Annotated in this window: 209 protein-coding genes, 1 tRNA gene, 1 other RNA gene and 3 pseudogenes (1 of these 214 only partly in view); 110 read left to right on the forward strand and 104 right to left on the reverse strand. The window is 60.3% G+C overall.

All coding sequences use genetic code 11. From position 1 onward, the window contains the following. Positions 1-31: 31 nt before the first annotated feature. Positions 32-871 carry a GyrI-like domain-containing protein gene (locus GDN47_RS00570; RefSeq protein WP_145631842.1) on the reverse strand — a complete coding sequence of 280 codons (840 nt, stop codon included), beginning with the start codon at positions 869-871 and terminating at the stop codon, positions 32-34. Positions 872-1,079: 208 nt separating this feature from the next. After that, positions 1,080-1,760 (reverse strand): TetR/AcrR family transcriptional regulator, encoded by a 681-nt coding sequence (locus GDN47_RS00575; RefSeq protein ID WP_113354877.1) that lies wholly within the window; start codon positions 1,758-1,760, stop codon positions 1,080-1,082. Positions 1,761-1,941: 181 nt separating this feature from the next. Between GDN47_RS00575 and GDN47_RS00580 the strand changes: the two genes are divergently transcribed. The 5 genes from GDN47_RS00580 to xylA all read left to right on the forward strand — a co-directional run bounded on the left by GDN47_RS00580 (position 1,942) and on the right by xylA (position 8,935). Further along, complete coding sequence (locus tag GDN47_RS00580; protein ID WP_113330562.1) at positions 1,942-3,162, forward strand: HlyD family secretion protein; 1,221 nt, start codon at positions 1,942-1,944, stop codon at positions 3,160-3,162. A 26-nt stretch (positions 3,163-3,188) separates the two neighbouring features. Continuing rightward, positions 3,189-4,790: a DHA2 family efflux MFS transporter permease subunit gene (locus tag GDN47_RS00585; RefSeq protein WP_113354880.1), complete on the forward strand. Its 1,602-nt coding sequence runs from the start codon at positions 3,189-3,191 to the stop codon at positions 4,788-4,790. Positions 4,791-4,936: 146 nt separating this feature from the next. After that, on the forward strand, positions 4,937-5,962 hold the full coding sequence (locus tag GDN47_RS00590) for a LacI family DNA-binding transcriptional regulator (RefSeq protein ID WP_145631844.1): 1,026 nt from the start codon (positions 4,937-4,939) through the stop codon (positions 5,960-5,962). 37 nt (positions 5,963-5,999) lie between these two features. Continuing rightward, positions 6,000-7,457, forward strand: a complete 1,458-nt coding sequence (xylB, locus tag GDN47_RS00595; protein ID WP_113330559.1) for a xylulokinase — start codon at positions 6,000-6,002, stop codon at positions 7,455-7,457. A 167-nt stretch (positions 7,458-7,624) separates the two neighbouring features. After that, on the forward strand, positions 7,625-8,935 hold the full coding sequence (gene xylA, locus GDN47_RS00600; protein WP_113354892.1) for a xylose isomerase: 1,311 nt from the start codon (positions 7,625-7,627) through the stop codon (positions 8,933-8,935). Here the strand turns inward: xylA and GDN47_RS00605 are convergent. Together GDN47_RS00605 and GDN47_RS00610 are read right to left on the reverse strand one after the other, a co-directional pair. Beyond that, a pseudogene (locus GDN47_RS00605) lies at positions 8,926-9,329 on the reverse strand (VOC family protein). The gene xylA and the pseudogene GDN47_RS00605 overlap by 10 nt on opposite strands. A gap of 12 nt (positions 9,330-9,341) precedes the next feature. Next, positions 9,342-10,367 (reverse strand): LacI family DNA-binding transcriptional regulator, encoded by a 1,026-nt coding sequence (locus tag GDN47_RS00610; RefSeq protein WP_113354899.1) that lies wholly within the window; start codon positions 10,365-10,367, stop codon positions 9,342-9,344. Between the two features lie 167 nt (positions 10,368-10,534). Between GDN47_RS00610 and GDN47_RS00615 the strand changes: the two genes are divergently transcribed. From GDN47_RS00615 to GDN47_RS00635, 5 genes are all read left to right on the forward strand, one after another. After that, positions 10,535-12,058, forward strand: a complete 1,524-nt coding sequence (locus GDN47_RS00615) for a sugar ABC transporter ATP-binding protein (RefSeq protein ID WP_113354902.1) — start codon at positions 10,535-10,537, stop codon at positions 12,056-12,058. Between the two features lie 58 nt (positions 12,059-12,116). After that, entirely contained in the window at positions 12,117-13,127 is a 1,011-nt protein-coding gene (locus tag GDN47_RS00620; RefSeq protein ID WP_145631847.1) for an ABC transporter permease, read from the forward strand. Between the two features lie 69 nt (positions 13,128-13,196). Continuing rightward, positions 13,197-14,144, forward strand: coding sequence for a substrate-binding domain-containing protein (locus GDN47_RS00625; RefSeq protein WP_069616012.1), 948 nt, complete (start codon positions 13,197-13,199; stop codon positions 14,142-14,144). 266 nt (positions 14,145-14,410) lie between these two features. Continuing rightward, the gene (locus GDN47_RS00630; protein ID WP_152092500.1) at positions 14,411-15,466 is read left to right on the forward strand and encodes a sugar phosphate isomerase/epimerase family protein; all 1,056 of its coding nucleotides are present in this window, start codon (positions 14,411-14,413) and stop codon (positions 15,464-15,466) included. Positions 15,467-15,754: 288 nt separating this feature from the next. After that, the gene (locus tag GDN47_RS00635) at positions 15,755-16,942 is read left to right on the forward strand and encodes a Gfo/Idh/MocA family protein (protein ID WP_113354915.1); all 1,188 of its coding nucleotides are present in this window, start codon (positions 15,755-15,757) and stop codon (positions 16,940-16,942) included. A gap of 45 nt (positions 16,943-16,987) precedes the next feature. On the opposite strand, the gene GDN47_RS00640 is transcribed toward GDN47_RS00635, so the two are convergent. Continuing rightward, positions 16,988-17,392 carry a DoxX family protein gene (locus tag GDN47_RS00640; protein WP_113420185.1) on the reverse strand — a complete coding sequence of 135 codons (405 nt, stop codon included), beginning with the start codon at positions 17,390-17,392 and terminating at the stop codon, positions 16,988-16,990. A gap of 258 nt (positions 17,393-17,650) precedes the next feature. Between GDN47_RS00640 and GDN47_RS00645 the strand changes: the two genes are divergently transcribed. The 3 genes from GDN47_RS00645 to GDN47_RS00655 all read left to right on the forward strand — a co-directional run bounded on the left by GDN47_RS00645 (position 17,651) and on the right by GDN47_RS00655 (position 21,965). After that, positions 17,651-19,024 (forward strand): GH1 family beta-glucosidase, encoded by a 1,374-nt coding sequence (locus GDN47_RS00645; protein ID WP_145631851.1) that lies wholly within the window; start codon positions 17,651-17,653, stop codon positions 19,022-19,024. A gap of 71 nt (positions 19,025-19,095) precedes the next feature. Further along, on the forward strand, positions 19,096-19,644 hold the full coding sequence (locus tag GDN47_RS00650) for an NADPH-dependent FMN reductase (protein ID WP_173002424.1): 549 nt from the start codon (positions 19,096-19,098) through the stop codon (positions 19,642-19,644). Positions 19,645-19,754: 110 nt separating this feature from the next. Then, positions 19,755-21,965, forward strand: coding sequence for a putative bifunctional diguanylate cyclase/phosphodiesterase (locus tag GDN47_RS00655; RefSeq protein ID WP_145631853.1), 2,211 nt, complete (start codon positions 19,755-19,757; stop codon positions 21,963-21,965). Between the two features lie 62 nt (positions 21,966-22,027). On the opposite strand, the gene trhO is transcribed toward GDN47_RS00655, so the two are convergent. Together trhO and GDN47_RS00665 are read right to left on the reverse strand one after the other, a co-directional pair. Further along, positions 22,028-22,969, reverse strand: a complete 942-nt coding sequence (gene trhO, locus GDN47_RS00660; protein ID WP_113330586.1) for an oxygen-dependent tRNA uridine(34) hydroxylase TrhO — start codon at positions 22,967-22,969, stop codon at positions 22,028-22,030. Between the two features lie 170 nt (positions 22,970-23,139). Beyond that, complete coding sequence (locus tag GDN47_RS00665) at positions 23,140-23,625, reverse strand: MarR family winged helix-turn-helix transcriptional regulator (RefSeq protein WP_152092501.1); 486 nt, start codon at positions 23,623-23,625, stop codon at positions 23,140-23,142. 49 nt (positions 23,626-23,674) lie between these two features. Between GDN47_RS00665 and GDN47_RS00670 the strand changes: the two genes are divergently transcribed. Continuing rightward, positions 23,675-25,180: an FAD-dependent oxidoreductase gene (locus GDN47_RS00670; protein ID WP_145631855.1), complete on the forward strand. Its 1,506-nt coding sequence runs from the start codon at positions 23,675-23,677 to the stop codon at positions 25,178-25,180. Positions 25,181-25,241: 61 nt separating this feature from the next. On the opposite strand, the gene GDN47_RS00675 is transcribed toward GDN47_RS00670, so the two are convergent. Further along, on the reverse strand, positions 25,242-26,153 hold the full coding sequence (locus GDN47_RS00675; RefSeq protein ID WP_113354927.1) for a CHAD domain-containing protein: 912 nt from the start codon (positions 26,151-26,153) through the stop codon (positions 25,242-25,244). After that, complete coding sequence (locus GDN47_RS00680; protein ID WP_113330585.1) at positions 26,131-26,616, reverse strand: CYTH domain-containing protein; 486 nt, start codon at positions 26,614-26,616, stop codon at positions 26,131-26,133. Before GDN47_RS00680 ends, GDN47_RS00675 begins: the two co-directional genes overlap by 23 nt. A gap of 160 nt (positions 26,617-26,776) precedes the next feature. Between GDN47_RS00680 and GDN47_RS00685 the strand changes: the two genes are divergently transcribed. The 3 genes from GDN47_RS00685 (at position 26,777) to GDN47_RS00695 (ending at position 28,530) form a co-directional block, all read left to right on the forward strand. Further along, positions 26,777-27,415: a 2-dehydro-3-deoxy-phosphogluconate aldolase gene (locus GDN47_RS00685; protein ID WP_113330546.1), complete on the forward strand. Its 639-nt coding sequence runs from the start codon at positions 26,777-26,779 to the stop codon at positions 27,413-27,415. A 126-nt stretch (positions 27,416-27,541) separates the two neighbouring features. Continuing rightward, complete coding sequence (locus GDN47_RS00690; RefSeq protein ID WP_152092502.1) at positions 27,542-28,225, forward strand: tellurite resistance TerB family protein; 684 nt, start codon at positions 27,542-27,544, stop codon at positions 28,223-28,225. A gap of 89 nt (positions 28,226-28,314) precedes the next feature. Beyond that, positions 28,315-28,530, forward strand: a complete 216-nt coding sequence (locus tag GDN47_RS00695) for a cytochrome c oxidase subunit II (protein ID WP_173002425.1) — start codon at positions 28,315-28,317, stop codon at positions 28,528-28,530. Positions 28,531-28,568: 38 nt separating this feature from the next. On the opposite strand, the gene GDN47_RS00700 is transcribed toward GDN47_RS00695, so the two are convergent. From GDN47_RS00700 to GDN47_RS00710, 3 genes are all read right to left on the reverse strand, one after another. Further along, positions 28,569-29,681 (reverse strand): nickel/cobalt transporter, encoded by a 1,113-nt coding sequence (locus GDN47_RS00700; protein WP_145631858.1) that lies wholly within the window; start codon positions 29,679-29,681, stop codon positions 28,569-28,571. Then, positions 29,675-30,334, reverse strand: a complete 660-nt coding sequence (locus GDN47_RS00705; protein WP_173002426.1) for a DUF1007 family protein — start codon at positions 30,332-30,334, stop codon at positions 29,675-29,677. Before GDN47_RS00705 ends, GDN47_RS00700 begins: the two co-directional genes overlap by 7 nt. A 90-nt stretch (positions 30,335-30,424) precedes the next feature. Then, positions 30,425-31,318: a LysR family transcriptional regulator gene (locus tag GDN47_RS00710; protein WP_113330541.1), complete on the reverse strand. Its 894-nt coding sequence runs from the start codon at positions 31,316-31,318 to the stop codon at positions 30,425-30,427. A 529-nt stretch (positions 31,319-31,847) separates the two neighbouring features. On the opposite strand from GDN47_RS00710, the gene odc2 reads away from it, so the two are divergent. Next, entirely contained in the window at positions 31,848-32,981 is a 1,134-nt protein-coding gene (gene odc2 / locus GDN47_RS00715; protein WP_112421581.1) for an ornithine/lysine decarboxylase, read from the forward strand. A 113-nt stretch (positions 32,982-33,094) separates the two neighbouring features. Next, positions 33,095-33,685 (forward strand): GNAT family N-acetyltransferase, encoded by a 591-nt coding sequence (locus tag GDN47_RS00720; RefSeq protein ID WP_113354932.1) that lies wholly within the window; start codon positions 33,095-33,097, stop codon positions 33,683-33,685. Positions 33,686-33,742: 57 nt separating this feature from the next. On the opposite strand, the gene GDN47_RS00725 is transcribed toward GDN47_RS00720, so the two are convergent. The 6 genes from GDN47_RS00725 to GDN47_RS00750 all read right to left on the reverse strand — a co-directional run bounded on the left by GDN47_RS00725 (position 33,743) and on the right by GDN47_RS00750 (position 41,018). Further along, positions 33,743-35,125, reverse strand: coding sequence for a cytochrome-c peroxidase (locus GDN47_RS00725; RefSeq protein WP_113354934.1), 1,383 nt, complete (start codon positions 35,123-35,125; stop codon positions 33,743-33,745). A gap of 19 nt (positions 35,126-35,144) precedes the next feature. Further along, positions 35,145-36,773, reverse strand: a complete 1,629-nt coding sequence (locus tag GDN47_RS00730) for a phospholipase C (RefSeq protein WP_113355084.1) — start codon at positions 36,771-36,773, stop codon at positions 35,145-35,147. 327 nt (positions 36,774-37,100) lie between these two features. Next, complete coding sequence (cysE, locus tag GDN47_RS00735; RefSeq protein WP_145631863.1) at positions 37,101-37,916, reverse strand: serine O-acetyltransferase; 816 nt, start codon at positions 37,914-37,916, stop codon at positions 37,101-37,103. A gap of 77 nt (positions 37,917-37,993) precedes the next feature. Further along, positions 37,994-38,983: a WD40 repeat domain-containing protein gene (locus GDN47_RS00740; protein WP_152092503.1), complete on the reverse strand. Its 990-nt coding sequence runs from the start codon at positions 38,981-38,983 to the stop codon at positions 37,994-37,996. Further along, positions 38,983-40,086: a CobW family GTP-binding protein gene (locus tag GDN47_RS00745; protein WP_069613312.1), complete on the reverse strand. Its 1,104-nt coding sequence runs from the start codon at positions 40,084-40,086 to the stop codon at positions 38,983-38,985. The genes GDN47_RS00740 and GDN47_RS00745 overlap by 1 nt, the downstream gene beginning before the upstream one ends. 140 nt (positions 40,087-40,226) lie before the next feature. After that, positions 40,227-41,018 carry a creatininase family protein gene (locus GDN47_RS00750; protein ID WP_145631867.1) on the reverse strand — a complete coding sequence of 264 codons (792 nt, stop codon included), beginning with the start codon at positions 41,016-41,018 and terminating at the stop codon, positions 40,227-40,229. An 86-nt stretch (positions 41,019-41,104) separates the two neighbouring features. On the opposite strand from GDN47_RS00750, the gene GDN47_RS00755 reads away from it, so the two are divergent. From GDN47_RS00755 to GDN47_RS00765, 3 genes are all read left to right on the forward strand, one after another. Continuing rightward, the gene (locus tag GDN47_RS00755; protein ID WP_113354942.1) at positions 41,105-41,617 is read left to right on the forward strand and encodes a MarR family winged helix-turn-helix transcriptional regulator; all 513 of its coding nucleotides are present in this window, start codon (positions 41,105-41,107) and stop codon (positions 41,615-41,617) included. Between the two features lie 117 nt (positions 41,618-41,734). Further along, a complete protein-coding gene (locus GDN47_RS00760; protein WP_069613309.1) occupies positions 41,735-42,754 on the forward strand; it encodes a LacI family DNA-binding transcriptional regulator in 1,020 nt (339 codons plus the stop codon). Between the two features lie 41 nt (positions 42,755-42,795). After that, positions 42,796-43,764: a 2-hydroxyacid dehydrogenase gene (locus GDN47_RS00765; RefSeq protein WP_145631869.1), complete on the forward strand. Its 969-nt coding sequence runs from the start codon at positions 42,796-42,798 to the stop codon at positions 43,762-43,764. Here the strand turns inward: GDN47_RS00765 and GDN47_RS00770 are convergent, their stop codons facing one another. After that, positions 43,765-44,553: a gamma-glutamyl-gamma-aminobutyrate hydrolase family protein gene (locus GDN47_RS00770; RefSeq protein WP_113330583.1), complete on the reverse strand. Its 789-nt coding sequence runs from the start codon at positions 44,551-44,553 to the stop codon at positions 43,765-43,767. A 291-nt stretch (positions 44,554-44,844) separates the two neighbouring features. Here GDN47_RS00770 and GDN47_RS00775 point away from each other — a divergent pair, with 291 nt between their 5' ends. The 6 genes from GDN47_RS00775 to GDN47_RS00800 all read left to right on the forward strand — a co-directional run bounded on the left by GDN47_RS00775 (position 44,845) and on the right by GDN47_RS00800 (position 52,029). Further along, complete coding sequence (locus GDN47_RS00775; protein WP_145316010.1) at positions 44,845-45,951, forward strand: TRAP transporter substrate-binding protein; 1,107 nt, start codon at positions 44,845-44,847, stop codon at positions 45,949-45,951. Positions 45,952-46,181: 230 nt separating this feature from the next. After that, the gene (locus tag GDN47_RS00780; RefSeq protein ID WP_145631871.1) at positions 46,182-48,497 is read left to right on the forward strand and encodes a putative bifunctional diguanylate cyclase/phosphodiesterase; all 2,316 of its coding nucleotides are present in this window, start codon (positions 46,182-46,184) and stop codon (positions 48,495-48,497) included. 228 nt (positions 48,498-48,725) lie between these two features. Beyond that, on the forward strand, positions 48,726-48,950 hold the full coding sequence (locus GDN47_RS00785) for an aa3-type cytochrome c oxidase subunit IV (protein WP_041677669.1): 225 nt from the start codon (positions 48,726-48,728) through the stop codon (positions 48,948-48,950). 110 nt (positions 48,951-49,060) lie between these two features. Beyond that, positions 49,061-50,224 carry a Re/Si-specific NAD(P)(+) transhydrogenase subunit alpha gene (locus tag GDN47_RS00790; RefSeq protein WP_113354955.1) on the forward strand — a complete coding sequence of 388 codons (1,164 nt, stop codon included), beginning with the start codon at positions 49,061-49,063 and terminating at the stop codon, positions 50,222-50,224. 1 nt (position 50,225) lies between these two features. Continuing rightward, complete coding sequence (locus GDN47_RS00795) at positions 50,226-50,624, forward strand: NAD(P) transhydrogenase subunit alpha part 2 (protein ID WP_113330529.1); 399 nt, start codon at positions 50,226-50,228, stop codon at positions 50,622-50,624. A 10-nt stretch (positions 50,625-50,634) separates the two neighbouring features. Continuing rightward, positions 50,635-52,029, forward strand: coding sequence for an NAD(P)(+) transhydrogenase (Re/Si-specific) subunit beta (locus GDN47_RS00800; protein WP_145632765.1), 1,395 nt, complete (start codon positions 50,635-50,637; stop codon positions 52,027-52,029). Positions 52,030-52,065: 36 nt separating this feature from the next. On the opposite strand, the gene GDN47_RS00805 is transcribed toward GDN47_RS00800, so the two are convergent. The 4 genes from GDN47_RS00805 to rpsU all read right to left on the reverse strand — a co-directional run bounded on the left by GDN47_RS00805 (position 52,066) and on the right by rpsU (position 56,387). Further along, on the reverse strand, positions 52,066-53,721 hold the full coding sequence (locus GDN47_RS00805; protein WP_113354958.1) for a sensor histidine kinase: 1,656 nt from the start codon (positions 53,719-53,721) through the stop codon (positions 52,066-52,068). Positions 53,722-53,975: 254 nt separating this feature from the next. Continuing rightward, positions 53,976-55,046 (reverse strand): NAD(P)/FAD-dependent oxidoreductase, encoded by a 1,071-nt coding sequence (locus tag GDN47_RS00810; RefSeq protein ID WP_145631874.1) that lies wholly within the window; start codon positions 55,044-55,046, stop codon positions 53,976-53,978. 114 nt (positions 55,047-55,160) lie between these two features. After that, positions 55,161-56,036: a tetratricopeptide repeat protein gene (locus tag GDN47_RS00815; protein WP_113354963.1), complete on the reverse strand. Its 876-nt coding sequence runs from the start codon at positions 56,034-56,036 to the stop codon at positions 55,161-55,163. A gap of 138 nt (positions 56,037-56,174) precedes the next feature. Beyond that, positions 56,175-56,387 carry a 30S ribosomal protein S21 gene (rpsU, locus tag GDN47_RS00820; protein ID WP_004117638.1) on the reverse strand — a complete coding sequence of 71 codons (213 nt, stop codon included), beginning with the start codon at positions 56,385-56,387 and terminating at the stop codon, positions 56,175-56,177. Positions 56,388-56,738: 351 nt separating this feature from the next. Between rpsU and GDN47_RS00825 the strand changes: the two genes are divergently transcribed. The 6 genes from GDN47_RS00825 to GDN47_RS00850 all read left to right on the forward strand — a co-directional run bounded on the left by GDN47_RS00825 (position 56,739) and on the right by GDN47_RS00850 (position 62,767). Beyond that, the gene (locus GDN47_RS00825; protein WP_113330523.1) at positions 56,739-57,017 is read left to right on the forward strand and encodes a hypothetical protein; all 279 of its coding nucleotides are present in this window, start codon (positions 56,739-56,741) and stop codon (positions 57,015-57,017) included. A gap of 162 nt (positions 57,018-57,179) precedes the next feature. Next, a complete protein-coding gene (locus GDN47_RS00830; RefSeq protein WP_113330522.1) occupies positions 57,180-58,433 on the forward strand; it encodes a sarcosine oxidase subunit beta family protein in 1,254 nt (417 codons plus the stop codon). Next, positions 58,433-58,852: a hypothetical protein gene (locus GDN47_RS00835; RefSeq protein WP_152092504.1), complete on the forward strand. Its 420-nt coding sequence runs from the start codon at positions 58,433-58,435 to the stop codon at positions 58,850-58,852. Before GDN47_RS00830 ends, GDN47_RS00835 begins: the two co-directional genes overlap by 1 nt. Positions 58,853-58,867: 15 nt before the next feature. After that, on the forward strand, positions 58,868-59,233 hold the full coding sequence (locus tag GDN47_RS00840) for a sarcosine oxidase subunit delta (protein WP_152092505.1): 366 nt from the start codon (positions 58,868-58,870) through the stop codon (positions 59,231-59,233). Then, complete coding sequence (locus GDN47_RS00845) at positions 59,230-62,226, forward strand: sarcosine oxidase subunit alpha (RefSeq protein ID WP_152092506.1); 2,997 nt, start codon at positions 59,230-59,232, stop codon at positions 62,224-62,226. Before GDN47_RS00840 ends, GDN47_RS00845 begins: the two co-directional genes overlap by 4 nt. Continuing rightward, on the forward strand, positions 62,219-62,767 hold the full coding sequence (locus GDN47_RS00850) for a sarcosine oxidase subunit gamma (RefSeq protein ID WP_152092507.1): 549 nt from the start codon (positions 62,219-62,221) through the stop codon (positions 62,765-62,767). Before GDN47_RS00845 ends, GDN47_RS00850 begins: the two co-directional genes overlap by 8 nt. Here GDN47_RS00850 and GDN47_RS00855 read toward each other — a convergent pair. The 13 genes from GDN47_RS00855 to GDN47_RS00915 all read right to left on the reverse strand — a co-directional run bounded on the left by GDN47_RS00855 (position 62,764) and on the right by GDN47_RS00915 (position 85,871). After that, positions 62,764-63,252 (reverse strand): MaoC family dehydratase, encoded by a 489-nt coding sequence (locus GDN47_RS00855; protein ID WP_113354973.1) that lies wholly within the window; start codon positions 63,250-63,252, stop codon positions 62,764-62,766. The genes GDN47_RS00850 and GDN47_RS00855 overlap by 4 nt on opposite strands. 67 nt (positions 63,253-63,319) lie before the next feature. After that, entirely contained in the window at positions 63,320-65,290 is a 1,971-nt protein-coding gene (gene glgX, locus GDN47_RS00860) for a glycogen debranching protein GlgX (protein ID WP_152092508.1), read from the reverse strand. Positions 65,291-65,500: 210 nt separating this feature from the next. Then, positions 65,501-67,129, reverse strand: coding sequence for an alpha-D-glucose phosphate-specific phosphoglucomutase (locus tag GDN47_RS00865; RefSeq protein WP_152092509.1), 1,629 nt, complete (start codon positions 67,127-67,129; stop codon positions 65,501-65,503). 4 nt (positions 67,130-67,133) lie between these two features. Further along, positions 67,134-68,576 (reverse strand): glycogen synthase GlgA, encoded by a 1,443-nt coding sequence (glgA, locus tag GDN47_RS00870; RefSeq protein WP_145316028.1) that lies wholly within the window; start codon positions 68,574-68,576, stop codon positions 67,134-67,136. A gap of 3 nt (positions 68,577-68,579) precedes the next feature. Beyond that, entirely contained in the window at positions 68,580-69,842 is a 1,263-nt protein-coding gene (gene glgC, locus GDN47_RS00875; RefSeq protein WP_113330514.1) for a glucose-1-phosphate adenylyltransferase, read from the reverse strand. Between the two features lie 26 nt (positions 69,843-69,868). Continuing rightward, a complete protein-coding gene (gene glgB, locus GDN47_RS00880; RefSeq protein WP_152092510.1) occupies positions 69,869-72,076 on the reverse strand; it encodes a 1,4-alpha-glucan branching protein GlgB in 2,208 nt (735 codons plus the stop codon). Next, positions 72,073-74,535, reverse strand: coding sequence for a glycogen/starch/alpha-glucan phosphorylase (locus GDN47_RS00885; RefSeq protein WP_152092511.1), 2,463 nt, complete (start codon positions 74,533-74,535; stop codon positions 72,073-72,075). The genes glgB and GDN47_RS00885 overlap by 4 nt, the downstream gene beginning before the upstream one ends. Before the next feature lie 296 nt (positions 74,536-74,831). Continuing rightward, positions 74,832-76,079, reverse strand: a complete 1,248-nt coding sequence (locus GDN47_RS00890) for a vWA domain-containing protein (protein ID WP_233789742.1) — start codon at positions 76,077-76,079, stop codon at positions 74,832-74,834. Between the two features lie 148 nt (positions 76,080-76,227). Then, positions 76,228-77,106, reverse strand: a complete 879-nt coding sequence (locus GDN47_RS00895; protein WP_113330511.1) for a transglutaminase family protein — start codon at positions 77,104-77,106, stop codon at positions 76,228-76,230. A gap of 4 nt (positions 77,107-77,110) precedes the next feature. Next, positions 77,111-79,528: a circularly permuted type 2 ATP-grasp protein gene (locus tag GDN47_RS00900; protein ID WP_113354984.1), complete on the reverse strand. Its 2,418-nt coding sequence runs from the start codon at positions 79,526-79,528 to the stop codon at positions 77,111-77,113. A 13-nt stretch (positions 79,529-79,541) separates the two neighbouring features. After that, positions 79,542-82,862, reverse strand: a complete 3,321-nt coding sequence (locus GDN47_RS00905; protein ID WP_152092513.1) for a transglutaminase family protein — start codon at positions 82,860-82,862, stop codon at positions 79,542-79,544. Positions 82,863-83,045: 183 nt separating this feature from the next. After that, positions 83,046-84,473 carry a mannose-1-phosphate guanylyltransferase/mannose-6-phosphate isomerase gene (locus tag GDN47_RS00910; RefSeq protein WP_152092514.1) on the reverse strand — a complete coding sequence of 476 codons (1,428 nt, stop codon included), beginning with the start codon at positions 84,471-84,473 and terminating at the stop codon, positions 83,046-83,048. 297 nt (positions 84,474-84,770) lie between these two features. Continuing rightward, positions 84,771-85,871, reverse strand: coding sequence for a DUF475 domain-containing protein (locus GDN47_RS00915; protein ID WP_152092515.1), 1,101 nt, complete (start codon positions 85,869-85,871; stop codon positions 84,771-84,773). 421 nt (positions 85,872-86,292) lie between these two features. Here GDN47_RS00915 and GDN47_RS00920 point away from each other — a divergent pair, with 421 nt between their 5' ends. After that, positions 86,293-86,544: a hypothetical protein gene (locus GDN47_RS00920; RefSeq protein WP_113330506.1), complete on the forward strand. Its 252-nt coding sequence runs from the start codon at positions 86,293-86,295 to the stop codon at positions 86,542-86,544. 44 nt (positions 86,545-86,588) lie between these two features. Here the strand turns inward: GDN47_RS00920 and GDN47_RS00925 are convergent, their stop codons facing one another. Both GDN47_RS00925 and GDN47_RS00930 read right to left on the reverse strand, forming a co-directional pair. Further along, complete coding sequence (locus GDN47_RS00925) at positions 86,589-87,059, reverse strand: hypothetical protein (RefSeq protein WP_113330505.1); 471 nt, start codon at positions 87,057-87,059, stop codon at positions 86,589-86,591. A gap of 177 nt (positions 87,060-87,236) precedes the next feature. Next, positions 87,237-87,482 (reverse strand): hypothetical protein, encoded by a 246-nt coding sequence (locus GDN47_RS00930; RefSeq protein ID WP_069613279.1) that lies wholly within the window; start codon positions 87,480-87,482, stop codon positions 87,237-87,239. 213 nt (positions 87,483-87,695) lie between these two features. Here GDN47_RS00930 and GDN47_RS00935 point away from each other — a divergent pair, with 213 nt between their 5' ends. Beyond that, positions 87,696-88,007: a hypothetical protein gene (locus tag GDN47_RS00935; RefSeq protein WP_113389199.1), complete on the forward strand. Its 312-nt coding sequence runs from the start codon at positions 87,696-87,698 to the stop codon at positions 88,005-88,007. A gap of 139 nt (positions 88,008-88,146) precedes the next feature. Here the strand turns inward: GDN47_RS00935 and GDN47_RS00940 are convergent. Further along, positions 88,147-88,221: transfer RNA gene (locus GDN47_RS00940), tRNA-Val, on the reverse strand. Positions 88,222-88,305: 84 nt separating this feature from the next. Continuing rightward, positions 88,306-88,668, reverse strand: a complete 363-nt coding sequence (gene cpdR1, locus GDN47_RS00945) for a response regulator CpdR1 (RefSeq protein ID WP_004117561.1) — start codon at positions 88,666-88,668, stop codon at positions 88,306-88,308. Positions 88,669-88,955: 287 nt separating this feature from the next. Here cpdR1 and GDN47_RS00950 point away from each other — a divergent pair, with 287 nt between their 5' ends. From GDN47_RS00950 to hisN, 3 genes are all read left to right on the forward strand, one after another. Next, entirely contained in the window at positions 88,956-89,840 is an 885-nt protein-coding gene (locus GDN47_RS00950; protein ID WP_069613332.1) for an N-formylglutamate amidohydrolase, read from the forward strand. 145 nt (positions 89,841-89,985) lie between these two features. Further along, complete coding sequence (locus GDN47_RS00955; protein ID WP_152092516.1) at positions 89,986-90,438, forward strand: YcxB family protein; 453 nt, start codon at positions 89,986-89,988, stop codon at positions 90,436-90,438. Positions 90,439-90,734: 296 nt separating this feature from the next. Beyond that, a complete protein-coding gene (hisN, locus tag GDN47_RS00960; protein ID WP_152092517.1) occupies positions 90,735-91,508 on the forward strand; it encodes a histidinol-phosphatase in 774 nt (257 codons plus the stop codon). Positions 91,509-91,511: 3 nt separating this feature from the next. On the opposite strand, the gene GDN47_RS00965 is transcribed toward hisN, so the two are convergent. Beyond that, positions 91,512-92,486 carry an alpha/beta fold hydrolase gene (locus tag GDN47_RS00965; RefSeq protein ID WP_152092518.1) on the reverse strand — a complete coding sequence of 325 codons (975 nt, stop codon included), beginning with the start codon at positions 92,484-92,486 and terminating at the stop codon, positions 91,512-91,514. A 224-nt stretch (positions 92,487-92,710) separates the two neighbouring features. On the opposite strand from GDN47_RS00965, the gene GDN47_RS00970 reads away from it, so the two are divergent. Beyond that, positions 92,711-93,445, forward strand: a complete 735-nt coding sequence (locus GDN47_RS00970) for an SDR family oxidoreductase (protein ID WP_152092519.1) — start codon at positions 92,711-92,713, stop codon at positions 93,443-93,445. On the opposite strand, the gene GDN47_RS00975 is transcribed toward GDN47_RS00970, so the two are convergent. From GDN47_RS00975 to GDN47_RS00985, 3 genes are all read right to left on the reverse strand, one after another. Then, complete coding sequence (locus tag GDN47_RS00975; protein WP_152092520.1) at positions 93,396-94,334, reverse strand: LysR family transcriptional regulator; 939 nt, start codon at positions 94,332-94,334, stop codon at positions 93,396-93,398. The two genes, GDN47_RS00970 and GDN47_RS00975, sit on opposite strands and share 50 nt — an antisense overlap. A 167-nt stretch (positions 94,335-94,501) precedes the next feature. Next, complete coding sequence (locus GDN47_RS00980; protein ID WP_152092521.1) at positions 94,502-95,569, reverse strand: cyclic nucleotide-gated ion channel; 1,068 nt, start codon at positions 95,567-95,569, stop codon at positions 94,502-94,504. Positions 95,570-95,700: 131 nt separating this feature from the next. After that, positions 95,701-96,180 (reverse strand): Lrp/AsnC family transcriptional regulator, encoded by a 480-nt coding sequence (locus tag GDN47_RS00985; RefSeq protein WP_152092522.1) that lies wholly within the window; start codon positions 96,178-96,180, stop codon positions 95,701-95,703. Between the two features lie 131 nt (positions 96,181-96,311). Between GDN47_RS00985 and GDN47_RS00990 the strand changes: the two genes are divergently transcribed. The 3 genes from GDN47_RS00990 to GDN47_RS01000 all read left to right on the forward strand — a co-directional run bounded on the left by GDN47_RS00990 (position 96,312) and on the right by GDN47_RS01000 (position 98,366). Then, entirely contained in the window at positions 96,312-96,728 is a 417-nt protein-coding gene (locus tag GDN47_RS00990; RefSeq protein ID WP_152092523.1) for a DUF2000 domain-containing protein, read from the forward strand. A 10-nt stretch (positions 96,729-96,738) separates the two neighbouring features. After that, positions 96,739-97,497, forward strand: a complete 759-nt coding sequence (locus tag GDN47_RS00995) for an HAD family hydrolase (RefSeq protein WP_308936541.1) — start codon at positions 96,739-96,741, stop codon at positions 97,495-97,497. A gap of 404 nt (positions 97,498-97,901) precedes the next feature. Continuing rightward, positions 97,902-98,366 (forward strand): Hsp20 family protein, encoded by a 465-nt coding sequence (locus tag GDN47_RS01000; RefSeq protein WP_113389195.1) that lies wholly within the window; start codon positions 97,902-97,904, stop codon positions 98,364-98,366. Between the two features lie 131 nt (positions 98,367-98,497). On the opposite strand, the gene GDN47_RS01005 is transcribed toward GDN47_RS01000, so the two are convergent. Continuing rightward, entirely contained in the window at positions 98,498-99,523 is a 1,026-nt protein-coding gene (locus GDN47_RS01005; protein ID WP_152092524.1) for a bile acid:sodium symporter family protein, read from the reverse strand. A gap of 106 nt (positions 99,524-99,629) precedes the next feature. On the opposite strand from GDN47_RS01005, the gene GDN47_RS01010 reads away from it, so the two are divergent. Beyond that, on the forward strand, positions 99,630-100,487 hold the full coding sequence (locus GDN47_RS01010; RefSeq protein ID WP_152092525.1) for a LysR family transcriptional regulator: 858 nt from the start codon (positions 99,630-99,632) through the stop codon (positions 100,485-100,487). A gap of 372 nt (positions 100,488-100,859) precedes the next feature. Here the strand turns inward: GDN47_RS01010 and GDN47_RS01015 are convergent, their stop codons facing one another. Further along, the gene (locus GDN47_RS01015) at positions 100,860-101,906 is read right to left on the reverse strand and encodes a threonine aldolase family protein (protein WP_152092526.1); all 1,047 of its coding nucleotides are present in this window, start codon (positions 101,904-101,906) and stop codon (positions 100,860-100,862) included. Between the two features lie 567 nt (positions 101,907-102,473). On the opposite strand from GDN47_RS01015, the gene gltB reads away from it, so the two are divergent. Further along, positions 102,474-107,198 (forward strand): glutamate synthase large subunit, encoded by a 4,725-nt coding sequence (gene gltB, locus GDN47_RS01020; protein ID WP_152092527.1) that lies wholly within the window; start codon positions 102,474-102,476, stop codon positions 107,196-107,198. Positions 107,199-107,375: 177 nt separating this feature from the next. After that, positions 107,376-108,830 carry a glutamate synthase subunit beta gene (locus GDN47_RS01025; protein ID WP_113330492.1) on the forward strand — a complete coding sequence of 485 codons (1,455 nt, stop codon included), beginning with the start codon at positions 107,376-107,378 and terminating at the stop codon, positions 108,828-108,830. 64 nt (positions 108,831-108,894) lie between these two features. Here GDN47_RS01025 and GDN47_RS01030 read toward each other — a convergent pair whose 3' ends face one another. From GDN47_RS01030 to GDN47_RS01040, 3 genes are all read right to left on the reverse strand, one after another. Next, complete coding sequence (locus GDN47_RS01030; protein WP_152092528.1) at positions 108,895-109,644, reverse strand: aminoacyl--tRNA ligase-related protein; 750 nt, start codon at positions 109,642-109,644, stop codon at positions 108,895-108,897. Positions 109,645-109,883: 239 nt separating this feature from the next. Beyond that, a complete protein-coding gene (locus GDN47_RS01035) occupies positions 109,884-111,074 on the reverse strand; it encodes an SGNH/GDSL hydrolase family protein (protein ID WP_113355021.1) in 1,191 nt (396 codons plus the stop codon). An 80-nt stretch (positions 111,075-111,154) separates the two neighbouring features. Then, a complete protein-coding gene (locus GDN47_RS01040) occupies positions 111,155-112,378 on the reverse strand; it encodes a lytic murein transglycosylase (protein ID WP_152092529.1) in 1,224 nt (407 codons plus the stop codon). Positions 112,379-112,581: 203 nt separating this feature from the next. Between GDN47_RS01040 and galU the strand changes: the two genes are divergently transcribed. Beyond that, a complete protein-coding gene (galU, locus tag GDN47_RS01045; RefSeq protein WP_095435793.1) occupies positions 112,582-113,469 on the forward strand; it encodes a UTP--glucose-1-phosphate uridylyltransferase GalU in 888 nt (295 codons plus the stop codon). A 92-nt stretch (positions 113,470-113,561) separates the two neighbouring features. On the opposite strand, the gene GDN47_RS01050 is transcribed toward galU, so the two are convergent. Further along, on the reverse strand, positions 113,562-115,079 hold the full coding sequence (locus tag GDN47_RS01050) for an outer membrane beta-barrel protein (RefSeq protein WP_152092530.1): 1,518 nt from the start codon (positions 115,077-115,079) through the stop codon (positions 113,562-113,564). 197 nt (positions 115,080-115,276) lie between these two features. Between GDN47_RS01050 and GDN47_RS01055 the strand changes: the two genes are divergently transcribed. Further along, positions 115,277-116,272 carry a KpsF/GutQ family sugar-phosphate isomerase gene (locus GDN47_RS01055; RefSeq protein WP_113389187.1) on the forward strand — a complete coding sequence of 332 codons (996 nt, stop codon included), beginning with the start codon at positions 115,277-115,279 and terminating at the stop codon, positions 116,270-116,272. On the opposite strand, the gene GDN47_RS01060 is transcribed toward GDN47_RS01055, so the two are convergent. After that, on the reverse strand, positions 116,273-116,731 hold the full coding sequence (locus tag GDN47_RS01060) for an NfeD family protein (RefSeq protein ID WP_113389186.1): 459 nt from the start codon (positions 116,729-116,731) through the stop codon (positions 116,273-116,275). Between the two features lies 1 nt (position 116,732). Next, positions 116,733-117,749, reverse strand: a complete 1,017-nt coding sequence (locus GDN47_RS01065) for an SPFH domain-containing protein (RefSeq protein WP_113395272.1) — start codon at positions 117,747-117,749, stop codon at positions 116,733-116,735. A gap of 299 nt (positions 117,750-118,048) precedes the next feature. Between GDN47_RS01065 and GDN47_RS01070 the strand changes: the two genes are divergently transcribed. Then, positions 118,049-118,957 carry a S1C family serine protease gene (locus tag GDN47_RS01070; RefSeq protein ID WP_152092531.1) on the forward strand — a complete coding sequence of 303 codons (909 nt, stop codon included), beginning with the start codon at positions 118,049-118,051 and terminating at the stop codon, positions 118,955-118,957. 34 nt (positions 118,958-118,991) lie between these two features. Here GDN47_RS01070 and hemH read toward each other — a convergent pair whose 3' ends face one another. The 9 genes from hemH to GDN47_RS01115 all read right to left on the reverse strand — a co-directional run bounded on the left by hemH (position 118,992) and on the right by GDN47_RS01115 (position 129,195). Further along, on the reverse strand, positions 118,992-120,026 hold the full coding sequence (gene hemH / locus GDN47_RS01075) for a ferrochelatase (RefSeq protein WP_152092532.1): 1,035 nt from the start codon (positions 120,024-120,026) through the stop codon (positions 118,992-118,994). Positions 120,027-120,122: 96 nt separating this feature from the next. Then, a complete protein-coding gene (locus GDN47_RS01080) occupies positions 120,123-122,222 on the reverse strand; it encodes a 5'-nucleotidase C-terminal domain-containing protein (protein ID WP_152092533.1) in 2,100 nt (699 codons plus the stop codon). A gap of 147 nt (positions 122,223-122,369) precedes the next feature. Next, a complete protein-coding gene (locus GDN47_RS01085) occupies positions 122,370-122,693 on the reverse strand; it encodes a hypothetical protein (RefSeq protein ID WP_152092534.1) in 324 nt (107 codons plus the stop codon). Between the two features lie 28 nt (positions 122,694-122,721). Further along, a complete protein-coding gene (omp10, locus tag GDN47_RS01090) occupies positions 122,722-123,111 on the reverse strand; it encodes an outer membrane lipoprotein Omp10 (RefSeq protein WP_113395268.1) in 390 nt (129 codons plus the stop codon). Positions 123,112-123,290: 179 nt separating this feature from the next. Then, the gene (locus tag GDN47_RS01095) at positions 123,291-124,742 is read right to left on the reverse strand and encodes a homospermidine synthase (RefSeq protein WP_113330409.1); all 1,452 of its coding nucleotides are present in this window, start codon (positions 124,740-124,742) and stop codon (positions 123,291-123,293) included. A 242-nt stretch (positions 124,743-124,984) separates the two neighbouring features. After that, a complete protein-coding gene (locus GDN47_RS01100) occupies positions 124,985-125,269 on the reverse strand; it encodes a YciI family protein (RefSeq protein ID WP_152092535.1) in 285 nt (94 codons plus the stop codon). Positions 125,270-125,273: 4 nt separating this feature from the next. Then, on the reverse strand, positions 125,274-125,915 hold the full coding sequence (locus GDN47_RS01105; RefSeq protein ID WP_152092536.1) for an aminotransferase class IV family protein: 642 nt from the start codon (positions 125,913-125,915) through the stop codon (positions 125,274-125,276). Continuing rightward, the gene (locus GDN47_RS01110) at positions 125,900-127,060 is read right to left on the reverse strand and encodes an aminodeoxychorismate synthase component I (protein WP_152092537.1); all 1,161 of its coding nucleotides are present in this window, start codon (positions 127,058-127,060) and stop codon (positions 125,900-125,902) included. Before GDN47_RS01110 ends, GDN47_RS01105 begins: the two co-directional genes overlap by 16 nt. 275 nt (positions 127,061-127,335) lie before the next feature. After that, complete coding sequence (locus GDN47_RS01115; RefSeq protein ID WP_152092538.1) at positions 127,336-129,195, reverse strand: M3 family oligoendopeptidase; 1,860 nt, start codon at positions 129,193-129,195, stop codon at positions 127,336-127,338. 220 nt (positions 129,196-129,415) lie between these two features. On the opposite strand from GDN47_RS01115, the pseudogene GDN47_RS01120 reads away from it, so the two are divergent. The 6 genes and pseudogenes from GDN47_RS01120 to GDN47_RS01140 all read left to right on the forward strand — a co-directional run. Then, positions 129,416-130,667 (forward strand): annotated as a pseudogene (locus tag GDN47_RS01120) (sigma-54-dependent transcriptional regulator); the annotation flags it as partial. A 116-nt stretch (positions 130,668-130,783) separates the two neighbouring features. Then, positions 130,784-130,996, forward strand: a pseudogene (locus GDN47_RS32715) (helix-turn-helix domain-containing protein); the annotation flags it as partial. Between the two features lie 175 nt (positions 130,997-131,171). Further along, positions 131,172-133,124: a peptidoglycan L,D-endopeptidase MepK gene (locus GDN47_RS01125; RefSeq protein ID WP_152092540.1), complete on the forward strand. Its 1,953-nt coding sequence runs from the start codon at positions 131,172-131,174 to the stop codon at positions 133,122-133,124. A 282-nt stretch (positions 133,125-133,406) separates the two neighbouring features. Next, complete coding sequence (locus tag GDN47_RS01130; RefSeq protein ID WP_152092541.1) at positions 133,407-134,024, forward strand: hypothetical protein; 618 nt, start codon at positions 133,407-133,409, stop codon at positions 134,022-134,024. A 123-nt stretch (positions 134,025-134,147) separates the two neighbouring features. Next, a complete protein-coding gene (locus tag GDN47_RS01135; protein WP_152092542.1) occupies positions 134,148-134,990 on the forward strand; it encodes a glycosyltransferase family 25 protein in 843 nt (280 codons plus the stop codon). Positions 134,991-135,001: 11 nt separating this feature from the next. Beyond that, positions 135,002-135,703 (forward strand): polysaccharide deacetylase family protein, encoded by a 702-nt coding sequence (locus tag GDN47_RS01140; RefSeq protein WP_113355068.1) that lies wholly within the window; start codon positions 135,002-135,004, stop codon positions 135,701-135,703. Positions 135,704-135,869: 166 nt separating this feature from the next. Here the strand turns inward: GDN47_RS01140 and GDN47_RS01145 are convergent, their stop codons facing one another. Next, complete coding sequence (locus tag GDN47_RS01145) at positions 135,870-136,064, reverse strand: hypothetical protein (RefSeq protein ID WP_152092543.1); 195 nt, start codon at positions 136,062-136,064, stop codon at positions 135,870-135,872. 346 nt (positions 136,065-136,410) lie between these two features. Between GDN47_RS01145 and GDN47_RS01150 the strand changes: the two genes are divergently transcribed. The 4 genes from GDN47_RS01150 (at position 136,411) to GDN47_RS01165 (ending at position 141,093) form a co-directional block, all read left to right on the forward strand. Then, on the forward strand, positions 136,411-137,673 hold the full coding sequence (locus GDN47_RS01150; RefSeq protein WP_152092544.1) for a flavin monoamine oxidase family protein: 1,263 nt from the start codon (positions 136,411-136,413) through the stop codon (positions 137,671-137,673). A gap of 191 nt (positions 137,674-137,864) precedes the next feature. Next, positions 137,865-138,962, forward strand: coding sequence for a branched-chain amino acid aminotransferase (locus tag GDN47_RS01155; protein ID WP_113330397.1), 1,098 nt, complete (start codon positions 137,865-137,867; stop codon positions 138,960-138,962). Between the two features lie 101 nt (positions 138,963-139,063). After that, on the forward strand, positions 139,064-139,987 hold the full coding sequence (locus GDN47_RS01160; protein ID WP_152092545.1) for an NAD(P)-dependent oxidoreductase: 924 nt from the start codon (positions 139,064-139,066) through the stop codon (positions 139,985-139,987). Positions 139,988-140,052: 65 nt separating this feature from the next. After that, positions 140,053-141,093 carry an NAD(P)H-dependent flavin oxidoreductase gene (locus GDN47_RS01165; RefSeq protein WP_152092546.1) on the forward strand — a complete coding sequence of 347 codons (1,041 nt, stop codon included), beginning with the start codon at positions 140,053-140,055 and terminating at the stop codon, positions 141,091-141,093. 65 nt (positions 141,094-141,158) lie between these two features. Here the strand turns inward: GDN47_RS01165 and GDN47_RS01170 are convergent, their stop codons facing one another. The 3 genes from GDN47_RS01170 to GDN47_RS01180 all read right to left on the reverse strand — a co-directional run bounded on the left by GDN47_RS01170 (position 141,159) and on the right by GDN47_RS01180 (position 142,709). Then, on the reverse strand, positions 141,159-141,410 hold the full coding sequence (locus tag GDN47_RS01170) for a DUF2312 domain-containing protein (protein WP_015341059.1): 252 nt from the start codon (positions 141,408-141,410) through the stop codon (positions 141,159-141,161). Between the two features lie 171 nt (positions 141,411-141,581). Next, positions 141,582-141,887, reverse strand: coding sequence for a DUF1244 domain-containing protein (locus tag GDN47_RS01175; protein ID WP_152092547.1), 306 nt, complete (start codon positions 141,885-141,887; stop codon positions 141,582-141,584). Between the two features lie 27 nt (positions 141,888-141,914). Continuing rightward, positions 141,915-142,709 carry an N-formylglutamate amidohydrolase gene (locus GDN47_RS01180; protein ID WP_152092548.1) on the reverse strand — a complete coding sequence of 265 codons (795 nt, stop codon included), beginning with the start codon at positions 142,707-142,709 and terminating at the stop codon, positions 141,915-141,917. Between the two features lie 204 nt (positions 142,710-142,913). On the opposite strand from GDN47_RS01180, the gene GDN47_RS01185 reads away from it, so the two are divergent. The 4 genes from GDN47_RS01185 (at position 142,914) to GDN47_RS01200 (ending at position 147,040) form a co-directional block, all read left to right on the forward strand. Next, on the forward strand, positions 142,914-143,402 hold the full coding sequence (locus GDN47_RS01185; protein ID WP_069613236.1) for a DUF1036 domain-containing protein: 489 nt from the start codon (positions 142,914-142,916) through the stop codon (positions 143,400-143,402). Next, the gene (pyk, locus tag GDN47_RS01190; protein WP_069613235.1) at positions 143,402-144,841 is read left to right on the forward strand and encodes a pyruvate kinase; all 1,440 of its coding nucleotides are present in this window, start codon (positions 143,402-143,404) and stop codon (positions 144,839-144,841) included. Before GDN47_RS01185 ends, pyk begins: the two co-directional genes overlap by 1 nt. A 126-nt stretch (positions 144,842-144,967) precedes the next feature. Continuing rightward, positions 144,968-145,849, forward strand: coding sequence for an NAD(P)-dependent oxidoreductase (locus GDN47_RS01195; protein ID WP_152092549.1), 882 nt, complete (start codon positions 144,968-144,970; stop codon positions 145,847-145,849). A 555-nt stretch (positions 145,850-146,404) separates the two neighbouring features. Next, complete coding sequence (locus GDN47_RS01200; RefSeq protein WP_113355226.1) at positions 146,405-147,040, forward strand: LysE family translocator; 636 nt, start codon at positions 146,405-146,407, stop codon at positions 147,038-147,040. A gap of 4 nt (positions 147,041-147,044) precedes the next feature. Here GDN47_RS01200 and GDN47_RS01205 read toward each other — a convergent pair whose 3' ends face one another. From GDN47_RS01205 to GDN47_RS01220, 4 genes are all read right to left on the reverse strand, one after another. Then, complete coding sequence (locus tag GDN47_RS01205; protein ID WP_145316106.1) at positions 147,045-148,016, reverse strand: threonine ammonia-lyase; 972 nt, start codon at positions 148,014-148,016, stop codon at positions 147,045-147,047. Between the two features lie 88 nt (positions 148,017-148,104). Further along, entirely contained in the window at positions 148,105-148,677 is a 573-nt protein-coding gene (locus GDN47_RS01210) for a DUF4865 family protein (protein WP_113330388.1), read from the reverse strand. A 3-nt stretch (positions 148,678-148,680) separates the two neighbouring features. Then, positions 148,681-149,076 (reverse strand): cupin domain-containing protein, encoded by a 396-nt coding sequence (locus GDN47_RS01215; RefSeq protein WP_113355218.1) that lies wholly within the window; start codon positions 149,074-149,076, stop codon positions 148,681-148,683. Positions 149,077-149,081: 5 nt separating this feature from the next. After that, positions 149,082-149,474, reverse strand: coding sequence for a tautomerase family protein (locus GDN47_RS01220; protein ID WP_152092550.1), 393 nt, complete (start codon positions 149,472-149,474; stop codon positions 149,082-149,084). Between the two features lie 111 nt (positions 149,475-149,585). Here GDN47_RS01220 and GDN47_RS01225 point away from each other — a divergent pair, with 111 nt between their 5' ends. Then, the gene (locus GDN47_RS01225; protein ID WP_152092551.1) at positions 149,586-150,530 is read left to right on the forward strand and encodes a LysR substrate-binding domain-containing protein; all 945 of its coding nucleotides are present in this window, start codon (positions 149,586-149,588) and stop codon (positions 150,528-150,530) included. On the opposite strand, the gene GDN47_RS01230 is transcribed toward GDN47_RS01225, so the two are convergent. The 6 genes from GDN47_RS01230 to GDN47_RS01255 form a co-directional block, all read right to left on the reverse strand. Then, the gene (locus tag GDN47_RS01230) at positions 150,506-151,558 is read right to left on the reverse strand and encodes an alpha/beta fold hydrolase (protein ID WP_152092552.1); all 1,053 of its coding nucleotides are present in this window, start codon (positions 151,556-151,558) and stop codon (positions 150,506-150,508) included. The two genes, GDN47_RS01225 and GDN47_RS01230, sit on opposite strands and share 25 nt — an antisense overlap. Positions 151,559-151,657: 99 nt before the next feature. Further along, positions 151,658-152,287, reverse strand: coding sequence for a tetratricopeptide repeat protein (locus GDN47_RS01235; RefSeq protein ID WP_145631962.1), 630 nt, complete (start codon positions 152,285-152,287; stop codon positions 151,658-151,660). 90 nt (positions 152,288-152,377) lie between these two features. Next, entirely contained in the window at positions 152,378-152,503 is a 126-nt protein-coding gene (gene ykgO, locus GDN47_RS01240) for a type B 50S ribosomal protein L36 (protein ID WP_003582204.1), read from the reverse strand. A 152-nt stretch (positions 152,504-152,655) separates the two neighbouring features. Further along, a complete protein-coding gene (locus tag GDN47_RS01245) occupies positions 152,656-153,714 on the reverse strand; it encodes a 5-(carboxyamino)imidazole ribonucleotide synthase (RefSeq protein WP_145631964.1) in 1,059 nt (352 codons plus the stop codon). Then, positions 153,711-154,208: a 5-(carboxyamino)imidazole ribonucleotide mutase gene (purE, locus tag GDN47_RS01250; RefSeq protein WP_173002428.1), complete on the reverse strand. Its 498-nt coding sequence runs from the start codon at positions 154,206-154,208 to the stop codon at positions 153,711-153,713. Before purE ends, GDN47_RS01245 begins: the two co-directional genes overlap by 4 nt. Before the next feature lie 16 nt (positions 154,209-154,224). After that, complete coding sequence (locus tag GDN47_RS01255; protein ID WP_015341042.1) at positions 154,225-154,428, reverse strand: YdcH family protein; 204 nt, start codon at positions 154,426-154,428, stop codon at positions 154,225-154,227. 230 nt (positions 154,429-154,658) lie between these two features. On the opposite strand from GDN47_RS01255, the gene GDN47_RS01260 reads away from it, so the two are divergent. Both GDN47_RS01260 and GDN47_RS01265 read left to right on the forward strand, forming a co-directional pair. Continuing rightward, entirely contained in the window at positions 154,659-154,832 is a 174-nt protein-coding gene (locus tag GDN47_RS01260; RefSeq protein ID WP_069613224.1) for a YdcH family protein, read from the forward strand. A 254-nt stretch (positions 154,833-155,086) separates the two neighbouring features. Beyond that, positions 155,087-155,470, forward strand: coding sequence for an NUDIX hydrolase (locus GDN47_RS01265; RefSeq protein ID WP_113330382.1), 384 nt, complete (start codon positions 155,087-155,089; stop codon positions 155,468-155,470). A gap of 78 nt (positions 155,471-155,548) precedes the next feature. On the opposite strand, the gene GDN47_RS01270 is transcribed toward GDN47_RS01265, so the two are convergent. Next, a complete protein-coding gene (locus GDN47_RS01270) occupies positions 155,549-155,809 on the reverse strand; it encodes an ArsR/SmtB family transcription factor (RefSeq protein WP_015341040.1) in 261 nt (86 codons plus the stop codon). 223 nt (positions 155,810-156,032) lie between these two features. Here GDN47_RS01270 and GDN47_RS01275 point away from each other — a divergent pair, with 223 nt between their 5' ends. The 5 genes from GDN47_RS01275 (at position 156,033) to GDN47_RS01295 (ending at position 161,121) form a co-directional block, all read left to right on the forward strand. Then, the gene (locus tag GDN47_RS01275) at positions 156,033-156,686 is read left to right on the forward strand and encodes a thiamine phosphate synthase (protein ID WP_152092553.1); all 654 of its coding nucleotides are present in this window, start codon (positions 156,033-156,035) and stop codon (positions 156,684-156,686) included. 9 nt (positions 156,687-156,695) lie between these two features. After that, a complete protein-coding gene (locus GDN47_RS01280) occupies positions 156,696-157,916 on the forward strand; it encodes a tetratricopeptide repeat protein (RefSeq protein WP_152092554.1) in 1,221 nt (406 codons plus the stop codon). 190 nt (positions 157,917-158,106) lie between these two features. Continuing rightward, positions 158,107-158,907, forward strand: coding sequence for an inositol monophosphatase family protein (locus GDN47_RS01285; RefSeq protein ID WP_112503102.1), 801 nt, complete (start codon positions 158,107-158,109; stop codon positions 158,905-158,907). Between the two features lie 135 nt (positions 158,908-159,042). Then, on the forward strand, positions 159,043-160,086 hold the full coding sequence (locus GDN47_RS01290) for a MotA/TolQ/ExbB proton channel family protein (protein ID WP_113355205.1): 1,044 nt from the start codon (positions 159,043-159,045) through the stop codon (positions 160,084-160,086). A gap of 3 nt (positions 160,087-160,089) precedes the next feature. Beyond that, on the forward strand, positions 160,090-161,121 hold the full coding sequence (locus GDN47_RS01295) for a peptidoglycan -binding protein (protein ID WP_113421520.1): 1,032 nt from the start codon (positions 160,090-160,092) through the stop codon (positions 161,119-161,121). Between the two features lie 4 nt (positions 161,122-161,125). Here the strand turns inward: GDN47_RS01295 and GDN47_RS01300 are convergent, their stop codons facing one another. The 4 genes from GDN47_RS01300 to GDN47_RS01315 all read right to left on the reverse strand — a co-directional run bounded on the left by GDN47_RS01300 (position 161,126) and on the right by GDN47_RS01315 (position 165,085). Then, positions 161,126-162,373: an RNA polymerase sigma factor gene (locus GDN47_RS01300; protein WP_145631970.1), complete on the reverse strand. Its 1,248-nt coding sequence runs from the start codon at positions 162,371-162,373 to the stop codon at positions 161,126-161,128. A 7-nt stretch (positions 162,374-162,380) separates the two neighbouring features. Then, entirely contained in the window at positions 162,381-162,719 is a 339-nt protein-coding gene (locus GDN47_RS01305) for a YciI family protein (RefSeq protein ID WP_113330377.1), read from the reverse strand. Between the two features lie 248 nt (positions 162,720-162,967). After that, positions 162,968-163,156 carry a YegP family protein gene (locus tag GDN47_RS01310; protein ID WP_015341032.1) on the reverse strand — a complete coding sequence of 63 codons (189 nt, stop codon included), beginning with the start codon at positions 163,154-163,156 and terminating at the stop codon, positions 162,968-162,970. Between the two features lie 108 nt (positions 163,157-163,264). Continuing rightward, the gene (locus GDN47_RS01315) at positions 163,265-165,085 is read right to left on the reverse strand and encodes an ABC transporter transmembrane domain-containing protein (protein ID WP_371865490.1); all 1,821 of its coding nucleotides are present in this window, start codon (positions 165,083-165,085) and stop codon (positions 163,265-163,267) included. A gap of 175 nt (positions 165,086-165,260) precedes the next feature. On the opposite strand from GDN47_RS01315, the gene rpmE reads away from it, so the two are divergent. Then, complete coding sequence (gene rpmE, locus GDN47_RS01320) at positions 165,261-165,482, forward strand: 50S ribosomal protein L31 (protein WP_034503571.1); 222 nt, start codon at positions 165,261-165,263, stop codon at positions 165,480-165,482. A 74-nt stretch (positions 165,483-165,556) separates the two neighbouring features. Here the strand turns inward: rpmE and GDN47_RS01325 are convergent, their stop codons facing one another. The 4 genes from GDN47_RS01325 to GDN47_RS01340 form a co-directional block, all read right to left on the reverse strand. After that, on the reverse strand, positions 165,557-167,494 hold the full coding sequence (locus tag GDN47_RS01325) for an elongation factor G (protein WP_113355197.1): 1,938 nt from the start codon (positions 167,492-167,494) through the stop codon (positions 165,557-165,559). A gap of 275 nt (positions 167,495-167,769) precedes the next feature. Continuing rightward, a complete protein-coding gene (rcdA, locus tag GDN47_RS01330) occupies positions 167,770-168,285 on the reverse strand; it encodes a protease adaptor protein RcdA (protein WP_113330375.1) in 516 nt (171 codons plus the stop codon). Between the two features lie 384 nt (positions 168,286-168,669). Beyond that, complete coding sequence (locus tag GDN47_RS01335; protein WP_069611864.1) at positions 168,670-168,861, reverse strand: DUF1192 domain-containing protein; 192 nt, start codon at positions 168,859-168,861, stop codon at positions 168,670-168,672. A gap of 29 nt (positions 168,862-168,890) precedes the next feature. Continuing rightward, positions 168,891-170,165 (reverse strand): MFS transporter, encoded by a 1,275-nt coding sequence (locus GDN47_RS01340; RefSeq protein ID WP_113330374.1) that lies wholly within the window; start codon positions 170,163-170,165, stop codon positions 168,891-168,893. A gap of 225 nt (positions 170,166-170,390) precedes the next feature. On the opposite strand from GDN47_RS01340, the gene GDN47_RS31885 reads away from it, so the two are divergent. Further along, entirely contained in the window at positions 170,391-170,552 is a 162-nt protein-coding gene (locus GDN47_RS31885; protein ID WP_173002429.1) for a hypothetical protein, read from the forward strand. A 48-nt stretch (positions 170,553-170,600) separates the two neighbouring features. Here the strand turns inward: GDN47_RS31885 and GDN47_RS01345 are convergent, their stop codons facing one another. The 8 genes from GDN47_RS01345 to tkt form a co-directional block, all read right to left on the reverse strand. Continuing rightward, entirely contained in the window at positions 170,601-171,518 is a 918-nt protein-coding gene (locus GDN47_RS01345; protein ID WP_113355195.1) for a PhzF family phenazine biosynthesis protein, read from the reverse strand. Positions 171,519-171,697: 179 nt separating this feature from the next. Continuing rightward, complete coding sequence (locus tag GDN47_RS01350; protein WP_233788672.1) at positions 171,698-172,882, reverse strand: serine hydrolase domain-containing protein; 1,185 nt, start codon at positions 172,880-172,882, stop codon at positions 171,698-171,700. A 411-nt stretch (positions 172,883-173,293) separates the two neighbouring features. Then, positions 173,294-174,319, reverse strand: coding sequence for a class I fructose-bisphosphate aldolase (locus GDN47_RS01355; protein WP_113355191.1), 1,026 nt, complete (start codon positions 174,317-174,319; stop codon positions 173,294-173,296). A gap of 216 nt (positions 174,320-174,535) precedes the next feature. Beyond that, a complete protein-coding gene (locus GDN47_RS01360) occupies positions 174,536-175,738 on the reverse strand; it encodes a phosphoglycerate kinase (protein WP_113355189.1) in 1,203 nt (400 codons plus the stop codon). A gap of 71 nt (positions 175,739-175,809) precedes the next feature. After that, positions 175,810-177,660 carry a potassium/proton antiporter gene (locus GDN47_RS01365; protein ID WP_145631980.1) on the reverse strand — a complete coding sequence of 617 codons (1,851 nt, stop codon included), beginning with the start codon at positions 177,658-177,660 and terminating at the stop codon, positions 175,810-175,812. 443 nt (positions 177,661-178,103) lie between these two features. Continuing rightward, a complete protein-coding gene (locus tag GDN47_RS01370; protein ID WP_145631982.1) occupies positions 178,104-178,688 on the reverse strand; it encodes a putative glycolipid-binding domain-containing protein in 585 nt (194 codons plus the stop codon). A 2-nt stretch (positions 178,689-178,690) separates the two neighbouring features. Beyond that, positions 178,691-179,701 (reverse strand): type I glyceraldehyde-3-phosphate dehydrogenase, encoded by a 1,011-nt coding sequence (gene gap, locus GDN47_RS01375; RefSeq protein ID WP_113389153.1) that lies wholly within the window; start codon positions 179,699-179,701, stop codon positions 178,691-178,693. Positions 179,702-179,765: 64 nt separating this feature from the next. After that, the gene (gene tkt, locus GDN47_RS01380; RefSeq protein WP_152092556.1) at positions 179,766-181,748 is read right to left on the reverse strand and encodes a transketolase; all 1,983 of its coding nucleotides are present in this window, start codon (positions 181,746-181,748) and stop codon (positions 179,766-179,768) included. A 402-nt stretch (positions 181,749-182,150) separates the two neighbouring features. Here tkt and GDN47_RS01385 point away from each other — a divergent pair, with 402 nt between their 5' ends. The 3 genes from GDN47_RS01385 to ssrS all read left to right on the forward strand — a co-directional run bounded on the left by GDN47_RS01385 (position 182,151) and on the right by ssrS (position 183,075). Further along, complete coding sequence (locus GDN47_RS01385; RefSeq protein WP_015341018.1) at positions 182,151-182,426, forward strand: DUF4164 domain-containing protein; 276 nt, start codon at positions 182,151-182,153, stop codon at positions 182,424-182,426. 47 nt (positions 182,427-182,473) lie between these two features. After that, on the forward strand, positions 182,474-182,851 hold the full coding sequence (locus tag GDN47_RS01390; RefSeq protein WP_113355179.1) for a cell division protein ZapA: 378 nt from the start codon (positions 182,474-182,476) through the stop codon (positions 182,849-182,851). A 65-nt stretch (positions 182,852-182,916) separates the two neighbouring features. After that, positions 182,917-183,075, forward strand: a non-coding RNA gene (gene ssrS / locus GDN47_RS01395) — 6S RNA. 94 nt (positions 183,076-183,169) lie between these two features. Here ssrS and GDN47_RS01400 read toward each other — a convergent pair. After that, positions 183,170-184,969 carry a chloride channel protein gene (locus tag GDN47_RS01400; protein ID WP_152092557.1) on the reverse strand — a complete coding sequence of 600 codons (1,800 nt, stop codon included), beginning with the start codon at positions 184,967-184,969 and terminating at the stop codon, positions 183,170-183,172. Positions 184,970-185,257: 288 nt separating this feature from the next. On the opposite strand from GDN47_RS01400, the gene GDN47_RS01405 reads away from it, so the two are divergent. Continuing rightward, positions 185,258-185,695, forward strand: a complete 438-nt coding sequence (locus GDN47_RS01405) for a MarR family winged helix-turn-helix transcriptional regulator (RefSeq protein WP_113330366.1) — start codon at positions 185,258-185,260, stop codon at positions 185,693-185,695. Between the two features lie 41 nt (positions 185,696-185,736). On the opposite strand, the gene GDN47_RS01410 is transcribed toward GDN47_RS01405, so the two are convergent. Continuing rightward, a complete protein-coding gene (locus GDN47_RS01410; protein ID WP_145631988.1) occupies positions 185,737-186,450 on the reverse strand; it encodes an SDR family oxidoreductase in 714 nt (237 codons plus the stop codon). A 43-nt stretch (positions 186,451-186,493) separates the two neighbouring features. Continuing rightward, a complete protein-coding gene (locus GDN47_RS01415; protein ID WP_152092558.1) occupies positions 186,494-187,309 on the reverse strand; it encodes an SDR family NAD(P)-dependent oxidoreductase in 816 nt (271 codons plus the stop codon). Between the two features lie 101 nt (positions 187,310-187,410). Between GDN47_RS01415 and GDN47_RS01420 the strand changes: the two genes are divergently transcribed. Continuing rightward, positions 187,411-188,274 (forward strand): helix-turn-helix transcriptional regulator, encoded by an 864-nt coding sequence (locus GDN47_RS01420; protein ID WP_145631992.1) that lies wholly within the window; start codon positions 187,411-187,413, stop codon positions 188,272-188,274. 31 nt (positions 188,275-188,305) lie between these two features. On the opposite strand, the gene GDN47_RS01425 is transcribed toward GDN47_RS01420, so the two are convergent. Beyond that, entirely contained in the window at positions 188,306-188,629 is a 324-nt protein-coding gene (locus GDN47_RS01425) for an ArsR/SmtB family transcription factor (protein WP_069611849.1), read from the reverse strand. A 73-nt stretch (positions 188,630-188,702) separates the two neighbouring features. Between GDN47_RS01425 and GDN47_RS01430 the strand changes: the two genes are divergently transcribed. The 8 genes from GDN47_RS01430 to GDN47_RS01465 all read left to right on the forward strand — a co-directional run bounded on the left by GDN47_RS01430 (position 188,703) and on the right by GDN47_RS01465 (position 197,899). Then, positions 188,703-189,185 carry an SRPBCC domain-containing protein gene (locus tag GDN47_RS01430; protein ID WP_069611848.1) on the forward strand — a complete coding sequence of 161 codons (483 nt, stop codon included), beginning with the start codon at positions 188,703-188,705 and terminating at the stop codon, positions 189,183-189,185. Positions 189,186-189,655: 470 nt separating this feature from the next. Further along, positions 189,656-192,265 (forward strand): bifunctional lysylphosphatidylglycerol flippase/synthetase MprF, encoded by a 2,610-nt coding sequence (gene mprF, locus GDN47_RS01435; RefSeq protein WP_152092559.1) that lies wholly within the window; start codon positions 189,656-189,658, stop codon positions 192,263-192,265. Next, positions 192,262-193,659, forward strand: coding sequence for a virulence factor (locus GDN47_RS01440; protein WP_113330361.1), 1,398 nt, complete (start codon positions 192,262-192,264; stop codon positions 193,657-193,659). Before mprF ends, GDN47_RS01440 begins: the two co-directional genes overlap by 4 nt. 141 nt (positions 193,660-193,800) lie before the next feature. Continuing rightward, positions 193,801-194,529, forward strand: a complete 729-nt coding sequence (locus tag GDN47_RS01445) for an HAD family hydrolase (RefSeq protein ID WP_233789743.1) — start codon at positions 193,801-193,803, stop codon at positions 194,527-194,529. A gap of 105 nt (positions 194,530-194,634) precedes the next feature. Then, positions 194,635-195,222 carry a 5-formyltetrahydrofolate cyclo-ligase gene (locus GDN47_RS01450; RefSeq protein WP_113355153.1) on the forward strand — a complete coding sequence of 196 codons (588 nt, stop codon included), beginning with the start codon at positions 194,635-194,637 and terminating at the stop codon, positions 195,220-195,222. A 3-nt stretch (positions 195,223-195,225) separates the two neighbouring features. Then, positions 195,226-196,050, forward strand: coding sequence for a TIGR00282 family metallophosphoesterase (locus GDN47_RS01455; RefSeq protein ID WP_113389149.1), 825 nt, complete (start codon positions 195,226-195,228; stop codon positions 196,048-196,050). Between the two features lie 125 nt (positions 196,051-196,175). Further along, the gene (locus GDN47_RS01460; RefSeq protein ID WP_152092560.1) at positions 196,176-197,018 is read left to right on the forward strand and encodes an MBL fold metallo-hydrolase; all 843 of its coding nucleotides are present in this window, start codon (positions 196,176-196,178) and stop codon (positions 197,016-197,018) included. Positions 197,019-197,152: 134 nt separating this feature from the next. Next, positions 197,153-197,899 (forward strand): YebC/PmpR family DNA-binding transcriptional regulator, encoded by a 747-nt coding sequence (locus GDN47_RS01465; protein ID WP_069611841.1) that lies wholly within the window; start codon positions 197,153-197,155, stop codon positions 197,897-197,899. Between the two features lie 54 nt (positions 197,900-197,953). Here the strand turns inward: GDN47_RS01465 and GDN47_RS01470 are convergent, their stop codons facing one another. Then, on the reverse strand, positions 197,954-198,757 hold the full coding sequence (locus tag GDN47_RS01470; protein WP_152092561.1) for an anti-sigma factor family protein: 804 nt from the start codon (positions 198,755-198,757) through the stop codon (positions 197,954-197,956). Further along, positions 198,754-199,527 (reverse strand): sigma-70 family RNA polymerase sigma factor, encoded by a 774-nt coding sequence (locus GDN47_RS01475; protein WP_233788674.1) that lies wholly within the window; start codon positions 199,525-199,527, stop codon positions 198,754-198,756. Before GDN47_RS01475 ends, GDN47_RS01470 begins: the two co-directional genes overlap by 4 nt. 324 nt (positions 199,528-199,851) lie before the next feature. Here GDN47_RS01475 and GDN47_RS01480 point away from each other — a divergent pair, with 324 nt between their 5' ends. The 3 genes from GDN47_RS01480 to GDN47_RS01490 all read left to right on the forward strand — a co-directional run bounded on the left by GDN47_RS01480 (position 199,852) and on the right by GDN47_RS01490 (position 201,858). Further along, the gene (locus GDN47_RS01480) at positions 199,852-200,826 is read left to right on the forward strand and encodes an MBL fold metallo-hydrolase (RefSeq protein WP_152092562.1); all 975 of its coding nucleotides are present in this window, start codon (positions 199,852-199,854) and stop codon (positions 200,824-200,826) included. A gap of 25 nt (positions 200,827-200,851) precedes the next feature. Then, the gene (locus tag GDN47_RS01485) at positions 200,852-201,313 is read left to right on the forward strand and encodes a tetratricopeptide repeat protein (protein ID WP_145632001.1); all 462 of its coding nucleotides are present in this window, start codon (positions 200,852-200,854) and stop codon (positions 201,311-201,313) included. A gap of 107 nt (positions 201,314-201,420) precedes the next feature. Further along, positions 201,421-201,858: a DoxX family protein gene (locus GDN47_RS01490; protein ID WP_152092563.1), complete on the forward strand. Its 438-nt coding sequence runs from the start codon at positions 201,421-201,423 to the stop codon at positions 201,856-201,858. Positions 201,859-201,921: 63 nt separating this feature from the next. On the opposite strand, the gene GDN47_RS01495 is transcribed toward GDN47_RS01490, so the two are convergent. Then, a complete protein-coding gene (locus tag GDN47_RS01495) occupies positions 201,922-202,920 on the reverse strand; it encodes an LLM class flavin-dependent oxidoreductase (protein ID WP_145632005.1) in 999 nt (332 codons plus the stop codon). Positions 202,921-203,112: 192 nt separating this feature from the next. Between GDN47_RS01495 and ruvC the strand changes: the two genes are divergently transcribed. The 8 genes from ruvC (at position 203,113) to GDN47_RS01535 (ending at position 208,168) form a co-directional block, all read left to right on the forward strand. Beyond that, the gene (gene ruvC / locus GDN47_RS01500) at positions 203,113-203,625 is read left to right on the forward strand and encodes a crossover junction endodeoxyribonuclease RuvC (protein WP_152092564.1); all 513 of its coding nucleotides are present in this window, start codon (positions 203,113-203,115) and stop codon (positions 203,623-203,625) included. Positions 203,626-203,685: 60 nt separating this feature from the next. Then, positions 203,686-203,937 (forward strand): AbrB/MazE/SpoVT family DNA-binding domain-containing protein, encoded by a 252-nt coding sequence (locus GDN47_RS01505; protein ID WP_069611835.1) that lies wholly within the window; start codon positions 203,686-203,688, stop codon positions 203,935-203,937. Positions 203,938-203,939: 2 nt separating this feature from the next. Next, entirely contained in the window at positions 203,940-204,353 is a 414-nt protein-coding gene (locus GDN47_RS01510; protein WP_145632007.1) for a type II toxin-antitoxin system VapC family toxin, read from the forward strand. Between the two features lie 12 nt (positions 204,354-204,365). Next, the gene (gene ruvA / locus GDN47_RS01515) at positions 204,366-204,980 is read left to right on the forward strand and encodes a Holliday junction branch migration protein RuvA (protein ID WP_113330350.1); all 615 of its coding nucleotides are present in this window, start codon (positions 204,366-204,368) and stop codon (positions 204,978-204,980) included. Positions 204,981-205,133: 153 nt separating this feature from the next. After that, complete coding sequence (gene ruvB / locus GDN47_RS01520; RefSeq protein ID WP_113250509.1) at positions 205,134-206,174, forward strand: Holliday junction branch migration DNA helicase RuvB; 1,041 nt, start codon at positions 205,134-205,136, stop codon at positions 206,172-206,174. After that, entirely contained in the window at positions 206,175-207,077 is a 903-nt protein-coding gene (locus GDN47_RS01525) for a metallophosphoesterase (protein ID WP_113330349.1), read from the forward strand. 5 nt (positions 207,078-207,082) lie between these two features. Continuing rightward, positions 207,083-207,592 carry an NUDIX hydrolase gene (locus GDN47_RS01530; protein ID WP_173002430.1) on the forward strand — a complete coding sequence of 170 codons (510 nt, stop codon included), beginning with the start codon at positions 207,083-207,085 and terminating at the stop codon, positions 207,590-207,592. Between the two features lie 12 nt (positions 207,593-207,604). After that, positions 207,605-208,168: a DinB family protein gene (locus tag GDN47_RS01535; RefSeq protein ID WP_145632013.1), complete on the forward strand. Its 564-nt coding sequence runs from the start codon at positions 207,605-207,607 to the stop codon at positions 208,166-208,168. On the opposite strand, the gene GDN47_RS01540 is transcribed toward GDN47_RS01535, so the two are convergent. Genes GDN47_RS01540 through GDN47_RS01550 form a run of 3 tightly spaced genes read right to left on the reverse strand, consistent with a single transcriptional unit; the run spans position 208,113 to position 211,146 of the window. Then, positions 208,113-209,066 carry an NAD-dependent epimerase/dehydratase family protein gene (locus GDN47_RS01540; RefSeq protein ID WP_145632015.1) on the reverse strand — a complete coding sequence of 318 codons (954 nt, stop codon included), beginning with the start codon at positions 209,064-209,066 and terminating at the stop codon, positions 208,113-208,115. The genes GDN47_RS01535 and GDN47_RS01540 overlap by 56 nt on opposite strands. Next, positions 209,063-209,926 carry a glycosyltransferase gene (locus GDN47_RS01545; protein WP_233788681.1) on the reverse strand — a complete coding sequence of 288 codons (864 nt, stop codon included), beginning with the start codon at positions 209,924-209,926 and terminating at the stop codon, positions 209,063-209,065. Before GDN47_RS01545 ends, GDN47_RS01540 begins: the two co-directional genes overlap by 4 nt. After that, positions 209,926-211,146 carry an NAD-dependent epimerase/dehydratase family protein gene (locus tag GDN47_RS01550; RefSeq protein ID WP_145632017.1) on the reverse strand — a complete coding sequence of 407 codons (1,221 nt, stop codon included), beginning with the start codon at positions 211,144-211,146 and terminating at the stop codon, positions 209,926-209,928. Before GDN47_RS01550 ends, GDN47_RS01545 begins: the two co-directional genes overlap by 1 nt. Positions 211,147-211,281: 135 nt before the next feature. On the opposite strand from GDN47_RS01550, the gene ybgC reads away from it, so the two are divergent. The 11 genes from ybgC to glmM all read left to right on the forward strand — a co-directional run bounded on the left by ybgC (position 211,282) and on the right by glmM (position 223,317). Then, positions 211,282-211,737 carry a tol-pal system-associated acyl-CoA thioesterase gene (gene ybgC / locus GDN47_RS01555; protein WP_069611881.1) on the forward strand — a complete coding sequence of 152 codons (456 nt, stop codon included), beginning with the start codon at positions 211,282-211,284 and terminating at the stop codon, positions 211,735-211,737. A 416-nt stretch (positions 211,738-212,153) separates the two neighbouring features. Then, on the forward strand, positions 212,154-212,876 hold the full coding sequence (gene tolQ, locus GDN47_RS01560; protein WP_047629119.1) for a protein TolQ: 723 nt from the start codon (positions 212,154-212,156) through the stop codon (positions 212,874-212,876). A 27-nt stretch (positions 212,877-212,903) separates the two neighbouring features. Next, on the forward strand, positions 212,904-213,362 hold the full coding sequence (gene tolR, locus GDN47_RS01565; RefSeq protein WP_069611827.1) for a protein TolR: 459 nt from the start codon (positions 212,904-212,906) through the stop codon (positions 213,360-213,362). Positions 213,363-213,371: 9 nt separating this feature from the next. Beyond that, positions 213,372-214,595, forward strand: coding sequence for a cell envelope integrity protein TolA (gene tolA, locus GDN47_RS01570; protein ID WP_113395227.1), 1,224 nt, complete (start codon positions 213,372-213,374; stop codon positions 214,593-214,595). Between the two features lie 68 nt (positions 214,596-214,663). Further along, entirely contained in the window at positions 214,664-215,011 is a 348-nt protein-coding gene (gene tolA / locus GDN47_RS01575; protein WP_162746320.1) for a cell envelope integrity protein TolA, read from the forward strand. A gap of 28 nt (positions 215,012-215,039) precedes the next feature. Beyond that, positions 215,040-216,344: a Tol-Pal system beta propeller repeat protein TolB gene (tolB, locus tag GDN47_RS01580; protein WP_069611824.1), complete on the forward strand. Its 1,305-nt coding sequence runs from the start codon at positions 215,040-215,042 to the stop codon at positions 216,342-216,344. A 153-nt stretch (positions 216,345-216,497) separates the two neighbouring features. Continuing rightward, positions 216,498-217,031 (forward strand): peptidoglycan-associated lipoprotein Pal, encoded by a 534-nt coding sequence (gene pal, locus GDN47_RS01585; protein WP_069611823.1) that lies wholly within the window; start codon positions 216,498-216,500, stop codon positions 217,029-217,031. A 161-nt stretch (positions 217,032-217,192) separates the two neighbouring features. Next, positions 217,193-218,200: a tol-pal system protein YbgF gene (gene ybgF, locus GDN47_RS01590; protein WP_069611822.1), complete on the forward strand. Its 1,008-nt coding sequence runs from the start codon at positions 217,193-217,195 to the stop codon at positions 218,198-218,200. A 5-nt stretch (positions 218,201-218,205) separates the two neighbouring features. Next, positions 218,206-219,531 carry a tRNA lysidine(34) synthetase TilS gene (gene tilS / locus GDN47_RS01595; protein ID WP_152092566.1) on the forward strand — a complete coding sequence of 442 codons (1,326 nt, stop codon included), beginning with the start codon at positions 218,206-218,208 and terminating at the stop codon, positions 219,529-219,531. 116 nt (positions 219,532-219,647) lie between these two features. Next, the gene (ftsH, locus tag GDN47_RS01600) at positions 219,648-221,591 is read left to right on the forward strand and encodes an ATP-dependent zinc metalloprotease FtsH (protein WP_113330342.1); all 1,944 of its coding nucleotides are present in this window, start codon (positions 219,648-219,650) and stop codon (positions 221,589-221,591) included. A gap of 373 nt (positions 221,592-221,964) precedes the next feature. Beyond that, a complete protein-coding gene (gene glmM / locus GDN47_RS01605) occupies positions 221,965-223,317 on the forward strand; it encodes a phosphoglucosamine mutase (RefSeq protein ID WP_145632022.1) in 1,353 nt (450 codons plus the stop codon). An 87-nt stretch (positions 223,318-223,404) separates the two neighbouring features. Here the strand turns inward: glmM and GDN47_RS01610 are convergent, their stop codons facing one another. Beyond that, on the reverse strand, positions 223,405-223,887 hold the full coding sequence (locus tag GDN47_RS01610) for an SH3 domain-containing protein (RefSeq protein WP_233789744.1): 483 nt from the start codon (positions 223,885-223,887) through the stop codon (positions 223,405-223,407). A 398-nt stretch (positions 223,888-224,285) separates the two neighbouring features. On the opposite strand from GDN47_RS01610, the gene GDN47_RS01615 reads away from it, so the two are divergent. Both GDN47_RS01615 and GDN47_RS01620 read left to right on the forward strand, forming a co-directional pair. Then, positions 224,286-225,137: an outer membrane protein gene (locus tag GDN47_RS01615; RefSeq protein ID WP_069611818.1), complete on the forward strand. Its 852-nt coding sequence runs from the start codon at positions 224,286-224,288 to the stop codon at positions 225,135-225,137. Between the two features lie 244 nt (positions 225,138-225,381). Continuing rightward, positions 225,382-226,197: an outer membrane protein gene (locus GDN47_RS01620; protein WP_145632024.1), complete on the forward strand. Its 816-nt coding sequence runs from the start codon at positions 225,382-225,384 to the stop codon at positions 226,195-226,197. Between the two features lie 10 nt (positions 226,198-226,207). On the opposite strand, the gene GDN47_RS01625 is transcribed toward GDN47_RS01620, so the two are convergent. Then, on the reverse strand, positions 226,208-226,948 hold the 3' portion of the coding sequence (locus GDN47_RS01625; protein ID WP_233788676.1) for a glycosyltransferase family 25 protein. 45 nt of this gene lie beyond the right edge of the window; the window shows 741 of its 786 coding nt (coding positions 46-786); its start codon lies off the right edge, out of view; it ends in the stop codon at positions 226,208-226,210.

Consider the following 226,948-nt stretch of genomic DNA (forward strand, 5'->3'; position numbering starts at 1 on the left):
GTTTCAAGGGCTCTGTTCCCAGGCTTGGTTTTCAGGCGTCCAGGGGTATCCAGATTTCCGTCACGCCCATGCCGGTGCGCGGATCGAAGCGGTCGTCATAGCGTTCCATCATGTCGGGTGTGCCGGCATGCTGTTGACCCGATTGCGGCAGCCATTCGCCGAAGATCTGATGCACCGTGGCGGAAATGCCGGAGATATGGCCGCGATGCGTGAAGATCGCATAGCGCTGCTGCGGCAGCTTCACCGTCACGAAGCCTTCTGGCAAGCCGTCGGCGGCGGAAACTTCGGCTGCCGACATATAGCGGAAGCTTTCGCTGCCTTCTTCCGCCTGGGTGCAGACGCCATAGGCGACATTGCCGATCTGGCCGGGAATATGGCCGAAATGCTCGTTGAATTTCTGCCAGAGCGAGGGGATGGCCTCTGTCGCCTCATAGGCATAGGTTTCCGCAAGACCGGCAAGCAGCATCGCGGGATGGGTCTCGAAGCGCGGTGCATCGAGCTTGGGAAGGCGGGTGTCGTCCATTCTGATCGGCTCCTGTAGAGCGAGGTTGCGAACGTGTCCTTGTTTGCGTAGGCTTTCCGGCGTCATGCCGAATTGCTCGCGGAAGGCACGGGTGAAAGCCTCGTGCGAGCCGTAGCCGGCATCGAGGGCAACCTGGAGAATGGAAGAGGAGCCGTCGATCAGTGCGAGAGCCGCTTCGCTGAGGCGGCGGTTCCGGATATAGCTGCTGATCGAGTGACCGGTCGTCATGCCGAAGACGCGCGAGAGATGAAAGCGCGACAGCCCGGCCGTCTCGGCGATCTCGTCGAGCGAGATGTCGGATTTAAAATGGCTTTCGATAAACCATATCGCTCTGCCGATCGCGCTCATTTTCAACTCCCCTGGTTGCCGGGCCAGTCATAGGCCTGTGGCGGCGGCAATGCTTGATCGCCATTGCGGAGTTGAATGACTACACCGTTGCGGCCAGCGGGAGAGGCCTGTTCATCCCAGAGCAGTTCAGTTTTTCACGGAATCTCCGAACCGCTCTATTCACGCAATTCCGGGCGAAAAACCGCTGCACACTTTCCCTGGAATTGCTCTAATCCCTGCGATCCGGACCGTAGCCCGCCAGGAAGACGCGGACGGCGCCGCGCACGACATAGTCGATCTCTTCCTTCGACGGCGGCTGTTCCATGTCGCCGAAGAGCCGCAGCTTGAAATAGCCGCCGCTGGCCATTTCCAGGAAGTGGCGGGCAGCCATGTCGAAGTCGTCGATCTTGAGATGGCCGGCGGCAACCTGCCGCTCGAGGAAGCCGCGCAGCACCGTGCGCAGATTTTCGGGGCCGGTGAAGAAGCGTTGACAGAGCGAGGGCATGCGTTCGCGCACGCCGATGACCGTGCGCATTGCGCTGATGGTCTTATCCGAGGTGACGTGCGTGACGAAGACGATGCCGAAATCATAAAGCGAGGTCGTGACATCCGCTTCGTCTGAAAGGGCATTGCGGACAAGGTTGACGAAATGGGTGCGCTCGCTCTCCATCATGGCGGCGAACAGATCTTCCTTGTTGGCAAAATAGACGTAGAGAGTGCCCTTGGAAACGCCCGCCTCGCGGGTGACATCGTTCATGCTCGCCGCATCGAAGCCCATTTTCATAAAGACACGCTTGGCGCCTTCGAGAATCTGATGACGCTTGGCAGGGTCCTCGCCGGCTGCCCAGCGCCCACCGGAGCCCGGCGCAGGCGCGTTCAATACGGCGGCATTTTGGGATTCGTGTTTCATCGGCTCTTTCACTGTCTCCTTTACGCGATACTCGATCACTTTTTCTGAATCTTAAACAGATTCGCGAAATAAATCGAACCGCTCAGTTCGATATCTCTTGATATGGCGTGAGAAAGGCTCTATGTCAATTGAACCGAACCGTTCGGTTCGATTATTTTGCCAGATTTTCGGTGGTAGGGAAATGTCGTCAAGTCATGGAAACAATGTAGCGCGCATCGTGAACGAGCCCGCTGATGCAGAAGTGGAAGCCCGGGAAACCGGTGCGCCTGCCGAGGCTCCAGCGGCCGAAACGCGCAGCAACCCTGCCCCCGCCCAGGCTGCGCCTGCTGCTCCGGCCCCTGCGGCCCCACCGCCATCGGAGAAAAAGCGGCGCAGCCTGGTTTTTCCGATCATCATCGTCGCGGCTCTCGCAGCCGGTGGCTGGTATGGCTATGACTGGTGGACGAACGGCCGCTTCATGGTCTCCACCGATGACGCCTATATCGGCGGCGACATCGCCACGATATCGCCGAAGGTAACGGGCTATGTCGCCAAGGTAAACGTCGTGGCCAACCAGCAGGTCAAGGCCGGCGACGTGCTCGCAACGCTCGACGACGGCGACTACAAGCTTGCGCTCGGCCAGGCTCAGGCCTCGCTCGACACCGAGCAGCTTTCACTCCATACCATCGATGCACAGATCGCTGCCGGCCAGGCAGCCCTTGCCCAGTCGCAGGCGCAGAAGGTTGCCCTGGAAGCCACGGTCCGCGGCGCCCAGATTACCCAGACGCGCGCTGCTGAACTGCAGTCGAAGTCGGTCGGCACCACGGCCGCTTTGGACAGCGCCAATATCGCGCTGGATCAGGCCAAGGCCAATCTGGTCGGCGGCGACGCCGCCATCGCATCCGCACAGGCCAACATCAACCTGCTGCAGGCCCAGCGCCGCCAGGCCGAAAGCACGATCAAGGGTCTCGAAGCCGCGCGCGACAAGGCTGCCCGCGACCTGTCCTTCACCGTGCTGAAGGCGCCTTATGACGGCATCGTCGGCAATCGCTCGGTGCAGGAAGGCGATCTCGTTTCCCCCGGTCAGAAGCTGATGGCGATCGTACCGACCAAGCAGCTCTATATCGATGCGAATTTCAAGGAAACGCAGATCCAGCATCTGGTTCCCGGCTCCAAGGTCAATGTTCACGTCGATGCCTTCAGCGATCATCCGATCGTCGGCACCGTAGAATCGATCTCGCCGGCCTCCGGCTCAGTCTTCTCGCTGCTGCCTCCGGAAAACGCGACAGGTAACTTCACCAAGATCATCCAACGCGTGCCTGTCCGTATCGCATTGCCACAGGACGCGCTCAATACCGGCCGTCTGCGCGCAGGCCTCAGCGTCGTCGTCGACGTCGATACCCGCACGGCGCCGGACAAGTAAACGATCGAGCTCGGGAGAGACGCGCCATGTCGTCCGCCAGCACTACAGCCGGGTCGTCCCCACGCGCGGCCGGCCCAGCCGCGCCTGCGGCTGACCATATCGAGCCGAGAAAGCTCATCGCCTTTCTGGCGATGGTGCTCGGCATGTTCATGTCGATCCTCGACATTCAGATCGTCTCCGCCTCGCTCAGCGAAATCCAGGCCGGCCTCAGCGCCGGCTCGGATGAAATCGGCTGGGTGCAGACCGCTTATCTGATCGCCGAAGTCATCATGATCCCGCTATCGGGAACGCTGGCGCGCATCATTTCCACGCGCTATCTCTTCGCGATCTCGGCCGCCGGCTTTACCATATCGAGCGCGCTTGCCGCGACCGCCACCAATATCGATCAGATGATCATCTACCGCGCCCTGCAGGGCTTCATCGGCGGCGGCATGATCCCCTCGGTCTTTGCGGCAGCCTTCACCATCTTTCCGCCGTCCAAGCGCAACGTCGTCTCGCCGATCATCGGCCTCATCGCGACGCTTGCGCCGACCATCGGCCCGACCGTCGGCGGCTATCTGTCCAATGCCTTCTCCTGGCACTGGCTGTTCCTGGTCAATATTCCTCCCGGTATCATCGTTGCCATCGTCACCTGGAATTTCATCGACTTCGACAAGCCCGAGCTGTCGCTGATGAAGAAGTTCGACTGGTGGGGCCTGATTTCGATGGGTGTTTTCCTCGGCGCGCTGGAATATGTGCTTGAGGAAGGCAATACGAACGACTGGTTCAACGACAATTACATCGTTGCGGGTGCCATCGCATCCGCTGTCGGCGCCGTGATTTTCTTCTACCGCGCCTTCACGGTCGAATTCCCTGTGGTCGATCTCAGAGCCTTCACGAACAAGAACTTCTCCTTCGGGTCGATGTTCTCCTTCGTCATGGGCATCGGCCTCTATGGCCTGACCTACATCTACCCGCTCTATCTCGCGCGCATTCGCGGCTACGATTCGCTGCAGATCGGCGAGACGATGTTTGTCTCCGGCCTCACCATGTTCTTCACGGCGCCGCTGGCCGGCTTCCTGTCGAGCAAGGTCGATCTGCGCATCCTGATGATCATCGGCTTCACCAGTTTCTCGGCCGGCACCTACATCATGATGCACCTGACGGTGGACTGGGATTTCTGGGAGTTGCTCATCCCGCAAATTCTGCGCGGTTTCGGTCTGATGCTCTGCATGGTGCCGATCAACAATATCGCGCTCGGAACCATGCCGCCCGCCCGTATGCGCGGTGCCTCGGGCCTGTTCAATCTCACGCGTAACCTTGGCGGAGCGGTTGGTCTTGCGATCATCAACACGCTTCTGACGAACCGGCAGGACCAGCATTATTTCAACCTTCGCGACCATGTTCATTGGGGCAGCCATGCGGCTGTTACCCAATTGAACAACATGGCCGCCAGCTTCAATGCAGCGGGCTTGGACGGTGATCAGGCCGCCCTCAAGCAAATGGTCAATATGGCGACGCGGCAGGCGGTCGTGATGTCCTTCGGGGATATTTTCCTGATGCTGACCGTGCTGTTTCTCGCGATGATCCTCGGCGTTCTGATGCTCAGCAAGCCGAATGCGGCGGGCGGTGGTGGCGGAGGCCACTAATCCGGCTCTTGATAATGCTCCCAAGGCATGGCCCCTCCTCGGAGGGGCCTTTTTCATTTGGGGGTCGTTTGGAAAAATTCACCGGCCCGAAATTTTTGATTTACGTACATCAAAAATCGCAGTAAGGGTTTCCGCAGGAGGAACCCATGAGACCGACCGTGCATGACATCGCCGCTGCTGCGGGCGTCAGCCTCGCCACTGTGGACCGAGTCCTCAACCAGCGGCCAGGCGTGCGGCTGGTGACGCGGGAGAAGGTGGAAGCCGCTATCCGGCAGATCGGCTATATCCGCGATGTCGCTGCTGCCAACCTGGCCAAGAGCCGTGTCTATCCTCTTGTTTTCATTGTGCCGACCGGCGATAATTCCTTCATGCATGGGCTGCGATTCGAGGTGCATCAGGCAACCTTGCGGGCCAGCATAGAGCGCACCGATATCCGCATCGTCGAGGTGCCGCCGTTCGATGTGCCGGCGCTGGTTACGGCGCTGAACACTTTGCAGGGGCAGGATATCGCCGGCGTCGCTCTCGTGGCGACCGATGCGCCGGAAGTGCGGACCGCCGTCGACCGTCTCGTGTCGGAGCGTATTCCCGTCATTACGCTGGTCTCGGATCTCACCGATTCCGCCCGCCATCACTATGCGGGAATCGACAATATCGCCGCCGGACGGACAGCCGCGCGGCTGCTCGGGCGCTTCCTGGGCGGTCGTGAAGGCGATCTTACCGTTCTCGCCGGCTCGATGCTGGTGCGCGATCATCGCGAGCGCCTGCAGGGCTTTTCTGCCGTGATGGCAGAGGAGTTTCCCAAGCTGCGGCTGCTGCCTGTGCTGGAAGGACGTGACGATCCCGAACAGGCCCGATCGCTCGTTTCAAAGGCGCTCTCCGCAAATAAGAGCATCATCGGCATCTACAGCCTCGGTGCCGGCAACCGTGGTCTGATTGCGGCCCTGAAAGCCGTGCGGCCCGAGCGTGAGCTGACGGTGGTCGTGCATGAACTGACGCAGCATACCCGGGCGGCGCTGTTGGACGGCACGATCGATGCCGTCCTCAATCAGGATGCCGGCCATGAAGTCCGCAGCGCCATCCGCGTCATGAAGGCAACAGCCGACGGTCAGGCCGTCATTGCCGATCAGGAGCGCATACGGCTCGACATTTTCTTGAAGGATAATCTGCCCTGAGCATTCGAACGCGGCAGAGCATAGGGAGTAATATCTGATGTATTTGGGTCTCGATCTCGGAACCTCCGGCGTCAAAGCGATGCTGATCGACGGCAATCAGAAGATCATCGGCTCCGCCAATGGCGGGCTTGACGTGTCGCGCCCGCATCCCGGCTGGTCCGAGCAGGAGCCGGCCCATTGGATTCGCGCGACGGAAGAAGCAGTTGCGGGGCTGAAGGCTGCGCATCCGAAGGAGCTGGCGGCCGTGCGCGGTATCGGCCTTTCCGGCCAGATGCATGGTGCGACGCTGCTCGATGCCGATGACAAGGTGCTGCGGCCCTGCATCCTCTGGAACGATACCCGTAGCTACCAGGAAGCCGCCGCCCTCGACGCCGATCCACGTTTCCGCGCGCTGACCGGCAATATCGTCTTCCCCGGCTTTACAGCACCGAAGCTCGCCTGGGTCGCCAAGCATGAGCCGGAGATTTTCGCTAGAGTGCGTTGGGTGCTGTTGCCGAAGGATTATCTGCGCCTTTGGCTGACGGGCGAGCACATGTCGGAAATGTCCGACTCCGCCGGCACGTCATGGCTCGATACCGGCAAACGCAAATGGTCGTCCGAGCTGTTGGCGGCGACCAATCTCGATGAGAAGCAGATGCCGACGCTGGTCGAAGGCACTGAGGTCGCCGGCAAGCTGCGTGGCGAGCTGGCCTCGAAATGGGGCATTGCCGGCGATGTCGTCGTTGCCGGCGGGGCAGGCGACAATGCGGCCTCGGCCTGCGGCATGGGTACGGTGAGCCACGGCGCTGCTTTCGTTTCGCTCGGCACGTCTGGCGTGCTCTTTGCCGCCAACGGTTCCTATCTGCCGAAGCCGGAAAGCGCCGTGCATGCGTTCTGCCACGCACTGCCGAATACCTGGCATCAGATGGGCGTCATCCTCTCGGCAACCGATGCACTGAACTGGCATTCGCATGTGACGGGCAAATCCGCTGCCGAACTCACCACAGAGCTTGGTGAGACGCTGAAGGCGCCGACCAGCGTTACTTTCCTTCCCTATCTCTCGGGCGAGCGCACGCCGCACAACGACGCTACCATCCGCGGCGCCTTCATCGGTCTCGGCCATGAAAGCGGCCGCGCCGTGCTGACGCAAGCCGTGCTCGAAGGCGTGTCCTTCGCCATTCGCGACAATCTGGAAGCGCTGCGTTCGGCCGGCACCGACATCGCGCGCGTGACCGCAATCGGCGGCGGCTCGCGTTCGCGCTACTGGCTGGCTTCGATCGCCACTGCGCTCGGCGTACCCGTCGACCTGCCGGCGGACGGCGATTTCGGTGCCGCTTTCGGTGCCGCACGCCTCGGCCTGATTGCGGCGACCGGCGCCGACCCGGTTGCAGTCTGCACCCCGCCGCAGACGGCCGGCACGATCGATCCGGTTGCGTCCCTGACGGATGCTTATGCGGATGCCTACAAGCGCTATCGGGCGGTTTATCCGGCAATCAAGCCGCTGAGCATGGTTTGAGGTCAACCCCCTCACCCTAGCCCTCTCCCCGAGGGGAGAGGGGACGACGGAGCTTACTGCGGTCACCCATACCTTCTCCCCTCGGGGAGAAGGTGGCCCGAAGGGTCGGATGAGGGGCATCAAAGTGACAAAACAATACCGAAACACCAAACCCAAGGAGATGAGACATGAGCACCGGATTTTTTGGTGACATCAGCAAGGTAAAATACGAAGGCCCGGACAGCACCAATCCGCTGGCCTTCCGCTATTACAACAAGGACGAAGTCGTTGCCGGCAAGCGCATGGAAGACCATCTGCGTTTCGCCGTCGCCTACTGGCACACCTTCACCTGGCCGGGCGGCGATCCCTTCGGCGGCCAGACCTTCCTGCGCCCCTGGTTCAACGAGACGATGGAAGCCGCCAAGCTGAAGGCCGATGTCGCCTTCGAATTCTTCACGCTGCTCGGCGCTCCCTATTACTGCTTCCACGATGCCGACGTGCGTCCGGAAGGCAAGAATTTCGCCGAGAACACCAGGAACCTCAACGAGATCGTCGACTACTTCGCCAAGAAGCAGGCCGATACCGGCGTAAAGCTGCTCTGGGGCACGGCAAACCTCTTTTCCAACCGCCGCTTCATGTCGGGCGCTGCGACCAATCCGGATCCGGATGTCTTCGCCTTCTCGGCTGCGACCGTGAAGACCTGCATGGACGCCACGCACAAGCTCAATGGCGAAAACTATGTTCTCTGGGGCGGCCGCGAAGGCTATGAGACGCTGCTCAACACCGACCTGAAGCGCGAAATGGACCAGATGGGTCGTTTCCTCAATCTCGTCGTCGAATACAAGCACAAGATCGGCTTCAAGGGCACGATCCTCATCGAGCCGAAGCCGCAGGAGCCGACCAAGCATCAGTATGACTACGATGTCGCCACGGTCTACGGCTTCCTCAAGAAGTACGGCCTCGAAAACGAGGTGAAGGTCAATATCGAGCAGGGTCATGCGATCCTTGCCGGTCATTCCTTCGAGCACGAACTGGCGCTTGCCAATGCGCTGGGCATCTTCGGCTCCATCGACATGAACCGCAATGACTACCAGTCCGGCTGGGATACCGACCAGTTCCCGAACAACGTTCCGGAAATGACGTTGGCCTATTACCAGGTTCTGGCAGGCGGCGGGTTCAAGACCGGCGGCACGAACTTCGACGCCAAGCTGCGCCGTCAGTCGCTCGACCCGGAAGACCTGCTCATCGGCCACATCGGCGGCATGGATTGCTGCGCCCGCGGCCTGAAGGCTGCTGCCAAGATGATCGAAGACAAGGCGCTCTCCAAGCCGCTCGCCGACCGTTACGCCGGCTGGGATTCGGCCGAAGGCCAGAAGCTGCTGCGCGGCGAATATTCGCTCGACCAGATCGCCCAGTGGGTCGAGACCAAGGACGTCAACCCGCAGCCGAAGTCCGGCAAGCAGGAACTGCTGGAAAACATCGTCAATCGCTACGTTTGATCGGCAGTTTCGGGAGGCGGTGTTTCATTGCCTCCCGATTTGAGCCCGAAGGCGCGGCTGGAAATGGCTATGGGATTCCCTGAGGGATCCTTGGCATTGGCGAAAACATAGCCGTCGGCTGATGCAAGGGTCCGAACTCCAGCCCCTCTTCAGCACACTTAGCGCGGAAAGCTTCGACATGCTCGACGTCGAAGACCAGCTTGACCAGCACCTGTCCCATTTTCTGCGCCTTACCCGCTGGATGGATCATCAGATTGGCGCCGCCATGCCGCGCGAGCAGCTCAACAATCCGATCGCCCTCCAGGCGGAGTGGCTTGAATCCGAAATGCTTCTCGTAAAAGCTGATCGTCGCTTCGACGTCGCGGACATAGAGGGTGATTCTGCCAAGCGACATCGCTGCGACTGCCTAGCGCCGACTGCGCGGCGGAGCTCCGACCGAGTTCCGCACGATCAGATCCGGCCGCAGCAGGATCTCCGTCTCGGCCGGCTCGCCATCCGAAAGCAGTTCCAGCAGAAGCGCCATCGCATGCTTGCCGATGGCGGTGCGGGGTTGCCGGATCGTCGTCAGCGATGGCGTCATGAAGACGGCTTGGGGCACGTCGTCGAAGCCGGTTACCGAAAAATCCTCGGGGATATCGTAGCCGCGTGCCTTCAGGCCGATCATCACGCCGATCGCGGTCTGGTCGTTGACACACATGAAGGCCGTCGGGAGCGTGTCTCGCATGAAAAGCTGCTCGACGGAGAGTCGCCCGCTCTCGATGGTGCCGTCGCCGTCCAAGACGATGCGCAGGTCCTGTCCGATGCCGGCCGCATCCAGTCCGGCCTCGTAACCCATGCGCCGGCGGCTATAGGCGAGGCGGGTGCGGGAATCGCCGATGAAGGCGATCTTGCGATGGCCCTCGGCAATCAGGAGGTCCACGGCCTTGCGCGCGCCGGCAATATCGTCGACGCCGACATAAGGGATGCCGCCGTTGAAGACCGGTTCGAAGACACCGACGCTCGGCGGCAACCGCGCTGTCATCGTCTGATGTCCGAAGGGCAAGATGCCGGTGAAGAGGATCAATCCCGCCGCCTGGTTGGAGTTCAGGAACTTCAGATATTCCAGGCCGCGCTGGGCATCGTTCTGCGTGTGGCCGATCAGGATGCCATAGCCGTGCGAACGCGCCTCGTTTTCCAGACCGATCAAAATATTCGAGAAATTGGGATCGCCGATATCGGGCGCCACGACGAGAATCATGTTCGAGCGGCCGAGTCTCAGGCTGCGCGCCATGGCATTGGTAGTATAACCGGTAACGGCGATAGCCTGATTGACTTTCAGCCGCGTCGAATTGGCGACTTTCTCTGGAGTATGGATGGCCCGCGAAACCGTTGCTATCGAAACATTGGCAATTCGGGCGACGTCTTCGATAGTTGCGGGCGTGGAATTCGACACTGCGCTCTGCCTTGGGGTCTCGTCTCGGGCTGGAGACTACACAGACTTACGTGGAGGTCAAAGGTAACCGCGAAATTTTGTACGATATCCAATGATGTAAACCTTTACACGATGTATGTAAAGGTTTACATAGCGTGGAAAGCGGGTGGGACCGCAGGGAGGATTCAATGAGTTCGGAAGCCGTCGACGGTGCGGTCGTGCTGTCTGCGAGAGGGATTTCCAAGTCCTTTAACGGCGTGCAGGTGCTGTTCAGCGTCAACTTCGATCTTCGGGCCGGCGAAATCCATGCGCTGATGGGCGAAAACGGTGCCGGCAAGTCGACGCTGGTAAAAGTTCTCTCCGGTTTCGAGCAGCCGACCTCGGGCGAAATCCTCCTCGATGGCAAGCCGGTAAAGCTGCCGCCGAACGGCGCCGCGGAGGCGCTCGGCATCGTCATCATCCATCAGGAATTCAATCTTGCGGAACATCTGACCGTCACCGAGAGTCTATTTCTTGGCCGCGAAGTCACGCGCTTCGGCGTGCTCGACCGCAAGCTCATGCGCGCGGAAACGCGGCGCGTGCTCGACCTTCTCGGCTCGCATGTCGATGAGAATGCTATCATCAGCACGCTCTCCATCGCCGACAAGCAGATGGTGGAGATCGCAAAGGCGATCAGCCGCGATGCGCGCATCGTCTTCATGGACGAGCCGACAGCTGTTCTCTCGCGCGAGGAGACCAATTTCCTGTTCAAGCAGGTTCGCAAGCTACGCGACCAGGGAACGAGCTTCGTCTTCGTCTCCCATAAGCTCGATGAGGTCATGGAACTGACGGATCGCGTCACGGTGCTACGCGACGGCCAATGGGTGAAGACATCACCGACCTCGCTGCTCGATGGTGAATCGATCGCCCAGCTAATGGTCGGGCGCGAGCTTTCCAGTCTTTATCCGGCCAAGAACGAGCCGGATGTCGACGAGAAGGTGGTGCTCAGCGTCAGCTCGGTTTCGACGGGTTATGTCCACGATGCGAGCTTCGAGCTGCGCAAGGGTGAGATATTGGGCTTTTCCGGCATGATCGGCTCCGGACGCACGGAGCTGATGGAAGCGATCGTCGGTCTGCGCTCGCGTGTCTCCGGCGAGGTCGTCGCCAACGGCCAAACGGTGCCGCCGCATGATGTGCATGCGGCCATCGATGCCGGGCTTGCCTATATGACGAAGGACCGCAAGTCGAAGGGTCTGCTTCTGAATTCCGGCATGATCGTCAATCTGACCCTGCAGTCGCTCGACCGGCATGGCAAGTTCGGCTATCTGAGCGCCTCCAGCGAGGCCGATGCGCTGGCGCGAGCGCGCCGCCGTTTTGATATACGCGTACGTGACGGCAATATCGTTGCCGGCCGCATGTCCGGCGGCAACCAGCAGAAGCTGCTTCTGGCGAAGATCATGGAGACCGAGCCGCAGATCATCATCATCGACGAGCCGACGCGCGGCATCGATGTGGGTACGAAGCAGCAGATCTATCATTTCATTTCCGCGCTGGCGCGCGACGGTCATTCGATCATTGTGATCTCTTCGGAAATGCCCGAGGTCATCGGGCTTTGCACACGGGTTGCCGTGATGCGGGAGGGCCGGATCGTCGGCGTGCTCGAAGGCGAAGAGATCACCGAGCAGGAAATCATGCGTTATGCGGCGGGCCTGAAGAAAAAGACGGCTGCCTGAAGGGCGGCGGAGCAAGGCGAATTCCCAGCAATCATGGGACGGGAGGTTGGTTTTGGTTATGAGCGTGGGTGAAGACAGCAGCGGCAAGACAGGCCGGCGGGGGCGCTCCTGGCGGGATGTCGATCTTAGGGCCGTGGCGCCGTTTGCAGCCTTGGTGCTGCTTCTGATCGTGGGCGCGCTGGTCAATCCGAACTTCATCGGCATTACCAATCTCACCAATGTTGCGACGAGATGCGCCTTCATCGCCATCATCGCGGTTGGTGCCACCTTCGTCATCTCGGCCGGCGATCTCGATCTGTCTGTCGGCGCGATGGTTGCCTTCGTTGCGAGCCTGATGATCCTCCTGATGAATTCGGGCGCCATCGCCGATCCCGCCCTGATGCTGGTGGCGGCAATATTGTTTTCAGTCGTTGCGGGTGTGCTCTGCGGCCTCGCCAACGGGCTGATCACGACCGTTGGCAAGATCGAGCCTTTCATTGCGACGCTCGGCACCATGGGTGTCTATCGCGGTTTGACGACCTGGCTGTCGCAGGGTGGTGCGATCACCTTGCGTCCGGCCAATCTGCAGGCGCTCTACAAGCCCGCCTATTATGGCACCGTGTTTGGTGTGCCGGTGCCGATCGTGGTCATTCTTGTCGTCACCGGCATTGCGGCCTTCATTCTCTACCGCACCCGCTATGGGCGGCATGTTATCGCCGTCGGTTCCAATCGCGACGTTGCGCGCTATTCCGGCGTGGCGGTCAATCGCGTGCGCACCGTCGCCTTTGTCATCCAAGGCCTGTGCGTGTCGATCGCCGTGCTTCTCTATGTGCCGCGGCTTGGTTCGACGTCGGCGACGACGGGCAGTCTCTGGGAGCTGCAGGCGATCACCGCGGTCGTCGTCGGCGGCACGGCGCTGAAGGGCGGAGCGGGCAGGGTATGGGGCACGATCTGTGGCGCCTTCATCCTGGAGCTCGTCGGCAACATCATGCTGCTTTCCAATTTCATCAGCGAGTATCTGCTGAACGCCATCCAGGGCGCGATCATCATCATCGCCATGCTGGTTCAGCGTTCACTCGCCCGCAAATAGCGAATAGCCGGGTCAGGGGGCGCCCGGTTCTTGGTGACAAGGCCCTGTCTCTATCTGGGAGGAAGAAATATGCGAAAGAGACTCATAGGCTTGGCTGTCGTGATGGCGGCTCTGGCCGGCACGGTCCATGCCGAGGACAAGAAGGTAACGATCGGCGTTTCCATTCCGGCCGCCGACCACGGCTGGACCTCGGGCGTGGTCTTCCATGCCGAGCGCGTCGCCAAGCTCTTGATGGCGGAGCATCCGGGGCTGAACGTCATCGTCAAGACCTCGCCTGACGCGGCGAGCCAGGCAAACGCCGTGCAGGACCTTGAAACACAGGGTATCGATGCGCTCGTCATCCTGCCGTCGGATCCCGATCCGCTCGTCAATGCCATCAAGGAAGTCAAGGACAAGGGCAAGTTCGTGGCGCTCGTCGACCGTGCGCCGAGCAACAACGACAATTCCGTACGTGACCTCTATGTCGCCGGCAACAATCCGGCGCTCGGCCAGGTCGCGGGCGAATACATCAAGGCCAACACGCCGGATGCCCAGGTCGTCGTCATCCGCGGCCTGCCGATCCCGATCGATCAGCAGCGCCAGGACGGCTTCGACAAGGGCATTGCCGGCTCGAACGTCAAGGTTCTTGACCGCCAGTATGGCAACTGGAACCGAGACGACGCCTTCAAGGTCATGCAGGACTACCTCACCAAGTTCCCGAAGATCGACGTCGTCTGGTGCCAGGATGACGACATGGCCGTCGGCGTTCTGCAGGCAATCGAGCAGGCCAAGCGTACCGATATCAAGTATATCATCGCCGGCGCCGGCTCGAAGGACATGATCAAGAAGGTCATGGATGGCGACAAGCTGATCCCGGTCGACGTCCTTTACCCGCCGGCAATGGTCGGCACCGCCATGGAACTGACGGCTGCCAACTTCTACGATCAGGTTCCGGTTCGCGGCAACTACATCCTGGATGCGACGCTCGTCACCAAGGACAATGCCAAGGACTTCTACTTCCCCGATTCACCGTTCTGATCGGTTCCTCGGTTCATCTTCAAGGGCGCCCGCCGGTTTCGGCGGGCGTTTTTTAAGTGTTCCGTCAGCCCCGTTTTGCGGTGGATGGAAATTTTGCGGCACGTACCTCTTGCCGTCTGTGGCGTGCCGTGATTAGGTCGCAGGGCATTCGACTTTCAGCCCGACGACCCTATAGTTTTTGGAGGCTGCGGCACCTCAGCCGCCTCGGATATGGGTCCGAAAGGCATCGGAAACGTTTACAGAACGCGATTAGGGAGGAAATACAGATGAAGACGATCAAGGGACCGGGCCTGTTTCTCGGCCAGTTCGCCGGCGATGCGGCACCGTTCAACTCGTGGGATTCGATCACGAAATGGGCAGCTGACGTCGGCTATATCGGCGTGCAGGTTCCGACCTGGGCAAGCCAGCTCATCGACCTGAAGAAGGCAGCCTCTTCGAAGGATTACTGCGACGAATTCGCCGGCGTCGCCCGCGCCAACGGCGTCGAGGTCACCGAACTTTCCACCCACCTCCAGGGCCAGCTCGTCGCCGTGCATCCGGCCTATGATGAAGCCTTTGATGGTTTTGCCGCTCCGGAAGTGCGGGGCAATCCGAAGGCTCGGCAGGAATGGGCGGTCGAACAGGTGAAGATGGCGCTGACGGCGTCGAAGCATCTCGGCATCAAGGCGCATGCGACCTTCTCCGGTGCGCTCGCCTGGCCCTTCATCTATCCCTGGCCGCAGCGCCCGGCTGGCCTTGTCGAGACCGCTTTCGAGGAGCTTGCCCGCCGCTGGACGCCGATCCTCAACCATGCCGACAAGAACGGCGTCGACGTCTGCTACGAGATCCATCCCGGCGAAGACCTGCATGACGGCATCACCTTCGAGATGTTCCTGGAGCGCGTGAAAAACCATCCGCGCGCCAACATGCTCTACGATCCCTCGCACTACGTCCTGCAGTGCCTCGATTATCTCGAGAACATCGACATCTACAAGGACCGCATCAAGATGTTCCACGTCAAGGATGCGGAGTTCAATCCGACAGGACGCCAGGGTGTCTATGGCGGCTATCAGGGCTGGGTCGAGCGCGCAGGCCGTTTCCGCTCGCTGGGTGACGGCCAGGTCGATTTCGGCGCCGTCTTCTCCAAGATGACCGCCAATAATTTCGACGGCTGGGCCGTGGTCGAATGGGAATGCGCGCTGAAGCATCCCGAAGACGGCGCCCGCGAAGGCTCCGAATTCGTCAAGGCGCACATCATCCGCGTCACGGAAAAGGCCTTCGATGACTTCGCCGGCAGTGGCACGGACCAGGCGGCGAACCGGCGCATGCTGGGGCTGTCGTAATTTCTCTTCTCCCCAACGGGGAGAGAATGCTGCCCAGGCCGCCTCTTCCTTCGAGGCTTCACTCCTTCGCAGAGCTCAGGAGGCTCCGCACCTCAGGATGAGGGCGGAGCGAGCTCTCGCGAAACTCCACTAGAGCCATCTTAGGCATCGCTAGTTGGAAGGATGTGATGCTGGCGCGGTAGACCAGCCTCACCCTGAGGTGGCCTGCAAGGCCCTCGAAGGGCGAGGCGGGTGGCTTGGAACGACAGGCATCCAAAATGCGAATTTTAGTTCATTTAGGAGGACAAAATGGCAATCGAAGGATCATCGGAACAGACGCGGGAGCCGCGCATCCGGCTCGGCATGGTGGGCGGCGGCGCCGGCGCTTTCATCGGCGCAGTGCATCGTATCGCCGCGCGCATTGACGACCAGTTCGACCTCGTCGCCGGCGCGCTCTCGTCTTCGCCGGAAAAGGCTCAGGCATCCGGCCGCGATCTCGGTCTCGATCCCTCGCGCACCTATTCCAGCTACCGTGACATGGCGATCCGCGAAGCGAAGCTGAAGAACGGCATCGAGGCGGTTTCGATCGTCACGCCGAACCATGTCCATTATGACGCCGCCAAGGAATTCCTGCGGCGCGGCATCCATGTCATCTGCGACAAGCCGCTGACATCCAATCTTGCCGACGCCAAGAAGCTCAAGAAGGTGGCCGACGAGAGTGGAGCGCTCTTCATCCTCACGCATAATTACACCGGCTATCCGATGATCCGCCAGGCGCGCGAGATGATCGCCAATGGCGAGCTTGGTGATATCCGCGTTGTGCAGGCGGAATATCCGCAGGATTGGCTGACGGAAAATATCGAGCAGTCCGGCCAGAAGCAGGCGGCCTGGCGTACCGACCCGGCCCAGTCGGGCGTCGGCGGCTCCACCGGCGATATCGGCACGCATGCCTATAATCTCGCTTCCTTCGTGACTGGTCTCGAGCTCGACAGTCTTGCCGCCGATCTCGACAGCTTCGTTGAAGGACGTCGCCTCGATGATAACGGCCATGTGCTGCTGCGCTTCAAGGCGAAGGGCAAGGAAAAGCCGGCAAAGGGCATGCTGTGGTGCAGCCAGGTGGCGCCCGGCCATGAGAATGGGTTGAAGCTCCGCGTTTACGGCACCAAGGGCGGCATCGAGTGGACGCAGGCCGATCCGAACTATCTTTGGTACACGCCGTTTGGCGAGCCGAAGCGGCTGATCACCCGCAACGGTGCCGGCTCCGGCGCTGCAGCCGCGCGCGTCTCGCGCATACCCTCGGGCCATCCGGAAGGCTATTTGGAAGCTTTCGCGACAATCTATACCGAGGCTGCGCGTGCCATCAACGCCCGTAAGAAGGGCGTGGCCATCGATCCTGCCGTGATCTATCCGACCGTCGATGACGGTGTGAAAGGTGTGGCTTTCGTCGAAGCCTGCGTCGCGTCCTCGAAGCGCAATGGCGCCTGGGTCAAGCTCTAGGTTTGGGGAGGTTCGAGGCGGTTTTGCCGCCTCGAACCTGCTTATTCAGACGGCGATGTCCTGCCTGCGCTTGGTCAGCGCGTCGACACTCAGCGGGCCACCGCCGGCGCTGGCGAGAAACAGGAAGATGAAGCAGAAGAGGATAGCAGATGTGCCGCCGTTCTGGGCGGGATAGAAGCTCTGCGGCGCATGACGCAGGAAATAGGCAAAGGCCATCAGGCCTGACAGAATGAACGCTGCAATCCGCGTCTTGAAGCCGATCAGGGCGAGGAAGCCGAGAGTGAGTTCGAGTAGGCCGGCGATCCAGGACAGCGATCCGACAGCGGGCACATTTTCGGCCGCCGGGAAATGCAGCACCTTCTGCGTTCCATAGCTGAAGAGCACGAGCGAGGCGACAATGCGCAGGAGACTCAGCAGATGAGGGTGGAGGGCGTGGATCGCAGGGAGCATTTGTGTCCTTTCACTGTCAAGTTTGGCTGCTACCCTCAATTGATCCCAAGCCGAAAGACAAGTCACGACTGTTGACATTGCTGTTATCAAGCCGTGCGAAGAGTGTTGCTGCTGCCGGTGAAGTTTTTTCAGGCGCCTTTCGCCGGCCTGGTTTGTCGGCGCCTGCAACGTTGCAGTTTTCCCGTGCCGGCACTGTACTTTGTCATGCCGCTTGGCTAAACCGCAGCCAACGAAGCCATAACAGACGGGATTTTCACCATGATCGATCCGAAGCTTCTTGCCGATCGCTTCCCCGGCGATTTCACATTCGGTGTTGCCACCGCCGCCTTCCAGATCGAGGGTGCCACCAAGGCCGACGGCCGCAAGCCATCCATCTGGGATGCTTTCGCCAACATGCCGGGCCGCGTCTATCAGCGCAATAATGGCGACATCGCCTGCGACCACTATAACCGTCTGGAGCAGGATCTCGATCTGATCAAGGACATGGGGGTCGAGGCTTATCGCTTCTCGATCGCCTGGCCGCGTATCATCCCCGAAGGCACCGGCCCGGTGAACGAAGCCGGCCTCGATTTCTATGATCGCCTGGTGGATGGCTGCAAGGCGCGCGGCATCAAGACTTTCGCGACCCTCTACCATTGGGATCTGCCGCTGGCGCTTGCCGGCGATGGCGGCTGGACGGCGCGCTCGACGGCGCATGCCTTCCAGCGCTACACCAAGACCGTCATGGCCCGCCTCGGCGACCGCCTGGATTCTGTCGCCACCTTCAACGAGCCTTGGTGTATCGTTTGGCTGAGCCACCTCTATGGCGTCCATGCGCCCGGCGAGCGCAATATGCAGGCGGCGCTCTATGCGATGCACTATATGAACCTTGCCCACGGCCTTGGCGTCGAGGCGATCCGCTCCGTCGCGCCGAAGGTGTCTGTCGGCATCGTGCTGAACGCCGCTTCGATCCTGCCGGGCTCCGACACCCCCGAGGATTTGGCCGCGGTAGAACGCGCGCATCAGTTCCACAATGGCGCTTTCTTCGATCCAATCTTCAAGGGCGAATATCCGAAGGAATTCGTCGAGGCGCTCGGCGATCGCATGCCTGTCATCGAGGAGGGTGATCTCAAGACCATCAACCAGAAGCTCGATTGGTGGGGCCTGAACTACTATATGCCGATGCGCGTCTCCGACGACGCCTCCAGGAGCGGTGATTTCCCCGGGACGAAGGAAGCGCCGCCAGCAAGCGACGTGAAAACCGATATCGGCTGGGAAATCTATGCACCGGGCCTGAAGCACGTCGTCGAGGATCTCAACAAGCGCTACGAGCTGCCGGAGTGCTACATCACCGAAAACGGTGCCTGCTACAACATGGGCGTCGTCAACGGCGAGGTCGATGACCAGCCGCGCCTCGATTATTATATCGAGCATCTGGGTGTCGTCGCCGATCTCATCAAGGATGGGTATCCGATGCGCGGCTACTTCGCCTGGAGCCTGATGGACAATTTCGAATGGGCTGAGGGATATCGCATGCGCTTCGGCCTCGTGCATGTCGATTACGAGACCCAGATGCGCACCATCAAGAAGAGCGGCAAGTGGTACAGGGAGCTTGCCTCGCAGTTTCCGAGGGGTAACCACAAGGCGGTCTGATGTTGTCCTGGCTCTCCCTCAAGGGGAGGGTGGCTATCGCTCGAATCGGCGAGGCCTGATAGACATCGCGCATGATCCAGCGGCCGATTTTTCTTTATGCGCTTTGCGGCAGCCTGCGGCAGGCTTCGGCCAGCCGCAGGCTGCTGGAGGCGCTGCGGTTCGCGTGCCCCGAAGGCATCACCATTGCGATTTGTGATCTGATCGGTGAATTGCCGATCTTCAATCCGGATAATGAGGGTGAGCGAACACCTGTTATCGTCGAGAGATTGGCGGCGGAGATCGGTAAGGCAGATGGTTTGATCGTGTCGTGCCCGGAATATGCCCACGGCATACCCGGCGGCTTGAAGAACGCGCTGGACTGGCTGGTGTCGCGCCACGAGGTGCCGTTCAAGCCGCTGATGTTTGCTCACGCATCGCATCGTGGCGATCTCGTCTTGGCACAGCTCACCGATGTCTTGCAGACCATGTCGCTGCATATTGTTGAAGACGCTTTCTTGCGCCTGCCGGTTGCAGGCAAGAGCGATGAGATGCAGGCCGCGATGCTGCTGGAGGCCCGAGAAAGCGGCCTTTTATCCGCAAGTCTAAGCCGTTTCGCGCGTGCGATTGCCACTAAGGCATGAATTCTTCCGGTTTCGGCAGATATACAACTCTTTCCTGTAGGAATCTCCAATTCGCCTTAACCGTTTATTGAAGACCTGACGGCAGACTTCTCCGCCAAGGAGAAAAGGTGTTGGGAGCAATTTCCAAGTCCCTGCAGAAAAATGCACAGATCGGTCGTCATTCCATTGTGACGGCCGTTTTGATTTGCTTCGCCCTGATCGTTGCCGTCGTGACCTTGATGGTTCTTACCGCTATCGGACGCGTTGCCGATTATTCCAACAAGCTGGACGACGAGCGCTCCTGGGAAACGACCGTCGGGGCATTGAAAACCTTTCAGGGACAGCTGGAAGCGACACTGCATGACCATTCCGCCCGCAACGATGCGGCGCGAAATGTCTATGGGACCGATAATCAAAATTGGATCGTCGGCAATTATGGCGACATCTCCTCCAACGGCGCGTTGTTCGATACTGCCATCATCGTGGACGACAACAACAAGCCGATTGTTGCTTACCACGATGGCCAGCCATTGACCGAGAATATCGAGGATGTCCTCGGTGCGGCCGTCTGGGCGCTCGTCGATCAGGCGCGAACAACGCGTGTGACTGGGGTACCGGAAGCTGCGGGCTACATCATGACCAGAGATGGTATCGCCGCCGCCGGGGCCGCGACGATCCGCGAAAGATCCGGTCGCATTCCGGTGGCAGAAGGTCATCGGCGCTATCTGATCCTCGTCCGTTACCTTGACGCCGACCGGATCAAGATGCTCGCCAACACCTATGTCATCAGCGGTTTGACGCTGGTGCCGCCGGATACCGTCGCCCGATATGCCGTCTCCATCGTCGATCCGCTCGGCAAGTCGCTGGGACGGTTGGTGTGGAGCTCGCGCCAGCCGGGGGATATGAGCTATCAGCAGGTCCGCCCATTGGTGCTCGGCGCGCTTGGTCTGGTGGGTCTGTTCTTCGTCGTGCTGCTAATCCTGGGATCGATGGCGGGGCGCCGGCTGCGGGCGGAGGAAGTTCAGGCACGGCAGGTCTCGCTTCGCGACCGGCTGAGCGGGCTCCTCAATCGTGAGGGATTGCGGCTCGATGTGGATCGTCTGGTCGATCGGGCGCGCTCCGACGGCACCAACGTCCTGCTTCTCTACCTAGATCTCGATGGTTTCAAGGAAATCAACGACGCCTACGGGCATGGCACCGGCGATCAGCTCATCCGCGCGGTAGCCGCTGGGCTCAAGGTTCTCGTGCCACCGCAGGCGGCCTTGGCGCGCCTTGGAGGCGATGAATTCGCCATCGCCTTCCCGACGAAGGAGCTTAATGACGCCCCAGCTTTGCGGTTGGCTGAGCAAATCCTGGATTTCCTTGCCGAGCCTCTGGAGATCGGCCGCCGGGTGGTCGTGGTCGGCGCCAGCATCGGCATCGCAAGCTCGCCCGAAGGCCGCATCGACCGTGAGGAACTGGTGCGACGCGCCGATCTTGCCATGTACAAGGCCAAGGAAGCCGGCCGCGCCCGCATGACCTGCTACGAGACAGCCATGGATGCGCATCGCGAGGAACGCAATGCGCTGGAGCTCGATCTGCGTCGCGCGATCGAGATGGAGGAACTGACGCTCGCCTACCAGCCTCTGGTTGATGCCTCGAGCTGCGAGATGATCGGGGTCGAAGCGCTGGTGCGTTGGAACCGTCCCGGACATGGACCGATTTCGCCGGAGGCCTTCATTCCGATTGCCGAAACCAGCGGCCTGATCGAGGCATTGGGCCTGCTGGTTCTCCGTAAGGCCTGCCAAGCGGCACGGCACTGGCCGGATCTGCGTGTTGCCGTCAACGTTTCGCCGGGCCAGTTCCGCAATCCCGCCTTCGCCGATTACGTCCGCAGCGTGCTCAACAGTACCGAAATCGAAGCCGAGCGCGTGACGCTGGAAATCACCGAAGGCTATATCATTCAAAATCCGGAGCGTACCCGTCAGTCGATCGAGCGGTTGAAGAGGCTCGGCGTCAAGGTGGCACTCGATGACTTCGGGTCGGGCTTCTCCTCCATCGGCTATCTGCGCCAGTTCGGTTTCGACCGCATCAAGATCGATCGCTCGCTGACGATGAATGTGCTGGAGGACAACCGCGCCCGCGAGATGGTGAAGGCGACCGTGGCACTGGCACGGTCACTCGACATTCCCGTCACGGCCGAAGGTATAGAAACCGAGGAGCAGGGAAGGGCGCTGGAGGGCTTTGGCTGCGACGAGCTGCAGGGCTATTTCTATGGCAAGCCGATGCCGGAAGCCGAGATCAGCAAGCGGCTTGCGGTACAGATGGCAACCGCACTGGATGAAGAACACGCCGCCGCCTGATATGCCTGGAGCATCCGCGCATTCCTGAGGGAGGCCGCAGTGCAGTTCTTCCGAAAATGCCTTTAGCCGATATGCTCGCGACCACGCTTGCGGGCGAGCGCGATCTGCCGCTGCCTTTCGCGATAGCGCTCGCGGTCTTCTTCAGTGCGTTCGTGATAGCAGTGGCTGCAGGAAACGCCAGCCTCGTAAAAGGGTGAGGTCACTTCCTCTGATGTAATGGGATTGCGGCAGGCGTGGCAGAGCTTGTGATTGCCTTCCTTCAGGCCGTGTTCGACTGAGACACGCTCGTCAAAGACGAAGCAGGCGCCTTCCCACAGGCTCTCCTCCGGCGGCACTTCCTCGAGATATTTCAGAATGCCGCCCTTGAGATGATAGACCTCGTCGAAGCCTTGCTGCTTCATGAAGGCGGTCGCCTTCTCGCAGCGGATGCCGCCGGTGCAGTACATGGCGATCTTCGGCTTGTTGTGCAGGCCGGTATTGTCGCGCACCCAATCGGGAAATTCGCGGAAAGTCTTCGTCTTCGGATCGACCGCGCCCTTGAAGACGCCGATGGCGGTCTCATAGTCGTTGCGGGTGTCGATGACGATGGTGTCGGGGTCGGAGATCAGTGCATTCCAATCCTTCGGCGCGACATAGGTGCCGACGACCTTGGTCGGGTCGATGTCCTCGACGCCCATGGTGACGATCTCTTTCTTGAGCTTCACCTTCATGCGCACGAACGGCATTTTTGACGCGCGGCTTTCCTTGTGTTCGAGCCCGGCAAATTCCGGCTGGGCGCGCAGGAAGGCGAGCACGGCGCCGATAGCGGCATCCGTGCCGGCGATCGTGCCGTTGATCCCTTCATGGGCCAGCAGCAGCGTGCCCTTCACGCCATTTTCCTCGCAGAGCGCAAGCAGTGGCTCGCGCAGGCTTTCGAAGCGCGGAAAGGAAACAAAATGATAGAGCGCGGCAACGAGGAATGCGCCGATCGCGTCGCGCCGTGGATCTGAAAGCATGTCGGTCATGCCGGTGAAATACAATTTTGCGGGCTTTCAGGCAATCGGGATTTGCGTCGCAGCCCGCGCCCTTGCGATCCCGCCTCTGTTGGTGCGGCGAAAGATGTGGGTTGTGCTAGCCGACGAGCTGAGATGTCCAGCGCCATACGACTTGAAAGGAAGGCATTTCGAAATGCGGCTTATCGTGCAGCTGGCGCATCATCCTTGATGTCGTCGGCAAACCTGCGCATGAGCCGCACAAGGTCCTCGATATCCTGGTCATCCCATTTGGCGAAAATGGATCGGGCGATCCTCTCGCGCGCCTCATCGATGCGATCGGTCATCGCCTTGCCCTGTTCGGTGATGACGGCCTCGCGCAGGCGTCGGTCGATCGCGTTCTCCCGCCGGCTGATCAGTCCAAGCCCCTCCATCTTCGCAACCTGACGGCTGACGGTGGTGTAGTCGCGCCCGACGCGATCGGCCAGTTCGACGACGCCGATGGGGCCGAGCCGCTCCACCAAAACCAACAGGGAAAACAGTGCGCGGTCGAGGGAGATGCCCGCCTCCTTAATCATCGCCTCATCACGCTGGGGCCGGTTCATGACGCCGACAATTTCGACCAGCGCGCTATGGAGTTCGCGTAGCTGAGCGCTGATATGTGTATTTTGCAAGCTTCTCGTTGACACCGGGCCGCCCTTCTTTTAATATGTGCATATTACACATATGGAGATGCAAATGACAGAGCAATTTACAGCCGATGTGCTGATTTGTGGTGCGGGCGCGGCCGGCCTCGCGCTGGCCATCGATTTGGCAAGGAGAGGAATTTCCTTCCGACTGATCGAAAAGATGGACGGGCCTTTCCGTGGTTCGCGCGGCAAGGGCATCCAGCCGCGAACCCAGGAAATCTTCGAGGATCTCGGCATTCTCGACCGGGTCGTTGCGGCCGGCGGCATCTATCCGCCCGTACGGCGATATCGCGACGACGGCAGTTTTACCGAGTCCGACATCGCCGAACATCAGGACCCGACACCGGCAGAACCGTACCATCTGCCGCTGATGATACCGCAATTCCTGACCGAAAAGGTGATGCGCGAGAGGTTGCTTGAGCTTGGCCATACGCCGCAATTCGGCTGCGAACTGGTTGGTTTCGAGCAAGACCCGAGTGGCGTGACAGCGCGCCTAGCGGGCAAGGCTGAAGAGGAAATTCTTCGGGTGCGCTGGCTCGTAGGCGCCGATGGCGGCCGCAGTTTCGTTCGCCACGCCCTTGGTATCGACTTTCCCGGCAAGACCCTCGGCGTTCGCGCCATCGTGGCCGATGTCATTTTGACCGGTCTCACGCGCGATGCCTGGCATCGCTTCAACGACGGCGACATGTCGCGGCAGATCATGTTCTGCCCGCTTGCCGGGACCGAGATGTTTCAGATACAGGGGCCGATCCCTCTCGACGGTGATATCGACCTCTCTGCCAAAGGGCTGGAAGCCATGGTGGCGGAGCGGACCAGGCGCGACGATATCCATATCCAATCCGTGTCGTGGTCGTCGGCCTACACCATGAATGCGCGACTTGCCGATCGATACCGTGTTGGCCGCGTGTTTCTCATCGGTGATGCCGCCCACATTCATCCGCCGACTGGTGGTCAGGGCTTCAATACCAGCGTGCAGGATGCCTATAATCTCGGATGGAAGCTGGCAGCGGCCGCCAATGGAGCCGACGACAAGCTGCTCGACAGCTATGAAGAGGAGCGTCAGCCCATCGCGGCTGCGATGCTCGGTCTGGCAACAAGGCTTCTCGATGCTCAGAAACAGGGCGACATGCGGCGCGGTCGCGAGGTGCGCCAACTCGATATAGGTTATCCTTCGTCTTCGCTTGCGCTCGAAACGCTTGGACGCAGCGGCCGCCTGTCTGCTGGCGATAGAGCCCCGGATGCGCCGATCCGTGGCGCCGCCGGCCAGCCGAAACGGCTGTTCGATCTGTTCCGAGGCCCGCATTGGACATTGCTCGGCTATGAGGTGCAGCCGGGATCGGTGCAGCCGCGCGCAGGGCTGCATATTCATACTTTCGGCCAGTCAGGCGACATGGTCGACGCCGGGGGGCATCTGCGCGACATCTACGCCCTATCCCCCGGAGAATGGGTGCTCGTGCGGCCGGACGGATATATTGGCGCGATCGCTGCCGCCGACGACATTGCGATGCTGGAAGGCTATTTCGCGCAAGTGGGGCTTGGTTCGGCGGATGCGTAGAGCGCCTAAAGCAACGCTAGGTCATGCCGATTGAACTGCCTGAGGCGGGCGCGTGACCCCGTCAGTTGGCCGCCTCCAGCCAAAGGTGCTTGATAGTCCGTGCTTCGCTCTCCGGTTTGTCGGCGAAGACCCAGCGGCCTCGCTCCAGCGCTTCCCCGCGCGCGGTCTGCTGCCGGGCAATGATCGCTTCCAGCAGGCGCGCGTGATCGTCGCTTCTGTCGAAGAGATGCGGCTCGCGGTCTGCGACATCGGCCAATATCGACATGTCGAGATAGCGGCCGAGCACGTCGACCAAGGCCTTGGCCTCCAGCTGCTTGGCATGCATGGCGGCCGGCCAGACATCGCGCAGCAGCATGTGATGCATCCAGTAATCCTGGCTGCGTTTGCGCAGATCATGAAAGCTCTCGACGTGGGCCGCTTCCGCATGGCATTCGGACAGCGCCTGCATCGCCTTGCGGACATTCTTGCGCCAGCTTTTCTGAAAGAGACGGGCCGTGTCGCGTCGGCCGCAGTCGAAGGATATCTCCTTCAACGCCTCGCGCGCCTCGGCACATATCGCGACTGCTGCCTGTGCCTTGTCTTCGAGATCGGTTTGCGCCGCCGCCAAGCGGTCGCGCCGGGTGGTCAGCAGATCGCTGACGCGGGTCAGCGCGTGCAGTTCTTCTGCGGATCTGGCGGTTGCCTGCAGGTAATGACCGATCTCGATCAGTGCGGTCGCATCGCGCACGCCGGAAAGCGTGCGTGCCATATTCCGAAGGCGGTCGTTTTCTCGCTGCTGAAATTCGCGCGCGACCGGAGCGATCAGCCGGTAGAGCGCGCGCACGCGCTTGATGTTCTTGCGGGCGTCGTGAACCGCTTCGTGCAGGCCCTGCGGTCTGTCCGTCAGTACGGCCATTGCCTTGCCGAGTTGATGCGCGGCTGCTTTGTGCACCTCGTCATCAAGGGCTCGGTCAGGCCGTATGCGATAGCTCATCGTACTCCTGCTCGAACTGCGTCGCGAGGGCCTGATTGGAATAGCGGTATTCGCCGGTTACCTCGCGTCCGATCCAGTCCGGCAGTTCCGGATTGTCGCTTTCGTCGTCCATTTCCACTTCAGCGATCACGAGGCCGCGATGGGCGCCGCGGAAGACATCGACTTCCCAGGTAAAGCCCTTGAACTGCACTTTGTGGCGGGTCTTCTCGATGACGAGGCCGATCGCCGTTTCCAGCAATTCCTCCGCCTCGTTGACGGGGATCTCATATTCGAATTCGTCCCTCGTCATCGACTTGCCGATCTTGATCGTCAAGGTTGCCTTGGTGTCGTTCGTCAGCCGTATGCGCACGGAACGGTCTGCCATGGAGGCAATATATCCTTGTCGCAGGATCAGCCGCTCCGAAACGGAATCACGCCAGTGATCGCCGCGCACCAGAAACTTTCGCTCGATCTCTTTTGCCATGCGTTTGACATGCTCCACCGGCACAGATTGGAACAGACTATAGCAAGTTGCCGCAATTTCCTACCCGTCGTATTTAAAGCGAGCTTTTGTCTCGACAAGCACCTTCGGGAAGGCTATTCGAAAGCCGGATTTCAATCGTTTTAAAGGGAGTGCACCGACCATGGGCGAGAAAACCGAGAAGCTTCTTTCCATCCTCAAACTGCAGCCCGTTGTTCCCGTGCTGATCGTCGACGATGCGAAATCGGCCGTGCCGCTCGCCCGTGCGCTCGTTGCGGGCGGTCTCAAGGCCATCGAGATCACGCTTCGCACCGCCGGTGCGCTGGATGCGATCCGTGCTGTCGCCGAAGAAGTCGAGGGTGCCGAAGTCGGCGCCGGCACGATCCTCAATGTCAAACAATGGGACGCGGCCGTCGAAGCCGGTTCGAAGTTCATCGTCAGCCCCGGCACGACGCAGGAACTGCTTGATGCTGCGCGCGGTTCGCATGTGCCGCTGCTGCCGGGTGCCGCAACGGCCAGCGAAGTGATGGCGCTGCGGGAAGAGGGCTATACGGTACTGAAGTTCTTCCCGGCCGAGCAGGCCGGCGGTGCTTCCTATCTGAAGGCCCTGTCATCGCCGCTCGCCGGCACGGTCTTTTGCCCGACTGGCGGCATCTCGCTGAAGAACGCCCATGACTATCTGTCGCTGCCGAACGTCATCTGTGTCGGCGGCTCCTGGGTTGCGCCGAAGGAGTTCGTTGCATCGGGCGATTGGGCCGGGATCACCAAGCTTGCCGCCGAGGCCGCCGCGCTCAAGGGCTGAGCGGCTGCCTCCCGTCGGTTTCGAAGGCGCGCAGGCTTCTGCACGCCTTTTTGCATTCTGCGGATTGGTATTTGCGGTTGCGCTTCCTATCTCCCTGTCACCATCAAAGGACGGAGGACCATCCATATGATCGACGCCCGCAAGCTTCTTGACCAGTTCCTGGGATCGCAGGTTCCGGGAGTGCAGGGGACCGTGAGAGACAGGGCAACCCAGGCCATCAATCTTGCCAGGGACAATCCGATGGCGACGAGCGCCATCGCTGGCGTGCTGCTGGGGACGAAGACCGGACGCCAGGTCGCCGGAAATGCGCTGGCGCTCGGCGGTCTCGCAGCCATCGCAGGCCTCGGCTATCAGGCCTACAAGAACTACCGCGACGGCAATCAGCCGCAGCCAGAGCCGCAGTTCCTGCCGCCGCCGTCGGATTCCGGCTTCAGCACAGCGCCGGCCGTCGCCAGCAATGATTTTACGCTTTCCCTGGTGCGGGCCATGATTGCGGCCGCCCGCGCCGATGGCCATATCGACGATGCGGAGCGTCAGCGCATTCTCGGCAAGGTACAGGAGGCTGGTGTCGGATCGGAGGCGGAAGCCTTTTTCCAGCGAGAGCTTGCCAATCCCGTCGATCTCGATGCCATCGTCGCTTCTGCAAAGACCGAGGAACAGCGGGTGCAGGTCTATACCGCTTCGCGGCTGGCGATCGAGCCGGATTCGCGGGCTGAGCGCGGCTATCTCGATCTGCTTGCCGGCCGCCTCGGTCTGGCCGATGCGCTTGTCGATCATATCGAAGCGACCGTTGCCGGCGCTAAAGTCTGACGCGTGTGACGATAGGGCCGGTTGCCTTTCCTCGGCAGCTGGCCTAAGCCTTCGCCGGAACTCATGTCAGGGCGTCAGGGATGGCTACATTGACGGATAAGAAAAGCGAGACCCGCTCGGCGGCGATTGCAGCCGGCGTTATCCTGCTGGTTGCGACAGCCGTGCTTTACCTGATGCCGAACGTCATCGTCTGGCTCGGAGACATTTCGCCATGGCTCGGCACCGGTTTCGGCGTGCTCGTCATCCTGGCCTTCTTCTTCGTGTTCTGGATGCGGGCGCGATACCAACGGCGCAACGGGCCGTAAGCTCCAACGTAAAGCTCTCCCAAACCCTCGGAAATCGCTCAGTTCTGCAGCGAGGCGCCGAGCAGGATGATGCCCGTGCAGATGACGAGCAGCGCGCCGAGGATCTCGATGCCGTTGCCCACCCAAACCGAAAGTCTCGAGCCCTTGCCGGTGAAACGCACGGCGGTGCCTTTCGCGAAGACAGCGATGATGGCAAGCAGCGAGACGGTCAGCGCGGTACCGATCGACATGGCGAGGACCGATAGCAGGCCACCAAGATAGAGCCCGTTCAGCATCGAAAAGGTCATGACAAGGAGCGCGCCGGAGCAGGGACGCAGCCCGACGGCGGCGATGGCGGACCAGGCCTCGCGGGCACTGAACTTTTCGTTCGACAGCATTTTCGGATCGGGAAGATGGGCGTGGCCGCACGTTTCGCAGTAGGCGCCGTCGCCGCTCGTATGAGCGGGATCATAGCATTGATAGCCGCCGGCGGCGGGCATGGCGGCGCTGCTGCGCGCAAAACCTCTTGCCGAATCCGTGCCCGTCGCTGCTCCCTCGAACAGAGAAAGGCTGATTGGCCCGGCCGACGTCGCAAGCTGCATGTCTTGACGTTGCGCCCGGCTCTGCATCATCGCCCGCAGCTTACGGAACAAGAGCCAGCTGCCGAACAGGATGACCATGACGAAGCTTGTGATCTCCATGGCATTAGTCGCCATCGTCATGGTGATGCCAGACCCGCGCAGGACGAAATAGGCGGCGCCGACAACAAGGACGGCGACGAGGCCCTGGATGAGCGCAGAGACGAAGGAGATGCCGATGCCGCGTTTCAGCTCGATCTCATTGGCGACCATGTAGGAGGAAATCACCGCCTTGCCGTGGCCGGGGCCGGCGGCATGGAAAATGCCATAGGCGAAGGAAAGGCCTATCAGCGTCCAGAGCTGCCAGGGGTCCTGGCGCATGGCCTCGATCGACTTGGTGAGCGCACGATAGAAGGCCTGCTGCTCGTAATTCACATAGAGAAAGATTGGCGCCAGCGGGCCGCCCATCGGCTGGAAGCTCGGCTCGGCGGTGCCGATGCCAAGTGGCGAGCCGGCAGCATGGGCGAGACCGGCTGCCGCCAGAAGGGCGACAGCTGCGGCCGGCGCGAGCGTCCTTATTCTCGAAATCAGCATTGCACATCTATCCGCGTTGCAAAGAGTTTCGACATGGTCGTCCCCGTCGGATCGTTGAAGAAGGCATCCGTCAATGTCGACCTGTTTTCGGCGATGACTTCATCCGGATTGGGCCGGACGACCTTATGCGTGCAGCTTTTGAAGGCATCGCCCTCCGTCACCAATTCATTGTCGCTCGGGAAATCGATCGAGGTATAGAGTGTCGGGTCGTAGATGCCGAAGCTCAGCTTGTTGCCCTTGGCGAGCGGCATCGGCTCGGCCGGTTTGACGGCGAAGAACATCAGGAGCTGGCCATCGCGGAAGTCGACATTGATGATATCGGGCTTGTCCACCTTGATCGTTTTGCCATTGAGCGTCAGGTTCGCATAATAGTCGTAATCGGCCAATGACTCGCGCACCGTCTTGCCGACTTCTTTCAGCTCGTCAGGGTCGAGCTTCAGATTGGTGTTCTTGTCGAAATCCATGAGGACGGAGGAAGAGAACACCTCGTCGAAGCGCCAGACGTTGCGCAGCTCCTGCACATTGCCATCCGCGCCGGCGAGCACTTCCAGACGGGCTTCCACGAAAATATGCGGATGCGCTGATGCTATGGCCGGCGCAAGCAACAGGCCGCCGGTCATGGCAACAGCGTGGATGATCGTGGATTTTCTCATGCGTCCGATGTGTTTCGTGAGCATTGATTCACTTCGTTTTCTGGTCAGGAAATGAGACGGAATTGGGACCGGGCGGCCAACCTTGCCCGTTCAGCCGTTCTTGCGGAACCAGTTGTGCAGGTAGTCCACAAAGATGCGCACCTTGGCCGGGAGGTAGCGGCGGTGCGGGTAGACGGCATAGATGCCGCGGTCCGTCGGCAGGTAGTCATTGAACAGCGTCAGCAGCTGTCCGCTTTCGATCGCCTTGCGGCCGATGAAATCCGGGACGATGGCAACGCCGAGATCGGCGAGCGCCGCACGCAGCGTTGCATGCGGGCTATTGACCTCGAGCGTGCCGTTGATAGCGACGTTGAAGGTCGTGCTGTCGGCATCGACGAAGCGAATAGTGCCTTGCGAGCGGGTGTTGGTGTCGATGATGAAGGGAATGCGCGCAAGGTCAGTCGGATGTTCCAGCGTCGGATAACGATCGAGGAACGCTTGCGTCGCGCAGAGATGGACGCGGAAATCGGAAATCTTGCGGGCAATCATGCCGGAGTCTTCGAGTTTGGTGATGCGCACGGCGACATCGAAGCCTTCCTCGATCAGGTCCACGAAGCGGTCGTCGGCAGCGATTTCCAGCGCAAGATCGGGATTCTCCTTGGCGAAGTCGATCAGCGACTGCCCGACATCGGCGTCGACAAAGGTGCGCGGCACGGAAACACGCAGCCGACCTTTAAGTTGCTGGTTGTTCTCGCGCACCAGGTCGGCGAGATTGTCGATCTCCTTCAGGATGTCGGAGGCGGTACGATAATAGGTATGGCCGGCCTCCGTCATGGAGAATTGACGCGTGGTGCGGTTCAACAGCAGCGCGCCGAGCTCGTCTTCCAATTCCCGGACATATTTCGACAAGAGCGCCTTGGAGCGGCCGGTCTTGCGCGCGGCTGCCGAAAATCCCTCGGCCTCGACCACGTCGATGAAGGCGCGAATCCGGGTCAAAGTGTCCATGGTGAAGCCTCCCGCTAACTGTTTCCGGATGTTGAACAAAATGCTTCGATTTGTTCAATTATTTTTTTCGGGCATGGGAGAAAAATTTTCTTGATTATGTCGGCGAATATTCCTATTTCGAGGTCAGCCCAAAGTCGCACGTGCCCGTGGGTGTCCGCCGATCCTCGATGTGGTGAGAAAATCGGTAAGGTACCTGGAATTAACCCCTCCAGTCGCTATTCCGGCCAACCGGAAAATGCGAGGACATCTGAAGCAACGACGGTGCGGGCCTTTTTGTTCTCTCCCGGCTTTCCATCAGCCGGGGTTACTGAAGAGGCACACCTTCATTGCCGGAAGTGCGGTTGGGATATTCCCTCCAATCCATGGCAGACAAAGCGAATTAGCGCCGCTTGCGGCACTGGTTCATCATCCGCGCTTCGCGCATTTGCACGGTACCGGGGTCTCCACCGGCTGGTTCCTGAGCGAGTGAGCGTCGCCCTTTGTCCTCTGGGTTTTCCCCGGAGCCTTTGGAATTTGAAAGGGAATTGACATGACCACGCAACGTATTCGCGATTTCCTCGCTGCCCGACGTCCGGACGGTCCTTGCCTGGTGGTCGATCTCGATGTCGTCCGCGACAATTTTCACGCCTTCCGTCATGCCATGCCGGACAGCGCCATCTATTATGCCGTCAAGGCCAATCCGGCTCCGGAAGTGCTGCGCCTGCTCGCAAGCCTCGGCTCCAACTTCGATTGCGCGTCCGTCGCCGAAATCGAAATGGCGCTCGATGCCGGCGCGACCGCTCAGCGTATCTCCTACGGCAACACCATCAAGAAGGAGCGCGATATCGCCCGTGCGCATGCACTCGGTATCAACCTCTTCGCCGTCGACAGCCATGAGGAAGTCGAGAAGATCTCGCGTGCCGCACCCGGCGCCCGCGTGTTCTGCCGTGTCCTGACGGATGGCGAAGGCGCGGAATGGCCGCTGTCGCGCAAGTTCGGCTGCGTCCCGCAGATGGCCGTCGACGTTCTCGTCTATGCTCATCAGCTCGGTCTGGAATCCTATGGCGTGTCTTTCCACGTCGGCTCGCAGATGACCAAGGTCGATGCCTGGGACGATGCTCTTGCCGATGCCAAGCGGGTTTTCGTTTCGCTCGCCAAGCAGGGCATCCACCTGCAGATGGTCAACATGGGTGGCGGGTTCCCGACCAAGTATCTGCGCGACGTTCCCTCGGCCGAAGCCTATGGCAAGGCGATCTTTGCGTCTCTGCGCGCCCATTTCGGCAACCAGATCCCGCACACGATCATCGAGCCGGGCCGCGGCATGGTTGGCAATGCCGGCGTGATCAAGGCTGAAGTCGTCCTGATTTCCAAGAAGTCGGACAATGACGCCGCTCGCTGGGTCTTCCTCGATATCGGCAAATTCGGCGGTCTCGCCGAAACCATGGACGAGGCGATCCGCTATCCGATCCGCACGACGCGCGACGGCGACGAGATGGAACCCTGCGTCATTGCCGGCCCGACCTGCGATTCGGCCGACGTGCTCTATGAGAAGAACCTCTATCCGCTGCCGGTGTCGCTCACCATCGGCGACGAGGTTCTGATCGAAGGCACCGGCGCCTATACCACGACCTACTCGGCTGTGGCGTTCAATGGCTTCGACCCGCTGAAGGCCTACATTATCTAAGGTCCGGCAGGGATCTGAAGTTCGACAAAGCCGCCCCCGTAACCATCCGGGGCGGCACCCTCACAATAGTTCGTCACCACCGCTGATAACGGTATTGGGCACGGGAGGCCGAGATGGCCGCTGTTCTTGATTCTGTCCGCGCATTCTTTGCGCCGTCCACATTCACTCTCGACCTGGAAAACGCAGGCGATGTCGTTGCGCGCGAAAACCTACTGGATCGCGCCATGGGTCCCGACCGCCGCAAGAAGTCGTCGGAAAAGCTGCGCCAGGGCCGCGTGCCGGCTGAAGGTCTGGCAATCGTCGCGCGCGATCGCGCCGGCCATGTCATCGGCACGGTTCGCCTCTGGAACGTCGAAGCCGGCGTCGATCGGGAGACGCGCCCGGTCGAGGCGCTGCTGCTCGGCCCGCTGGCGATCGATCCCGCCTATGAAGGTAAGGGCATCGGCTCGGCGCTGATGCGCGCCGCCATCCTGGAAGCCAAGAAGCGCGGCCATGGCGCGATCCTGCTCGTCGGCGATGCGCCTTACTACGAGCGTTTCGGCTTCTTTGCCGCAAAGACGCGCCATCTCGTCATGCCGGGGCCGTTCCAGCGCGAGCGCTTCCTGGCCCTCGAGCTCAAGGAAGGGTGGCTCGACAGCGCCGCCGGCATGATCGTCGCCAGCGGCCGCAAACTGGCCCAGCCGCCGATAGCAAAGGCTGCATAAAGGACTCGAACAGTCTCGACGTATTATAAGGCCTCCGCCGCCCGGTCGGAGGCCTTATTATTTCGCAGCCTTCACGCTGTCCTTTGTCGGGTCATAGCCATCCGTCAGCGTTTTCAGGAAGGCGACGACATCGGCTATCTCGGCGTCGTTGAGGGCTGGGGCATCGCCGGGCTTGCGGTTCATCGGGGCGTCGATGACATCGATATTCGCCCGATACTGCGCTGGCAAATCATCATATTTCAGCACCTTGCCGCTCGCATCCTTCGGATAGATCTCATCCGGGTTGGTATCGCGCTTGACATAGAAACGGGTCACATCCTCAAGGCTCCGATAGACGCCATTGTGGAAGAAGGCATGGCGGGCCGCGACATTGCGCAGCGTCGGCGTCTTGAACAGCCCGCAATTCTGCGGCTGGGCGGAATAGGTGTCGTTGCGCAGCGGGCCGCAAATGCCGGTGTCGTAGTAATGCGCATCGGCATTGGCCGGAATGGCCGGATTGCGCGGTGCGGCGAGTGCCTCGAACTCGAAATCGGTAAAGTTGGGCATCTGCCCGTCGCCGGTCATCTTATCGAGATGGCAGGAGGCGCAATTGCCCTTGTTCGCATCGTCGAAGAGCTTCAGACCCCGCGCTTCTGCATCCGTCAGCACTGCCTTGCCGCGCAGATAGTAGTCGTACTTGCTGGTATAGGGATGGAAGGAGCTGTCCTCGATCTGATAGCGGGCGAGCGCGAAGCCGATCTCGGAGATCGTCATGTCCTGATCGCTGAGGATATTGTCGCCGAAGAGCGCCGAAATCTCCTTGCCGTAACTCTCTTTCAGCTTGGCATAGACGGTGGCCGCATCGGCATTCGCCATCTCGAAGGGTGAGATCATTGGCTGCAGGGCCTGTTCCTCCAGCGAATCGACACGCCCATCCCAGAACATGCCGCCCTGCGGCACGAGGTTTGCTGCGGCTGCCGCATCGGCCTTGACGACGGCCTGGGCGGTCATCGGGCCGGCGACGGCGGCCGGAGCATTGGCCAGAGCCACGCCCGACGCTTCGGTCATCGGCGATGCTTCCGCCGCTTCGTCGGCAGCGCTCTCTTCTCCGATCGAGAAGGATGGCGTCGACATTTTGTAGGCGAGGCTCGGCACTGCGCGGATACCCGGCTGATCGAGATGCGGGCCACCGAGCTGGACGGCACGGTCGTTGGCCGGCGCGTAGTGGTTGGCCGGATCGTGACAGGTCGCGCAGGACATCTGGCCGCCGCCCGAGAGTGACGGATCGAAGAACAGCTTCTTGCCGAGTTGCGCCACCGCGCTCAGCGGCGCCTGGTCATCATAGCCATCGGTTGCCGAAGCACTGGCGGCCGGTTCGTTTGCCATGCCTGCAGCCGCACCCGCAAGCGACAGGCCCGCGAGTGCGATGAGCGGCAGGAGACGGCGGTAGGTCAGGGGCATTTCCGTCTCCCTTCTGGATTTACGATGCCTGGTTGCCGGTCTTTGGATCGAGGATCAGCTTCGGCGCGTCACCTTTGGACCAGTCGAACATGGTGTTCAGCGAGCCCGAGAGCACATCGAAGGAGCCGCCGCCGAGGCGGGCGCCGCCCATCCAGTTATCTTCGATGAAGCGCATGACGGAGGTCTGGTCCGTCAGCGTGTGATCGACGAAGTTGACCTTGGCATAAGGCGAGATGACGAGCAGCGGCTGGCGCGTGCCGTAGCCGCACCGTCCCTGCGCCGGCTGGCCGTTGACGCCGGGCAGGGCAGTGCCGGTGGAACAGCCGTCGCCGCTCAGAACGTCATAGCCTTTGACGGGGATTTTCGACGGATTGACGACCGCATGGGCATGATCATACCAGCCGTCGGAATCGTCGTAGAGGATAATGATGGCGGTGTCCTTCCAGTCCGGCGAATTCTGCACGGTGTTGACCACCTGTGTGACGAATTCCTGCTCGTCGAGCGGATCGGAATAGCCGGCGTGGCCATCTTGATAGGCCGGTGCCTTCAGGAAGCTGACGGCGGGCATATTGCCGTTCTTCAGGGCCGCGTAGAAATCCGTCATGTCGTACTGGTGATTTGCCGCATCGGTCGTGCCGATCGTTGCCACCGAAGACGGACGCGCATGTGTCGGGTTGGCCGTTGAGGCGTAATACTGGAACGGCTGGTGATGCGGAATATAATCGGTGTAATTGACCTTGGTGATGGCCGATGTAGTCGCGCGCTTGCAGCCGGTCGTGCCGTCCGGGTTGGTCTGCGAGAGGTCGAAGCCGCCCTCGAAGAAGCCCCAGGTGATCTTGTGCTCGTTCAACATGTCGCCGATGTTCTTGCCGTACATCAGCGCCGTCTGGCCGACCGAACAGACGTCGCCCGTCGGATCGAAATCGCTGATCGCGGTCCAGCCGCCATTGCCGTCGGGCACGATGCGGCCCTTGGAATAGGTGCCGTCGCTTTCCAGCGTATAGCCGGGCGGCAGGATGGCGCCATTGGTCTGGCCGGAGATCAGGTTCAGCGCGCCGGGGGTCGAAGGGCCGAAATTGGTGGAGAAGGAATTGTCGTTCAGCGCATAGTGCTGGGCATAATTCCAAAGGGCCGTGACGGTGTTACCGTCGTAATAGCCCATGACCTGACCCTTGGTGCCGAAGGCGCCGGCAGCACCCTTGGTGCCCTTGCCGGTATTGGCGGGGAAGAGGTCCATGGCGAAGTTGTTGTAGGCGGCCTGTTCGGCGGTATAGCCATGGTTCTGCGACTGGGTTGCGGCCTGCGTGCGGTCGAGCCGGAAGGGGGCTGCCGCATCGGCGCCGTTTGCCGTGTTGGTTTTGTTCGGATTGTTGTCCAGAAGACCGGCATTGGCGAGCGTATTGATATCGGTCGGCGTGTTGTCGGCGGCCTTGAATGCCGGTTCGCCATCGACGTTCGCTGCCTTGGGGTAGGTCGCGAAATAATGGTCGAAGGAGACATTTTCCTGGAAGATAACGACAAGATGCTTGATGGGGGTCGCGGTATTCGGCGCCGGCGCCATATCGGCGGCACCGGCGGCGGAACAGAGCAAAACAAGGGTAAGCGCGCTGCCGGCTTTAAGGGCGGCGCGACGTGAAAAACTGGTCATCGTCATATCCTCTTCGAGTGGGGGCATTGCTCCGGCGCATTTGCGCCACGCCGGGCATAGAGAACCCTTTCGAGCTATCAATGGAGCATGACAGTTCCATGAAGGGTAAGGGGAGCGTTTCCGGTGCTACCTTATGTCACGGACTGGTGGCGGGGCGCTTCCTCACCCGCCCTCGTGCTTCGAGACGGCCCTTCGGGCCTCCTCAGTATGAGGGCTGATCTGCGTGCCTCGTCACGGAACTTGCTCCGCCTCATGGTTAGGTGCAGCGGAAGAGCACCGAAAACGACGATGCCTCGAACCACGAGGTGGCCACAGTCCCAGGCGAAATCAGATATTCTGATCCATCGTCTCGGCCGGGATCTCGTCGGCGCGATGGATACGGACAACTACAGCCGGTACGCCTGCGACCGTGCAATGCGGCGGTACGGGTTTGACGACGACGCTGCCAGCGGCAACCTTGCTGAAGGCGCCTACCTCGATATTGCCGAGGATCTTGGCGCCGGCGCCGATCATCACGCCGTGGCGGATCTTCGGATGACGATCGCCGCTCTCCTTGCCGGTGCCGCCGAGCGTCGCATTCTGGAGGATGGACACTTCATCCTCGATAACGGCGGTTTCGCCGATGACGATGCCGGAGCCGTGGTCGAGCATGATCGACGTGCCGATCTTCGCAGCCGGATGGATATCCGGGCCGAAGACGAGAGAAACGAGATTGGAGAGCCAGCTGGCGATTTCCTTGCGGCCTTCCGCCCAGAGCGCATGAGCGATGCGGTGCGTCTGCAGGGCATGGAAGCCCTTCAGGTTCAGCAATGCGTGCAGGTAGGTCGTGCAGGCGGGGTCGCGGGTTCGCACCGCGACAAGATCCGCTTCCGTTGCCTGCAGGATGACGGGATATCGCTTGAGTACATCGGACAGCAGCGAAAGCATGTCACCATGCTCGATCCTGACGACGCAGAGCCGGGCGGCGAGAATGTTGGCAAGGCTTTCGGCATTGGAGTTTCCGTCAAGCAACTGCGCTCGCAGCAGCGACGCAAGCGTCGGCTCGCGCGCCGCCAGTTCCGCGGCTTCGCAACGGATCACGTCCCAGACATTTTCGGCTGGGGCAGGCGCATTTCCGGCGATTGCCGTTCCTGACTGAGGCATGATCCCGTCTCTCTGTATCTCATTGTTTTCACGCAATTCCGGACGGAAAACCGCTGCGCACTTTTCCTGGAATTGCTTTAACCGGAAATGTCCACAACGCCGCAGTCGCCGGCTTCGGAGGCGAAGGCGAGCAGCTTGCCGGACTTGCTCCAGCTCATCGATGTGATCGCACCCTTGCCGGGCCGGCGCAAGAGCGCTTCCTTGGCGTCGCCGATGCGAACCGCAAGGATCATACCATCGATGAAGCCGATGGCGAGAATATCCTCGGCGGGATGAAATTTCACGGAAGTCGCCATGATGTTCGCGCGCGTGCCGAGCTCGAGCGGCGCCTTGCCCATCGGGCCGTCCTTGCCCTGGAAGGGCCAGACGATCGCGGCCGGTGCGCCGGAGGAGGCAAGCCACTTGCCCTTGTTGGACCAGGAGAGCGACTTCACCTTGGCGGGATAGCCCGTCATGCGCATATGGCGGGCTTCGGCGCCGGGCTTCGTGTCCATCTTCCAGCCGTGCAGGGCGTTTTCCTGCATGGTGGTGACGATGAACTGGCCATCCGGGGAGAAGGTGACGCTCGTATGGGCACCCTTCCATTCCAGGTTGATCGGCTGCGCGCTCATGCCCACCCAGTGCAGGGATACGCCATTATAGCGGGCAACCGCGATGCGCAGGCCCTTTGGTGCAAAGGCAATGCCTTCGACGGTGCGTTCTTCCGGAAACTCTTTCGTCGTCCCATCGGAGAGCCGTACGAAGGTGCTCTTGCCATAGGAATAGGCGACGGAGCCCTGCGGGCCGGCTGCAAGCTGACTGATCCATTTGCGCGGCGCTTCGGCCAGTACCGCCGTGCTGCCGTCGGCTGCGATCCTCAGAACCTTGCCGTCCTCGCCGCCCGAAATCAGGCTTTCGCTATAGGGATCGCGGATGCAGGTCAGCATCCCCTGATGGGCTTCGGTAACCTTCTCGCCACCTTCGAGGCGGTGGATCGCGCCGGCGGCGCTGGCGAAGAAGGGGGTGTCACCTAAAAATTCGACGGCCAGAACGTGGCCGTCGATATCAAGCGGAGCAACAGTCGGCATCAGGCAGACGCCTCACACGCCTTGAAGCTGGCTTCCAGCTTTTCGCGGTCGAGCTCGCGGCCGATGAAGACGAGGCGACTTTCATGCTTCTCGCCGTCCTTCCAGGGGCGCTGATGATCGCCTTCGATGATCATGTGCACACCCTGAACGACGTAGCGCTCCGGATCGTCCTTGAAAGCGATGATCCCCTTGAGGCGCAGGATATTCGGGCCTTGCGTCTGCGTGACCTTCTGGATCCAGGGGAAGAAGCGCTCCGGGTTCATCTCGCCGCCACGCAGCGAAACCGACTGCACGGTGACGTCGTGGATCGGCGACAGGCCGTGGTGATGATGGTCGTGATCGTGGTGGTGATGATCATGATCGTGGTCATGGTGGTGGTGATCGTGATCATGGTCGTGATGGTGATGATCGCAATCCGGGCCGCAGACGTGATCCTCGTGGCCATGCTCGAGGAAATGCGGATCGTTTTCCAGCGCGCGTTCCAGATTGAAGGCGCCCTGGTTCAGCACCCGGGCGAGCTCCACGCCGGAGCGGGTCGTCTTGTAGACGCGGGCAGCCGGGTTGATGGCGCGGACGATGTCCTCGATCTGTGCGAGCTCTTCCGGAGAGACGAGATCGGACTTGTTGATGACGACGACGTCGGCAAAGGCGATCTGATCTTCAGCCTCGCGGCTGTCCTTCAGGCGCAGCGGCAGATGCTTGGCGTCGACGAGCGCTACGACGGCGTCGAGTTCCGTCTTAGCGCGGACGTCGTCGTCCATGAAAAAGGTCTGGGCGACCGGAACCGGATCGGCAAGGCCTGTCGTTTCGACGATGATGCCGTCGAAGCGGCCGGGGCGGCGCATCAGGCCTTCGACGACGCGGATGAGGTCGCCGCGCACTGTGCAGCAAACGCAGCCATTGTTCATTTCGTAGATTTCTTCGTCCGACTCGACGATGAGATCATTGTCGATGCCGATCTCGCCGAATTCGTTGACGATGACGGCGTATTTCTTGCCGTGGTTTTCCGAAAGGATGCGGTTGAGCAGCGTCGTCTTGCCGGCACCGAGATAGCCGGTGAGAACGGTGACGGGAACGGGCTTTTGCGTGGCTGTTTCGGTCATGGGAGCCTCGAAATATGGAAGGTTGCCCCGGGGAGCAGACATTGGTCGGGTTCCATATAAGGAGTTGGCGACGCCAGTTCAAAGGCTTTTATATGTTATAAGATCACATTGGGTTGCGGGCAGGCGGATTGACCCTGCGCTTAAGTCAGGGTCGTCGCATCGAATTTATTGATATCCTCAAGCAGTTCGACGAGACCTTTGACGGCATGCGCAATCAATCGCTCCCCTTTTTCCGCCGTGGCCACGGCCGCGTTGCCGACCACACCCTGGCTGCTCAGATCGGCCATTTTCCAGCCGAAGGCGTGAGGTCCATAGGCGCGCAGATGCTTGAAGCCCTTGATGAACTCTGATTGCCGTGACGGGAAGTTTGCCGCCTTCGATATGTCAACCTTTTCCGGATGGAGGGCAAGCATGACCGATGTCTCGATATCGCCGCCGTGAATGTCGATGGCTTTGTCATCCGGCGCAATCAGCCCATCCGGCATGCCGAAACGCGTCCAGCTGGTGGCGACCGCCAGCATGTCGAAGCGCACGCGCGCTTCCGTTGCGACGATGGTCATCAGCGGCGAGTTGCCGCCATGAGCATTCAGCATGACGAATTTGCGGATGCCGAGATTGTTCATCTGCTCAGCAATGCCGAGCCAGCGCCGAACAGCTTCGTCGAAGGTCAATGTCTTTGTGCCGGCGACATCCATATGTTCGATGGAATAGCCAACCGGCTCGACGGGCAGGAAGGTGACGGGTAGATTTGCCGGCAAGGCAACCTTGAGGCGTGAGACGATTCCGTCGGCGATGAGTGCGTCGGTTTCGAATGGCAAATGCGGGCCGTGTTGCTCATAGGCGCCAAGTGGCAGCACCGCGATCCATTTTGTTCGCTCTTCGGGTGTCAATGTTTCATCATTGTCATCGAAACATGGCAAAGGATGCACCATCTGAGGGTGTGCCTCTTGTTTATGTCAGTAACCTGCGCAATGTCATAGCGTGATGACTTCGCGGCGAAAAGGTCAACGGAATCACGATGGGCAAAAAGAACAAGGTCGGGAAGAAAAGTAAGTCAGGTAAGAAGAAGGATCACCGAGACTACACGCTTGCCGATCTGTCGCCGGCATTGACGCAGGCGGCGCGGTCCATGCGCACGGTGATGACGCGCAGCCTGACGGCGAGCGGCCTCTACGCCGGGCAGGACGGTGTCATTCTTGCGCTTGCGGCAAGCGATGGTCTTCCGGCCGGTACGCTGGCGCAAAAGCTCGGTGTCAAGGCGCCGACGATGACGCGCACGATCGGCCGCATGGAGGCGCAAGGCTTCGTCGAACGGCGGCCAGATGCGGACGATGCCCGTCTGACCAAGGTCTATCTGACCGAAGCAGGGCGAAACAGCGTCAGCGAAATCGAAAGTTCGGCTGCCAGCTGCGATGAGCTTGCTACCCGTGGCTTCTCGGAAAAAGATATTCGTTCACTCGTGCGCCTGCTCAAAACGATCGAGCATAATCTCCAGGCGGCCGATGGCGACGAGGATGATGACGAATTCTGAGAATCCTCAAGAATTCGTGTTGCGCGGCGTGATTAAAGCTTTTAATTAAAGATTTTAAATTCCGGAATCGTAAAACGAACGGGATATGTTACGGTTGCGTTTCACGGGAGGGCGCGCGTGGCGCAAAAGATAAAGCTTTCTACGATTGCGGAAACGCTGGGTATTTCAACGGCAACGGTATCTCTGGCCTTACGCGACAGCCCATTGGTTGCGGTCAACACGCGCGAGAAGATCAAGGATCAGGCCCGCGCGTTGGGCTATATCTACAATCGCCGTGCGGCGAGTCTCAGGACATCGCGATCGGGCATCATCGGTGTCGTTGTTCATGACATCATGAACCCTTTCTATGGAGAAATCCTGAAGGCAATCGAAAGCGAGCTCGATCGCAGCCGTCACACCTTCATCCTTTCCAATCACTATGATTCGGTCGAAAAGCAGCGGACCTTCATCGAGACGCTGCTGCAGCTCGGCGGTGACGGTGTCATCATGTCGCCGGCGATAGGAACGCCGCCGGAGGATTTCGAGCTGGCGGAAGAAAACGGCATGCCGGCCATTCTGGTGGCACGACAGATCGAAGCGCTGGATCTGCCGACCTTTCGTGGCGACGACAGTTACGGCATCTCGCTTGCAACCAACCATCTGATCAGCCTTGGCCACCGCTCCATTGCCATGATCGGGGGCACCGATCAGACCTCGACGGGGCGCGACCGTTACCAGGGCTATGTGAATGCGCTGCGCAAGGCAGGCATCGAGGTCGACCCCAATCTGCGCATTCCCGGCGCCCGTTCCAAGCAAGGCGGCTTCGAGGCGGCGGTGCATTTCCTGTCGTTGCCGCAGAAGCCGACAGCCGCCGTCTGCTGGAACGATCTGGTCGCCATCGGTCTCATGAACGGCATTTCACGCGCCGGCCTCGTCCCGGGGCGGGACATTTCCGTCACCGGCTATGACGATCTGGAGGAGGCGGCGATCGCAACGCCGGCGCTGACCACCGTCTGGAACGGTCAGGCCGAGGTCGGAAGGCTTGCAGCGCGCGCGCTTTTGGATAGGCTGGCGGGAAGCCATGAGCCGGACGGTATTCATCTGATCAAGCCGGAAATGCGCATCCGCCAATCGACGGCGCCTTATAAAGCTCGCTAGCAGCGGTTCGGCGCCGAACTGTCTCTCAAGAGGAAAGATCCATGTCCGATAATCGCATCGCCGTCCTCGTTCCGGGGAAGATACACCCGCGTGTCCTTGAAAGGCTCGGGAAGCAGTTCGATATCGTTTCCGTCGAACGCGATGGCGGTCCGAAGGTCGATGCGGAAACCGCAGCCCGCATCCGCGGCGTTGCCGTTGCAGGCAGCTTCAATGCGAGCTGGATCAATGCCTTTCCGAATGTCGAAATCATTGCCAATTTCGGCGTCGGCTATGATGGCGTCGACGTCAAGCACGCAGCCTCCAAGGGCATCGTCGTCACCAACACGCCTGATGTCCTGAATGATGAGGTCGCCGATACTGCGATCGCCCTGCTGTTGAACACGCTGCGGCAATTTCCGAAGGCGGAGACTTGGCTGCGCGAGGGGCGCTGGGTCAAGGAAGGGGCTTTTCCGCTCTCGCCCTTTTCGATGAAGGGACGCCGCATCGGCATCAACGGTCTCGGTCGCATCGGCCTGGAAATCGCGAGAAGGCTGGAGCCGTTCAAGGTGAAGATCGGCTATCACACCCGCACGCCGCGTGATTCGCTGCCCTATGACTACTATCCGACGCTGAAGGAGATGGCGCAGTCGGTGGATACGCTGATTTCCATCGTGCCGAAGACGCCCGAGACGCACAAAGTCATTAACGCCGAGATCCTGTCGGCGCTCGGGCCGCAGGGCGTGTTCATCAATGTCGGCCGCGGCTGGTCCGTCGATGATGATGCGCTGATAACAGCCCTCGGCAACGGTACGCTGGGCGCTGCCGGCCTGGATGTCTTCTACGACGAACCGAATGTCCCGGCCGGATATCTCTCGCTGCCGAATGTTTCCCTGCTACCGCATGTGGCCTCGGCCTCGGCGCCGACGCGCGATGCCATGGCCGATCTCGTCGTCGACAATATCATCGAATGGTTCGCCAAGGGTGAGCCTATGACGCCGGTGCCGGAAACCCCGGTTAAGCCGCGCGGCTGATCATATGGCTTTTTGCGGATACGGAGCGACCGCTGGCCGCTCCTTGCCAGCCGCATAATCGCGCACGGCATCGCCGAAGGCGGTGAAGAGCTTCAGCGACGGCGAATCCGTTTCGGCCCAATATTCCGGATGCCATTGTACGCCGACGGCAAAGGCCTTGGCGCCGATGACGGAAACGGCCTCGATCGTACCATCCTCGGCCAGCGCTTCCACCTGCAGTCTCGGCGCGGTATCGGCGATCGCCTGGCGATGCAGCGAATTGACACGCACTTCACCCGGCCCGACGACGCGGGCGATGCAGGAGCCTTCCTTGACGAAGACGCTCTGGCGGATGGAATACATCGTGTCGCGATCGACATTCGGCGGCTTGCGATGGTCCCAGATGCCCGGCTGGTCCTGGATTTCGCTGGCCAGCGTGCCGCCAAGCGCGACGTTCAGTTCCTGAATGCCGCGGCAGATGGCGAGCATCGGAATGGCGCGATCGATGGCGCGGCGGATGAGCGGCAGCGAAGTCGCGTCGCGCGCCGGATCGAAAGGACCGTCGCTTTCAAGCGCTTCCTTTCCATAGAGCGATGGATGCACATTGGTTGCGGAGCCGGAAACGAGCAGCCCGTCCACCCGGTCGAGAATGGCGTCCACATCGTTGCCATCCTCAAGCGCGGGAACGATCAGCGCCATCAACCCAGCCGCTTTGACCGCTGCGCGGACATATTGCAGCTGAACCGCATGCCAGCTGGTGCCGTCGAACTCGCGGATATCGGCGGGAATGGCAATGATCGGTCTGGGCATGCAAGGCTCCGAAGGCAGCAGACATTTTTTCATTGGACCTCTGGACGATCATGATGTCGATCCGAGGGGGGATTTACGCCTTACGAACTTACGCGAATACGGCCCGGCCGGCAACGCGCAGAGGTTTTCGCAAGGCTTTGTTCAGGCTCGTTACGCCGATGTACAGGAATCGCCATAATGCGGTGCAAGAGCAAACTTGAAAGACCGGGTGCGGCATGGTTAGTTCCATCGCTTGCGCCGTGACGGGGGACGCGCCGTTCCCCAGCAATGCCGTCCGTATGGGAGAATTCGATGGATCGCCGTTCCTTCATCAGGCGGGCAGGAGCTGTTGGCGCAGGTGCTGCCGCTTCCGCGCTTGCGAGCCCGGCTCTTGCGCAGGAATATCCGAAGATCACCTGGAGGATGACCTCCTCCTTTCCCAAGAGCCTGGACACGATTTATGGCGGCGCGGAAGATATCGCCGCGCATGTTTCCGACGCGACCAACGGCAATTTCGTCATCCAGACCTATGAGGCCGGTGAGATCGTGCCCGGTGCGCAGGCGGCCGATGCAGTCAGCGCCGGCGCCGTCGATGCCGCGCACACCTGCTCCTATTATTTCTGGCAAAAGGATCCGACCTATGCCATCGGCACGGCGCTGCCGTTCGGCCTCAACGCCCGGCTGACCAATGCCTGGTTCTACCAGGGCGACGGCAACAAGCTGATGAACGAGTTCTACGCGACCCAGGGCATCTTAGGGCTGCCCGCAGGCAATACCGGCGCGCAGATGGGCGGCTGGTTTCGCAAGGAAATCAATACGCTCGACGATCTCAAGGGGTTGAAGATGCGCATCGCCGGCCTGGCCGGCAAGGTGATCGAGAAGATCGGTGTCGTCCCGCAACAGGATATTGCGGTCAACGGTGTCTATGATGCCCTGAGCAAGGGTACGGTCGATGCGGCCGAATGGGTCGGCCCCTATGACGACCTGAAACTCGGGCTGCAGAAGATCGCGAAGTATTATTATTATCCGGGCTGGTGGGAAGGTGGCGCCGTGGTGCATGCCTTCTTCAACCTGGAAAAATGGAATGCCTTGCCGAAGAACTATCAGGCAATCCTTGGCGACGCCTGCGCCTTCGCCAACACCAACATGCTGGCGAAATACGACGTCAAAAATCCCCAGGCGCTGAAGGATATCGTGCAGCAGGGGGTGACGCTCAGACCTTTCAGCCAGGAGATCATGGAGGCCTGCTTCCAGGCAGCCGGCGCGCTTTATGCCGATCTTTCCAAATCAAATGATTATTTCAAGCGCATCTATGAGGATCAAGTCGCCTACAAGAAGGATGCCTATCTTTGGATGCAGCTTTCCGAGTATACTTTTGATACCTTCATGATGATCCAGCAGCGGGCGGGCAAGCTGTAATCGTATTTCATAGGTCTTTTGAGATATATTGTTTTCTTTATTAGTGATTTAAATATTATATCCGTCTCGGGGGAGGCCGGGAATCATTGTGCCAGTGCAGTGCTGATCATGATCCAGCTTCAACTTAAGCTGCCGCTTTGACTGGAAAATCTGTCCGAATGGGCTCTGTTCGGGCAAGTAAATTTTAAAGGGTTTCCACTAGGGTGTCCGCCGCATCAGGGGAAGTCTGAATGAAGCCTCCAAGCCCGGACACCGTGCCGACGGATGTTTATCTGTCGTTCGTCAGTTCGCTTTTCGGAAATCGCAAAACGCTCTTTACGGGCGTGTTCGTTCATATCCTGACATATGTCCTCGTTTTCCTGAGCACGCATGCCGGCATCTATCTGGCCTTTTGCGTGGCGATTGCTGTTGTCTTTGGCTTACGCATCCATTTGTTCCGGCTGTTCGACGCCGCGGATAAGAATGATCTTACGCGCGTCGATATTGCCGGCTGGGAAACGCGCTATGTGATCGGCGCGGCGGCGACGGCGGCCATCCTCGGCATCGGCAGCGGCTATGCCATCCTCATCCTGCAGAATCCGCTGGCGGAATTCATCTGCGTCGCCGTCACGATGGCGTCGATGGTGTCGATCGTCGGCCGCAACTATGGTTCGCCTCGCGCGGTCGATCTTCAGATTCTGTGCTGCTGCGTGCCGATCATCATTGCCTGCCTGCTGCTGCAGCAACCTTACAAGGCAATCGCCTCCCTCATGCTCATTCCGTTTGGGCTGACGACACGCGCAATGGCGAATGGCATGCGCGAATTTCTCTACCGGAACATCATCGCTTCGCGCGAGATATCGCTGATGGCCGACAGGTTCGACACCGCGCTGAACAGCATGACGCACGGGCTGTTCATGCTTGATGCCCAGAACCGCATTCTGGTCGTCAATCGCAAGGCATGCGAGCTCCTTAATTTTGCCGATCCGCAGCGGCTCAAGGACTGCGAATTCGATGTCGTTCTGCGCTACGGCGCGCGCCATGCCTTCATCGACGGATCGCTGCCCGGACTTATCCAGCGGCAGCTGGCACAGCTCGTCAGCGGCACGCTGTCGCGAACGCTCATTCAATTCAACGAGGATCAGTTCCTCGAATTTTCGGCCAGCCGCCGCGCCGACGGAATCGTGATCCTGATTTTCGAAGATGTGACGGTGCGCGTTCGGGCGGAGCGCAAGATCCTGCATATGGTGCGCTACGACCCTTTGACGGGACTGCCGAATCGCGAATATTTCATGGATCTGGTCAAGGAGAGGCTGGCTGCGCGCAAGCGGGAAAGCCGCATCGGCATTCTGGTTCTCGATATCGATGACTTCAAGCACGTCAACGATACCAAGGGGCACGTTGCCGGCGACCGCCTGCTGGTCGCCATAGCCGAGCGCCTGAAGCAGCTTGCCGGCGCCGCAGCGATTGCCGCTCGTCTTGTCGGCGATCAATTCGTGCTGTTCTTTCCGAATGAAGACGATGCTCCTGATATCGATGCCCGCATCCGCACCCTGCATGCGGCAATGGCCGGCACCTACAGCGTGGCAGACAGCAGTTTCCGGATTTCCGTCAGCGGCGGATACATGACCGTGTCCAGCCGGGAGTTTCGCCCGGAGGAGTGGCAGATCAAGGTCGATCTCGCGCTTTTCGATGCCAAATCGCGGCTGAAGGGCGGCTGCAGCGCCTTCGAGGAGGAGATGGACGCACGCTATGTCGAGCGGCAGAAGCTGAAGGATGATTTGCGCGAGGCGGTGGAAACCGGCAGGCTTCAGGCCGTCTATCAGCCGATGTTCACGCCCGATGGCTCCCGCATCGAATGCTGCGAGGCGCTTGCACGCTGGATTCATCCGGAAAAGGGCTCAGTCCCGCCCGATCTTTTCGTACAGGTTGCCGAGGAAATGGGCATCGTCGCCGGCATCACTCGCTTCATGGTCAACCAAGCCTGCAACGATTGTGCTTCATGGCCTGCGCCGCTCGCGGTTTCCGTCAATCTCTCGGCGCAGGATCTGCGCAATGGCGAGATTGTCAAAATCGTCATGGCGGCGCTTGATGCGTCAGGATTGGAGCCATCCCGCCTGCATCTCGAGGTTACTGAAAGTTGCCTGATGGACGAGGTGGCGACCGTTCGCTCCATCCTCGCCGATCTGCGCGCCAAAGGCATCACGATTGCGATCGACGATTTCGGAACGGGATTTTCGAGCCTCAGCTATCTCGATACCCTGCCTGTGGATGTCGTGAAGATCGACAGGTCTTTCGTTCGTGATATCACGACGGATAGCCGCCGTTTCAAGCTGCTATGCGGTATCGTCGATCTTTCCCGCGCGCTCAGCCTTCATATCGTGATCGAAGGCGTCGAGACGCTGGAGCAGCTGGCATTGGTGGTCGAGCGGAACCTGGCGGATATCATCCAAGGCTATGTATTTTCGCCGCCGGTGCCGCAGGAGCAGGTCATCGAGAGAGTGGCCAGTCTCAACCGGCGGCAGCCGGGCGCCGGCAGAATCCTGCCGTCCGATGTCACGACCTAGCCGGCGTCATCGTTTCGATGCGGGCGTCTTCGAAATCCCTGGCGATTCCGTCAGCCAACGCCCGCCTGCGACCTTCTCGTGCATTGCATTTTTCCTCGCTTTGTGTAACCCCTCGGTGGAGGAAATTGGTTGCGGCATCCCGTTGCGGGGTGTTTCAACTTTTGAGGACGAGCTCCAGCTGGCAGTTATATCGTCTGTCGGCGGAGAGGATTGAGGGGAGAATTCTGAATGGCCGAACATCATACTGGACCCGCCGAAGTGGGCGCTCCCATGGACTACAAGGAGCATGAGAAGACCTACAATCTTTTCATCTCGGGCGCCAAGGTCGGATCTGCGATCGTCGCCGCATTGTTGATTGCCATGGCGGCCGGTTTCTTTGGCCATGCCGGTTTCCTCGGCGGCGTCCTGATATTCATTGTTCTGACCATCGCCAGCGTCGTCCTGTTGCGCTGATATTGCAGCGCTGACCGATGCCGGGCCAATTGCCCGCGCTTTCCCATGATTCTGCAGACTACAGCGCCGCCGCATTCGGGAGCGGCGCCGTCTGATGCGAGGTGTCGTCGTTGAGCAATCTGGTTTTCGTGGCCAAGGAAAGCGTGGCGGAGGAGACGCGTGTTGCGGCTTCCGTCGAGACGGTGAAGAAGATGAAGAACCTGGGTTTCGACGTGGTGATCGAAGCCGGTGCGGGGGCTTTATCGCGCATTCCGGATACCGAATATGAAGCCGTCGGCGCACGGATCGGTTCCATCAAGGATGCGAAGGCGGCGGATGTCATTCTCAAGGTGAGACGTCCGACGAGCAAGGAGATCTCCGGCTACAAGAGCGGCGCGATCGTCATCGCCATCATGGACCCTTATGGCAACGAGGCCGCTCTTGCGGAGATGGCGCGCGCAGGGCTGACAAGCTTCGCCATGGAGCTGATGCCGCGCATCACCCGCGCGCAGTCGATGGACGTCTTGTCGTCGCAGGCCAATCTCGCAGGGTATCAGGCCGTGATCGAGGCTGCTGCCGTCTATGACCGGGCGCTGCCGATGATGATGACGGCAGCGGGCACGGTGCCGGCGGCAAAGGTCTTCGTCATGGGTGCCGGCGTTGCCGGGTTGCAGGCGATCGCCACCGCACGGCGTTTGGGCGCGCTCGTTTCGGCGACGGACGTACGGCCGGCTGCGAAGGAGCAGGTCGCTTCGCTCGGCGCAAAATTCGTCGCGGTCGAGGACGAGGAGTTCAAGGCAGCTGAGACTGCCGGCGGCTATGCCAAGGAAATGTCGAAGGAGTATCAGGCGAAACAGGCGGCGCTCGTCGCCGATCATATCGCCAAGCAGGATATCGTCATCACCACGGCGCTCATTCCGGGCCGGCCGGCGCCACGCCTTGTCGGGCGCGACATGCTGAAGGCGATGCGCCCCGGCGCCGTGGCCGTCGATCTCGCGGTCGAACGCGGCGGCAATATCGAGGGTGCCGAATACGGCAAGATCGCCGATGTCGAGGGCGTCAAGGTGGTCGGATATCCCAATATGGCCGGCCGGATCGCGGCCAGCGCCTCGGCCCTCTACGCCAAGAACCTCGTTACCTTCCTGGAGACGATGGTCGACAAGGATACGAAGAGCCTTGCCCTCAACCGCACCGATGAGCTGATCAAGGCGACGATGCTGACCGACGGCGGCGAAGTCGTGAACCCGAATTTCGTCGATCCCGACCAGCCGACGATCAAGAAGGGAGATCTCTGAGATGGCCAGCCAAGCAATGGACCAGGCACTCCAGCAACTGAATGATGCCGTTGCCGCCGTTACGGCCGCCGCAGCACAGGCGCCCGAGGTTGCCAGTGCCGCAGCCGGTGGAGCGATCGATCCTTTCGTCTTTCAACTGGCCATCTTCGTGCTGGCGATCTTCGTCGGCTATTATGTCGTATGGTCGGTGACGCCGGCCCTGCATACGCCGCTGATGGCGGTCACGAACGCCATTTCCTCGGTCATCGTCGTCGGCGCACTGCTGGCCGTGGGCATTTCGGCGAGCGGCCTTGCCACGGGCTTCGGCTTCGTGGCGCTGGTTCTCGTCTCGGTCAATATCGTCGGCGGCTTCCTTGTCACCCAGCGCATGCTGGCGATGTACAAGAAGAAGGACAAGTGAGGGCGGCATGCTGAGCAATATCGCAGCTTTCCTCTATCTCGTCTCCGGCGTTCTGTTCATCCTGGCGCTGCGCGGCCTGTCGCATCCGGCCACCAGCCGGCGCGGCAATCTCTACGGCATGGTCGGCATGGGCATCGCCATCGCCACGACGTTGGTGCTGGCGACGCCATCCTTTGGCGGTTTCGTGCTTATCATTCTCGGCCTTGCCATCGGCGGCGGAGCAGGTGCCTATATAGCGCGCGTCATTCCGATGACGTCGATGCCGCAACTCGTGGCCGGTTTCCATTCGCTGGTCGGTCTTGCGGCTGTCCTCGTCGCCGCTTCGGCGCTCTATACGCCGTCGTCCTTTGGCATCGGTGAGATCGGCCACATCCACACCGAGGCTCGCATCGAGATGGCGATCGGCGCCGCGATCGGCGCGCTGACCTTCACCGGTTCGATTATCGCCTTCCTGAAGCTCGACGGACGCATGTCCGGCAAGCCGATCCTGCTGCCGAACCGCCATATCATCAATGCCGCTTTGCTCGTGCTGATCGCGGTCTCCATCATCAGCCTGGCGGCGAACGAGAGTCATCTCGCCTTCTGGGCCATCGTCGCGCTGTCGTTGCTTCTCGGCGTGCTGCTGATCGTGCCGATCGGCGGTGCCGACATGCCGGTCGTCGTGTCGATGCTGAATTCCTATTCCGGCTGGGCCGCCGCCGGCATCGGCTTCACGCTCGGCAATCTCGCGCTCATCATTACCGGCGCGCTTGTCGGCTCCTCGGGTGCGATCCTGTCCTACATCATGTGCAAGGGCATGAACCGCTCCTTCATTTCGGTCATTCTCGGCGGTTTCGGCGGCGAGACGGCCTCGGGCGGGACCGACAATTCCGACAAGACGGTGAAGCTCGGTTCGGCCGAGGATGCCGCCTATCTGATGGCGAACGCCTCCAAGGTCATCATCGTGCCCGGCTATGGCATGGCGGTGGCACAGGCCCAGCATGCGCTACGCGAAATGGCCGACAGGCTGAAGGCGCATGGTGTCGAGGTGAAATATGCCATTCATCCTGTCGCCGGCCGTATGCCGGGTCACATGAACGTGCTGCTCGCCGAGGCCAATGTGCCCTATGACGAGGTGTTCGAACTCGAGGACATCAATTCGGAATTCGCCCAGGCCGATGTCGCCTATGTCATCGGCGCCAACGACGTCACCAATCCAGCGGCGCGCGATGACAAGACATCGCCGATCTACGGCATGCCGATCCTCGACGTCGACAAGGCGAAAACCTGCCTTTTCGTCAAGCGTTCGCTCGGCTCCGGCTATGCCGGCATCGACAACACGCTGTTCTATAAGGATGGCACGATGATGCTTCTGGGCGACGCCAAGAAGGTAACCGAGGACATCGTCAAGGCGATGAACGAGTAGGCTGCCGCTGCGCCCGCAAGAGCGGTGTTTCCGCTCTCAGTTCCTTTGACGTTCCATCATGCTGCGCGGTGCGGTCAGTATCCAGACGAGGCCAGCCGGGCGGAAATCGACCTCGACGTGACCGCTGAAGGATGCCGCGGCATGGGTTTTCGTGACGGTGGTGCCGAAGCCCGTGTCGCTCGGCGGCTTGACCGGCGGACCGCCGCTTTCGGTCCAGACGAAGCGAATCTTGGTGCCGGTTTCAGCGGCTTCGTTCGTCCATTCGATGGTGATCTTGCCCTCCGGCGCGGAAAGCGCGCCATATTTGACCGAATTGGTGGCAAGCTCGTGCAGGACCAGGCCGAGATTCTGCACCGCTTCCGGCTTCAGCAGGAAGTCATTGCCGAGAACGTCGAGTTGCTGAGGTCCCTGCAGGAAAGTCGCGAGGTGGATGTCGATCACGCGGCGAAGCGACACGCCGGACCATTGTTCGCTGGTCAGCACCTCGATCGAGCGCGCCAAGCCTTCGAGCCGGTCGGCGACAGCTCGCTGGAAAGTATCGACGCTATCAGTCTGCCGCGCGAGCTGACGCGTCATTGCCTGCGCGAGCGCCAGCAGATTCTTGGTGCGATGGACGAGCTCGTGCATGACGAAATGCAGCCGGTCCTCGGTGACGCTGCGGTCGAAGGAGGCGTTGGAAAGCGCGACAGCCACCTGGTTTGCCTCAATGACGCTCGTGTCGATCGGTGCCACGATCTCGCCGCGGCCCATGCGGTCCGCCATGTCGGCAATATCCTGTATGGTGGTGCGCACCTGACGTGCCAAGGCATAGACGGCAATCAGCGCAACCAGTAGCAGCGTCACACCGCCATAGATCAGAAAGCGCCAGGTGCTCATCAGCGAAGCCTGCGCGGAAGCGATCGGACCCCAGACGACGGCCTTCCAGGACCAGCCTGAGATTTGCGCATAACCGAGCACCGCGTTCGGCAGGACCTTGTCATCCTGATAGACGCCGCTGGATGCGATCAGCTTCGGCAGGATGTTCTTATTGAATGCGTCGCCCGGGGCGAGGGTCGTCGGGCCACCGGCGGCAACGACATGTCCGGATTTGTCCAGAACGGCGGCAGACCAGCCGGGTGGCAAGGCTTCCGTCGTCACGAGCTTGGCGAGCTCGTCGGCATCCTGTGTTACGGCCAAAGCGGCGCCGGCCGGCGAATGTTCGAGGGGCAGGGTGACGTTATAGACCCAGCGGCGGGCGGTCGAGCCTATGAAGACATCGGATGCCTCGATGCGGCCGGAGTTCAGTGCCGATTGAAGCGCGGCGATGTTGCCGGTCTTGCCGAGTGGCTTGCCGAGCGGCCAGCGGGTATTCAGTCGGAGCTGGCCGTCCTTTTCCATAAGCAGCACGAAAAGCGAATCCGTGCGCAATACCGTTTCCGTGCGGGCGAAGAAGGTGGCGATGTCGTTGCGCTCAAGTTCCGGCGAGGAAGACAGAAGGCGCAGCGTCGTCGCCATGTCCTGCAATTGGCGATCGATGACGCGCGAAAGCGCCTGAGCATCCTGAACCGTGTCGCCCTTCAAAGCATCGCGTTCATTATCCTCGAGTTGGACCAGAAGCAGCGCGACGAAGGCGAGAATAGGCAAGGCGATCGCCAGGGCTATGGCGATCAGATAGGCACCAATCGACGCTTTCGGAAAATGCGGCTTCCTCATGGAGCGATCAACCGATCGTGCCTCCATGAGGGTCCGACGCGCTGGCAAACGCGAAGAGAATGATATTGGTCATCATGCCAAGCGCCCCCGTGCCCAGATCATCGAGCTACATGCTCCTGAAGCGCCATGTTAGGGCTCGGTAATTTTCCTTGCAACATCTGAAAAGTCATTATTGCGAAATCCTAAGCGATCTCGGGTATTTACGACTGTGGCAATGCATCCCTGAAGTTGCGCTGGCAGGTCTTGTGTCCGAGCTAGGTAAAGCGTGAGAGACGGAAGGATGCAAGCTCGGGAGCTTCGCCACCATCGACGATTTCCTGCGCGGCGAGCAGGCCGACGAGCGGCGCCAGCGTGACGCCGGAGTGGAGAACTGCGAGGTAGAGGCCAGGTGCCGCGCCGACACCACCCAGAACCGGAAGGCCGTCTTTCGGTGTCGGGCGATAGCCGATGGTGTAGAAATCAAGCTCCAGGGCCTCGCCGCCTTTCAATGTCGTTTTGACCCTGGCGAAAAGATCGTCGGCTGCCGCTTGTGGATCTCTGCCGGGATCGGTGCCGCCGAAGTCGCCGCCGGCGATGATTCGCCCCTCTGCCGTCTGGCGCAAATGCAGTTCCGGCGCCATCACCAGACCATTCAGCATTTTCTGCACGGGGCGGGAATGGACGATAAGCCCTGGAGGCGTTTCCAGCGGCACGAGAACATCCGCCGAGGCCGCAAGTGCTGGCGTGCCCGCACCGGCGGCCAGAACGACATGATCGGCCTGCATCGGCCCTTCACTCGTTTCGATGCCGACAACCTGCTCTCCCTCTCTGAGCAGGCCTGCGACCTCGACGCCGGATAACAGGCTCGCGCCCTGACGGCGAGCGTCCTCCAGCAGCAGCTTGGTGGCGGCAACAGGTTCGACGGCGCCTTCCTCGGCAACATGCAGGGCATAGTCTGGCGGATTGGCGAGGTTCGGTTCGATCATTGCGCTCGTCGCTCGGTTGACCGGCTGTATGCCATAACCCCAGCCATGATGTTGTGCCGCATAGGCATCGAGCTCTGCTTCCGGCAGATCCCAGGAGAGGCCGCCGCACCAGGACAAGGGAAGATCCGGCAGGTTGTCTTGTAGCCGCGACCATTCGGCCATCGATCGGCGACGGACCTGGAAATAGAATTCCGGATTGCCCCAGCTCGCATTGATCCAGGCAAAGGAGTTCGGAGTTGCGACGCCGCCGGTCTTCTGAGCGACCACCGTCACGGATGCGCCCTTGCGACTCAGATGCCAGGCGATGGAGGCACCGATGATTCCGGCGCCGACGACGATGACTTTTTGTGGGGAGGGCATGTCTTTGTCTCGCTTGAACGGGTGAGCCGAGACTAAGCGTTCGACAAGGCAAAGAAAAGCCGCCGAGCGGATGGTCGCTGGCGGCTGAATGTCTTTACTGCAATATGCTCCGTATCAGGAGCCGGCGCCGACGCGAGCCAGGCCATCTCTAGCAGGCTGGTAGTTCGGATCGAGATTGACCGCGTGCTGATAGGAGCGGCGGGCTTTCGCCTTGTCGCCCTTGCGCTCATAGACGAAGGCCTGGTTTGCCCAGGATTCGGCAAGCTTGTTGTTCAGCTCGATCGCATGGTTGAAATCGGCAAAAGCGTTGTCGTCGTCGTTCTGTGCGAGATAGGAGATGCCGCGGCTGTTGTAAGGCTCTGGCGAGTTCGGCGACAGCGAGATCGCCTTGGAGAAATCGTCGATCGCCTTATCCTGCTGATTGCGCTTCTGGTAGATCACGCCGCGGCCATTATAGGCGCGGCCGTCCGTGGTGCCGAGGCTGATGGCCTTCGAATAGTCATTGAAGGCATCGTTGTCGCGGCCGGCCTGGCGGTAGAGATTGCCGCGGCCGATATAGGCGACATCGTAATTGCCGTTGATCTGCAGCGCCGCGTTATAGTCCGCAACTGCTTCCGGCAGCTTGCCCATGTTGCGATAGATGAGCGCGCGGTTGGCATAGGCCTGATAGAACTTCGGATTGAGCTGGATCGCCTGATTGAAGTCGGCAAGGGCGCGGCTGAAATCACCGCCGCGGCCATAGGCCGTGCCACGCACATTGTAGCCTTCCGGATCCTGCGGATTGGCATTGATGACCGACGTCAGTGAGGCGATATTTTCGGACGAACCTTGCGCCTTGTCGATCTGGATCACGTTATCTGTGGTGGCAGTCTGGCAGCCGGAAAGGCTGATTGCGGCAAGTATCGCCAAGGCAGGCAGAGCCGCGGCGCGCTTCGAAACAAATAAGGAGAGGTTCGAAGTGCGGAACTTTACGGAAGTCGTCATTGCCATTATCGGGTTCGCTTTCCCCATGCGTCATATCAGGCTGTTCTGATTTAATCCGATTTGCGTAGAGAATAAATCAAAAAGGCGGCGGCGAACGACTCGCCCCCGCCACACATGCATCTGAAAACGTCGAAAAAACGGCGATTACTTGGCAACAAGGCCTTCGCGCTGAGCGCGCTTGCGAGCAAGCTTGCGAACGCGACGAACAGCTTCAGCCTTCTCGCGAGCACGCTTCTGCGACGGCTTTTCATAGTAGTCGCGCATCTTCATTTCGCGGAAAATACCTTCGCGCTGCATCTTCTTCTTGAGAGCGCGGAGAGCCTGGTCGACATTGTTATCGCGGACAAGTACCTGCACGAGAATCACGTTCCTTTGGTTTGGTTGATGCCAGCGGCGACGGCAGCGCCAGGAGGCAAAAATATAACGTTCGCGCAGCCGCAGCCTTGCGATTGGTTAGGCGAGATAGCAGATCGGTTTGTCAAAGTCTAGCCAGATCGTGAGTTTGCAGAGGAAAAAGCTAGTTGTCGAGTACCGAATTCAGCCGGCCGCGTTTGTGACGCTTCATCGAAGCTGTTGATTAAGCCATCGGCCGACCCCGATCTTTGCGACATTGACATGCTTATGTGAGTATGTCGGATCACAGTCATTCGTGTGCTGCGGCGATTGCATCATCGGAAGCAACCGTTCGGAGCAAGGGGGAATCACCTTATGAAATCGCTCGGCTTTGCTGTCGTCGGAAGGCTGTTTGTGCCAACCATACTGGCGCTCATTGTTCTTGCTGGGGCGCTCGCGCCTGTCGCCGCCGGCGAAGTCCGCTTTGGCAAGAATGTGCGGGTCGGCGGCCACGACTTTTCCAATCAGACCTTTGACAACAAGCACCGGGCGAGAATTTACCTTTACAAGGGAAAGCCGCGGAATGAGGGATGTATCTGGCGCAAGGATAGCCACGGCGCGCGGGTGAAGATCTGCCATCTGCAGCGCAAATAGATCTGCCAAGCAGTCATGGGCAGGCCACTCGGCTGATTGGCAATTTTAACCGTGTCGAAAGACGGTCCTGAATGCGTCGCAAAAGAGCCGTTGTGTCGGTTTTCGATTTGCGATTTGTATGACCCACAAAAAGGGCGTCTTGCCTGAAGGAGTTGAGGGCGAATGCGTAAATACTCGGTTTTTGCCGTGGCACGGGAAGCGATGCGGGCTCACAAGGGTTGGGAGGCGCAATGGACCTCGCCAGAGCCGCGCAAGGAGTATGACGTCATCATCGTCGGCGCTGGCGGTCATGGCCTGGGTGCGGCCTACTATCTCGCCAAGGAGCACGGCATCACCAATGTCGCCGTCATCGAGAAGGGCTGGCTCGGCGGCGGCAATACCGGCCGCAACACGACCATCATCCGCTCGAACTATCTCTATGAAGAGAGCATGCACATCTACGAGCATTCGATGAAGCTCTGGGAGGGGCTGTCTCAGGATCTCAATTATAATGTCATGTATTCGCCGCGCGGCGTGATGATGCTGTCGCATAATGTGCATGACCAGCAGTCCTTCAAGCGGCATATCCACGCCAACCGTCTCTATGGCATCGACAATGAGTGGCTGACGCCGGAACAGGCCAAGGCTTATTGTCCGCCGCTCGATATTTCGAAGACGGCGCGCTATCCGATCAACGGCGCCGCCCTGCAGCGCCGCGGCGGCACGGCCCGCCACGATGCGGTGGCGTGGGGATATGCCCGCGCTGCTTCCGATCGCGGCGTGCACATCATCCAGAATTGCGAAGTGACCGGCATTCGCCGCGGGCCGGATGGCCGCGTGACGGGTGTCGATACCACCAAGGGCTTCATCGGCGCCAAGAAGATCGGCGTTTCCGCAGCCGGCCACACCACCGTCGTCATGCAGATGGCCGGCGTGCGCGTGCCGCTGCAATCGAGCCCGCTGCAGGCGCTTGTTTCCGAGCCGCTGAAGCCGATCTTCCCCTGTGTCGTCATGTCAAACACGGTGCATGCCTATATCTCGCAGTCCGACAAGGGTGAGCTCGTCATCGGCGCGGGCACGGACCAGTACAATTCCTATAGCCAGACCGGCGGGTTGCAGATCATCACCCATACGCTCGATGCGATCTGCGAGCTCTTCCCGATGTTCCGTCGTGTGAAGATGATGCGTTCCTGGGGCGGCATCGTCGACAATACGCCGGACCGTTCGGCGATCCAGTCGAAGACGCCAGTTCCCGGGCTCTATGTCAATTGCGGCTGGGGTACGGGCGGCTTCAAGGCGACACCGGGTTCGGCCAATCTGTTTGCGCATCTCATCGCACGCGACGAGCCGCATAAGTTCAATGCCGGCCTGACGCTGGATCGCTTCCGCACCGGTCGCCTGATCGATGAGGCGGCAGCCGCCGCCGTGGCGCACTGATGCCGGCGGTGGTCGGGATCGTTCTTGCGGCAGCACTTTCCCTGCCGGTCGGAGCGATCGCGACCGAAGTCAGCGACCTTATTCCGGGAGCCAAGGATTTTCGCATGCAGGTGATCCGCAAGGCAAAGGACGAAGCTGACTGGCCCTTCGTGGCCGAAAGCGGAATGTTGCTCTGCGCCAAGGTGCTGAGCGAGCCAACGGTCTATTTCGTGCCGGACCCGACGCCCGAGGCGGCCAGGGCGTTTGTAATCGATACCGACCTGCTGGGCATGAGCCTGGTCAATCTTGGGATGACCAATGTGCTGAGACCCTATAGATCGCTGGAGGCGCTGCTGAAGCGCATAACACCTTTCGTCACGATGGGACGGCGGCTCTGCGCCCAGCCGCCCGGCACAAGCCTTACGGGCTCCGAGCTTTAACACAGGTAGAAAACGATGCTGCTGATTTACTGCCCCTATTGCGAGGAAGAGCGTTCGGAACTCGAATTCCGCAACGCCGGCGACGCGCATATCGCGCGGCCGGCCAATATTGCCGGGATTTCGGATGAGGAGTTCGAGGAATATTTCTTCCTGCGCGACAATCCGAAGGGCCTGATCTTCGAGCGCTGGCGGCACATTCATGGTTGCGGTCGCTTCTTCAATGCGGCGCGCGATACCGTGAGCGATCACTTCTACCGAACCTACAAGGCCGGCGAGCCGAAGCCCGACCCTGCGACGCTCAAGCCTGGCGCTTCCGAGCCGGCAGCGCAGCAACAGAACGAACAAGAACAGACGGCACAAACAGAGGGATTCGTTGAATGAGCGGCGCCAATCGTATCGCGGGCAAGGGACGTCTGACGCCCGCCAGAACCGCTCGCTTCACTTTTGACGGCAAGACCTATACCGCGCTCGAAGGCGATACCGTCGCCTCTGCGCTGCTTGCCAATGGCGTCCATCTTGTCGGCCGGTCCTTCAAGTACCACCGTCCGCGCGGCATTCTTTCGGCCGGAGCCGAAGAGCCGAACGCGCTGCTCGACATTTCCCGCGATGCGGCACGGCGTCAGCCGAACGTGCGCGCCAGCGTGCAGGAAGTCTTCGACGGCATGAAGGCGCAGTCGCAGAACCGCTGGCCGTCGCTCGCCTTCGATATCGGCGGCGTCAACAATCTGATGTCGCCCTTCTTTGCCGCCGGCTTCTACTACAAGACCTTCATGTGGCCGAAGGCGGCCTGGAAGCATATTTACGAGCCCTTCATCCGCCGTGCCGCTGGTCTCGGTGTTGCGCCGACGGAAGAAGATCCGGATCACTATGCCAGCCGCTATGCGCATTGCGACGTGCTCGTCATCGGTGCCGGCGTTGCAGGTCTTTCCGCTGCACTCGCCGCGGCCGAAACCGGCGCCAAGGTCATCCTCTGTGACGAGCAGCCGGAGGTCGGCGGCGCGCTCCGCTTCGACACTGGCATCAAGATCGACGGTGTAGAAGGCTACGAGTGGGCGCAGGTGACCTTCGCCAAGCTCAAGGCGATGCCGAATGTTCAGGTGCTGACCCGCACGACCGCCTTCGGCTATTACAACCACAATTTCTTCGGCCTCGCTGAACGGGTGACCGACCATCTGGCGAAGCCAGGCCGTAACCTGCCGCGCGAGCGCCTGTGGCAGGTCCGCGCCAAGCGCGCCATCCTGGCAACGGGCGCCATCGAACGTCATATGGTATTCCCGAACAACGACCGTCCGGGCATCATGCTCGCTTCGGCCGCGCGCGCCTATCTCAATCACTACGGCGTCGCCGTTGGGGCGAAGATCGGCGTCTATACGGCGCATGACTCGGCCTATGAGGCCGCTTTCGATCTCAAGCGCGCCGGCGTGTCCGTCGTTGCCATCGTCGATAGCCGCGCGCGGCCGGGCGAGGCTGTGTTGGCCGAGGCAAAACGGCTGGGCATCGAGGTGATGACCGACTATGCCGTCGTCGATACCTCAGGCAAGCTGCGCGTCTCTTCCATGACCGTCTCGCGCAACGGCAGCTTGGCGACCCGCAAGATCCCGGTGGATGCCCTGCTGGTTTCGGCCGGGTGGACGCCTTCAGTTCATCTCTTTTCGCAATCGCGCGGCAAGCTGAAATTCGATGCCGAGAAGCAGCGTTTCCTGCCGGGCACCTATGTTCAGGATTGCCTTTCGGTCGGTGCCTGCAACGGCACGGACGGGCTGCAGGCTGCTATCGAGGAATCATTGGCCGCCGGTGAGCTGATGGCACGCGCGACCGGCAGCACCAATGGCGACGAGAAGATCCAGCTTCACGCCGAACAGGCTTTCGAATGGACCGGCGGCATGATCGGTGCGGCTGAAGGCGCCGGGCCGGACACGAATGCGAAGGCTTTCGTCGATTTCCAGCACGATGTCTGCGCCAAGGATATTCGTCTCGCCGTGCGCGAAGGCATGCATTCCATCGAGCACATCAAGCGCTTCACCACCAACGGCATGGCCTCCGATCAGGGCAAGCTTTCCAACATGCACGGGCTGGCGATCGCCGCCGAAATGCTCGGCAAGGATATTCCGCAGGTCGGCCTTACCACCTTCCGCGCGCCCTATACGCCGGTGACTTACGGCACGCTCATCAGTCATTCGCGTGGGGCTCTCTTCGATCCCGCTCGCAAGACGCCGATGCATGCCTGGGAAGAGGCGCACGGCGCGATCTTCGAAGATGTCGGCAACTGGAAGCGCGCCTGGTTCTATCCGCGCGCCGGCGAGACCATGCACCAAGCCGTCAATCGCGAGTGCCGCACGGCGCGCGAAGTGGCTGGCGTGTTCGATGCGTCGACACTCGGCAAGATCGAGGTGGTCGGGCCGGACGCGGCTGAGTTCCTGAACCTGATCTACACCAATGCCTGGGATACGTTGAAGCCCGGCCGCTGCCGCTACGGCATCATGACCCGCGAGGACGGCTTCGTCTATGACGACGGCGTCGTCGGGCGTCTGGCCGAGGATCGCTTCCACGTGACCACCACAACCGGCGGTGCGCCGCGCGTGCTGCATCATATGGAAGACTATCTGCAGACCGAGTTCCCGCATCTGAAGGTGTGGCTGACCTCCACCACCGAGCAATGGGCCGTCATCGCCGTGCAAGGTCCGAAGGCACGCGAGATCATCGAGCCGCTCGTCGAAGGACAGGATCTCTCCAACGAGGCCTTCCCGCATATGAGTGTCGCCGAGTGCAAGGTTTGTGGCGTGCCGGCGCGGCTGTTCCGCGTCTCCTTCACCGGCGAAATCGGCTATGAAATCAACGTGCCGGCCGATTACGGCCAGTCGGTATGGGAAGCTGTCTGGGCGCGCGCCGAACCGCTGGGTGCCTGCGCCTACGGCACCGAGACCATGCACGTGCTGCGCGCCGAGAAGGGCTACATCATCGTCGGCCAGGATACTGACGGCACTGTCACGCCCGACGATGCCGGCCTTGCCTGGGCCGTTTCCAAGAAGAAGACCGATTTCGTCGGCATTCGCGGCCTGAAGCGGCCGGATCTCGTCAAGGAAGGGCGCAAGCAGCTCGTTGGTCTCATTACCCGCGATCCGAAGGTGGTGCTGGAGGAGGGCGCACAGATCGTCGCCGATCCGAATGAGCAGAAGCCGATGACCATGCTCGGCCATGTTACTTCGGCCTACTGGTCGGAAAATCTCGGCCGCTCCATCGCCTTCGCGCTGGTTGCCGGCGGGCGTGAGCGCATGGGCAAGACGCTCTATGTGCCGATGCCCGATAAGACGATATCAGTCGAGGTGACGGATCTGGTGTTCTTTGACAAGGAAGGAGGCCGGATCAATGGCTGATCTCGCTACCCGCAAACTGCCGCTCTTTGGTCGCCACGGCGGTTCCTCGACCGTTCGGCTGACGCCTGCTGCTCCCGCAAGCCGCATTTCTCTGCGCGCGCCTGCCGATTCCGTCGGCGGTCTTTCGCAAGTGCTCGGCCTTCAGCTGCCGACGCGACCAAAGACCTCGGCCAGCAATAATGGTCGTCATGCCCTCTGGCTTGGCCCGGACGAGTGGCTTGTCATTGATGAAAACGGGGCCGAACTGGTCGGCGTGGCTGGATCGTCTGGCGTGTTGCACTCGGCGACCGATGTCTCGCATCGCAATACAGCCATCATCGTGTCCGGCCCCGGCGCGGAAGCGACGCTTGCCGCCGGTTGCCCGCAGGATGTTTCGCTGAGCGCGTTCCCCGTCGGCGCCTGCTCGCGCACGCTGCTCGGCAAGGCGGAGGTGGTGATCCTGCGGCTCGACGACGAGACATTCCGTGTCGAAGTCTGGCGTTCCTTCTCCGATTATGCTTTCGGCCTTCTGGCCGAAGGTGCGGAGGATGCGAGCCTTTAACTCTCTTCCGGTCTGTCCTTGGGGTCGAACTGCGATATGGTCGTCCATGTCGCAGTCAGCGCCGGCTTGCGTTCGTTTTCGATCTCGACCGTCACGTCATAGGTCAGCATCAGCATATTGGCGCCGCGCAGCCGGGTTTCGGCGAGCGTGAAACGGCCACGGACCCGCGCGTCGCATTTGACCGGCGACATGAGACGGATCTTCTCGAAGCCGTAATTAATGCCCATGGTCTGTTCGCGGATTTTCGGCAGGGCGCTGTAGTTCATCGCTGAAAGCAGCGAGAGCGTCAGGAAGCCGTGAGCGATGGTGCCGCCATAGGGTGTTTCCGCCTTGGCGCGTTCGGGATCGACGTGGATGAACTGGTGATCGAGCGTCGCATCGGCAAAGGTGTCGATCATCGTCTGGTCGACGGCAATCCAGTCGGAAACGCCGATTTCCGTTCCCGCAAGCTTCATGATCTCAACAAGCGAAATTTCGCCGGGCATGCCATCCTCGTCAGTCTGTGTTGTCAAAGCCCTTTCTGGCGAATCGAGACTGAAAGTGCAACCGCGATCAGTCTTCGAGAAGGAAGGCGACAGAGCGGGCGGGAATGGCGATCTGCTCTCCGGCTGGCGTTTCGCCTGCTGTCGTCAACACAGACCAGCCGCCGCTCTCGGAAGCCGGCAATGTAACGGCGCGTTCGTCTGCGGCGCGATTGAAGATTATGGCGAGTCGCGTCGATCGATGCGTCGCGCGATCCGCTGTTTCCAGCGCCATGCCAAGCACGGCCGCTCCTGGCGCCTCCCAATCCGGCACCGTCATTGGCGTCCCTGCGCCTGAAAACCAAAGCACGTCACCATCACCCCGGAAGAAATTCATGTCGCCAAAGGCGGTGAAGCGGCGGCGCAGGCCGGCGAGCCAGGCAGTATGGCCGATCAGTTCCTCGTCCAGCGTCTTCCAGTCCACCCAGGTGATGGCGTTGTCCTGGCAATAGGCATTGTTGTTGCCCTGCTGGCTGCGTCCGCCTTCATCGCCCGCCGTCAGCATGATCGTACCTCGCGTGGCAAAGAGCGTCGACAGCATGGCTTCGATATCGGCGCGGCGCTTGGACTGGATTGCCTGATCGTCCGTTTTTCCCTCGATGCCGTTGTTCCAGGAGAAATTCTCATTGTGGCCATCGCGATTGTTCTCGCCATTGGCCTCATTGTGCTTGTTCTCGTAGGAAACGAGATCCATCAGCGTGAAGCCGTCATGGGCGGCGAGGAAGTTGACGCTGCGCGTCTGCGTCCGTCCGTCACGGCCGAAGATGGACGAGGAGCCGGCAAGAATCGTTGCCAGATCGCCTATGCCGGCATCGCCGCGCCAGAAGCGGCGCAGGTCGTCGCGGGCGCGGTCGTTCCATTCGAGGAAAGGCGCCGGAAAATTCCCGAGTTGATAGCCGCCGGGACCGATGTCCCAGGGTTCAGCGATCATGATGCGATCCTGCAGCACCTCGTCCGCCAGCATGGTGCGCAGCGTCATGCTTTCCGGATCGAAGCCCTTGCCGTTGCGTCCCAGCACGGTGGCGAGATCGAAGCGGAAACCGTCGATCCCGGCATTGCGGACGAAATGGCGCAAGCTGTCGATGATGAGCTTGCGTGTCGGCGGCTGATCACATGCGACAGTGTTTCCCGTGCCGGTATCGTTGACCAGCGTTCCGGGCTGATCCGGCAGGCTGCGGAAATAAGTGGGGTTATCGAGGCCGCGCAGGGATAGCGTCGGGCCTTGACGGTCGCTCTCGCCCGTATGGTTGAAGACGAGATCGAGGATGACGGCGATGCCTTCGGCGTGAAGGGCGGCAACTGTCTCGCGCAACTCCTTCATGCCGCCGGGTACGAGACGCGGGTCGAGCGCCATGAAGGCAACGGGATTGTAGCCCCAGCCATTGGTGAGGCCGAGCGGCGGCAGATGACGTTCGTCGATCCATGCGGTGATCGGCATCAACTCGACGGCGTCGACCTGCAGGCGCTTGAGATGCGCAATGATTGAGGGATGGGCGAGGGCGCCGAGCGTGCCGCGCTGTTTCGCCGGCACATCGGGATGCAGCATGGTGAACGGCTTTACCGCGATTTCGTAGATCAGGCCGCCCGGCTGAAACAAGGGCTTGGCTGGCTTCACCGCGATATCGCGCGAGACGATCGCCTTCGGCATGAGATCCTGCGTATCGGCGCCGTAGACCCCAAGGCGCGGATCGTAGCGAAACGGCCGATCGATCTCCTTGGCATAGGGATCGACAAGCAGCTTGGATGGGTCGAACCATAGGCCGCGATCAGGATCGTAGGTGCCATGGGCGCGCAGGCCGTAGCGCGTGCCTTCCCCCACATCTTTCACAAAGAGGCGGTGTTCATCGCCGTCGCGGGCGAGCGGCAGACGGGCGATTTCCTTGTGGCCCTCGGCGTCGAACAGGCAAAGCTCTATCCGCTCAGCATGCCTAGAATAGACAGCAAATTCGACACCCGAGTCAGTGAGGGTGGCGCCAAGGCAGCGGGTTGTCGGTTCGGACATGTCTCGCGGGCTTTCCATTTTAGGACGTTGGAACGAACGTGATGCAATTTGCCGTCGTTCCCGGATAACCCCCTCATCCGTCTTTCGGCGATTTCGCTGCGCTCAATCACCGAAATCCACCTTCTCCCCGAGGGGAGAAGGTCCTTATGGCACAATCCCCCTCTCCCCTCGGGGAGAGGGCAGGGTGAGGGGGTTCTGCAAAAATTGCCGTCAGGTAATCACCGTCGGTGCATCGCGGCCGGTGCGGCCCTTGATGTCTGCGATATCCTGAGCGGCCGTGATGAGATCGGCCAGTGCTTCCTGGGTCTCGATATTGTGGCGGGTCGAATCGGGCTCGTAACGCTCGATATAGACGCGCAGTGTCGCGCCCGTCGTGCCGGTGCCGGAGAGGCGGAAGACGACGCGCGAGCCGCCCTCGAACATGATGCGGATGCCCTGATGCTGGCTGACCGACTTGTCGACCGGATCGTGATAGGCAAAATCGTCGGCGGCGGAAACCGTGAGGTCGCCGAACTTCGTGCCCGGCAGGGTCGGCAGCTTTTCGCGCAGCGCTGCAATCAGGCCGTTGGCGGCATCGGTATCGACGCCTTCATAGTCGTGGCGGGAATAATAGTTGCGGCCATAGGCGGCCCAATGCTGCGTCACGATATCGATGACGCTCTCGCCGCGTACGGCCAGGATGTTCAGCCAGAGCAGCACGGCCCAAAGGCCATCCTTTTCGCGAACATGGTTGGAGCCGGTGCCGGAGCTTTCCTCGCCGCAGATCGTCGCCATGCCGGCATCGAGCAGGTTGCCGAAGAATTTCCAGCCGGTCGGCGTTTCGTAGATGCCGACACCACGCTTTTCGGCAACACGGTCGGCGGCGCCGCTTGTCGGCATCGAACGGGCGATGCCGGCGATGCCATGCGAGTAGCCTGGAGCGAGGTTGGCGTTGGCTGCCAGGATCGCCAGGCTGTCGGACGGGGTGACGTAGATGCCCTTGCCGATGATGAGATTGCGGTCGCCGTCGCCGTCCGATGCTGCGCCGAAATCGGGCGCATCGTCGCTCATCATGTCGTCGTAGAGCTCCTTGCAGTAGACGAGGTTCGGGTCCGGATGATGGCCGCCGAAATCCGGCAGCGGCAGGAAGTTGCGCACCGATCCATCCGGGGCGCCAAGACGGATTTCAAAGATTTCCTTGGCATAAGGGCCGGTGACGGCGCTCATTGCATCGAAGCAGATGCGGAAGCCTAGGCTGATCAGGTTGCGGATGGCGCCGAAATCGAACAGCTCTTCCATCAGGGCTGCATAATCTTCGACCGGATCGATGACCGAAACGATCATGCCGTCGATATCTTCGCGGCCGATGCGGTCGAGGTTGATATCCGGGAAATCGGCAATCTTGTAGCTTTCGATCACCTTGGAGCGCTCGTAGATAGCGTCGGTAATCTTTTCAGGCGCGGGGCCGCCATTGCCGATGTTGTACTTGATGCCGAAGTCTTCCGTCGGGCCGCCGGGATTGTGGCTGGCCGACAGGATGATACCGCCGAAGGCCTTGTACTTGCGGATGATGTTGGAGGCTGCGGGCGTCGAGAGGATGCCGCCCTTGCCGACCATCACCTTGCCGAAGCCATTCGCGGCGGCCATCTTGATGGCCTTCTGGATGACTTCGCGATTGTAGTAGCGGCCATCGCCGCCGATGACCAGGCACTTGCCCTGATAGCCTTCGAGCGAATCAAAAATCGACTGGATGAAGTTTTCCGCGTAGTTCGGCTGCTGGAATACCGGAACCTTCTTTCGCAGGCCCGAAGTACCTGGTTTCTGGTCCGCGAAGGGGGTGGTGGGTATTGTTTTAATCATCGGGTTAAGCGCCTCTCGAGACTAGACTGGAGTAGAGAGCGGCGTAGCGTTCTGCGCTCCGGCCCCAGGATACGTCGGATTTCATGCCCTGCTTTTGCATCTGCGTCCAGACCTTTCGATCCGGGAAAAGATGCATGGCACGGCGCACGGCCTGCAAAAGCCCCTCCGCGGTGATGGGCGAAAATTGAATGCCGGTCGCGACTTTTGCCTGCAGCGCGGCATGGTTGGCGTCGATAATCGTATCGTTCAGCCCGCCCGTTCGCGCAACGATGGGTAAGCAGCCATAGCGTAAGCCATAAAGCTGTGTGAGGCCACAGGGTTCGAAGCGCGAGGGAATGATAATCGCGTCGCAGCCGGCCTGCATCAGATGCGACATGGGTTCGTTGTAGCCGGCCGAAACACCGACGCGACCGCGATGACGGCCGGCTGCGGCAAAAAGCGCGCCCTCCAGCGCCGCATCACCTGCGCCGAGAATTGCGAGCTTGCCGCCCAAGTGGACGATCTCGCTGGCAACTTCAGCCAGAATATCCATGCCCTTCTGCCAGGTGAGGCGGCTGACGACGCAGAAGATCGGACCGTCATCGTCGTCGAGGCCGAAATGCTCGACGACCCGATGGCGGTTGACGGCGCGATCCTTCAGCGTCGCCGCGCTATAGGTCTGCGCGATCATCGGATCGGTCGCAGGGTTCCAGATGTCATCGTCGATGCCGTTGACGATGCCGTAGAGATTGTAGGCCCTGCTGGCGATGACGCCTTCGAGGCCCATGCCGAATTCCGGCGTCAGGATTTCTTCCGCATAGGATGGGCTGACGGTGGTCAGGGCATGTGCCGTCTGCAGCCCGCCTTTCAGGAAGCCGACATCGCCATAATATTCGATGCCTTCCATGGAGAAAGCGTGGGCCGGCAGGCGCAGGCCGGGGAAGATGTCGGCGCCGAACTGGCCCTGGAACGCGATGTTGTGGATGGTCAGCACGCTCGGCAGCTCCGGCGTCGGATAGTAGCGCATGTAGACCGGCACCAAGGCCGACTGCCAGTCATGCGCATGCACGAGATCCGGCCGCCAGCCGGGCAGGAGGCCGGCGGCAATTTCCGCACCGGCGAGCGACAGCGCGGCGAAACGACGCCAGTTGTCGGGGTAATCCTTGCCCGTCGCATCCACATAGGGGCCGCCGGTGCGGCTGTAATAGGCCGGCGCATCGAGCACGAGGAAGGAAATTCCCGCGTGCTCGACCTCGAGAATGGTGGCAGCCTCGCCAAGGAGATCCGGAAGCTCCAGACGGGCAACCGGATCGCGGATGGCTTTCATGACCGCAGGGTAGCCCGGGATGAGAGTCTTGGTTTCAACGCCATAGGGCTTCAGTGCAATAGGCAGGGCGCCGGCCACATCGGCAAGGCCCCCTGTCTTGATCAGGGGGAAGACTTCGGACGAAACCGAGAGAACCTTCATAGGTTACAAATCCAGCTTGTCGATCATCGATTGGGTGATAAGGCAGATGCCGCTTTCCGTGCGGCGGAAACGCTTGGCATCGAGTTCCGGATCCTCACCGACTATCAGACCTTCGGGAATGGTGACGCCATGGTCGATGACGACATTCTTCAGCTGCGCGCGGCGGCCGATCTTGACACTCGGCAGCACGACGGCACCTTCCAGCTTGGAGTAGGAATTGGCGCGGACACCGGTGAAGAGCAGGCTGTTGTAGAGGCTCGCGCCGGAAATGATGCAATCGCCGGCAATGACGGAGGAGATGGCGGAGCCGCGGCGATCTTCGTCGTCATGAACGAATTTGGCCGGCGGCGTGATTTCGGCATAGGTCCAGATCGGCCAGGATTTGTCGTAGATGTCGAGCTCCGGCACCACAGCGGTCAGGTCGATATTGGCCTGCCAATAGGCGTCTACCGTTCCGACGTCCCGCCAATAGGCCTCGCGCTCGAAATCGGAGCGAACGCAGGATTGCGTGAAGCGGTGAGCGATGGCTTTGCCGTTCTTGACGATATGGGGAATGATGTCCTTGCCGAAGTCGCGGCTGGAATTCGGGTCGGCCGCATCGCGCTTCAGGCATTCGATCAGGAATTTCGTGTGGAAGACGTAGATGCCCATCGAGGCGAGCGCGAAATCCGGATTGCCGGGGATGCCTGGCGGATCGGCCGGCTTCTCGACGAAGTCGATGATCTGATCCTTGTCGTCGACGTGCATGACGCCAAAGCCGACAGCTTCCATACGCGGCACTTCCAGGCAGCCGATGGTGACATCAGCGCCGGAATCGACATGTTGCTGCAGCATCCATTCATAGTCCATCTTGTAGATGTGGTCGCCGGCGAGGATGACCATGTATTCCGGACCATAGGGCTCGATGATGTCGATGTTCTGATAGACGGCGTCCGCGGTGCCCTCGTACCACTGCGTTTCGGAAACGCGCTGCGAGGCCGGCAGGATATCGAAGCTTTCGTTTCGTTCGGGACGAAAGAAGTTCCAGCCGCGCTGCATGTGGCGGATCAGCGAATGGGCCTTGTATTGCGTCGCGACGCCGATGCGGCGGATGCCGGAATTGAGCGCGTTTGACAGCGCGAAATCGATGATCCGGGTCTTGCCGCCGAAATAGACGGCTGGCTTGGCACGGCGGTCGGTCAGTTCTTTCAGGCGGCTGCCGCGGCCCCCGGCAAGAACGTAGGCCATGGCATCGCGCGCCAGCGGCTGGAAACGTTTTTCTACCATTTTATTCCTCCCTGTCCGTAGTGATCTCAGAATTCCGGTTCGAGCATGATGGTCGCCAGCGGAGGCAGCGTTATGATCGCATGTACGCCTCCGCCTGCATTGACGGCCTGGACACGCCCGCCATTCCCCTTGCCGCTGCCGCCGTAGATGTCGGCATCGGTATTCAATATCTCGCGCCACCGCCCCTCAGCCGGCAGACGCAAAGTGTAATTCTCTCGATAGATTGGCGTGAAATTGGTGATGACGGCAACCGGCTTTTCGCCCGGCGCCTTGCGGAGCCATGCAAAGACCGAGTTTTCGAAATCGTCGACAACAAGCCATTCGAAACCCTCGCCCTCGCAGTCGCGGGCGTGGAGTGCCGGCTTGCTGCGATAGGTGAAATTGAGATCGCGAACGAGGCGGCGCATGCCTTCATGCATGCGGTACTGCAGCAGATTCCAGTCCAGGGCACGCTCCTCGCTCCATTCGCTCCATTGTGCGAATTCCTGGCCCATGAACAGCAGCTTCTTGCCGGGATAGCCCCACATGAAGGCATAATAGGCACGCAGATTGGCGAATTTCTGCCAGTCGTCGCCGGACATCTTGGCGATCAGTGATCCCTTGCCGTGGACGACTTCATCATGCGAGAGCGGCAGGACGAAGTTTTCCGAGAAGGCGTAGATCAGGCCGAAGGTCAGCTCGTTGTGGTGATATTTGCGGTGCACGGGCTCGCGGGCGAGATAGCTCAGCGTGTCGTGCATGAAGCCCATGTTCCACTTGAAGCCGAAGCCGAGGCCGCCTTCATGAACCGGCTGGGATACTTTTGGCCAGGAGGTCGATTCCTCTGCGATGGTCATGACACCGGGATGCGCACCATAGATCCGGGTATTCACCGACTGCAGGAAGCGGACGGCTTCGAGATTTTCGTTGCCGCCATATTCGTTTGGGATCCATTCGCCATGCTTGCGGGAATAGTCGAGGTAGAGCATGGAGGCGACGGCATCCACGCGCAAACCGTCCAGGTGGTATTTTTCTGCCCAGTAGAGCGCGTTGTTCAGCAGATAGGCGAGAACCTCGGTGCGGCCGAAATTGTAGATCGCCGTGTTCCAGTCGGGGTGAAAACCCTTGCGCGGGTCCTCATGCTCGTAGAGGGCGGTTCCATCGAACCAGCGCAGGCCATGTTCGTCCGTCGGGAAATGCGCCGGCACCCAGTCGAGGATAACGCCGATGCCGACCTTGTGGCAGCCGTTGACGAAACGGGCAAATCCTTCCGGTTCGCCAAAGCGGGCCGTTGGGGCGTAAAGACCCGTGGTCTGATAACCCCAGGATGGATCGTAGGGGTGTTCGGTGATCGGCAGGAATTCGATATGGGTGAAGCCCATGTCGACGCAATAGGGGATGAGGCGCGAGGCAAGCTCGTCCCACGACAGCATCGAACCGTCGTCGCGGCGCTGCCAGGAGCCGGCATGTACCTCGTAGATGGAGATCGGCTGGCGGCGCTGGTCGACGCTTGCCCAATGTTCGCGATGCGCCGAATCGTCCCAGACCTGAAGCAGTTCGTTGGCGGTGACCGAAGCCGTCTTCGGACGCAGCTCGCTGCGTCGGGCAAAGGGATCGGCCTTCAGCGGCAGCAAGACGCCATCATGGCCACGGATCTCAAACTTGTAGGCGACCCCGGCTGGCACATCCGGGGCGAATATCTCCCAGATGCCGCTGTCGGCACGGAAACGCATGACGTGCCGGCGGCCATCCCAATTGTTGAAATCGCCGACGACGGAAACGCGCTGCGCATTTGGCGCCCACACAGCGAAATGAAAGCCCTGCACGCCCTCGTGCTTCAGGGGATGGGCGCCCATCTTGTCGAACAGGCGCAGATGCGTGCCCTGGCGGGCAAAATAATCGTCCATCGGCCCGAGAACTGGACCGAAGCTATAGGGATCGGTTACCGCCCATTCTGCATCGCCGCGCCGTGCGCGATAGCGGACCGGTTGCTGCTTGGCGAGCTTGACGTCGCCGGAAAAGAAGCCTGCCGGATCGAGGCATGCGAGCTCGCCGATGACGGAACCGTCGAGTGCCGTGGCGGTGACGGTTTCCGCGCCAAGGATGAAACAGCGGGCCACATAGCCGTCATCCGTCTTGTGAACGCCGAGAACGGCGAACGGATCGGAATGGGTGCCTGCGAGAATTGCAGCAATATCCTCTGCCGAAATATCGCTCGAGCTCGTGGCGTCAGCGGTTTTTTTCGGCTTTTTCATCCGGCTCTCCAGATTTCCTTGGCGTATTGACGGATCGTCCGGTCGGAGGAGAACCAGCCCATGCGAGCGGTATTGTTGATTGTCTTTGCGTACCACTCCGACGGGTTGGCCCAGAGAATATCGACTTCGCGCTGTGCCGAGGCGTAGGCGTCGAAATCGGCAGCGACCATGAACCAGTCGTGGCTATAGATGCCGTCGATCAGGCTGGCGTAGCGGTTGCGATCGTCGGGAGAGAAGACGCCGGAGGCAATGGCCGAAAGTGCTTGAGCCAATTCGCGCGAGCGCTCGATAATGGCGCGCGGATTGTGACCGTCGCTGCGCAGGTTCGCGACCTCGTCGGCCCGCAGTCCGAAGATGACGATATTGTCCTCGCCGACATTGTCGCGCATTTCGACATTGGCGCCGTCAAGCGTGCCGATGGTCAACGCGCCGTTGAGGCCGAATTTCATGTTGCCGGTGCCGGAGGCTTCCATGCCGGCGGTCGAAATCTGCTCCGAAAGGTCGGCGGCCGGAACCATGACTTCTGCCAGCGAGACGTTGTAGTTCGGCACGAAGACGACCTTCAGGAGGCCGCGTACGGACGGATCGTTGTTGATGACGCGGGCGACGTCGTTGATCAGCTTGATGATGAGCTTCGCGTTGTGATAGCTCGGCGCCGCCTTGCCGGCAAAGAGCTTGACGCGCGGCTGCCAGTCAAGTTCCGGATGCGAGCGGATCTGGTCGTAAAGTGCCACTGCCTCAATGACGTTCAGGAGCTGGCGCTTGTATTCATGGATGCGCTTGATCTGGATATCGAACATCGCGTTCGGATCGAGCTTGATGCCCATGCGGCTGGCGACGAGGTTGGAGAGCTGCACCTTGTTGGCACGCTTGACGGCGGCGAACTTCTCCTGGAAGGCGCTGTCGTGGGCGAACTGATCCAGCGGCTTCAGCTGTTCCGCATCGTCGAGGAAGGCGTCGCCGATAGTTTCGCGTACGAGATTGGTCAGCCCGGGATTGCATTGCATCAGCCAGCGCCGCGGTGTGATGCCGTTCGTCTTATTGTTGATGCGATCGGGATAGAGCTTGTGCAGGTCGGCGAAGACCGTGACCTTCATCAAGTCGGTATGAAGCGCGGAAACGCCGTTGATCGAATGCGAGCCGACGAAGGCGAGATTGCCCATGCGCACGCGGCGATCACCATTCTCGTCGATCAGCGAGATCGAGCGGATTTCGGTGTCGCTGAAATTGCGCAGCTTGCGCGCTTCCACCAGAACCTTGGCGTTGATGGCGTAGACGATCTGCATGTGCCGCGGCAAAAGCCGCTCGAACAGCGGTACGGGCCAGCTTTCGAGCGCTTCCGGCAGCAGGGTGTGGTTGGTGTAGCCAAAGGTGTTTCTGGTGATATCCCAGGCCTTGTCGAAATCGAAGCCGTGGACATCGATCAGCAGGCGCATCATTTCCGTGACGGAGACGGCCGGATGCGTGTCATTCAGCTGGATCGCAACCTTGTCGGCGAGATTGGTCAGGTCGTCATATTGCTGCAGGTGGCGGCGCAGGATGTCCTGCAGCGAGGCCGACGAGAAGAAGAATTCCTGGCGCAGGCGCAGTTCCTGACCGGCCGGCGTCGCATCGGCGGGATAGAGAACGCGGGTCAGGCTTTCGGCCTTGTTGCTTTCGCGTAGCGCGCCGATGTGGTCGCCGGCGTTGAAGGCATCAAGCAGGATCGGGTCGATCGGTTGCGCCGACCAGAGGCGTAGCGTGTTGACGCGCTTGCCGCGCCAGCCGACGACGGGCGTGTCGAATGCCGTGGCGATGACGCGCTCGGCCGGCTTCCAGACGTAACGCGGCTGATCGTCGTGACCGCCGATGGTCTCGACAGCACCGCCGAAGCCGATTTCATAGGAGCTTTCCTGGCGTTCGAATTCCCATGGGTTGCCGTGCGCCAGCCAGGTTTCGGGCAATTCCACTTGCCAGCCATCGGCCATCTGCTGACGGAAGAGACCATGCACGTAACGAATGCCATAGCCATAGGCCGGCACATCGACGGTTGCCATGGATTCCATGAAGCAGGCGGCAAGACGGCCAAGGCCGCCATTGCCGAGAGCTGCGTCGGGCTCAAGGCCGGCGATGACACGAATATCGACGCCCAGCGAAGCGAGAGCGTTGGTGATTTCCTCCATCAGGCCCAGATTGGAGATAGCGTCGCGCATCAGGCGGCCGATGAGGAATTCGAGAGACAGATAGTAAACGCGCTTGGCACCCGTCTGATAGGCTTTTCGGGTGGATTCGATCCATTTGTCGATGACGCGGTCGCGGATGACAAGGATCGTTGCCGTCAGCCAGTCGTGCGGCTTGGCGACCTTCGCATCCTTGCCGATGCGGTACGTCAAGCGCTCGATGATTTCTTCGGCAAGGATTTCGGGGCGGGAACTGCGCGGGGCTGGAACGGGGAGATCGGCCTTCGTCAAGTTATTCATACTATCAACTCTCGCCATTTATGATTTATATTCAGCGTGTTACGCTCAATTAAATCGATTTGCCTTTCCGTGTCACTATCAGTTTACGCACCGATGTAAAGCAGTTGCAACAAGCGAGTTGGGCGGATGCGAAAAATGCCGCCAAAGGTTTGCCATGGATCGGAAAAGACTTGATTCCGATGATGTTTCGGGCTTTTATTCGCGCATCGATCAAACGAAAAGCCGCGCGATACTCGCATCGCGCGGCTTTTTCTTTGCTGTCTATCTATGGTTGCTTGGCGCTATTGCCAGCGAGATCACTTCGTCAGCAGCGTCATCTGCTTCGATGTTTCCGTGGCGATTGTCGTAAATGCCTTGAAGAGATCCGCAGCGCTTTGGGGCGTAAAGTAGTCGGAGGCTGAAGTAGCGCAATACTTCAGCAAGGCCTGGCCATTCTCCGGTGCCATGAAGGCAATCGTGTACACGTGGATGCCGTTGCTGCGCGCCTTGTCGCATTGTGCTTTGGTATCCGTGTCCGCATTTGTCACGTTGTTTTCTCCGTCGGTCATGAATACGATGTACATGGTCGGGTTCAGGACGCCGCTCTTGTCCTTATGTTGGAGCTGCTCATATGTCAGTCCTGACGTCGGGGACGATTTCGTCAATGCGTCGACAGCGGCCGTAAACGCGGGGGCCGAATTCGTGGAGCCGCTCGAAGTCAGATTGTTGACATACGTCGTGATGCCGCTCGTACCCCAAGCCAGGGCCGTAGGTGTCTGAGCGACATTGTTATAGGAGTCCGCGCCTGTTCGAACGTACATCATGTTCGGGTCGGCACTGTTTAGCTGTGCAGCCAGATTGGACGTGGCAATCTTCAGCGATTCCATTTTGGTGTAGTAATTCGTCTTGGTGCCGGTGCACGTACTCCACACCTGTCGGCCGTTCGCATTCGTCTTCAAGCAGCTATAGGTATATGTCGTGGTCGGCTGCTGGGTATTGACCGTGTCCGTGGCTTCATCCATGGATCCGGAGCGGTCCAGAACAAAATACATCGACAGCGCATTCTGCTGGGTTTCGGTAGTCTTTCCGCTGGTTGACGTGCTGGACGCAGAAATGTTCAGGGAACTCTGCCCCGTCAGGCGGGTCATGCTGTTCACGGACATCGAATAGGATGCATTTACAACGACCGTGTAACCCGAATTCCCGGAGGAGTCGGTCGTTTTTGTTACCGTCGTGCTGGTGCCCGCTTTCAGTGAATTCGTAGCATCCGTATCACCGGCGAGATAGTTCGACATTTGGCCGAGAACAAAATTGTTGGCGAGATCCTTGGCGGTCGTGGTGGTCGCACTGCCGTCCGCAAGCGCGGTTGCCGTAGCGAGCGCGGCGGCGTCCGTTGATTCCTGAAGCTGGCTGCGTGTCAGCGACATGTTCGTGACATCGACTGCTACACCTCCCGTCACAGCCAGCACGGGCACGGCAATCGCCGTTAGGATGCCAAAATTTCCGGCTCGATCACGTAGAAGTTGTTTAAATGCCCAAAGTATATCGGAGCCGGCAATCATCATGTCCGCCTATTGGAAAGAGTTAGATTCTCAAGAACGGCGTGACTATCAATTACAAATATGAGTTGAAGGTTTAAGCGGTCAGTTGATTTTTAACAAACTACATAATCTGGCGCGATTTGCTTCAAATTTTTACTACTTTAAGTATATTCTATTTTAGTGGAACGACATCTACCGCCTGAACGGCTTTCTGATTGCCGTAGCTCTTCAGTACGCCGATAACGGGGGCAACGTCCGAATAATCGCGACCATAGGCAACGACGATGTGATCCGTGCCGGCGGGAATATTGTTGGTCGGATCGAGCTCGATCCAGCCTGCCGTCTCACCGCACCAGACGCGCACCCAGGCGTGCATGGCGTCGGCGCCTTCCAGTCTTTCCTTGCCGGGCGGCGGAATGGTGCGCAAGAAGCCGCTGACATAGCCGGCAGGGATACCGAGGCTGCGGAGCGCGATGATCATCACATGGGAAAAATCCTGGCAGACCCCGCGCTTGAGGCGAAATGCCTCCTTGGGGGTGGTATCGACCGTTGTCGCCTTGGGATCGTAGGTGAAGTCCTTGTGGATCTGCGCGCAGACCGCATGCGCAATCTGCAGTGTCGTCAGTTTGGTCGATTTCCATTGCCTGGCGTAATCGGTGATTTCGCCCGTCTCCGGCAGGCGCGGGCTGCTGCCGAGGAAATGGTGGGGTGAAGACGGGTCGATCGACCAGCAGTCTTCGATCTCTTCCGGCAACTTGGCCAGCAGCGGCGAGAAGTCGGCCCCGACGGGCTGGCTTTCCACCTGAACGCGCGCCTGCATGCGGATGTCGAGCCTTTCATGCGGATCGCGAACCAGGATCGAGGTCGCCGGATGCTGGAAGAAATCCGTGAAGTTGGATTGCTCGTCCGGACCCGGGGTTATCTTTACCGAGCCGGCGATCAGCCTCTGCCGATTGGGCAGTGAGAGCGGCATGACGCGCAATATATGCCGCGCGCCGCTTGCCGGCACGTCGTAGATGTAGCCCATGTGAAGCGAGAGATCGTAGAGCATTACGTCATCCGAGATAGGTGCGTGCCAGCAGGTCGGACAGCCGCTCCAGTTCGCGCGCCAGCTGCTGGTAGACTTCGACCGTCATCGCTTCGGGCGTCATGACAGCCAACCCTGAATGCAGGCGCATGGCCTCGCGGAAGAAAGGCGACATCTGGCCGTTGACGTAAGCGTTCGGGAGCTGTTCGACCTCGCGGTGGATCTCGTTCATCTGGAAGAGAATCGAGCGCGGGTTGAGCGGATCGAGTGCGAGCAGGTCCGTCACTGTCAGCCGAGCGGTATTGACGTTGTAGCGGCGACGATGGGTCATGACGCTGTCGCCGATTTCAAGCAGCATGTCGAGCGCGCCGTCGGGCGCATCGGGGCCGGACATATGGCCGAGCAGCCGTGTCATGTGCAGGCCGCGCTCGATATAGCGGCCGAGCGACAGGAAGCGCCAGCCGGTGAAGCGGTACATGTTTTCGTGCACGAGACCGGCAAAGCCCGCGAGCTTGCGTAGCAGGATCGTCATGGCATGGCTGGCATCGTCGCCAGGTTTCACCCCTTCCTTGAAGCGGCGTGCCGTCTTGGCGAGATCGTTCAGCGCCAGCCAGCCGTCGGGAGAGAAGCGATCGCGAATATTGCTTGCCGAATAGACGGCGCTGTCGATGTTGCGCAGCAGGGTTTCCGGCACCGCCTGCTTGGTATCGATGTCGATGGCGGCAAGATAGGCGCTGACATCGGCAAGCAGCGGCTGGTTGGGATCGGCCGCCTCGGCAAAACGGCCATGCCAGGCGCGCAGGATGCGCAACGCCCCTTCAGCGCGCTCGATATAGCGGCCGAGCCAGAAAAGGTTGTCGGCCGCCCGGCTCGGCAGGCTGCCCGGCATGTTGCGGGTGAAAGTTTCTTCGGCCGGCAGAAGCGTGTGCGCCTCGACGGGCTTGTCGGAGACGATCCAGACATCGGCCGCCGAGCCGCCCGCCTGCATGGCGATCGCCGCGACATCGTCGCCGCTGCCGATGCGGGCAAAGCCGCCCGGCATGATCTGCCAGCCGTTTTCCGTGCGGGCCGCGAAGACACGCAGGCTCATCGGTCGCGGCGTCAGCCTGCCGTTGACCCAGGCCGGCGTCGTCGAAAGTGTCACGACCTCCTGGCCAACCAATTTTTGACCTTCGGTTGCCAGCCAATCCGCAATCGAATCGCGGGCAGTGCTGCGCAGTGTCGAGCCCAGCACCGACTGGCCGTTGTCATCGAAGAAGGGCATGCAGGAATAGGCCGGGCCGATGACCATCTTCTCGATGTTGGCGGCGACATGCTCGCGCTCGGCCTTCTGGCCGCACCACCAAGTGGCGATCGACGGCAGCTTCAATTCCTCACCACGCAGATGCCGACAGATGGTCGGCATGAAGGCGAGAAGGGCGCGCGTCTCGAGAATGCCGGAGCCGAGCGCATTGACGATGGTCACCGTCTGCGCCCGCAGAGCCTCGACCATGCCCGGCGTGCCGATATGGGAATGCTGGTTGAGTTCCAATGGATCGGCATAGGAGGCATCGAGGCGGCGCCAGAGGACACTGATCGGTCGCAGCCCCGCGACGGTGCGCACCATCAGCTGATCGTTGACGACCGTGATATCCTCGCCCTCCAGCAGCATGAAGCCGAGATAGCGGGCGATATAGGCGTGCTCGTAATAGGTCTCGTTGGCAGGCCCCGGCGTCAGGACGGCGACACGTCCTTCGGCTCCGCGCTTGCCGCCAAGAAGCGCATCGCGAAAGGCACCGAAGAAGGAGGCAAGACGATGGACCTTGGTTTCGGCATAGATATCGGAAAAGGCACGGGTGGTAGCGACACGAGTTTCGAGAGCGAAGCCGGCGCCGGATGGCGCCTGTGCGCGGTCGGCCAGTACCCACCAGTTGCCATCAGGACCGCGGCCGACCTCGAAAGCCAGGAAATGCAGATAATGGCCGCTTGCAGGCTTCACGCCGACAAGCGGACGCAGGAATTCCGGATTGGCGGCAATCAAGGCTGGCGGCAGCAGCCCTTCGCTCACCAGCCGGCTGTCACCATAGATATCGGCGATGATCGATTCCAAGAGATCGGCGCGCTGTTGCAAGCCTTCGGAGAGCGCCTGCCATTCGCGCTCGTCGATGAGCACTGGGATATGGGAGATCGGCCAGTTGCGTTCGCTGACGCCCGCCGTTCCATAGGCGCGATAGAAGACGCCGGCGTCGCGCAAATAGCGGTCGGCGCGGGCGAAGCGCTCGGTCAATCCCTCTTCCGTCATACGCGTCAGCGCCGAGAGGAAGTTTTGCCAGACTGGGCGGACCGCGCCGGTATTGTCGACCATTTCGTCGGCCACACCGGGCAGGGGACGATAGGCAAAGGCCGGCGCCTTGGCAGTGCCGGTCTTTGCCTCATCCCGCCGTTCCGTCGCCGGTTTTCTACCCATGCTCAGTTCCGTCTCAAATTCCTGCCGGACGCCTGAGGTCGAGCGTCAGCGGGAATTCCACCGATGCAGTCTCCGGTCTTACGGCATAGCCACCTGCTGTATGCCCCCAAGGCTCGAAACGCGCAAGACGTCGCGCTTCCGCCTCATTGCCATTGACGGGGAAGGTGTCGTAGTTGCGGCCGCCCGGATGGGCAACATGGTAGATGCAGCCGCCGATCGAGCGGCGCGACCATGTATCGTAGATATCGAAGGTCAGCGGCGTATCGATGGGCAAAACCGGGTGCAAGCCTGAGGCTGGATGCCATGCCTTGTAACGCACGCCGGCGACCGAGACGCCTGCCATTCCCGTCGGCGTCAGCGGTACAGGACGGCCATTGCAGGTTACCGTATAGCGGGAGGGATTGGCGGTTTCGAACCGCACCTGCAGACGCTCGACCGACGAATCGACATAGCGCACGGTGCCGCCGATCGCGCCTTCTTCGCCGAGCACATGCCAGGGCTCCAGTGCCTGACGCAGTTCCAGCTTGCTGCCCTCGTATTCGACTTCGCCGCAGAAGGGGAAACGGAATTCGAGTTGCGCCTGGAACCATTCCGGTCTGAGGTCGAAACCGTTTTCGCGCAGATCGGCGAGGACGTCGAGGAAATCCTGCCAGATATAATGCGGCAGCATGAAGCGATCATGCAGCGTCGTGCCCCAGCGCACGAACCTTCCGTCGATGGGATTGCGCCAGAAGCGGGCGATCAGCGCGCGCACCAGCAATTGCTGGGCAAGGCTCATGCGGGCATTGGGCGGCATTTCGAAGCCGCGGAATTCGACTAGGCCGAGGCGTCCCGTCGGTCCATCAGGCGAAAACAGTTTGTCGATGCAGATTTCCGAGCGGTGCGTGTTGCCGGTGACGTCGGTGAGAAGATTGCGGAAAAGGCGATCGACCAGCCAGGGAAGCGGCTGGATGCCGCGACCGGGCGCCGGCACCTGCGCCAGCGCGATTTCCAATTCGTAGAGACTGTCGTGACGGGCCTCGTCGATACGCGGCGCCTGGCTGGTCGGGCCGATGAACATGCCGGAGAAGAGGTAGGAGAGCGAGGGATGGCGCTGCCAGTGCAGCACCAGGCTCTTCAACAGGTCGGGACGGCGCAGGAAGGGGCTATCCATGGTATTGCGGCCACCCACAACGACATGGTTGCCGCCGCCGGTGCCGGTGTGGCGGCCGTCGATCATGAACTTGTCGGTGCCGAGCCGGCTGGCGCGTGCCTCCTCGTAAACCGCCGTGGTGATATCGACGGCTTCCTTCCAGCTCGATGCCGGATGGATGTTGACTTCGATAACGCCGGGATCGGGCGCAACGCGGATGACGTTGATGCGCTCATCCTGCGGCGGCGGATAGCCCTCGATGTGAACCGGCAGGTTCAGGGCTGCGGCTGCCCGTTCGGCTGAGGCAACGAGATCGAGGTAATCCTCTACGCTGACCGTCGGTGGCATGAAGATGCAGAGGCGCCCGTCGCGCGGCTCGACGCTGATGGCGGTGCGCACATAGCCCCCGATCTCATCGAGGGATTGCGGCATGATCGGCTGCTGGCCGGTGAAAGGCTGGAAATGGGCAGCCTGCAGCGGCCGGCCCTTGTCTTCATTGTAATCCGGCAGCGCTTCGCGCGGGATCGTCGGGTCCATCGGGTTGATGTAGGGATATTGCGATGCCGGTATCCAGCCAAGCGAGTTCAGCGGCAGGCGATAGCCGACCGGGCTGTCGCCCGGCGTCAGGAAGATGCGGCCGCGGCGCGTACGCCATTTCTCGCTCGTCCAGCGGCGGCCGCTGGCGCGCGCATTCCATGCCTGTATGGGAAGGACATAGCCCGTGGGCCGCGTCAGTCCACGTTCGAAGACGCGGGCCATGCGTGAACGCTGTTCCGGATCCTTCAGTTTCGAATTGGATGGATCGACATTTTCGGGCAGGTTCGCTTCCTTGACCAGCCATTCGGCGGGGTCCTCGAACGCAGGGGCAACATAGTCCGGCTCTATGTCGAGTTCGCCGGCAATGGCCGTCAGCAGTCGGCCGGCATCGTCTTCGGTGACGCTGTAGTTGCGGCCCTCATTGGCAATTAGATCCGGGTTCGACCAGATTGGCCGGCCGTCGCGCCGCCAGTAGAGCGAGAAGGTCCAGCGCGGCAGGCTTTCGCCGGGATACCACTTGCCCTGGCCATAATGCAGGAAGCCGTTCGGCGCGAAGCGCTCCCGCAGGCGCCGGATCAGCGTATCGGCTTTCTCACGCTTGGTCGGGCCGACGGCGGCTGTGTTCCATTCGTCGGACTGGAAATCGTCGATCGACACGAAGGTCGGCTCGCCGCCCATGGTCAGGCGTACGTCGTCTTCCTTCAGGATCGCGTCGACCTCTTCACCAAGCGCATTCAATGCGTCCCAGCTTTCGTCCGAGAAGGGCTTGGTGATGCGCGGATGCTCGGCGACGCGGGCGACCTTCATGTCGAAATCGAATTCGGTCTTGGCTTCGCCGAAATAGCCGCCCGAGATCGGCGCGGCATTGCGGTAATGCGGCGTGGCGGCCAGCGGAATATGGCTCTCGCCCGTCAGAAGGCCCGAGGTCGGATCGAGGCCCACCCAGCCGGCGCCGGGAAGATAGACTTCCGCCCAGGCATGCAGGTCGGTGAAATCGACTTCGGTACCGGAAGGGCCGTCGAGCGCCTTCAGGTCCGGCGTGAGCTGGATGAGGTAGCCAGAGACGAAGCGGGCGGCGAGGCCGAGGTGGCGCAGCACCTGCACCAGTAGCCAGCTCGTATCGCGACAGGAGCCTTTCGCCTTTTCCAATGTTTCCTCAGGCGTCTGGACGCCGGCTTCCATGCGGATGACATAGCCGATTTCCTGCTGCAGGCGCGTATTAAGGCCGACGACCATGTCGACGGTCTTTTGCTCTGAGCGGTCGAGCGTGGCGAGGAAGGCTTTCAGCCGGGGACCGGGTTCTTCCGGCTTCATGTAGATCGACAGATCCTCGCGTATTGTCTCGGGATAGTCGAAGGGCCATTTGGTGGCTTCCTCTTCGACGAAGAAGTCGAAGGGATTGTAGACTGTCATGTCAGCGATGAGATCGACCTCGATCTTCAGCTCGGTGACCGGATCGGGAAAGACGAAGCGGGCGAGATAGTTGCCGTATGGGTCTTGCTGCAGATTGACGAAATGGTTTGACGGCGTGACTTTCAGCGAATGGCTGAGCACGCGCGTCTTGGAATGCGAGGCGGGTTTCAGGCGGATGATCTGGGGGCCGAGGCGGACCGGATTGTCGTATTTGTAATGGGTGAGATGATAGATGCTCGCCTTGATCGCCATATGTCTCTTCGCCTAGCCCGCATCATTGTGCGGTGATTGCTGTTCCCTTGGAGCAGTGTGTGCAATGCAGCGAAAGAAAGCAAGGTGTCTCCCGGCGCTTCGGAAAGTCCTACCATGTAACCCCAAAACAAAAACGGCGAGCTTTTGCCCGCCGTTCTGAAATCTTGATCTGTTTGCCTGCGCTCAGCTTCTGCCGAACTCGTCGACAAGGCGGATGATATCGTCTTCGCCGAGATAAGAGCCGGTCTGCACTTCGATGAGCTCCAGCAGGATCTTGCCCGGGTTGGCCAGGCGATGCACTTCGCCGAGCGGGATATAGATCGATTCGTTTTCGCGGAGCATCTGCACGTTCTCGCCGACCGTCACTTCGGCCGTGCCCTTGACGACGATCCAATGCTCGGAGCGATGGTGATGCTTCTGCAGCGACAGCTTCTTGCCCGGCAGCACGAAGATGCGCTTCACCTGGAAGCGCTCACCGTTCAGCACGGAGGTATAGCCGCCCCAGGGGCGGTAAGAGGTGGGGTGCGTTTCGGTGAGCTTCGCGGTCTTTTTCTCGCTCGCCAGCAGCTTGACGAGCTTGCCGACTTCCTGGCTATCCTTGAGGTGGCCGACATAGACGGCGTCTTCGCTGGCGATGACGGCGACGTCCTCAAGGCCCTGCACCGCAACGTGCAGGCTATGCGACATGACGAGCGAATTCTTGGTGTTGACCAGCGTCGTGGCGCCCGCCGACACGTTGCCGCTTTCGTCGCGGCTGCCGACTTTCCAGACCGCATCCCAGCTGCCGAGATCGGACCAGGTGAAGGGCGAGGGAACGACGGCGGCGTTAGCCGTCTTTTCCATCAGAGCGTAGTCGATGGAGATGTCCGGGCTCTTGGAGAAATTGTCGGCGTCGAGGCGGGTAAAATCGAGATCGCGCGTCGATTTCGAGACGGCCTTGCTGGCAGCCTTTTCGACGTCGGGCGCAAATTCCCTGATCTCGGCGAGAAGCTGGGAGGCCGAGAACATGAACATGCCGGAGTTCCAGTAGAATTGACCACTGGCAACCATCTCCTGAGCCTTGTCCAAGGCAGGCTTCTCGACAAAACGCTTGACGGCATGGGCGCCGGTCGAGAGCGCCTTGCCGGTTTCGATATAACCATAGCCGGTCGCCGGTTCCGTCGGCTTGATGCCGAAGGTGACGAGCTTGCCCTGCAGTGCCGTGTCGCGGGCCAGGCGCACGCAATCATAATAGATAGTGTTGGCATCGATCTCGTAATCGGAGCCGAGGACATGCATGATCGCGTCCTTGCCGAAGAGCTCGGTAACGAGCGCAGCGGCGGCGGCAACGGCAGCGGCAGTATTGCGGGCGATGGGCTCCAGCAGCACGGCGGCCAGTTTCAGGTCGAGTTCGCGGGCCTGCTCTGCGACGAGGAAACGGAATTCCTCATTGGTCAGGACGATCGGCGCTTCATAGAGCTCGGGATCGGCCACCCGCTCCAAAGTGTTCTGGAACAGCGTCTTGTCGCCGATGAATTGGATGAATTGCTTTGGAGCGGAAGCGCGCGACAGCGGCCATAGCCGCGTACCCTTGCCACCTGCCATGATCACCGGAACGATCTTTGCTGCCATACTCTGCCTCTCCTGGACACTTCAAACGAGAGCCGGCATCGAGAGCGCAACCGTTGCGCTTTCCGCCGTGCTCCTTCGACAACGTCAATCGCCATTGCGATATTTTTTGGCAAAACGCTAGCGCTAATATGCCAGTAGCGTAAACATTCGGCGATCTTAGCGCGGAAATCCCGATGAAAGTCCGCTGCACGCGCCTTTCCGAAAGGGGGGAGAGGCAGAATCGATAAGTACGATTCTGCCCTCAGGATCCGCCATAGGCCAGCGAGGCTATGGTGATGATCGTCATTATGTCGGAGATCAAGCTTCCGCCCTGTCGTGCTCTTCATCGTGCACTGGCGTATGGTCGAGACCATTGCGCCTGTTGTACCGGATCGAGGACCAGAGCGAGATGCCGATCAGGGCCGCGCCGCCAAGGCCGGTGATGACTTCCGGGATATGCGTCAGCGTCTGCACGTACATGATCACCGAGAGGATCAGTATGGCGTAGAAGGCGCCATGTTCGAGGTAGCGATAGTGGGCGAGCGTGCCTTTTTCCACCAGCATGATCGTCATGGAGCGGACGTACATGGCGCCGATGCCGAGGCCGATCGCGATGATGAAGAGGTTCTGGGTAAGAGCGAAGGCGCCGATGACGCCGTCGAAGGAGAAGCTGGCGTCGAGGATTTCGAGATAGAGGAAAGCGCCGAATCCACCCTTTGCCGCCGCGCTCATCGTTCTTTGCGAGGCATCCAGAAAGCCGGCCAGAACCTCCACGAGCAGGAAGGTGAGGAGGCCGTAGATCGAGGCGTGCAGGAAGGTCGTGGCGTCGTCACCGTCAAGCACGGAGGTGAAGATGAGGACCATGATCAGCACGAAGGCGATCTCCACGCCCTTGACGGTGGCGAAATGCGCCATCCGCTTCTCGATGAAGCTGATCCAGTGCACGTCCTTTTCGTGATTGAAGAAATAGGTCAGGCCCACCATCATCAGGAAGGTGCCGCCGAAGGCGGCGATCGGCAGATGTGCCGCCTGCATGATCTCTGCATATTGCTCAGGTCTGGTGGCGGCGAGTTGCAACGCTTCCCATGGATTGATCCAGGCGGCGATGGCGACGATCGCCAGCGGAAAGATGATCCGCATGCCGAAGACGGCGATGATGATGCCCCAGGTCAGAAACCGATGTTGCCAGATCGGCGTCATCTCTTTGAGCTTGTTGGCATTGACAATGGCATTGTCGAAGGAAAGCGAGATTTCCAGCACAGCCAGGACGGCACAGATGAAGAAGGCTGTAGCGAGGCCGCTGAAAGTGCCGGTGGTGTTCCAACCCAATAGCGCACCAAGAGCAAGGCCGCCGACGGTTACGGCAAAAGCCCAGCTGAAATAGCCAAGGACGGATTTTGAGGCTGCGGGCGATTTCATGTGCGCGCCTCGCCGCAAAGGGAGTGAATCTGTCCGGATTGCGCGCATAGCCGCATACCGAAGACGGCATGCGGGTCAGGCATGGTCAAGCTGATCATGGAAACGAAGTCCGCCGGCTCATCTGCAGGCGGTACCGACATCGCGAGAGCGCCGTGAAAACTCTCGCCAGAGGGGCCCGGCACCAAAGTTCAATCCGTCGCCGATGTCAGGGAGGCGCGGAGATGCTTCATAGTTAGTGAAGTTGCGATGCAGGTCAAGAGTTGAAATCGTGGCGACAGCAACTGCCCTTGATAATTGAGAATTCGAGGAACCAAACAGGGAGGGCCGCGTTTGCCCTTCAAGCGGCCTTGTGCCGCCCCGCCGCTTCAAAACCTCAGGCGGATCATTATCCCGACAACAGCGACAGACAGGAGAAGCTCCGATGAGCCCGACACCCATCCACCCCAAGTCGCAAACGCAAAAACCGGAACTGACGGAACGACAGAAAAAGGCACGGCCGAATACGCTACGCCAAGCTCAGGTCCTGCCGCCGCATCAGGTGGATCTTACCCTGCATCCCGTCACCCACGAGGATGTGCACGTTCCTGCACACGTCAACGGCGCAGACCTGTCGCGCGAGGCGCCGGCCGATGCCAATCATGGTCGGAAGCAAAAGACCACGCCGCGGCATTAATTCGAGTGTTGGAGCTCGGACGGTGGCAGCGCGGCGAATGACCGCTACTTGTGTCGAGGCGTCTTGCCGTCGGAAGTAAAACTGCCGTTGAAGCTCATCTCGGTCGATTTTGCCGAGCATTCGATGGCGATCGGCTTGCCGGCATAGGGATTGGCGAAGGTGCAAGTGCCCCTGGCTTCGACCTGGCCCGATATCTTGCCGCCGGCACCGGTCGAGATGACGTCGATCGGCAATTGCGCCGTCCCCTTCTGGCTGCCTGCCTTGATGCCCTTGCCGTTGCCTTGGAAGCCGAGCATCTTGCCGCCGGACGTGAAGATGAAGGTCACGGATCCATCGGGGCCGGTGACGCTGGCGATTTCGGCCTTGCATCCCTTGGAGGCATCGAGCTTGCCGACCACGAGCTTGGAGCATTTTCCACTAACGACGGTGACGCCTTTCGATGGGAAATCATCCACTGCGCCGGCCGAGGTTGCGGCCAAGATGGTCAATCCAAAAGCAATGCCTGCGAATCTCATAAGTGGGGCTCCTTTCAAGCCCCAGCAAATTCGCCGATCCAAATGTGGCAGTCAACCCGAAGCGGGGCGCAAACCCGAAACCCGCTGAAATCGCTCGGATTCACACTGGGCGCTTCAGCGTTTGACGTCACACATCTCGCTATTGCAAGGCCATCCGCGGTCCCTGCGCGAAGTGCGTTAATGTTGCTGCGCCGATTCCGGAACGAGCGAGCCGATCAACTGTAGCAGGGCATTCTGGCGATTGCCGCCACCGGCCAGGAATTCATAAAGGGTCATGCTCTTCTCGCTGCCGCCGTCGACGACATAATCCGCCTGACGGATGACGTAGACCTCGCCGCTTTCGGTGTCGCGGGCGAGGTGAAACATATATTCATCGCCGTTGGGCTTGTGGTTCTTGTAGAACTGCCGCTTCACCACCGTCATCTCGTCCTCCCGTATGATCGATGCGCTGATATGACAGTAGGATGACGGCGCGGCCGGAAGTCAAGCGGCTTGTGGCGGGAACTTGTGTCGCAGGCTCCGTTCAACTCGCAATCGCAGCGAACAGCAGCATGTGATTGGCTATCTTTCAAAAGACTACTATTCTCGACCTGCGCTCGAATTTTTCGGGACGCGACTAGTTGGAGATCGAAGCACATGAGAATGATGTTAGCGCTGGGAGCGATTTTGAGCCTGGCATGCGTCTCTGCCGGTGAGGCGCCTTCGAATTACCAGACCTACTATGGCGGCATTCGCGCCGACAGCGATCCAGTGGTGCTGGCAAGATATGACAGGGCTCTCAATCATTGCGAGCCCGAAGCCTATTCCTGGCGGCGTGGATCGCCGGATGCGAACAGCACACTCTACTGGCTGGCTCTCAGGGATTGCCTCTACCGCCAGGGCTTCGTCGATCGTGGCGTCTATGCCTACCCGACGACGGCGGTGCTGCGGCATATTCTGGATCGCTGACGGTCGACAAACGGCCGCGGCCTGGCGAAACACTTTGCCCATGCAAAACTTCCGCGACATGCGCAGATGTAGCCAAACGACAGGAAATGAAAAAGGCCTTTCGATTTCTCGAAAGGCCTTGCTTTTCAGCGAATTAGGATGGTGGGCGTGACAAGGATCGAACTTGTGACCCCTACGATGTCAACGTAGTGCTCTCCCGCTGAGCTACACGCCCATCCGATGGCGGCGCATAGATCACAAAACCTTGGTCGCCGTCAATAGGCTTTTTTTCGGTTTTGTGACTGGGCCGCCGAAAGCCTTACGCAGCAAGGAGTTTGTTGACCTCGTCGACCAGCTCGCGGAGGTGGAAAGGCTTGGAAAGGACCTTGGCATCCTTCGGCGCCTTCGAATCGGGGTTCAAAGCGACGGCGGCAAAGCCGGTGATGAACATCACCTTCAGGTCGGGATCGAGCTCGGTGGCGCGCCGCGCCAGCTCGATGCCGTCCATCTCGGGCATAACGATGTCAGTCAAAAGCAGCGAGAACGGCTCTTCGCGCAGCCGATCGTAAGCGCTGGCTCCATTGTCAAAGGACAAGACCTTGTAGCCGGCTTTTTCGAGTGCCTTCACGAGAAAGCGACGCATGTCGTTGTCGTCTTCGGCAAGAAGTATCTTCTGGGTCATCATCTCTATCGCTAATCAACTTTGTCTTGTTGGACTCGTCCAGCGTTTAGGGTACCGCGACGCCGTAAACAAGCCGTGAATGGTCAGCCAAAACGCGCCATTCCAGCATTTGTTCGAAGCATAGGTAGATTCCACGAAAACGTCCTGCGTTTTCGCTAATCGGGCTTCCGAGATTCCGAATACGGTGTTTTGGATTAAGGCCATTTCGCTCAAGTTACTATGGACTTGCGGTCATGCAACTGGCAACATGATTACTGCGACAAGTTGTTGACATGGTAAAGACGTTGATGTCCGCAGAAATGCGCAGTTTCGAGATTTTCGAGGTATTGGAGCCAGCCTCCCAGACGATACCGTTTGTCTACAGCTCGCCTCATAGTGGTCGCATCTATCCCCCCGATTTCGTCGCCCAGTCCCGCCTGCAGGGCATCGCCATCCGCCGCTCCGAGGATCATTATGTCGACGAGCTTTTTTCGGCGGCAAGCTCTCTCGGTGCGCCGCTGCTGTTTGCCAATTTTCCGCGCGCCTATATCGACGTGAATCGCGAGCCCTATGAGCTTGATCCGCGCATGTTCGACGGTGCACTACCATCCTATGCGAACATCAATTCGCTGCGGGTCGCCGGCGGTCTTGGCACGATCCCGCGAATCGTCGCCGAGAACATGGAGATCTATGCGCGCCGCGTCCCGGTAGAAGATGCGCTGAAGCGCATCGACACGATCTACAAGCCTTACCACGCCACGCTGCGGCGACTGATCGCGCGCACCCATGTCAAATTCGGCTTCGGCGTGCTGGTCGATTGTCATTCCATGCCGGGCAATATCCGTATCGCCGGCAGCAACATGCGGCCGGATTTCATCCTCGGCGATCGCTACGGCACCAGCGCCTCCGCCGAGCTTTCGCGCGCGGCCATGCAGATTCTCGAGGAGCTCGGCTTCAACGCTGTGCGCAACAAGCCTTATGCAGGCGGCTTCATCACCGAACATTACGGCCGCCCATCCCGCGGGCTGCATGCCCTGCAAATCGAGGTCAATCGCTCTCTCTATGTCGACGAGACAACGCTCGAGAAGCGTCCGGATTTCGACAAGGTCGCCGCCGCCATCACGCTCTTCATGAAGCGCATGGCGGAGCATGTGGAATCCTATACGGGCGATCCGGCGCTGGCGGCGGAGTGACCGTTTGTCGTCATTGAGTTTGCCGAATTGACGCGCGGCCAGGCAAAATCTCTTTATGGGCGACGTCGGAATTCGAAGCTGCCGATAGGCTGTGCGTAGTGGGTGGGCGATGCATCGGACTATCACTGTCACCTACACGGAAGAAATGGTACGCGATGCCGTGACGGCCTTTGTCTGGCGGCGGCTGATTGTCAATCAGCGCCTCTGGGTCGCTGAAATTGCAATAATCCTGCTTTTTCTTTGGCAGCTTTGGAGTGATGGTACCGGATGGCTGACCGGCGTCTTCGGCAGCCTCGTTCTTCTCTGCCCGGCTATGATTATCGTCTTATGGATCGCGCATTACCGCAATACGGTTGGAAAGTTCCGCAAAATGTCGACACGACAGGCGGTGTTTGCTTTTCATGATGATGGATTTGACGTGGCGTCCGAGTTGGGGGCGGCCAACGTTCCCTGGTCCACCGTTACCGAAATCTGGCAGCGGCCGACCTATTGGATGATATTTACAGCCATCAACCAGTTCATGACGCTGCCCACTCAGACGGCAGACAGCAATGATCTCGATTTTGTGAAATCGAAGGTGCCTTCCACAGTACCGTAGTGAATGCGGATTCCCTTGCAAAATAGGTCGGCCAGGCAAAAAAGAACCGCGCTCGTGGCGCGGCTAAGTCTAGGGAGGAAACACCCAAGGAGGGTATTTACAGTCGGAAGACTGCATGAGGATATTGCTGCTGCGCTGCACAAATGTCAAGCACTTTATTGCAGTGCAAAATATTTAGGCAAACTTAAAAATCCTGCCTGATCCGCGGGCATTGCGCCTAGTGCGTCATCATCCGGTTTGCTTCACGACTTATATGCGTTATGACATCGCCATCCCGTCACTTATCCGGATTCACCATGCTTCCCGATCGCTCGTTCTTCTATCGTCTGGCCGAAGCGGCCAAGGCCGAAACCCTGCCGCGCTTTCGTGCCGGCATCGATGTGGTCAACAAGGAAGCCAAGGGCTTTGATCCCGTGACGGAAGGGGACCGTGCGGCCGAACAGGCGATTCGCGCATTGATCGAAGCCGAATTTCCGGAACATGGCATTCTCGGCGAGGAGCATGGCAATGTCGGGCTCGATCGAGAGCATGTCTGGGTCATTGATCCGATCGACGGCACGCGCGCCTTCATCTCAGGCGTCCCGGTCTGGGGAACACTGATCGGCCTGCAGAAGAACGGCCGCGCCGTCATGGGCCTGATCGACCAGCCCTTTACCGGCGAGCGCTATTTTGCCGATAGCAATGGTGCTACCTATTCCGGTCCTGATGGTGAAAGGCGGCTGCAGGTCCGCGATTGCGGCAGCCTCTCGAATGCCATCCTCTTCACCACCTCGCCGCATCTCTTCGTCGGCGACGAGCTTGCCAAATATCGCGAGATCGAAAGCCAGGTCCGGCTCTTCCGCTACGGCTGCGATTGCTATGCCTATGCGCTGCTAGCGGCCGGCCATATCGATCTCGTCATCGAGAATTCGCTGAAGCCCTATGATGTCGGCGGCATCATTCCAGTCATCGAGCAGGCCGGCGGCATTATGACCACCTGGGAAGGCGGCCGGTCGGAAATGGGCGGAACAATCATCGCGGCCGGCAGCCGAGCCGTTTACGAGCAGGCTTTGGCCGTCCTGTCCCGCTGAGAATCAAGCTTGCGCTTCGATCTCATAGGCATTGCTCTCGGCGTCGCTGCCAGGGATGAAGGCGTGGATCGCGGCAAGTGCCTGGTTGCGATAGATATCCCGTTCCTGCAGGATTTCATGCTTGGCGCCGTGAATTGGAACGAGCTGTGCGGCGCGGAAATAGCGCGACAGCCGCTCCTGATCGGCATAGGGCACCACGCCGTCGCGCGTCGGCGCGATCAAGACAGTGGGGACCTGAATTGAAAACAGGTGTTCGGGCCTGTTGACCAGTTCGATCGCCCGCAGGGCCTGCGACAGCCATCGTGCCGTCGGCGGCCCGAGACAAAGCTGCGGGTAGGTGGTGCCGATGCCGATGTTGCGGCGGTAGCGCTGCTCGTCCGTCGTTAACGGGTTTTCAGCAAATGGCCTTTCCTTGAACTTCTTGCTGAACTGCATCCGGCCTAGGCCGACACCGCTGACCGCGCTAGACAGAAAGCGGATAAAACCAGGGGAGGCGCCATGGCCGGTCAAGCCGATGAAGGGAGCCGACAGCACCATGCGCTCGACGCGGCTTGCAAGCCTCGGCGCTGCTGAGAGCGCAATCAGTGCGCCCGTCGAATGAGCGAGGAGAAAGAAAGGCAGGCGCGTATCCGGCAGGACGATCTTGTCGAGGAAGGCGGTCAAATCCCGCTCGTAATCGGAAAAATGGCGGATATGGCCGCGCAAAGGGTCCTTCAGCAGCCGCTCGGATCCACCCTGGCCGCGCAGGTCGAAGGTTGCGACCCACAGACCCTTGGCTGTGAGGTCGCGGATCGTCTCGAAATATTTTTCGATGAACTCGTTGCGGCCCTGCAGCAGAACAACGGTTCCCTTGGCAACCGGCTGCTCGCAGCGGAAGACGGCATAGCGCAGCTTGCGGCCGTCAAAACTTTCGAAGAAGCCTTCGGTGCGGTTTTCCGGCACCGGATTATCTGCTGTGGAATAGAGGACCGAATCCATGACGGTGTCGCGCCTCGCTGACCAATGGCTCATCCCAAGGGGATAGCGCAGCCTCGTGGAATTGCAACAGGTTTGTTAGCGGTTCCGGCAATAGAATTCCGCGCTTCTCAAGACGATACTCTTCCATCGGCGATTCCGATGACGCTATCGTTTTTCTCCGTTTCATCTTCTTGCGCAGCTTTGCGAATGTTCGGCCGTGGTCATCACCTGCTGGAATGGAAGATATGGCAATCACTGAAATTGCAGATTCAAGAATTCTTATTGTCGGCGGCAGCTCCGGAATGGGGTTGGCGCTGGCGCACCGCGCGCTCGCAGCCGGGGCCGAGGTCATCATCGCTGGACGGAACGCGCATAAGCTCAAGCGCGCTTGCACGGAACTTCAAAGCCCATTGGTTTCCATTGAGACGGCCGATGTCGCGCAAGAAAGCCAAGTGGCCGATCTGTTTGAGCGCATCGGGCGGCTGGACCATATCGTAAGCACTGCCGCCGATATCGAGGGCGCTTATGAGTTGCTGCCTTCATTGGACCTCAGGGCTGCGCAGAGGGTCGTGGACAGTAAATTCTACGGTCCGCTGCTGCTTGCGAAATATGGGTCGCCCTTACTCTCTGCCGCTGGCTCCATCACGTTCACGTCAGGCATTGCTGCTTATCGCCCGGCTGCACGAGGGTCGGTGGTCGCTGCCGTCAATGCTGGTCTGGAAGGGCTGGTTCGCGCACTCGCCGTCGAGTTGGCGCCCATTCGTGTGAACGCCGTTTCACCTGGCTGGGTCGATACGCCCATCTGGACGTTCGTTGCCGGTGATCGGAAAGAGGAAGCATTGGGCGCGATGGCAAAGCGGCTGTTAGTCGGACGAGTGGGACAACCGGAAGACATCGCCGATGCTATCAGCTTCCTGATGGGTAACGCCTTCACAACAGGGACGATACTGCATGTCGAGGGCGGGCATCGGCTGATCTAGTGGACGCAAAGCCGGCGCTTGCGAAAGCCAGGAACAGCTTCAAAGCCGGCGGCTGAACACGCCTGCGCCGCCAGATCATCACAAGCGAGGCTGTCCGCATTGGCCCCGGCCAGGGCATTTCGTCGATTTCGCCACGATGGAGTGCGTCGGCGACGGCAAACCGAGGAACAAGGCTCGAGCCCGTACCGGCTGCCACGAGCCGCGCAATGGTGCCGATGCTGCCGACTTCGGCGGCGAGCTTCGGTGCTGCCGTCCCTGCTGCCTCGAATGCCTTGTCGAACAGGTGCCGGTAGATGCAGCCGTCTTCGGTTGCTACGAAGTTCATCGAAGCGAGTGCCGCCAGATCGCTCGTCTTTGATGACGCCTCCGGTGCGGAAGGGGTGATGAGGATCAGCGGCTCCGTCGATATCACTCGCTTTGCGAGGCGTTCATCGACCTCGCCCCTGTCAAAGCAGAAGGCGACGTCGATCTCACCGGCTTCAAGCTTGCGCAATAGATCGCCGCTGCCCGCGATCGTAACACGCAGATCGATATCGTGATGATCGCGCCGAAGGGTCGGCAGCCATTGCGGAAGCTTCATGGAGGCAATGGTCTCTAGCGCGCCGATCGTCACCTTGCCAGCCGCAGCTGCGGAGACTGCTTCAACGGCAGCGCGCGCCTCGTAGGCGATTGCCAGTAATTCCTCGGCATAGGGTTTCAGTGCCTCGCCAGCTGCCGTCAGCTCCAGGCCCGATCTCGACCGGATAAAAAGCGCAGTGCCCAATTCAGCCTCGAGCGACTGGATCTGATCGCTTACGCTCGATTGCGCGAGATGGACCTCTTCGGCTGCACGGGTGAAATTCCGGTTCCGCGCGACCGCCAGGAATGTCTTGAGTAATCGGGGGTGCATCGAGCCGTGCCGAACCAATGTGAAGGCGCCCTCGAATAAGGAGACGGCGCTCAATACTCGTCAGGCTGCCATATCCGTTATATCGACGTCAATGCACCACGGGATGGCAGTCGGTATCCGCAGTTTATTGTGCTCTCGGAAAGTCCTGCTGCATGAAGCCGATCGCGTCAAGCCTTCGGTGTCGCGCCGCGCCGCTCCAGCGCGGTCTGGCGGATGATCTCGGCGATCTCGGGGCTGCTGCTCGATAGCATCTGGAAATCCGACGCATAGAGCGACAGCAGCGAGACTTCGGTCGCGGCGCTGACGGTTGCCGAGCGGGGTTCGCCGGTGATCAGCGCCATCTCGCCGAAGAAGCTGCCGGAACCAAGTTCCACTGGATTCGGCGTGGCGACGCTGACGCGGCCCTCGACGATGAAATACATCTGGTCGCCGGCTTCGCCCTTGCGGCAGATGATGCCACCGGCCGGCACGACGCGAGGTCTCAGTGCCCGTACGATCTCGATGAGAGCACCCGAACCGAGCTTCTGAAACAGCGGAACTCCGGCAACCAGCTGCCAGTTGCGCACGAAGTCCTGGCGGCGAACCTCTTCGTAGAAGCCGGTGGCAAGAATACCGGCCCATAAGGCAAAGATGCCGATTCCGCACATCATGACCAGTCCGGCAAGGGTGCGACCGGCGAAACTTTGCGGGATTTCGTCACCATACCCCGTGGTCGACAGCGTCGTTACGGCCCACCACATTGCGAGGGGGATACTGCCGAACTTGTCAGGCTGGACGTCACGTTCGATGATGTAAGCCGCAAGTGCTGCGGCAAACAAAACGATGACAAAGATCGAGGTGACGCCGATCAGGTTGCGCGCTTCCTTGGTCAGAACCCTGCCAAGCAGCCGGAAGAAGATCGAGCCGCGCAGCGGCTTCAAAAGCCAGATGGCGCAATAGAGGCTTTGATCGCGCCCTCGGATGAGAAAAAAGGCAACCAGAGGGACCAGAACGGCCAGCATGTCGACGGCGATTTCCGGGATCCTGCCGCGCACGTCCCTTGCGCGATGTATGACCAGCGTTTCGATCAATTGCAGAACATAGATGGCCCAGACGCCAGCAAGCACGACTTCCAGGATGAGCCTGGTTTGTCCGACGATATCGGGCGTCGTAAGCACCGCCACCGTCAGCAGACCGATTGCAGCCAGAAGCGTATTCAGCGATGAGGAAATCTTCGAGAAAGAAAGCGCCGACATTATATCCCCCGGGCAATACCCTGGGGGCAGCCACTCGCCCGAGAATAGGATGGCTTAGATCCAAACGTAAAGAGCGCAGGGACGTGCTGTCTCCTCTATGCCTATAATCCGGCAATCTGTGCCTTGCGCTGCTATCGCTGGCCGACCTCAAGCGGAAAGCCCTTGAAGGGCTTGATTTCCTTCAGCGCGAATGTGGTCTGCATCTCCTTGATGCGCGGCAGGCGGCGCACCACCGCCATGGCGAAGTCGGCATAGCTGTCGAGATCTGCGGCTACGACCTGCAGCAGGAAATCCGCATCCCCGGCGATGCTGTAGCAGGCCACGACCTCGTTGAGTTTCAGCACGTCGCGCGAGAATTCCTCGGCTTCCGCCTCGCTATGGCCGTCGATCTTCACCCTAATGAAGGCAAGGACGCCGAGGCCGATCTGGCGCCTGTCGAGGGTGGCCGTATAACCCTGGATCACGCCCGTTTCTTCCAGCTGGCGCACGCGCCGCCAGCATGGCGACGTCGAGAGCCCGACTTCGGAGGAAAGCGCCTGATTCGTTAGGCGTCCGTCCTTCTGAAGGGCGCCGAGAATCTTCAAATCAATGGGCTCAAGAGAATTGGGCATATCCAACCGTATATCCGCAGAAACGAGGTAGATACTACCAAATAATAAAATTGTGCGGCAATAAAAGGTAAGATTACCCCCCGATGCTAGGGATATCCTGCGGTCACCTTTGTCAATAGCAGCAGGTCGCCATGCTTCCCGATATCCGTCTTGCCATCGTCATCAATCCGGCATTGCCTCTCGGTTTGATCGCCAACACCGCCGGTGCCATCTCGATCGGGTTGGGCGCAAAGTTTCCTGCGCTCGGAGCCAGGCAATTGACCGATAGGGAGGAGCGCACCATCGACATCAGCTCGAACATGCCCGTTCCGATACTGCAGGCGGATGCGGAAACCATACGATTTCTGTTGCTGAAAACCTTGCCGGTCGAAAACGACCGCGCAATCGTTCCGTTTCCTGCCTTTGCCCGCTCGCTGCACGATTACAGGGAATATGAGGCGACATTTCCGGATCGCGATCTTGCCGGCGAGGCGATCGACGGTCTTGGGCTGGCCGGCCCTTCGAAGTGGGTGAAATCGCTGACCGGTTCTCTGAAACTTTTGCGGTAGGGTTGTCGCCATGTCCCTCCGTAGCGAGGGATGGTTTTCGGCATCGGCGAGCTTGTCGTTCTCGTCCCATGCTGGTAACGGCTATGGGATGAAGCTCCCTCAACCACCCCGTGCAGTCGTGTTCGACATGGATGGACTGCTCTTTGATACCGAGTCGCTCTACATACGTTCGCTGATCACGGCGACTGCGGAGTATGGCTATGAAATGACATGGGACTTGTACCGTCCCATGATCGGTTCGCCTTGGCATGTGAATCGTCATTCGCTACTTCTCCTGTATGGCTCCTCTTTTCCGGTCGACGATGTGCGCGCGCTCTGGCTCAAGCATTTCAGCGCCTTGGGCGAGACAGAACTTGCTTTGAAAGCAGGGGTTTCAGAGTTATTGGATCTCCTGGATGAACTAGATATTCCAAGAGCGATAGCGACGTCTTCATTCCGTCAGAGCGTCGATCACCATCTTAAGGCGCACAGCCTGACGCATCGTTTCCATCACATTATTGCGTATGGCGGCTATGTAGAAAGCAAGCCTGCTCCAGATCCATTTCTGACGGCTGCGGCCCGGTTAGGTATCGAGCCATCTTCCTGTCTTGCCCTGGAAGATTCACATAACGGAATAAGATCCGCCTCCGGAGCCGGCATGATGACGATCATGGTGCCAGATCAGATGGAGCCTAATGAGGAAATCCTGAAACTTTGCCTGGGTTCGGTTTCCAGCCTGCATGAGGTGTCTCGGCTCATAGTAGCGGCGGATGGACGGCTTTCGAGCTAGGCAATCAATCTCCCTGGACTTCCATCCAAGTTGATCTCCGCCTGTTGTTCCGCTGGCGCTAAGAAAAAAGGCCGGCTTGCGGAGATAGAGAGATCCGCTTCGCCGGCCGAGCAAGGACTGAAGAAGAAGGGACGATACACTTCAGTCATCGGACGATGGTGTTCCGATGGTTTGGACGATAGGCCAGCCAGCCTGAACGGGTTCCGAACCATCTGTTCATCTGCGGTTCACGCAGCGATTTTCCGCAAAATGGGCGGCGGGCACAGGGGCTTGAACTCGGCAAAAGCGATCCCCATCTCTCTTTCGCGGGTGCCAAACGGGCCTGCGAAACCGTCCCGAGGCCGCCGAGAGTGGGGTCATGGGACAGAATTGAAATCGCAATTGTCGCTCACAGGAGGACTTCCATGCGTCACGTAGACTTCTCTCCCCTTTACCGTTCCACCGTCGGTTTCGACCGTCTCTTCACCATGCTCGACAGCCTTGGCCAGCCGGATCAGGCCCAGACCTATCCGCCCTACAATATCGAGCGCACGGGTGAAAACACCTATCGCATCACCATGGCCGTTGCCGGTTTCGATGAAAAGGAACTGAGCATCGAGGCCCACGCCCATGTCCTTCAGGTCAAGGGCGAAAAGAGCGAAGAGCCGGCTGAAACCAGCGAATATCTCTATCGCGGTATCGCCAAGCGTGCCTTCGAGCGTCGTTTCCAGCTTGCCGACCATGTCGAGGTTCAGGCTGCTTCACTGAAGAATGGTTTGCTGCACATCGACCTGCTGCGCAACATTCCTGAAGCCATGAAGCCCCGCCGTATCTCCATCGCGGCCGAGCCCGTGGAAAGCCCGAAGGCCATCGAGGCTCATATCAACTAAGTACGGCTGACGGTCTGAGACCGTCATGCCGGGCTGGCGGTCTCTGGCCGCTAAGCTCCTGATCCTCCCAAGATCAAAAGAAGCGGCGCTCCATCAGGGTGCCGCTTTTGTTTTGTCTGATATCGGACGGCTCAGGCCGCGTTCGTCGCTTCGCCGGACTTTGCGCCCGACTTTGCTTTCGCAGCCTCGCGCCGCTTGGCGGCATCGGCATATTTCTGGGCAAGCACGGCGCAGGTCATCAGCTGGATCTGATGGAACAGCATGAGCGGCAGCACGATGGCGCCGATACTCTGGCCGGCGAAGATGACGTTGGCCATCGGCACGCCGCTTGCCAGCGACTTCTTCGAGCCGCAGAAGGTGATGGTGATCTCGTCGGCCTTTTCAAAACCGAGGGCACGGCTGCCGAACATGGTGATGCAGATCACCATTGCCAGAAGCACCATGTTCGCGATGATGACCGTGACGATGTCGAGGACGGAGAAGGTATGCCACAGCCCTTCCACCACGGCCTCGCTGAAGGCGGAATAGACGACCATGAGGATCGAGCCGCGATCGACCGGCATCAGGATCTTTTTCTTCGAACGGATCCAGTCGCCGATCCATGGCTGCAGCAGCTGGCCGGCGATGAATGGGGCAAGCAGCTGCAGCATGATCTGCCACAGAACATCCCAGGAAAAGCCACCGCCCTGGCCGCCGACCGAAAACAGGATGCCGACGAGCAGCGGCGTCAGGAACATGCCGAAGATATTGGAGGCGGACGCGGAGCAGATCGCAGCCGGCACATTGCCGCCGGCGATGGAGGTGAAGGCGATCGAAGACTGCACGGTCGAAGGCAGCACGCTCAAAAACAGCATGCCGGTATAGAGCGATACGGGGAGGATGCTGTTCGGAACGATATGGCCCATGGCCAGCACCAGCAGCGGGAAGATTCCGAAGGTCGTCAGCAGGATGACGAGGTGCAGCCGCCAGTGCAGCAGGCCGGCGATGACGACATCGCGCGAGAGGCGCGCGCCGTGCAGAAAGAACAGCAGGCCGATGGCGAAGTTGGTGGCGATGCCGAAATAATGGGCGCTTGCGCCCTTCACTGGAAAGAAGGACGCCGTCAGGACGGTGAGCACCAGCAGCATGGTAAAGGTGTCTGGAAGAAAGCGGCGCATCGTGCCTACCCCAATCGCATTGCAAGTCTTGATGATGACTCCTTGCAGATAGACCTATCGTGATCCACGATGCAAGGAATAACAGTTATCACAATGTAGGATAACCATGCTGGATCTCACGCAGTTGCGCAGCTTCGTCGCCGTCGAGCAGATGGGCAGTTTCACGCTTGCGGCGGAGCGGCTCGGTCTTGGGCAATCGACCGTCAGCCAGCATATACAGCGGCTGGAAGCCGAACTCGGGCGCAAGCTCTTGGCGCGGGATACGCACCGCGTCGTCCTCACCGGCGACGGCGAGGCGCTGCTCGGCCATGCGCGCCAGATGCTATCGATCGAAGGGGAGGTGCGTCAGCTTTTTGCCGGCAACAGCCTGCGCGGCAATCTCCGGCTTGGGGTTTCCGAGGATTTTGTCACCAGCCAGCTCCCGGACGTATTGGAGGAATTCGTGCGTTCGCATCCTTCCGTCGATCTCGAGCTGACGGTCGCGCTTAGCGGCGTGCTTTATGAGATGCAGGATAATGGCGATCTCGATCTGGTGCTTGCCAAGCGCAGGCTCGGCGACGCGAGAGGCAAGCTCGTCTACCGCGAGCCGCTGGTCTGGCTGGCCCGCGACCCGGATCGCATCCGCAAGCTTGCGGGGCCATTGCCGCTGATCGCCTTTCCCACCCCAAGTGTCACGCGTGCGGTCGCGCTAGAGGCGCTGCGTCGACAGCAGATGCCGTGGCGCATCGTCTGCACATGCGGCAGCCTGAGTGGCCTGACCGCAGCAGCGCGCGCCGGCATGGGTGTTCTCGTGCAGCCGAAAAGCATGGCTCCCGCCGGATTGATCGAGATAGCCCCGGGCTGGCTACCCGTCCTTGAGGACGTGGAGTTCGTGCTCGTGCCGCGCAAGGGCGCGGACCAACTTCTGGTTAGTGCGCTCTCTGACGACATACTCTCCAAGGTGCGGGGGCCCCGATCAAGCTGACAACGAAATCGTCTATCAGCTATCGTTAAAAGCCGTTTCCCATCATGCAGATGAGATCCGGATTTATTTTGCCGGCTGATTTATTGTTGCGCCCGTTTTCAGGCGGAAGTCAGCTTATTCTGCTATCTCCGGTGGCGATGGGGGAGTTGCGGGGGGATAGCCGTTCCGATGACATATGGTGCCATCTTCATTTCCGGACTTGTCGCCTGCGTCGTGGCAATGACGATGATCGTACATTATGCACGGGCGTCCGACCGCGACGATCTATCGAACTTCGCAATGATCGCCCATCGGAATCAAAACTGACTTTTTGCCGCTATTGCGAGCGCCGTCCGGTCCGGAAGCCGGCTCCGGCGCTCTTTTTCTTGCGGGTCAGTTCAGGCAGGCGAGGAAATTCGCCACATCGGCTTCGGGGGTGGCGAAGCTTGTCACGAGTCGGATCAGCGTTTCATCCCTGCCGACCAGATCCGGCTGCGACTCTGGAATTGGCCATTCGTAGAACTTCGCTCCCTTGTCTTCTGCAGTCTTGGCGGAGGATTTTGGGATGATCGCAAAAACCTCGTTCGAGGCAGTCGGCCAGGCGAGACGAGCGCCGCTGGTCTCTTCGAGGCCGGCGCGCAGCCGATCGGCCATCCCGTTGGAATGGCGGGCAAGGTCGAGCCAGAGGTCGTCCTGGAAATAGCCATCGAACTGGGCGGCAATGAAGCGCGACTTGGAGAAGAGCTGGGCGGCGCGCTTGCGGATGAAATGCATTTCCTTCGCCTTCTCCTGATCGAAGAAGACGATCGCCTCGGCGCACCAGCAGCCGTTCTTGGTGGCGCCGAAGGAAAGAATGTCGACGCCGCGCTTCCATGTCATTTCGGCAGGCGTCGTGCCGAGCGCGACCAGGGCGTTGGCGAAACGCGCGCCATCCATGTGCAGCGGTAGCCCGTTTGCCTGGGCGATGGCGGCGATGGCGTCGATCTCATCCAGCGAATAGACCGTGCCGATTTCCGTCGCCTGCGTGATCGTCACGGCGGCGGCGCGGCCATGATGCACGGCATCCTGCGGGAAGCGGGCGATCTTGGCGGAAAGCGCCTTGGGATCGATCTTGCCGAGAGCGCCTTCGACGGTGGCAAGACGTGCGCCGCTGAAGAAGTCAGGAGCACCGCATTCGTCTTCGGCGACATGCGCCTCGGTATGGCAGAAGCTGATGCCGCCCGGTTTCTGGACGCTGGCAAGCGACAGCGAATTGGCGGCCGTACCGGTTGCGACAAAGAAGACCGCGACCTCGCGCTCGAAGATCTCGGAGAATCTGGCTTCGACACGCTGGTCGAGCTCGCTTGTGCCGTAGGCGGAGGCAAAACCACTCGATGCGGCGAGCAGACGTTCGGCGACTTTGGGATGGGCGCCGGCCCAGTTATCGGAAGCAAAGAACATGAAAATGCACCAGATGAAGATTGAATTGCGGCTGGATTAGATAGGGTTGGCCGGACATTACGCCAATGCAAAAACCTATCAAGAGCATGAGTTTGAAGAATGCATCACAAAAATTGATTGACGCAATCAACAAATAAAATGATGCGCCGCAGCGAAACTTTATTGCTCTATTCCTGCAACAAAGGCAATCTTCCGTCTTTCGTTGACGAAATTTTGCCGTTTTGCTCTTGCGAAGGCGTAAGCTTTCTGGCATAGAGCTGATGAATTAGGACAGGGTTGCTGTCCTATTTTGGCCGCCGAGGCCGAAGATGTGCCCCCAGGGTCCTGACGATGTCGGGATTTCGAGCTATAGTTACCAGGAGCATGCCCTTTCGAGCCTTTTGAGGCGCGGGCAATGCGGCGGTGGAATAGCAGGGCGCGGAACGCTGACGACGGGCTCCACTTAAAGGAGCTGCGGTTTGCGGCCGGATCTTCACAATGCAACAGCGCTGTCGCGCGTCGGCCCCGGAAACGGACCGCGCGGGACGAAGGAGCGCCCGCGACGCGGGCCTTACCGGAGGGAAGACCATGACGAACAGGACGACGTTGACGAGTTTTGACCAGACCGCTGCAGTGAATGCTGCCGCTACGGCCAAGACGTCGAAACGCGCTGTCGGCATCCCGCCGAAACAGGGCCTCTACGATCCCCGCAACGAGCATGACGCCTGCGGCGTCGGCTTCGTCGCGCATATGAAGGGCCAGAAGTCGCACCAGATCGTGCGCGACGGCCTGTTCATCCTCGAGAACCTGACGCATCGCGGTGCCGTCGGCGCCGATCCGCTGATGGGCGATGGCGCGGGCATTCTCGTGCAGATTCCCGATCGCTTCTTCCGTGAAGAGATGGCGAAACAGGGCGTCATCCTGCCGAAGGCGGGCGAATATGGCGTCGGCCATTTCTTCCTGCCCCGCGATGAGGCGCTGATCGAGCATTTCAAGACTGCCATCACGCAGGTCGTTGCCGAAGAAGGCCAGGTGCTGCTCGGCTTCCGCGACGTGCCGGTCGATAATTCCTCGCTGTCGAAGGCGCCCGATATCGCCGCCACCGAGCCGCATCATGTGCAGGTCTTCATCGGCGCCGGCCGCGATGCCGGCACGAACGAGGAATTCGAGCGCCGCCTCTTCACCCTGCGCAAGGTGATCTCCAATCGCATCTATGCGGAATATGAGGGCGAGGAGAGCAGCTTCTATCCCGTGTCGCTGTCAAGCTCGACCATCGTCTACAAGGGCATGTTCCTCGCCTATCAGGTGGGCGCCTATTATAAGGACCTCTCCGATCCGCGTTTCGAAACGGCGGTTGCGCTCGTGCACCAGCGTTTCTCGACCAACACCTTCCCGTCATGGAAGCTTGCCCATCCCTACCGCATGGTCGCGCATAACGGCGAAATCAACACGCTGCGCGGCAACGTCAACTGGATGGCGGCACGCCAGGCTTCGGTCTCTTCGCCGCTCTTCGGCGAGGATATCTCCAAGCTCTGGCCGATCTCTTATGAAGGTCAGTCGGACACCGCCTGTTTCGACAACGCGCTCGAGTTCCTCGTGCGCGGCGGATACTCGCTGGCGCATGCCATGATGATGCTCATCCCCGAAGCTTGGGCCGGCAACCAGCTGATGGCGCCGGAACGCAAGGCGTTCTACGAGTATCATGCCGCCCTGATGGAGCCATGGGATGGCCCGGCCGCCGTTGCCTTTACCGATGGCAAGCAAATCGGCGCGACGCTTGACCGTAACGGCCTGCGTCCGGCCCGCTATCTCGTCACCAGCGACGACCGCATCATTATGGCGTCCGAGGCCGGCGTTCTGCCTGTCGAGGAAGAGAAGATCATCCAGAAATGGCGCCTGCAGCCGGGCAAGATGCTGCTGATCGACATGGAAAAGGGCCGTATCATCTCCGACGACGAGGTGAAGTCGGAACTATCAGGCAAGCATCCCTATCGCAGCTGGCTGAACCGCACGCAGCTGATCCTGGAAGACCTGAAGCCTGTGGAGCCGCGGGCGCTGCGCCGCGACGTGTCGCTGCTCGACCGCCAGCAGGCCTTCGGCTACACGGCTGAAGACACCAAGCTCCTGATGTCGCCGATGGCGACGACGGGGCAGGAAGCCGTCGGCTCCATGGGCACGGATACGCCGATCTCGGCCATGTCCGACAAGCCGAAGCTGCTCTATACCTACTTCAAGCAGAACTTCGCGCAGGTGACGAACCCGCCAATCGATCCGATCCGCGAAGAGCTGGTCATGAGCCTGGTGTCGTTCATCGGCCCGCGCCCCAACCTGCTCGACCATACCGGCATGGCCAACGCCAAGCGTCTGGAAGTGCGCCAGCCGATCCTGACCAACGGCGATCTCGAAAAGATCCGCTCGATCGGTCACACCGAGGATCGCTTCGACACCAAGACGCTCGACTTCACCTATGATGTCGAACGCGGTGCCGAAGGCATGCCCGAGATGCTCGACCGTCTCTGCGAGCGGGCGGAAGCGGCCGTTCGTGGCGGCTACAACATCATCGTGCTGTCAGACCGCCAGATCGGACCGGACCGCATCGCGATCCCGGCGTTGCTGGCGACGGCTGCCGTGCATCATCACCTGATCCGCAAGGGCCTGCGCACCTCGGTCGGTATCGTCGTCGAAACCGGCGAGCCGCGTGAAGTGCATCACTTCTGCCTGCTGGCCGGCTACGGCGCGGAAGCGATCAACCCCTATCTCGCCTTCGACACGCTGCTCGATATGCATCAGCGTGGCGAATTCCCGAAGGAAGTGGACGCGACCGAAGTCGTCTATCGCTACATCAAGGCTGTCGGCAAAGGCATCCTCAAGGTCATGTCGAAGATGGGCATCTCGACCTATCAATCCTATTGCGGCGCGCAGATCTTCGATGCTGTGGGCCTGCAGCAGGAGCTGGTCGACAAGTATTTCTTCGGCACGGCGACGATGATCGAAGGCATCGGCCTTGAGACGATTGCCGAGGAAACCGTCTCCCGTCACAAGGCTGCTTTCGGCCGCGATCCGCTGCTGGCAAGCACGCTCGACATCGGCGGCGAATATGCCTACCGCATGCGCGGCGAAAGCCATGCCTGGACGCCGGATGCGGTGGCTGCCCTGCAGCACGCCGTGCGTGGGAATGCCGAGGATCGCTATCGCGAATTTTCCGAGATGGTCAATGAATCGGCGCTTCGGATGAACACCATCCGCGGCCTCTTCAAGATTAGGGGTGCGGAAGCCCTCGGCCGCAAGCCGATCTCGATCGACGAGGTCGAGCCGGCCGCCGATATCGTCAAGCGCTTCTCGACGGGCGCCATGTCCTTCGGCTCCATCAGCCGCGAGGCGCATACGACGCTGGCCATCGCCATGAACCGCATCGGCGGCAAGTCGAACACCGGTGAAGGTGGCGAGGAAGCCGACCGCTACATGCCGCTCTTCGACGGCTCGCCGAACCCGGAACGTTCCGCTATCAAGCAGATCGCCTCCGGCCGTTTCGGCGTGACGACCGAATATCTGGTCAATGCCGACGTGCTGCAGATCAAGGTCGCGCAGGGTGCAAAGCCCGGCGAAGGCGGCCAGCTGCCCGGCCACAAGGTCGATGCGACGGTTGCCAAGACCAGGCATTCCACACCGGGCGTCGGCCTCATCTCGCCGCCGCCGCATCATGATATCTATTCGATCGAAGATCTGGCACAGCTGATCTACGATCTGAAGAACGTCAACCCGACCTCGGATGTCTCGGTCAAGCTCGTCTCGGAAGTCGGCGTCGGCACGGTTGCCGCCGGCGTCGCCAAGGCGCGCGCCGACCACATCACCGTCTCGGGCTATGATGGCGGCACCGGCGCTTCGCCGCTGACCTCCCTCAAGCACGCCGGTTCTCCCTGGGAAATCGGCCTTGCCGAGACCCAGCAGACGCTGGTCCTGAACGGGCTACGCTCGCGCATCGCCCTGCAGGTGGATGGTGGCCTGAAGACCGGCCGCGACGTCATTATCGGCGCGCTGCTCGGTGCCGACGAATTTGGCTTCGCCACCGCGCCGCTAATTGCGGCCGGCTGCATCATGATGCGCAAGTGCCACCTCAACACCTGTCCGGTTGGTGTCGCCACCCAGGACCCGGTTCTGCGCAAGCGCTTCAAGGGCACGCCCGAGCATGTCATCAACTACTTCTTCTTCGTGGCGGAAGAAGTGCGTGAGATCCTCGCCTCGCTCGGCGTTGCCAAGCTGGATGATATCATCGGCGCTTCCGAGCTTCTGGAGAAGGACGACATGCTCGCCCACTGGAAGGCCAAGGGCCTCGATTTCAGCCGTATCTTCCACAAGGTCGATGCGCCGAAGGAAGAGACCTACTGGACGACAGTGCAGAAGCACCCGATCGACGACATTCTCGATCGCAAGCTGATCGAGAAGGCTGAACCTGCCCTGTCGTCCAAGACGCCGGTCGCCTTTGAAGTCGACATCAAGAACGTCGACCGTTCGGCCGGTGCCATGCTGTCGGGTGCGGTTGCCAAGCGCTATGGCCATCGCGGCCTGAAGGACGACACGATCAACGTCACCCTGAGGGGCACCGCCGGTCAGTCCTTCGGTGCTTTCCTCGCACGCGGCGTCACCTTCAACCTCGTCGGCGACGGCAATGACTATGTCGGCAAGGGCCTTTCGGGCGGCCGCATCATCATCCGTCCGCCCGAAAATTCGAAGATCGTTGCTGAGAATTCGATCATCGTCGGCAATACCGTGCTTTACGGCGCGACCGAGGGCGAGTGCTACTTCCGCGGTGTCGCGGGCGAGCGCTTCGCAGTCAGAAACTCCGGCGCGATCGCCGTCGTCGAAGGCGTGGGCGATCACGGCTGCGAATATATGACCGGCGGCGTCGTTGTCGTGCTCGGCGAAACCGGGCGCAACTTCGCGGCCGGCATGTCGGGCGGCGTAGCCTATGTTCTCGACGAAAAGGGCGATTTCGCCCGCCGCTGCAACATGGCCATGGTCGAGCTGGAGCCGGTTCCGGAGGAAGACGAGCTGCTGGAGAAGCTGCATCATCACGGTGGCGACATCATGCACAAGGGACGCGTCGACGTCTCCGATGACATGACACGCCATGATGAAGAGCGCCTCTTCCAGCTGATTTCGAACCACGTCCACTATACCGGCTCGACGCGAGCAAAGGAGATCCTCGATCACTGGGCCGACTACCGCCCGAAATTCCGCAAGGTCATGCCGGTCGAGTACCGCCGTGCCCTTGAGGAAATGGAACGTAGCCGGATGAGTGTGGCGGCGGAATAATCCGTCCCGGTTCTGAAACCAGCCGAGGGTTTCGCCTCGCATTGCGATCGCCATCATGGCGATCGCGACTGTCGAATAGCGGAATCGGATTTGAATTAAAGTGCCGGACAGGGAAACCGAGATGACCCTCAGGCACGGGAGCCATGAGCTCCTCTTTTAGAGTGAGGAAACGAAAGCATGGGCAAGGTAACAGGCTTCTTGGAAATCGACCGGCAGGTGGCGAAGTATCAGCCGGCGTCGGATCGCATCCGGCATTTCCGTGAATTCACGATCCCCATGTCGGACCAGGAAGTGCAGAAACAGGCAGCTCGCTGCATGGACTGTGGCATTCCCTATTGCCACGGCCCGACCGGTTGCCCCGTGCACAACCAGATCCCCGATTGGAACGACCTCGTTTACAACAACAATTGGGAGCAGGCGATCCACAACCTGCATTCGACCAACAACTTCCCGGAATTCACCGGCCGTGTCTGCCCTGCGCCCTGCGAGGAAGCCTGCACGCTGAACCTGGAAGATGCGCCGGTCGCCATCAAGACTGTTGAGCAGGCGATTGCCGACAAGGCCTATGAGCTGGGCTTCATCCGCCCGCAGCCGGCAACCGTGCATACGGGCAAGAAGGTCGCGATCATCGGCTCTGGCCCTGCCGGCATGGCAGCCGCCCAGCAGCTCGGCCGCGCCGGTCACGACGTCCATGTCTATGAGCGCGAAAGCAAGCCCGGCGGCCTGCTGCGCTATGGTATTCCGGACTTCAAGATGGAGAAGAACTTCATCGATCGCCGCGTCGAGCAGATGAAGGGCGAGGGCGTCACCTTCCATTGCGGCGTCAATGTCGGCGTCGATGTCAAGGTCGAGCAGCTTCTGGCGGAGCACGATGCCGTGCTCTATTGCGGCGGCTCGGAAACCCCGCGCGAAGCCGGCATTCCCGGCACGACGCTGGCAGGCGTCCATGACGCCATGCCCTATCTCGTGCAGCAGAACCGCCGCGTCGGCCGCGAAAATATCGACAGCGTCGGCTGGCCCGCCGATCCGATCCTGGCTGGCGGCAAGCACATCGTCGTCGTCGGCGGTGGCGATACGGCATCCGACTGCGTCGGCACGGCATTCCGCCAGGGCGCGGTGAAGGTGACCCAGCTCGACATTCGGCCGCAACCGCCGGAGAAGGAAGACAAGCTCGCCGTTTGGCCGTTCTGGGCAACGAAGATGCGCACCTCGTCCTCGCAGGCCGAAGGCGCGGTTCGCGAATTCCAGGTCGCAACGTTGGAATTCATCGGCGAAGATGGCGTGCTGACGGGCGTGAAGTGCTGCGAAGTGGATGAGCGCCGCAAGCCGATCGCCGGCACGGAATTCGTCATCCGCGCCGACCTCGCCTTCATCGCCATCGGCTTCCGCGGTCCGTTCACCGACAGCGTGCTCAAGGAACTCGACGGCAAGCTGACGCTGAACACGGATCGCCGCGGCTCGACCAACGTCGTTGCCAACGACAGGGACTACAAGACTTCGATCGACAAGTTCTGGACAGCCGGTGACGTCCGCCGCGGCCAGTCGCTGGTGGTCTGGGCGATCCGCGAGGGCCGTCAGGCCGCCCGTGCGATCGACGAGGCTCTGATGGGTTCGACGGTTCTACCGAACTAAGTTTCGCTGTCCGTTCGCGCAAAGTTATTGAAGGCCGGGTTCTCGATGAACCCGGCCTTTGTCGTTAACGGCTTGCGGCGATATTCCAGTTGTAGATGCAGCGATCGAGGCCGATGGCGATTTCTAGCACCGTGACGTCATGGTCTATCGCGGCCCCCTTCTTCGGCTGCTTGCGGTAGCGCTGAGGGAAATCCGTGCGTTTCGAGATCGAGCAGACCTCCATCCATTTGTCGCCGTTATCGACCTCGATATCCATCGTCACCTCGGAATAGGCCGGAAGCCGATCGGATGGGGCGATCCGTGTCGGCAGATGGACGACCGAGGCGATCATCCGGCGGACCGGTTCAAGGGAGGCAGAGTGATAATCGTTGCCGCTATCGGCGGTGAAGGCGCATTGGAATTCGAGCTGCCAGAACTCCTTGAGCCGCACATGCTTGCTCGGTTGGTCCTGTTCCCGGCGATAGGATTTTCCGGCCTGCCAGACGCATAGTGGCAGCCTTGTTCTGGAATGGTTTCCGAGAAGATGCTGCATGTAGGCATAGGTTGAAGGTGTCGTTTCCGGCCGCAGCACAAGTTCGGTCTCGGTGTTCGACATTCGCTCCTGCACCCATATGTCCGAATTGGAATAGGCATTCGAGACGAGGCTTCGCGGCATCAGGGTCGGAGCCTCGACCCTTCGGATATCCCAGGCGGGGTTTGCCGATCGCAGGAAGTTCGCGACTTCATCGGAAAAGAAGCGGACGAAATCATCGCGCAGTTTAATGTCCCGCTCTTCCCAGTGAACGAGCGAATTGACGTTATAGATATTGAGCACGTGCCATTCTCCATGGGCAACGTTGAAGTCTTGAGGTTGAGGGCTTTACGTCCAGCAGCCGCCGGACGCATCAACGCCTCCGGCTGTCACGACTGGACACGGAGACCTCGGCCGGAGAAAGCGCGCAAAACCGCAACCTGTGGGCAGGTGCGGTAACGATCGATCTGATCTGCGCTTTTGGTGCTCATGCAGTTCTTCTATTGGCGGGGCGCCGCGTTGTCAAACCGCCTCCAGGTCGCCTATCGTGCAACCGATCCCGGCAATCGGTAGTCGTCTACGCGGCCGACAGGCGCCGGGTCCATCAGCCCCTTCTCGACCAGAAGATCGCGTGGCGATGAAGTCGTTGCGGCAGGAGCAGGGCTGCTGCCGAGAAGCTGCGAGCCGCCGTCGAGATCGGGATCGGAGAGGCTCATCGGCTGCGTGCGGGTAATCTTTTCCGGTTCTGCGCCGGGAAGATTGGCCTGTTGCGCCGGCAGCGGATTGCCCGTGTCCAGGCGCGTGATGTCTGGGCTTGCCTGATCGCCCAGGATCCGGCGTGCGGATTTCTCCAGATAGAAAGCGACCTTGCGCTTGCCGGCTGCCGTCAGATTGACGCCGTCGGCCGTTCTCAACCGGACCTGCTGGCCGTTGATATCGGAGCCGGTCACGATGAATTCGCCGTTCTGGTCGGTAAATCCGTCCCATATGTCGATGAACTCACCGCCGACGCTGGTGGTCTGGCTTTGATAGATCTGGTTGAGCTTAACAGCGCTGGCGGTCAGCTGATCGGAGCCGAAGGAGGGCAGGCCAACCCAGAGCAGCGGAATATGACGGCTCGTCACCAGTTTGGCGAATTGCTGCACGCGCTCTTCATAGGCAAGGAACCACGGGTCGGTGCCGTATTTCTCGTTGAGCCCGTCGCCGATCATCTGCTGGCGGTCGTTGGCGCCGATCATGACGACGACCATGGCCGGTTTCAGCTGATCGATCATGCCAGGCAATTGCTGCGGCCAATTGTAATAATCCTGCCGCACGAGACCGGAGGCGACGTTGCCGCGGGACTGGATGACGACGCCGGGGGAGGTGGAGAAGGCATCCTCCAGCCCGGTTGCCAAGCCGCTTGCCAGAAAATCGCCGACGACAAGGATGGTCTTGGCATCGGGGAGCTTTTCTGCGGGCGGTGGCGTTTCCGGCTGCGCGACTGGCTGGCGCGGCGGCGGGGTCGGTCGCTTTTTCGGCTGCACCTTGCGCCGTGGCGGCGGCTGCTCGATGGGCTGATCCGGGTAATCGGGCTCGCGGGTGCCGAACAGCATATCGAACAGGTTCCGCCGCGGCCGCTCCTGCGCCTGCGCCATATTCTGCAGGCAGCCAAGCGCGATGACGACGCTGAGAAATGCCGTCAGAACAATCCTTAGAGTTGCGGTGGTCGCGCGGGCAGAGTGTTTCATCATCGCTTCTTTTCCGCTCACGAGTCCGGGCCGCGAAATGACGAGTTCATCGTCCTGGCGATCCCGGATTCGCTGGAGGCGGCCTACTTGCGCAATGCTTTCAGCAGGCTCATCGAAGGCTCGCCGTCCGCATCCATACCCATGCGCTGCTGGACAGCCGATATCGCGGCCTTCGAGCCCGAGCCGAAATTCCCGTCGACCACGCCGTCATAATAGCCGAGCTCCTTCAGACGCGTCTGCAGTTCGAATTTCTGCTTGACGTCGAGCGCGCCGCTCGGACGCGGCCAGGATTGCTGCATGCCGCCATATCCGGCGATCTGGTCCGCGAGCAGACCGACGGCCAATGCATAGCTGTCGGAGGCGTTGTAGCGCTTGATGGTGAAGAAATTGCCGGTCATCAGGAAGCCGGGACCGTTCGGCCCGCCGGGCATCTTCAACTGCGCACGATCGGAGGTCGTGCGGAAACCCTTGCCGTTGGGACGCACGAAACCGAGTGCGGCCCATTGCGCGATCGTATGCGTCTTGCCGGCCTGGGCGCTGCCGCCGGGCGGCACGACCACCTCGTAACCCCACGTCCGGCCGGTATCCCAGCCATTCTTGGCGAGAAGATTGGCTGTTGTCGCCAGGGCGTCCGGAACGGAATTCCAGATATCGGCATGGCCGCTGCCATCGGCATCAACGGCATAGAGCAGATAACTCGTTGGAATGAACTGCGTATGGCCCATGGCGCCGGCCCAGGAGCCGTTCAGGTCCTTGCGCGAGATATCGCCCTTCTGCAGGATTTTCAGGGCGGCGATGAGCTGCTTCTTGGCGTAGTTCGCCCGCTTCGGATCGGCATAGGCAAGGGTCGCCAGCGCGCGGGGGACATAATGCAGCCGATCATTCTTGGCGAGAACCTCGCCGTAATTCGACTCCATCGACCAGATGGCCAGCATGATATTGCGATCGACGCCGAAATTCTGTTCGAGCGTGCGCAGTGTGGACCCGTACTTGACCGCCATCTTGCGGCCAATATCGACCGTATAGGGATTGACACGGGAGTCGAGGTAATCCCAGATCTGGGACTTGAATTCCGGCTGGTATTGCGCCTTTTCAAGCACCGTGGGGTCCGGGTCGGTTACGCCGGCAAATGCATTGCGATAGGTGGATTGCGTAATGCCGCTCTTTGCGGCGGTGGCGTAGAAGCCCGCGATCCATTTCTGGAACCCAGGGTCAGCATTGGCGTTAACGGGAAGGAATCCCGCCAAGGCGCCGAGCGCGAGCGCCAGAGCGAGACCACGAAGGGAGTGTTTGCGGTTTACGGTCATCTACAGCCTTGTCCATCAATCGTTGGATTTCGGTGCGGCGATGCGCGTTGCATCGGCCCATGCGTGACGCTAAACGAACGAAGTCAACAAATTCTTTACCATGGAAGTTTGCGTCAGTCATTATTTGCAAAACAGTAGCAAATCTAATCTACTGACCTTTAGAATGGCTTTGTGCCAACTGATTTAATGCCCAGGAGGTATGCGTGGGACAGCATAAGAAGGTTCGTAAGGCAGTATTTCCGGTCGCCGGACTAGGGACGCGGTTCTTGCCGGCGACCAAGGCGGTGCCGAAGGAAATGCTGACCGTCGTGGATAAGCCGGTGATCCAGTATGTCGTCGACGAGGCGATGGAAGCGGGCATCGAGCATTTCGTGTTCGTCACCGGCCGCAGCAAACATGTTATCGAAGATTATTTCGATATTCAGTTCGAGCTTGAGCAGACGCTGCGCCAGCGTAACAAGAATGCCGAATTGTCGCTGCTGAGCGGCCTGTTGCCGAAGGCCGGCACGGCAAGCTTCACACGCCAGCAGGAGCCGCTCGGTCTCGGCCACGCCGTCTGGTGCGCCCGCGAGATCGTCGGCGACGAGCCGTTTGCGCTGCTGCTGCCCGACATGGTCATGCGCGCCGAAAAGGGCTGCATGAAGGGCATGATCGAGCTTTATGAGCATAGCGGCGGCAATGTCATCGCCGTCGAGGAATGTGCGCCTGATCAGACCCATAAGTATGGTATCGTTGGCGTCGGCGAGACGATCGGCAGCGGTTTCCGCATCACGGAAATGGTCGAAAAGCCGGCCAAGGGCACGGCTCCGTCCAACTTCTTCATCAACGGTCGCTACATCCTCCAGCCGGAAATCTTCCGTATCCTCGAAAGCCAGGAGCGCGGCGCCGGCAACGAGATCCAGCTGACGGATGGCATGCTGAAGCTTGCCAAGACGCAGGATTTCGCCGGCTATCACTTCCAGGGCCAGACGTTCGACTGTGGCGCAAAGGACGGATTCATCCTTGCCAACGTCGCCTTCGCCTTGGCGCGTGACGACATCCGCCCGACCATTGAGGACGAGTTCAAGGCGCTGATCGCAGCCCTGAAATAGGGATCCGACCTTTTGAGAAAATCTTGAGGCCTGGCATATGCCGGGCCTCGATTCATTTGAGCTGGTAGTTTGGATCTAAGCGAAGGCGGTGCCTAGCGTTTTACCGTCAAACCGAGGCCGGCCTGGAACTGCCGAGTGCTGTCGCCCACATCCCGCGTTGTCAGCTGATAACCGACATTGCTGGTAAGATCGAGGTAACGGTTGATCCCCCAGGTTAGCCCGAACGCGGCGTCGTATTCGATTTCGTCGGCGGCGCTGCCATTGGAGGGGTAATTGCGCCACGTCGGGCCTCCCGTCAGCTTGGCGGTGAGATCGTCGCGCAGCTGATGGCTTATGGTGCTCGTGAGCTGATAAGCGGTGTAGCCGCTGAGGCCGGCCGTGGTCGAAGGTTGTACGGTCGTCGAAAGGCCGACGCTGATATCGGTGCCGCGCTGCGGCGACCAGGCGAGGCTGCCGTCGATCGTCGGCGAGTCGACCGAGCCCAGGCGCGAATCGTCGAATTGCGTGTGCTGGTAGCCGAAGCCAAGCTCACCCTTGAATTTTTCACCGAGGTCGAATTCGACACCGCCCTTGCCGCCATAGCTCTGGTTCGAGCGGGCATAACCGTTGCTGTCGCGCGTCTGATCGTAGACGGCGCGACCGAGAGTGACTTCGACGAAGGGAATGATGGCGGGCGACAGCTCGTAGCCGATGCGGCCGCGCCAGGTTCCGGCCGTCTGATTGCGATCGCTGAGGGTGACCGTCGTCCCATCCGAAAGCACGGCGTCGGAATAGACGCTGCGTGTCAGCGCCACGGCCGTCGTGCCGCGCAGCAGGCCGAAATCGCGTTCCAGCGAGAGCCCGGCCGTGTATTGGTTGACGGCGGATTGCTTCGATGCGCCGGCAATCGCATTCGGATCGCTCGTGTCCTCACGGTAGAATTGATAGCCGGCGGTGACATGCGCAGTCGTGTCGGCGGGAAGATCCAGACGCAGGTCGGCATTGAGGTTGACGGTTGGCTTTTCCTCGCCAGTGCCGCTGATGTTCTTCTGCCAGACGCCCTCACCGGTGACGGTCAGGGCATGTCTGTCCCAGTCCGAAGTCAGGGTGCTGCGCAAGTCGGTCTGCAAAAAGCCGCGGTTATCCTTGGTGTCGCCGGTGCGATCCCGCTCGATGTTGATCGACTGGTTGATCGAAGGCTTCAGAGTGAAGGTGCCGAGCGGGATGCCCTGTGCATCTGCCCGATCCGGATACCGGCGGGCTCTCAGGTCATCAACGCTTGGTTCGCGCAGGTTCACTCGGCGCAGATTGTTATCCAGCGTCGAGCCGGTGGTTGTAGGGTCGATGCCGGTGAGGCGCAGCGGCGCGTTCAAGGGTGCGTCGCTGGAGGTCGACGCCTGGTTTGTTGGCGTGGCCGCCTGGTTGTCGGTGTTGGGTGCGGCATTTGGATCGGTCGGAGATGCCGTCGTCGACGCTGGCAAGGTATCGTCGGCGTTCTGGTCGGATGGCAAGGATTGCGCGTTGACCGGCAGCGGTGCGGCAAATGCGATACCCCAGCCGAGCATGGCGGAGGTCGCCCATGCCGCCAGCCGGAAGGCACCACGACCCGCCTTGTCCTTGCCGATGCCCATGTTGTTTATATCTGACCCTGCTGGAAATGACCTAAATTCTTACCCAAGTGTAAAGCCGCGTGGTTAACGCTTGGTTGCCAAGTGATGGCGACAAGAAAGGGTTCGATAATATTTGTCGGGAAGGCGCTGCAGGCTGTCGTATCGCCATAAGTCGATCTTTGGTGGACAGATTTGCAGAAAAGCGTTAGGCCTCGCTCATGAATAAGAGAGCTGTAAGACTCATCGAGAACGGTGCGATCGAATCCGCAATGCGAACGATCGAGACCGAGAGACGGGGCATGGAAGCGCTGGAACGCGCACTGACCAATGGTCTGGCCGAGCCCTTCAGCCGCGCCGTCGAGCTCATCGGCGATATTAGAGGTCGTGTCGTCATCACCGGCGTCGGCAAGAGCGGCCATATCGGCAACAAGCTTGCCGCAAGTCTGGCATCCACCGGAACGCCGGCCTTCTTTGTGCATCCTGTCGAAGCCAATCACGGCGATCTCGGCATGATTACCCAGGATGATGTCATCATTGCCATCTCCTGGGGCGGCGAGAGCGCCGAGCTGCGCGGCATCATCAGTTATTCCCGCCGTTTCTCGATCCCGATGATCGCGATCACCGCCGGCGAGACTTCTACGCTTGCGCGTGAATCGGATGTTGTGCTGCTGCTCCCCAAGGAGCAGGAAGCTTGCCCGCACGGTCTGGCGCCGACGACATCGACGCTGCTGCAGCTTGCGATCGGCGATGCGCTGACCGTCGCTCTTCTGGAAGCACGCGGCTTTACCGCCGAGGATTTCCGCACCTTCCATCCGGGCGGCAAACTCGGCGCCAGCCTCTCGCACGTGGCCGATATCATGCACAAGGGCGACCGTGTGCCGCTCGTCAAGCTCGGAACCGGTATGCCGGAAGCGGCGATGACGCTATCGAAGATGCGGTTCGGCTGCGTCGGCGTGGTCGATGATGACGGTTGCCTGTGCGGCATCGTCACCGATGGCGATATCGCCCGCAATCTCGGCACCAGCCTCGCGGAGAAGCTGGTGGACGAGGTGATGACCCCCAATCCGAAGACGGTGAAGGAAACGACGCTGGCGACGAGCGCCATGGCCGTGCTCAATCGTCATAATATTTCCGCGCTGATCGTTGTCGACAACGAGCGGCGTCCGATCGGTCTGGTGCACTTCCACGATCTGCTGCGGATCGGCGTCGCCTGATCAGACAGGCTCGACGGTGAGCTCGCGGCCGTTGCTGGCGACCACTTTGACGCGGGTGCCGACCGGCAAGTCCGGCCCGCTGACGGTCCAATAAGTGTCATTGAGGCGAATGCGCCCACGGCCTTCGGCTATCGGCTGGTCGAGCGTTGCCGTGCGCCCGACAAGGCTGGCACCGCGCTGGTTCAGGAACGGCTCGTCGGTCACCTGGTTGTTGTTATAGAGATAGCGGCGGCCGAGCAGGGTGACGATAACAGCCATGGCGGCGAAGACCAGCCCTTGAACCTGCCAGACCCAGAAGCTGCTTTCCCAAAACAGAAGCGACAAGGCGCCGACGATGATCGCGGCGAGCCCGATCCATACCAAGAAGAAGCCGGGCAAGACGAGTTCGGCGGCAAGCAGCGCCAGACCAGCGAGCCACCAGCTCCAGGGGCCGAGTTCGACGATGAGATTGTCGAACATCTCAGCTCTCCTTCGGTGGCAGCGGATTGATCGTTGGCGTTGTGCGGACGGGGCCGGAGCGTGGCCGGGCCGGTTGCGTCGCGCCGTTGCCGTCGCCATTGTCGCCGAAGACTTCGCGGGCGATGGCGCCGATACCGCCGAGCGAGCCGATGATGGAGCTCGCCTCCACCGGCATGAGGACAATCTTCGAATTGCTGGCGGAGCCGATCGCGGTCAGGGCTTCGGTGTATTTCTGGGCAACGAAGTAGTTGATCGCCTGCACGTTACCCTCGGCAATCGCTTCGGATACCACGCGGGTCGCCTTGGCTTCGGCCTCGGCCAGGCGCTCGCGCGCCTCAGCATTGCGGAAGGCGGCTTCGCGCTGGCCTTCGGCTTGTAGGACGGCTGCCTGCTTTGCACCCTCAGCGCGGAGGATCTGCGCGTTGCGCAGGCCTTCCGCCTCCAGGACCTGGGCGCGCTTTTCGCGTTCGGCCTTCATCTGTCGGCCCATGGCGTCAACCAGGTCTTTCGGCGGCTGGATGTCCTTGATTTCGACGCGTGTTACCTTGATGCCCCAGGGCTCTACGGCCTCATCGACCACGCGCAGCAGTCGTTCGTTGATGGCATCGCGATTGGACAGAAGCTCGTCCAGATCCATAGAGCCCATGACGGAACGGATATTGGTCTTTGTGAGATTGAGGATCGCGGTTTCCAGATTGGTGATCTGATAGGCGGCCTGCGCCGCATTCAGCACCTGGAAGAAAGCGACTGCATCAGCGGATACGCTCGCATTGTCCTTGGTGATGACCTCCTGCGTCGGCACGGCCAGCACCTGCTCCATCACGTTCATCCGCACCCCGATTGTTTCGATGAAGGGCACGATCAGGTTGAGCCCCGGTTCCAGCGTGCGGATATAGCGGCCGAAGCGCTGAACTGTGTACCGATAGCCCTGAGGTACGGTCTTGATGCCTGCAAACAGCACCAGAATGACGAAGACCACCAAGGCAATCACAACGATGCTGAAACCACCCACTACCATCGAACTCCTCCATGGACGCGGCTGTCTGAGCAGGCTCGCGTCGCCTAAACCGCTACTGTTTGGCCTCGCTATGCTCGGTCGAGCTCACGAGGCGGCAGCTCAATCTTATGTGGTGGGTTAGCATGTTCTCAGCAAGTGAGGAATGGGGCTACAGCAGGCGTTTTGCTATGAGGTAGGTCAACCAATCACCGTCTGGGTCTTGCGTCCGGCGATTGATATTCATACTTTATATGGAGATTTCCGGCTCCGCTGCCACGCAGCTTTTCGGGCCAGCCTTAGCGCATTATCAGGGTGAAGCTATGAACTTAGATAGGACCTTGCGGTCGGTTGTGGCCGTGCACGCCTCAATTCCGGAAGACGCCTTCACGGCGGCAACCCTCGGCACACGCAGGGAAGGTAGCGGCGTCGTCATCCGCGGAAACGGCCTGGTATTGACGATCGGCTATCTCATCACCGAAGCCGACGAGGTCTGGCTCACGACCAATAGCGGCCGTGTCGTGCCCGGTCATGCGCTTGCCTACGATCAGGAAACGGGTTTTGGCCTCGTGCAGGCGCTCGGGCCTCTCGATGTGCCCGCCCTCGAATTCGGTGATACCGACAAGGCTGAGATCGGTGATGAAGTCGTCATCGCTGACGGGATCGGCCAGTTTGTCGAGGCGAAGATCGTCGCAAAGCAGGAATTCGCCGGCTATTGGGAATATCTGCTCGACGAGGCGATCTTCACGGCACCCGCCCATCCATCCTGGGGAGGTGCGGCTCTTATCGATGAGGACGGCAAGCTTCTCGGCATCGGCTCGCTGCATCTGCAGATGGCGACGGAGAACGGCGACAGCGCCGATATCAACATGATCGTGCCTATCAACCTTTTGATGCCGATCCTGGACGACCTGATCAAGCGCGGCCGCGTCAACAAGCCGCCGCGGCCTTGGCTCGGTGCCTTCTCGGCCGAAAGCAATGGCGAAGTCGTCGTCATGAGCGTCACCGAGGGTGGTCCGGCCGCCAAGGCTGGCTTGCGTCGCGGCGATGTCATTTCCGAAATCCGGGATGGCGAAGTCGATGGGCTCGCGGATTTCTACCGCAAGATCTGGGAGAGCGGTCCGGCTGGTTCCGAGATCCCCATGCGTGTGTTGCGCGATGGCCGCGAGGCCTGGCTGCGCGTCAAATCCGCCGACCGCGGCAGCTTCCTCAGAAAGCCGCAGCTTCAGTAGGATCGCGTCGCCGGGATCAATCCCGGCGATCTCGTCACACCCAGCCGAGCAACTCCCGCCGCACGACCTTTTCCAGCACGTTTATGCCGTCTTCGCTGTCGTTGAGACAGGGAATGTGGGTGAATTTGTCGCCGCCGTTGTGATGGAAGGATTCGGCCGCCTGTTCCGCGATCTCTTCCAACGTCTCAAGGCAGTCGGAGACGAAGCCGGGATTGAGCACCGCGATACGCTTGGTGCCGTTCCTGGCAAGCTCTTCCACCGTCTTGTCCGTATAGGGCTGCAGCCATTCCTCAGGGCCGAAACGCGATTGGAAGGTGACCATGAACTGATCTTCGGAAAGACCCAGTTTCTCGCGCAGCAGGCGGCCGGTCTTCTGACAGAAGCAGTAATAGGGATCGCCCAGCTTGAAATAGGACATCGGGATGCCGTGGAAGGAGGCGATGATCTTTTCCGGCTGCCAGTCCAGCGTCGAGAGGTGACGGGTGACGGAATTGGCGAGCGCCTCGATATAGGTCTCGTCGTCGTGATATTGCGGGACGGTGCGGATCGCCGGCTGCCAGCGCATCTTCTGCAGTTTCTCGAAGGCTTTGTCGTTGACCGTTGCCGTCGTTGCCGCCGCATATTGCGGATAGAGCGGAAAGAGCACGATGCGCTCGCAGCCATCGTCCTTCAGCGCTTGGATGCGATCGGCGATCGAGGGCTGGCCGTAACGCATGGCCCAGTCGACCTTGACGTTGGGCAGGTCGCGCAGCCGTTCGGCCATCAGGTCGGACTGGTTGCGCGTATAGGTGCGCAGGAAGCTCTCGTTCTTGTCCTTGTTCCAGATCGTCTCATAGGCCTTGCCGACCTTTTGCGGCCGGGTGTTGAGCACGATGCCGAACAGGATCGGATACCATTTCCAGCGCGACCACTCGATGACGCGGCGGTCTGTCAGGAATTCGCGGAGGTAGCGGCGCATCGAGGAGTAGTCGGTGCCGTCGGGCGTTCCAAGATTGATGAGCAGCACGCCGACCTTGCCGTATTTCACGCTGGGGTGATCGGGCGGAAGCGTGGTCAGGGCTGCTGTCATCGATTGAATTCCTCTCAAGATATGAAGCACTTCACATACGAACAAAAGCCGGTCCGGGAAAGCCCGGACCGGCTGGAGCAAGCGAGACAAATCGTCTTACTTGGCCGGAATCTTCAACTTTTCGCCGACCGGCAGATGATGCGGCTTGATATTGCGATTGGCGGCTACGAGTTTGTGCCATTGTTTGGCATTGCCGTAATAAGTCTTGGCAAGATCCCAGAACGTGTCGCCGGCGACGACGATGTGGGTTGTCGGCGTCTTTGGCGGCTCGTTGACCTTGGCCTCCGGCGTCGCTGTTGCCGGAGCCGTGGTCGCGGGTGAAGACGCAGCCGGCGTTTCAGCCGCTGGAGCTGAGGTGGCGGGTGTCGAGGCTGCCGGATCCGATTTTGCCGGGGCAGACGGCGTAGCCGTCGGGTTTGCCGGCATGGTGGTGCTTGGCGTTGTCACCGTGGGAGGCGAGGAGGTCGGAGGGGTTGTCGCGGACGACGCGCCACCGCTATCTCCAGCGGCCGCCGCCGGCTTCTGCTCCGGCGCTGTCTGCGTGGTATCGGCGGGCTTTGCGGGTTCCGGCTGTGCAGCCGGCGCTGCCGCGGCTATCTGGGTTATGCGGCCGTCCGTGTAAGGCTTGTACGGATTGTGTGCGCCAAGATAATCGGCGACCACCGATTCCAGATTGGGGCCGAAATCGTAGGCGTTCTTGCCGTCCTTTGCGAAGACGGCGTAGCCGTCGCCGCCGGCGCGCATGTAGTTGTTGCTGACGACGCCGTAGGTCTTTTCGGGATCGATCGGCTTGAACTCGGTGCCTTCCTGCACGTCGACGGAGACAAGACGGCTGCCCGGCGGCTTCGATTTATCGAAGCTGTATTTGAGGCCGGCGACCTGCGGGAAGCGGCCCGCCCCGTCATCGATCTGGCTAAGGCCGTTTTCGAGTGCCGCCTTCACGTCGGCTCCGGTCAGCTGGAAGGTTGCAACCGTGTTCTGGAAGGGCAGCACGGTCAGCACGTCGCCCATGCTGACATCGCCGGCGCCGATCGAGGCACGCAGGCCGCCGCCGTTCTGGATGGCGATGGAAATGCCCTGCGTCCTGGTGCGGTCAAGCATCGCATCGGCGACAAGATTGCCCATCGAGCATTCCCGAACGCGGCAGACTTCACGCGCGCCTTCGATCGGTCCCTGCGAATTACCGATGACCTTCTTGCGCAGTTCCTCGATCGGCTTTGCCATCTCCTGCACGCGTGACAGGATCGTCGGATCCGGCTTAATGGAGGAATCGAGCAGGATCGGATTGCCTTTGGCGTCCTTGACGGCGCCATTGTCATCGAAGGTGACGACGACGTCGCCGAGATATTTGCTGTAGGATGCGGCCTGAACGACGGGCACCTTATAGCCGGCCGGATTGTCGACCATGGTCGGATAGGGGCCGGCTGCCTTCGGGTCGGTATTCGACAGGAGCGTATGCGAGTGGCCGCCGACGACGACGCTGACGCCGGCGATCTTGGCGATCTTCTCGACATCACGCGGATAGCCGACATGGGTGAGCGCAATGATCTTGTTGACCCCCTGCGATTTCAGCGCGTCGACTTCGGCGCTGATTGCGGCGGCATCGTCGGTGATCTTCACATGCGGGCCAGGAGAGGCGAGTTCAGGCGTTTCGGTGGTCACCGCACCGACGATGCCGATCTTCTGGCCGCCGATATCGAGCACGATCGACTTCTTGATGCGGTTGCCGAGCTTCGATTGGTCGTCGACCACCAGATTGGCCGTTACAACGGGGAACTGCGCCTTGTCGAGGAAGGCGGCCAACGGGCCTTCGCCATCGTCGAATTCGTGATTGCCGACCGTCATGGCGTCGATCTTCATGTCGTTCAGGAATTCGACTTCGGCCGCACCCTTGTAGGTCGTATAGAACAGGGAGCCCTGGAAATTGTCGCCGGCATCAAGGACGACTACGTTCTGGCCGGCAAGGGCGGCACGCCGCTGGTCGATGGCGGCTTTCAGCCGTGCCGCACCGCCGAAGCACTCGTTCTTGGCTTCTTCGGCTGCAGAGCAGGTGGCGTCGAATTTGTTGATCGATTCGACGCGCGAATGGAAATCGTTGAAGTGCAGGATGTTGAGCTGATAGTCCGCGAAGGCGGCGCTGGTACTCAGCGCCAGCAGCGTGGCGGCCAAAAGACCCACTCCGAAGGGCTGCTTCATCTGTCTCTCCTGTTAGTCATTGCAATCCGGCCCGCCAATGCCCCAAGGCGGTCCCCCACAGAGATGTTTTCATCACGGCGGAGCGAGCGCAAGCAAAAGCTGTTGGCGTTATAGGATTTTTACAAAGCGGCGAAATGCGCTGCCGGATCAGGCGCATGCCTCGACGGAGGCGGGTCCATAGGACTCCCGCAATGCCGCAGCGGCATTCCAGCCGACAGAGCAGAAGACGAGCACACAGCAGAGGGCGGTGACAAGATGAAGGCGTCGATTCCGCTTTCGATAGAGCAGAATAGCGCTGGCGCCGTAAATGAGCAAAGCCGGTACGGCGAAAAGGAGGACGCTCGCGGGGCCATCGCAATCAAGGGCGTCGATGCCCTGGGTTTGATAGCTATTTGCAGGGAGGACCGCCGCCAGAATGGCGACGGGCAATGCTGCGATCGGTACCAGATGGAGGATCAGCATTCCGCGCATGATGCCTTATCCGTCCATCGGGCCTTTATCAGCCCTGGCGATTGAGCGAGAAGTGTCCGCCGGTTTCGGAGGTGCAGTTGAGCTGGCTGGGATTGGCCAGGAAGCAATTCACCTTCGACGAGGTGCGCTTGATGTTCGAATAGAGGTTGATCTGGATCATGCCCGACGGATCGGTCGTGTAGGTTCCAGAGGCCATCTGCTGGTTCGTGCCATCCGTGGTGTGCGTTTCGAATCGACCGCCGGTAAATGTCGAGCTCAAACCGTTCGAATCGGCCCAGCTGCCTTCCACGGAATTCGTGCGCGGCTGGCCGCCGCCCGGATTCATCGCCATCGGCGGCGGTCTGGAGCCACCAAAATCCACGCAGGCAGATAAAGCTGCCGCAGCAGCGAGGAGGGCAAGAACGGTTCTCATCTTCATAAATATCTCCCGCAAATAGAGGCGGTCTAAAGGCGTATCGGTTGCAAGGAAGATGGCGCGGCCATCGAGCTAAAGCAAGACGTCCCAGGGGATCTGCTTGATTTATCTGGCTTGCGTAACAAAAATGCCCGCACGACCTGTGCGGGCATTCCCTCTTGCATCAAGCTGACACTATACTCTTAGCGAACCAGAATGTTCCGGAACTGCCAGGGATCCTTGGTGTCGATGTCTTCCGGGAAGAGGCCTGGGCGACCATCGAGCGGGGTCCAGTCAGTATAGTGACCTTCGACCGGGCCGAGATAGGGCAGCTGCACTTCGAGGCAGCGCTTGTAGTCGATCTCGTCGGCTTCGACGATGCCGGCCTTCGGATTCTCCAGCGCCCAGACCATGCCGGCGAGAACGGCTGAGGTCACCTGCAGACCGGTGGCGTTCTGATAGGGGGCAATGCGGCGGGTTTCTTCGAGAGACAGGCGCGAGCCGTACCAGTAGGCGTTCTTGGCATGGCCGTAGAGGAGCACGCCGAGTTCGTCGATGCCGTCTTCCAGCTCGTCCTCGTCGAGAACGTGATGAACCGGCTGCGGCGTGCCGCCATTGCCGAACATTTCGTGCAGCGAAAGCACGGCGTCGTTGGCCGGATGATAGGCGTAGTGGCAGGTCGGACGGAAGGTGACCTCGCCGTCCTTGTCGCGCACGGTGAAATAGTCGGCGATCGAGATCGACTCATTATGGGTGACGAGGAAGCCGTATTGCGGGCCAGGCGTCGGGCACCAGGTGCGGACCCGGGTGTTTGCGCCCGGCTGCTCCAGATAGATGGCGGCCTTGCAGCCCTTCTTGTGCTTCTTGGCGTTCTTCGGCATCCAGTTTTCATGGGTGCCCCAGCCGAGTTCTGCCGGCTGCATGCCTTCGGAGATGAAGCCTTCGACCGACCAGGTGTTCCAGAAGACGTTGAGCGGCTTCGGATGCTTGGTGCGCTGGGTGTCGCGCTCGGCGATGTGAACGCCCTTGACGCCGACCTTCTTCATCAGCTTAGCCCAGCCTTCGCGGTCATGCTGATCCGGCTCTTCGAACTTCAGGCCGATATCCTTGGCGAGGTTGACGAGCGCCTGCTTGACGAACCAGGAAACCATGCCCGGATTGGCGCCGCAGGTGGAAACAGCCGTCGTGCCGCCCGGGTTCTTTTCCTTCTCCTTGCGCATGGTTTCGCGCAGCGCATAGTTGGTGCGGTCTGCGTTCTTCAGGCCCTTGTCGAAGTAGAAGCCGAGCCAGGGCTCGACGACGGTGTCGATATAGAGCACGTCGAGCTTGCGGCACAGCTTGACCAGATCGAGCGAGCCGGTGTCGACCGAGAGGTTCACGCAGAAGCCCTGGCCGCCGCCTTCCGTGAGAAGCGGCTTCAGGAGATCCTTGTAATTGTCCTTGGTGACATGGGCCTGGATATGGCGGACGCCATGCTTTTCCAGGATCGCCAGGTGCTCGGCATCCATCTGCGGGTCGATGACGACCATCCGGCTCTTGTCGAATTTGAAATGGCGCTCGATCAGGGGCAGGGTGCCACGGCCAATAGAGCCAAAGCCGATCATTACGATCGGACCGGTAATTTCGGCATATACCGGATAGTTTTGTTTCGTCATTCTTTTCTCCTTCGAAAGGCAGGGCGCCGTTCGGTTCACGAAATTCAATCAGAGTTGCGCGAAAACGCGAGGTGAGCGGCTCTAATCATAATTTGATGTCACAATAAAGAGCTGTTGAGGGTTAGCCGGGCAAAGTCAAGTCGAGGCCAACATACACGCCATATGCGACGAGTTTGTTGCCCTCAAGGTTGGTTTTCGCTGACATAAACGGAATGCTGCGGAAGGCAAGCGTCTTCCGCCGCTTAGGCCTTCAGGCCTTCCAATCCGTCGACGACGGTGGTGAGGACGATTTCCTGGACTTCATAAGCGGCGACACCGTGGATCGTGAAGGGGTCTGCGGCGACATAGGCCTCCAGTTCCGCTCGCTCGCCGCGGGCGAAGATGGCGCCACCTGTGCGCGGCACCTTGCGGCCGGAAGCGAGGAACCAGCCCCTGGCATAGCCTTCCTTCACCCAGGCCATATGCGGCTCCATATGCTTATCGGCTTCGTCATTGCCCTTGAGGTAGGTAAGCGACAGAATGAACATTCAATCAATTCCATAGGAGTTGCGCGCGGATCAGGCCGCGCAGGGAGTTTCCGACATAAAGGGGGCGATCTTTCAGGTCCTCGAGGCGGATGCGGCCGACACGGGCCTTGCGCTGGCAGATGAGTTCGGTGCGCAGGACGCCTGCAAGTAGACCGGATGATATGGGAGGAGTGCGGAGCAGGTCCGCGCTATCCTCGAGGAAGACAGAGGTGATCGTCCCCTCGCAAACCTCATCCTTCTCATTGAGCAGCAGCACTTCGTCTGCCTCGTCTGGCCGGTATTCCGCGCGGGCTGCTTCATAGATGCCTCGTCGCGTGGTTTTGAAACGCAGCAGCTTATCGGAGGAATCGAGCCGGGTCGCAGCGACGCGCAAGCGCCAGGCGGTGTCAGGCAAAAGCGGGACAAACGGAGCCGTCGTCAGTTCCGTTTGCCCTTTGCGATCCAGAGTGAGGCGAACTCTCAAGGGTGCGGCGGCACCGGCAACCGCCTGTTCCAGTTTTCCCAGCACGTTCTTTGGAGCTGAAAAGCCGAGGCGGCGGGCGGATCGTTGTAGGCGGGCAAGATGCAGGCGCAGGCGAACGAAGCCGGTTTCCGGCTCGTAGCGCAATGTCTCGATCAGGGAAAAGTCCTCTACCGGTCGATCCATCGGTCCCCCACGGCGAAGCGCGCCTTAAGGAGGCATTCTTCATATTCCGCTTCCGCCGTCGAATCGAAGACGATGCCTCCGCCGACATTGAACACCGCGCGACCGTCTTCGAAAAGCGTGATCGTGCGGATCGCCACGGAAAAACGCATGGCACCACCAGGCGAGATCATGCCGATCGCGCCGCAATAGGCGTCGCGCGGGCCGTCTTCCAATTCATGCAGGATTTCCATCGCCCGCATTTTCGGCGCACCGGTGATCGAGCCGCAGGGGAAGAGTGCTGCAAGGATATCGCGGATCGATATGCCTGGCAGCAGCTTGGCCTGCACATGGCTGACCATCTGGTGCAGGGTCGGGTAAGCCTCGATCTCGAAGAGTTTCGGCACATCCAGCGTGCCGACCTCAGTGATGCGGGAGATATCGTTGCGAAGCAAGTCGACGATCATGCGGTTTTCGGCCTGCGTCTTCTCGTCGGCGAGCATGGCGGCGATGATGCGCTCGTCCTCGGCAGCATTTGCGCCGCGCCTGGCCGTGCCCTTCATCGGATGCGTCTCGATCCAACCGTCCTCGTCCGTGCGGAAGAAAAGCTCCGGTGAACGAGAGAGGATGATCGGGCCGCCGAGATCGACCAACGCGCCGTATTTCACCGGCTGCCGTTCGATCAGAGACCAGAAGGCGGCGCGGGGATCGCCGTTCCATCGCGCATGGATCGGCATGGTCAGGTTTGCCTGATAGCAGTCGCCAAGGCGCAGATGCTGGTGCAGCCTATCGAAGCGTGCATTATATGTATCGAAATTCCAGGCCGCTTTAGGTTCTGTCAAGAATTCCTGGTTTTCCAAGCGCTGGGCCGGCTGGCAGAGTGGATGGTCGGCCGCAGCGGGGCTGTCGAAAACGCCGAAGCAGAGCAGGGGCGTTTCCCTGTTCTCCTCGGCGAAAGGTGCGAGTTTTTCCTCGAAGAGATGCCCGGCCTCATAGGCCATGTAGCCGGCAAGCCATTGTCCCTGCCGCTTGGCTTTTTCCATCCGATCGAGGGCATCGAAAAATTGCGCACGCGTATGGGCGACAATGATCTCGGCCGGCTCGGCGAAGATCATCATCTGTCCTGTGCTGTCGTCCCTGAAAAGGACGTAGGGTACGGCATCGGCCATGCGCGGATTTCGATCCAGTCTTGATTCAATGATCCCCAGGCATGATTGCATATGCCGTTACGCTTGGCCCCTCACCCTAGCCCTCTCCCCGCCCGCGGGGAGAGGGGACTGTTTCTGCGTCCACCGCATCATTCTCTGCAAACAACGGTGCAGCAGTTGCGATCGCTCCCTCTCCCAGCATAGGCGGGGAGAGGGTTGGGGTGAGGGGCCATGCGCGAAGCTGCGGCAATGGCGAAGGTGCCTGACCTGCTTCTCCTCAAAGCAGGACCGAGATCTCAGTTCTTATCTAACGCTTCCAGCTCGTCGATCAGCCCTTCGATCATCGACAGGCCCTTGCTCCAGAACGACGGATCGGTCGCGTCGAGGCCGAAAGGCTTCAAAAGTTCGGAATGGTGTTTGGTGCCGCCGGCCTTCAGGAGCTCGAAATATTTCTCCTGGAAGCCTTTTTCTGCGCTTTGGTAGACGGCATAGAGCGAGTTTACCAGGCAATCGCCGAAGGCATAGGCATAGACGTAAAAGGGCGAGTGGATGAAATGGGGGATATAGGCCCAGTAGGTCTCGTAGCCTTCGGAAATCTTGATCGCCGGGCCTAAGCTCTCTTCCTGCACAGAGAGCCACAGCTCGCCGATGGTGTCCGATGTCAGCTCGCCATTCTTGCGGGCGGTATGCACCTTGCGCTCGAATTCGTAGAAGGCGATCTGGCGCACGACCGTATTGATCATGTCCTCGACCTTCTGCGCGAGCATCGCCTTGCGCTCGCGCTTGTCGGTGGTCTTGTCGAGGAGCGCGCGGAAGGTCAGCATCTCGCCGAAAACGGAGGCTGTCTCAGCTAGAGTCAAAGGCGTCTGGCACATCAGTGCGCCTTGGCCTCCGGCCAGCACCTGATGCACGCCATGGCCGAGCTCATGCGCCAGCGTCATGACATCGCGCGGCTTGCCCATATAATTGACCAGTACGTAAGGATGAGCCGACGGTACAGTCGGATGGGCGAAGGCGCCCGGCGCCTTGCCGGGGCGCACCGGCGCATCGATCCATTTCTCGTCAAAGAAGCGCTTGGCGATATCGGCCATTTCGGGCGCGAAATTGCGATAGGCGGAAAGAACCGTTTCCTTCGCTTCCTTCCAGGGGATCAGCGCGTTGGGCGTTTCCGGCAGCGGCGCGTTGCGATCCCAGAAATTCATCTGGTCCATGCCGAGCCACTTGGCCTTCATATTGTAATAGCGATGCGAAAGCCGCGGATAGGCCTCTCGCACGGCGGCCGCCAGCGCATCCACCACCTCGCGCTCGACGCGGTTGGCGAGATGCCTGCTGTCGGCAATATCCTCGAAGCCCCGCCAGCGGTCGGCGATTTCCTTGTCCTTGGCGAGCGTATTGGTAATCAGCGTAAAGGTGCGCAGATTGGCCTTGAAGGTTGCGGCAAGCGCCATGGCGGCCTTGCGGCGCACTTCCGGGTCCTGCTCCTGCAGCATGTTCAAGGCGACTTCCAGCGGCTGCTTCTCGCCGTCGATCTCGAAGCGCAGCTCAGCCATCGTCTCGTCGAACAAGCGGTTGAATGCGGCGGCGCTCGTCATGGATTTTTCCAGGAACAGCTGCTCCAGCCTGTCGTCGAGCTGATGCGGCTTGTCCTTGCGCAGGTCGACGATCCAGGGACGATAATGGCCGGCGGCGGGGTCGTTCGCCATGCAGGCGTCCATCACCGTATCGTCGATGCGGTTCAGCTCCAGCGGGAAGAACAAAAGGTGAGAGGAATAGTCCGTGAGCTTTGCCTGGACGTCGCCATAGAGCTTGCCGTTGTTCGGATCGATGGTATTGGAGAAGTAGGTGAGCCCGGCGAACGAGCCGAGACGGCCCATGATATCGTCAAGCGCTTCATACTCCTTGATGGCTGCGCCGATGCCGGCGTCGCCTGTCTTGGCGGCGGCATCGGTAAGCTTCCCCTTCCACTTTTCCTCGAAGGCGATGGCCATCTTGCCGGCCTTTTCCAGATCTCCGACGAACTCGGGGGACGTGGAGGAAGGATAGAGATCGCTTAGCTTCCAGGCCGGCAGGTCTCCAAGTGCCTGGCCGGCTGCCGGGCTTGCTGAGAATTTAATGGCCGAGAAATTAATGAGGGGGTGGAGCGAGGTCGGGCTCATGGGCGAAATTTCCTCTGCTTTTATTTTTCGGATCGTCCGATCCGTATGGTGTCTATTCGGCTGGAAAGCCCGCTGCAAGGCCTGATTTTCCTGCACCGAAGGTTGAATTATAAGCGCTTTTACATTCGTCATAATGATTAAAATGCGATGCTTTGGCAAAACTTCATGTTCAAGCCTTTCTGCGATCTTCGCCTCAGGTTTCGCATGAAGTGAGGCACCAATGACCGTCTACAATAGCGCCAAGGGGGGCGCGCAGATTCTCGTTGTTGAGGATGATCCGATTCAACGCCGTCTGCTGAAGAATGCCATCGAGCGGCACGGACACGTTGCCCATTTGGCAGAAAATGGCCGTCTCGGCCTTGAGTTCCTGAAGCGTGGCAACGATCAGATCAACGTGATCGTGCTCGATCTCATGATGCCGGAAATGAACGGCATCGAGTTCCTGGGCGCGCTGAACGATATGGGCATCGACCTACCCGTCATCGTGCAGACGGGGCAGGGCGGTATCGATACCGTGGTGCAGGCGATGCGTGCCGGCGCCTTCGATTTCGTCGTCAAGCCGGTATCGCCGGAGCGTATCGCGGCATCGATCGCCAATGCTTTGAAGCTCGACCAGCGCGAGGCGAAGGCCCGCGCCGGGCGCAAGTCGCGCTCGAGCAGCATCACCTTCGACGACATCGTCTCGGCAAGCCCGGCGATGATGCGGGTGATCGATCTCGCCCATCGCGCGGCGCAATCGAACATTCCAGTCGTGCTGGAAGGCGAATCCGGTGTTGGCAAGGAACTGGTGGCTCGTGCCATCCAGGCCGCCAGCGACCGCGCCGGCAAGCCGTTCGTGACCGTCAACTGTGGTGCGATCCCGCACAATCTCGTCGAAAGCATCCTGTTCGGACATGAGAAGGGTGCGTTCACGGGTGCAACCGAGCGCCATGTCGGCAAATTCATGGAAGCCGATGGCGGCACCTTGTTCCTCGACGAAATCGGCGACCTGCCGCTGGAAGTCCAGGTCAAGCTTTTGCGTGCCGTGCAGCAGGGCGAAATCGAGACCGTCGGCGCGCGCGTCGCGCAGAAGGTCAATGTCCGGCTGATTTCGGCGACCAACAAGGATCTGATCGAAGAGGTCAAGGCTGGGCGCTTCCGCGAGGATCTCTATTATCGCTTGAACGTCTTTCCGATCACCATGCCGGCACTGCGTCGCCGCAAGGAAGACATCCCGCATCTTGCACGCGCTTTTGCCGACCGGTTTGCGCTGGAGCAGAAGCTCGATCATCCGCTCGGGATCAGCAACGACGCGCTTGCACTGCTGACCGCCTATGACTGGCCGGGCAATATCCGCCAGCTCGAAAACGCTGTTTTCCGCGCGGTCGTCCTGTCCGAGGGACCAGAGCTGCTCGACACGGATTTTCCGCAGATCGCCGCACAGCTGCCCGGCTATTTCGCTGCCGAACATCCAACCTTGGTTGTGGATAATTCGCATGCCTCTTCGGCCGAGCTTCTGGCGGCTGAACGAAGCGAACGGATCCCTTACGGGGTTTCGCACGGGTCGGCTGCAACCACTCCGCTTGCCTCAGCCGATGCGTCGGCCGGTGCTTCCGACAATGTCATCGTCAGCACAAATACCTCGGGGGATGTCAGGAAACTGGCGGATGTCGAGGAAGAATTGATCCGATTTGCCCTCAAATTCTATCGTGGGCAGATGAGTCAAGTCGCGAGAAAGCTCGGCATCGGCCGCTCAACTCTCTACCGAAAGTTGAAAGATTACGGCATAGACCCGGATGACCCGCAAAAAAACGCGGCATGAAGTAAAGCTTAACGTTTAGGCAAGCATATTTTGTTACCCGTCGTAAAGCACTTGTTAGTGCATCGTTCACCATGTATGAAGGGGTCGACCATGTGTGGCATTTTTGCCATCGTGTCACCGCAATTGACAGCCATTTGGAACACGATGCGACATTGTCTGTCGGACGGGGATCGAATTGCCGAATTTGAGTGCAAATACCAAGCCTAATAGCTTGAGCTGGCATTCTGCGTGCTCTAACCTATTTAGCAAGGTGGCCAAGGTTGTAGCCGTTGGCCTCCTTGCTTTGTCCGTTTCTACCCCTGTTTTCGTCGGCACTCCCTCTCAGGCAGGCGGTGAAACCCGCAGCCTCAAGATTTACTACGTCCATACCGGCGAGAAGGCCGTCATCACCTACAAGCGCAATGGCAAGTTCGATCCGGACGGCCTGGAGAAGCTGAATCGCATCCTGCGCGACTGGCGCAAGAATCAGCCGACCAAGATGAACCCGCGCCTGTTCGACCTGATCTGGGAAGTCTACCGCGAAAGCGGTTCACACGAATTCATCTATGTGATCTGCGGTTTCCGTTCGCCGGGCACCAACGAGATGCTGCGCACGCGCTCCGCCCATACCGGCGTTGCCAAGAAGAGCCAGCACATGCTCGGCAACGCGATGGATTTCTATATTCCTGACGTCAAGCTCACCAAGCTGCGCGAAATCGGCATGAAGCTGCAGGTAGGCGGCGTCGGCTACTATCCGACCTCCGGCTCGCCCTTCGTGCATATGGATGTCGGCGGCGTGCGCGCATGGCCGCGCATGGATCGCCAGGATCTCGTCCGCCTCTTCCCGGATGGCAAGACGATGCATATTCCGGCGGACGGCCGGCCGTTGCCGGGCTACCAGCAGGCAGTCGCCGATTACAAGCGCCGTATGTCGTCCGACGATATCCAGATCGCCAGCTCCTCTTCGCCGCGCCGCGGCTTCTTTGCCCGCCTGTTCGGCGGTGGCGGGGCCGATGAGGAAGAGGATAATGCAGATAGCGGAACGACGGCGGCACCGGTGGCTGTCGCCTCAGCTGCCCGCAAGGGCCAGCCGGCTCCGGCTGCCAGTGATGATGGTGACGAGGGCGCCGCTCCGGCTCCGGCCCAGGTTCAAGTTGCCAGCGTAAACGCGCCCGTTCCGCAGGTTCGCCCGGCATTCGGCAATCAGCCTGCCGGCAGCGACGTGGCTTCCGCTCTCGTCTCACCGTCGCGTAACGCGGCGCAGGATGCTCTTGCCGCCGCCATGCCGGATACGGGCGACCAGCCGCAATATGCCGACCTTCGCTCCTATCATGTGCCCGTGCCGTCCCTGCTTGACCGTCGTTCACCCGGGGATGCCGAAGTGGCATCGGCCGAGGCTGACATGAAAGGCCAACTGGCTGCCGTTCCGGTGCCGGCGCAGCGTCCGGAATTGGCCGAAAGCCTGCTGGCATCAGCCGATGCCGATCAGGAGGCCGCCGACGACCAGGCTGACGCAGGTGCACTTTCGCCTTCGGTCATTGCGGCTCTCGAGCAAAGCCGTCCTGATCGATCGGATGCCAATAATGCGGTTGCGATGATGCAGCCGTCGAACAACGTCGCGTCCAAGGATCAACTGGCGCCCGCCGGCAACGGCATGGTTGCCGGTAACGATGCGGCGCAGGCAATTGCCGCCGTCCTGCCGCAGCAGAGACCCGCACAGCAAATGCCGATGCAGGTGGCCGCGCTTGCACCGGTCCGCAACGAGGTGAAGGCCAGCAGCCGTCGCTTCAATGACGGGTTCGAGCCGACTACGCCACAGGAACGTCCGATTGCCGCCGGTATCGCGACCAAGGGCGGCCGGCCGAACAAGCAGGACGCCGTGGTGGCCGATTCGGGCCGCGCAACGGTGACGACTGCGCCGACGCTGACGGAGAAGATGATCTCGCAGTGGGCGATCGCAAAGGCCCGGGTCGAGATTGTAAACCGCCCGGTCAAGGCGCCGCGCTTCGTGAGCCCGACGCTCCGTGCCCAACCGACTGCCGTTTACACGGATGGTTTCAAGGTACAGACGGCTTCGATCGATCCCGAACGCTTCAGCGGAAGTGCAGTGAATTTCCTTCAGGTGAAGAAGTTCAATTCGGTCGAATAGGCAGCATCCACTTCAGCGTGATTTCAAGGAGCCCGTTTGGGCTCCTTTCTGATTCGGCAGGGTGCTATCCATTTATGATCGCGATCGGGTTTGCGTGGCCTGCGGGCGGCATGCAAATCTGAGCTGAGCCCGGTTTTCAGGCACTGCTGTTGCTCGTAGGTGACATTGCGACGGCTTTCAGGTTCGTGTCAGGATTTATGCATCCTTCCCCGATCCGCCATTCAGTTTGGCTTCATTCGGCTCCGTTAGGTCGGCGACTTCAGACCTGATGGATATTCATATTTGACCCGCAAGACGGCAATCATCATTGGCAATGGCAAGCTGCAGCGTGACCTCTCTGAGGTCGTGGACAATGCAGAATTTGCGATGCGTTTCAACGAGCCGAAGGCTTCGATCGGCATGAGCGGTTCACGCACCGATATTCTCATGCTTGCAGCTTCCAGCAAGCCTATGCAGCGCCGATTGACGGACCCGACCTTCCTGACCAGCGCGACGTTCACGGCAGCCAAGGAGGTCGTGCTTGCCTATCATCCCGATATCATCCGCAAGTATCACCCCAAGCCCAACCTGCTCTCACGCCTGAAAGGCCGAAGAAGCGATTGGACGATGCGGACGATCGAATTGGTCGGTGCTGCCGGCAAGGAAATCCGCATCATGCCGCCGCAGTTTTACATCGAGGGCTGCGAGGAACTCGGTGTCACCGAATGCCGGATGCACCAGCTCTTTCCGAGCACCGGCTTCTTCGGCATCCGATATGTGCTGTCACGATTGCCTGCAGACGAGTGGGAGGTGAAGCTGTGCGGTTTCAGCTGGGAAGGGTGGAAACGCCATGCCTGGCTGGATGAACGCCGCTGGGTCGAAGACAAGATGGCGAGTGGCCGCATCAGCATGCTCGTTTAGCTTCCTTCAGTTGTTCAGAGCAGTTGAAAACAACCATTTTCAGTTTCGCCTCAGGTTTGCCTAAGCTCGCTTTCATTCAGGGTTGCTAGAGCCTCGCGAAATATGACCTCGAGGTATCCATTCATGCAAGCCCACGAATTCAACCCGTCTTCGGCGATGCCGCTCGAAAGATCTCATACGGGATTCGAGTTCGCTCCTGCGTCCAATCCGGCCGGTGCTGTTCTGGACACGCCCGGCCAACCCGTCATTCGTGGCTTCATCATCCATCTGGATCGTGCCCGCGATCGCATGCCGCAGGTCGAAAGGCTTGCTGCAAAGCTTCCGGTGCAAAGCGAGATCATCGAGGCAGTCGATGGCCGCACTCTGAGTGCCGTCGAGATCGATAGCGTCTATCGTCCTCGGCTGCAGAAGCCATATTATCCGTTTGCCATGAGCACGGGCGAGATTGCCTGCTTTCTGTCGCATCGCAAGGCTTGGGCTGCCATTGTCGAACAGAATATCGACGCAGGTCTCATCTTCGAGGACGATGTCGAGATCGACGACCCCTTCCATGCGGCCTTTGCTGCCGCCAAGGCCTGCCTGAAGCCAGGTTCGTTCATTCGCTTCCCGTTTCGCATGGGAAAGGAGCATGGCAGATCTGTTCTTTCCCAAGGGGAGACCGATGTCATTCAACCGACGAGGATAGGTCTCGGCATGGTGGCCCAGCTCGTCAGCCGAGATGCCGCCATCCGCCTGCTGGAAGCGACCTCCGTCTTCGACCGGCCCGTCGATACCACCGTGCAGATGAGCTGGTTTACGCGCGTATCGCCGCTCTCGGTCCTGCCTGGCGGCGTGCGTGAAATTTCCCCTCAGCTCGGCGGCAGTACGATCAAGAGTCGCAAGACACTGGCAGAGCGGCTCTCCAGAGAGGTGTTGCGGCCGCTCTATCGCGCCAAGATCGCGCTTCGCTCGCGCCGCATCATCTGAGACGATCCATCGTGGCTGTTCCAATCCTCGCATATCATCAGATTGCGGTGCCGCCGTCGCGCAAGGCGCCGTTCAGAAGCATGGTCGTCCATCCCGAAGCCTTCCGCCGTCAGATGGAATGGCTGAAAAAGCTTGGAATTCAGGGTGTGTCGCTGCGTGAGGCAATGCCTTACATCCGTGGCGAGAAGGCCGGCAAAGTCGCTGCCATCACCTTCGATGACAGTTATGCCAATGTCCATGAGAACGCCTTGCCCGTGCTGCAGGAGTTTGGCTTCACCGCCACGAATTTCGTTGTGGCGAACCAGATCGGCGGCAGCAATGTCTGGGATGTCCCCCTTGGCGTGGCTCAGGCGCCCTGCATGTCGGTCGAACAGCTGAAGCATTGGCACAGCCTCGGGCATGAGGTGGGATCGCACACGCTCGATCACGTTCGCCTGCCGCAATTGCCGATGGAAGAGGCGCGCCGTCAGATCACGCATTCGCGCGAGCTGCTCGAGGATTTGCTCGACGAAGGCGTTTCGTCCTTCTGCTTTCCCTATGGCGACGAAACGCCGCTCGATCGCGTGCTTGCCTATGAAGCCGGTTACAGCGCCGCCACGACGACACGCCGCGGTCGGGCGCGACCGGGCGACGATCCGTTCGGCCTGCCGCGCGCGACCATCCGGCGCAACGACAGCTGGCTGCATTTCGTCAAGAAGTGCGTCGTCGGATAGTCAGCCCTGTAAGTAGGATGCCGCCGTAAAGCTGCAGCTGCCTTTGGTCCTGTGGCCGTCGGTGGAAGGGCCTGCCATTTGATGGTCTATTTGTCAGGTGCGAGCTTATCGCTCACGGGCATGGCCAGCGTTTTTCCGCTATCGGTCGGTGTGGCTGCGGCCACAGCTATGGTTGCTTTTTCGGCGCGGGATCGGCAATCGGCTGACCATTGCCGTCGCTGAGTGTGACAGCTCCGTCGACATGGTTCTGTGCTGTCGCCGCCGGCGGCATGAGGGTCCAGGTGAAATAGGCGATCAGTCCGCAGACGCCGAGCAGGAAGACGCTGAGGATCGCGGGGATAGACCACTCCTTCGTGAACATCGGTGTTTCCGAATGCGATTTGAAAGAGGCGCGACGTGTGGCCGCCGTCTTATTGAGCTGTGTTGGCACAAGCGCCTCCAATACTACGCGTCGCGGTCGAGAGTGTTGTCCCGAAGGTCCGTTTCCGCACGATCTTCCTCACTATCTGTCTAGATGAAGCACGTACGACATTCGCGGTTTCAGCTCAATGCGGCAATTTGGTATCCCGTCGTTGCGCCCGTTTACAGGCCGCGCCGAGGTCGGCTACACATGATCGACAGGGTTCGCGCCGGCGGATTGGCGAGCCTCATATCACCAAGTCGCGCGGCTGGATTATTCTCCAGCGCTTGCGCGAAGAGGAATTGGAATGCCCATCGAATCCTGGAGAGGCGGCGAGATTGACGTTGCCGTGATTGGTGCCGGAGCGGCAGGAGTAAGTGCTGCCCGACAGCTGCAATTGCTTCGGCCGGATCTCTCGATCATCTTGCTCGAAGCGTCCGATCGCGTCGGCGGCCGTGCCCGTTCGATCCATCCGTTCGGAGCCGATGCCGCCGCGCTCGATCTCGGCTGCGGCTGGCTGCACGGCGCGCGCACCAACGCCTGGACTGATATTACCGAAGAGGTGGGTTTGACCGTCGATCGCACGCCTGCGCCCTGGAGCGACGGCGGCCATCGATTGGAACAGAACGATCCCGATGCCAAGGCTGCGGCTGCCGCCGTCAACGCCTTCTTCGAGCGGGTCTATGAGTACGAGGGAGATGCAGACGCCGATCTCTCGGCCATGTTGTCGCCTGATGATCCGTGGAATGAAAGGATTTACGCCGTCGGCGCCTTCATGACCGGAGGAGAGCTCGACAAGTCCTCGGTGATCGATCTTGGCCGTTACGATCCCGGCCCTGGTCCTGACTGGCGCGTGCGGCAGGGCTACGGCACTTTGGTTGCGACCTACGGCTTGCCGGTGCCGACCGTTCTCGGCGCCGAGGTCAGCCGCATCGACCATAGCGGCGCTGGCCATGTCGTGCTTTCCACGAGCAAGGGCGAGCTGCGGGCGAGGGCCGTCGTCGTCACTGTTTCCACCAATGTGCTTGCGGCTGGACGTATCGCCTTCTGGCCGCCTCTGCCGGAGAAGATCGAAGCAGCTTCCCGCCTGCCGCTCGGTCTGGCAAACAAACTCTTTCTTCGCACAGCCGAACCTCGGATGTTTCCGGAGGATGCGCATGTGATGGGATCGCAGCATAGCCGCCGAACGGGGGCCTATCAGCTGAAGCCGTTCGGTGCTCCGGTTATCGAGGCCTATTTCGCCGCCGACCTTGCGCTCGATCTGGAGAGGCATGGCATCGATGCGATGTTTGATTTTTCGGTGGAACAGTTGAAGCGCGTCTTCGGCGCCGATGTCGGCAAGACGCTGTCGCCGCTGGCGGCGTCGGCCTGGGCGGGAGAGTCCTTCTTTGGCGGCTCCTATTCCTATGCGACACCCGGTGCGTCCGACCTGCGCAGCGTCCTCGCCGCTCCCCATAACGGACGTTTGTTCTTCGCCGGGGAAGCGTGCTCGAAGACGCGTTATTCGACCGCGCACGGTGCCTATGAAACCGGCGTTGTCGCTGCTGAAGCCGTTGCGGAAGCGCTCTGATGGAAAGCCGATGAAACCGATAGCCAGCTTGCAAGCGAGAAATAGCGATTCGCCTCATAATTTTATGCAAATCGCTCTTAAACTTGCGTGAGAACAGGCGTAAACGCAATCAAATACCACCCGATTTGATTTACACCATCCTTCGGGAGATGGGCGGCGAAAGCCGCGACACAAGAAGCATTGGAGGAGCCATGAGCACCGGCGAAAAATTAACCTTCGACATCCAGAAAAACCCTAATCCCGCGACGGCGAGCGAGCGGGAAGCGCTGCTGCAGAACCCGGGCTTCGGCCGCATCTTCACCGACCACATGGTGACGATCCGCTATTCGCAGGATCGCGGCTGGCACAGCGCAAAGATCGAGCCGCGCAAGGCGCTTCCTCTCGATCCCGCGACCGTGGTGCTTCACTATGCGCAGGAAATCTTCGAAGGCATGAAGGCTTATCATCTGCCGGACGGCGGTGCGGCCCTTTTCCGCCCGAGCGCCAATGCGCGCCGTTTCCAGAATTCGGCGGAGCGGTTGGCGATGCCGCGCTTGCCGGAAGAGCTCTTCGTCGAGTCCGTCCGCGAGCTGGTCAAGATCGATCGCGAATGGATCCCGACCGCCGAAGGGGCGTCGCTCTATCTCCGGCCGTTCCTGATCGGTACGGAAGTCGCCCTCGGCACAAAGCCATCGGCGGAATACATCTACTGCGTCATTGCTTCGCCGGTTGCCTCCTTTTTCAAGGGCGGCGGATCTGCCGTCACGCTCTGGGTTTCCGAGAATTTCACCCGCGCCGCTCCGGGCGGCACCGGTGCTGCCAAGTGTGGCGGCAATTATGCCGCAAGCCTCTCAGCGCTTGCCGAAGGCCAGCGTGAAGGCTGCGATCAGGTGGTCTTCCTCGATGCCGTCGAAAAGCGTTGGATCGAGGAGCTTGGCGGCATGAACGTCTTCTTCGTCTTCGACGACGGATCGCTGCAGACACCGCCGCTCACAGGCACGATCCTGCCGGGCATCACCCGCGATTCGCTGATCAAACTCGGGCGCGACATGGGCCTGACGGTGCGCGAGGAACCCTATTCGATCGAGCAGTGGCAGGCGGATGCCGAGAGCGGGCGCCTGCGCGAATCCTTCGCCTGCGGCACGGCGGCCGTCGTGACGCCGATCGGCAAGGTGAAGGGCCGCAAGCACAGCTTCACCATCGGCGACGGCAATGCCGGCGCTACGACGCAACGCCTAAAGGCAGCCCTGACCGATATCCAGTTCGGCCGCGCGCCGGACAAGAACGAGTGGCTGGACCGCCTGTTCTAAGCGAACCGTGAACCCATACCCGGCGGGAAAGGTATATGAGCACTCCCGTCGGCTCTGACACAAGAAATCGCATAGTCACCCGAACCATCGGAGTTGTTGTGATGACCAGCGTCAGCGAACGTCCGGGCGGCGAGCCGGGCGCGGAGATTGGTTTTGTCGGCCTTGGCGTCATGGGCCAGCCGATGGCCCTTAATCTCGCAAAGGCAGGCACCAGGCTGGTGGTCTGGAACCGCTCTGCGGCAGCAGCCGATCCGTTGCGCGAGGCGGGTGCCACGGTGGCGGCGAGCGTCGAGGAGGTGTTTGCGCGCACACGCATCGTCATCCTGATGCTGGTCAACGAAACGGTGCTGGACGAGGTGTTGCGGCGGGGTACTCCGGACTTCGCCAAGCTGCTGTCTGGACATATCGTCGTGTCGATGGGCTCCAATCCGCCCGGCTATTCGCGCGGGCTTGCCGCCGATATTCTTAGCGCCGGCGGGCAATATGTCGAAGCCCCGGTTTCGGGGTCGAGGAAGCCTGCCGAGACGGCGCAACTCGTCGCGCTGCTCGGCGGCGATGCGGAGACGGTTGCCGAGGTGCGGCCGCTGCTTGCGCCTATGTGCCGCGAAACGATCCTGTGCGGCCCGGTCGGCAATGCGCTGCTGATGAAACTGACCGTCAATCTCTATCTTTGCACCATGCTTGCGGGGCTTGCCGAAGCCGCGCACTTTGCCGAGAGCAACGGGCTCGATCTTGAAACTTTTCAGGCGGCTATCAATTCCGGTCCTATGGCCAGCGATTTGACACGCGTGAAAATTCCGAAGCTTGTTGCGCGGGATTTTTCAGTGCAGGCGGCGACGGCCGATGCGTTCAACAGCACGAAACTGATTGCGGAGGCAGCTCGCGCCGCGGACATGGCATCGCCCGTCCTCGATCTCTGCCGCACTCTCTATGGTGAAAGCGTCGAACTCGGCAATGGCCGACTCGACATGGTGTCGGTGATCAAGGCGATCGAGGCCCGCACCGAAGCGCTTGGTCGCTCCTAGCAACTCATCGCGCAACCCCTATGTTGGGTTAAGACTTGGGCAGGCATTTCCGGAAGGACGGTCCTATGGACAGCAATCTTTTTGAACAGCTGGGCTTGAAGCATCCTTTGATCGTCGCACCGATGGCCGGTGGTCCTTCGTCGGTAGAACTCGTGGCTGCGGCTTCCGCTGCCGGTGCCCTCGGCGCCATGGGTGGCGCCTATTTAAATGCCGCGACGATCGAAACCTTTGCAGCTCAGGTTCGCCAGCGAACCGACAAGCCGTTTTCGATCAATCTCTTCATTCCGCATTCGATCCCGGAGGTTGGCACCGATCGGCTTGAGCGCGCCGTGGCCGCGACCGCAGGATATCGCCAGGAGTTGGAACTGCCGTCGCCGCAGCTTTCTCCTCCCTACGAAGAGGATTTCGATGCGCAATTCGAAGCTGTCTTGCGCATCAAGCCGGCCTGCTTCAGCTTCGTCTTCGGCCTGTTGCCGGCCGACCATGTACGAGAGGCGAAAAAGGCTGGTATCCCGCTGATCGGCACGGCAACGACACTCGACGAGGCGAAGGCGCTGGAAGAGAGCGGCGTGGATGCGATCGTGCTGCAAGGCTTCGAAGCGGGCGGTCATCGCGGCATTTTCGATGCGAGGGCAGCGGATCCGGAAATCGGCATGCGAGATCTCCTGGCGCAATGCTTCGGCACCGTTCGTTTGCCGTTGATCGCAGCCGGCGGCATCATGACCCCAAGCGATATCCGCGCGGCGCTGCAGGCGGGCGCGCAGGCCGTCCAGATGGGCACGGCCTTACTTGCCTGCGCGGAGGCAGGAACATCGGCACCCTATCGAAAAAAGCTGCTCGAAACGCCGGAGCGCAGGACGCGGACGACGCGCGCCTTTTCGGGCCGCTTTGCGCGCGGGATCGAGAACCGCTTCATGGACGAGATGGATGGGAAGCCGGATGCCATTCTTCCCTTTCCGGCGCAAAACAAGTTCACGCGGGACATACGCGGTGCGTCGACAGCGAAGGGATCGCCGGATTTCCTGTCTCTCTGGTCGGGAACCGGCAAGGGCGAACTCTGGCAGGGGAGTGCCGCCGAATTGATCGGTCGTCTTTTCGCAGAGTGATGCGCTCAAAAAGAAAGGAGCCGACTAGCCGGCTCCCGCATCTCGCAAGGCTGGTCAAGCCTTGATCATTCCATGCCGAGTGCGGCCATATAGGTCTGCAGGATGGATTCTTCTTCCAGACGCTCATTCGCGTCCTTCTTGCGAAGGCGGATGATGGTGCGGATCGCCTTGGTATCGTAGCCGCGGCCCTTGGCTTCGCCCATGACATCCTTGATGTCGGAGCCAATCGCGGCCTTTTCTTCTTCGAGGCGCTCGATGCGCTCGATGAATTGACGCAGTTCCGCCGCGGCCACGTTCTCGACGCTGTTCTCTTCCATGCACTTCTCCTAAAGGGTCTCAAAGGGTCGCTTGCAGCCTGTCGCAAATGAGATCGGTCGGTCACCGATAGAGCACATCGCTTCATGGCTTGCGCGGTATTTCGAATTCGATCGGGCAGTTGACGTGCCGCGAATGGCGCGCAAGGTCAAGCCGAATTGGTGAAGGGAGCGTTAATCTTTCGGCTTGTTCTGCTCGAAAGCGGCTTTTTGCACAGGCGAGGCTTCTTTCTGGTGCAGGTTCTTCCAATCTTCGTAGGGCATGCCGTAGATCACCTCGCGCGACTCATCCTTGCTGACCGGCAGCCCGGCCTCTTCGGCCGCTTCGCGATACCAGTTGGAAAGGCAGTTGCGGCAGAAGCCGGCAAGATTCATCAGGTCAATATTCTGAACGTCGCTGCGTTCGCGCAAATGCGTAACGAGACGGCGGAAGGCAGCGGCCTCGAGCTCGGTCTGCTGTTCCTTGGTGACTTCGGTCATCTCTTTCTCCTCAATTCGCTTGCCGGCTCACGCCTCGTAAGGCCCAGTGCGCGAAGGATAGCGCCTATATTCATGGAGCGCGGGATCGGCATTGATCTCTGCGAAGATCGGTGCCAGGCGATCGGCCCATTCGACAATGCCGGCCTCGTCGCCGATCAGATCCTGGCGGACCTCCAGCAGCGCATGCGCAATACCCTTCGTCATGCAATGGCGAAACATGGTGTCGTTGCGCAAGGCGCCATCATAAGGCTCGTTGTCTCCGATAACGAGATCGGTATCGGCGCCGAGCTTTGCAAGAAGCGGCACGACGGCGCGATCGTCGCTGTCCCAAAGCACGCTAGCATGCCAGGGGCGGGGAACGCCTTTCCATGCCGGCGTGAAAGAGTGCATCGACAGAACCAGGGGTGCCTTGCCGGTCGCTTCCGCCACGGCGGAAATCGTCTCATCCACCGCCTTGTGATAGGGCCGGTGGAAAGCCTCGATGCGGTGGTTCCATTCCTCATCGGTGATCGGATGATTGCCCGGAATGATGGCTCCGTCCGAGATCTTCATGATGAGCGTCGGGTCATCCTCGCCGCGGTTCGGATCGATCAGCAGGCGGGAAAAGCCGCCAAGCACGCCCGGCACATCGAGCCGCGCGCAGAGATGGCGGCATAGGCCCTCGATGCCGATGTCGTAGGCGATGTGGCGGGAGAAGGCGGTCTCCGGCAGGCCAAGGCTGCCATAACGCTCGGGCAGGCGCCGCATGGCGTGGTCGCCGAGAATGACCATGCCTTTGTCACGATTGCCGGGTATGAATTCAAACGGTCTGAAATCGGTCATGCGGATTGTCGATTATTGAAATTTTCAACTCTTTGTTTGATTGCATGTGCGGATGGAAGGTGCAAGGTTTGCAGCTTCGATCGGATGGAGAGCGGCGCATGGTGCCGTCACCATCCCGTGAAGAAAATATAATCGATTAGAGTTGCGTTGACATTCATGGGATGGCGGCGCAAGAAGACGCAACAACGAATAACCGGGAGCCAATTGGAAGCCGTGTCCAGCCAAGTCGCGCCACGTTTCGTTAAGCGGTCAGGCCCGCTCGCCCGAATCGCCTTCCTCATTCTCGCTGCGGCAGCGCCGTTCTTTTTCATGCCGAATGCGGCTCATGCGGATTTCCGAACGTGCAACGGTACGCAGAACCTTGTCGGGGTTGCGATCGGCTATCGCGCCAAGGACGGCTGGGTGACGGAAGGCTGGTGGCAGATTCCGGCCAACACCTGCGCGACTTTGATCGAGGGGCCGCTTCAATCCCGCTATTATTATCTCTACGCAGAAGATGCGGCCCGCGGCGGCCGCTGGACGGGCGACGTCGAAATGTGCGTGGCGGAAAATGAATTCAAAATCCCAGGCGTCAAGGATTGCTACGCGCGTGGCTACCAGAAGATGGGATTCAAGGAATACGACACCGGGCGCCAGGCGAGCTGGATGGTTCAGCTTTCCGAGCCCTCGGGCAGCCAAGAAAGCCAGAATTGATGAGACGAAACCGAAAAGTCAAAATCCTCGCAACGCTCGGTCCGGCCTCCTCTTCGGAGGAGATGATCCAGAAGCTTCATGAGGCCGGCGCGGACCTGTTCCGCATCAACATGAGCCATGCCAGCCATGATGTGATGCGCACGCTGATCCAGCGCATCCGCGCCGTCGAAGCTCGCTGTGGTCGGCCGATCGGCATTCTCGCTGACTTGCAGGGTCCCAAGCTGCGCGTCGGCAAGTTTGCGGAAACCAAGGTCGACCTCAAGCCCGGCCAGACCTTTACGCTCGACAATCAGGATATCCCCGGCGACAACACGCGTGTCTACCTGCCGCATCCGGAAATCCTGGAATCGGTTCAGCCCGGCCACCGCCTGCTGATCGATGACGGCAAGCTGGCGCTGCGCGCCGAAAAGTGCGACGGCAAGAGCATCGTGACAACGGTCATTTCGGGCACCAAGATTTCCGACCGCAAGGGTGTCAGCCTGCCCGATACGCTGCTCGGCGTCGGCGCGCTGACCGACAAGGACCGCGCCGACCTCGACGCCGTTCTCGCGACCAATGAAGTCGACTGGGTTGCGCTCTCCTTCATCCAGCGCCCGGAAGATCTGACGGAAGTCCGCAAGATCTCGCATGGGCGCGTCGGCTTGATGTCGAAGATCGAAAAGCCGCAGGCTGTCGAGCGCATCGAGGAAATCATCGAGCTTTCCGACGCACTGATGGTGGCCCGCGGCGACCTTGGCGTGGAAATGCCGCTGGAAGCCGTTCCCGGCATTCAGAAGCAGCTGATCCGCGCCTGCCGCCGTTCCGGCAAGCCGGTGGTCGTTGCCACGCAAATGCTAGAATCGATGATCTCCGCGCCGGTCCCGACCCGCGCCGAAGTCTCAGACGTCGCGACCGCCGTCTTCGAAGGCGCCGATGCCGTTATGCTTTCTGCAGAATCTGCATCCGGCGACTATCCGGTCGAAGCCGTTTCCATGATGGCCTCGATTGCCGGCACCATCGAGCGCGAGCCGCATTATCCGGGCATCATCTATGCCCAGCGCGCGCTGCCTGAGGCAACCGGCGCCGATGCGATCTCGCTCGCCGCCCGCCAGATCGCCGAGACGCTGAAGCTTGCCGCCATCGTCTGCTACACATCATCCGGCACCACCGGTCTGCGCGCCTCGCGCGAGCGTCCGCAAGTTCCGATCCTGGCGCTGTCGCCGATCATCCAGACGGCACGCCGCCTGTCCGTCGTCTGGGGCATGCACTGTGTGGTCACTCATGATGCCACCGACCTCGACGACATGGTCAACAATGCCTGCCGCATCGTTGCCGAGGAAGGCTTCGGCAAGCCGGGCGACCGCATCATCATTTCGGCCGGTGTTCCCCTTGGTACACCCGGTGCCACCAACATGCTGCGTATTGCCTATATCGGTTCGGACGGCCAGTCCGGCGTGTGATTGCCGACATCTGATTGCGGCAGCACCTTAAACACCCGAAACCCGCTGTCGAAAGACGGCGGGTTTTTTCTTGAAACCGAAGCGTCTGCGATCCCCAAGCAGGCGGATTGAGAAGGAGATATTCCAATGAAAGTCGGATTTATCGGATTGGGCCAGATGGGCAGCGCCATGGCCGTCAATCTCATCAAGGCCGGGCATGAGGTGACTGTCTATAATCGGTCGCGCGACAAGGCCGAGGCTCTGGCCGGCGAGGGCGCCAAGGTTGCCGCGACCGTAGCGGATGCGTGCGGCGGCGAGGCTGTCTTCACCATGCTCGCACATGACGATGCGCTATCGGCCGTCGTCCATGGCGATGGCGGCGTTCTGGCAAGCCTTGGCAAGGGTGCAGTTCATATTTCCGCCAGCACGATCAGCGTCGCCATGTCCGAACGCTTGACCCAGGATCATGCCGCCAAAGGCCAGCGCTTCGTTGCCGCGCCCGTCTTCGGTCGTCCGGAAGCTGCTGCTGCGGCGAAGCTTTTCGTTGCCGCCGCAGGTGCGCCAGACGCCATCCAGTCGGTTACGCCGCTCTTCGAGGCGATCGGTCAGCGGACTTTCGTCCTCGGCGAGGAGCCGAAGTCTGCCAATCTAGTCAAGCTCAGCGGCAATTTCCTCATCGCTTCGGTCATTGAGTCGCTCGGCGAGGCCATGGCGCTGGTCGAGAAGGGCGGTGTCGACCGGCATGCCTATCTCGATCTCTTGACCTCGACGCTGTTCAACGCACCTGTCTACAAGACCTATGGCGGGCTGATCGCGGATCGCAAGTTTCAACCAGCCGGTTTCACCGCGCCGCTCGGCCAGAAGGATATCCGGCTGGCATTGGCTGCCGGCGAGGCGCTGAACGTGCCGTTGCCATTGGCGAGCCTGCTGCGCGATCGGTTCCTCAACCTGCTGGCGCATGGCGGCGAGGAGCTGGACTGGTCGGCGATTGGCGCGTTGGCGGCAAAGGATGCAGGTTTGGTGGGGTAATTGGCTGACCTTGGGAGTGTCATCGCCGACGATTGAGTTCGTGGAGGGTGTGCACCCCCTCTGTCACTTCGTGACATCTCCCCGCCGGCGGCAGGGCTATCGCATATGGAGGCGGACGAGCACCATAAGCTCCTTCTCCCCTTGGGGAGAAGGTGGCCCGAAGGGTCGGATGAGGGGGTTATCGATTTGAATTCATGGATTTTTGTGGTCTTGGCGGGCACCCCCTCATCCGCCTGTCGGCACCTTCTCCCCGCTGGGGAGAAGGGGGACAGCGGCGATCTCCGCTCATATGCGATACCCCTGCCCACAAAGGGGGAGATCGTAGGGAGCTTGCTGCTCTTCCTTTCGAACCGACGAATTGCAGTTTCTGCAGATACGATGTGCCTTGGGGCTCATGGGTGCCGCCCCAATCTCCCCCTTGTGGGGGAGATGTACCGAAAGGGACAGAGGGGGTATCACAGGTGCGGCAAACTGGTGGAAGCCAGGCGAACGAAGCGACCCCTTGCTAACCACCTTCCCACATGCAACCTTCCTCTCTTCAAGAGGAGGGACACCATGCATCTCACCACGCTGCTCGCTTTCGCCGCCGTTTCCTTCATCGGTATCGCAACGCCCGGGCCGACCGTGCTTCTGGCGCTGACCAATGGTTCGCGCTTCGGCGTCAGGCGGGCCCTGCCGGGCATGATCGGTGCCGTTCTTTCTGACGCCGTACTGATCAGCGCTGTTGCCATCGGGCTTGGCGCCCTGCTGGCGGCTTCCGAATTCTGGTTTTCGGCTCTGAAATGGGTCGGCGCGGCCTATCTTGCCTTTCTCGGCATCATGATGCTGCGCTCCAAGGGAAGCATCGACGGCGCTTTGCAGGCGAGCGCGGGCCAGACGAAAGGAACCGCTTTCTCGATTGGGCTGAAGAGCTTCATGGTCGCTGTCACCAATCCGAAGGGTTATCTCTTCTTCTCGGCCTTCCTGCCGCAGTTCATCGATCCCTCGGCGCCGCAGATGCAGCAATATATCGTGCTCGGCGCGATCTTCGCCGCGCTCGATTTCATGATCATGTTCGGCTATGCGGTCTTCGGTTCGCAGGCCGTGCGTGTGCTGAAGTCGGAAGGGGCGAAATGGCTCGAGCGCGCCTGTGGCGGCGCGCTGCTGGCTCTTGCCGGATCGCTGGCGCTCTATCGGCGCGCCGTGAATTAAAGGCCTAGTGGCGGCTTAACGCCGTCTCGAAGACTTCCCTGTCGACATTGCCGCCCGACGTGACCGCGATCACCGTATCGCCGTCGATGTGCTTGCCGTGGAAGAGTGCTGCAGCAAGCGCGACGGCGCCGCCCGGCTCCACCACGATCTTCAAACGGGTGAAGGCAAGCGCCATGGCCTTCTGTGCTTCCTCATCCGTCACGACGAGGCCGAGGCCGCAGAGGCGCTTGAGGATCGGAAAAGTGATGTTGCCGGGCTGCGGTGTGATGATGGCGTCGCAGATCGAGCCCTGCAGTGCGGCATTGCGCTCGATCTTACCCGAGGCCAGCGAGCGCGTGGTGTCATCAAAATTTTCCGGCTCGCATGGATGCACCTTCAGGCCCGGAGCGCGGGATTCGAGCGCCAGTGCAATCCCCGAAGTCAGGCCTCCTCCGCCGCAGGGAACAAGGACGCTGGCCGTCTCGATGCCTTCCTCGGCGGCCTGTTCGGCAATTTCCAGCCCGGTCGTTCCCTGGCCGGCGATCACCTGCGGTTCGTCGAATGGTTTGATGAGCGTCAGACCGCGCTCGCTTGAAATACGTGCGCCGATCTCATCGCGATCTTCCTTTACGCGATCGTAGAGCACAACCTCGGCACCGAAGGCACGGGTATTGGCGATCTTCAGCTTCGGCGCGTCGGTCGGCATGATGATGACAGAGGGAATGCCGTGCAGCTTTGCCGCCAATGCCACGCCCTGGGCATGGTTGCCGGAGGAGAAGGCGATCACGCCTCTGGCCCGCACGTTTGGCTCCAGCGCTGAAACAGCCGACCAGCCGCCGCGAAACTTGAAGGAGCCGGAGTGCTGCAGGCATTCGGCTTTCACGAACAGGCGTCGCCCCGCGATTTCATCGAGAAAGGGCGAGGAGAGCAGCGGCGTGCGGCGCGCCCGACCGCCGAGGCGAGTGCGGGCGGCTTCGATCATTGCGATATCGACCATGGAGGGATCACTCTTTGGATTCAGAAAGACTTCCCTCAATAAAGCGCCCGTCTTTCCTTTAAAACAACGAGATTGTCTCCGTGACACTTCAGGCGATGCCAGGTAGCGAAAGATGTCCGACATTGTAGGTTTGGACACCCAGCCGGGCCGGATCTTTCGGCGGTTCGGCCAGGAGGCGGAAGCGCACCAGCGTCCAGTGTGTCGGCTCGAATGCGGCGACCGAGGCGAGCGCTTCGCCGTTCGAGATGACTTGCGCTGCTGCTTCGATCTCCTTCGCGCGGAGTTCGCCGAGCGATGTCTCGGCATCGATTGTGACCACCTCGCGTGTCGCGAATTTGGTGCGGCGAATATCCCTGGACGTATCGGCGTGCCAGACGATCCAGGTATTGACCTGGGGGCGACCGAAATTCTCCGTCAAGGCTTGGAAGCCTGGGCCGCAGACGAAGTCGCTGAGACCTTCTTCCTGCTGCCAGACGTAGAAGGGCGAGTAGAAATTCTGCCGGCTTTCGGTGACGGCATCGCCCTTTCTCGCCGTCAGGTAGGCCTTGAATTTCAGGCCTGGAAGATTATCGAGCAGCGGACCTTTTTCGCGGATACGGCGATCGATGATCGCCATGTCATAATCCGCTGGGAGGGGAAAGTTATATTGCATGGCGATCATTTGTCATTCCTCCAGCCAGGTCACGGCGCTTCCATTCTGCGCCGCCTGGATACTGATATAGGAGAAGGCGTTCTCCGGCCCCGCGCCGTGTCGGTGGCGCTCGTTCGGGGCGAAGCTGATGCAATCGCCGGCGCGCAGCTCCTCAGCCGGGCCGCCGAAGCGTTCGGCAAGTCCGACGCCGGACAGAACATAGAGGATCTGTCCGTGCGGATGCGTATGCCAGCGTGTCATGACGCCGGGTTCGAGTTCGCAGCGCATGGCTGTGAGGCCGCCGTTTTCGGCGTTCTCCACCAGCGACTCCACCAGGAAGGAGGCCGTGGCGATGCCCTCGGGCGACGGCCGCATATTCGTGCCGGCGCGGTGGATGGCGGGCGATTGCGAAGATGTCGTCTGAGGCATCGCTCTTAGACCTGCTCGATCATCTGCGCGCGGCCGTCAGAGAAGGACCAATCTTCGCGCGTCGCGGTGGTGATGGTAATCATGATGTCTTCGGGGCGGACGCCAGGCGCATCGCCAAGGAGTTCAGCGACGCGTCGATAGAAGGCTTTCTTGACCTCCGTGCTGCGCGGCTTGCCGATCGTGACATCGAAAAAGACGTAATCATCCGAGCGCGGCTTGCTGGCGAAATAGGTCCGATCGAAGACGAGTTCATGCGGCTCCAGCTGATGAATGGACTGGAAGCGGTCGGTCGGCGGTACCTCGAAGGCTTCGATCAGAGCGCGGTGGAAGTTATCCGAAAGTGCCTTGAGATATTCCGGCGACTTGCCGCGCAGAAGGGTGATGCGGGTGAATGGCATGGGATTGCTCCTGTTTCCGTGTCACTTGACGATCATAGAATGCCAGCGGATAATCATCCTGAAAATCAGATAATTCCGAATAAATAGTCCCGAAAATATGGATGGTTATTCATGCGAAAGGTCGTCTTCGATCTCGATGTGCTGCGCAGCTTCGTCACTGGCATGGATCTCGGCAGTTATGCCAAGGCGGCCGACAGGCTGGGGCGTTCGACCTCGGCGATCAGTGCCCAGCTGAAGAAGCTGGAAGAGCAGGCAGGCATGCCGATTTTCCGCAAGGCGGGTAGAGGGTTGGCGTTGACGGAAGCCGGGGAGGCGATGCTTGGCTATGCCCGGCGGCTGCTTGATCTCAACGACGAGGCGGCCACGGCGCTGCATGGGACGGAGCTTGAGGGCTGGGTGCGGCTCGGCTTGCAGGAGGATTTCGGCGAGACACTGCTGCCGGACGTATTGGGTCGCTTCGCCCGTGCCCATCCGAAAGTGCGCATCGAGGCGCGTGTCGTGCGCAATGCGGAACTTGTGGAGCGGGTGACATCAGGCAAGCTCGACCTGGCGCTTGCTTGGAGCGACGGTTTCCGCACTGCTCACACGGATCGTATCGCCGAAGTGCCACTGTGCTGGGTCGGTCCGGCGAATGGCGCTGTGCATTGGCATGCCGACAGCGGTGAGGTCATGCCGTTGGCTTCGCTTGAGGCGCCATGCCTGCTGCGCAACATCGCCACGAAGACGCTCGATCGCGCCGGTATCGGCTGGCGGATATCCTTCGTCAGCCCCAGCCTCGGCGGGCTCTGGGCTGCGACGGCGGCGGGTCTCGGCCTGACACTGCGCACGCCGCTCGGCTTGCCGCCAAAGGTGCGGCAATTGACGCCTGGCGAGGCGGGCCTGCCGGCGTTGCCGACGCTCGATCTCGTCCTGCATCGTGCCGAGGCGGAGGGAAGCCCGGCGACGGAGCGGCTGGCATCCATCATGTTGCAGGCAGTGCGGCAGACCATCGAGACCGTGCCGCAGAGCCGCATATTCGAGGATGCGCCTAGTCACGACGATGTCGTCATGGCCTGAGATACGGCAGCGGATTCCGAAGATTCCTCCGTCAGGCTGGCGATGCGGATTTCAGCCTGTGCGGCAAGCACTTGCAGATCGCGCGGCTGGCCCGCCAGCCTTTCCATGGCGGCGATCGCGACATCCGTCGTTACATAATCCGGCTTGTGGCCGAGATTGCGGATGGTGATGAGTTCGGCGCCTGCGATATCGCGGGCGAGCCCGCGCGAATGCAATTCCTCCAGCACGACATCATCACTGTCGCCGGTGATGATGATGGTGGGCGCCTTGATCTCGCTGTAGCGCGGCGCGTGAGCGGAGACATAGGCAAAGAGATTGACCACGTCGATTGCGTTGTTGCGGAAGGTCTGGGGCCGCAACACCAGTTCCGGTGCCGTCTTCATGATATAGTCCGCTGGTCGTGCATTTGGGCGGAAGATGCTGAGCGTGCCGGTCTCGACCCGGCGCAAGCCGAGCGGGATGACGAAAAGCTGAGTGAAGAGCCAGCCGAAGACGGGGGTGGCGGCAAGCGTATAATACCAGTCGACGCCGCCCGACCAGGGGTGCGTCGCCGGGGAGAGGAAGAGCAGCCCCTCGGTCTTCTCCGGATGTCGCATGCCGAAAGCGGCCGCGATCGCACCGCCGAAGGAGTGGCCGATGATGATGGCGCTCCTGATGCCGCGCTTCTCCATGAGCTTGGCAATGGCATCGGCCTGACCGGAGGGAAGGGCATTTTCGGCAGGCCCGCGTTCGGAATAGCCGTGACCGGGGCGGTCGACGAACAGCATTTCAGCGCGGCCGGCCAAAGGTGCGGCAAAGGCTTCGAACTGATCTCGCAGATTGCCGCTCGCCCCATGGATAAAAACCAAGGCCGGCAGATCAGCTGTTGCCGGGCGCGGCAGATGCACGGCATTGAGGCGATAGCGGCCGATATCGGTAAGCTCGCCAATATTGGGATAGGCCTGCTCGATGGCACGGGTTTTGTAGGCGGAAAAGCCTGCGGCGAAAACGATAAGGATAACGATGACGGCGAACAAAGAATCGATCATTGCGGCACGGATCAAATATCTTAAGACGCTAATCTAGCGCGATATTGCGGCTTTTCATCCCTCCAAATGCGATTTCCGCCGGGAGACCGCCGCATGCAATCAGGTGCGGCTGCCGGCAAGTTTTTCCGAGAGCTTGCCCGCTTCTTCCTGGGCCGATCGATTCGCCGGGTAGACCTCCAGAAAGCGGTCCCAGATCTTCAGGGCCTGTGCGTCGTTGCCGCGCTCGGTCAGCATCGCCGCCATGCCGGCCAGCGCGCCGAAATGGCGCGGCTCGATGCGCAGGACCTGATTTATGTCTTCCATCGACTTGCGATAGTCGCCGATCGCAAAATTGAGCGTGGCGCGTCGGTTCCAGCCTTCGACATAGTCGGGCTTCAGCGAGATCACCTGATCGAGATAATCCATCGCGGCGGCATTACGCTTTTCCTGAATGGCCTTGCCGGCCCATTGCATCAGGAGATTGATGGTGGCGCTGCCGGAATCGCTGAGCTCGGCACTGATCTGGTCCGCAATCAGGCTTGCCTGGTCGGGATCGCGCTGCCGCTTGAGCGCTGTGAACAGATTGTCGAGCTGCTGCTTGGGCGACAGGGTGCCGGAGGAATCGCCGGAATTCTGCTTTTCCACAGGGTTTGGCTCATCAGCCAGCGCCGCATGGGGTGCAGAGGCAGCCAGGGCAAGGAGAATCGGCAGGGCTAGATATGACAAAGCAAAAACGCGCATGGCGGGCATAGTAGCCCGCCAATGTCGAAGATCAAAACAAATTTGATGCGATCAACTAAAACTGAGGCCCGATCCATGGGATCTGAGCCGCGCGCTATATCAGCCCTGACGAGCCTTGTAGCGCGGGTTCAGCTTGTTGATGATGTAGATGCGGCCCTTGCGGCGAACGAGACGGTTGTCACGGTGGCGCGCCTTGAGCGACTTGAGCGAATTCTTGATCTTCATTTTTCTGATCCGCGATCTCTGAGGGGGAATGTCACATTCGCCCGGGTCTTTTAACAATCAAAAGCGCGCTCGGGGCGCGCTCTTTAGGGTGGGGAGCAAATACCCTGTCATACCGGGCCTGTCAACCATGTCAGGGCTTTTTCCCGCTGCTCTTAGCGGAGAAGCTGTGTGACATGGCCCATCTTGCGGCCCGGCCGGGCTTCGGTCTTGCCGTAGAGATGCACGAGCGTGTCGTCAAGGCGCAGCCATTGCGGCAGTGCCAGGATGTCGTCGCCGATCAGATTTGTCATGACACAATCCGAATGGCGCTGAGGATTTCCGAGCGGCAGGCCGGCGACGGCGCGGATGTGCTGCTCGAATTGCGAGATGACGCAGGCGGCTTCCGTCCAATGGCCGGAATTATGGACGCGCGGCGCCATTTCATTGGCGATCAGGCTGCCATCGGCGAGCACGAAGAACTCGATACCGATGACGCCGACATAACCCAGCGCCGTCAATATCTTCTCCGCAGCGTCGCGCGCAGCCGCGGCCGTCTCCTGCGAAATGCTCGCCGGCAGCGTCGAGGTGTGGAGAATACCGTTGCGATGAACGTTCTCCGCCGGATCGTAGCAGGCGACCTTTCCGTCGCTTCCGCGGGCAGCGATGATCGAGATTTCGCGCTCGAAGGATACGAAGCTTTCCAGAATCAACGGCACGCTGCCCAAGGCTGCATAACCGCCTTCGGCGCTGTCGGCGGCGGAGCGATAGACGCGCTGCCCTTTGCCGTCATAGCCGAGACGGCGCGTCTTTAGCACGCCCTGACCGCCGAAATCGGCGAGCGCCTTTTCGAGATCGTCCTGGCTGTCGACGGCATGAAAACGGGCCGTCGGAATGCCACAACCATTGATGAAGCTCTTTTCGGTCAGCCGGTCCTGCGCCATTTCAAGCGCCTTGGGCGGCGGATAGACCGTTACCTGCAAGGCAAGATCCTCAGCGGCGGTCACGGGCACATTCTCGAATTCATAGGTCACGACATCGCAGCGCTTCGCCAGTTCTGCAAGCGCGGCCGCATCGTCATAGGCGGCCGCTATCTGTGCGTTGGCGACATGGGCGGCCGGGCAATCCGCCTGGGGCTCGAGGATGACGGTGCGAAAATTCAGGCGTGCGGCCGCCATGGCCAGCATGCGGCCGAGCTGGCCACCGCCGATGATGCCGATCGTCTTCGCGTTCATAGGTCGTCCATCGGATATTCGGCGACCGCCGCGCTCTGGCGGGCCCGCCATTCGTCGAGCCGGTCGGCGATCTCTTCATCGCCAAGCGCCAGCACGGCGGCGGCAAGAAGGGCGGCATTGACCGCGCCGGCCTTGCCGATCGCAAGCGTGCCGACGGGAATGCCGGCCGGCATCTGCACGATCGAGAGAAGACTGTCCTGCCCGGAGAGCGCGCGGGATTGCACCGGCACGCCGAAGACCGGCAGCGGGGTCATGGAAGCCGCCATGCCCGGCAGGTGTGCTGCGCCGCCGGCGCCAGCGATGATGACCTTGAAGCCCTCGTCCTTTGCGCCCTTGGCGAAGTTCACCAGCCTGTCCGGCGTACGATGAGCGGAAATGATGCGCGCATCATAGGTGATTTCAAGCGCTTCCAAGGTGTCCGCAGCATTCTTCATGGTTTCCCAGTCGGACTGGCTTCCCATGATGATGGCGACAGGCGGTCTTTCGGTCAGCATCGTTGCGTTGTGCTCCTCAGGCGATGATATCGGGTATAATCTGGTCTTCCAGCTTGGTTAGCTTGTCCTTGATGACGAGCTTCTTTTTCTTCATGCGCTGGATACGAAGGGCGTCGCAGCCCGTTTCAATCATGGCATTGATTGCGGCATCATAATCCTCGTGTTCCTGGCGCAAACGCGCCACGATCAGCCTGATTTCCGCCTGTTCCTGATCGGCCATGTTCATTTCCCCAGCATATCGCGGAATCGCATTCGTTCCGCCTCCTGAATTCCGCAAGCTCCTATCACCAAATGACGATAACGGGAAGTTATCCTTCATCACGAATTTGCCGCCTATAGGCCACGTTTTCGCCTTCGACAAAGGCTCGATCTTATGGCACAGTGGGAGGGTTGACACCTAGAGCCTTGGCGAATGGATGGTCAGGGCTCTTAAGAGGAAGGAAGGGTCATATGACTGTTCAAGCTCATCTTGAATCGCTCGAAAAGAAACATGTCGCGCTTGAGGAGGCGCTCCATGCGGCAATGTCATCTCCCTCTAGCAATGATACGGAAATAGCCGACATCAAACGCAGGAAACTGCGCGTCAAGGACGAAATCCAACGTCTGCGTTCCTCAGTCCACTGAGGCAACGTTCCAAAGTTTAAAAGCCATCGATCTTGAGGGCAAGAGAGGCGGATCGAAAGGTCTTAAGGCAAATTCCCAGTCAGGATCGATGAGCATTTCCGTTTAACGGATGCGCCAACTTCATAGCGTCGGAGGTAGGGGTTGGCGCAATTTTCCCCATCTTATGCAACAAATGTCGTCGGTGACGACTCTTGGCTCGTTGTGATCCTCCGGCAAATCTCGCAAATTGCCGAAATTCGAGGCGCCGAGATGATATGACGACAATCGGGCTGGCTGCATTCATCGAAAGCGGCCGGATTCTGATGGCGCGTCGCGCCGCAAACAAGCAGTATTATCCGGGACATTGGGATTTAGTTGGCGGCCATGTCGAGGCGGATGAGCCTATCGTTGCCACGCTCATCAGAGAAGCCCGCGAAGAGGTCGGTGTTACACCTGTCGCCTTCCGCTATTTGGGTTTCTTCAAAGATAGCCGATACGAAACCACCTATCATTTATATGAGGTTACAGGCTGGTCCGGCGGATTGCCCAGGTTGATCGGACACGAACATACCGATTTGGCGTGGGTGGCATTGAATGATACCAGCTTTGTCGTGCCACTGGCTCATCCAGAAGTCATGTCGTTTCTGTCACCGGCTTAGCTCTAGCGGCGGCAGGCCAAAACCTCGATTCGTGTTGCAGTGATTGCCTGCCAAATGCCGCAAAGCGAAGGTCTCTTTTCAGGACCAGAATTGATCCAGCCACAAATTCAGCTTGTCGAAGCCGCGGCTGTTGACCGCATAGATGCGTTTCGTGCCTTCGTTGGTGACGGAAACGAGGTTGCTGTCGAGCAGCGCCTTGAGATGCTGTGAGACGGCCGGGCGGCTGATCGGCAGGCCCTGCGCCAGTTCGTTGACCGTCTTGGGTGCGCGGCGCAATTCCTCCAGCAGATGACGCCGGTTCGGATCCGCGATGGCTGCGAAAGGGTCCATGGTCGACATGGGCGAAAGCTACGTCAAACACCAAAGGGCGGCAAGTTAATTGTGCGCTGCATGATATATTGTGAGAATGGTCGCTTGCGAAGGTTCGCGTCATGAGTGTCCTCTGCTGCGAATTGCCGGTTTCAGCCGCTGCCCCTTGTCAGAGCGAGCTAACGGATTTACTCACGATTATCGAACCGGTGCGCCGTCGCTGACGATGGAAGCCGAAACCATGGAAGCTCGCATGACCGTGCCCGAAGATCGTTGCCGCCTAGTTCTCATCGTTCCCGACATTGCCGATATCGAGCAGCGGGCGAAGGCGGTGGCCGATGCCTTGAGGGGCGGAGACGTCGCCTCGGTTATCATTCCTCAATATGGTCTCGATGACAGCACCTTCCAGAAACATGCGGAAAAGCTGGTGCCGGTCATCCAAGCCGCAGGTGTGGCAGCGCTCATCGCCGGGGACAGCCGCGTCGCGGGCCGTGCCAAGGCTGATGGGTTGCATATTGCCGGCAATATCACCGAGCTTACCGAAGCCGTCGAAAAATTCGTGCCGAAGCTGATCGTCGGCGGTGGCAGCGCGGCCGACAGACATAGCGCGCTGGAGGTCGGCGAGCTCAGGCCGGACTATATCTTCTTCGGCAAGTTTGACGGCGACATCAAGCCGGAGGCGCATCCGAAGAACCTGGCACTCGGCGAATGGTGGGCCTCGATGATCGAAATTCCCTGCATCGTCATGGGTGGCACCGATCCGAAGTCGGCGCTGGACGTAGCCCTGACGGGTGCCGAGTTCGTCGCGCTGCATCAGGCGGTTTTTGCCGACCCTGCGGCAGCCCCCTCCATCGTCGCGGAAGTGAATGCGCTTCTGGACGAAAAAGCGCCACGGTTTGAGGATTGATAGCGATCCATGTCGTCAGCGCCTCGATTCCGCCATCGATCCTTCCTTGCCGTGCTTGCAGCCGGGCTCGCGGCATTTCCGTTGCTGGCCGCAGCGCAATCAGGCAACAGTGATACGTCGCTGCCCGGTGTTTCGCAGCCGGCGGAGAAGGGCGCGCGTCCCGATGACAACGCACAAACCGACGACGACACAACTGTGCCGGCTGCACCGCAGCATAACGACAATGTCATGACGCGGCCTTTGGGCGCCGATGCCGGCACCTTCAAGACCGAAAAGATTCAGCCGGGCGCGGAGCCGAAAGCTGACAGCGACATCAAGCCATCTCAGGGTGTCGGGGTTTTCGAGCGCATGGGGGCAAACTTGCCCGACCTGCCGCCGGAACGGCCCTTCACCGGCAAGGTGGACGATGCTTATGGCGCCTTCCAGCGCGGCTATTACCTGACCGCCTTCCAAAAAGCATTGCCGCGGGCGCAGCTTGGCGATCCGGCCGCACAGACCTTGATCGCAGAGCTGATGGCACAGGGCCTGGGCGTTAAACGCGACACGAAGGACGCCGCCTTCTGGTACGGCAAGGCGGCCGAGGGCGGCGATCCCACGGCGATGTTCAAATACGCGCTGATCCTGATGGAAGGGCGCGATGTGCCCCGCGATCAGAAGAAGGCCGACGACTGGATGAAGAAGGCGGCCGATGCGGGTCAGCCTTCGGCGGAATTCAACGTAGCCCAGATGCTGACGGCCGAAAATCCTGGCCCCAAGGGCCTGCAGATGGCGCTTCCCTATTATGAGAAATCTGCCGAGCAGGGCATCGCCGACGCGCAATATGCCGTGTCGCAGCTCTATCTCAACCTTCCCGACCTGCCGCCGGAAAAGAAAGCGCGTGCGCGGGAATGGCTGTCGCGTGCCGCCAATGCCGGCTTCGATACCGCACAGCTCGACATGGGCATCTGGCTGATCAACGGCACCGGCGGCGCACAGGATCTCGAAAACGGCTTCAACTGGATGAGGGTTGCAGCCTATCGCGGCAACGTCGTTGCGCAGAACAAGCTGGCGCATCTTTATATCAACGCCATCGGCACGAAGCAGGATCCGGTGGCGGCCGCTACCTGGTATGTCATTTCCCGCCGTGCCGGCCTGAAAGACCCCGAGCTCGAGGATTTCTATCAAGGGATCGAGGACTATCAGCAGAAGGCGGCCATCGACGCAGCCAACAAGTATCGGCGTGCGCGATAATAAAGTGTCGGATTGAGCCCTGGCGGAGCTGATCTGAGGTCAGTTTGCGTCTGCCATGGTCTCGCCACTTGAAATTCCCCCGATTTTATGGTCTTGAGGCCGCCAATCTTTATTTCCGCTGACGCTCCCGCTCCGTCGGGGCCTGCTTTCAGGCCCGATCAGCGCTTTCTGCATTACCCAAGGAAACCCGATGGCCCGTTCTGCTCTTCTCAATGTCATGGTTCAGGCTGCCCTCAAGGCAGGTAAGTCGCTCAGCCGCGATTTCGGCGAAGTGCAGAACCTGCAGGTTTCGGTGAAGGGACCGGGCGATTTCGTCAGCCAGGCGGATCTGAAGGCGCAGAAGATCATCCGCGACGAGCTGTTGAAGGCACGCCCGACCTACGGTTTCCTCGGCGAGGAAGGTGAAGAGGTCAAGGGCACGGATGGCGCTCATCGCTGGATCGTCGATCCACTCGACGGTACCACCAATTTCCTGCACGGCATTCCGATGTTTGCCGTTTCGATCGCGCTAGAGCGCAACGACGAGATCGTCGCCGGCGTCATCTTCAATCCGGCGACCGACGAACTCTATACGACCGAACGCGGCGGCGGCGCATTCCTCAACGATCGTCGTCTGCGCGTCGCCTCGCGCCGTGTGCTGTCGGACAGCGTCATCGGCTGCGGCGTTCCGCATCTCGGCCGCGGCAATCACGGCAAGTTCCTGGTCGAGCTGCGCCATGTGATGGGCGAAGTCGCGGGCGTGCGCCGTCTCGGCTCTGCATCGCTCGATCTTGCCTATGTTGCTGCCGGCCGCTTCGACGGCTTCTGGGAAACCGGCCTGTCTCCCTGGGATATTGCAGCCGGCATTCTGCTGATCCGCGAAGCCGGCGGTTTCGTCTCGGATTTCCATGGCGGCACGGACATGCTCGGCACCAATTCGATCATCTGCGGCAACGAACATATCCAGAAAGCACTCGCCGAAGTGGTTAAGCGACCGATCCCGACGAAGTAAGCCATTCCTCTGTTCGCTTTTTCAGATGACAAAACAGTCTGTTGCCAACGGACTGTTTTGTGCTTTCCGTCTCTTCAATTCGGCACAATGTTGCTCTAGTCTCCGCCTGCGGAAGATGCGGTGTCGGAGCGTGTGATGGAAAATGTGAATCTGTCGGATCTCGGATCGACCGACAACGTATCGGGAAATTACGCCTACAAGCTTTCCAGCCCGATGGCTTTCTTCTGGACGATGGTTCTTTTCCTGGTCATCGTCGGCTTCATCGTGGCAATCCTTTTCCGCCAGGCGCAGGTCGCCTTCCTGCACAATCCCGGCCTCAATGGCCTGATCGTCGGCGTTCTGGTCGTCGGCATTCTCCTGGTCTTCAACCATGTGCTGATGCTGAGGCCGGAGGTTCGCTGGTTCAATCATTTCCGTGCCGTCGGCAATGCGGACAAGGTCGGCCGCAATCCGCGGCTGCTGGCGCCGATGCGGGCGCTGCTTGGCAACCGCCGGGCGATGCAGCTATCCACCGCGACGCTGCGCTCGATCCTTGATTCGATCGCCACGCGTCTCGACGAATCGCGCGATACCTCGCGCTATCTCATCGGTCTGCTCGTCTTTCTCGGCCTTCTCGGCACTTTCTGGGGTCTGATCGGCACGATCGGCTCGATCAACGACGTCATCCAGGGCCTCGATGCCGGCACCGGCGACACCGGCGATATTCTGAGCGCCCTGAAGACCGGGCTTTCCGGCCCGCTGGTGGGCATGGGTACGGCCTTCTCGTCGTCCCTGCTCGGCCTTTCCGGCTCGCTGATCCTCGGCTTCCTCGACCTGCAGGCGGGCCGCGCGCAGAACCGCTTCTATACCGAGCTCGAAAACTGGCTTTCCTCCGTTACCGATGTCGGTTCCGACCTCACGCCTGTCATCGAAAGCGCGGCCGGTGCTTCCTCGGAAGATGTGCGGGCGCTGTCGGACTATCTGCGCAAGATCGCGGAGGAGGGCGGCGGCCAGCGTTCGGTGACCGCCATGGCAAACCTTGCCGAAGGCATTCAGGGCCTGGTCAAGAACATGCGCAACGAACAGCAGATGCTGCGCGATTGGATCGAGGCGCAGCAGGAAGAGGCGAAATCGATGCGCCGCACGCTCGATCGCCTCGCAGACCGGATCAGCCATACCGAGAAGACCGGGAGCAAGTAGGCCATGGCGCTCGCCCGCAACCGACGCCATCAGAGAAGCGTCGACTACTGGCCCGGCTTCGTCGACGCGTTGTCCACGCTGCTGATGGCGATCATGTTCCTGCTGACGGTATTCGTCGTTGGCCAGTTCATCCTCAGCCGTGAGATTTCGGGGCGCGACGAGGTGCTCAATCGGCTCAACAGCCGCATCAACGATCTGGTGCAGCAGCTGGCGCTGGAGAAGGGCAGCAAGCAGGATCTGGAGGATGCCGTCGCCAATCTGCAGGCGTCGCTGTCCTCTGCGGAGACAGAGCGCTCGCGGCTGCAGGCCCTGCTTGCAGCAGGCTCGGGCAGCAGCCAGGCCGCGGAAAAGCGGGCCGGATCGCTTTCGCAGGAGCTTGACGAGCAGAAGCAGGTGAGCGCGCGGGCAATGAGCCAGGTCGATCTGCTCAACCAACAGATTGCCGCCCTGCGCAGCCAGATCGCCGCTATCGAAGCTGCCCTTCAGGCATCGGAAGCCAAGGATCAGTCATCGCAGGTGAAGATTGCCGATCTCGGCCGGCGGCTGAATGTGGCACTGGCGCAGCGTGTGCAGGAGCTGAACCGCTATCGTTCCGACTTCTTCGGCCGTTTGCGCGAAATCCTTTCCGACCGCGATAACATCCGCATCGTCGGCGACCGCTTCGTGTTCCAATCCGAAGTGCTGTTCCCATCGGGTTCTGCCGATCTCAATCCGGCCGGCCAAACGGAGATGACCAAACTTGCAGCGGCTCTCATCGATCTTTCCAAGGAAATTCCGCCCGAGATCAATTGGGTACTGCGCGTCGATGGCCACACCGACAATGTGCCGCTTTCAGGCAATGGGCGTTATCCGGACAACTGGGCTCTGTCATCCGCGCGCGCCATCGCTGTCGTCAAGTTCCTGATCTCGCAGGGCGTGCCTGCCGACAGGCTGGTCGCGGCGGGCTTCGGTGAGTTCCAGCCGATCGCACCAGGCGATACGCCGGATGCCCGTGCCACCAACCGCCGCATCGAGCTGAAGCTGACGGAAAAATAATCAGTCATCGCTCCGGCGATGCGATACTATCGAGGCGCGCTTGCAGGAATTGCCGCACGGCTTCGCTGTCACTGAGGCCGATTGCGGTCCGATAGGCATTGGTGGCGTTTTCCATATCGCCAGTCTCGGTCAGCAGATGAGCGCGTACGGCCCAGTAAGGCTGATAGTTGACGATGTCGCGCCCGGCCATTCGGTCAAGAAGAGCCAAGCCCGCAGCAGGGCCTTCCACTCTGCCCGTCACAGCGGCGTGGCTGACGCGCGCGCCGGTCGTCGGCTTCATGATCACAAGCGCTTCATAGAGTCTGGCAAGAGCGGCCCAGTCTGTCATGCCCGAGCGTCGCCGGTCGGCATGCACGGACTGGATCGCAGCCTGACACTGGAATGGACCGAAACGCCCGAATGCACCGGCCCTTCGCAACAGATTGTCGGCTTCCACGATCATTTCGGCATCCCAAAGGGCCATGTCCTGCTCGTCGAGAGGGACATATCGTCCATTCGCATCGCGCCGTGCCGCGCGACGGGATTGGCTGTAGAGCATCAGCGATAACAAGCCCGCAGCCTCCGGTTCCTCGGGCAAGGTCGCAAGCAGAGTGCGGCCAAGCCAGATCGCCTCATCCGCTAGGGATCCTTGCTTGCCGATCTCTCCGTCGACCCCGTCCCAGCCGAGGCCATAGGCGGCATATATCGCCGAGAGCACGCTTTCCAATCGGTCCGGCAACACGGACCGTTCCGGAACGATAAAGGGAATATGTGCGTCGCGAATCTTGATTTTTGCCCGTACCAGCCGCTGGCTCATGGCTTGCGGCGAAACGAGGAAGGCCTTGGCGATGGTCGCGGCGTCGACGGCCAGCACGGATTGCAGCATCAGCGGGGTGTGAGCCGAGCGATCCAAAGCCGGATGGGCGCAGACGAAGAGGAGTTTCAGACGCTCATCCGGAAAGGCGGAATTGTCGGCATTCATGCGTTCCTCCGCTTCTTCGAAGGCCATCATGATCCTGTCGCGCGCTCCGGCCCTGACGCTTTCGTGCCTGACCCGGCGAAGGAGGTTACGCTTGGCTACAACCAGCAGCCAGGCTTCCGGATTGTCGGGAATGCCACGTTCCGGCCAAGTACTCAGCGCTGCAGCGATCGCATCGGACAAAGCATCCTCGGCCGCCGGCACGTCGCGGAAGCGTGTGGCGAGAAAGGCAATCAGCTTGCCGTAGGATTGACGCGCCGTTTGCTCGGCGGCGCGTCCGGCATCCAACGTCATGTGATGGCTACATCTGCAGTCGCGGCCGTATCTCGACCGAACCCTGCTGGGAGATCGGGACGCGCAGCGCCCATTCCAGCGCGGCATCGAGATCCGGCACGTCGATCAGGTAGAAGCCGCCAAGCTGCTCCTTACCTTCAGGGAAGGGACCGTCCTTTACCTCATGGTCCTCGCCCTGGCGACGGACGACCGTTGCCGTTTCCGGCGCCGTCAATCCCGCGCCCCCCGTCATGATGCCGGCCTGGATAAGGGCCTGCGTATAGGCGACCCAGCCGTTCTTATAAGTCGGATCGGCACGACGCCCAAAATCCTCGGCTGATTCACGAATAATCAAAGCATATTGCATGAGAAAAGTCTCCCATTTGCAGTTTTGACGATGGCCGAACGGCGTAACCTGCAAAGCTGAATGCCGGAATATACAACACCGCTGGCAAAACGGCTTCCTGCCGCTTCGATATGATGAGCCGTGAGCCTGCGTGAATTCGACACTCGCGGAAAGATTTTTTGAAATTTGTGGCCGAAAAATCAAACGGCCGGCATGCCCGAAGGGCAGCCAGCCGTTGATGGCTTTGCAGCGAGTGCGTGACGCGAGAATTATGCGGTGGCGGTGGTCTGGTCGTCGATGACGGCGCCGCCGACGTGGGCCTTGATCGATTCGATGGCATGCAGGGCCGAGGCCTTCGCCTTATAGCCTTCCGAACCGAACATGGTTTCGCCGTTCGAGGCCTTGAAGCGGAAGCGAAACTCGCCAGCCTTGTCCTTGTAGACTTCAAATTTATACATGGTTCTCGTCTCCTAGAATCGCGTCAGCGCGGGATAACGCCGAAAATCTAGCTCAACTTTGAAACTATTTCTACAAGGTTGTATTTGGCACGACTTGCCCGATTATCGCTATTTCGCAATGAGCATATGCTCCTCGATGCCGGCATCGAATTGCAGGCGGGCGAGCTTCGCATAGATCCCGCCGTGGCGAATCAGGCTCTGGTGCGTGCCTTCCTCGACGATACGGCCCTGATCCAGCACCAGAATGCGGTCGGCCTTGAGGACGGTCGCCAGGCGGTGAGCGATGACGAGGGTCGTGCGCGCCTCCATCAAGCCCTCCAGCGCCTTCTGAACGAGCGTCTCGCTTTCGGCATCGAGAGCGGAGGTTGCTTCATCGAGCAGCAGGATCGGCGCATTCTTCAGGATGGCGCGGGCAATGGTGACGCGCTGGCGCTGGCCGCCTGAAAGAGTGACACCGCGCTCGCCGACCTGCGTATCATAGCCTTGTTCGAGGCGTGAAATGAACTCGTCCGCCTGAGCGGCGATGGCGGCGGCGCGCACCTCGTCGCGCGAGGCGCCAGGGCGGCCGAAGGCGATGTTGTCATGAATGGAGGCTGCGAAGATGGTGGTGTCCTGAGGGACAATTGCGATGCGCTCACGCAGGGCATCCGGCAGCACATCGCGCGCATCGACACCATCCAGGGCGACGTGGCCCTTCTGCGGATCGTAAAAGCGCAGCAGCAGCGAAAAGATGGTGCTCTTGCCGGCGCCCGACGCGCCGACGATTGCGACCGTTTCCCCCGGCTTCACGGAGAAGGAGAGCCCATGCAGTGCCGATCTGTTCGGTCGCGACGGGTAAGAGAAATGGACGTCGGAAAATTCCACGCGACCCTGTGGCGGCTGCGGCAAGGGCAGGGGATTGGCCGGAGGTACGATCGGCGATACCTCTGCAAGGAGCTCGCCCAGGCGATCGGCAGCACCTGCAGCCTGGGAGAGCTCGCCCCAGACTTCCGACAGCGAGCCCAACGAGGAGCCGGCGATGACGGAATAGAGCAGGAACTGGCCGAGCGTGCCGGCCGACATCGTGCCGGCGAGCACATTCTGCGCACCGACCCAGAGAACCGCGACGATGCTGCCGAAGACCATGGCAATGGCAAAGCCCGTCAGCAGCGAGCGGGATTTGATCGCCGCACGTGCCGCCTGATAGGCATCCTCAACGGCGCTGCCGTAGCGCAGAGCGGCGGCGTTCTCGCCGTTGTAGGCCTGAATGGTGCGGTTGGCCGCGATGGTCTCGTTGGCATAGGCGGATGCCTGCGCCAGTGTCTCCTGCGCGGCTCGCGAGCGCTTGCGCACGGAACGGCCGAAACTGACCAGCGGTAGAACGATGATCGGGATCGCGATCAGCACGATGCTCGAGAGCTTCGGACTGGTGACGATCATCATGATCACTGCGCCGAGACAGAGAATCAGGTTGCGCAGCGCAACGGAGGCGGTGGCGCCGACCGCAGACTTGATCTGCGTCGTATCCGCCGTCAGCCGCGAGACGATCTCGCCGGACTGATTGACGTCGAAGAAGGAGGGCGACAGCCGCGTCACGTGGTCGAAGACCTCGCGGCGCATATCGGAGACGATGCGCTCGCCGATGGATATGACGAAGTAATAGCGCAGCGCGCTTGCAGCCGCGAGCAACAGGGCCATGATCATGATCGCTACGAAGTAGCTGTCGATCAGACCGCGATCGGCCTGATCGAAGCCGTGATCGATCATACGGCGGACGGCGACCGGCAAGGCGAGCGAGGTAACGGCGGCGATGACGAGCGATATGATTGCGCCTGCCACCATGCCCCGATATCGCCTGAGGTATGGCGCCAGTCGTCCGAGAGGACGGATCGAACGGTTTTTCTTTTCCTCAGCCTGGCCAGTCTCTGACAAGTCGTCTCCAATCCCCATATCAGCAAGGGACTCGACGTTTTCGCCCCTTGTTATCGCCGCTGCCTTCATGTATAGGCACGCCATCTTAATTGGAAGCCGTGGCCTTTAACGGACTGCGGCTTCATTTATTCAATCGGTTCGGTTGCCGCAATGCCTTGCGACAAATGGACCCTGGCATGACAGGAAGATTGTTATGAAGGCCAACATCCATCCCGACTACCACACCATCAAGGTGGTCATGACCGACGGCACCGAATATGAAACCCGCTCGACCTGGGGTTCTGAAGGCGCTGTCATGAACCTCGAAATCGACTCCAAGTCCCATCCGGCTTGGACCGGCGGCAACCAGCAGATGATGGACCGTGCCGGCCGCGTTTCGAAGTTCAACAAGCGCTTCGGCGGTCTCGGCATCTAATCGCATTGCGATTTGCCGCTTGAAAAAAGCCCGGTTTTGCCGGGCTTTTTTGCGTTGATACAGAGCTCGCACCCTCATCGCACACGCCGCAGGTAATCGGCACGGTCGAACGGATTTGCCGCTGCGCGCTCCCGTACACGGTGCGGACCCGATAAGGGCATATGGTGATCGAAGGCGTGCTCCAGGACGCCGGCTCCGCCCGACAATCCCGGCAATTGCCTTTGGATCGTGTGGATCATCGATGATGCCACCGTGCCCTCCAGTCGTGCGATACCATCGTCGATCAGCGATCTTCTCATCGATGCGCCGGATTTCGCGAGCAGGCTGTGCACGCCAGCCAACGCCGTTGCCGGTATCTCGACGTGAAAATGCTCGATAGGCTCGCATAGGATCGTCTGTGCGGATGAAAGCGCGGATGCGAGCACCAGCGGCGTCAGCTTGCGGAAGTCGACCGCCGTGCTCGCCGGCGAACTTTGCCGCGCCGCCGTCATGGCGACGTGGCAATCGATGATCTGCCAGCCGAAAAGACCTTCCTTGAGCGTTTCGAACGTAGCTTCCTCGACTGCCCGATAGAAGCTTGCCGGCATCTGGCCGACATCCACCTCGAGGGCAAAGCTGTTTCCGCTGCCTTCCGGCCGTGGCTCGACGCGCAAGCCGATGGTTGCGAGAAACGGATTGGGCTCCTTGAATATGTGCTCAACCGCGCTTCCCGTTCCAGCCGGCCTTTCGACATAGATGACGGTGCTTTCCTCGAAGGCGATGTCGAGGCCGAACTCGGTCGAGAGGGTTGCCTGGATGACCTCCTTCTGCACTTCGCCATAGAGCGAGACATATATGTCGCCTGTTTCCTCATTGGCGCGCAGGTTGATGAGCGGATCCTGCTCTGCAAGTTGCCCCAGAGCCAGCCAGAGTGCTGCGTTTTCTGAAGGGCGCAGGGCGCGAATGCGGGTTTCCAAGGTCGGCGGCGCGAAGTGGCGAAGCGTGCCGGGCGGCCCTTCGATGCCGATCCAATCTCCGATACGGGCATTTGCGAGCCCGCCGACCTTGGCGATCTGCCCCGCGTGAACCTGTGAAACCTTGTCCGCTTTGCCATCGCGGAAAAGCTGAAGACTGCCGATCTTCGCCGAGCCGCGAGGAGTTTCGATGTCATCTCGAAGGTTGATCGTGCCCGATGCCAGATAGAGGTAGGCGAGCTTCTCGCCGCCCCACCCGCGTTCAATCTTGAAGATCGTCCCGGAAACCGGGTCGTCATGGTTCGGCTGCCGGCTCGGCAGCAGGGTTTCGATTGCCGAGATCAAGGCAGAGATCCCGAGACCCCGCGTCGCCGCACCGGCAAATGCCGGATGGATAGAGGACTTCGCTACCTGATCGGCCAAGGCTTGTTCCAGCCTCTGTCGTGTCAGGCGCTCGGGAGCCACAACATAATCTTCCAGCAAAGCCTCGTCGTTGATTGAAAGTGCTTCACACAGGCGCGAGAAATGCGGATCGCCGCCGAGATCGGCAGCTTCCACGGTGGCGAGCCTGCTGCCGGCAGCATGGACGATCGACATTGCAATGGGGCGGACCGCCAGCTGGGTCGCCATATCCTCAAGCACCTCATCATAGCGTGCGCCGAGGCGGTCGACCTTGTTGACGAAGAATATGAAGGGTATCCCGAGGCGTCGCAATGCTTTCACAAGCACGCGCGTCTGTGGCTGCACGCCCTCGACTGCAGACACGACGACCACTGCCGCATCGAGCAGCTGCAGCACCCGTTCGATCTCGGCGATGAAGTCCGGATGGCCAGGCGTATCAATGAGGTTCACCGTGACGTCACCGACGATGAAGGAAACCACCGCCGCGGCGATGGTGATGCCGCGTTGTCTTTCGAGTTCGAGACTATCGGTCTGCGTGCTGCCGGCGTCGACGCTGCCGAGTTTGTCGATTATGCCGGTGTCAAAAAGGAGCCGTTCCGTGAGGCTAGTCTTGCCCGCGTCTACATGGGCGAGGATGCCCAGATTCAATGTGCGCATGGTTCATCATCTTCTCAGAATTTCGGATTTGATTTTCGTGAGAAGTGAGTCGGCGCATTGGGTCCTCCACGCACATTCGATATCGGCCTGCTTCTCCCTTGAGAGAAGCATGCACTCTTTTTTACAGAGGTTTCACGGAATCCGTCAAGTTTGGCCCGGCTTCGACTTCAGGCCTAACTCTGCGCACGGCTTTTCGGAGGGCTGGATGATTGCTCAAAACAAAACCGGCCACGTCAGGCGCGGCCGGTTTGAAATCATTGCGGATTGTCTGAAGCTCAGTTGCCGCCAAATGCGGTCTGCAGCAGGGTCAGCTGTGCCTTGACGCTGTTTTGGTTGTCCGGAACGATAGCAGCTTCCGTCGGGCGGTAGATTTCGCGATCGAGAATGGCGACGCGATTCTGCAGGCGCAGCGAACGCTCCACGAGATCACGGAAGGATTCCGGCAGGTCATTCCAGCCCGGCGCGTTGCGGTCGACGTTGAAGCCGTCGAGGCGAACCTTGTTCTTTTCGGCCAATACCTGATCGCGCGACATTTCGCCATTGTTGACGGCGCGCTGGAGGAGCAGCCAGGAGGCCATCTGCATCAGACGGGTGGTCAGTCGCATGGATTCGGCGGCATAAAGCACGGAGGCCATGCGCGGCAGAACTTTGGAAGCGGCGCGGCCTTGGCCGTCGAGATAACCGGCGGTTTCTTCGACCAGCGACATGCCTTCAGAATAAAGCGCCCTGAACTGCGCCGACGATGCGGCGTGGCCAGCAAAGCTGATCGTGTTCAACCCAAGTTCCGACATCGAATAAATCCCTGCTTCACGCAACACTTTTGTTCAGGAAAAGCCGGTCAAGTCCCTAAGAGCTTTCGGCATCCGCTTTTATGACTTTAAGATGGTTGTTTTAACTGAAATTCGCAAGGCGATTCTTAAGAAAGGGTTAATCTCCACAGTTTCGGCGAGGTCCGCGATACAGGACAAAAAAGAAGAGCCGCAAAAGCGGCTCTCAAGGTAAAACAGGGAGAAAAATCAGACCAATTCGCCAAGTGGAGGAACTGTCTGAGTCCAGAGCGAATCTGGATGGTCATAGTAATATGTCGTAAAGCTTAATATTGAGTTGACCATGCCTTGATCCTGGACTCCCCCGCACGGATTTCGTGCTATGGCAAGCCACCTTGGAACGGTGCGTCAGAAGCGGAAAAGACTATCCGCCGCTTTTCGGCCGGAGGTCTTGGTGGCGATTTCCTCTTCCAGCCGGGCTATCTCGCCCTGAAGCAATGCGACGCGACTTTTCAGCTCGTCCACCGACAGTAACGACAGGTCACTACCGATCTCATGGGCGGACGGCTGCTTGGGACGATCATCATCGAATAGGCTCATTTCGGCTCCTCCTTTCCCTTGTCGAGGGATCAGGTGCCGTAATTTACAGTTATATCGTCCTTTTTTGAAGTCTCGCTGCGCGCGAGCGCCATGCTCTCCGGCGTGATCATCTGCGCGTTGGCCGACGGCATGGTCGTATAGGCGTCGCGATCGCCCGCCGGCTTTGCGGCACGCATGCGGCTGCGGAAGATCGAATAGGAGGTAATCAGCACATGGGCGATGGCGGTGACGAAGAACAGCGAGTAGGGGCCGATGGAGGACATGACCGGGCCACTCAGCGTCGGCCCTATGATTGTGCCGATGCCATAGAGCAGCAGCAGGCCGCCCGACACCTTAACGAAATCCTCCGGCGCGGCGAAGTCATTGGCATGGGCGACGGCAATCGGATAGAGGGTGTTGGCGACGGCGCCGTAGATGACGACCATGCTGATGAGGAAAGCCGGGCTGCCCGGCTTCAACAGGAAGAGCAGCAGGCCGTCGAGGGCTGCGATTGCAGCCATGCCCGCAAGCACGTAGCGGCGGTCGATGCGATCGGACAGGCGGCCGGCCGGCAGCTGCATCACAGCGCCGGCAAAGATGGTCGAACTCATCATCAGCGCGATATCGCCTTCTGAAAGGCCGGCCTTGGCGCCGAAGACGGCGCCAAGCGTGCCGTATGCGCCATTGGCGATGCCGACGAGCAGGATGCCGATCGAGGCGACCGGCGAATTGCGGTAGAGCGCTCTCAGGTCGAGGCTGACGGCCTTCAGCGGCTGCGGCGAGGCGGCGGTCGACAGCGTGGTCGGCAGCATGGCGATACAATAGCAGATGCCGCACACCATGAAGAGGATGGGCGTATGGACATCGGCGAAGGGCACCATCATCTGCCCGGCGACGGCGCCGATCAGCGTAATACCGATATAGAGTGAGAAGATCGCGCCACGGCTTTCATTGGTGGCGCGTTCGTTGAGCCAGCTTTCGATGATCATCGAAGTGCCGGCCGTGCAGAAGCCGGTCACCGCGCGCAGCGCCACCCACCAGATGGGGTCGACGATAATGCCGGTCAAAAGCGCGATAATGGCGATGACGGAGATGAAGCCCGAAAAGGCACGCACATGGCCTATGCGCCGGACCAGTTTCGGCGCCGTCAGGCAGCCGAGCACGAAGCCCGTCGCCCAGGTGGTGCCGAGCAAACCGAGCGTCGTCGTCGCATAGCCTTCGGCCGTGCCGCGCACAGGCAGCAGCAGGCTGTGCAGGCCATTGCCCGTAAACAGGAACAGCGTGCCGAACAGCAGAGCGAGTACCGGCAATATGTTTCTTTTCATGCTCCCCACCTTCATGCCGCTCCATTTAAGGAGCCGAAAGACAGGATCGTGCCCTGCCTGCATTCGCTATTGATTGTGTCCCGGATTGCCGCTATCGGCCTGTAGAAACAGTCTGTTGGCGCGGAAAAATGTCCGTCCTATGACGATTAGAGCATGATCGCGAAAGGCGTGCAGCGGTTTTTGGTCGCGGCTGCCCTCACTCTTGCATAAACGGGGAAAAATAGCGTGACAAAAGCCATAGCGATGCTGCTTCTGCTCGCCATGGCGGTGCACATCATCAAGCCTTTGGGGCTGCCGGGCCTGAGGCGCAGGGCCGATTTTTGGAAGATCGCTATCTTCGCCTTTGCCGTCTGGACCGTGGCGCTCGTTATCAACGAGGTGTTTTAGCGCATTTTAGGCTAAATTCAGGGCTTCAGCGCCGCCACGCGCGGCTGCCTAAAGTTGGATCTCTCCGCGCATGAGGGAGACGCAGCTGCCCGACAGCAAGACTTCGTTTACCGTGCCGGCAGATTTCCTGACATCAACGCCGATAAGGCTGCGTCTTCCCATCTCCACGCCCTGTTCGATAGTGATTTTCACCTCCGCATCCCGTGCCGGCAGCAGGGAAGTCAGATAGGCGCTGATCGCGGCAGAGGCGCTGCCGGTCGCCGGGTCTTCCGTGACGTTGTCGAGCGGCGCGAACATGCGGGCGCGAATAGCCCACGGATTTTCTGCCGAGCGCACATAGAGAAAGAGCGAAAAGCCGGTCTTGTCTTCCTTGTGGCGTGCGGCCGCTTCAGCAAAAACGGCGGCGTTCGGCCATGCCTTGGCGAGCGTTTCGAGGCTATCCAGCTCTGCGAAGGCGAAAGGCAGGCCGACGGACGCGAAAGTCGGCGCATGGGTTGTGTGGCGGATCGATTGCGGATCGATCTGCACGCAAGCGGCAATCAGTTCGTCGGCAATGGTTTCGCCGATCGTAAGCCTGCCCGGTGCGCGAATGCTTGCGCCGGAGACGCTGCCACCGTTGCGCAACAACGTTACCTCGACAAGCCCGGCATCCTCTTCGAAGATCAGCCTGTCGCTTATGGATTTTCCGAAGATCGCTTGCTGCTGGCCGAGGACGAAGGCGGTGCCGACATTGGGATGGCCGGCAAAAGGGATTTCGGCCGTGGGCGTGAAGATGCGGACGTGGGCCGTATGCTCCGGGTTTTCCGCCGGCAGCACGAAGGTCGTTTCCGAATAACCGAACTCGGCTGCGATCTTCTGCATGGCGCCGCTGTCGAGACCGCGGGCATCGGGAATGACGGCCAGGGGATTGCCGACGAAGCGTTCGGATGTGAAGACGTCGACGGTGACGTAGGCAACGGTGTTCATGACGGCTCCCGGCAGCTTTGGTGGAACTGCCAGGATTTAGCCGCTGCTCGGGCAAGCTTGAAAGCCGGAACTTGTGTCCGTGACAAGTTGGCTAACGGTTCTGGCGAAGATAGCCTCTTATCCCAACCCCTTCTCCTCAACGGGAGAACGGGTTTTCTGCAGCACGCATGAAGATCGCTTCAATTGCTCTGGAACTGTTTGAGCACGCTGGACCAGAGTTCGACGAGCTCGGCACTGCCGACATCGCCGGGCTTCGCACGGACCGCGGTGTGTACGAGAACCAGATGTGTCGTCGGGTCGACCAGGATGCGCTGGCCGGCTTTGCCGTCCAGGAAAAACGTTCGGCGCGGACCGGGCATCAGCCAGGTCTGATAGCCGTAGCCCCAGGGGTTCGTTTCGTGATTGACCGCCAGGAACGAGCCTTGCTTGACCGGCTCCGTGGCATCCAACAGCCATTGGCGGGGTATTATTTGCCGGCCGTTCAAGGCGCCGTCATGCGCGAGCAGCAGGCCAAAGCGGGCATAATCGCGAAGTGTCGCGCTGAAGCAGCAGTAGCCGACCTCTTGGCCGGTGCTGTCGACCTGCCAGTTCGCGCTGGCTTCCGCACCCATCGGCTGCCAGATGCGGGTCTGGAGATAATCCGCCATGCTCATATGGGTGGCGTGGGTCAGGACCAAGCTCAGCCCTTCGGTGTCAAGATTGCTATAGTGCCACACCGTATCGGGAGGAGCGACCCGCTTGTTGAACCGCGATACGGCCGTAATGGGGTCGAGTTTTTCCGGGCCGAGCAATGAATTGCTGAGATGAACGTTGTCGTCGGGGTTGCCGAAGTTTTCGGTGAAGGCAATGCCGGAAGCCATATGCAGCAATGCGCGGATCGGCGTAACGCCCATCTCTGTGCCTTTCAGTTCCGGCACATAGGTCTCAACCGTATCGTCGATCGAATGGATGGCGCCCTCGGAAATCGCAATTCCGATCATCATGGCGGTCAAGGTTTTCGCCATGGATTGCGAGACAAGCCGGTCGCGGTCGGTGCGGCCATATTGGTAATGTTCGAACAGGATCGTGTCGTTGTGGGCAATCAGCAGGCCAGTGGTGGGATTGGTGGCGAGATATTTCGACAAGGAGCCGGTTTCCGTGCCGAACGTGAACTTGACCGAAATCTCGGACGGCGCGCGTAAGAGGAGTAGCGGATGCTCGGCGGCGGCGATCATATGCGTTGGCGCAAGCTTATCGGCGTGACTGAAATTGCCGATCATGTTCCGTTGTTCGCTCAGCGGCAGGCCGACGGGATAGCCGAGTTTCTCACCGTAAGCCTCTGCATCCGGTCCTGTCGCGGAAAAGACGGGAACGGCCGTCTGCAATTGTTGGGCGCGAGAAGTGTCTATTTGTGCAACTAAGAATACAGAAAGAACAGCAACAAAACTGCGCCAAGCAAGCATATGGCAACCCCTCTATTTGGCCCCTTTATTATAAGTGGGACAATCCAGTGCCGTGTTTTCGTAACATCCATTTGACACGGATTGCTTTCCGATATCACGGCAAGCCTATTCTTGTCATTGTGACAGATGTGACTTGCTCTGTTCTGAATGCCCGGCTGGCTATTCCCCGAAAGCAAAAAAAGCCCCGGTCGCATCGCGACCGGGGCCTTTCGTGCATTCGAATACTCTAGTGGTTCAGCTTTTCACAGCGTCATCGAACCACTCTATCCCTTTGTTTCCAAGCAATTCCGAGAAAATTGCAGTGCCCTTTTCCTGGAATTGCTCCAGCTGACATCAGGCAGCCTGTTCGCGATCCTTTGTCCAGCTACCCTTGGCGGCGAGATAGTTCATCTCGGCGCGATGGGTGAAAGCACGTTGGCCGGCGGCAACGTTTTCCGGCTTGCCGCCCCATGCCTTCAGCGCGCTGTCCTGCAGGGCGCGACCATAGGAGAAGGTCACTTTCCAGGGCAGTTCATAACCGGAGTTGATGGCGGAGAGATGGGCCGTCGCCTCTTCGGTGGACTGGCCGCCGGAGAGGAAGGCGATGCCGGGAACGGCCGACGGAACGGTTTCCTTCAAAACCTTGACGGTGCGTTCGGCGACCTGCTCGACCGAGGCCTTGCGGACCTTCTTGCCGTCGATGACCATGCTCGGCTTCAGGATCATGCCTTCGAGCTTGATGCGGGCTTCTGCGAGTTCCTGGAAGACGATCTGCAGCGTCCAGCGGGTGACTTCCTCGCTGCGATCGAGGCTCTGCGTGCCGGGTTCGCCATCCATCAGCACTTCCGGTTCAACGATCGGGACGATCTTGGCCTGCTGGCAGAGGGCGGCATAACGGGCAAGCGCGTGGGCGTTGGCCTTGATGGCGCCATAGGTCGGCAGCGTATCGGAAACGGCGATCACGCCACGCCACTTGGCGAAGCGGGCGCCGGCGTCATAATATTTCGCCAGACGATCCGCGAGGCCGTCCAGGCCTTCGGTAACGGTTTCGCCGGGGAAGGCGGCGAGCGGCTTGGCGCCGACATCGACCTTGATGCCGGGAATGCTGTCGGCAGCCTTGATGATATCGACGAAGGGGGTGCCGTCGGCGGCCTTCTGGAAGAGGGTTTCCTCATAGAGGATGACGCCGGAGATGTACTTCTTCATTGCGTCGTCGGAGCGGAAGAGCATTTCGCGATAGTCGCGGCGGCTCTCTTCCGTTGATACGAGAGAGATGGCGTCGAAGCGCTTCTTGATCGTGGCGGTGGATTCATCCGCCGCCAGGAGGCCCTTGCCACCAGCAACCATCTTTACGGCAATGTCTTCAATTCGTTCGCTCATTTTGTTTCTCCAAGGCGATTTCATTCGGCGACAAGAACAATATAGATCGGCGATAACAGAAGTGTAGAAGGAGGGAAATGGCAGGCTAACTAATTGAAACGATTGAAATGATTTCAACCGTTTGAAAGTCTTTCATGTAATCCTAGCACTCATGGAAAAGCCGCGAAAGCTTTAGCTTTCGCGGCCGGTATCATTCGCGGCGATAAGGCTTGCTGTTTACTTGCCGGCCTGCAGAACTGCGACACCCGGCAGGACCTTGCCTTCCATCCATTCGAGGAAGGCACCGCCCGCCGTCGAGACATAGGTGAAGTCGTCGGCAACGCCCGCATGGTTCAGCGCCGAAACCGTATCGCCGCCGCCGGCGACGGAGGTCAGCTTGCCAGCTTTCGTACATTCAGCAGCGTATTTGGCGACTGCGACAGTTGCGGCATCGAAGGGCGTGATTTCGAAGGCGCCGAGCGGGCCGTTCCAGACGAGCGTGGTGGCGCGGCCGATCCAGTTCTTGATTGCTTCAATCGACTTCGGACCGACATCGAGCACCATGGCATCGGCGGGGATCGCTTCGATCGCGACGACTTTGTTGTCGGCACCGGCCTTGAACTCACGGGCGACAACGCCGTCTTCCGGCAGCACGATCGCGCAGCCGGAGGCAGCGGCTTCGATCATAATCTGCTTTGCGGTATCGGCGAGATCATGTTCGCAGAGCGACTTGCCGACATTGGTGCCGCGGGCGGCGATAAAGGTGTTGGCCATGCCGCCACCGATGACAAGCGCATCGACTTTTTTCACCAGATTCATCAGGAGGTCGATCTTGGTGGAGACCTTGGCACCGCCGACAATGGCGACGACAGGGCGGACCGGATTGCCGAGGCCCTTTTCCAGGGCTTCAAGTTCCGCCTGCATTGTGCGGCCCGCATAGGCCGGCAGCAGGTGGGCAAGGCCTTCCGTGGAAGAGTGGGCGCGATGCGCGGCCGAGAAGGCGTCGTTGACGTAGATATCGCCATTGGCGGCAAGCGCCTTGGTGAAGGCTGCGTCGTTCTTTTCCTCTTCCTTATGGAAGCGAGTGTTTTCCAGCAGCAGGATGTCGCCATTGTTCATCTTGGCAACGGCGTCGGCCGCCGGAGCGCCGATGCAATCGGAGGCGAACAGAACGGCATGATCCAGAACTTCTTCGACGGCCGGCACGATGAGACCGAGGGAGAGATCCGGGGAGGGGCCATCCTTCGGGCGGCCGAAATGGGCAAGCAGAATGACCTTGGCGCCCTTTTCGGACAATTCGAGAATCGTCGGGGCGACACGTTCGATGCGGGTCGCATCGGTGACCTTGCCATCCTTGACCGGCACGTTGAGGTCGACGCGCACCAATACGCGCTTGCCGGAGATGTCGGTGAGATCGTCGAGGGTTTTGAAGGCTGCCATGGGAGGATCCAATATTGTTGGTGGCGAAAAGCGGGCCGACCATACTACGGATGATCGCAGACGCAAGGCGTTCAGACGTCGTTTTTGCCCGTCGTCGAATCGCTTGAAACGACTTCATGCGCGCGCTCGCGGCGCTTCTGCAGGTAGGCGCGGATACTCTTCAGGATATCATGGAGATTGATGAAGATCGGCATGATGACGGGCGGTTCCACCGCCTCGAGCGACATTCCGACGGATTGGATATGATCGTTCTCGTCGAGATCGCGGACGATGAGGATAATCTCGCCCAGACGAACGCGATCCGCATAGTCGGCCTTGCCACCGAGGCGATGGCGCATGAGCTCCGCTATGGTCAGTCCCTTCTCCTGCTCACTCAGCAGGCCCGGCCCATAGGCAGCATCGAGATCGGCGGCAGGGCGAAGCGGTGAGATCGAGAAGGCGCCGAAGAATTCGGCATCCTCAGGATCGACCGGCGCGCGGCTAGCGAAGAGGCGGTCGAGCAGGCGCGAATAATTGGGGGAGACGAAAAGATAGACGACATCATTTTCGCGCAGGCGCCCGGCATATTGATAGCGCATGGACTTGCCGTCGCGAACGATCAGCGATGGTGTTGCCCAGCGCGGAATGCGCTCGCCGCGCAGGACCGGACTGTCCTTCACGACACGATAGGAGAGGAGTTCGTGGTTGACCGTGCCCGGCAGGTCGACCTCGACCTTGTCGATCGCGCCCATGCGCGGGGGAATGATGAGGCCAAGCCGGCGCGCCATCGGCTTGATGGTCCAGCCCTGTACGAGCAGTGACACCAGCACGACGATGAAGGCGACGTTGAAATAGGTTTGGCCAGCCTGCAGGCCGCCGAGGATCGGCATGATGGCCAGAAGAATGGAGACGGCACCGCGCAGACCGACCCAGGCGACGAAGCCGGTTTCCCGCTGCGTATAATCGAACGGCAGCACACAGAGCCAGACGGCAATCGGCCGGGCAACGAAGATCAGGAACAGTGCCAGCGCGATGGCGGGGATGGCGATCGCCGGAAATTCCGAGGGCGTGGCGAGCAGACCGAGCACGAGGAACATGATGATCTGCGCCAGCCAGGTCATGCCGTCCTGGAAACGCTTGATCGAGGCCGATGCGGGCAGCTTGCGGTTGCCGGCATAGATGCCTGCGACATAGACGGCCAAGAAGCCGCTGCCGCCGACAGCGCCGGTAAACGAGAAGACGAGGAGCGCGAGCGCCAGCACGAAGATGGGCGTCAGGCCGCGATCCGTTTCCAGGCGGCTGACAATGAGGACGATCATCATGCCGCCGAGCAGGCCGAGTATGACACCCAGCCCCATCTGCTGGACAAAGGTGGCAAGCATGGCGAGGTTGATGCCGGCATAGCCTTCGCCATTTGCCAGGAGTTCGACCAAGGCAAGCGTCAGAAAGATCGCCATCGGATCGTTGGTGCCGGATTCGACTTCCAGTGTCGAGCGTACCTTGTCACGGATGTTGATGCCGCCAATGCGCAGCAGGAAGAAGACCGCGGCCGCATCCGTCGAGGCGACGATGGAGCCGAGCAGCAGGCCCTGCAGCCAAGTGAAGCCGAGCAGCCAGGTGGCGGCAAGGCCGAACAATGCCGCCGTTACGACGACGCCAACGGAAGCGATGGTCAGCGCGGGTGCCGCAGCAAGCTTGAAGGCCTGGATCGGAGTGCCGTAGCCGGAGTCGAAGAGGATGATGGCTAGCGCCAGAGAGCCGAGAATATAGGCGAGATAATTGTTGGAGAATTCGATGCCGAGGCCGTCCGTGCCGGCGGCAAGGCCGATCATCAGGAAGAGCAGCAGCAGGGGAGCGCCGAAACGGAAAGCAAGGAGGCTGGAGAAAGCCGCGATGAGAATGAGAACCGTGCTGATCAGCACGATAATATAAAATGCCTCCACCTTTTCTTCCCCTTTTCCGTGCGCCGCTGCTGGGGCCAAAAAGCCCGGAATGCGGAAATCCCTTCGTCATCCCATCATGCAGTCCTGCCGACCATATTGGCAAATATGGCCTTAATCAGAGGAGAGCTTTACGACTGAGCCCGCCCTGACGATTGCAACAGCATGGTGTGATGCGCTTTTGCCAGAACGGCGAAGCGGCTTGGAATACACTGGGAGACTTCCTACCCAAAATTTATTGGTAAATCTGGACCATAGCAGGGCAGGGAGAGCAAAGATTGGGGCTTTTGAAGGGCAGTTGCGATGGGGGCTGCTGAGACCTCAGAGTTATCCTACCGTTCGAAACCGAAAGGCTTGTGTGGATCCTCGGCTTGATCCGGGGATCCAGCACAAGCGCGCATGATTTCATGGCATAAATGGGTAGGAGCCGTCAGCATGGGCGAAGCTCAAATATCCATACGCCTGAAATAGATCGGATAGTCGATCACCAGCCCATCTTCGTCGACCGGAAGATCGACGGTGAAATCCCGGTCCTCGGCTGCATAGCGGTAGAGCTTTTCCGGCACGATGCAGGTGTAATGCTGTCTGTCGCACACAGGTTCGAAGGTTTCGAACGGGATATAGAGCATGGAGAGCTTGGCAGTTCCATCTTGCGGCGTCATTTCCAGCCGACGGATCGGCAGGCTGTTGGTGAAGGGCGAGCCATAGAGATCGATATCGACGCAACCATCGAATTGCGGCAGGGGCTCGCTATCCTCGGTGCGCCAATGTCCTTTGCCGTCCGAGATCAGCGCGAGGCGGCGTCCGTCGGTGGTTTCGACCGAGAAGGAAAGAACGGCCCAGCCTGCGGAGCAATCGATGCGATAGGAAACGCCATAAGGCGTGCCTCCGCGGGCACCAATGATAATGCCGGCAGCACGGATGGCCGTGCTGCCGGCATTATCGAGAGGGGTGATCGTCAGGTGCTCCAGCCCGTCTCCTTCCAAGGGACGCCAGCGGACTGTCGTCGGAAGGAGCGGGCGGAAGGCCATGATCAGATCGTCTTGGCGAAGGCGACTGCCGTGTCTGACATGCGGCTCGAGAAGCCCCATTCGTTGTCGTACCACGACAGGACGCGCACGAAGTTGCCTTCCATGACCTTGGTCTGGTCGGTCGCGAAGATCGACGAGTGGCTGTCATGGTTGAAGTCACGGGAAACCAGCGGCTCGTCGGTATAGCCGAGGATGCCCTTCAGCTTGCCGTTCGATGCAGCCTTGATGGCTTCGTTGATTTCGCCGACCGTCGTTGCCTTCTTGGCCACGAACTTGAAGTCGACGACCGAGACGTTTGGCGTGGGAACGCGGATCGACGTGCCGTCGAGCTTGCCCTTGAGGTGCGGCAGAACGAGACCGACAGCTTTTGCGGCGCCCGTCGACGTCGGGATCATGGACAGGGCTGCGGCGCGGGCGCGGTACAGGTCCTTGTGCATGGTGTCGAGCGTCGGCTGGTCGCCGGTGTAGGAGTGAATGGTCGTCATGAAGCCATGGTCGATGCCAACGGCGTCATCGAGAACCTTAACGACCGGAACCAGGCAGTTCGTGGTGCAGGATGCATTGGAGATGACCAGATGCTCCTTGGTGAGCTGGTCATGGTTGACGCCGAAAACGACGGTCAGATCGGCGCCGTCGGCAGGAGCCGAAACGATGACGCGCTTGGCGCCGGCCGTCAGGTGAGCGGCGGCCTTGTCGCGAGCCGTGAAGATGCCCGTGCATTCCATGGCGATATCGACGCCGAGATCGCGGTGCGGCAGGGTTGTCGGGTCCTTGATCGCCGTGACCTTGATCGGCTTGCCGCCGCCAACGATGATCGTGTCGCCTTCGACCTTCACTTCGGCGGGGAACTTGCCATGGATGGAATCGTAACGCAGCAGGTGGGCGTTGGTCTCGACCGGCCCAAGGTCGTTGATGGCAACGATCTCGATGTCGGTGCGGCCGGATTCGACGATTGCGCGCAGAACGTTACGGCCGATACGGCCAAAGCCGTTGATAGCAACTTTTACAGTCATTGAATGTCACTCCCGTTCACTCAGGGTGTTTATCTATTGGATTTGAGAGCGCTTGTCAGCGCCCTCAGGAAAGCTTTGCCTCAGCGGCGGCGACAACGGCCTCCGTCGTGATGCCGAAATGCTTGTAGACGTCCTTGTAGGGAGCGGAAGCGCCGAAGCTCTTCATGCCGATGAACGCGCCTTCCGGTCCGATGAAGGCATCCCAGCCTTCGCGAACGCCGGCTTCGACGGCAACCTTGACCGGCGAGTTGCCGATGACTTCCTTGCGGTAGGCGTCCGGCTGCTCGAAGAAGAGTTCGGTGCAGGGAACGGAAACGACGCGCGTGGAGACGCCCTTGCCTTCCAGGACCGCGCGGGCAGCAACGGCGAGTTCAACTTCGGAGCCCGAAGCGAAGATCGTGACCTTGGCGTCGGCATTGCCGGCCAGCGTGTAGGCGCCAAGTTCGCAGAGGTTCTTCTCGCTATATTCCGTACGGGCGGCCTGCAGGTTCTGGCGCGTCAGGGCGAGGCCGGACGGACGGTTCGTCGTCTTGATGGCGATCTGCCAACATTCGGCCGTTTCCGTGGCGTCGGCCGGGCGGAACAGCTGGAAGTTCGGGATAGCGCGCAGGCTGGCGACCTGCTCGACCGGCTGGTGGGTCGGGCCGTCTTCGCCGACGCCGATGGAATCATGCGTCAGGACGTGGATGGCGCGAATGCCCATCAGGGCGGCGAGGCGCAGCGGCGGGCGGCAATAATCCGAGAAGATCAGGAAGCCGCCGCTATAGGGGATGAGACCGCCGTGGAGCGCGATGCCGTTCATGGCAGCAGCCATGCCGTGTTCGCGGATACCCCAATGCATGTAACGGCCGGAGAAATCGGTCGGGGTGATCGACTTCATCTGGCTGGTCTTGGTGTTGTTCGACGGCGTCAGGTCGGCGGAGCCGCCGAGCGTTTCCGGAATGAAGCCGTTGATGACTTCGAGCGCGTCTTCCGAAGCCTTGCGAGTTGCGACGGTCGGCTTGGTTTCCGCGAGCTTCTTCTTGTAGTCGCTGATGGCGGCGTCGAATCCATCAGGCAGCTTGTGATCGAAGCGGCGGGTGAATTCAGCCTTCTTGGCCGGGTCGGCGGCGGCAAGGCGGCCTTCCCAGGCTTCGCGGGTGCCGATGGAGCGTTCGCCGGCAGCGCGCCATTCACCGAGGATGTCGTTCGGAATGACGAAGGGCTCGTAGGGCCAGTTGAGAGCAACGCGGGTCGCGGCGATTTCCTCGGCGCCGAGCGGCGAGCCGTGGACTTTATGGGTGCCCTGCTTGTTCGGAGCGCCGAAGCCGATGATCGTCTTGCAGGCGATCAGCGTCGGGCGGTCGGACTTGTGGGCGGCTTCGATGGCGGCAGCGATGGCGGCCTGGTCGTGACCGTCGATTTCGATCGTGTTCCAGTGAACAGCCTTGAAGCGAGCGACCTGATCGGTCGAGTCCGAAAGCGAAACGGCACCGTCGATGGTGATGGAGTTGTTGTCCCAGAACAGGATCAGCTTGTTGAGCTTCAGGTGGCCGGCCAGCGCGATCGCTTCATGGCTGATACCTTCCATCAGGCAGCCGTCGCCGCACATGGCATAGGTGTAGTGATCCTGAAGCTCGGCGCCGAACTCCTCGCGCAACTTGCGTTCGGCAATCGCCATGCCGACGGCATTGGCAATACCCTGGCCGAGCGGGCCGGTGGTGGTTTCGATGCCCGTGGCGTGACCATATTCCGGATGGCCGGCGGTCTTGGATCCGAGCTGGCGGAAGCGCTGGAGCTCTTCGACCGTCATGTCGGGATAACCGGTCAGATAGAGGACCGAATAAAGCAGCATCGAGCCGTGGCCAGCCGACAGGACGAAGCGGTCGCGGTCCGGCCACAGCGGGTTCTTCGGATCGAAGCGCAGATATTTGCTAAAGAGAACGGTGGCAACATCAGCCATCCCCATCGGCAAACCGGGGTGACCGGAATTGGCCTTCTCGACAGCATCCATGGCAAGGAAACGGATCGCATTCGCCATCCGGTCGTGTTGTTCGCGAGAGTTCATGGGTTTTTCCGCAGTGTTCCGGGTTCGGGGGATGGCCACACGCTTGGGAGGGAGGGCCATCGGTTGAAAGGCGGGTGAAGGGGAGACGCTCTTCCGAACGCCATTTTCAACGTCGCCTCAGGCGGTCGAGACATAGCAGTTGGGGCGAGCAAGTCAATAAATCGAGGGCTCAATACGAGCCTCTCGGGGCAATTTTTTGACATTTGCCCGTTCACTTTTACAAAAGACGACAATCATGCGACAAGGCCTGTGTAAGCGGCAAAGGCGGCATTCATCCACAGAATAGGGGGGCTGCCACATGACAGCCTTTATTGACGTGCTGTTGCCGAGTTGAATATTGTTGCGAAATCAGACAAGTGGCCGGATGTTTTGATTCGGGCCTTGCGCGGAGATGCGAAGGGTATGACACCTTCAGGCAAAACGGTGGACGCGGCGCTCGCCCAATTGCGCCAGGCGCTTTCGACTTTGGAGAGTGCCGTCGACGGACGGTTCGAGCGGGAACGGGCGCAGAGCGATATAGAAGGCGAGGTCCGTAGGGTTCACGCCGATCGATCCCGCCTTGCCCAGGAACTGGATCAGGCCGAGTTCCGCGCGAACCGGCTGGAGGAGGTCAATCGCGAAGTGTCGCGCCGGCTCGTGACGGCGATGGAAACCATAAGAGCCGTGCTGGACCGCTGATCCCTCGGGAGGCAGCCGTCGCAGTGCGGCAGTGATCGGAAAGTCGAATGGCACAAGTAACGGTAACGATCGACGGCAAAGCCTACCGGATGGCCTGCGAAGAGGGCCAGGAAGACCATCTGACGGATCTCGCCAATCGCTTCGACCGTTATGTCATGCATTTGAAGAGCCAGTTCGGTGAGATCGGCGATCTCAGGCTGACCGTCATGGCCGGGATCATGATCATGGACGAGGTATCGGAATTGACGCGGCGGGTCTCGGCGCTGGAAGCCGAGCTGGAGTCCCTGACCAGCAATCGTGATACGGCGCTCGCCGCAAACGCCCGCGCCGAGGAGACGCTGGCGAGCGTGATCGACGAAGTGACGACGCGCATTCACGGCATCACCGAGAAGCTTTTAGAGCGGCCGGGCGTCGAGCAGGCTTGAGTTATTTCTGGGGCTGCCCGTCGCAGCCCTCTGGTAGAAAGCTTCAAAGCTCTTTATATAGTTCAGGCGGTCTGCGCTTCCCGACAGGAACCACAATCCCTGGGGCCATACTCGATCCAAAGGGAGCTGTCCCTGACCAGGCCCGTGGGCCTGGACACACGGTGCCCACCTACGTTTGTAGGCGCCCAGGATCGTAAACATCCATCGGTCGTCGTGGATCGCTCTTAAATCCTCCTGGCTGATTGCCAACTTCCTGGCGGATGGCCAAGGAAGGCGCCGCGCAGTTCTTCCGCCGCGCTGACGCCACTCCTCCTCCCCTTAACCTTTGGATCGCAGGTAAGCGCCGCGCTCGAGTTCGGCGCGATTGGTCGCACTGCGCAGCCGCAGCAGATCTTTGCGGGCGATAAGGCCGACGAGGCGGCCGGTCTGCGGCTCGACGACCGGAACACGTCCCGTATTGGCATGGATCATGATATCGGCGACGCGCCCCACCGTATCTTCGAGATGGGCAACCGGAAGAGACGTATCCGAGATCACGTCATAGAGCGATTGATCCATGAGGTCCGGTTCGCTCTGCCAGCGCAAGGCATCGGCGCGCGAGATCATGCCGACGAGGCGGTTATTCTCTCCGACGACGGGATAGAAGCGATGCGCATCCGGCCGCTCCGTCATCTGCGCCAGCGCTTCCAACAGGCGCATGGAGGCTGGCAATGTGTCCACCTCGGCGATCATGATGTCGCGGGCACGGGTCAGCTCGAACGGGTCGATGCCGTATTCGCGGGTAATGTGCTGGCCACGCCTTGCGATCTTTTCCGTCAGAATCGATCGTTTCAGCAGAAGGACGGTGACGGCATAGGCCGCGACCGTTGCCGCCAGCAGCGGCACCAGCGCACTCGTGTCTCCCGTCAGCTCGACGGCGAAGAAGGTGCCCGTCAGCGGAGCGCGCATAGTGCCGCCCATCATCGCTGCCATGCCGAGCATTGCCCAGAAGCCGGGATCGCCCGGCAGGGCGAGGCCGAGGAGCCAGCCGAGAGCGCCGCCGAGAATGAGCAGCGGCGCCAAGACGCCGCCCGAGGTGCCGGAGGACAGCGCCAAGAGCCAGATGCCGGCCTTGACCAGCAGGATCGCGAGCACCGCAGCAACGGTGATATGGCTATGCAAGAGATCGGCGATGATGTCGTAACCGACGCCCAGCGCACGCGGTTCGATCAGGCCTCCGAGCCCGACGACGAGGCCGCCCAGTGCGGGCCACCACATCCAGTGGATGGGCAGTTTTTCGAAGGCATCTTCGATCTTATAGAGCAAAGTCGTCAGCAAGCCGGATTGTAGGCCGGAGACGATGCCGAGGCCGGCGGCGAGCAGAATGCCCCACCAGGAGAGCGACATCTCGAAATGCGCGGGGAAGAGTGCGCCTCCGCCGATCAGCAGCGGCCGCCAGGCGACCGAAACGCAGGCCGCGACCGCGACCGGAATGAAGCTGCGCGGCTTCCATTCGAAGAGCAGCAGTTCGACGGCAAGCATGACGGCCGCGATCGGTGTGCCGAAGACCGCGGTCATGCCCGCCGCGGCGCCGGCGACAAGCAGGGTCTTTCTCTCGGCGGCGCTCAGATGGAAGAGCTGCGCGAAGAGCGAGCCGATGGCGCCGCCGGTCATGATGATCGGACCTTCCGCGCCGAACGGCCCGCCGGAACCGATCGAGATCGCCGATGACAGGGGCTTCAGCACTGCCACCTTCGGCGACATGCGGCTGCCGCCGATCAGGATCGCCTCGATGGCTTCGGGAATGCCGTGGCCGCGAATCTTTTCCGAGCCGAAGCGTGCCATCAGGCCGATGACGATGCCGCCAAGAATGGGAGCGGCCACCATCCATGGCGAGCGTGCCACAGTGGCGAAGGAGAGCGGCTCGGTGCTGATCTTGAACAGCCAGACGGCGTTGCTGACGAGCGCGATGAGATTGATGAGTACCCAGGCGGCGAAGGCGCCGCCGGTGCCGACGACGAGCGCCATGGCGATCAGAACCAGGACGCGCTTGTCCGTGGTGAAATCGCCATTGTCCTTGCGGGAGGCCCCGCCGGAGAAATCGTGATTGTGACTTGGTTGGATTGACGTGTCCTGCATGGGAGGCCTTCTGCTCCATCTTCCTGTTCTTACGCATCCCGAACGGAAAACCGCTGCGCACTTTTCCTGGAATGCTCCAAGCGTGCGGGCTGTCCTTCAGCCGCTGCCCGCTTCGAGATGGCAAATATATCGTAATACGATATAAATCAACTCAAGGGCATTGCGATCTGCAAGATTCGTTTTCGGCGCTTTTGGTCCTTGATCCGGAGCATGCGGTTGCCGCAAAACCGCTGAAGATTTTGCGCGACATGCTTTAGGACCGCGAACAGCGGCAATGAGGACGATTTGATGGTGCGACGTGTGGATGAAGCTCTTTCGCAGGCTGACTATGAGGCGCTGGCGACGCTGCGCTACACCCTGCGCAAGTTCATGGATTTTAGCACGTCGGCCGCGCAGGAGGCAGGCCTCCCGCCGCAACAGCATCAGGCGCTGCTGGCGATCAAAGGCAATGGAACGGCCGAGGCGATGACGATCGGCATGCTCGCGGAAAAGCTGCTGATCGCACCGCATACGGCGACGGAACTTGTGGGGCGCCTGATCGACGGCGGCTATGTCACCCGCCATCCAGATCCAACGGACAAGCGCCGGCAGACGCTGCAGTTGACGGAAAAGTCCGAAGAGGTTCTGCAAACATTGAGCTCGATCCATCTGGCCGAAATCCGTGAGATGGCACCGCGGCTGATCGAGATCCTCACGCAGCTTCAGGCCGGCGTTCGTAGCGACTGAGGGCGCCATTGCCCGGTGATACCGGCAATGGCGCGGGGCGATTATTGGCCGAAACGGATGCCGCCGTCGCAGATCAGCGTATGGCCGCTGGTGAAGCCGTTACCGATCAGGAAGGCGATGGCTTCGGCGATCTCCTCAGGGCGGCCGACACGGCCAACGGGCGTGCGGGCTGCAAATCCGGCGAAGGTCTGCTCCTTCTGCTCCGCGGTGAAATCCCACCAGGGAGTATCGACGACGCCGGGCGACACACAATTTACCCGGATCGGCTTGAGCTCGACCGCGAGGATCGGCGCGAGGGCGGCTATGGCGGCATTGATGGTTCCGAGTCCTGCGGTTCCGGGCATCGCCGCCTGTGCCGAGACGGCAGAGACGAAGGTGATGCTGCCTTGCTTCGAAAGATGCGGAAGGCAAGCCTGGGCACAGGCGAAATGCGCCATGGTCTTCTGTTCGAAGCCTTTCCTGAGATCGGCGAGGTCTACCGTGGCGAAAGGGCCGGCGCCATTGCCGCCACCCAATGCCAGGACGAGATGATCGACCGGTCCGATTGCCTGGAAGGCCTCGGCGAGGCCGGCAAAGTCGGCAGCATCCATGGTCACGGTGGCAATATCGCCGTTGAGGCTTTGCCCGGCTGCCTGAAGTTTGGCGGCATCGCGACCCGTGATGGTGACACGATAGCCTTTTTCGCGAAGATGGGCGGCGGTCGCAAGACCGATGCCGGAGGAGCCGCCGATAATAGCGACGTGTTGAGACGACATGCGTGTCTCCTTTCGAGGACAGAGAGTGGTGGGAGTGTGTGGTTCAGGCGAGGCCGGAAAGGCTTTGGCTGAGTGTTCGCAGGCGCTGTCGCGCCATTGCGTTATAGGCCTGAGCAGAGGCGCGGGATGGGCGCAGTCCGTCGTAATAGAGGCCGGAGTGTCCCTCCAGGGCGGCACCGGCGGCCAGATTGAGGATGGCATCCGCCCCTTGCTCGACGGAGCTTATCGGTGAAACGCCTGCCTGGCGCACCATGGTCGTGTCCATATAGGTCGCGGGGTGCAGGCAGTTGGCGGTGATGCCGGAGCCGGCAAGCTCCTCGGCGAGATCGAAGGTGAACATGATCTGCGCCAGCTTGCTCTGGCAATAGGCGCGCACTCCGCTATAGCCGCGCGTCAGCATGACATCGGAGAAGTCGATCGCCTGCTGGCCAACAGAGGATACATTGACGATGCGGGCGGGAGCACTTGCCTTCAACAGAGGCAGGAGCCGGTGCGTCAGCAGGAAGCCCGCGAGATAATTCACCGCGAAGCGCAGCTCGTATCCGTCTTGGCTTACCTGGCGTCCGCCGCCGCCGCTGGTACCGATGCCCGCATTGTTGATCAGAACATCGAGGCGATCGATGTCGCGCTCGATGGCGTCGGCGAGGATGCGAACCTCTTCCAGCGAGGAAAGGTCGGCGAGATAATAGGCCGCTTTGCCGCCCTTATCCTGGATGCGGGAGACCAATTCTTCCGCGCGGGTCCCGTCGCGGCCGTGAACGATCACCGTCGCGCCTGCCGCTGCCAGTCGTTCCGCAACTCGGCGCCCGACACCATCCGTCGAGCCTGTAATCAGGACCGTCTTGCCGCTCATATCCATAGCAACCGCCTTCTCGTTGTCTGCATGATGATATGTGGCAGCTTGCGGACGCGGCAAACAGTTCTGACTTTATCCTAGTATTGATCCTGCTATGATGGGGCATGACCATCAATCAGAGCCAGACCATCCTCGAAGCCAGGCGTCGCGAGCTCGGCGCCTTTCTGCGCTCGCGTCGGGAAAAGCTGACGCCCGCCGGCGTTGGACTTCCGGAAGGGTTCCGGCGGCGCACGCCGGGGCTCAGGCGCGAAGAAGTGGCGCTTTTGGCCGGTGTCGGCACCACCTGGTACACATGGCTGGAACAGGGCCGGGACGTCCGCCCTTCTGCAGAGGTTCTATCGGCGCTGGCCGATGCGCTGCGACTCGATCCGGTCGAGCGGCGGCATCTCTTCACCCTCAGCGATCGGCCGTCTGTTGATGTTCCGTCGCGCGGGCCTGAGGAGGTACCGGCCGCACTGGTGCGCATGCTTGCGAGCCTTGCCGGCCAACCGGCCTATGTTCTGGGCAGGCGTTGGGACGTGCTCGCCTGGAATGCGGCAGCCGTCGCGCTTTTCGGCGATTATGCCTTGTTGCAGGGGGATGCGCGCAACAGCGTCCATCGGGTGTTCACCGATCCTGCGCATCGGCAGCTCCTTGTCGATTGGGAGATCGTGGCGGCGAATTCGCTGGCGATGTTTCGCGCCGACAGTGCCCGTTATGCCGGCGATCCCGATTTCGAACGGCTGATCGCCACCTTGACGCAGGCAAGCCCCGAATTTCGTGCGTGGTGGCCGAGACAGGATGTGTTGCGGCCGCTGACAGGTCACAAGCGGCTGCGCCATCCGGAGGGCGGCTTGATGACATTCGAATATACTGCGCTTGCCGTCATGGACCGTGCCGACATGAAGCTGGTGGTTTATACACCGCTCGAAGAGGACGGGACGAGCGACAAGCTGAAACGACTGTTGGGCCGCGCCGGCGCAGCCTAAATCCAGCTTCCTCCGAACCCAACCATTTCTCTTAGCCTTCCAGATCGTTCTTCAGCTGATCGAGAATGGAGAGGGCATGGCCGGCATAAGCGCTGATCCAGCGATCATGGATTTGCTTGATCGGCAAGCTGTTCAGATGGTTCCAGCGCTCGCGTCCTTCTTTCCTGGCAATCACGAGGTCTGCATCCTCAAGCACTTTCAGGTGCTGCATCACGGTGCAGCGGTCCATATCCGTGAAAGCCTCACAGAGCATGCCTGTCGTGCGTGGCGCATCCTTGAGCATGTCCAGGATTTCGCGCCGGCGACGATGCGCAAGGGCCTTGAAAATGAGGTCGCTATCCGATTCGTTTGACATGTTATATTTTTATAACATAATAGGGTCATTCGCAATGGAGCGATAACGACAGACAAACAGTGGAGGAGATGCCATGACATTGAATGTTCGGATTTCAGGACGGATCGGCCGCAAGGTGGATGAAGTCTTCGATGCTGTCGTCAACCCGAAGAAGCTTTCGAGCTATTTCACTACCGTCGGCGGGGCCAGCGCGCCCCTGGTGGCGGGAACGACCGTCATCTGGTGGAAGAACGCCCCTGTCGAGGTCAATGAAGTGGAGGCCAACAAGCGCATCGTCCTGCACTGGGAAGGCGGCACCGGCGAGGACGGCGTCCGTTACAGAACCAAGGTGGAGATGACCTTCGACGCGCTTGACGATGGCGGCACGCTTGTCATCATCGAGGAATCGGGTTGGCGGGAGGATGAGGCCGGCCGCCGCGGCACCTATCTGAACTGCGAGGGCTGGACGCAGATGCTCTGCTGCATGAAGGCCTTCGTCGAATACGGTATCAATCTGCGCGAAGGGTTCTTCCTCAGCGAGATGCGCGGCGAACCGGCGGAAGCGCCCGATCGCTGAATTCCGGCAAATCCTTATCGACGGTCACCGCCGTCCCGATCCCTTTCCCGGCTATCAGTCAGTGGCCCGGTGCCGATTTTGGCGCCGGGCCTATCTGTTTCCGGATTCAGCTACTCGGAAGTACGGTTGATGGCATGCGATGGATGTCCATCTCACGTTGTAGTAGGCTTTGGATAATCGGAAGAAGGGCAGCGGCGGCGGCGAGGGCGCTCAGGACGGGATGGGAAGATCACTTTTGTGTGTGGATAAGCTCAAAAGCCGAGTGAATGACAAAATCCTTTAAATAATAACAGATTCATTGCAGCAGGGACGGGGCCTGCGCCAAAATTGCCTAAATTCAGAAGGATGGGAGCGCGCGTCACAACGGGCTTGTCGAAAGAAGTGTATACGGCAATTCGAAGACGCGTCGTCGATATTACTGAATATCCGAACAGTCGGAACCGGCGAAGATCATTAAAAACAGGTAGAGCATGTCGAGCCCAATCGATCTGGAAAATGCCGATGAGGAATTGGAAGAACGTGGCGGTATCGTCGGTCTGTTGAACCGCTACCGGGCGCTGATCGTCGCTCTCCTCACTGTGGCCGTCTTCTGCATCGCCGCCTATGCGATCTACGACCTGACGACCGAGGTGCGCTATGACGACGTCGTCCATGCCCTGACGACAACGAAGATCTCCTCGGTGCTGCTGGCGCTGCTGTTTACCGGTCTGAGCTTCGCCTCCCTGATCTTCTACGACCAGAATGCGCTCGAGTATATCGGCAAGCGGCTGCCGTTTCCGCATGTGGCGCTGACCTCCTTCAGCGCCTACGCGGTCGGCAACACGGCTGGTTTCGGCGCGCTCAGCGCCGGTGCGATCCGTTACCGTGCCTATACCCGGCTCGGGCTGTCGCCGGACGACATTACCCGCGTCATTGCTTTCGTCACGCTCGCCTTCGGTCTTGGCCTGGCTGCCGTCGGTGCTATCGCGCTTCTGATCATCGCCGACGAGATCGGCCCGCTGATCAGCGTCGATGGCTTGTGGCTGCGGCTGATCGCCATCGCCATTCTCGCGGCGCTCGCCTTCGTGGTCTATGCCGGCCGCAACGGCCGCGAGGTGCGCATCGGGCCGGTCGAAGTTCGGCTGCCGGATTCGCGCACTTGGTCGCGGCAGTTTCTAGTCACCGCCTTCGATATCGCGGCCTCGGCCTCCGTGCTCTATGTGCTGCTGCCGGAAACCTCTATCGGGTGGCCCGGCTTCTTCGCCATCTATGCCATCGCTGTCGGCCTCGGCGTGCTCAGCCACGTTCCGGCCGGCTTCGGTGTGTTCGAGACGATCATCATCGCCTGGCTCGGCAGTTCCGTGAATGAAGACGCCGTTCTGAGTTCGCTGGTTCTTTATCGCGTCATTTACAACGTCATCCCGCTCGTTATCGCGATCGCCGCGATCTCGGTGGCGGAGCTGCGTCGTTTCGTCGATCATCCGGTGGCTTCCAGCATGCGCCGCATCGGCGCGCGCGTCATGCCGCAGCTCTTGTCGGCCTTCGCGTTGTTGCTCGGCATGATGCTGGTCTTCTCAAGCGTCACGCCGACGCCGGATCAGAACCTGATCGTGCTGTCCGACTATCTGCCGCTCTCGCTGGTCGAGAGCGCGCATTTCCTCTCCAGCCTTCTCGGGCTGACGATCATCGTGGCCGCGCGCGGTCTCAGCCAGCGCCTGGACGGCGCCTGGTGGGTGTCGAGCTTTTCGGCGCTGCTTGCTCTGTTGCTGTCGCTGCTGAAGGCCATCGCCATCGTCGAAGCGGGATTGCTGGCCTTCTTTGTCTTCAGCCTCGTCGTCAGCCGCCGCCTGTTCAAGCGGCCGGCCTCGCTGCTCAACCAGACGCTGACGGCCGGATGGCTGACGGCCATTGCCGTCATCTGCATCGGCGCGATCGTGGTGCTGTTCTTTGTCTATCGCGATGTCGGATACAGCAATCAGCTCTGGTGGCAATTCGAATTCGCGGACGAGGCGCCGCGCGGACTTCGCGCAGCCCTTGGTATTTCCATCCTGTCCTCGGCGATCGCGATCTTCAGCCTTCTGCGCCCGGCGACGAAGCGCCTGGAGCCCGTTACGGACGATGCGGTAACGCGTGCCGTCGAAATCGTCCGTAAGCAAGGCGTGGCCGATGCCAATCTGGTGCGCATGGGCGACAAGAACATCATGTTCTCGGAAAAGGGCGATGCCTTCATCATGTACGGCAAGCAGGGCCGTTCGTGGATCGCGTTGTTCGATCCGGTCGGCCCACGTCAGGCGTTGCCCGATCTGATCTGGCGTTTCGTGGAGGCCGCACGCGCGGCAGGTTGCCGCTCGGTGTTCTACCAGATCTCGCCCGCACTTCTGTCCTATTGCGCCGATGCGGGCCTGCGTGCCTACAAGCTCGGTGAATTGGCCGTGGTCAATCTTGCCAATTTCGAGCTCAAGGGCGGCAAATGGGCGAACCTCAGACAGACGGCGAGCCGCGCGGTTCGCGACGGACTAGAATTTGCCGTTATCGAACCTCAAGATATACCTGAAGTCATGGATCAGCTTGCCCATGTGTCCGACACATGGCTTGCCGATCACAATGCCAAGGAAAAGAGCTTCTCGCTTGGCGCGTTCGATCCGGACTACGTGTGCTCGCAGCCGATCGGCGTGTTGAAAAAGGATGGTAATATCGTCGCTTTTGCGAATATCCTGATGACGGAGACCAAGGAGGAGGGCTCCGTCGACCTGATGCGTTTTTCGCCCGATGCCCCGAAGGGTTCGATGGATTTTCTGTTCGTGCAGATCCTCGAATACCTCAAGGGCCAGGGCTTTCAGCGTTTCAACCTCGGCATGGCACCGCTATCGGGCATGTCGAGACGGGAATCGGCGCCGGTTTGGGATAGGGTCGGGGGGACTGTCTTCGAACATGGCGAGCGGTTTTATAATTTCAAAGGGCTTCGTGCCTTCAAATCCAAGTTCCATCCCGAATGGCAGCCGCGTTACCTGGCTGTTTCGGGAGGTGTAAGTCCAATAATCGCGTTGATGGATGCCACATTCCTCATCGGGGGCGGACTTAAGGGGGTCGTGAGGAAATGATCTTGAAATACGCAATGTCATTGGCTTTCGCATGCATGGTGTCGATGGGCCTGCTGGTGTCGGGTCCGGCACGCGCGGAAGCCGACGATGCCAAATACGATCTGGGCATGATCCCGGCTCCGCACATCATGCGCCCGCAGGGCAAGGTTTCGAACGAAGTCGTGCTGATTTCCGATCTCGCCGGCTGGGGCGACAAGGAAAAAGCGGTTGCCGACAAGCTGGTCGCCAACGGTTCGCTTGTGATCGGTATCGACTATCCGTCCTTCCTGGCTTCGCTCAACAAATACGATGTCAGCCAGAACGACGGCTGTATCTATATCGTCTCGGATTTGGAGTCGCTCAGCCAGCAGGTGCAGCGGTCCTTTGCCGACAGCACCTACCAGCTGCCTATCATCGCCGGTGTCGGCGCCGGTGGTGCCATGGCGCTGACGATTGCCGCGCAGACCCCCGATGCGACAGTTGCCGGTACGCTGGCCGTCGATCCGACCGCGGGCATCGCGCTGAAGCAGGAGCTTTGCACGCCGGCCGAGAAGAAAACCGATGGCGACATGGTGTCCTTCGGCCTGCAGGAAGGCGCCTTGCCGAACCCGATCCTCGTGACGTTCACGGCCAATGCGCCGAAGGACGGACGCGACCACGTCGAGGAGATCCAGAAGGACCATCCCGAAGTCCAAACCACGAATTCGGACAATGCAGACACCTATGCGACGCTTGAGGCATCGCTCGCCGATCTGATGAAGACGATCGACAGCTCCAAGTCGCCGCTTGGGCTGCCCGTCGACATCATGGAAACGACGCCGACCGAAGATACGCTTGCAATCGTCTATTCGGGCGATGGCGGCTGGCGCGACATCGACAAGGAAGTGGGCAGCTATCTGCAGGACCAGGGCATTCCTGTCGTAGGCGTCGATACGCTGCATTATTTCTGGACCGAGAAGGACCCGCAGCAGACTGCGAACGACCTCGGCCGGATCATCGATTTCTACACCAAGCGCTTCAAGGTCAAGCATGTGGTGCTGGTCGGCTATTCCTTTGGCGCCGATGTGCTGCCGGCGAGCTACAATCGCCTGCCACAGTCTGAAAAAGACAAGATCGTACAGATGTCGCTGCTGTCCCTGTCGCAGAAGGTCGACTACGTGATCTCGGTCATGGGCTGGCTTGGTGCTTCGAGCGAGGGTAAGGGCGGCAATCCCGTCAACGACCTCAAGTCGATCAATCCGAAAATGGTGCAATGCGTCTATGGTAAGGACGACGATGAAGATGTTGCCTGCCCGCTGCTGAAGGGCACCGGCGCGGAAGTCATCGCCATGGATGGCGGTCACCATTTCGACGACGACTATGAGGCGCTGGCGAACCACATCATCAATGGTCTGAAGAGCCGCCTCGGCGAATAATTGCAAGCGGCGCGCGGCATGTATCATTGCCGCGCGCCCTTTCTCATCTTTCCCCACCGTCTCCAGCCGACTTTCTCGAGCGTCCTGTGCAGCATTTATTTGCTTCTTTCCACGGCTGCCGTTAGTCGAGAAGGGCATATCATGAGCGCCGCGTTTGCCGCAGGTGCTCACCGTCTCATCCAGAAAGGTCCGCCCTTGTCCGCCGCAACGAATTCTGCCTTCACCAAGACCTTTTCCGGCTTCCTGTTCGACATGGACGGCACGATCATCAATTCGATTGCTGCCGCCGAGCGCGTCTGGGGCAACTGGGCTCGCGCTCAGGGTCTTGATGTCGAGAAGTTCATGCCGACAATGCATGGCAAGCGCGGTGTCGATACGATCGGCCAGTTGAACCTGCCTGATGTCGATCCGGTCGCAGAAGCGCTGAAGATCACCGAAGCCGAGATTGCCGATGTCGAGGGCGTGATCGCACTGCCAGGCGCCGTCGATTTTCTTGCATCGCTGCCGCCGGAGCGCTGGGCAATCGTTACCTCGTCGCCCTATCGGCTGGCGCTGGCGCGGCTGGACGCGGCCGGGATCCCGGTTCCACGCTTCATGGTCACCGCCGAAGACGTGAAGGTCGGCAAGCCTGATCCGCAGGGCTATATTCTTGGCGCCCAGCGCCTTGGCCTCAGCCCTTCGGAATGCCTGGTGTTTGAAGACGTCTTGGCCGGTGTCAAGGCTGGCGAAGCGGCCGGTGCCGACGTGGTGGTCATCACGGCGACGCATTCGCATCCGATCGAAACCGATCACACGATGCTGCGAAATTACGAAAATGTCCGCGTGCATGTGGATGGCGACGGAAAATTGTCGATCATCCGCAAGGATTGAAAGAGCGGACTTCCTTCTGCGACGGCTGGATGTCGCTTTCGCGCTTTGCAACGGGCGGCCGGCTCATTATGTTTTCGTGATATCATAGATATTTGCGAAGATCCGATGAGCCTCAAAGAGCTGAAAGCCCAATATCGCAGCGAGCGCCTGGCGGCGCGAGACGCTATTCCAGCGGAAGATCGTATCGAAAAAGCCCTCGCGATGGCGACGCATGGTGGCCAGGCAATCGATGTCGGGCCGGGGGAGATCATCTCCGGTTTCCTGCCGATACGTTCCGAAGTGGATATAAGGCCGTTGATGGCGCGGTTGCGGGAGCGCGGCGCGCGGCTTTGCGTACCTGTCATTCTTGATCGCAACACCATCGTCTTTCGCGAGCTTGTTGCAGGCGCGCCCTTGGTTCCGGTCGGATTCGGAACTTTTGGACCGGGGCCTGAAGCGGCTGAGCTGGACCCCGATGTCATGCTGGTGCCGCTTTCCGCTTTCGACAGGACCGGTCATCGTATCGGCTACGGAGCGGGTCACTACGACCGCGCAATCGAGCGTTTGCATCAAAAAGGCCTGAATCCGCGGCTGATCGGCATTGCATTCGATTGCCAAGAAGTGCCATCAGTGCCGGCTGAGCCGCATGACGTCCGTCTTGACGCGATTTTGACCGAGAGCGGGCTCAATTTCGTTTCGGAAGTGATTGGATAGCGAATGCGGCTGCTTTTTCTGGGAGATATGGTCGGCAAGACGGGACGGACCGCGGTGTGGGAACGCCTGCCGGGCCTCGTATCCGACCTGAAGCTCGATTTCGTCATCGTCAATGGCGAAAACGCCGCCGGCGGCTTCGGTATCACCGAGGATATCTTCCTGGAAACGATCAATGCCGGCGCCGATGTCGTGACGACCGGCAACCATGTCTGGGACCAGAAGGAAGCTGTCGTTTTCTGCGAGCGCCACGACCAGTTCCTGCGCCCCGCCAACTATCCGGCCGGCACGCCCGGCCGCGGCTCCGGCCTCTATTATGCGCGCAACGGCGCTCGCGTTCTTGTCGCGAACATCATGGGTCGCGTCTTCATGCATCCGGAGCTGGACGATCCCTTCAAGTCGGCCGAGGCCATTCTCGATGCCTGTCCGCTGAAGGAACAGGCCGATGCCATCGTCTTCGATTTCCATGCGGAGGCGACGAGCGAAAAGCAGTGTTTCGGCCACTTCGTCGATGGCCGTGCGAGCTTCGTCGTCGGCACACATACGCATGTGCCGACTGCGGACGCGCAGATCCTGAACGGCGGCACCGCCTATATGTCGGATGCCGGCATGTGCGGCGATTACGATTCTTCCCTCGGCATGGAGAAGGAAGAGCCGCTCAATCGCTTCATCTCCAAGATGCCGAAGGGGCGTTTCGAAGCGGCTTCCGGGCCTGCCACCATCTGCGGCGTCGGTGTCGAGATCTCCGACACGACCGGGCTGGCCGAAAAGATCGCGCCGCTGCGGCTTGGACCGCGCCTCGCGGAAACCATTCCGGACTTCTGGCGCTGATTGCTGCACGGTAATTCAGCATCGCCATATGATGACGCGATTGTGAGCAATCCTGTCTGATTGCCGCTGGACCCGTTTCCGATCGTGCCGCATCCTTCGGCCATTATCTGGCTTGAGGGGATGGCATGTTACAGCGATTTCCTGTCTTTGCCGCGTTTTTCCTGGCGCTGATTTTTTACTGGAGCGCGGCTGACGCCCAGCAAAAGCCTTCTCGTCCGCAACCCAGCCAATGCCAGGCGATCGCGCAATCTCTTCCGAGAGCAACTTTCGCCAGCTTTTCTTCTCCCGGTCCGACGCTCGCCGATAATCCCGTTAATGGCGACGTGAAGATCACCTTCCTTGGCCATGCCACGCTCTTCATCGAAACGCCAGGCGGCGTTTCTATCGCCACGGATTATAGCGGCGCCTATCCGCCGCCTTATACGCCTGAGGTCGTGACGATGAACAAGGCGCATCCGAGCCACTACACGCTGACGCCGGACCCGGCGATCAAATATGTGCTGCACGGCTGGAGCGACACGCCGGGGGAGCCGGCAAAGATCCGCATGACCGTTGGCGATACATTGATCCGCAATGTCGTCACCGACATTCGCTCCTGGGGCGGCGGCATCGAAGCCAATGGCAATTCGATCTTCATCTTCGAGGTGGCTGGTCTCTGTATCGGCCATCTCGGGCATCTGCATTTCGAACTCACCGACCAGCAATATGCGGAGATCGGTCGGCTCGACGTGGTGATGGTGCCGGTCGATGGCGGCCTGACCATGGGGGCCGACAGCATGAGCCGCGTGGTGAAAAGGCTGCGTTCCTCGCTGATCCTGCCCATGCATCGCTGGGGTCCACCGGTTGATCAGTTTCTCGCCCTGTTCGGTCCCGACTTCGACGTCGCCTATGCTCCGACCCCGAGCGTCACGGTCTCGGTGAAGAGCTTGCCGCACAAGCCGCTGATCTATGTGCTCAAGGGGCTTTGACCATCGCGATCACTTTTGAGATCTTCTCGATCGCGACCGCTCTCCATCCCCATTATCCGGCTTTTCACTTGAATGAAGGCCGCTTCGCTCTTATAAGGCGGCCATTCCCAACAAAAGACGTGAACAGGGGTGCCATGGCTGGCCATTCACAGTTTAAAAACATCATGCACCGCAAGGGCCGTCAGGACGCGGTGCGCTCGAAAATGTTCTCGAAGCTGGCGCGCGAAATCACGGTCGCTGCCAAGACGGGTCTGCCCGATCCGGCCATGAACGCGAGCCTGCGTCTGGCGATCCAGAACGCCAAGGCGCAGTCGATGCCGAAGGACAACATCGATCGTGCCATCAAGAAGGCTTCCGGTGCCGACACCGAGAATTACGATGCGATCCGTTACGAGGGCTATGGTCCGGGCGGCACGGCGATCATCGTCGAAGCGCTGACTGACAACCGCAACCGCACGGCGTCCAACGTCCGCTCGATCTTCACCAAGGCCGGCGGTGCGCTGGGCGAAACCGGTTCGGTGTCTTTCTCCTTCGATCACGTCGGCGAAATCACCTACAAGCCTTCCGCCGGCGATGCCGACAAGGTCATGGAAGCGGCGATCGAGGCCGGTGCCGATGACGTCGAAAGCGACGAAGAAGGCCATGTGATCATCTGCGCCTTCGAATCCCTCGGCGAAGTTGCCAAGGCGCTCGAAGCGACACTCGGCGAAGCCGAAACCGTCAAGGCGATCTGGCGCGCGCAGAACAACGTGCCGGTCGACGAAGAAAAGGCCCAGTCGCTGATGAAGCTCATCGAAAACCTGGAAGACGATGATGACGTCCAGAACGTCTATTCGAATTTCGAAGTTTCGGACGAAGTTCTGGCCAAGCTCTCGGCCTGATCCTTTGTAGTTATTCAAGAAAGCCGGCTGCAGCGATGCGGCCGGCTTTTTGCGTTATGGGGCTGTCGCGCGAATAAAATCGTCGCGGAAGGTGGAGAGATCCGGTGCGGCGACATCGGAGACGGCCCAGAAGACCAGTCCATCCGCATGCCATTCGACGAAATTATAGCCCTCCTTCTCGGCATTGGTTTTGGCTCCCGCAGCACCCGGCCAGATGAAGAGATTGATGACATGGCCGTGCCGGCGATAGATCAGCGCCGGCACCACGCGACCATCGAGGTAATCCACCCGGCCGCCGACGAGAGGGAAGCCCTGTGTGGCGAGATCGACCACGGGCGGGGAGAAATCGATTTTGCCGTTGAACCATGGTTTGACCGTGTGCTGGTCCGAGGTCAGCACGTCGGTCAGGTGATCCGCGAGCATCGAGCGCACATGGCTTGCGAGAAGCTGATCTTCGATCGTCTGGCTCTGCTGCGGAAGGTTCAGTACCAGCATGAGGCTGGCGGCGAGAACGGCAAGCGAGGGCACGAAGCTCCATTCGCGAACCAATCGCCAAACGCGCTGCCATGGGCTCTCCGTTTGGCTCGGGGCTCCGGTTGCACGCCTCATCATGGATTGCTCCAGCGTGAGTGCCGCCTGCACGCGGGCATGGATGGTATCAGGCGCTTGCCATTTCACACCCTCGCGTGCGGAAAGACGCTTGACCATCAGGGCATTCTCCATCTCGCCGGCGCAGTCCCGGCAAGTCGCCAGATGCGCCTCGAAGCGGGCGGCATTGGCTGCGTCCAGTTCGCCGTCGATGAAGCCGTGCAGGAGATCGTTCCATTCGCCGTGATCATTGTGGTCTCCGCCGCTCATCGTGCCGCCTCCGGTCCTTCGAGGCTGCGCCAGACCTCGCCGAAATCGTGGCGGGCGCGGGCAAGGCGCGACATGACGGTGCCGATCGGTGCGTCGATGATCTCGGCGATTTCCTTGTAGGAGAGATCTTCGAGTTCGCGCAGAACCAGAACCTCGCGCATGGCATCAGGCAACCGGTTGATGACCTCGCGCACCCGCTGCGTTTCCGACTTGCGGATGAAGGCGGCCTCGGGCGTGTCCTCTTCGGAGGCAGGATCAGGAGAGGACAAGCCCTCATCCGAATCCCGTTCGTCCGTCATCGGCTGCTCATAGCGGCTCTTGCGCCGCCCCTCCTGCAGCCAGGCGTGATAGCAGTTGCGGACGATGGTGAAGGTCCAGGCGCGGGCATCGCCATCGCGAAAGCCGCCAAAGCCGCGATAGGCGCGCAGATATGCCTCCTGCACGATATCCTGCGCGGCATCGGCGTCGCGGCTCAGGAAACGCGCAAAGTTATAGGCGGCGTCGAGATGCGGGATGATCGTTTGCTGGAAACGGCGCATGCTCTCGTCAGGCGAGACGATCACACGTTTCAATGGCGCCGCGCTGGCAGTGGATTGAGCGACCGCCATCTGGACGGCGTGATTGCTGGGCTTCGCCTCGGCAATGAAACGACGCAGGCGAGCCAGAAATCGCGCAAACCTGCTGATCGCGGTGTTTTGCGGCGAGTGCCATGTCCATGGGTGGAGCTGGCCGCCGAGCGTTATCGAACTCACAAGTCGGGCGTCTGTCATCATGATCCCCGCAAAACGCCGATGCCGACTGTAAGCTTCGGATGAGGCGCTTGCAATGTTGCCTAAGAGGCTAGATCGCGCTTGCGCGGATTTTATTCCCGGTCGGATGAAAAAAGTCGAAGCCAAGGAATGCGGAATGTCCGCCGTCCCATCCGTCAATCTCCCATCGCTAAAATAATCGAATGGATTTCAATGGCTTGCAAGAAATCTTCGGTCGAGGGGGAATAAGCGCTCATCACCATCGATCTTCTTCCTCAGTGGACGGCCGCAATTGCTTGCGACCTCCGCCTGGCCCGAAAGCCATAACCCTGAGGAGATATTGCGATGTTTGATATGACCCGCCGCGCCGTGCTCGGCACGGCTGCAGCTGCGGCAGCCTTCGGGCTGTCGTCGAAGCTCGAATTCATACCGCAAGCCTTTGCCGCCACGCCGCTGGAGCCGACGGTCGGCTTCTACAAATACAAGGTCGGTTCGATCGAGGTCACGGCCATCTATGACGGCATCTGGCGCAAGCCGCACGATCCGGCCTTCATCAAGAACGCCTCCGTCGAAGACACCAAGGAAGCGCTTTCCAAGGCCGGTCTCACTACAGAGTTCATGCCCATTCCGCTGACCGTCGTCGTTCTCGATATCGGTGGCCGCAAGATCATGATGGATGCCGGCTCCGGTGTCGGACAGTGGCAAACCAATGCCACGCATCTGCCGGCCAACATGGCTGCCGCCGGCATCGACTACAAGAAGATCGATACGATCATGATCTCGCATTTCCATCCGGATCACGTCTGGGGCCTAATGGAAAAGGGAACGAATGCGGCCGTCTTCCCGAATGCCGAGCTGATCGTCAACGCGGCCGAATACAACTGGTGGACCGATCCCGGCCGTGTCGACAAGCTGGCGGAGGGCCGCAAGGAAGCCGGCCGGCGCATCGCCTCCTTCTTTCCGACATGGAAGAACTGGAAGCTGGTCGACGACAATGCCGAAGTGGTGCCGGGCGTGCATATGCTCGCCGCCTATGGTCACACACCCGGCCATTCGGTCTTCCTCATCGATGGCGGCAGCGAACAGCTGATGGTCTCAGCCGACATCATGTATGTGCCGGCGCTGCTTGCACCTCATCCGGAATGGGAAGGCGCCTACGACCAGGACGGCCCGATGGCCGTCGCCACCCGCCGCAGGCTGATCGACCGCGTCATTGCCGACAAGATCAGGATTTGCGGCTCGCACTTCCCATTCCCGGGCTCCGGCACCTTCGTCAAGGACGGCAATGCGTACGGCTTCACCCCCACCATCCAGGCCTGAGCGGCCAGAAAGAGGAGCAACTACCATGTTCAGACATGCCATTTTCGGGATCGCCGGCCTGTGTGCCGTTGCCATTCTTCCGGCCGCAACGGCAAGCGTTGCCTTTGCCGTCGATAATATGGAATCGACCGATGCACCGGACCTGACCTCCGTGCGTGCCAAGATCGACGCGAAGGACTATGCCGGCGCGCTTGCCGAGCTTCGCGATATCGCCGAAGAGCACCAGCAGGCTGATGTCTACAATCTGATGGGCTTCACCCTGCGCAAGACCGGCGACTTCAAGACGTCGCTCACCTACTACACCAAGGCTCTCGAATTACAGCCTGATCACAAGGGCGCGCACGAATATCTCGGCGAACTCTATGTCGAGACCGGCGACATGCCCAAGGCCCGCGAGCAGCTGGCAACGCTGACCAAGCTTTGCCCTAATGGATGCGAGGAGCTTGAGGATCTGACCAAGGCGATATCAGCCAAGGCCAGCAACTGAGGCCCGATCTCCATCGTTCCGGCGGCATTTCCCTTTGACCATGTCTTGGAGGTGCTGCCGGGGATGATCGGAGCTTCGGTGAACTTATCACGGGAAGGAGAAAGGTCATGGAATTCGAAGAGGAGGATGCCATTCTGGTCAACTTCGCCGATATGGCGCTGCTGTTCGGCCGCATCCTCTTATCGCTGCTCTTTCTGGAAGAGGGTATCGAACTTGCCAGCAATTTTGACGTTGCGTTGGAGGCTATGGCCAAGCTTGGCGTCACCGCTCCCGTCGAGATTGCAACCATCGTGCTGCAACTTGGCGCCGGCTTTGCCATTGCGTTCGGGTTGATGACCCGCCTGGCGGCATTCGGTTTGGGCCTGTTCTGCTTGTTGACGGCGCTGCTCTTTCACACGAACTTCGCCAGCCACAACGAACTGCTGCATTTCGAAAAGGATCTGGCGATCGCGGGCGGTATGTTTGCTCTGATCGTCGCCGGCGCCGGCAAGCTGTCGCTCGACATGCTCATCCGGCGTCATTGGAAGACGAGGCTGGTGGCCTGAGCATATCGAGCACCCGGTGAGCCGCGTATATGAGATCGGCTCACCGCGTAGTCTGCCTGAAAGTCAGGAGACCTTCTTAAAGCTGGGAAGCGATGCGAACAGCTCTACCGACTTCAAGCGCGCCTCGATGTCATGGATCGGCATCGAAATGATGACTTCATCGGCTTCCGTGTCCTTGATGAACTGTGAAAGCTTCGCCTCCGCTGTCGCCGGCGAACCGACGACGGCATAGCGCAGCGTATTTTCCACATTCAGTTTTTCCATCGGCGTCCAGAAATCGTCCATGTCGCTGCGTGGGTGCGGGAAGGGGCCACGCACGTTGCGGCGGAGATTGACGAATTGCTGCTGTGCGGAGGTGAAGTGATATTGCGCCTCGTCATCCGTATCCGCCACAGCACCCATCGCGCCGACCATGACATAGGGCTTGTCCAATGTGGCCGAAGGCGTGAAGCGCTCGCGATAGATGGCGATGGCGTCCATCAGGGCTTCCGGTGCAAAATGCGAGGCGAAGGCGTAGGGGAGACCGAGCATGGCGGCGAGATGGGCGCTGTAGAGGCTGGACCCGAGCAGCCAGATAGGGATGTTGGCGCCATGGCCGGGAACGGCGAGGATGATCTGGTTGTCGTCGGCTGGGCTGAAGAGATGCTGTAGTTCGACGATATCCTGAGGGAAGCTCTGCGCACCGGCCTCGATATTCCGCCGAAGGGCTTGCGCGGTGCGCATGTCGGTGCCCGGTGCGCGCCCAAGGCCGAGATCGACGCGACCGGGGAACAATGCTTCCAGCGTGCCGAACTGTTCGGCAATGACGAGCGGCGAATGGTTCGGCAGCATGACGCCGCCCGAACCGATGCGGATGCGCGAGGTTGCCGCGCCGACATGGCCGATGACGACCGATGTCGCGGCGCTGGCGACACCCGGCATGCCGTGATGCTCGGCTAGCCAGAATCGATTGTAACCAAGTTCTTCCGCCTTCTGCGCCATGCGCTTCGAACTCTCGAAGGACTGGCTGATGGTGCTGCCTTCGGCAACGGGCGAAAGATCGAGGATGGAAAAGGGGACCATGGCAAGAAACCTGCGTGGTGGAAGGGAGGGTTGCTAGCACATGTAGGAGCGCGACTTCCTCATTCCAAACCCTGACGCCGCAATTTCGTCACGATGTTTTCAGCGCGGCTCCGACAATCGCAATCTGTGCCTTGTTTTTGTTTTGTTCACATTTTGCTGGCACATGTCAGGCCCGAAAGATAGGTTTGACCCATGCAGAATACGATTCGCATCATCGGCATCGATCCGGGCTTGCGCCGCACCGGCTGGGGTATCATCGATACGCTTGGCAATTCCCTGCGCTTCGTGGCGTCGGGGACCGTGACCTCGGATGGCGATATGGATCTCGCATCCCGCCTTTGCCAGCTTCATGACGGGCTCGCTGATGTCGTTCACAGCTACAAGCCGGACGAGGCTGCCGTCGAACAGACTTTCGTCAACAAGGATGCGGTGGCGACGCTGAAGCTCGGCCAAGCGCGTGGCGTCGTCATGCTGGTGCCGGCACGCGCCGGCCTGCCGGTGTCGGAATATGCGCCAAATGCGGTCAAGAAGGCCGTCATCGGCGTCGGCCACGGTGAGAAGCAGCAGATCCACATGATGCTGAAGATCCTGATGCCCAAGGTCGAGTTCAAGGGTAATGACGCCGCGGATGCGCTCGCCATTGCTGTCTGTCATGCCCACAACCGCGGTGCCAGACGGCTGCGGCAGGCGGCGTTGGCAGGATAGTTTGTTCTTGACTTGTTCCTATGGTAATGATAATTCTTACTCTGTAATTGGAGAGTAAGAATGCGTGTGACATCCAAAGGACAGGTGACCATCCCCCGCGACTTGCGTCAGTTGGCTGGCATAGAGCTCAATAGCGAGGTCATATTCTCCATCGAGGATGGAAAGCTGGTTGTCTCGCCCAAGAACGGCAAGCGAGAGATCGAGGATCGGCAGCGGCTCGATCGGTTCATGGCTACCCTCAAGCGCCTGGAAGGCACCGGTGATCAGGATATCGACGCCGAAGCGCTGATGTCGATGACGCGTGACCGGTAGGCATGGTCACCATCGTCGACACAAATGTGTTGGTTGACCTGGCGATATCTGGTTCAGCCTGGCACGGCTGGTCCAGTGGTCAGGTTCTTTCCGCTTTCAAGCGAGGACCGGTGGTTATCAACCCCATTATCTACGCGGAATTCTCTGTGCGTTATAGCAGCATGGATCAAGTGGATGAGCTGCTGCCGCAAAGCGAATTTCGCCGTGAAAGCCTTCCCTGGCCAGCAGCATTCGCCGCAGCGGCGGCTTTTAGGGTCTATCGTCAGGCTGGCGGTGGGAGAGAGCACATTCTTCCAGACTTTCTGATCGGAGCACACGCTGCAGTGCGGGGCTACTCTATATTGACGCGAGATCCCAAGGGCTACCGCTCCTACTTCCCCTCGCTCGACCTCATCACCCCAGAAACCCATCCCTGACGGACATTATCCATGATCGGCAAGCTGAAAGGCACAATCGAAGAGATCGGCGAGGACTATGTGCTCGTGGACGTGCACGGCGTCTGCTACGTCGCCTATTGCTCGGCCCGGACGCTGTCGAAGCTCGGTTCCATCGGCGAGGCCTGCATTCTCTTCATCGAGACCTATGTCCGTGAAGACCAGATCCGCCTTTTCGGCTTCATGACGGCGCTGGAACGCGAATGGTTCAACATCGTGCAGACGGTTCAAGGCGTCGGCGCGAAGGTGGCGCTGGCGCTGCTGTCGACGCTGACGCCGGCCGAGCTGGCCAATGCGATCGCCTTGCAGGATCGCGCCGCCGTTTCGCGAGCGCCGGGTGTCGGTCCGAAGGTTGCGATGCGTATCGTGACGGAACTGAAGAACAAGGCCCCCGCTTTTGCTGGCGATGCCGCCAATATCGGGCTCAAGCAAGAGCTTGGGGAGGGTGTTGCCGCAGCACCCGTTGCCGACGCGGTTTCGGCGCTCACCAATCTCGGCTATTCCCGCGATCAGGCCGCCAACGCCATTGCCGCGGCGATGAAAACGGCCGGTGAGGGCGCCGACAGCGCAAAGCTGATCCGGCTCGGCTTGAAGGAACTGTCGCGGTGAGGCTTTGCACCTTCCGCAATCCTGACTATTGTCGCAACGTCGGGAGATCGACATGTGGTGCTTTGTTGTCGAAGACTATTTTGAGTGCGGCAGAACGAATGCTGCCTTCGGCGCGGGACCTGCGAAACGCATACCGGGAATGGAACCTCTGACATGAGTGAAGCCGCACGTCTGATATCGCCGGAAAAGCGGGGCGAAGACATCGATGCGACGCTCAGGCCGCAATCGCTGGACGAGTTTACCGGCCAGGCGGAAGCGCGCGCCAATCTGAAGGTCTTCATCGAAGCGGCCAAGGGCCGCGGTGAGGCGCTGGACCATGTGCTGTTCGTCGGCCCGCCCGGCCTCGGCAAGACGACGCTGGCGCAGATCATGGCAAAGGAACTCGGCGTCAATTTCCGCTCGACGTCCGGTCCGGTCATCGCCAAGGCGGGTGATCTTGCGGCGCTGCTCACCAATCTAGAAGAGCGGGACGTGCTCTTCATCGACGAAATCCATCGTCTCAATCCGGCTGTCGAGGAAATTCTTTATCCGGCGATGGAGGATTTCCAGCTCGATCTGATCATCGGCGAGGGCCCGGCGGCGCGTTCGGTGAAGATCGATCTCGCCAAGTTCACGCTGGTCGCCGCGACTACCCGCCTCGGCCTGCTGACAACGCCGCTGCGTGACCGTTTCGGCATTCCGGTGCGGTTGAGCTTCTATACGGTGGAGGAGCTGGAGCTGATCGTTCGGCGCGGTGCCAGGCTGATGGGCCTCGGTATGACCGACGAGGGCGCGCGCGAGATTGCAAGACGCGCTCGCGGCACGCCGCGCATTGCCGGCCGCTTGCTGCGTCGCGTGCGCGATTTCGCCGAAGTCGCCAAGGTCGAAGCGGTGACGCGCGAGATTGCCGACGAGGCCTTGACCCGGCTTCTCGTTGATAATGTTGGTTTCGACCAGCTCGACAAGCGCTACCTCAATATGATCGCGGTCAATTTTGGCGGCGGGCCTGTCGGTATCGAAACTATTGCAGCCGGGCTTTCCGAGCCGCGGGATGCCATCGAGGATATTATCGAGCCCTATATGATCCAGCAGGGCTTTATTCAGCGTACACCGCGCGGCCGTGTTTTGACTGCGATTGCCTGGAAACATCTCGGCATGCAGCCGCCCAAGGATTTGGAGGCCGCGCAGTTCGGGTTGTTCCGGGAGGAAGATTGAATGCTCGGCCGTCGTGCCTTCCTGAAGCTTTTCGGCGGCAGCATATTCGGATTGATGGCACTCGGGGGATATGCCCTCGGATACGAGCCGGTCGTTCGCCTTAACGTTACGCGTTATGCGCTGACTCCACCCGGATGGGCGCCTGGGCTCAAGCTCAGGATCGTCGCGCTTGCCGATTTCCATGCCTGCGAGCCGTGGATGAATGCCGAGCGCATTGCATCGATCTGTGCCCGCGCCAATGAGCTTGGTGGCGACATCATCTTGCTGCTCGGCGATTACACGTCAGGAACAGATCTCATTACCAACCGTGTCGATCATCGCATCTGGGCGGCAGAGCTCGCGAAGCTGAAGGCGCCGCTTGGCGTCCACGCCATTATCGGCAATCACGACTGGTGGCATGACGCGACCGCCCAGAGAACCGGTCATGGGCCGACATTCAGCCATCGGGCATTGGAAGCTGTCGGGATCGAAGTCTATTCCAATCGCGCGGCGCGCCTGGAGAAGAATGGACAAGGCTTCTGGCTTGCCGGCGTCGAGGACCAGTTGGCCTTGCGCCGCAGCATGCGCTGGAAGAGGCCGCTTACCAAAGGACTGGACGATCTCGGCGGCACGATGGCGCAGATCGGCGACGACGCACCGGTCATCCTTCTCGCCCATGAGCCAGATATCTTTCCTGCCGTTCCCCAGCGTGTCTCGCTCACTTTGTCGGGGCATACGCATGGCGGGCAGGTGAGGATTTTCGGCTGGTCGCCTTATTCGCCCTCGCGTTACGGTGACCGGTATGTTTATGGCCATATCGTCGAGGAGGAGCGCCATATTATCGTGTCCGGCGGCCTTGGCTGCTCCATCGCGCCGGTACGCTTCGGCGTGCCGCCTGAAATCGTCGTGATCGACGTGGGATAGGGATGATGTCGAAACGCAAGCTCATCAGATTGAATGCCGGTTCCCAGCGCTTCCAGATGCGCATCGCGGGGCTTGGATTTCGCGACGGCCATGTCCTGGTGCATCGCGCCGTGCATGAGACGTTTTGGACCTTTCCGGGCGGTCGGGCGGAGATCGGCGAGACCTCGGAGGAGACGTTACGGCGGGAAATGGTTGAGGAGCTTGGCGTCGAGGTTACGGTCAGGCGTCTGCTCTGGTCGGTCGAGAATTTCTTCCATTACGAAGAGATGGATTGGCATGAGCTCGGCCTCTACTACCTGATGGAGATTCCGGCGGATTTTCCCTTCGATCCCACGAAGATCGTGCATCGAATCCAGGATGGCGATGATGAGCTGGAGTTCAAATGGGTACGAGCGACGCGGGAAGCGCTGGTGGCGCTCGATATCCCGCCCTATTTCATCGCCGAAGAAATCGAAAACCTGCCGCTGATGTCTCGCCATCTCGTCTGGCGGGATGGTGATCTCGACAAGGCTTGAGGAGGAGGCTTTATGTCCGCTTTCGATCCGGTTCGCAGCTTTCGCAAGCTTGCCTATAACAGCGCATTGGCGAATGTCCGACTGCATCGTGCCTGTGCGGCCCTGCGGCCCGGCGAATTTGAGGCCAAGCGCGTGAGCTTCTTTCCGTCGATCAAGGCAACCCTCAATCATATTCTGACGGTGGACTGGTTCTATGTCGATGCGCTGGAAGGCGGGACTCTGGGCCTCAAAGCTTTTGACATCGAGGAGCCCTATGATCGGCTGGACGAGCTGAGCCAGGAACAGGCCGATGTCGATCGCAGGCTGGTCGCGTTCTGCGAGGCGCTGACGCCGGAGACTGCGATGTGGATCATCGATATCCAACGCGACGGCCGCATCCAGCGCGAGAGGGCGGATGATGTGCTGAACCATCTGTTCCAGCATCAGACGCATCATCGCGGTCAGGTGCATGCCATGCTGGCCGGAACCAGCGTCGCGCCGCCGCAGCTCGACGAGTTCATCGTTTCAGACGATGCGCGCTTCAGGGGCGATGAATTGGCAGCGCTTGGTTGGGACGAAACGAAGCTGATGCGTTGATACCGGCCTTTTGGTGCGCCGATTTAGCCAGTGTCTCTATTGTTTGCTTGAGCAGGGCCTTTCCGCCGCCTCGCCAGCCAAGGGCTTGGATTTTTGACGTATCCATGACATTGACTGCGCCGCGCTCCGCTGGAACTGGCGGCGCGTGTGGACAGCCGGTTGCTGTCTGGAGGTGGCTAAGGATCTCGCGCGTGTCGGTCAGAATATCCGACAAGTTGAAGGCCTCACCGTCCATGCGGCCGGCTTCTGTTTCCAGCAGAAGACGAACCGCACGACCGAGGTCGCGGCCGTGAACCTCGGTTCCTGACCGGAAAGGAACCGGCTTGCCATCCAGATAATCGTCGAACAGGTCATCCCATTTATTGGGCCGCAGGTCACCATAGACGCCCGTCGCCCTCAAGCTCGCGGTTATGAAACCGGGTGCGGACAGAGAAAAAAGTGCGTGTTCGGCGTCGCGCTTCACCTCGCCGTAGAGCGTGTTTGGCATCGGCTTGATCGCCTCGGTCAGCTCCTCTCCGGAAATCCCGTCTCCATAGACGGCGCGGGAGGAGAGAAAGATGCAGCGACGCATGCCGGCCTTCCGCGCCGTCTCGAACAACTTAACCGTCCCATTGAGATTGAGCCGGCGAAAGCCTTCCGGATCTTCCCCTTCGCCACCGCGATATTTACCGGCTACATGGCTAAAGGCGGCGTGCACAAAAAAATAGGCATCGTCGAAAGCGCCGCTCTGATTTCCCGTCGGATCAAGGCTTAAGGGGACAAAAGAGACAGGCTGCGAAAAGAGGCCCGAGGGAGGCGGATTGCGCCCGCCGATCGCAACCTTGTATCCGGCTGATAGCAGCTCTTCGGCGATGTATCGGCCGACGAGGCCTGTTCCGCCCGAGATGAGGACCTTCATGCCGCGGCCTGCGGATTTGTAAGTGTAGCGATATCGGGCAGGTTCCGGCCGGTATGGAAGCTATGCCACAGCTCGATCAGCGGTCTCAGCTGCTCGGCCTTGGGATGGTTTTCCTCCCAGGGCTTTTCATATTGATAGTGCAGGATCGAGACGCTGTTCCAGTTCCAGAGCTCAGGCATGCTGAACCAGACATATTGCAGCATGTTCATGAAGATGGGCAGTCCGTGCCAATCCGGGAAGAAGGCCTCGAGAAAGGTCTGGTCCGTGCGCCGCCAGAAGACGTCGGGGCGATCGAGCAGTTCCAGCATGTGCCGAAAGGTCGCAAGCGACGGCTTGGCGACGAAGACGCCGGAATTCAACCGATGGAAATCCGCAAGGCTTTCGTAGACGTTCGGTGCTGCCGAAAATTCCGGATAGTCGAAGAGCCTATCGACATTGCGCAGCACCAGAGCATCTGCATCGATGAAGACACAAGTGTCATATTCGATCAGCTGCCAGAGCCGCAGTTTGCAGAAATTGTCGAGCGGCGTGTGGAAGGAAGGCTTGCGACCCTTGGTAAAGGGGGCGGCGGTGTGCAGGTTGCCGCGGGCATGCCGCTCGTTGAAGGCATCCGACAAGGGAAGATGCTCGACTTCCACCAGCCGGCAGTCGAGTGCTGCCAATGGGGCGAGGTCGTTTTCGCTAACCCCTTCCGTATGCAGCACGACGATATCGGCCTTGGTGCCGCTGTGGACGATCGAGCGCGCCAGCGCAACGGCACCCATCGCGTAGTCGGCGTTCGTGACCAGTGTCACAAACGCCTGGCCGGCGCGGGGCCGGGTTTGCGGGCGCAATCCCTGCAGCATTTCGCTACCCGGCATCATGACACGGATTTCAACCTCTTGCCTTCGGGATCATGGTTGACCGTCGCGGCGAGATCCTTGGTCCAGGCAGAGATGGCCGGCACGCGCGAGCGGTCGACGCGATAGGCATATTTCTTGGCGACATCGACGATTTCGCCGAGGAGACCCGCCTCGAGTGTAATCGGCGCCAGGCCGAGATCGAGGAATTTGTCGTTCTTGACGATCAGCTCGTTCTCCGGAGCTTCCTTGCGCGGATTGGGCAGGCGCACGACTTCCGCGCCGCTCATCTTGGCGATCATCTCGGCGAGATCGCGCACGCGATGCGTTTCCGTCATCTGGTTGAAGATTTCGACGCGGGCGCCGCGGGCCGGCGGGTTCTTTAGCGCCAGTTCGATGCAGCGCACCGAGTCCTGGATATGGATGAAGGCGCGGGTCTGGCCGCCGGTGCCGTGTACGGTCAAGGGATAGCCGATCGCCGCCTGGATGAGGAAGCGGTTGAGCACCGTTCCATAGTCGCCGTCATAGTCGAAACGGTTGATCAATTGTTCGTGACGGCGCGTCTGCTCCGTATGGGTCCCCCAGACGATGCCCTGATGCAGATCGGTAATCCTCAGCCCGTCATTCTTGGCATAAAACTGAAAGAGCAGCTGATCGAGGCACTTCGTCATATGGTAGATGGAGCCAGGATTGGCCGGATAGAGGATCTCCTGGCTGACGGTGCGGCCATCGGTCGTCTCGATGCCGACCGGTAGATAGCCTTCGGGGATAGCGGCGCCGATCGTCGAATAGCCATAGACGCCCATCGTGCCGAGATGCACGAGATGCGAGTCGAGGTTGAGCTCGACGAGCGCGTTCAGGAGATTATGCGTGGCGTTGACGTTGTTGTTGACCGTGTAGTTCTTGTGCCGGTCGCTCTTCATCGAATAGGGGGCGGCGCGCTGCTCGGCGAAATGCACGATGGCATCGGGGCGATGCTCGGCCAGCCACTTCTTCAGGAGCTCATAGTCCTTGGCCAAATCGATCAGGTGGAAATGGATCCGGCGGCCAGTTTCGGCGTGCCATATGCGGGTGCGTTCCTGAATCGAATCCATCGGCGTCAGCGACTGGACACCCAGCTCGGTATCGATCCATCGGCGAGAGAGATTATCGAGGATGTGGATCTCATGACCGGCGTCGGAGAGGTGAAGAGAGGTTGGCCAACCGATGAATCCGTCACCGCCCATAACCGCAATTTTCATAGGATCTTCCTTCCATGCCGATCCGCTAGCCGGTGCGATTCCGGATAGTCGGAGTTTATGACAATTGTTCAAAGCTTGCTTGATGGCAGAACTTCGGCCAAAGAGGTGCCGGACATTCAAGGAGATGCGGCAACGATGAACAGCCCCTTTCTGATTGCTGGGGAACTGGAAGCCGGAAGCCACCGGCTGGTGCAGCGAGTCTACTATGAGGATACGGATTTTTCCGGGCTCGTCTATCACGCGCGCTACCTTCATTTCCTCGAGCGGGGACGCACGGACTATCTGCGTTGTCTCGGCGTGGAACAGCGTGAACTCCTGAATGCCGACGAGGAGGGGCTGGTTTTCGTTGTCCATCGCATGGAGATCGATTTCAAGGGGCCGGCGCGCATGGATGACGTGCTGACGATCCGGACCGTCACCGAAAAGGCTGGCGGCGCCAAGATGGTACTGTCCCAGGAGATCCGGCGCGACGATATGCTGCTGATAGCAGCCAAGGTCATCATCGCTGTCATCAACGCCAAGGGGCGCCCGCGCCGGCTGCCGGAAAAGCTGGCGGCACAGATGCTGACCGCATCGGAAAGTGCCGGTTGAACTCAAGTTCTCCTCGATCGGTGACGACGGTCTCGTCGAGGGCCGACGGTGATTGGCAACTGGCAGCTTGCAATAACTTGAGTTTTATGTGAAGGAATTCGCCGCGCAAGATTTGTCTGCGTTTGCCGCCGGTTTCGTCCGGTCAGTTCTTCCCTGGAGCTAGAATAACCTTCGCCGCCGTTAAATCCTTCATGTTTCGACGCTAACATTCTTTTAACCATAATAGTGTCTTACTGGTTATGTCGGAGTTTGTGCGGTGCACGCCTTCCTTTGACCAAATTTGACGGCAAGAAGGCAGTTGTAAGCTTGGAAGGCTTGACCAGGGCGTTCAGCGGCGGCTGCCAAACAATTCTTGTGAGATCACTTTTAGCCGCCCGGTCTAGCGCCGGGCGTTTGGATTCGGGGATTTTGGATCAATGGAACAAGTAGCACTGGCAGCGGCCACCACACCGGACATCACCCTCTGGTCGCTCTTCATGCAGGCGGGCCTGGTGGTCAAGCTCGTTATGATCGGCCTGCTGGCAGCGTCCGTATGGACCTGGGCGATCGTCATCGACAAATATCTGAGCTACGCGCGGGCACGCAGGCAGTTCGATCATTTCGAGCAGGTCTTCTGGTCTGGCCAGTCGCTCGAAGAGCTCTACCGCACGCTTTCGGAGCGCAACAATACGGGCCTCAGCGCCATCTTCGTCGCGGCCATGCGCGAATGGAAGAAATCCTTCGAGCGCGGCGCCCGTTCGCCGATCGGCCTGCAGATGCGTATCGACCGCGCCATGGACGTGACGCTCGCGCGTGAATCGGAACATCTGGTCGCCCGCCTGGGTTCGCTTGCCACCATCGGTTCGGCTGGCCCGTTCATCGGTCTCTTCGGCACCGTCGTTGGTATCATGACCTCGTTCCAGGCGATCGCCGGTTCGAAGTCGACCAACCTTGCGGTCGTTGCGCCGGGTATCGCCGAAGCGCTGCTCGCGACCGCCATCGGTCTGGTCGCGGCTATTCCCGCGGTTATCGCCTACAACAAGTTCTCGGCCGATGCCGGCAAGCTCTCGGGGCGCATGGAAGGTTTTGCGGATGAATTCTCCGCCATTCTTTCGCGTCAGATCGATGAGAAGCTGCAGCCGCGTCAGGCAGCACAGTAAGTAGCGGACAGAACCGGAGTAATTCACATGGCAATGTCTGTTGGAGGCAAGGGTGGCGGCGGTGGCCGCCGAGGCGGTCGTCGCGGCGGCGGCCGGGGCGGCCCGATCGCCGATATCAACGTGACGCCGCTGGTCGACGTCATGCTCGTGCTGCTGATCATCTTCATGGTGGCGGCGCCGATGATGACGTCGGGCGTGCCGATCGACCTGCCGCAAACGCAGGCGGGCGCGCTGAACGCCCAGACCCAGCCCATCACCATCTCGATCAAGGCAGATGGCCAGGTGTTCCTGCAGGAAACGCAGATCGACGTCGCCGAAATCGCCGCCAAGCTGCAGGCGATCGCGACCACGGGCTACAACGAACGCATTTTCGTGCGTGGCGACGGCAAGGCGCCCTACGGCGTAATTGCCGACGTCATGTCGCGCATCCAGGAAGCCGGTTACAAGAATATCGGCCTGGTTACGCAGCAGATAACGGACCACTGACGAACCGACATGAAGCGCAGTCTTGCTACCTCTGCTGTCATTCACATCCTGGTGCTGATCGGCGCCATGGTGACGCTGAGTGCGCCGGCGCCGCTTGAGACGCCGGAAAGCACGGCGATGGATGTCGATATCGTGACGGCGGATCAGCTGCAGCAGGGCGAAAAGAAGGCGCCGGTGACGGATCACGCCGCACGCAAGCCGACGACCAAGCAGGATCAGGTCGCCAACGCCCAGAATACCGGCGAGAACAAAGTCGACATCAAGAACCCGGTCGTGCCGACGCAAAGGCCGGAGAGCGAGACTGCGGCCCTGGCGCCGAAAAAGGTGGATGCGCCCGTTCCGCAGGACGATCCGAAGCCGAACGACGTCAAGACGATCGAACAGAAGGAAACGGAGGCTGCGCCCAAGGAAGTGGCCGCCATTCCGCAGCAGAAGCCGGATGTAGTGCCGACGCCGAAGCCCGATCCCACGCCGCCGACCCCGAAGGCCGACGCCACGCCGACCCCGCCGACGCCGCAGCCGACGGAGCAAGCTGAAATTCAGCTGCCAAACAACGTCCCTGTGCCGGATGTGAAGCCGCAGCCGACGCCGCCGAAGGCTGCCGAGCCGAAGCCGGAAGTAAAGCCGACGCCGAAGCCGGACGTGAAGGTCGCCGACGCCAAGCCGACGGACAAGACAACGACGCAGAGTACAAGCAAGACCACCTCGGCAGACGACGGCAAGAAGGACGCCGACAAGAAGCGCCAGACTCCAAAGGCCTCCAGCAAGGGCCTTGACGATGGTCTCGCCGATCAGATCAACGATCTTCTCAACAACACCTCGTCGAAAGGCGGCGCGAAGCGCTCATCGCAGCAGGCTTCCGCAGGCGCCGATACCCAGGTCGCTTCGCTTGGCGGCAAGAAGTCGCTTGGCGCCGGAAAGCTCAGCCAGAGCCAGCAGGACGGTTTGCGCGATCTGATCCAGAAATACTGGAACCTCCCACCCGGCCTTGAAGGCGCTGGCGACGTGCGAATCAAGGTGCACTTCAAGCTCGACAAATCCGGACAGATCGTCGGTCAGCCGGAAGCCACGACGAATGGCGGACCGGCTTCGACACAAGGTGCCATGCAATCTGCCGCTGTACGCGCGGTTCTTCGCGCGCAATCGGAGTTCATGACGATTCTTCCGGCGGACAAATATGAGGATTGGCAGGAAGTCGTCGTCAACTTCAGCGCAGCGGATCTGGGGATGTGATGCGGGGAGTGCGGCTTTTGACGAACCACTGTCCCCGTCTCGGCATGAGCTTGCTTGCGGCTTTGGGGATGATGTTGGCTAGTTCCATGTCGGTGCAGGCTGCAAGCCCTACGCAGCCGCATGAAAATTCGACCAGGGACAGTATCCGCTACGCCGTCGCGAGAAACTGGAACGTCGCTCCCGGCCTGGAGGGTGCGAAGCATGTCCGTGTCCATGTGCATCTCAAGCTCAGCCGAAGCGGAGAAATCGTGGGCGCGCCAAAGGTTACCGTAACCGGCGGTCCCAAGGCGACACAGCAAGCCATCGCGGCAAGCGCAATGCGAGCCGTGCTCCGGGCTGCCCCGCTCAAGAATCTGCCAACAGATCACTATGACGACTGGAAAGAAGTCACCCTCAACTTCGAACCGGCTCTCTGACGAATTAATGCTGAAAGGCTTGATACATATGATCAGAAACTCCCTCGTTCGTCTCCTGCTGGTGCTAGCAGGCTTGATGGCTGTGGCATCCACTCCGGCCTATGCCGTGGTCGAGCTCAACATCAACAAGGGCAACGTCCAGCCCATGCCGATCGCTATCACAGACCTTCTGTCGAATGATACGCTCGGCCCGCAGATCTCGAGCGTGATCGCCGCCGACCTGCAGCGCTCCGGACTGTTCGCTCCGATCAACAAGCAGGCCTTCATCGAGAAGATCACCAATCCGGATTCGACCCCGCGCTTCCAGGACTGGACCTCGATCAACGCGCAGGCTCTCGTGACCGGCCGCGTCACGCAGGAAGGCGGCCGCCTTCGCGCCGAATTCCGCCTCTGGGATACGTTCGGCAACAGCCAGATGATCGGCCAGCAGTTTTTCGCCCAGCCGGATAACTGGCGCCGTGTCGCGCATATCATCGCCGATGCGATCTATCAGAAGATCACCGGCGAAAAGGGCTATTTCGATACCCGCGTCGTTTTCGTCGCCGAAAGCGGCCCGAAGACGGCCCGCAAGACGCAGCTCGGCATCATGGATCAGGACGGCGCCAATGTGCGCATGCTGACCGACGGCAGTGACCTCGTGCTGACGCCACGCTTCTCGCCGAACCGGCAGGAAGTGACCTACATGTCTTTCGCCAACCAGCAGCCGCGCGTCTATCTGCTGCAGCTGCAGACGGGCCAGCGCGAACTGGTCGGCAACTTCCCCGGCATGACCTTTTCGCCGCGCTTCTCGCCGGACGGGCAGCGCGTGATCATGAGTCTGCAGCAGGAAGGCAATGCCAATATCTACACGATGGACCTGCGCTCGCGCACCACGACACGCCTGACCTCGACGGCCGCGATCGATACCTCGCCGTCCTATTCGCCCGATGGCACGCAGGTTGCCTTCGAAAGCGACCGCGGTGGACAGCCACAGATCTATGTCATGAATGCCGATGGCTCCAACCAGCGCCGCATCTCGTTTGGTAACGGCTCCTACTCCACGCCGGTTTGGTCGCCGCGCGGTGATCTCATCGCCTTCACCAAGCGTGCCGGCGGCAATTTTTCCATCGGTGTCATGAAGCCGGACGGTTCCGGTGAGCGAATCCTGACCTCCGGCTCCTACAGCGAGGGACCGACCTGGGCGCCAAACGGCCGCGTCATCATGTTCTTCCGCGCGCCGTCCGGCGCAAGCGGGCCGCAAATTTATTCGATCGACCTGACCGGTTATAACGAACAGAAGATCCCGACGCCGGGCTTCGCTTCGGACCCGGCATGGTCGCCGCTTCTCGAGTAATGAAGGGCTCGCCACTTTATCGCCGCAAAGTCCTGTGACTGGACCGTTTGGCGACAATTTTAGGACATCATTAACCATACTTGTTGGAATCGGATTAACCGAACCCGGTTACAGTCTGGCAACCCTGATAGAGACTTATAGGAGAGACCGGCCATGAGCCGTACCGCAACCCAGGCCGTTGGCCACATGCAAAACCTCGCACGCAACCCGATCATGATCGCGCTTTTCGTCGGCCTTTCTCTGGCTGGCTGCGCTTCCAAGAAGGGTCTGCCGAACGATGCCAACGGTCTTGGCCTGAACGGTGCCGGCAATGCTACTCCGGGCTCGCCGCAGGACTTCACGGTCAATGTCGGCGACCGCGTTTTCTTCGTTGTTGATAGCTCCTCCATCAGCTCCGAAGCTGCCCAGACGCTCGATCGTCAGGCCCAGTGGCTCGCCCGTTATCCGAACTACTCCATCACGGTCGAAGGTCATGCCGACGAGACCGGCACGCGCGAGTACAACCTTGCTCTTGGCGCACGTCGCGCAGCAGCTGCGAAAAACTACCTCGCTTCGCGCGGTGTTCCCGCGAACCGCATGAAGACGATTTCCTACGGCAAGGAGCGCCCGGTCGCTACTTGCGACAACGAATCCTGCTGGTCGCAGAACCGCCGCGCTGTCACCGTGCTCAACGGCGCCGGCTCCTGATAGGCGAAGAAAGACTGATCGAAATGCAAAAGGCGGCCTCCTGGCCGCCTTTACTTTTTTGACCACACTTTGGCCGAACTCCGTTGCTTTTTGAGAGTAATTGTAAAAATCTCCTGTTCGAGCCCTCCGGCCCGAAGAATCAATAGGACAGGACGATCCATATGAAAAAACTTGTCGTGGCGAGCATGCTTTGTCTCGCTGCCGTCGTGGGTAGCGAACGCGATGCTTCTGCCTTGTCGTTGTTCGGAATCCATCTCGGGGGCCGCGAGGCTTCCGCGCAATCGGCTTCCGGCAATTCCCAAAGACAAGCACAATACGGCCAGGCGCCGGTCATCAACGTTCAAAACAGCGATGCCGAAGTTCGCCTGCAGCAGCTTGAGGACCAGATGCGCCAGCTGAATGGCCGTGTCGAGGAAATGAGCTATCAGCTGTTGCAGATGCAGGAGACGATCCGCAAGGCGCAGGAAGACAATGAATTCCGCTTCCAGCAGCTTGAAAAGCGCGGCGGCGGTGCTGCGCCGGCTGCCGGTGGGACGATGAAGAAGAGCGAGGCCGACGTGCCCGCGCAGAGCGGCGGCCAGCAGGACGATATTGCCGGCGTCATTACCGATTCGCAGAACGGCAGCGCCGCGCCGCGCGGCGCCGGCGGTGGCAAGCCGCCGAGCCAGCTTGGCTCTATCCAGTTCGACCAGAGCGGCGATCAGATCGGTTCCTCGATGACGGGGGCCAACAATGGTTCGGGCGCGCCGCCAAGCGCGGGCTCCGGCTCGCAGACGGCTTCGCTCGGCAGCGAGAACGACCAATACAAGGCTGCCTACGGTCATGTCCTGTCCGGCGACTATAGCGTCGCCGAACAGGAGTTCCGTCAGTATCTCGACAGCTACCCGAGCAGCTCCCGGGCTGCGGATGCGAATTTCTGGCTCGGCGAAGCGCTTTATTCGCAAGGCAAGTATAACGAGGCCGCCAAGACTTTTCTGAATGCGCATCAGAAATATAGCACCTCCGAAAAGGCGCCCGAAATGCTGCTGAAGCTCGGCATGTCGCTCGCGGCGCTCGACAACAAGGACACGGCCTGCGCCACGCTTCGCGAAGTGACCAAGCGTTATCCCAAGGCCTCCAAGGCTGTGACCGGCAAGGTTGCCAGCGAAGAGAAGCGGCTTGCCTGCTGATTGCCATGCCCATTGACGCTGTGACCAGCGGTGCCACAGTCCTGATGCCCGAAGCCGCCGCGACGGAATTTCTTCATTCTCTTTCGAAGCCTGCTCATGTTCTGGTCGCCGTTTCCGGCGGCAGTGATTCCACCGGGCTTCTGATTGCCCTTGCCGAGCGGCTGAAATCTCATCCTCACAAAGATATTACTCTGAGCGCTGCGACCATCGATCATGGTCTGCGCGCCGCAGCAGCAGATGAGGCGCGCGAGGTCGCGGCATTCTGTGCTTCGCGCGGCATTCCGCATTTCGTCCGCCGCTGGGAGGGGGAAAAGCCCGAGACCGGCATCATGGCGGCTGCGCGTGAAGCGCGCTACGGATTGCTCGCAGACCTGGCCTCCGATATTTCGGCCGATGTGATCGTAACAGCCCATACGCTTGATGATCAGCGCGAGACGATGGCGATGCGCAGCGCGCGCCGCGGGCAGGGCGGTCATGGCACAGGCATTGCTGATGCGGTCTTGTTCGATCGGCGCATCTGGATCGTCAGGCCGTTTCTCGCCTGTCGGCGGGCGGATATCAGGACCTTTCTCGGGAGGCATGGCCTATCCTGGTTCGACGACCCGAGCAATGAGGATATAAAATACGAGCGTGTGCGTACGCGCAGAGATCTCCAAGCGGAGCCGATGGCTGGTGTGCCTGTGGATATCGGCGCCGATCGCGCAGCTCTTTCCGAGAGAGCGGCTGCATGGCTCGATGATTGGGTCACAATTCACGCACAGGCGTCTTGTGTCATCGATCGAGCCGGACTTTCGGCGGATCGGGCAGCTGTCGCTTATGCGCTTTCCTATCTTGCTGCCGTCTTCGGCGGCAAGGCGTATGCGCCTGGACATGTGCAAATGGAGCGCGTTCTCGAATTTGTGAACAGTGCCAGCCCCGGTCGACGTACGGCCGGCGGCGTGGTCTTCGACCTCAGGCGCGATGGACTCTATCTTATGCGGGAAAGCCGCAATATCGCGCCGCTGAGGCTGTTGCCGGGCGAGAAAGGCATTTGGGACGGTCGTTTCGAGATCAGTAATTCGGGCAACGCCCCGGTTCGGATTGTCGCAGCAGGCACGGAAAATATGATTATTTTTCCGGCGACTATGCCGAAGGGCGTGGTGCTGCGCGCCCGGGCGGCGATGCCGCTCGCGGTGACGGAAGGGGAGGCAAAGGCGGCAGCGGTGACGGTTGTGCCCTATCTTGCGCCCTTCGACCGCTTTTTGACACGATTTGACCTCACATTCGCCAATCGCCTTTCTGCGGCCTTTGGCCGCGAAGCCTATATGCGGCTGCCGCTTTCGGTCCTATAGACGGAAAAAACATGCGGCGATGCGGTTTGCCTTGGCAAGGGCTTGGCGCAACCCTATGTTAGGGATCAAGTAATGCCGTCGCTCAAGCGGCGGAAGTTTCAGTGCTGGGGAGTTCGATGAACCCTAATTTTCGTAATTTCGCTCTGTGGGCAATCATAGCTCTGCTGTTGATTGCCCTGTTCAGCATGTTTCAGAACGCGCCGGCACAAACAGGCTCCAGGGAAATACCGTATTCGCAGTTCCTCCGGGAAGTGGATTCCGGTCGTGTTCGTGACGTGACCGTCACGGGCAACCGCGTTGTCGGCAGCTATGTCGAAAACGGCACGCCTTTCCAGACCTATGCTCCGGTCGTGGATGACAGCCTGCTTGAACGCCTGCAAAGCAAGAACGTCAACATCGTCGGCCGTCCGGAATCGGATGGCTCCTCGAGCTTCCTGAGCTATCTCGGCACGCTGCTGCCGATGCTCCTGATCCTCGGCGTCTGGCTGTTCTTCATGCGGCAGATGCAGGGCGGCTCGCGCGGCGCCATGGGCTTTGGCAAGTCGAAGGCAAAGCTTCTGACGGAGGCACATGGCCGCGTCACCTTCGATGACGTCGCCGGCGTCGACGAAGCCAAGCAGGATCTGGAAGAAATCGTCGAATTCCTGCGCGATCCGCAGAAGTTCCAGCGCCTCGGCGGTCGTATTCCGCGCGGCGTGCTGCTTGTCGGACCTCCCGGTACCGGTAAGACGCTTCTGGCGCGCGCCATCGCCGGCGAAGCCAACGTGCCGTTCTTCACCATTTCCGGTTCCGACTTCGTCGAAATGTTCGTCGGCGTCGGTGCAAGCCGTGTCCGTGACATGTTCGAGCAGGCCAAGAAGAATGCGCCTTGCATCATCTTCATTGACGAAATCGATGCCGTCGGCCGTCATCGTGGTGCCGGTCTCGGCGGTGGCAACGACGAACGCGAACAGACGCTCAACCAGCTGCTGGTCGAGATGGACGGCTTCGAAGCCAATGAAGGCATCATCCTGATCGCCGCGACCAACCGTCCCGACGTTCTCGACCCCGCGCTGCTGCGTCCGGGCCGTTTCGACCGTCAGGTTGTGGTGCCGAACCCGGATATCGTCGGCCGCGAGCGCATCCTCAAGGTTCACGCTCGCAACGTGCCGCTGGCTCCGAATGTCGATCTCAAGACGCTTGCCCGCGGTACGCCCGGTTTCTCCGGTGCGGATCTGATGAACCTCGTCAATGAAGCCGCTCTTATGGCCGCCCGCCGCAACAAGCGACTGGTGACGATGCAGGAATTCGAAGACGCCAAGGACAAGATTATGATGGGCGCCGAGCGTCGCTCTTCGGCCATGACCGAGGCGGAAAAGAAGCTCACCGCCTATCACGAAGCCGGTCACGCGATTACGGCGCTCAATGTCGCTGTCGCAGATCCGCTGCACAAGGCGACGATCATTCCGCGCGGCCGTGCGCTTGGCATGGTCATGCAGCTCCCCGAGGGCGACCGCTACTCGATGAGCTACAAGTGGATGGTGTCGCGCCTCTGCATCATGATGGGCGGCCGCGTTGCCGAGGAGCTGACCTTCGGCAAGGAGAACATCACCTCCGGCGCATCCTCCGATATCGAGCAGGCGACCAAGCTTGCCCGTGCGATGGTCACGCAGTGGGGTTTCTCCGACGAGCTCGGCCAGGTCGCCTATGGCGAGAACCAGCAGGAAGTCTTCCTCGGCCACTCCGTTTCGCAATCCAAGAACGTTTCGGAAGCGACGGCTCAGAAGATCGATAACGAGGTTCGCCGTCTGATCGACCAAGCCTATCAGCAGGCCAAGGATATCCTTACCTCCAAGCACGATGAGTTCGTCGCACTGGCGGAAGGCCTGCTCGAATATGAGACGTTGACGGGCGAGGAAATCAAGGCGCTGATCCGCGGCGAAAAGCCGGCGCGCGACCTCGGTGACGATACGCCGCCGAGCCGTGGTTCGGCCGTCCCGAAGACCGGCGCCAAGAAGGACGGTTCAGTCGGTGCCAAGGGCGATGAACCCGAAGGCGGTTTCGAACCACAGCCGCGCTAAAGGCGCGAGGCGTTCAATCTCGGTTGAGAGGCCAGCCACCTGTTTCAGGTGACTGGCCTTTTGTTTCGGAGAGGGCAGAAAGGCGTAACGCTTCCGATGTTGATCAGCCCTTGTGGCAACTGGCGGGTGGGGCAAAGTAATGCGGAGGCAGTAGGCTGTGAATTGGACTATTGTCGGTCTCGACCTGGTACGGTTTTTTAGTGCTTATTAATGGTAACGCGTTGTAATAGGCGTTCTCGGTAATTTAAGTGCCGAGTTTTACAATCTGTGGCATGAGCCACAAGCATCGATGTTTGCAGTGTCGCTTGCTTTGGGGCGGCGATATCGATGCCGCTGCAGTCCCGATGAGGACGCGGCAACGACAGGAGTGCATATGAAACGTCGTTATTTCGGAACTGACGGAATTCGCGGTCAATCCAATATCTATCCGATGACGCCGGATCTTGCCATGCGCGTAGGTATCGCTGCCGGCACGATCTTCCATCGAGGCAGCCATCGCCATCGCGTCGTTATCGGCAAGGATACGCGCCTTTCCGGCTATATGCTGGAAAATGCCATGGTGGCGGGATTTACCGCGGCCGGTGTCGATGCCTTCGTTCTCGGCCCTATCCCGACACCCGCTGTCGCCATGCTGACGCGCTCGCTGCGCGCCGATATCGGCGTGATGATCTCTGCCTCGCACAATCCCTACGAGGATAACGGCATCAAGCTTTTCGGGCCGGATGGTTACAAGCTCTCCGATGATCTGGAAATGAGAATCGAGGAGATGCTCGACAAGGACATGTCGGAGCATCTTGCCAAGTCGGAGAATATCGGTCGCGCCAAGCGTATCGATGGCGTGCATGACCGTTATATCGAACATGCCAAGCGCACGCTGCCGCGCGATGTGACGCTGCAGGGTCTGCGGATCGCCATCGACTGTGCCAACGGCGCCGCCTACAAGGTCGCTCCGGCCGCTCTTTGGGAGCTCGGCGCCGACGTCGTCACCATCGGCAATGAGCCGAATGGCACGAATATCAATCTGAACTGCGGCTCCACCAGCCCCGTTGCCCTGCAGAAAAAGGTGGACGAAGTCCGCGCCGATATCGGTATCGCGCTCGATGGGGATGCCGACCGTGTCATCATCGTCGATGAGACCGGCACGATCATCGACGGCGACCAGCTGATGGCCGTCATTGCCGAAAGCTGGGCCGAGAGCCAGACGCTGCGCGGCAATGGTATTGTCGCAACCGTGATGTCCAATCTCGGCCTCGAGCGCTTCCTGGACGATCGTGGCATGTCGCTTGCGCGCACGGCCGTCGGCGACCGCTATGTCGTCGAGCATATGCGCCAGCACAATTACAATGTCGGCGGCGAGCAGTCCGGCCACATCGTATTGTCCGACTATGGCACGACGGGCGACGGCCTCGTGGCTGCGCTGCAGATCCTTGCTGCGGTGAAGCGCACGGGCAAGCCGGTCAGTGAAGTCTGTCGCCGTTTCGAACCGGTACCGCAGCTGCTGCGCAATGTCCGCATTTCCGGCGGCAAGCCACTGGAGGACATTCAGGTGCGCCAGGCAATTGCCGATGCGGAAAGCGAGCTTTCCCGCAACGGCCGTCTGGTGATCCGCCCTTCCGGCACCGAGCCCCTGATCCGCGTCATGGCGGAAGGCGACGATCGCGGCCAGATCGAACGTATCGTCGGCGGACTGATCGACGTGATCTCGAATGTGCGTTCGGCCGCTTGAGCAAACGAAAGAAGTAATTCCGGAATAATACTATGGCCGCCTCGTCGAGGCGGCCATAGTATTTTCAGTTTCGGCATGATGGTCAGCCTACTGGAACGTTTCTCCGGGATAGGCGCCCCAAAGCTTGTCCTGCCTGACATAGCCTCTGGCGGAATGCTCCCGGACCGAAACACGACACCAGGTCCCAGTGCAGGATTGCAGCGAGACCAGTACGCGCGGCTGCAGCTCCGCGATTGCCTTGGCGGCGGGATTCGGATCGGTGCGCAGCATGGCATTCTTCGTCAGCCACGGGGCGACTACGGCCGTCCGTGTTCCGGAGAGCAGGGCGCTGTGCATCCAGCCGGTCACTCCGGTATCATCGCGCACCTGTCGCCAATGGCCATATTCGTCGATGATTTCCAAGGGAAGACCCGGCTTCATATAGATCCATTTCGTGGCATAGATCGTCGAAGGCCCGACGCGCATGCGCGCCTTATGAGCTCGGAGCGAAACGTAGCGCGGGATCGGCAAGCCCGTCTCGCGCCCTTTGTTCCAAGCAGTGGCCGTGGCTGCCGCCGGCTTGACCGGCATCGTGCCTGCCAGTGTGACGGAGCTCAAGAAGATAAGAGCAAGGCCCAGGCCGGCCCATATTGTTCGACGGTAAGTCAGCGACTTCCTCCTGAATTATCTCCCGGCCGAAGCACTGTAATGGTTTGTTTCTTGCCAATTGGTTTAGAGGGTCGGGCCTGGCTTTGTGCCCGGACGCTGTGTTCCTGTGAGGAAATAGAGGAAGCGGGTAATCGTATCCCATTCTCTTTATTTAAAAATCAATGTTCTCTAATATATAAAATAAAGTATAATTTCTGAATAAACAGGGTAAATATTCGTAGTTAATCAGGTTTTAACTCCTTTTCATCATTATCCCTGTCATGTCTTTTCAATTGGCAAGCATTTGCTGTGCCAAGGGCAAGAAATTTGGAGCCAAAGCCATGATGAAAACCCTGATAGGGGCACTTGCCACTTTGCTTGTTGGCACGTCGGCCTTTTCTGCTGATCTCTATACACCGGAACCGGTTCAGCCGGCGCCGGAAGTGACCGTCGCCCAATCCAGCGGCTGGTATCTGCGCGGCGATGTCGGCTATGCCTTCACGAACCTGCGCGGTGCCAACTACTTCCAGGGCTCCAATTCCAGCCTGGTCGATTTCGATCGTGCGAAGCTGGACGGCAATGTCACGCTCGGCGGCGGTGTCGGTTACCAGATCAACAACTACCTGCGCACGGACTTGACGCTCGATTATCTCTTCAAGTCCGACTTCAAGGGCTCCACGAAGGGCGATTGCGGCGCCTGCGGCCCGGGCTTTACTCCGACCGCGGCGACCTCTCGCGATCTCGCTTCGCTGACGGCCTATAGCTTGCTTGCCAACGCTTATGTCGATCTCGGCACTTACGGCATCTTCACCCCCTATGTCGGTGGCGGTCTCGGCGGCACCTATGTCAAGTGGAGCAATCTGAAGAACACGTCGTGCTCGGACGCCAACCCGGATTCCTGCGACGGCTCGGTCACGCATAATGGCCGCGGCAGCTGGCGCTTCACCTATGCGCTGATGGCCGGTACATCCATCGACCTGAGCTGCAATCTCAAGGCCGATGTTGGCTATCGCTACCGTCACGTTCAAGGCGGCGACATGTTCGGCTATAACGAGAATGGCGGTCCTGGCTACGACAAGGGTCTGAACCTGCACGAAGCCCGCATCGGTGCCCGCTACACCTTCGGCGGCTGCCAGACCGCAAGCTACATGCCGCCGGCCGATATCCCGGTTCAGCCGTCGGTCTACAAGTAAGCAATATCCAATCCACGTTATTAAAAAGCCGTCCGGTTTCTTCCGGGCGGCTTTTTCTTTTTCCCATTCCGTTAAGTAATTCCGCGCTGTTTTAAAGCTTCATTAACCATGAATTCCCTATGGTTAATGAAATGAGAATGGCCGCCTTCCTGCATCGGATCCTCTTTTTGAGGATATTGCGAGGAAGCACAGGCCAGCCGATTCGACGCGCGGGCGTCGGCCCGAGGATGGAAGGCGAGGGGTAATGATCCGTTTTGACGCTTTGGCGCTGGCCGCAGCGATGGCAGGCGCATCGGCGGGTATTGCCTTTGCGGCCGATGCAGCACCACCGGAAATCAAGATGCCGGAGGTCAGCGTCAAGGATGCCAGGGGATGGTATGTGCGCGGCGATGTGGGCTATTCGGTCAACGCCAGCCGCACGGATACGAGACTTCGTGCCTATGATCCTGCGGGTGGCGATTACAGTTCGAGCAGCTTTGATTCCACCCGGTTCGGCAGTGATTTCTCCGGCGGCCTCGGTATCGGCTATCAATTCAACGATCTGTTTCGCGCCGACGTGTCAGGCGATTTCTTCAGCGGCGATTTCAATGGCCGCATTTCGAGCGATTCGCCTTGTTCCGGCGGGGCCAGCGGCACGGGATGCTCTACGAAGGCCCGTTCTTCCTTCAGGGCCGGCAGCCTCATGGTCAACGGCTATGTCGATCTCGGGACGCTTGCGGGTTTCACGCCCTATGTCGGCGCCGGTCTTGGTGCCACGCGGGTTTCCTGGAACAGCGTCAATGTCACCGGCTCCTGTCTTGATGGCGCATCGGGTTGTGGCGGTGCTGCGTCGGTCAGTGCTCGATATCCTGGCGAAAGTGACTGGCGCATGACCTATGCCTTGATGGCGGGTGTCGCCTATGAAGTCGCGCCGAACGTCAAGGTCGATCTCGGCTATCGCTTCTCCCATATCGCCGGCGGCGACATGTTTGGCGATTCTGCGGCCAGCGCCACCACAGGCCGCGACGGGGCATTGTCGCGTCACGAAATTCGTGTCGGCCTGCGGATCACCACCTGGTAAGGCTCATCGCCTATGGCGTCGTCAGCACATAGGCGATGCGGCGAAAGAAATCCAAAGTTCGAAAAATGTGCGCCGGAAAACGCCGCAGGGCAGAAGATTTGGCTGCTCGATAATCGCGGCGCCAGCCGATCATGGTCGTTCTCTGCAGCCGGCTGAAACCGGCAATATTCGCGCGCGTGCTGACGATGGATATATGCATGTCCCAGCCGCGCTCGACGGCCACATCCCAGGGCAGCGACATCACGGAGAGCGATTTCACGATCTTCTCGGCGCCGTGGCGCGTGACGAGATAGCAGGCGGTGGAACCCTGTGGACCGAACAGGCAACGCCCGACGATATCTCCCTTGAGGCTGCGCGCCATGGCGCGAAAGCCGTTCCAACGGTGATTGACAAGCTTGATGAGATCGGCGGCTGGCGCGGCTTCCCTGGCTGCCGCGGCACGTGCCAGAAACTCGGCATCCAAGGCGACATCGTCTTCGATGATGATGGCTATTTCGCCGCCATTTGCCAGAAACTGGCGCAGAGCCGTCAAGTGACTGCGGTAGCAGCCGTATTCGCCGGGCAGAATGGTCCGGCCATGTCGGCGCTGGAAACGGACATGGTCGACATCGATCCATTGGTCGCGCGGGACGAGCGCGCCATCGATGCCATCGATGCGTTCGAATCGGAAGCCGAATTCATCGCTTTGCCGCTGGATCTCGGCCAGCCGCTCTGCCGCGCGATCGATATTGATCAAATAGACCGGCATGGC

The organism is Martinezella dioscoreae (assembly GCF_009176305.1).
Classification (GTDB): Bacteria; Pseudomonadota; Alphaproteobacteria; order Rhizobiales; family Rhizobiaceae; genus Rhizobium; species Rhizobium dioscoreae.

Excerpts from the sequence above, each read along its gene's own strand:
- GDN47_RS00570 (WP_145631842.1), bottom strand. The coding sequence starts at position 871 with ATGAGCGCGATCGGCAGAGCGATATGGTTTATCGAAAGCCATTTTAAA.
- GDN47_RS00575 (WP_113354877.1), bottom strand. The coding sequence starts at position 1,760 with ATGAAACACGAATCCCAAAATGCCGCCGTATTGAACGCGCCTGCGCCG.
- GDN47_RS00580 (WP_113330562.1), top strand. The coding sequence starts at position 1,942 with ATGTCGTCAAGTCATGGAAACAATGTAGCGCGCATCGTGAACGAGCCC.
- GDN47_RS00585 (WP_113354880.1), top strand. The coding sequence starts at position 3,189 with ATGTCGTCCGCCAGCACTACAGCCGGGTCGTCCCCACGCGCGGCCGGC.
- GDN47_RS00590 (WP_145631844.1), top strand. The coding sequence starts at position 4,937 with ATGAGACCGACCGTGCATGACATCGCCGCTGCTGCGGGCGTCAGCCTC.
- xylB (WP_113330559.1), top strand. The coding sequence starts at position 6,000 with ATGTATTTGGGTCTCGATCTCGGAACCTCCGGCGTCAAAGCGATGCTG.
- xylA (WP_113354892.1), top strand. The coding sequence starts at position 7,625 with ATGAGCACCGGATTTTTTGGTGACATCAGCAAGGTAAAATACGAAGGC.
- GDN47_RS00615 (WP_113354902.1), top strand. The coding sequence starts at position 10,535 with ATGAGTTCGGAAGCCGTCGACGGTGCGGTCGTGCTGTCTGCGAGAGGG.
- GDN47_RS00620 (WP_145631847.1), top strand. The coding sequence starts at position 12,117 with ATGAGCGTGGGTGAAGACAGCAGCGGCAAGACAGGCCGGCGGGGGCGC.
- GDN47_RS00625 (WP_069616012.1), top strand. The coding sequence starts at position 13,197 with ATGCGAAAGAGACTCATAGGCTTGGCTGTCGTGATGGCGGCTCTGGCC.
- GDN47_RS00630 (WP_152092500.1), top strand. The coding sequence starts at position 14,411 with ATGAAGACGATCAAGGGACCGGGCCTGTTTCTCGGCCAGTTCGCCGGC.
- GDN47_RS00635 (WP_113354915.1), top strand. The coding sequence starts at position 15,755 with ATGGCAATCGAAGGATCATCGGAACAGACGCGGGAGCCGCGCATCCGG.
- GDN47_RS00640 (WP_113420185.1), bottom strand. The coding sequence starts at position 17,392 with ATGCTCCCTGCGATCCACGCCCTCCACCCTCATCTGCTGAGTCTCCTG.
- GDN47_RS00645 (WP_145631851.1), top strand. The coding sequence starts at position 17,651 with ATGATCGATCCGAAGCTTCTTGCCGATCGCTTCCCCGGCGATTTCACA.
- GDN47_RS00650 (WP_173002424.1), top strand. The coding sequence starts at position 19,096 with ATGATCCAGCGGCCGATTTTTCTTTATGCGCTTTGCGGCAGCCTGCGG.
- trhO (WP_113330586.1), bottom strand. The coding sequence starts at position 22,969 with ATGACCGACATGCTTTCAGATCCACGGCGCGACGCGATCGGCGCATTC.
- GDN47_RS00670 (WP_145631855.1), top strand. The coding sequence starts at position 23,675 with ATGACAGAGCAATTTACAGCCGATGTGCTGATTTGTGGTGCGGGCGCG.
- GDN47_RS00675 (WP_113354927.1), bottom strand. The coding sequence starts at position 26,153 with ATGAGCTATCGCATACGGCCTGACCGAGCCCTTGATGACGAGGTGCAC.
- GDN47_RS00680 (WP_113330585.1), bottom strand. The coding sequence starts at position 26,616 with ATGGCAAAAGAGATCGAGCGAAAGTTTCTGGTGCGCGGCGATCACTGG.
- GDN47_RS00685 (WP_113330546.1), top strand. The coding sequence starts at position 26,777 with ATGGGCGAGAAAACCGAGAAGCTTCTTTCCATCCTCAAACTGCAGCCC.
- GDN47_RS00690 (WP_152092502.1), top strand. The coding sequence starts at position 27,542 with ATGATCGACGCCCGCAAGCTTCTTGACCAGTTCCTGGGATCGCAGGTT.
- GDN47_RS00700 (WP_145631858.1), bottom strand. The coding sequence starts at position 29,681 with ATGCTGATTTCGAGAATAAGGACGCTCGCGCCGGCCGCAGCTGTCGCC.
- GDN47_RS00705 (WP_173002426.1), bottom strand. The coding sequence starts at position 30,334 with ATGAGAAAATCCACGATCATCCACGCTGTTGCCATGACCGGCGGCCTG.
- GDN47_RS00710 (WP_113330541.1), bottom strand. The coding sequence starts at position 31,318 with ATGGACACTTTGACCCGGATTCGCGCCTTCATCGACGTGGTCGAGGCC.
- odc2 (WP_112421581.1), top strand. The coding sequence starts at position 31,848 with ATGACCACGCAACGTATTCGCGATTTCCTCGCTGCCCGACGTCCGGAC.
- GDN47_RS00720 (WP_113354932.1), top strand. The coding sequence starts at position 33,095 with ATGGCCGCTGTTCTTGATTCTGTCCGCGCATTCTTTGCGCCGTCCACA.
- GDN47_RS00725 (WP_113354934.1), bottom strand. The coding sequence starts at position 35,125 with ATGCCCCTGACCTACCGCCGTCTCCTGCCGCTCATCGCACTCGCGGGC.
- GDN47_RS00730 (WP_113355084.1), bottom strand. The coding sequence starts at position 36,773 with ATGACCAGTTTTTCACGTCGCGCCGCCCTTAAAGCCGGCAGCGCGCTT.
- cysE (WP_145631863.1), bottom strand. The coding sequence starts at position 37,916 with ATGCCTCAGTCAGGAACGGCAATCGCCGGAAATGCGCCTGCCCCAGCC.
- GDN47_RS00740 (WP_152092503.1), bottom strand. The coding sequence starts at position 38,983 with ATGCCGACTGTTGCTCCGCTTGATATCGACGGCCACGTTCTGGCCGTC.
- GDN47_RS00745 (WP_069613312.1), bottom strand. The coding sequence starts at position 40,086 with ATGACCGAAACAGCCACGCAAAAGCCCGTTCCCGTCACCGTTCTCACC.
- GDN47_RS00750 (WP_145631867.1), bottom strand. The coding sequence starts at position 41,018 with ATGGTGCATCCTTTGCCATGTTTCGATGACAATGATGAAACATTGACA.
- GDN47_RS00755 (WP_113354942.1), top strand. The coding sequence starts at position 41,105 with ATGGGCAAAAAGAACAAGGTCGGGAAGAAAAGTAAGTCAGGTAAGAAG.
- GDN47_RS00765 (WP_145631869.1), top strand. The coding sequence starts at position 42,796 with ATGTCCGATAATCGCATCGCCGTCCTCGTTCCGGGGAAGATACACCCG.
- GDN47_RS00770 (WP_113330583.1), bottom strand. The coding sequence starts at position 44,553 with ATGCCCAGACCGATCATTGCCATTCCCGCCGATATCCGCGAGTTCGAC.
- GDN47_RS00775 (WP_145316010.1), top strand. The coding sequence starts at position 44,845 with ATGGATCGCCGTTCCTTCATCAGGCGGGCAGGAGCTGTTGGCGCAGGT.
- GDN47_RS00780 (WP_145631871.1), top strand. The coding sequence starts at position 46,182 with ATGAAGCCTCCAAGCCCGGACACCGTGCCGACGGATGTTTATCTGTCG.
- GDN47_RS00785 (WP_041677669.1), top strand. The coding sequence starts at position 48,726 with ATGGCCGAACATCATACTGGACCCGCCGAAGTGGGCGCTCCCATGGAC.
- GDN47_RS00795 (WP_113330529.1), top strand. The coding sequence starts at position 50,226 with ATGGCCAGCCAAGCAATGGACCAGGCACTCCAGCAACTGAATGATGCC.
- GDN47_RS00805 (WP_113354958.1), bottom strand. The coding sequence starts at position 53,721 with ATGAGGAAGCCGCATTTTCCGAAAGCGTCGATTGGTGCCTATCTGATC.
- GDN47_RS00810 (WP_145631874.1), bottom strand. The coding sequence starts at position 55,046 with ATGCCCTCCCCACAAAAAGTCATCGTCGTCGGCGCCGGAATCATCGGT.
- GDN47_RS00815 (WP_113354963.1), bottom strand. The coding sequence starts at position 56,036 with ATGGCAATGACGACTTCCGTAAAGTTCCGCACTTCGAACCTCTCCTTA.
- GDN47_RS00825 (WP_113330523.1), top strand. The coding sequence starts at position 56,739 with ATGAAATCGCTCGGCTTTGCTGTCGTCGGAAGGCTGTTTGTGCCAACC.
- GDN47_RS00830 (WP_113330522.1), top strand. The coding sequence starts at position 57,180 with ATGCGTAAATACTCGGTTTTTGCCGTGGCACGGGAAGCGATGCGGGCT.
- GDN47_RS00835 (WP_152092504.1), top strand. The coding sequence starts at position 58,433 with ATGCCGGCGGTGGTCGGGATCGTTCTTGCGGCAGCACTTTCCCTGCCG.
- GDN47_RS00840 (WP_152092505.1), top strand. The coding sequence starts at position 58,868 with ATGCTGCTGATTTACTGCCCCTATTGCGAGGAAGAGCGTTCGGAACTC.
- GDN47_RS00845 (WP_152092506.1), top strand. The coding sequence starts at position 59,230 with ATGAGCGGCGCCAATCGTATCGCGGGCAAGGGACGTCTGACGCCCGCC.
- GDN47_RS00850 (WP_152092507.1), top strand. The coding sequence starts at position 62,219 with ATGGCTGATCTCGCTACCCGCAAACTGCCGCTCTTTGGTCGCCACGGC.
- GDN47_RS00855 (WP_113354973.1), bottom strand. The coding sequence starts at position 63,252 with ATGCCCGGCGAAATTTCGCTTGTTGAGATCATGAAGCTTGCGGGAACG.
- glgX (WP_152092508.1), bottom strand. The coding sequence starts at position 65,290 with ATGTCCGAACCGACAACCCGCTGCCTTGGCGCCACCCTCACTGACTCG.
- GDN47_RS00865 (WP_152092509.1), bottom strand. The coding sequence starts at position 67,129 with ATGATTAAAACAATACCCACCACCCCCTTCGCGGACCAGAAACCAGGT.
- glgA (WP_145316028.1), bottom strand. The coding sequence starts at position 68,576 with ATGAAGGTTCTCTCGGTTTCGTCCGAAGTCTTCCCCCTGATCAAGACA.
- glgC (WP_113330514.1), bottom strand. The coding sequence starts at position 69,842 with ATGGTAGAAAAACGTTTCCAGCCGCTGGCGCGCGATGCCATGGCCTAC.
- glgB (WP_152092510.1), bottom strand. The coding sequence starts at position 72,076 with ATGAAAAAGCCGAAAAAAACCGCTGACGCCACGAGCTCGAGCGATATT.
- GDN47_RS00885 (WP_152092511.1), bottom strand. The coding sequence starts at position 74,535 with ATGAATAACTTGACGAAGGCCGATCTCCCCGTTCCAGCCCCGCGCAGT.
- GDN47_RS00890 (WP_233789742.1), bottom strand. The coding sequence starts at position 76,079 with ATGATGATTGCCGGCTCCGATATACTTTGGGCATTTAAACAACTTCTA.
- GDN47_RS00895 (WP_113330511.1), bottom strand. The coding sequence starts at position 77,106 with ATGCTCTACGATCTCTCGCTTCACATGGGCTACATCTACGACGTGCCG.
- GDN47_RS00900 (WP_113354984.1), bottom strand. The coding sequence starts at position 79,528 with ATGGGTAGAAAACCGGCGACGGAACGGCGGGATGAGGCAAAGACCGGC.
- GDN47_RS00905 (WP_152092513.1), bottom strand. The coding sequence starts at position 82,862 with ATGGCGATCAAGGCGAGCATCTATCATCTCACCCATTACAAATACGAC.
- GDN47_RS00910 (WP_152092514.1), bottom strand. The coding sequence starts at position 84,473 with ATGGCAGCAAAGATCGTTCCGGTGATCATGGCAGGTGGCAAGGGTACG.
- GDN47_RS00915 (WP_152092515.1), bottom strand. The coding sequence starts at position 85,871 with ATGAAATCGCCCGCAGCCTCAAAATCCGTCCTTGGCTATTTCAGCTGG.
- GDN47_RS00920 (WP_113330506.1), top strand. The coding sequence starts at position 86,293 with ATGAGCCCGACACCCATCCACCCCAAGTCGCAAACGCAAAAACCGGAA.
- GDN47_RS00925 (WP_113330505.1), bottom strand. The coding sequence starts at position 87,059 with ATGAGATTCGCAGGCATTGCTTTTGGATTGACCATCTTGGCCGCAACC.
- GDN47_RS00930 (WP_069613279.1), bottom strand. The coding sequence starts at position 87,482 with ATGACGGTGGTGAAGCGGCAGTTCTACAAGAACCACAAGCCCAACGGC.
- GDN47_RS00935 (WP_113389199.1), top strand. The coding sequence starts at position 87,696 with ATGAGAATGATGTTAGCGCTGGGAGCGATTTTGAGCCTGGCATGCGTC.
- cpdR1 (WP_004117561.1), bottom strand. The coding sequence starts at position 88,668 with ATGACCCAGAAGATACTTCTTGCCGAAGACGACAACGACATGCGTCGC.
- GDN47_RS00950 (WP_069613332.1), top strand. The coding sequence starts at position 88,956 with ATGTCCGCAGAAATGCGCAGTTTCGAGATTTTCGAGGTATTGGAGCCA.
- GDN47_RS00955 (WP_152092516.1), top strand. The coding sequence starts at position 89,986 with ATGGTACGCGATGCCGTGACGGCCTTTGTCTGGCGGCGGCTGATTGTC.
- hisN (WP_152092517.1), top strand. The coding sequence starts at position 90,735 with ATGCTTCCCGATCGCTCGTTCTTCTATCGTCTGGCCGAAGCGGCCAAG.
- GDN47_RS00965 (WP_152092518.1), bottom strand. The coding sequence starts at position 92,486 with ATGGATTCGGTCCTCTATTCCACAGCAGATAATCCGGTGCCGGAAAAC.
- GDN47_RS00970 (WP_152092519.1), top strand. The coding sequence starts at position 92,711 with ATGGCAATCACTGAAATTGCAGATTCAAGAATTCTTATTGTCGGCGGC.
- GDN47_RS00975 (WP_152092520.1), bottom strand. The coding sequence starts at position 94,334 with ATGCACCCCCGATTACTCAAGACATTCCTGGCGGTCGCGCGGAACCGG.
- GDN47_RS00980 (WP_152092521.1), bottom strand. The coding sequence starts at position 95,569 with ATGTCGGCGCTTTCTTTCTCGAAGATTTCCTCATCGCTGAATACGCTT.
- GDN47_RS00985 (WP_152092522.1), bottom strand. The coding sequence starts at position 96,180 with ATGCCCAATTCTCTTGAGCCCATTGATTTGAAGATTCTCGGCGCCCTT.
- GDN47_RS00990 (WP_152092523.1), top strand. The coding sequence starts at position 96,312 with ATGCTTCCCGATATCCGTCTTGCCATCGTCATCAATCCGGCATTGCCT.
- GDN47_RS00995 (WP_308936541.1), top strand. The coding sequence starts at position 96,739 with ATGTCCCTCCGTAGCGAGGGATGGTTTTCGGCATCGGCGAGCTTGTCG.
- GDN47_RS01000 (WP_113389195.1), top strand. The coding sequence starts at position 97,902 with ATGCGTCACGTAGACTTCTCTCCCCTTTACCGTTCCACCGTCGGTTTC.
- GDN47_RS01005 (WP_152092524.1), bottom strand. The coding sequence starts at position 99,523 with ATGCGCCGCTTTCTTCCAGACACCTTTACCATGCTGCTGGTGCTCACC.
- GDN47_RS01010 (WP_152092525.1), top strand. The coding sequence starts at position 99,630 with ATGCTGGATCTCACGCAGTTGCGCAGCTTCGTCGCCGTCGAGCAGATG.
- GDN47_RS01015 (WP_152092526.1), bottom strand. The coding sequence starts at position 101,906 with ATGTTCTTTGCTTCCGATAACTGGGCCGGCGCCCATCCCAAAGTCGCC.
- gltB (WP_152092527.1), top strand. The coding sequence starts at position 102,474 with ATGACGAACAGGACGACGTTGACGAGTTTTGACCAGACCGCTGCAGTG.
- GDN47_RS01025 (WP_113330492.1), top strand. The coding sequence starts at position 107,376 with ATGGGCAAGGTAACAGGCTTCTTGGAAATCGACCGGCAGGTGGCGAAG.
- GDN47_RS01035 (WP_113355021.1), bottom strand. The coding sequence starts at position 111,074 with ATGATGAAACACTCTGCCCGCGCGACCACCGCAACTCTAAGGATTGTT.
- GDN47_RS01040 (WP_152092529.1), bottom strand. The coding sequence starts at position 112,378 with ATGACCGTAAACCGCAAACACTCCCTTCGTGGTCTCGCTCTGGCGCTC.
- GDN47_RS01050 (WP_152092530.1), bottom strand. The coding sequence starts at position 115,079 with ATGGGCATCGGCAAGGACAAGGCGGGTCGTGGTGCCTTCCGGCTGGCG.
- GDN47_RS01055 (WP_113389187.1), top strand. The coding sequence starts at position 115,277 with ATGAATAAGAGAGCTGTAAGACTCATCGAGAACGGTGCGATCGAATCC.
- GDN47_RS01060 (WP_113389186.1), bottom strand. The coding sequence starts at position 116,731 with ATGTTCGACAATCTCATCGTCGAACTCGGCCCCTGGAGCTGGTGGCTC.
- GDN47_RS01065 (WP_113395272.1), bottom strand. The coding sequence starts at position 117,749 with ATGGTAGTGGGTGGTTTCAGCATCGTTGTGATTGCCTTGGTGGTCTTC.
- GDN47_RS01070 (WP_152092531.1), top strand. The coding sequence starts at position 118,049 with ATGAACTTAGATAGGACCTTGCGGTCGGTTGTGGCCGTGCACGCCTCA.
- hemH (WP_152092532.1), bottom strand. The coding sequence starts at position 120,026 with ATGACAGCAGCCCTGACCACGCTTCCGCCCGATCACCCCAGCGTGAAA.
- GDN47_RS01080 (WP_152092533.1), bottom strand. The coding sequence starts at position 122,222 with ATGAAGCAGCCCTTCGGAGTGGGTCTTTTGGCCGCCACGCTGCTGGCG.
- GDN47_RS01085 (WP_152092534.1), bottom strand. The coding sequence starts at position 122,693 with ATGCGCGGAATGCTGATCCTCCATCTGGTACCGATCGCAGCATTGCCC.
- omp10 (WP_113395268.1), bottom strand. The coding sequence starts at position 123,111 with ATGAAGATGAGAACCGTTCTTGCCCTCCTCGCTGCTGCGGCAGCTTTA.
- GDN47_RS01095 (WP_113330409.1), bottom strand. The coding sequence starts at position 124,742 with ATGACGAAACAAAACTATCCGGTATATGCCGAAATTACCGGTCCGATC.
- GDN47_RS01100 (WP_152092535.1), bottom strand. The coding sequence starts at position 125,269 with ATGTTCATTCTGTCGCTTACCTACCTCAAGGGCAATGACGAAGCCGAT.
- GDN47_RS01105 (WP_152092536.1), bottom strand. The coding sequence starts at position 125,915 with ATGGATCGACCGGTAGAGGACTTTTCCCTGATCGAGACATTGCGCTAC.
- GDN47_RS01110 (WP_152092537.1), bottom strand. The coding sequence starts at position 127,060 with ATGGCCGATGCCGTACCCTACGTCCTTTTCAGGGACGACAGCACAGGA.
- GDN47_RS01115 (WP_152092538.1), bottom strand. The coding sequence starts at position 129,195 with ATGAGCCCGACCTCGCTCCACCCCCTCATTAATTTCTCGGCCATTAAA.
- GDN47_RS01135 (WP_152092542.1), top strand. The coding sequence starts at position 134,148 with ATGCAAGCCCACGAATTCAACCCGTCTTCGGCGATGCCGCTCGAAAGA.
- GDN47_RS01145 (WP_152092543.1), bottom strand. The coding sequence starts at position 136,064 with ATGTTCACGAAGGAGTGGTCTATCCCCGCGATCCTCAGCGTCTTCCTG.
- GDN47_RS01150 (WP_152092544.1), top strand. The coding sequence starts at position 136,411 with ATGCCCATCGAATCCTGGAGAGGCGGCGAGATTGACGTTGCCGTGATT.
- GDN47_RS01155 (WP_113330397.1), top strand. The coding sequence starts at position 137,865 with ATGAGCACCGGCGAAAAATTAACCTTCGACATCCAGAAAAACCCTAAT.
- GDN47_RS01160 (WP_152092545.1), top strand. The coding sequence starts at position 139,064 with ATGACCAGCGTCAGCGAACGTCCGGGCGGCGAGCCGGGCGCGGAGATT.
- GDN47_RS01165 (WP_152092546.1), top strand. The coding sequence starts at position 140,053 with ATGGACAGCAATCTTTTTGAACAGCTGGGCTTGAAGCATCCTTTGATC.
- GDN47_RS01170 (WP_015341059.1), bottom strand. The coding sequence starts at position 141,410 with ATGGAAGAGAACAGCGTCGAGAACGTGGCCGCGGCGGAACTGCGTCAA.
- GDN47_RS01175 (WP_152092547.1), bottom strand. The coding sequence starts at position 141,887 with ATGACCGAAGTCACCAAGGAACAGCAGACCGAGCTCGAGGCCGCTGCC.
- GDN47_RS01180 (WP_152092548.1), bottom strand. The coding sequence starts at position 142,709 with ATGACCGATTTCAGACCGTTTGAATTCATACCCGGCAATCGTGACAAA.
- pyk (WP_069613235.1), top strand. The coding sequence starts at position 143,402 with ATGAGACGAAACCGAAAAGTCAAAATCCTCGCAACGCTCGGTCCGGCC.
- GDN47_RS01195 (WP_152092549.1), top strand. The coding sequence starts at position 144,968 with ATGAAAGTCGGATTTATCGGATTGGGCCAGATGGGCAGCGCCATGGCC.
- GDN47_RS01200 (WP_113355226.1), top strand. The coding sequence starts at position 146,405 with ATGCATCTCACCACGCTGCTCGCTTTCGCCGCCGTTTCCTTCATCGGT.
- GDN47_RS01205 (WP_145316106.1), bottom strand. The coding sequence starts at position 148,016 with ATGGTCGATATCGCAATGATCGAAGCCGCCCGCACTCGCCTCGGCGGT.
- GDN47_RS01210 (WP_113330388.1), bottom strand. The coding sequence starts at position 148,677 with ATGATCGCCATGCAATATAACTTTCCCCTCCCAGCGGATTATGACATG.
- GDN47_RS01215 (WP_113355218.1), bottom strand. The coding sequence starts at position 149,076 with ATGCCTCAGACGACATCTTCGCAATCGCCCGCCATCCACCGCGCCGGC.
- GDN47_RS01220 (WP_152092550.1), bottom strand. The coding sequence starts at position 149,474 with ATGCCATTCACCCGCATCACCCTTCTGCGCGGCAAGTCGCCGGAATAT.
- GDN47_RS01225 (WP_152092551.1), top strand. The coding sequence starts at position 149,586 with ATGCGAAAGGTCGTCTTCGATCTCGATGTGCTGCGCAGCTTCGTCACT.
- GDN47_RS01230 (WP_152092552.1), bottom strand. The coding sequence starts at position 151,558 with ATGATCGATTCTTTGTTCGCCGTCATCGTTATCCTTATCGTTTTCGCC.
- GDN47_RS01235 (WP_145631962.1), bottom strand. The coding sequence starts at position 152,287 with ATGCCCGCCATGCGCGTTTTTGCTTTGTCATATCTAGCCCTGCCGATT.
- ykgO (WP_003582204.1), bottom strand. The coding sequence starts at position 152,503 with ATGAAGATCAAGAATTCGCTCAAGTCGCTCAAGGCGCGCCACCGTGAC.
- GDN47_RS01245 (WP_145631964.1), bottom strand. The coding sequence starts at position 153,714 with ATGAACGCGAAGACGATCGGCATCATCGGCGGTGGCCAGCTCGGCCGC.
- purE (WP_173002428.1), bottom strand. The coding sequence starts at position 154,208 with ATGCTGACCGAAAGACCGCCTGTCGCCATCATCATGGGAAGCCAGTCC.
- GDN47_RS01255 (WP_015341042.1), bottom strand. The coding sequence starts at position 154,428 with ATGGCCGATCAGGAACAGGCGGAAATCAGGCTGATCGTGGCGCGTTTG.
- GDN47_RS01260 (WP_069613224.1), top strand. The coding sequence starts at position 154,659 with ATGACTGTTCAAGCTCATCTTGAATCGCTCGAAAAGAAACATGTCGCG.
- GDN47_RS01265 (WP_113330382.1), top strand. The coding sequence starts at position 155,087 with ATGACGACAATCGGGCTGGCTGCATTCATCGAAAGCGGCCGGATTCTG.
- GDN47_RS01270 (WP_015341040.1), bottom strand. The coding sequence starts at position 155,809 with ATGTCGACCATGGACCCTTTCGCAGCCATCGCGGATCCGAACCGGCGT.
- GDN47_RS01275 (WP_152092553.1), top strand. The coding sequence starts at position 156,033 with ATGACCGTGCCCGAAGATCGTTGCCGCCTAGTTCTCATCGTTCCCGAC.
- GDN47_RS01280 (WP_152092554.1), top strand. The coding sequence starts at position 156,696 with ATGTCGTCAGCGCCTCGATTCCGCCATCGATCCTTCCTTGCCGTGCTT.
- GDN47_RS01285 (WP_112503102.1), top strand. The coding sequence starts at position 158,107 with ATGGCCCGTTCTGCTCTTCTCAATGTCATGGTTCAGGCTGCCCTCAAG.
- GDN47_RS01290 (WP_113355205.1), top strand. The coding sequence starts at position 159,043 with ATGGAAAATGTGAATCTGTCGGATCTCGGATCGACCGACAACGTATCG.
- GDN47_RS01295 (WP_113421520.1), top strand. The coding sequence starts at position 160,090 with ATGGCGCTCGCCCGCAACCGACGCCATCAGAGAAGCGTCGACTACTGG.
- GDN47_RS01300 (WP_145631970.1), bottom strand. The coding sequence starts at position 162,373 with ATGACGTTGGATGCCGGACGCGCCGCCGAGCAAACGGCGCGTCAATCC.
- GDN47_RS01305 (WP_113330377.1), bottom strand. The coding sequence starts at position 162,719 with ATGCAATATGCTTTGATTATTCGTGAATCAGCCGAGGATTTTGGGCGT.
- GDN47_RS01310 (WP_015341032.1), bottom strand. The coding sequence starts at position 163,156 with ATGTATAAATTTGAAGTCTACAAGGACAAGGCTGGCGAGTTTCGCTTC.
- GDN47_RS01315 (WP_371865490.1), bottom strand. The coding sequence starts at position 165,085 with ATGGGGATTGGAGACGACTTGTCAGAGACTGGCCAGGCTGAGGAAAAG.
- rpmE (WP_034503571.1), top strand. The coding sequence starts at position 165,261 with ATGAAGGCCAACATCCATCCCGACTACCACACCATCAAGGTGGTCATG.
- GDN47_RS01325 (WP_113355197.1), bottom strand. The coding sequence starts at position 167,494 with ATGCGCACATTGAATCTGGGCATCCTCGCCCATGTAGACGCGGGCAAG.
- rcdA (WP_113330375.1), bottom strand. The coding sequence starts at position 168,285 with ATGTCGGAACTTGGGTTGAACACGATCAGCTTTGCTGGCCACGCCGCA.
- GDN47_RS01335 (WP_069611864.1), bottom strand. The coding sequence starts at position 168,861 with ATGAGCCTATTCGATGATGATCGTCCCAAGCAGCCGTCCGCCCATGAG.
- GDN47_RS01340 (WP_113330374.1), bottom strand. The coding sequence starts at position 170,165 with ATGAAAAGAAACATATTGCCGGTACTCGCTCTGCTGTTCGGCACGCTG.
- GDN47_RS01345 (WP_113355195.1), bottom strand. The coding sequence starts at position 171,518 with ATGAACACCGTTGCCTACGTCACCGTCGACGTCTTCACATCCGAACGC.
- GDN47_RS01355 (WP_113355191.1), bottom strand. The coding sequence starts at position 174,319 with ATGAGCGAACGAATTGAAGACATTGCCGTAAAGATGGTTGCTGGTGGC.
- GDN47_RS01360 (WP_113355189.1), bottom strand. The coding sequence starts at position 175,738 with ATGGCAGCCTTCAAAACCCTCGACGATCTCACCGACATCTCCGGCAAG.
- GDN47_RS01370 (WP_145631982.1), bottom strand. The coding sequence starts at position 178,688 with ATGGCCTTCCGCCCGCTCCTTCCGACGACAGTCCGCTGGCGTCCCTTG.
- gap (WP_113389153.1), bottom strand. The coding sequence starts at position 179,701 with ATGACTGTAAAAGTTGCTATCAACGGCTTTGGCCGTATCGGCCGTAAC.
- tkt (WP_152092556.1), bottom strand. The coding sequence starts at position 181,748 with ATGAACTCTCGCGAACAACACGACCGGATGGCGAATGCGATCCGTTTC.
- GDN47_RS01385 (WP_015341018.1), top strand. The coding sequence starts at position 182,151 with ATGACACCTTCAGGCAAAACGGTGGACGCGGCGCTCGCCCAATTGCGC.
- GDN47_RS01390 (WP_113355179.1), top strand. The coding sequence starts at position 182,474 with ATGGCACAAGTAACGGTAACGATCGACGGCAAAGCCTACCGGATGGCC.
- GDN47_RS01400 (WP_152092557.1), bottom strand. The coding sequence starts at position 184,969 with ATGCAGGACACGTCAATCCAACCAAGTCACAATCACGATTTCTCCGGC.
- GDN47_RS01405 (WP_113330366.1), top strand. The coding sequence starts at position 185,258 with ATGGTGCGACGTGTGGATGAAGCTCTTTCGCAGGCTGACTATGAGGCG.
- GDN47_RS01410 (WP_145631988.1), bottom strand. The coding sequence starts at position 186,450 with ATGTCGTCTCAACACGTCGCTATTATCGGCGGCTCCTCCGGCATCGGT.
- GDN47_RS01415 (WP_152092558.1), bottom strand. The coding sequence starts at position 187,309 with ATGGATATGAGCGGCAAGACGGTCCTGATTACAGGCTCGACGGATGGT.
- GDN47_RS01420 (WP_145631992.1), top strand. The coding sequence starts at position 187,411 with ATGACCATCAATCAGAGCCAGACCATCCTCGAAGCCAGGCGTCGCGAG.
- GDN47_RS01425 (WP_069611849.1), bottom strand. The coding sequence starts at position 188,629 with ATGTCAAACGAATCGGATAGCGACCTCATTTTCAAGGCCCTTGCGCAT.
- GDN47_RS01430 (WP_069611848.1), top strand. The coding sequence starts at position 188,703 with ATGACATTGAATGTTCGGATTTCAGGACGGATCGGCCGCAAGGTGGAT.
- mprF (WP_152092559.1), top strand. The coding sequence starts at position 189,656 with ATGTCGAGCCCAATCGATCTGGAAAATGCCGATGAGGAATTGGAAGAA.
- GDN47_RS01440 (WP_113330361.1), top strand. The coding sequence starts at position 192,262 with ATGATCTTGAAATACGCAATGTCATTGGCTTTCGCATGCATGGTGTCG.
- GDN47_RS01445 (WP_233789743.1), top strand. The coding sequence starts at position 193,801 with ATGAGCGCCGCGTTTGCCGCAGGTGCTCACCGTCTCATCCAGAAAGGT.
- GDN47_RS01450 (WP_113355153.1), top strand. The coding sequence starts at position 194,635 with ATGAGCCTCAAAGAGCTGAAAGCCCAATATCGCAGCGAGCGCCTGGCG.
- GDN47_RS01455 (WP_113389149.1), top strand. The coding sequence starts at position 195,226 with ATGCGGCTGCTTTTTCTGGGAGATATGGTCGGCAAGACGGGACGGACC.
- GDN47_RS01460 (WP_152092560.1), top strand. The coding sequence starts at position 196,176 with ATGTTACAGCGATTTCCTGTCTTTGCCGCGTTTTTCCTGGCGCTGATT.
- GDN47_RS01465 (WP_069611841.1), top strand. The coding sequence starts at position 197,153 with ATGGCTGGCCATTCACAGTTTAAAAACATCATGCACCGCAAGGGCCGT.
- GDN47_RS01470 (WP_152092561.1), bottom strand. The coding sequence starts at position 198,757 with ATGAGCGGCGGAGACCACAATGATCACGGCGAATGGAACGATCTCCTG.
- GDN47_RS01475 (WP_233788674.1), bottom strand. The coding sequence starts at position 199,527 with ATGACAGACGCCCGACTTGTGAGTTCGATAACGCTCGGCGGCCAGCTC.
- GDN47_RS01480 (WP_152092562.1), top strand. The coding sequence starts at position 199,852 with ATGTTTGATATGACCCGCCGCGCCGTGCTCGGCACGGCTGCAGCTGCG.
- GDN47_RS01485 (WP_145632001.1), top strand. The coding sequence starts at position 200,852 with ATGTTCAGACATGCCATTTTCGGGATCGCCGGCCTGTGTGCCGTTGCC.
- GDN47_RS01490 (WP_152092563.1), top strand. The coding sequence starts at position 201,421 with ATGGAATTCGAAGAGGAGGATGCCATTCTGGTCAACTTCGCCGATATG.
- GDN47_RS01495 (WP_145632005.1), bottom strand. The coding sequence starts at position 202,920 with ATGGTCCCCTTTTCCATCCTCGATCTTTCGCCCGTTGCCGAAGGCAGC.
- ruvC (WP_152092564.1), top strand. The coding sequence starts at position 203,113 with ATGCAGAATACGATTCGCATCATCGGCATCGATCCGGGCTTGCGCCGC.
- GDN47_RS01505 (WP_069611835.1), top strand. The coding sequence starts at position 203,686 with ATGCGTGTGACATCCAAAGGACAGGTGACCATCCCCCGCGACTTGCGT.
- GDN47_RS01510 (WP_145632007.1), top strand. The coding sequence starts at position 203,940 with ATGGTCACCATCGTCGACACAAATGTGTTGGTTGACCTGGCGATATCT.
- ruvA (WP_113330350.1), top strand. The coding sequence starts at position 204,366 with ATGATCGGCAAGCTGAAAGGCACAATCGAAGAGATCGGCGAGGACTAT.
- ruvB (WP_113250509.1), top strand. The coding sequence starts at position 205,134 with ATGAGTGAAGCCGCACGTCTGATATCGCCGGAAAAGCGGGGCGAAGAC.
- GDN47_RS01525 (WP_113330349.1), top strand. The coding sequence starts at position 206,175 with ATGCTCGGCCGTCGTGCCTTCCTGAAGCTTTTCGGCGGCAGCATATTC.
- GDN47_RS01530 (WP_173002430.1), top strand. The coding sequence starts at position 207,083 with ATGTCGAAACGCAAGCTCATCAGATTGAATGCCGGTTCCCAGCGCTTC.
- GDN47_RS01535 (WP_145632013.1), top strand. The coding sequence starts at position 207,605 with ATGTCCGCTTTCGATCCGGTTCGCAGCTTTCGCAAGCTTGCCTATAAC.
- GDN47_RS01540 (WP_145632015.1), bottom strand. The coding sequence starts at position 209,066 with ATGAAGGTCCTCATCTCGGGCGGAACAGGCCTCGTCGGCCGATACATC.
- GDN47_RS01545 (WP_233788681.1), bottom strand. The coding sequence starts at position 209,926 with ATGCCGGGTAGCGAAATGCTGCAGGGATTGCGCCCGCAAACCCGGCCC.
- GDN47_RS01550 (WP_145632017.1), bottom strand. The coding sequence starts at position 211,146 with ATGAAAATTGCGGTTATGGGCGGTGACGGATTCATCGGTTGGCCAACC.
- ybgC (WP_069611881.1), top strand. The coding sequence starts at position 211,282 with ATGAACAGCCCCTTTCTGATTGCTGGGGAACTGGAAGCCGGAAGCCAC.
- tolQ (WP_047629119.1), top strand. The coding sequence starts at position 212,154 with ATGGAACAAGTAGCACTGGCAGCGGCCACCACACCGGACATCACCCTC.
- tolR (WP_069611827.1), top strand. The coding sequence starts at position 212,904 with ATGGCAATGTCTGTTGGAGGCAAGGGTGGCGGCGGTGGCCGCCGAGGC.
- tolA (WP_113395227.1), top strand. The coding sequence starts at position 213,372 with ATGAAGCGCAGTCTTGCTACCTCTGCTGTCATTCACATCCTGGTGCTG.
- tolA (WP_162746320.1), top strand. The coding sequence starts at position 214,664 with ATGATGTTGGCTAGTTCCATGTCGGTGCAGGCTGCAAGCCCTACGCAG.
- tolB (WP_069611824.1), top strand. The coding sequence starts at position 215,040 with ATGATCAGAAACTCCCTCGTTCGTCTCCTGCTGGTGCTAGCAGGCTTG.
- pal (WP_069611823.1), top strand. The coding sequence starts at position 216,498 with ATGAGCCGTACCGCAACCCAGGCCGTTGGCCACATGCAAAACCTCGCA.
- ybgF (WP_069611822.1), top strand. The coding sequence starts at position 217,193 with ATGAAAAAACTTGTCGTGGCGAGCATGCTTTGTCTCGCTGCCGTCGTG.
- tilS (WP_152092566.1), top strand. The coding sequence starts at position 218,206 with ATGCCCATTGACGCTGTGACCAGCGGTGCCACAGTCCTGATGCCCGAA.
- ftsH (WP_113330342.1), top strand. The coding sequence starts at position 219,648 with ATGAACCCTAATTTTCGTAATTTCGCTCTGTGGGCAATCATAGCTCTG.
- glmM (WP_145632022.1), top strand. The coding sequence starts at position 221,965 with ATGAAACGTCGTTATTTCGGAACTGACGGAATTCGCGGTCAATCCAAT.
- GDN47_RS01610 (WP_233789744.1), bottom strand. The coding sequence starts at position 223,887 with ATGCCGGTCAAGCCGGCGGCAGCCACGGCCACTGCTTGGAACAAAGGG.
- GDN47_RS01615 (WP_069611818.1), top strand. The coding sequence starts at position 224,286 with ATGATGAAAACCCTGATAGGGGCACTTGCCACTTTGCTTGTTGGCACG.
- GDN47_RS01620 (WP_145632024.1), top strand. The coding sequence starts at position 225,382 with ATGATCCGTTTTGACGCTTTGGCGCTGGCCGCAGCGATGGCAGGCGCA.